Annotated in this window: 186 protein-coding genes, 7 tRNA genes, 6 rRNA genes and 1 riboswitch; of the genes, 82 read left to right on the forward strand and 117 right to left on the reverse strand. The window is 40.4% G+C overall.

The genetic code is table 11. The features are described 5' to 3' along the window. The first annotated feature begins 535 nt into the window (after positions 1-535). From AC21OH_RS09515 to AC21OH_RS09525, 3 genes are all read left to right on the forward strand, one after another. On the forward strand, positions 536-796 hold the full coding sequence (locus AC21OH_RS09515) for a DUF4212 domain-containing protein (protein WP_486536018.1): 261 nt from the start codon (positions 536-538) through the stop codon (positions 794-796). Positions 797-801: 5 nt separating this feature from the next. After that, complete coding sequence (locus AC21OH_RS09520) at positions 802-2,670, forward strand: sodium:solute symporter family protein (protein WP_486536017.1); 1,869 nt, start codon at positions 802-804, stop codon at positions 2,668-2,670. Between the two features lie 162 nt (positions 2,671-2,832). Next, the gene (locus AC21OH_RS09525; protein WP_487369959.1) at positions 2,833-3,414 is read left to right on the forward strand and encodes a hypothetical protein; all 582 of its coding nucleotides are present in this window, start codon (positions 2,833-2,835) and stop codon (positions 3,412-3,414) included. A gap of 49 nt (positions 3,415-3,463) precedes the next feature. On the opposite strand, the gene AC21OH_RS09530 is transcribed toward AC21OH_RS09525, so the two are convergent. Together AC21OH_RS09530 and mazG are read right to left on the reverse strand one after the other, a co-directional pair. Beyond that, complete coding sequence (locus tag AC21OH_RS09530) at positions 3,464-3,844, reverse strand: ComEA family DNA-binding protein (protein WP_487369960.1); 381 nt, start codon at positions 3,842-3,844, stop codon at positions 3,464-3,466. Beyond that, a complete protein-coding gene (gene mazG / locus AC21OH_RS09535) occupies positions 3,837-4,688 on the reverse strand; it encodes a nucleoside triphosphate pyrophosphohydrolase (RefSeq protein ID WP_487369961.1) in 852 nt (283 codons plus the stop codon). The genes AC21OH_RS09530 and mazG overlap by 8 nt, the downstream gene beginning before the upstream one ends. A 523-nt stretch (positions 4,689-5,211) precedes the next feature. On the opposite strand from mazG, the gene AC21OH_RS09540 reads away from it, so the two are divergent. Next, positions 5,212-6,663, forward strand: a complete 1,452-nt coding sequence (locus tag AC21OH_RS09540; RefSeq protein ID WP_487369962.1) for a phosphohexomutase domain-containing protein — start codon at positions 5,212-5,214, stop codon at positions 6,661-6,663. A gap of 49 nt (positions 6,664-6,712) precedes the next feature. Here the strand turns inward: AC21OH_RS09540 and AC21OH_RS09545 are convergent, their stop codons facing one another. The 15 genes from AC21OH_RS09545 to sdhC all read right to left on the reverse strand — a co-directional run bounded on the left by AC21OH_RS09545 (position 6,713) and on the right by sdhC (position 28,049). Further along, positions 6,713-8,113 carry a UDP-glucose/GDP-mannose dehydrogenase family protein gene (locus AC21OH_RS09545; RefSeq protein WP_487369963.1) on the reverse strand — a complete coding sequence of 467 codons (1,401 nt, stop codon included), beginning with the start codon at positions 8,111-8,113 and terminating at the stop codon, positions 6,713-6,715. A 242-nt stretch (positions 8,114-8,355) separates the two neighbouring features. Further along, a complete protein-coding gene (locus AC21OH_RS09550; RefSeq protein WP_487369964.1) occupies positions 8,356-9,345 on the reverse strand; it encodes a hypothetical protein in 990 nt (329 codons plus the stop codon). 79 nt (positions 9,346-9,424) lie between these two features. Continuing rightward, positions 9,425-10,024, reverse strand: a complete 600-nt coding sequence (gene cysC, locus AC21OH_RS09555) for an adenylyl-sulfate kinase (RefSeq protein WP_487369965.1) — start codon at positions 10,022-10,024, stop codon at positions 9,425-9,427. A 190-nt stretch (positions 10,025-10,214) separates the two neighbouring features. After that, positions 10,215-11,465, reverse strand: coding sequence for a sulfate adenylyltransferase (sat, locus tag AC21OH_RS09560; RefSeq protein ID WP_486536009.1), 1,251 nt, complete (start codon positions 11,463-11,465; stop codon positions 10,215-10,217). A gap of 526 nt (positions 11,466-11,991) precedes the next feature. After that, positions 11,992-13,722, reverse strand: coding sequence for a glucose-6-phosphate isomerase (gene pgi, locus AC21OH_RS09565; RefSeq protein ID WP_487369966.1), 1,731 nt, complete (start codon positions 13,720-13,722; stop codon positions 11,992-11,994). A gap of 161 nt (positions 13,723-13,883) precedes the next feature. After that, complete coding sequence (locus tag AC21OH_RS09570; RefSeq protein WP_487369967.1) at positions 13,884-14,762, reverse strand: UTP--glucose-1-phosphate uridylyltransferase; 879 nt, start codon at positions 14,760-14,762, stop codon at positions 13,884-13,886. A gap of 225 nt (positions 14,763-14,987) precedes the next feature. After that, positions 14,988-15,863, reverse strand: coding sequence for a succinate--CoA ligase subunit alpha (gene sucD, locus AC21OH_RS09575; protein WP_486536006.1), 876 nt, complete (start codon positions 15,861-15,863; stop codon positions 14,988-14,990). An 80-nt stretch (positions 15,864-15,943) separates the two neighbouring features. Beyond that, positions 15,944-17,110 (reverse strand): ADP-forming succinate--CoA ligase subunit beta, encoded by a 1,167-nt coding sequence (gene sucC / locus AC21OH_RS09580; protein WP_487369968.1) that lies wholly within the window; start codon positions 17,108-17,110, stop codon positions 15,944-15,946. Positions 17,111-17,262: 152 nt separating this feature from the next. Beyond that, positions 17,263-18,726, reverse strand: a complete 1,464-nt coding sequence (gene lpdA, locus AC21OH_RS09585) for a dihydrolipoyl dehydrogenase (protein WP_487369969.1) — start codon at positions 18,724-18,726, stop codon at positions 17,263-17,265. A 228-nt stretch (positions 18,727-18,954) separates the two neighbouring features. Beyond that, on the reverse strand, positions 18,955-20,208 hold the full coding sequence (odhB, locus tag AC21OH_RS09590; RefSeq protein ID WP_487369970.1) for a 2-oxoglutarate dehydrogenase complex dihydrolipoyllysine-residue succinyltransferase: 1,254 nt from the start codon (positions 20,206-20,208) through the stop codon (positions 18,955-18,957). 214 nt (positions 20,209-20,422) lie between these two features. Beyond that, positions 20,423-23,305, reverse strand: a complete 2,883-nt coding sequence (locus AC21OH_RS09595) for a 2-oxoglutarate dehydrogenase E1 component (RefSeq protein WP_487369971.1) — start codon at positions 23,303-23,305, stop codon at positions 20,423-20,425. Between the two features lie 760 nt (positions 23,306-24,065). Then, complete coding sequence (locus tag AC21OH_RS09600) at positions 24,066-24,776, reverse strand: succinate dehydrogenase iron-sulfur subunit (protein WP_487369972.1); 711 nt, start codon at positions 24,774-24,776, stop codon at positions 24,066-24,068. A 203-nt stretch (positions 24,777-24,979) separates the two neighbouring features. After that, a complete protein-coding gene (sdhA, locus tag AC21OH_RS09605; RefSeq protein WP_487369974.1) occupies positions 24,980-26,830 on the reverse strand; it encodes a succinate dehydrogenase flavoprotein subunit in 1,851 nt (616 codons plus the stop codon). 410 nt (positions 26,831-27,240) lie between these two features. Beyond that, positions 27,241-27,618, reverse strand: coding sequence for a succinate dehydrogenase, hydrophobic membrane anchor protein (gene sdhD, locus AC21OH_RS09610; RefSeq protein WP_486535999.1), 378 nt, complete (start codon positions 27,616-27,618; stop codon positions 27,241-27,243). Then, the gene (sdhC, locus tag AC21OH_RS09615) at positions 27,618-28,049 is read right to left on the reverse strand and encodes a succinate dehydrogenase, cytochrome b556 subunit (RefSeq protein ID WP_487369975.1); all 432 of its coding nucleotides are present in this window, start codon (positions 28,047-28,049) and stop codon (positions 27,618-27,620) included. Before sdhC ends, sdhD begins: the two co-directional genes overlap by 1 nt. 1,675 nt (positions 28,050-29,724) lie before the next feature. On the opposite strand from sdhC, the gene AC21OH_RS09620 reads away from it, so the two are divergent. After that, positions 29,725-31,002, forward strand: coding sequence for a citrate synthase (locus AC21OH_RS09620; protein WP_487369976.1), 1,278 nt, complete (start codon positions 29,725-29,727; stop codon positions 31,000-31,002). A 140-nt stretch (positions 31,003-31,142) separates the two neighbouring features. Here AC21OH_RS09620 and AC21OH_RS09625 read toward each other — a convergent pair whose 3' ends face one another. Both AC21OH_RS09625 and AC21OH_RS09630 read right to left on the reverse strand, forming a co-directional pair. Beyond that, on the reverse strand, positions 31,143-32,222 hold the full coding sequence (locus AC21OH_RS09625) for a hypothetical protein (RefSeq protein WP_487369977.1): 1,080 nt from the start codon (positions 32,220-32,222) through the stop codon (positions 31,143-31,145). Between the two features lie 162 nt (positions 32,223-32,384). Beyond that, entirely contained in the window at positions 32,385-32,858 is a 474-nt protein-coding gene (locus AC21OH_RS09630; protein ID WP_487370047.1) for a type IV secretion protein Rhs, read from the reverse strand. Between the two features lie 481 nt (positions 32,859-33,339). Here AC21OH_RS09630 and AC21OH_RS09635 point away from each other — a divergent pair, with 481 nt between their 5' ends. The 5 genes from AC21OH_RS09635 (at position 33,340) to AC21OH_RS09655 (ending at position 40,288) form a co-directional block, all read left to right on the forward strand. Continuing rightward, positions 33,340-34,674: a replication-associated recombination protein A gene (locus AC21OH_RS09635; protein WP_487369978.1), complete on the forward strand. Its 1,335-nt coding sequence runs from the start codon at positions 33,340-33,342 to the stop codon at positions 34,672-34,674. 403 nt (positions 34,675-35,077) lie between these two features. Beyond that, the gene (gene ribBA, locus AC21OH_RS09640; RefSeq protein ID WP_487369979.1) at positions 35,078-36,193 is read left to right on the forward strand and encodes a bifunctional 3,4-dihydroxy-2-butanone-4-phosphate synthase/GTP cyclohydrolase II; all 1,116 of its coding nucleotides are present in this window, start codon (positions 35,078-35,080) and stop codon (positions 36,191-36,193) included. Between the two features lie 208 nt (positions 36,194-36,401). After that, positions 36,402-36,545 (forward strand): alpha/beta fold hydrolase, encoded by a 144-nt coding sequence (locus AC21OH_RS09645; protein ID WP_487369980.1) that lies wholly within the window; start codon positions 36,402-36,404, stop codon positions 36,543-36,545. 307 nt (positions 36,546-36,852) lie between these two features. Further along, positions 36,853-37,716, forward strand: coding sequence for a bile acid:sodium symporter family protein (locus AC21OH_RS09650; RefSeq protein WP_486535993.1), 864 nt, complete (start codon positions 36,853-36,855; stop codon positions 37,714-37,716). A gap of 340 nt (positions 37,717-38,056) precedes the next feature. Next, entirely contained in the window at positions 38,057-40,288 is a 2,232-nt protein-coding gene (locus AC21OH_RS09655) for an ATP-dependent helicase (RefSeq protein ID WP_487369981.1), read from the forward strand. A 165-nt stretch (positions 40,289-40,453) separates the two neighbouring features. On the opposite strand, the gene nhaC is transcribed toward AC21OH_RS09655, so the two are convergent. Beyond that, complete coding sequence (nhaC, locus tag AC21OH_RS09660; RefSeq protein ID WP_487369982.1) at positions 40,454-41,851, reverse strand: Na+/H+ antiporter NhaC; 1,398 nt, start codon at positions 41,849-41,851, stop codon at positions 40,454-40,456. A 329-nt stretch (positions 41,852-42,180) separates the two neighbouring features. Between nhaC and AC21OH_RS09665 the strand changes: the two genes are divergently transcribed. The 3 genes from AC21OH_RS09665 to modB all read left to right on the forward strand — a co-directional run bounded on the left by AC21OH_RS09665 (position 42,181) and on the right by modB (position 45,472). Beyond that, positions 42,181-43,377 carry an amino acid aminotransferase gene (locus tag AC21OH_RS09665; protein ID WP_487369984.1) on the forward strand — a complete coding sequence of 399 codons (1,197 nt, stop codon included), beginning with the start codon at positions 42,181-42,183 and terminating at the stop codon, positions 43,375-43,377. Positions 43,378-43,595: 218 nt separating this feature from the next. Continuing rightward, positions 43,596-44,522, forward strand: coding sequence for a molybdate ABC transporter substrate-binding protein (modA, locus tag AC21OH_RS09670; RefSeq protein WP_487369985.1), 927 nt, complete (start codon positions 43,596-43,598; stop codon positions 44,520-44,522). Between the two features lie 221 nt (positions 44,523-44,743). Further along, complete coding sequence (gene modB, locus AC21OH_RS09675; protein ID WP_487369986.1) at positions 44,744-45,472, forward strand: molybdate ABC transporter permease subunit; 729 nt, start codon at positions 44,744-44,746, stop codon at positions 45,470-45,472. A 112-nt stretch (positions 45,473-45,584) separates the two neighbouring features. Here the strand turns inward: modB and AC21OH_RS09680 are convergent, their stop codons facing one another. The 15 genes from AC21OH_RS09680 to AC21OH_RS09750 all read right to left on the reverse strand — a co-directional run bounded on the left by AC21OH_RS09680 (position 45,585) and on the right by AC21OH_RS09750 (position 58,988). Further along, entirely contained in the window at positions 45,585-46,118 is a 534-nt protein-coding gene (locus AC21OH_RS09680) for a molybdenum cofactor biosynthesis protein MoaE (RefSeq protein ID WP_487369987.1), read from the reverse strand. A 32-nt stretch (positions 46,119-46,150) separates the two neighbouring features. Next, positions 46,151-46,393, reverse strand: coding sequence for a molybdopterin converting factor subunit 1 (gene moaD / locus AC21OH_RS09685; RefSeq protein ID WP_486535986.1), 243 nt, complete (start codon positions 46,391-46,393; stop codon positions 46,151-46,153). Between the two features lie 24 nt (positions 46,394-46,417). After that, positions 46,418-46,915, reverse strand: a complete 498-nt coding sequence (gene moaC / locus AC21OH_RS09690) for a cyclic pyranopterin monophosphate synthase MoaC (protein ID WP_487369988.1) — start codon at positions 46,913-46,915, stop codon at positions 46,418-46,420. Between the two features lie 77 nt (positions 46,916-46,992). Continuing rightward, positions 46,993-47,820, reverse strand: coding sequence for a molybdenum cofactor guanylyltransferase (mobA, locus tag AC21OH_RS09695; RefSeq protein ID WP_487369989.1), 828 nt, complete (start codon positions 47,818-47,820; stop codon positions 46,993-46,995). After that, positions 47,813-48,340, reverse strand: a complete 528-nt coding sequence (moaB, locus tag AC21OH_RS09700; RefSeq protein WP_486535983.1) for a molybdenum cofactor biosynthesis protein B — start codon at positions 48,338-48,340, stop codon at positions 47,813-47,815. The genes mobA and moaB overlap by 8 nt, the downstream gene beginning before the upstream one ends. Before the next feature lie 139 nt (positions 48,341-48,479). Continuing rightward, a complete protein-coding gene (gene moaA / locus AC21OH_RS09705; protein ID WP_487369990.1) occupies positions 48,480-49,721 on the reverse strand; it encodes a GTP 3',8-cyclase MoaA in 1,242 nt (413 codons plus the stop codon). Positions 49,722-50,057: 336 nt separating this feature from the next. Beyond that, positions 50,058-51,347, reverse strand: a complete 1,290-nt coding sequence (locus tag AC21OH_RS09710; protein WP_487369991.1) for a molybdopterin molybdotransferase MoeA — start codon at positions 51,345-51,347, stop codon at positions 50,058-50,060. A gap of 78 nt (positions 51,348-51,425) precedes the next feature. Beyond that, positions 51,426-52,160 carry a molecular chaperone TorD gene (gene torD, locus AC21OH_RS09715; RefSeq protein WP_487369992.1) on the reverse strand — a complete coding sequence of 245 codons (735 nt, stop codon included), beginning with the start codon at positions 52,158-52,160 and terminating at the stop codon, positions 51,426-51,428. 171 nt (positions 52,161-52,331) lie between these two features. Further along, positions 52,332-54,845, reverse strand: coding sequence for a trimethylamine-N-oxide reductase TorA (torA, locus tag AC21OH_RS09720; protein ID WP_486535979.1), 2,514 nt, complete (start codon positions 54,843-54,845; stop codon positions 52,332-52,334). A gap of 32 nt (positions 54,846-54,877) precedes the next feature. Then, positions 54,878-56,113, reverse strand: coding sequence for a pentaheme c-type cytochrome TorC (torC, locus tag AC21OH_RS09725; RefSeq protein ID WP_487369994.1), 1,236 nt, complete (start codon positions 56,111-56,113; stop codon positions 54,878-54,880). Between the two features lie 149 nt (positions 56,114-56,262). Further along, positions 56,263-56,415, reverse strand: a complete 153-nt coding sequence (locus AC21OH_RS09730; RefSeq protein WP_486535977.1) for a periplasmic nitrate reductase, NapE protein — start codon at positions 56,413-56,415, stop codon at positions 56,263-56,265. A 568-nt stretch (positions 56,416-56,983) separates the two neighbouring features. After that, a complete protein-coding gene (locus AC21OH_RS09735; RefSeq protein ID WP_487369995.1) occupies positions 56,984-57,370 on the reverse strand; it encodes a TehB family protein in 387 nt (128 codons plus the stop codon). Between the two features lie 282 nt (positions 57,371-57,652). After that, on the reverse strand, positions 57,653-58,234 hold the full coding sequence (locus tag AC21OH_RS09740) for a DUF4142 domain-containing protein (protein WP_487369996.1): 582 nt from the start codon (positions 58,232-58,234) through the stop codon (positions 57,653-57,655). Positions 58,235-58,746: 512 nt separating this feature from the next. Then, positions 58,747-58,822 (reverse strand) — tRNA-Gly (locus AC21OH_RS09745). A 91-nt stretch (positions 58,823-58,913) separates the two neighbouring features. Then, a tRNA-Gly gene (locus tag AC21OH_RS09750) sits at positions 58,914-58,988 on the reverse strand. Between the two features lie 508 nt (positions 58,989-59,496). Here AC21OH_RS09750 and AC21OH_RS09755 point away from each other — a divergent pair. The 7 genes from AC21OH_RS09755 (at position 59,497) to AC21OH_RS09785 (ending at position 64,580) form a co-directional block, all read left to right on the forward strand. Next, entirely contained in the window at positions 59,497-60,300 is an 804-nt protein-coding gene (locus tag AC21OH_RS09755) for a M48 family metallopeptidase (protein WP_487369997.1), read from the forward strand. A gap of 373 nt (positions 60,301-60,673) precedes the next feature. Further along, on the forward strand, positions 60,674-61,003 hold the full coding sequence (locus AC21OH_RS09760) for a BolA family protein (RefSeq protein ID WP_487369998.1): 330 nt from the start codon (positions 60,674-60,676) through the stop codon (positions 61,001-61,003). Between the two features lie 101 nt (positions 61,004-61,104). Beyond that, positions 61,105-61,464, forward strand: coding sequence for a SirB2 family protein (locus tag AC21OH_RS09765; protein ID WP_486535972.1), 360 nt, complete (start codon positions 61,105-61,107; stop codon positions 61,462-61,464). Between the two features lie 122 nt (positions 61,465-61,586). Then, the gene (locus tag AC21OH_RS09770) at positions 61,587-62,003 is read left to right on the forward strand and encodes a hypothetical protein (protein ID WP_487369999.1); all 417 of its coding nucleotides are present in this window, start codon (positions 61,587-61,589) and stop codon (positions 62,001-62,003) included. A gap of 22 nt (positions 62,004-62,025) precedes the next feature. Next, the gene (fabF, locus tag AC21OH_RS09775; protein WP_487370000.1) at positions 62,026-63,375 is read left to right on the forward strand and encodes a beta-ketoacyl-ACP synthase II; all 1,350 of its coding nucleotides are present in this window, start codon (positions 62,026-62,028) and stop codon (positions 63,373-63,375) included. A gap of 46 nt (positions 63,376-63,421) precedes the next feature. After that, complete coding sequence (locus AC21OH_RS09780) at positions 63,422-64,303, forward strand: hypothetical protein (protein WP_487370001.1); 882 nt, start codon at positions 63,422-63,424, stop codon at positions 64,301-64,303. Positions 64,304-64,370: 67 nt separating this feature from the next. After that, positions 64,371-64,580 (forward strand): hypothetical protein, encoded by a 210-nt coding sequence (locus AC21OH_RS09785; RefSeq protein WP_487370002.1) that lies wholly within the window; start codon positions 64,371-64,373, stop codon positions 64,578-64,580. Positions 64,581-64,667: 87 nt separating this feature from the next. On the opposite strand, the gene uvrC is transcribed toward AC21OH_RS09785, so the two are convergent. From uvrC to rpsP, 5 genes are all read right to left on the reverse strand, one after another. Then, a complete protein-coding gene (gene uvrC / locus AC21OH_RS09790; protein ID WP_491140420.1) occupies positions 64,668-66,443 on the reverse strand; it encodes an excinuclease ABC subunit UvrC in 1,776 nt (591 codons plus the stop codon). Positions 66,444-66,885: 442 nt separating this feature from the next. After that, positions 66,886-67,311 carry a 50S ribosomal protein L19 gene (gene rplS / locus AC21OH_RS09795; protein ID WP_486536578.1) on the reverse strand — a complete coding sequence of 142 codons (426 nt, stop codon included), beginning with the start codon at positions 67,309-67,311 and terminating at the stop codon, positions 66,886-66,888. Between the two features lie 192 nt (positions 67,312-67,503). Then, positions 67,504-68,283: a tRNA (guanosine(37)-N1)-methyltransferase TrmD gene (trmD, locus tag AC21OH_RS09800; protein ID WP_487370004.1), complete on the reverse strand. Its 780-nt coding sequence runs from the start codon at positions 68,281-68,283 to the stop codon at positions 67,504-67,506. 121 nt (positions 68,284-68,404) lie between these two features. Further along, complete coding sequence (gene rimM / locus AC21OH_RS09805; protein WP_487370005.1) at positions 68,405-68,935, reverse strand: ribosome maturation factor RimM; 531 nt, start codon at positions 68,933-68,935, stop codon at positions 68,405-68,407. A gap of 117 nt (positions 68,936-69,052) precedes the next feature. Further along, a complete protein-coding gene (gene rpsP / locus AC21OH_RS09810; protein WP_486536575.1) occupies positions 69,053-69,316 on the reverse strand; it encodes a 30S ribosomal protein S16 in 264 nt (87 codons plus the stop codon). Between the two features lie 120 nt (positions 69,317-69,436). Here rpsP and AC21OH_RS09815 point away from each other — a divergent pair, with 120 nt between their 5' ends. Next, positions 69,437-70,870: an ATP-binding protein gene (locus AC21OH_RS09815; RefSeq protein WP_487370006.1), complete on the forward strand. Its 1,434-nt coding sequence runs from the start codon at positions 69,437-69,439 to the stop codon at positions 70,868-70,870. A 200-nt stretch (positions 70,871-71,070) separates the two neighbouring features. On the opposite strand, the gene AC21OH_RS09820 is transcribed toward AC21OH_RS09815, so the two are convergent. The 12 genes from AC21OH_RS09820 to AC21OH_RS09875 all read right to left on the reverse strand — a co-directional run bounded on the left by AC21OH_RS09820 (position 71,071) and on the right by AC21OH_RS09875 (position 83,961). After that, positions 71,071-72,762: an ATP-binding protein gene (locus AC21OH_RS09820; protein ID WP_487370007.1), complete on the reverse strand. Its 1,692-nt coding sequence runs from the start codon at positions 72,760-72,762 to the stop codon at positions 71,071-71,073. A gap of 368 nt (positions 72,763-73,130) precedes the next feature. Further along, positions 73,131-73,847: a response regulator gene (locus tag AC21OH_RS09825; protein WP_486536572.1), complete on the reverse strand. Its 717-nt coding sequence runs from the start codon at positions 73,845-73,847 to the stop codon at positions 73,131-73,133. Positions 73,848-74,340: 493 nt separating this feature from the next. Continuing rightward, a complete protein-coding gene (locus AC21OH_RS09830; RefSeq protein ID WP_486536571.1) occupies positions 74,341-74,757 on the reverse strand; it encodes a F0F1 ATP synthase subunit epsilon in 417 nt (138 codons plus the stop codon). Between the two features lie 183 nt (positions 74,758-74,940). After that, positions 74,941-76,374, reverse strand: coding sequence for a F0F1 ATP synthase subunit beta (gene atpD, locus AC21OH_RS09835; RefSeq protein WP_486536570.1), 1,434 nt, complete (start codon positions 76,372-76,374; stop codon positions 74,941-74,943). Positions 76,375-76,440: 66 nt separating this feature from the next. Next, the gene (atpG, locus tag AC21OH_RS09840) at positions 76,441-77,319 is read right to left on the reverse strand and encodes a F0F1 ATP synthase subunit gamma (protein ID WP_486536569.1); all 879 of its coding nucleotides are present in this window, start codon (positions 77,317-77,319) and stop codon (positions 76,441-76,443) included. 87 nt (positions 77,320-77,406) lie between these two features. After that, entirely contained in the window at positions 77,407-78,951 is a 1,545-nt protein-coding gene (gene atpA / locus AC21OH_RS09845) for a F0F1 ATP synthase subunit alpha (protein ID WP_486536568.1), read from the reverse strand. 164 nt (positions 78,952-79,115) lie between these two features. Next, entirely contained in the window at positions 79,116-79,694 is a 579-nt protein-coding gene (locus AC21OH_RS09850; protein ID WP_487370010.1) for a F0F1 ATP synthase subunit delta, read from the reverse strand. A 295-nt stretch (positions 79,695-79,989) separates the two neighbouring features. Then, on the reverse strand, positions 79,990-80,460 hold the full coding sequence (locus AC21OH_RS09855) for a F0F1 ATP synthase subunit B (protein WP_486536566.1): 471 nt from the start codon (positions 80,458-80,460) through the stop codon (positions 79,990-79,992). 105 nt (positions 80,461-80,565) lie between these two features. Beyond that, complete coding sequence (atpE, locus tag AC21OH_RS09860) at positions 80,566-80,811, reverse strand: F0F1 ATP synthase subunit C (protein WP_007394515.1); 246 nt, start codon at positions 80,809-80,811, stop codon at positions 80,566-80,568. 37 nt (positions 80,812-80,848) lie between these two features. Then, positions 80,849-81,715 carry a F0F1 ATP synthase subunit A gene (gene atpB, locus AC21OH_RS09865; protein WP_486536565.1) on the reverse strand — a complete coding sequence of 289 codons (867 nt, stop codon included), beginning with the start codon at positions 81,713-81,715 and terminating at the stop codon, positions 80,849-80,851. Positions 81,716-82,092: 377 nt separating this feature from the next. Continuing rightward, on the reverse strand, positions 82,093-82,542 hold the full coding sequence (locus tag AC21OH_RS09870) for an ATP synthase subunit I (RefSeq protein WP_487370011.1): 450 nt from the start codon (positions 82,540-82,542) through the stop codon (positions 82,093-82,095). Between the two features lie 288 nt (positions 82,543-82,830). Continuing rightward, positions 82,831-83,961: a metal ABC transporter solute-binding protein, Zn/Mn family gene (locus AC21OH_RS09875; protein WP_487370012.1), complete on the reverse strand. Its 1,131-nt coding sequence runs from the start codon at positions 83,959-83,961 to the stop codon at positions 82,831-82,833. Between the two features lie 239 nt (positions 83,962-84,200). Here AC21OH_RS09875 and AC21OH_RS09880 point away from each other — a divergent pair, with 239 nt between their 5' ends. From AC21OH_RS09880 to gluQRS, 6 genes are all read left to right on the forward strand, one after another. Continuing rightward, positions 84,201-84,842 (forward strand): Fur family transcriptional regulator, encoded by a 642-nt coding sequence (locus AC21OH_RS09880; protein WP_487370013.1) that lies wholly within the window; start codon positions 84,201-84,203, stop codon positions 84,840-84,842. Further along, positions 84,842-85,822: a metal ABC transporter ATP-binding protein gene (locus AC21OH_RS09885; RefSeq protein WP_487370014.1), complete on the forward strand. Its 981-nt coding sequence runs from the start codon at positions 84,842-84,844 to the stop codon at positions 85,820-85,822. The genes AC21OH_RS09880 and AC21OH_RS09885 overlap by 1 nt, the downstream gene beginning before the upstream one ends. A 127-nt stretch (positions 85,823-85,949) precedes the next feature. Next, positions 85,950-86,753, forward strand: a complete 804-nt coding sequence (locus AC21OH_RS09890; protein ID WP_487370015.1) for a metal ABC transporter permease — start codon at positions 85,950-85,952, stop codon at positions 86,751-86,753. Between the two features lie 85 nt (positions 86,754-86,838). Next, positions 86,839-87,669 (forward strand): metallophosphoesterase, encoded by an 831-nt coding sequence (locus tag AC21OH_RS09895; RefSeq protein WP_487370016.1) that lies wholly within the window; start codon positions 86,839-86,841, stop codon positions 87,667-87,669. A 526-nt stretch (positions 87,670-88,195) separates the two neighbouring features. After that, entirely contained in the window at positions 88,196-88,630 is a 435-nt protein-coding gene (gene dksA, locus AC21OH_RS09900; protein ID WP_486536558.1) for an RNA polymerase-binding protein DksA, read from the forward strand. Between the two features lie 57 nt (positions 88,631-88,687). After that, complete coding sequence (gene gluQRS / locus AC21OH_RS09905; protein WP_487370017.1) at positions 88,688-89,722, forward strand: tRNA glutamyl-Q(34) synthetase GluQRS; 1,035 nt, start codon at positions 88,688-88,690, stop codon at positions 89,720-89,722. Positions 89,723-89,886: 164 nt separating this feature from the next. Here the strand turns inward: gluQRS and ftsW are convergent, their stop codons facing one another. Together ftsW and murD are read right to left on the reverse strand one after the other, a co-directional pair. Next, the gene (gene ftsW / locus AC21OH_RS09910) at positions 89,887-91,095 is read right to left on the reverse strand and encodes a putative lipid II flippase FtsW (protein ID WP_487370018.1); all 1,209 of its coding nucleotides are present in this window, start codon (positions 91,093-91,095) and stop codon (positions 89,887-89,889) included. 226 nt (positions 91,096-91,321) lie between these two features. Beyond that, on the reverse strand, positions 91,322-92,833 hold the full coding sequence (gene murD, locus AC21OH_RS09915; RefSeq protein ID WP_487370019.1) for a UDP-N-acetylmuramoyl-L-alanine--D-glutamate ligase: 1,512 nt from the start codon (positions 92,831-92,833) through the stop codon (positions 91,322-91,324). 722 nt (positions 92,834-93,555) lie between these two features. On the opposite strand from murD, the gene AC21OH_RS09920 reads away from it, so the two are divergent. The 4 genes from AC21OH_RS09920 to AC21OH_RS09935 all read left to right on the forward strand — a co-directional run bounded on the left by AC21OH_RS09920 (position 93,556) and on the right by AC21OH_RS09935 (position 98,238). After that, positions 93,556-95,058, forward strand: a complete 1,503-nt coding sequence (locus tag AC21OH_RS09920) for a SulP family inorganic anion transporter (RefSeq protein ID WP_487370020.1) — start codon at positions 93,556-93,558, stop codon at positions 95,056-95,058. A gap of 180 nt (positions 95,059-95,238) precedes the next feature. Then, complete coding sequence (locus AC21OH_RS09925) at positions 95,239-96,099, forward strand: universal stress protein (protein ID WP_487370021.1); 861 nt, start codon at positions 95,239-95,241, stop codon at positions 96,097-96,099. Positions 96,100-96,493: 394 nt separating this feature from the next. Then, positions 96,494-96,832 carry a P-II family nitrogen regulator gene (locus tag AC21OH_RS09930; protein ID WP_486536552.1) on the forward strand — a complete coding sequence of 113 codons (339 nt, stop codon included), beginning with the start codon at positions 96,494-96,496 and terminating at the stop codon, positions 96,830-96,832. A gap of 125 nt (positions 96,833-96,957) precedes the next feature. Beyond that, positions 96,958-98,238, forward strand: coding sequence for an ammonium transporter (locus AC21OH_RS09935; protein ID WP_487370022.1), 1,281 nt, complete (start codon positions 96,958-96,960; stop codon positions 98,236-98,238). Positions 98,239-98,368: 130 nt separating this feature from the next. Here the strand turns inward: AC21OH_RS09935 and AC21OH_RS09940 are convergent, their stop codons facing one another. After that, positions 98,369-98,878, reverse strand: coding sequence for a YcgN family cysteine cluster protein (locus tag AC21OH_RS09940; protein WP_487370023.1), 510 nt, complete (start codon positions 98,876-98,878; stop codon positions 98,369-98,371). A 311-nt stretch (positions 98,879-99,189) separates the two neighbouring features. On the opposite strand from AC21OH_RS09940, the gene AC21OH_RS09945 reads away from it, so the two are divergent. Then, entirely contained in the window at positions 99,190-99,945 is a 756-nt protein-coding gene (locus tag AC21OH_RS09945; RefSeq protein WP_487370024.1) for a dienelactone hydrolase family protein, read from the forward strand. Positions 99,946-100,221: 276 nt separating this feature from the next. Beyond that, positions 100,222-101,121 carry a ribosome biogenesis GTPase YlqF gene (gene ylqF, locus AC21OH_RS09950; protein WP_491140421.1) on the forward strand — a complete coding sequence of 300 codons (900 nt, stop codon included), beginning with the start codon at positions 100,222-100,224 and terminating at the stop codon, positions 101,119-101,121. Positions 101,122-101,130: 9 nt separating this feature from the next. On the opposite strand, the gene AC21OH_RS09955 is transcribed toward ylqF, so the two are convergent. After that, positions 101,131-101,295, reverse strand: coding sequence for a hypothetical protein (locus AC21OH_RS09955; protein WP_487370026.1), 165 nt, complete (start codon positions 101,293-101,295; stop codon positions 101,131-101,133). Positions 101,296-101,478: 183 nt separating this feature from the next. Here AC21OH_RS09955 and AC21OH_RS09960 point away from each other — a divergent pair, with 183 nt between their 5' ends. Together AC21OH_RS09960 and mutY are read left to right on the forward strand one after the other, a co-directional pair. After that, the gene (locus AC21OH_RS09960) at positions 101,479-102,411 is read left to right on the forward strand and encodes a DUF4268 domain-containing protein (protein WP_487370027.1); all 933 of its coding nucleotides are present in this window, start codon (positions 101,479-101,481) and stop codon (positions 102,409-102,411) included. A gap of 73 nt (positions 102,412-102,484) precedes the next feature. Next, on the forward strand, positions 102,485-103,750 hold the full coding sequence (gene mutY / locus AC21OH_RS09965; protein WP_487370028.1) for an A/G-specific adenine glycosylase: 1,266 nt from the start codon (positions 102,485-102,487) through the stop codon (positions 103,748-103,750). A 37-nt stretch (positions 103,751-103,787) separates the two neighbouring features. Here the strand turns inward: mutY and AC21OH_RS09970 are convergent, their stop codons facing one another. Further along, on the reverse strand, positions 103,788-104,540 hold the full coding sequence (locus AC21OH_RS09970) for a type 1 glutamine amidotransferase (protein ID WP_487370029.1): 753 nt from the start codon (positions 104,538-104,540) through the stop codon (positions 103,788-103,790). 98 nt (positions 104,541-104,638) lie between these two features. On the opposite strand from AC21OH_RS09970, the gene AC21OH_RS09975 reads away from it, so the two are divergent. Beyond that, positions 104,639-104,920, forward strand: a complete 282-nt coding sequence (locus AC21OH_RS09975) for a DUF503 domain-containing protein (RefSeq protein ID WP_487370030.1) — start codon at positions 104,639-104,641, stop codon at positions 104,918-104,920. Positions 104,921-105,350: 430 nt separating this feature from the next. Beyond that, positions 105,351-106,685: a lytic murein transglycosylase gene (locus AC21OH_RS09980; RefSeq protein WP_487370031.1), complete on the forward strand. Its 1,335-nt coding sequence runs from the start codon at positions 105,351-105,353 to the stop codon at positions 106,683-106,685. A gap of 235 nt (positions 106,686-106,920) precedes the next feature. Here the strand turns inward: AC21OH_RS09980 and AC21OH_RS09985 are convergent, their stop codons facing one another. After that, positions 106,921-107,802 (reverse strand): acyl-CoA thioesterase, encoded by an 882-nt coding sequence (locus tag AC21OH_RS09985; RefSeq protein WP_486536581.1) that lies wholly within the window; start codon positions 107,800-107,802, stop codon positions 106,921-106,923. 533 nt (positions 107,803-108,335) lie between these two features. Between AC21OH_RS09985 and plsB the strand changes: the two genes are divergently transcribed. After that, entirely contained in the window at positions 108,336-111,200 is a 2,865-nt protein-coding gene (gene plsB / locus AC21OH_RS09990; RefSeq protein WP_487370032.1) for a glycerol-3-phosphate 1-O-acyltransferase PlsB, read from the forward strand. Positions 111,201-111,528: 328 nt separating this feature from the next. Here the strand turns inward: plsB and AC21OH_RS09995 are convergent, their stop codons facing one another. From AC21OH_RS09995 to ettA, 3 genes are all read right to left on the reverse strand, one after another. Further along, a complete protein-coding gene (locus AC21OH_RS09995) occupies positions 111,529-113,661 on the reverse strand; it encodes a ShlB/FhaC/HecB family hemolysin secretion/activation protein (protein WP_487370033.1) in 2,133 nt (710 codons plus the stop codon). Between the two features lie 197 nt (positions 113,662-113,858). Next, a complete protein-coding gene (locus tag AC21OH_RS10000; RefSeq protein ID WP_487370034.1) occupies positions 113,859-118,370 on the reverse strand; it encodes a two-partner secretion domain-containing protein in 4,512 nt (1,503 codons plus the stop codon). 450 nt (positions 118,371-118,820) lie between these two features. Beyond that, on the reverse strand, positions 118,821-120,482 hold the full coding sequence (gene ettA / locus AC21OH_RS10005) for an energy-dependent translational throttle protein EttA (RefSeq protein ID WP_487370035.1): 1,662 nt from the start codon (positions 120,480-120,482) through the stop codon (positions 118,821-118,823). A gap of 537 nt (positions 120,483-121,019) precedes the next feature. On the opposite strand from ettA, the gene AC21OH_RS10010 reads away from it, so the two are divergent. The 3 genes from AC21OH_RS10010 to AC21OH_RS10020 all read left to right on the forward strand — a co-directional run bounded on the left by AC21OH_RS10010 (position 121,020) and on the right by AC21OH_RS10020 (position 122,599). Beyond that, entirely contained in the window at positions 121,020-121,307 is a 288-nt protein-coding gene (locus AC21OH_RS10010) for a GNAT family N-acetyltransferase (RefSeq protein WP_487370036.1), read from the forward strand. A gap of 241 nt (positions 121,308-121,548) precedes the next feature. Beyond that, positions 121,549-121,842: a 4a-hydroxytetrahydrobiopterin dehydratase gene (locus AC21OH_RS10015; protein ID WP_486536783.1), complete on the forward strand. Its 294-nt coding sequence runs from the start codon at positions 121,549-121,551 to the stop codon at positions 121,840-121,842. Positions 121,843-121,891: 49 nt separating this feature from the next. Beyond that, complete coding sequence (locus AC21OH_RS10020; protein ID WP_487370037.1) at positions 121,892-122,599, forward strand: metal-dependent hydrolase; 708 nt, start codon at positions 121,892-121,894, stop codon at positions 122,597-122,599. 188 nt (positions 122,600-122,787) lie between these two features. Here the strand turns inward: AC21OH_RS10020 and AC21OH_RS10025 are convergent, their stop codons facing one another. Next, complete coding sequence (locus AC21OH_RS10025; RefSeq protein WP_487370038.1) at positions 122,788-123,999, reverse strand: lipoprotein N-acyltransferase Lnb domain-containing protein; 1,212 nt, start codon at positions 123,997-123,999, stop codon at positions 122,788-122,790. 261 nt (positions 124,000-124,260) lie between these two features. On the opposite strand from AC21OH_RS10025, the gene AC21OH_RS10030 reads away from it, so the two are divergent. Together AC21OH_RS10030 and AC21OH_RS10035 are read left to right on the forward strand one after the other, a co-directional pair. Continuing rightward, positions 124,261-125,148, forward strand: a complete 888-nt coding sequence (locus AC21OH_RS10030) for a CBS domain-containing protein (RefSeq protein WP_486536780.1) — start codon at positions 124,261-124,263, stop codon at positions 125,146-125,148. Continuing rightward, on the forward strand, positions 125,141-126,247 hold the full coding sequence (locus AC21OH_RS10035; RefSeq protein WP_487370039.1) for a patatin-like phospholipase family protein: 1,107 nt from the start codon (positions 125,141-125,143) through the stop codon (positions 126,245-126,247). The genes AC21OH_RS10030 and AC21OH_RS10035 overlap by 8 nt, the downstream gene beginning before the upstream one ends. Positions 126,248-126,506: 259 nt before the next feature. Here AC21OH_RS10035 and AC21OH_RS10040 read toward each other — a convergent pair whose 3' ends face one another. Further along, positions 126,507-127,079, reverse strand: coding sequence for a hypothetical protein (locus tag AC21OH_RS10040; protein ID WP_486536778.1), 573 nt, complete (start codon positions 127,077-127,079; stop codon positions 126,507-126,509). A 398-nt stretch (positions 127,080-127,477) separates the two neighbouring features. On the opposite strand from AC21OH_RS10040, the gene argA reads away from it, so the two are divergent. Further along, positions 127,478-128,800: an amino-acid N-acetyltransferase gene (gene argA, locus AC21OH_RS10045; RefSeq protein WP_486536777.1), complete on the forward strand. Its 1,323-nt coding sequence runs from the start codon at positions 127,478-127,480 to the stop codon at positions 128,798-128,800. A gap of 341 nt (positions 128,801-129,141) precedes the next feature. Here argA and bamJ read toward each other — a convergent pair whose 3' ends face one another. Beyond that, a complete protein-coding gene (bamJ, locus tag AC21OH_RS10050) occupies positions 129,142-129,897 on the reverse strand; it encodes a BamJ family beta-barrel-assembly machinery protein (protein ID WP_486536776.1) in 756 nt (251 codons plus the stop codon). 740 nt (positions 129,898-130,637) lie between these two features. Here bamJ and AC21OH_RS10055 point away from each other — a divergent pair. Together AC21OH_RS10055 and AC21OH_RS10060 are read left to right on the forward strand one after the other, a co-directional pair. After that, on the forward strand, positions 130,638-132,209 hold the full coding sequence (locus tag AC21OH_RS10055; protein WP_487370040.1) for a mechanosensitive ion channel: 1,572 nt from the start codon (positions 130,638-130,640) through the stop codon (positions 132,207-132,209). A gap of 276 nt (positions 132,210-132,485) precedes the next feature. Then, positions 132,486-133,172: an SDR family NAD(P)-dependent oxidoreductase gene (locus AC21OH_RS10060; protein ID WP_487370041.1), complete on the forward strand. Its 687-nt coding sequence runs from the start codon at positions 132,486-132,488 to the stop codon at positions 133,170-133,172. A 168-nt stretch (positions 133,173-133,340) separates the two neighbouring features. On the opposite strand, the gene AC21OH_RS10065 is transcribed toward AC21OH_RS10060, so the two are convergent. The 3 genes from AC21OH_RS10065 to AC21OH_RS10075 form a co-directional block, all read right to left on the reverse strand. Next, a complete protein-coding gene (locus AC21OH_RS10065; RefSeq protein ID WP_487370042.1) occupies positions 133,341-134,012 on the reverse strand; it encodes a lysophospholipid acyltransferase family protein in 672 nt (223 codons plus the stop codon). Positions 134,013-134,124: 112 nt separating this feature from the next. Beyond that, the gene (gene parE / locus AC21OH_RS10070; protein WP_487370043.1) at positions 134,125-136,014 is read right to left on the reverse strand and encodes a DNA topoisomerase IV subunit B; all 1,890 of its coding nucleotides are present in this window, start codon (positions 136,012-136,014) and stop codon (positions 134,125-134,127) included. Between the two features lie 189 nt (positions 136,015-136,203). Further along, positions 136,204-136,869 carry a YqiA/YcfP family alpha/beta fold hydrolase gene (locus tag AC21OH_RS10075; protein ID WP_487370044.1) on the reverse strand — a complete coding sequence of 222 codons (666 nt, stop codon included), beginning with the start codon at positions 136,867-136,869 and terminating at the stop codon, positions 136,204-136,206. A gap of 184 nt (positions 136,870-137,053) precedes the next feature. Between AC21OH_RS10075 and AC21OH_RS10080 the strand changes: the two genes are divergently transcribed. Further along, entirely contained in the window at positions 137,054-137,332 is a 279-nt protein-coding gene (locus AC21OH_RS10080; RefSeq protein WP_487370045.1) for a DUF1289 domain-containing protein, read from the forward strand. Positions 137,333-137,465: 133 nt separating this feature from the next. On the opposite strand, the gene rrf (AC21OH_RS10085) is transcribed toward AC21OH_RS10080, so the two are convergent. From rrf (AC21OH_RS10085) to AC21OH_RS10125, 9 genes are all read right to left on the reverse strand, one after another. Continuing rightward, positions 137,466-137,580, reverse strand: a 5S ribosomal RNA gene (rrf, locus tag AC21OH_RS10085). Between the two features lie 146 nt (positions 137,581-137,726). After that, positions 137,727-140,580: ribosomal RNA gene (locus AC21OH_RS10090) — 23S ribosomal RNA — on the reverse strand. 352 nt (positions 140,581-140,932) lie between these two features. Further along, positions 140,933-141,008 (reverse strand) — tRNA-Ala (locus AC21OH_RS10095). A 98-nt stretch (positions 141,009-141,106) separates the two neighbouring features. Further along, positions 141,107-141,183 (reverse strand) — tRNA-Ile (locus tag AC21OH_RS10100). A 154-nt stretch (positions 141,184-141,337) separates the two neighbouring features. Continuing rightward, positions 141,338-142,874, reverse strand: a 16S ribosomal RNA gene (locus tag AC21OH_RS10105). The 16S, 23S and 5S rRNA genes sit together here with 2 tRNA genes alongside, the layout of an rRNA operon. A 663-nt stretch (positions 142,875-143,537) precedes the next feature. Further along, complete coding sequence (locus AC21OH_RS10110; protein WP_486536821.1) at positions 143,538-144,002, reverse strand: flavodoxin family protein; 465 nt, start codon at positions 144,000-144,002, stop codon at positions 143,538-143,540. A gap of 57 nt (positions 144,003-144,059) precedes the next feature. Further along, the gene (locus AC21OH_RS10115) at positions 144,060-144,473 is read right to left on the reverse strand and encodes an OsmC family protein (protein ID WP_486536820.1); all 414 of its coding nucleotides are present in this window, start codon (positions 144,471-144,473) and stop codon (positions 144,060-144,062) included. An 82-nt stretch (positions 144,474-144,555) separates the two neighbouring features. After that, positions 144,556-144,693, reverse strand: coding sequence for a hypothetical protein (locus AC21OH_RS10120; RefSeq protein ID WP_486536819.1), 138 nt, complete (start codon positions 144,691-144,693; stop codon positions 144,556-144,558). A gap of 115 nt (positions 144,694-144,808) precedes the next feature. Then, entirely contained in the window at positions 144,809-146,011 is a 1,203-nt protein-coding gene (locus AC21OH_RS10125; RefSeq protein ID WP_487371437.1) for an alpha-hydroxy acid oxidase, read from the reverse strand. Between the two features lie 547 nt (positions 146,012-146,558). Here AC21OH_RS10125 and AC21OH_RS10130 point away from each other — a divergent pair. From AC21OH_RS10130 to AC21OH_RS10145, 4 genes are read left to right on the forward strand one after another with little or no spacing between them, the layout of a single operon-like run. Next, positions 146,559-147,428 carry a P-loop NTPase fold protein gene (locus tag AC21OH_RS10130; protein ID WP_487371438.1) on the forward strand — a complete coding sequence of 290 codons (870 nt, stop codon included), beginning with the start codon at positions 146,559-146,561 and terminating at the stop codon, positions 147,426-147,428. A gap of 10 nt (positions 147,429-147,438) precedes the next feature. Then, positions 147,439-148,248 (forward strand): HAD-IIB family hydrolase, encoded by an 810-nt coding sequence (locus AC21OH_RS10135; protein ID WP_487371439.1) that lies wholly within the window; start codon positions 147,439-147,441, stop codon positions 148,246-148,248. 48 nt (positions 148,249-148,296) lie between these two features. Continuing rightward, positions 148,297-149,520, forward strand: coding sequence for a glycosyltransferase family protein (locus AC21OH_RS10140; RefSeq protein ID WP_486536815.1), 1,224 nt, complete (start codon positions 148,297-148,299; stop codon positions 149,518-149,520). 11 nt (positions 149,521-149,531) lie between these two features. Further along, entirely contained in the window at positions 149,532-151,277 is a 1,746-nt protein-coding gene (locus AC21OH_RS10145) for a sugar phosphorylase (RefSeq protein ID WP_487371440.1), read from the forward strand. 51 nt (positions 151,278-151,328) lie between these two features. On the opposite strand, the gene AC21OH_RS10150 is transcribed toward AC21OH_RS10145, so the two are convergent. Together AC21OH_RS10150 and AC21OH_RS10155 are read right to left on the reverse strand one after the other, a co-directional pair. Further along, complete coding sequence (locus tag AC21OH_RS10150) at positions 151,329-152,297, reverse strand: 5'-nucleotidase (protein WP_487371441.1); 969 nt, start codon at positions 152,295-152,297, stop codon at positions 151,329-151,331. Positions 152,298-152,871: 574 nt separating this feature from the next. Next, on the reverse strand, positions 152,872-153,417 hold the full coding sequence (locus AC21OH_RS10155) for a Spy/CpxP family protein refolding chaperone (protein ID WP_487371442.1): 546 nt from the start codon (positions 153,415-153,417) through the stop codon (positions 152,872-152,874). A 238-nt stretch (positions 153,418-153,655) separates the two neighbouring features. Here AC21OH_RS10155 and AC21OH_RS10160 point away from each other — a divergent pair, with 238 nt between their 5' ends. Together AC21OH_RS10160 and AC21OH_RS10165 are read left to right on the forward strand one after the other, a co-directional pair. Then, entirely contained in the window at positions 153,656-154,354 is a 699-nt protein-coding gene (locus tag AC21OH_RS10160) for a response regulator (protein ID WP_487371443.1), read from the forward strand. Continuing rightward, entirely contained in the window at positions 154,351-155,865 is a 1,515-nt protein-coding gene (locus AC21OH_RS10165) for a sensor histidine kinase (protein ID WP_487371444.1), read from the forward strand. The genes AC21OH_RS10160 and AC21OH_RS10165 overlap by 4 nt, the downstream gene beginning before the upstream one ends. 281 nt (positions 155,866-156,146) lie before the next feature. On the opposite strand, the gene rrf (AC21OH_RS10170) is transcribed toward AC21OH_RS10165, so the two are convergent. The 6 genes from rrf (AC21OH_RS10170) to AC21OH_RS10195 form a co-directional block, all read right to left on the reverse strand. After that, positions 156,147-156,261 (reverse strand): 5S ribosomal RNA (gene rrf / locus AC21OH_RS10170). 145 nt (positions 156,262-156,406) lie between these two features. Further along, positions 156,407-159,260: ribosomal RNA gene (locus tag AC21OH_RS10175) — 23S ribosomal RNA — on the reverse strand. Between the two features lie 364 nt (positions 159,261-159,624). Beyond that, a tRNA-Ala gene (locus AC21OH_RS10180) sits at positions 159,625-159,700 on the reverse strand. Between the two features lie 98 nt (positions 159,701-159,798). Then, positions 159,799-159,875 (reverse strand) — tRNA-Ile (locus AC21OH_RS10185). A 154-nt stretch (positions 159,876-160,029) separates the two neighbouring features. Beyond that, positions 160,030-161,566, reverse strand: a 16S ribosomal RNA gene (locus AC21OH_RS10190). 596 nt (positions 161,567-162,162) lie between these two features. Continuing rightward, a complete protein-coding gene (locus AC21OH_RS10195; protein WP_487370737.1) occupies positions 162,163-162,813 on the reverse strand; it encodes a DNA glycosylase in 651 nt (216 codons plus the stop codon). 487 nt (positions 162,814-163,300) lie between these two features. On the opposite strand from AC21OH_RS10195, the gene upp reads away from it, so the two are divergent. Continuing rightward, on the forward strand, positions 163,301-163,939 hold the full coding sequence (gene upp, locus AC21OH_RS10200; protein ID WP_487370738.1) for a uracil phosphoribosyltransferase: 639 nt from the start codon (positions 163,301-163,303) through the stop codon (positions 163,937-163,939). A 90-nt stretch (positions 163,940-164,029) separates the two neighbouring features. Here the strand turns inward: upp and AC21OH_RS10205 are convergent, their stop codons facing one another. The 4 genes from AC21OH_RS10205 to hemC all read right to left on the reverse strand — a co-directional run bounded on the left by AC21OH_RS10205 (position 164,030) and on the right by hemC (position 167,315). Further along, entirely contained in the window at positions 164,030-164,785 is a 756-nt protein-coding gene (locus AC21OH_RS10205; protein ID WP_487370739.1) for a hypothetical protein, read from the reverse strand. Further along, the gene (locus AC21OH_RS10210; protein WP_487370741.1) at positions 164,785-165,255 is read right to left on the reverse strand and encodes an acyl-CoA thioesterase; all 471 of its coding nucleotides are present in this window, start codon (positions 165,253-165,255) and stop codon (positions 164,785-164,787) included. The genes AC21OH_RS10205 and AC21OH_RS10210 overlap by 1 nt, the downstream gene beginning before the upstream one ends. A gap of 171 nt (positions 165,256-165,426) precedes the next feature. Beyond that, on the reverse strand, positions 165,427-166,215 hold the full coding sequence (locus AC21OH_RS10215; RefSeq protein WP_487370743.1) for a uroporphyrinogen-III synthase: 789 nt from the start codon (positions 166,213-166,215) through the stop codon (positions 165,427-165,429). 101 nt (positions 166,216-166,316) lie between these two features. Next, the gene (gene hemC, locus AC21OH_RS10220) at positions 166,317-167,315 is read right to left on the reverse strand and encodes a hydroxymethylbilane synthase (RefSeq protein WP_487370745.1); all 999 of its coding nucleotides are present in this window, start codon (positions 167,313-167,315) and stop codon (positions 166,317-166,319) included. A gap of 441 nt (positions 167,316-167,756) precedes the next feature. Here hemC and argH point away from each other — a divergent pair, with 441 nt between their 5' ends. Both argH and AC21OH_RS10230 read left to right on the forward strand, forming a co-directional pair. Then, positions 167,757-169,142, forward strand: a complete 1,386-nt coding sequence (argH, locus tag AC21OH_RS10225; RefSeq protein ID WP_486535781.1) for an argininosuccinate lyase — start codon at positions 167,757-167,759, stop codon at positions 169,140-169,142. Positions 169,143-169,223: 81 nt separating this feature from the next. Further along, positions 169,224-169,514, forward strand: a complete 291-nt coding sequence (locus tag AC21OH_RS10230) for an oxidative damage protection protein (protein ID WP_487370748.1) — start codon at positions 169,224-169,226, stop codon at positions 169,512-169,514. Between the two features lie 121 nt (positions 169,515-169,635). On the opposite strand, the gene AC21OH_RS10235 is transcribed toward AC21OH_RS10230, so the two are convergent. The 6 genes from AC21OH_RS10235 to pstS form a co-directional block, all read right to left on the reverse strand. Further along, positions 169,636-170,787: a hypothetical protein gene (locus AC21OH_RS10235; RefSeq protein WP_491139656.1), complete on the reverse strand. Its 1,152-nt coding sequence runs from the start codon at positions 170,785-170,787 to the stop codon at positions 169,636-169,638. 248 nt (positions 170,788-171,035) lie between these two features. Further along, positions 171,036-171,776: a phosphate signaling complex protein PhoU gene (phoU, locus tag AC21OH_RS10240; RefSeq protein WP_486535768.1), complete on the reverse strand. Its 741-nt coding sequence runs from the start codon at positions 171,774-171,776 to the stop codon at positions 171,036-171,038. Positions 171,777-171,856: 80 nt separating this feature from the next. Beyond that, on the reverse strand, positions 171,857-172,774 hold the full coding sequence (gene pstB / locus AC21OH_RS10245) for a phosphate ABC transporter ATP-binding protein PstB (protein ID WP_486535767.1): 918 nt from the start codon (positions 172,772-172,774) through the stop codon (positions 171,857-171,859). Positions 172,775-172,863: 89 nt separating this feature from the next. Further along, positions 172,864-173,769, reverse strand: a complete 906-nt coding sequence (pstA, locus tag AC21OH_RS10250; RefSeq protein ID WP_486535766.1) for a phosphate ABC transporter permease PstA — start codon at positions 173,767-173,769, stop codon at positions 172,864-172,866. A 203-nt stretch (positions 173,770-173,972) separates the two neighbouring features. Next, positions 173,973-174,923, reverse strand: a complete 951-nt coding sequence (pstC, locus tag AC21OH_RS10255) for a phosphate ABC transporter permease subunit PstC (RefSeq protein ID WP_486535764.1) — start codon at positions 174,921-174,923, stop codon at positions 173,973-173,975. Positions 174,924-175,080: 157 nt separating this feature from the next. Then, entirely contained in the window at positions 175,081-176,244 is a 1,164-nt protein-coding gene (pstS, locus tag AC21OH_RS10260; protein ID WP_487370757.1) for a phosphate ABC transporter substrate-binding protein PstS, read from the reverse strand. A 533-nt stretch (positions 176,245-176,777) separates the two neighbouring features. Between pstS and AC21OH_RS10265 the strand changes: the two genes are divergently transcribed. Both AC21OH_RS10265 and thiC read left to right on the forward strand, forming a co-directional pair. Next, a complete protein-coding gene (locus AC21OH_RS10265) occupies positions 176,778-177,140 on the forward strand; it encodes a septal ring lytic transglycosylase RlpA family protein (RefSeq protein WP_486535760.1) in 363 nt (120 codons plus the stop codon). Positions 177,141-177,283: 143 nt separating this feature from the next. Then, positions 177,284-177,423, forward strand: a riboswitch (TPP riboswitch). 390 nt (positions 177,424-177,813) lie between these two features. Beyond that, positions 177,814-179,835 carry a phosphomethylpyrimidine synthase ThiC gene (thiC, locus tag AC21OH_RS10270; RefSeq protein ID WP_487370758.1) on the forward strand — a complete coding sequence of 674 codons (2,022 nt, stop codon included), beginning with the start codon at positions 177,814-177,816 and terminating at the stop codon, positions 179,833-179,835. 136 nt (positions 179,836-179,971) lie between these two features. Here thiC and AC21OH_RS10275 read toward each other — a convergent pair whose 3' ends face one another. Then, positions 179,972-180,862, reverse strand: coding sequence for a fructose bisphosphate aldolase (locus AC21OH_RS10275; protein ID WP_487370759.1), 891 nt, complete (start codon positions 180,860-180,862; stop codon positions 179,972-179,974). A 367-nt stretch (positions 180,863-181,229) separates the two neighbouring features. On the opposite strand from AC21OH_RS10275, the gene AC21OH_RS10280 reads away from it, so the two are divergent. The 5 genes from AC21OH_RS10280 (at position 181,230) to AC21OH_RS10300 (ending at position 186,222) form a co-directional block, all read left to right on the forward strand. Then, the gene (locus AC21OH_RS10280; protein ID WP_487370760.1) at positions 181,230-181,742 is read left to right on the forward strand and encodes an META domain-containing protein; all 513 of its coding nucleotides are present in this window, start codon (positions 181,230-181,232) and stop codon (positions 181,740-181,742) included. 520 nt (positions 181,743-182,262) lie between these two features. Beyond that, a complete protein-coding gene (locus AC21OH_RS10285; RefSeq protein WP_487370761.1) occupies positions 182,263-183,297 on the forward strand; it encodes a DUF1852 domain-containing protein in 1,035 nt (344 codons plus the stop codon). 81 nt (positions 183,298-183,378) lie between these two features. Continuing rightward, on the forward strand, positions 183,379-184,407 hold the full coding sequence (locus tag AC21OH_RS10290; protein WP_487370762.1) for a methionine synthase: 1,029 nt from the start codon (positions 183,379-183,381) through the stop codon (positions 184,405-184,407). A 263-nt stretch (positions 184,408-184,670) separates the two neighbouring features. After that, a complete protein-coding gene (locus tag AC21OH_RS10295; protein WP_487370763.1) occupies positions 184,671-185,189 on the forward strand; it encodes a flavin reductase in 519 nt (172 codons plus the stop codon). Between the two features lie 178 nt (positions 185,190-185,367). Continuing rightward, on the forward strand, positions 185,368-186,222 hold the full coding sequence (locus AC21OH_RS10300) for a sulfite exporter TauE/SafE family protein (RefSeq protein WP_486535747.1): 855 nt from the start codon (positions 185,368-185,370) through the stop codon (positions 186,220-186,222). Positions 186,223-186,426: 204 nt separating this feature from the next. Here AC21OH_RS10300 and glmS read toward each other — a convergent pair whose 3' ends face one another. From glmS to hisF, 7 genes are all read right to left on the reverse strand, one after another. Beyond that, positions 186,427-188,274 (reverse strand): glutamine--fructose-6-phosphate transaminase (isomerizing), encoded by a 1,848-nt coding sequence (glmS, locus tag AC21OH_RS10305; protein WP_487370764.1) that lies wholly within the window; start codon positions 188,272-188,274, stop codon positions 186,427-186,429. Positions 188,275-188,315: 41 nt separating this feature from the next. Further along, on the reverse strand, positions 188,316-189,683 hold the full coding sequence (glmU, locus tag AC21OH_RS10310) for a bifunctional UDP-N-acetylglucosamine diphosphorylase/glucosamine-1-phosphate N-acetyltransferase GlmU (RefSeq protein ID WP_487370765.1): 1,368 nt from the start codon (positions 189,681-189,683) through the stop codon (positions 188,316-188,318). Between the two features lie 281 nt (positions 189,684-189,964). After that, positions 189,965-190,555 carry a phosphatidylglycerophosphatase A family protein gene (locus AC21OH_RS10315; RefSeq protein ID WP_486535712.1) on the reverse strand — a complete coding sequence of 197 codons (591 nt, stop codon included), beginning with the start codon at positions 190,553-190,555 and terminating at the stop codon, positions 189,965-189,967. A gap of 20 nt (positions 190,556-190,575) precedes the next feature. Beyond that, on the reverse strand, positions 190,576-191,670 hold the full coding sequence (gene thiL, locus AC21OH_RS10320) for a thiamine-phosphate kinase (RefSeq protein WP_487370766.1): 1,095 nt from the start codon (positions 191,668-191,670) through the stop codon (positions 190,576-190,578). Between the two features lie 212 nt (positions 191,671-191,882). Then, positions 191,883-192,623, reverse strand: coding sequence for a transcription antitermination factor NusB (nusB, locus tag AC21OH_RS10325; RefSeq protein ID WP_486535709.1), 741 nt, complete (start codon positions 192,621-192,623; stop codon positions 191,883-191,885). Between the two features lie 51 nt (positions 192,624-192,674). Next, positions 192,675-193,199: a 6,7-dimethyl-8-ribityllumazine synthase gene (gene ribH, locus AC21OH_RS10330; protein ID WP_486535708.1), complete on the reverse strand. Its 525-nt coding sequence runs from the start codon at positions 193,197-193,199 to the stop codon at positions 192,675-192,677. Positions 193,200-193,372: 173 nt separating this feature from the next. Continuing rightward, a complete protein-coding gene (gene hisF / locus AC21OH_RS10335; RefSeq protein WP_486535706.1) occupies positions 193,373-194,143 on the reverse strand; it encodes an imidazole glycerol phosphate synthase subunit HisF in 771 nt (256 codons plus the stop codon). Positions 194,144-194,558: 415 nt separating this feature from the next. Here hisF and AC21OH_RS10340 point away from each other — a divergent pair, with 415 nt between their 5' ends. The 3 genes from AC21OH_RS10340 to AC21OH_RS10350 all read left to right on the forward strand — a co-directional run bounded on the left by AC21OH_RS10340 (position 194,559) and on the right by AC21OH_RS10350 (position 197,287). Next, entirely contained in the window at positions 194,559-195,851 is a 1,293-nt protein-coding gene (locus AC21OH_RS10340; protein WP_487370767.1) for a homoserine kinase, read from the forward strand. A gap of 158 nt (positions 195,852-196,009) precedes the next feature. Then, positions 196,010-196,270 carry a hypothetical protein gene (locus AC21OH_RS10345; RefSeq protein WP_486535704.1) on the forward strand — a complete coding sequence of 87 codons (261 nt, stop codon included), beginning with the start codon at positions 196,010-196,012 and terminating at the stop codon, positions 196,268-196,270. 90 nt (positions 196,271-196,360) lie between these two features. Then, on the forward strand, positions 196,361-197,287 hold the full coding sequence (locus tag AC21OH_RS10350; RefSeq protein ID WP_486535703.1) for a class II glutamine amidotransferase: 927 nt from the start codon (positions 196,361-196,363) through the stop codon (positions 197,285-197,287). A 134-nt stretch (positions 197,288-197,421) separates the two neighbouring features. Here the strand turns inward: AC21OH_RS10350 and AC21OH_RS10355 are convergent, their stop codons facing one another. Next, entirely contained in the window at positions 197,422-198,039 is a 618-nt protein-coding gene (locus AC21OH_RS10355; protein ID WP_487370768.1) for a YchJ family protein, read from the reverse strand. A gap of 263 nt (positions 198,040-198,302) precedes the next feature. Between AC21OH_RS10355 and AC21OH_RS10360 the strand changes: the two genes are divergently transcribed. Beyond that, positions 198,303-200,579 carry a neutral/alkaline non-lysosomal ceramidase N-terminal domain-containing protein gene (locus AC21OH_RS10360; RefSeq protein WP_487370769.1) on the forward strand — a complete coding sequence of 759 codons (2,277 nt, stop codon included), beginning with the start codon at positions 198,303-198,305 and terminating at the stop codon, positions 200,577-200,579. Between the two features lie 282 nt (positions 200,580-200,861). Here the strand turns inward: AC21OH_RS10360 and AC21OH_RS10365 are convergent, their stop codons facing one another. The 3 genes from AC21OH_RS10365 to AC21OH_RS10375 form a co-directional block, all read right to left on the reverse strand. Continuing rightward, positions 200,862-201,245, reverse strand: coding sequence for a DUF2147 domain-containing protein (locus tag AC21OH_RS10365; RefSeq protein WP_486535700.1), 384 nt, complete (start codon positions 201,243-201,245; stop codon positions 200,862-200,864). A 294-nt stretch (positions 201,246-201,539) separates the two neighbouring features. Then, on the reverse strand, positions 201,540-201,848 hold the full coding sequence (locus AC21OH_RS10370; RefSeq protein ID WP_486535699.1) for a hypothetical protein: 309 nt from the start codon (positions 201,846-201,848) through the stop codon (positions 201,540-201,542). Positions 201,849-201,958: 110 nt separating this feature from the next. Further along, positions 201,959-202,819: a DNA/RNA non-specific endonuclease gene (locus AC21OH_RS10375; RefSeq protein WP_487370770.1), complete on the reverse strand. Its 861-nt coding sequence runs from the start codon at positions 202,817-202,819 to the stop codon at positions 201,959-201,961. Between the two features lie 431 nt (positions 202,820-203,250). On the opposite strand from AC21OH_RS10375, the gene AC21OH_RS10380 reads away from it, so the two are divergent. Beyond that, positions 203,251-203,341 (forward strand) — tRNA-Ser (locus AC21OH_RS10380). Positions 203,342-203,712: 371 nt separating this feature from the next. Further along, on the forward strand, positions 203,713-205,002 hold the full coding sequence (locus tag AC21OH_RS10385) for an iron-containing alcohol dehydrogenase (RefSeq protein ID WP_487370771.1): 1,290 nt from the start codon (positions 203,713-203,715) through the stop codon (positions 205,000-205,002). A gap of 369 nt (positions 205,003-205,371) precedes the next feature. Here the strand turns inward: AC21OH_RS10385 and AC21OH_RS10390 are convergent, their stop codons facing one another. Next, positions 205,372-206,307 (reverse strand): LysR family transcriptional regulator, encoded by a 936-nt coding sequence (locus tag AC21OH_RS10390; protein ID WP_487370772.1) that lies wholly within the window; start codon positions 206,305-206,307, stop codon positions 205,372-205,374. A 373-nt stretch (positions 206,308-206,680) separates the two neighbouring features. On the opposite strand from AC21OH_RS10390, the gene AC21OH_RS10395 reads away from it, so the two are divergent. Both AC21OH_RS10395 and AC21OH_RS10400 read left to right on the forward strand, forming a co-directional pair. Beyond that, positions 206,681-207,082, forward strand: a complete 402-nt coding sequence (locus tag AC21OH_RS10395; protein WP_486535695.1) for a DoxX family protein — start codon at positions 206,681-206,683, stop codon at positions 207,080-207,082. A gap of 306 nt (positions 207,083-207,388) precedes the next feature. Next, positions 207,389-207,934, forward strand: coding sequence for an NADPH-dependent FMN reductase (locus tag AC21OH_RS10400; protein ID WP_486535694.1), 546 nt, complete (start codon positions 207,389-207,391; stop codon positions 207,932-207,934). A gap of 167 nt (positions 207,935-208,101) precedes the next feature. On the opposite strand, the gene AC21OH_RS10405 is transcribed toward AC21OH_RS10400, so the two are convergent. Continuing rightward, positions 208,102-208,428 carry a GNAT family N-acetyltransferase gene (locus tag AC21OH_RS10405; protein WP_487370773.1) on the reverse strand — a complete coding sequence of 109 codons (327 nt, stop codon included), beginning with the start codon at positions 208,426-208,428 and terminating at the stop codon, positions 208,102-208,104. 271 nt (positions 208,429-208,699) lie between these two features. Here AC21OH_RS10405 and AC21OH_RS10410 point away from each other — a divergent pair, with 271 nt between their 5' ends. The 3 genes from AC21OH_RS10410 to AC21OH_RS10420 all read left to right on the forward strand — a co-directional run bounded on the left by AC21OH_RS10410 (position 208,700) and on the right by AC21OH_RS10420 (position 211,447). Next, positions 208,700-209,419 carry a pirin family protein gene (locus tag AC21OH_RS10410; protein ID WP_487370774.1) on the forward strand — a complete coding sequence of 240 codons (720 nt, stop codon included), beginning with the start codon at positions 208,700-208,702 and terminating at the stop codon, positions 209,417-209,419. A gap of 167 nt (positions 209,420-209,586) precedes the next feature. Then, complete coding sequence (locus AC21OH_RS10415) at positions 209,587-210,519, forward strand: pirin family protein (RefSeq protein ID WP_486535691.1); 933 nt, start codon at positions 209,587-209,589, stop codon at positions 210,517-210,519. Between the two features lie 316 nt (positions 210,520-210,835). Then, positions 210,836-211,447 carry a nitroreductase family protein gene (locus AC21OH_RS10420; RefSeq protein ID WP_486535689.1) on the forward strand — a complete coding sequence of 204 codons (612 nt, stop codon included), beginning with the start codon at positions 210,836-210,838 and terminating at the stop codon, positions 211,445-211,447. Between the two features lie 197 nt (positions 211,448-211,644). Here AC21OH_RS10420 and AC21OH_RS10425 read toward each other — a convergent pair whose 3' ends face one another. From AC21OH_RS10425 to AC21OH_RS10435, 3 genes are all read right to left on the reverse strand, one after another. Beyond that, positions 211,645-212,463 carry an SDR family NAD(P)-dependent oxidoreductase gene (locus AC21OH_RS10425; RefSeq protein WP_487370775.1) on the reverse strand — a complete coding sequence of 273 codons (819 nt, stop codon included), beginning with the start codon at positions 212,461-212,463 and terminating at the stop codon, positions 211,645-211,647. Next, on the reverse strand, positions 212,442-213,545 hold the full coding sequence (locus AC21OH_RS10430) for an MBL fold metallo-hydrolase (RefSeq protein WP_487370776.1): 1,104 nt from the start codon (positions 213,543-213,545) through the stop codon (positions 212,442-212,444). Before AC21OH_RS10430 ends, AC21OH_RS10425 begins: the two co-directional genes overlap by 22 nt. Positions 213,546-213,741: 196 nt before the next feature. Next, positions 213,742-214,455, reverse strand: coding sequence for an RluA family pseudouridine synthase (locus AC21OH_RS10435; RefSeq protein WP_487370777.1), 714 nt, complete (start codon positions 214,453-214,455; stop codon positions 213,742-213,744). 394 nt (positions 214,456-214,849) lie between these two features. Here AC21OH_RS10435 and trxA point away from each other — a divergent pair, with 394 nt between their 5' ends. Further along, complete coding sequence (trxA, locus tag AC21OH_RS10440) at positions 214,850-215,176, forward strand: thioredoxin (protein ID WP_487370778.1); 327 nt, start codon at positions 214,850-214,852, stop codon at positions 215,174-215,176. 1,137 nt (positions 215,177-216,313) lie between these two features. Further along, the gene (rho, locus tag AC21OH_RS10445; RefSeq protein ID WP_486535780.1) at positions 216,314-217,582 is read left to right on the forward strand and encodes a transcription termination factor Rho; all 1,269 of its coding nucleotides are present in this window, start codon (positions 216,314-216,316) and stop codon (positions 217,580-217,582) included. 104 nt (positions 217,583-217,686) lie between these two features. Here the strand turns inward: rho and ypfJ are convergent, their stop codons facing one another. Further along, entirely contained in the window at positions 217,687-218,568 is an 882-nt protein-coding gene (gene ypfJ / locus AC21OH_RS10450; RefSeq protein WP_487370779.1) for a KPN_02809 family neutral zinc metallopeptidase, read from the reverse strand. A gap of 526 nt (positions 218,569-219,094) precedes the next feature. Here ypfJ and AC21OH_RS10455 point away from each other — a divergent pair. Then, complete coding sequence (locus tag AC21OH_RS10455) at positions 219,095-219,475, forward strand: hypothetical protein (protein WP_487370395.1); 381 nt, start codon at positions 219,095-219,097, stop codon at positions 219,473-219,475. A 237-nt stretch (positions 219,476-219,712) separates the two neighbouring features. Here the strand turns inward: AC21OH_RS10455 and AC21OH_RS10460 are convergent, their stop codons facing one another. The 5 genes from AC21OH_RS10460 to rpmI all read right to left on the reverse strand — a co-directional run bounded on the left by AC21OH_RS10460 (position 219,713) and on the right by rpmI (position 224,689). Then, entirely contained in the window at positions 219,713-220,012 is a 300-nt protein-coding gene (locus tag AC21OH_RS10460) for an integration host factor subunit alpha (RefSeq protein ID WP_487370396.1), read from the reverse strand. Positions 220,013-220,144: 132 nt separating this feature from the next. Then, positions 220,145-222,556 carry a phenylalanine--tRNA ligase subunit beta gene (pheT, locus tag AC21OH_RS10465; RefSeq protein WP_487370397.1) on the reverse strand — a complete coding sequence of 804 codons (2,412 nt, stop codon included), beginning with the start codon at positions 222,554-222,556 and terminating at the stop codon, positions 220,145-220,147. Positions 222,557-222,606: 50 nt separating this feature from the next. Beyond that, positions 222,607-223,710 (reverse strand): phenylalanine--tRNA ligase subunit alpha, encoded by a 1,104-nt coding sequence (gene pheS, locus AC21OH_RS10470; RefSeq protein WP_487370398.1) that lies wholly within the window; start codon positions 223,708-223,710, stop codon positions 222,607-222,609. Positions 223,711-224,039: 329 nt separating this feature from the next. Further along, the gene (rplT, locus tag AC21OH_RS10475; RefSeq protein WP_007394884.1) at positions 224,040-224,396 is read right to left on the reverse strand and encodes a 50S ribosomal protein L20; all 357 of its coding nucleotides are present in this window, start codon (positions 224,394-224,396) and stop codon (positions 224,040-224,042) included. Positions 224,397-224,491: 95 nt separating this feature from the next. Further along, positions 224,492-224,689: a 50S ribosomal protein L35 gene (gene rpmI / locus AC21OH_RS10480; RefSeq protein WP_486535677.1), complete on the reverse strand. Its 198-nt coding sequence runs from the start codon at positions 224,687-224,689 to the stop codon at positions 224,492-224,494. 686 nt (positions 224,690-225,375) lie between these two features. On the opposite strand from rpmI, the gene hisI reads away from it, so the two are divergent. From hisI to AC21OH_RS10505, 5 genes are all read left to right on the forward strand, one after another. Then, positions 225,376-226,392: a phosphoribosyl-AMP cyclohydrolase gene (gene hisI, locus AC21OH_RS10485; RefSeq protein WP_487370399.1), complete on the forward strand. Its 1,017-nt coding sequence runs from the start codon at positions 225,376-225,378 to the stop codon at positions 226,390-226,392. 504 nt (positions 226,393-226,896) lie between these two features. Beyond that, complete coding sequence (gene tatA, locus AC21OH_RS10490) at positions 226,897-227,160, forward strand: twin-arginine translocase TatA/TatE family subunit (protein WP_487370400.1); 264 nt, start codon at positions 226,897-226,899, stop codon at positions 227,158-227,160. 52 nt (positions 227,161-227,212) lie between these two features. Next, the gene (tatB, locus tag AC21OH_RS10495) at positions 227,213-227,983 is read left to right on the forward strand and encodes a Sec-independent protein translocase protein TatB (RefSeq protein ID WP_487370401.1); all 771 of its coding nucleotides are present in this window, start codon (positions 227,213-227,215) and stop codon (positions 227,981-227,983) included. A 149-nt stretch (positions 227,984-228,132) separates the two neighbouring features. Beyond that, complete coding sequence (tatC, locus tag AC21OH_RS10500; protein WP_486535779.1) at positions 228,133-228,852, forward strand: twin-arginine translocase subunit TatC; 720 nt, start codon at positions 228,133-228,135, stop codon at positions 228,850-228,852. A 216-nt stretch (positions 228,853-229,068) separates the two neighbouring features. Next, positions 229,069-230,580: a UvrD-helicase domain-containing protein gene (locus tag AC21OH_RS10505; RefSeq protein ID WP_487370403.1), complete on the forward strand. Its 1,512-nt coding sequence runs from the start codon at positions 229,069-229,071 to the stop codon at positions 230,578-230,580. The last annotated feature ends 106 nt before the right edge of the window (positions 230,581-230,686 follow it).

Raw genomic sequence — 230,686 nt, forward strand, 5'->3', positions numbered from 1 at the left:
CGATAAATAAAATTTAGGCTTACATCGTTATTTAAGAGATTATTATATAAAAGTTGTAATTAATCTAATCTCGATATGCTCTTAATCTTTTAGGGATTATGATTACTTAACATCTCCCAACATCTGATTTATAAACGCCTTAAAAGAGTGTTAATGGAGGTAACTTTTCAGTTTGATTCAAACAATATCTCTAAGCTGCACATATACTGATACAATTTTTTAATTAATTATGCTTTTAGAGAAGCTAATTAATATAATAACAAGCTTTATTTCATATATTATCGCTAATCACATTATTATTAATCATGATTTATTGAAAATAGGTGATTGCTCTATGCTCGTCACCTATGTAGAATAAAAACATAAGTGACTTATCTAGATTAAATTTCTAGATTAAATTCATCGAAATTTAATACGTCACTTAATAGCGACTAACGATAGTATTCTTAAGTCGTTTTTTACTTCATAACTGCAGGACGCAGTTCCCCACTAGAGTTGATTATTTCAACTCTTAACGACAAAAGGAGTTTGTCTTATGCATTCCCCTCAAGACACATCAGGTTATTGGAAAGCCAATGTCCGGCTCATATTAGGTTGCCTAGCTGTTTGGGCAATTGTTCCTTATGGCTTTGCCATATTACTAAGACCTCTTCTATCAGGAATTCAATTCGGCGGTGCTGATTTAGGCTTCTGGTTTGCTCAGCAAGGGTCCATTGGGACCTTTATCGCTATCATCTTCTTCTACTCTTGGCGTATGAATAAGCTTGATAAACAATTCGGTGTAGATGAGGAATAAGTCTAATGAGTCAATTTACGATTAATATTTTATTCGTTGGTGCGTCATTTTTATTATATTTTGGCATAGCAATTTGGGCCCGCGCTGGGTCAACGAAAGAGTTTTATGTTGCAGGCGGCGGTGTTCATCCCGTCGTTAATGGTATGGCGACTGGTGCTGATTGGATGAGTGCGGCTTCGTTTATTTCCATGGCAGGTCTATTGGCCGCTGGTGGTTATGGTGCGTCAAGCTATCTTATGGGCTGGACAGGTGGTTATGTTCTATTGGCTTTATTATTAGCCCCCTACTTACGCAAATTTGGTAAGTTTACAGTTCCAGACTTTATTGGCGATCGTTTCTATTCAAAAACAGCTGCCCTTGTTGCCGTTGTTTGTTTGATTGTGGCTTCTACCACATACGTTATCGGTCAGATGACTGGTGCGGGCGTGGCATTCTCCCGCTTTTTAGAAGTAGATAATACCACTGGGCTTATTATTGCAGCCGTTGTGGTTTTCTTTTATGCCGTACTTGGTGGTATGAAAGGGATTACTTACACACAGGTTGCACAGTATATGGTACTTATTGTAGCCTATACCGTACCTGCTGTTTTCATCTCTTTGGAGCTGACGGGTAACCCAATACCGGGTCTGGGTCTATTTTCAGAATATGGCGATACAGGCGTACCGTTATTAACTAAGCTTGATCAGGTAGTTACCGATCTTGGGTTTGCCGCTTACACGGCAGACGTACCGAATAAGCTTAATATGGTACTGTTTACGTTATCGCTGATGATTGGTACAGCAGGTCTTCCTCACGTTATTATTCGCTTTTTCACCGTACCAAAAGTTTCAGATGCACGCTGGTCTGCTGGTTGGGCATTAGTATTTATTGCTCTACTATACTTCACAGCACCAGCTGTTGGCGCTATGGCTCGTTTGAACTTGATTGACACCGTTTATCCCCAAGGTGTTGATGCGCCTGCCCTCAAATATGAAGATCGTCCTAGCTGGATGCAAACTTGGGAAGACACAGGTTTGATAAAGTATAACGATCTCAATAATGATGGCCGTATTCAAATGTATAACGATGGCGGTCTAGGTGCAGCAACAACAGCACTTGCTACTGCTGAAGCTGAAGGCGGTGATGTTGCCGCTGCTACCACGGCACTACAACAAGCTCAAGCGGCTCAAGATAGCGAGCTTGACGGTAAATTTACTCAAGCAGGATGGGCAGGTAATGAGCTTGATGTTAATAAAGACATCATGGTACTTGCCAACCCTGAAATTGCAAACTTACCACCATGGGTTATTGGTCTGATCGCGGCCGGTGGTCTTGCTGCTGCATTATCAACTGCTGCTGGTCTATTGTTGGCTATTTCATCCGCCATTAGTCACGATTTAATCAAACGTAATATTAATCCTAATATTTCGGATAAAGGTGAGCTGATGGCTGCGCGTATATCAATGGCAGTTGCTATTGTGGTTGCCACATATTTAGGGCTCAATCCACCAGGTTTCGCTGCACAGGTTGTTGCATTGGCCTTTGGTATTGCGGGTGCGTCATTGTTCCCAGCATTAATGATGGGTATATTCTCTAAACGTATTAATAGTATTGGCGCCATCTCTGGTATGTTAGCCGGTCTGATTATTACCTTAGTTTATATCTTTATGTTCAAAGGCTGGTTCTTTGTATCAGGAACAGCAAACTTCCCAGATACTGTCGAGCATTGGTTTATGGGTATTTCACCACTATCATTTGGTGCAATTGGTGCCTTAATCAACTTCGTTGTTGCCTTTGTTGTGTCTTCAATGACTGCGCCGCCGCCTGCACACATTCAAGAATTGGTAGAAAGTGTTCGTATGCCACGTGGTGCTGGAACCGCAGTAGATCATTAAAAGCTAAGTATCATTGCTAGTTTCAATAACTAGATTTGATAAATAAATTAAAAGAATAACTTTAAGGTGATTAAGTCAGCAACTGATTTAATCACCCTTTTTTGTATATAAACTTGCTTTTGAGTATATACTCACCTTTATACCTCCTACTGGAAATATTTAATGATTTACGAATTTATTGCGACGGTTGCTGCTGGATTTGGCATGGCAGGACTTGCTCTATTGATCAGACAATTAACCAAACTTGTTGGTATTCAAACACCAAAGTGGCTCATTCCTATATTCGCCGGACTGGGTATGTTAGGATTTCAAATCCATCAAGAGTACAACTGGCAAGCACAGCAAATTCGCATTCTTTCAGAAAAAGTACAAGTAGTCAAAACCATTGAAGACAAGGTCTGGTATCGACCTTGGAGTTATTTAAAGCCACAAGTTATTCGATTTATGGCTGTCAGTGAAGTTCACGACTTAAACATTATAGATAACGCAGATGATAAAGATACTGATGAAAATAACGCCAATAAGTATTTTAATGACGACATTAAACGCACGAATATATATTTATTTGAAAGACGCATAAGCACTAAGATTATTCCGCAGCTCATAAACTGTACAAAACACACCACCACATCTATTGCGCCAGATACGGCGTCAGATACCACAGTTTACGTAGCAGCACTAAAACAGCTTAAATGGTCTAAAATTAATGCTGATGATGCATTATTTAAAACCGTATGTCAGTAAATCGTCAAGCATGTCTATCCAAACTTAAGCGAGCTTTACCCCTAGGCATTTATTCAATAGACAGTCTACTTCTATTTTTTTCGATGGTTTTTGCGCCAATGCCTTTGACTTGAGTCAAACTATTAATAGAAGCAAAAGGACCAAAAGTCTCTCGATACAATATAATTGCTTTGGCTTTATTACTTCCAATACCCTCTAACGTGGTTAATTCAGCCTCCGTTGCCCTATTGATATACACCAGACGATGACGACTCGCAAGCTTGGTTTCTTGAGCCGCCAATTGCTCTTGCGATATCAAGTACGCATACGCACTATTGGCATCGCTAAAACATTGCTGCGCATAAACAGGCTTTACTAACAACATTAATAAGACACAAATACCCTGCTTAATTCGTTTAGCAAGGAGGACTGCTAACGGTTGTTTATTCATATTGCTTAGCAGCTTCCCACAAATCATCCATCTCATCTATACTGCTATCTTCAGGCGTGCGGCCCTGTTTTTTAAGCTTATCTTCTATATAGGCAAATCGCGAGCGAAACTTATGCACACAAGTCAGCGTGGCTGCTTCGGCATCTATACCAATCTTACGAGCAACATTCACCAATCCAAATACGCAATCACCAAGCTCTTTTTCTAATTCAATTTTGGTTTGATCATCCACATGCTCGCCTTGTTTGGGCAGTATTTGTTTTAGCTCAGCGATTTCTTCTTCAAGTTTTTCTACTGCGCCTTCAATACCCTCCCAATCAAATCCCATCTTACTGGCGGATTTTTGTAGACTTTGCGCCTGCATGAGGGCACTACCTGCTTTAATACTGTCCAAACGTCTTTTAGGCTTGCCTCGGCGCTCACGCTCTAAATTTTCGAGCACCTTTATTTCATCCCAGCGCTGTTTGACCGCTGTATCATCTGACAGTTTGTCGGCTTCAAAAACATGCGGATGTCGGCGAATAAGTTTACTTTGCAGCGTATAAACCACTTCACCCAAATCAAACTCATGTTGCTCTGCATAAATCTGACAATGAAAAATCACTTGCAGCAGCACATCCCCTAGCTCGCCTTTGATATCTTCGATATCGCCATCTTGTATTGCTTCTGCTAGCTCATAGGCTTCTTCAATTGCATAAGGGATCAAGCTATGATTGGTTTGCTTAATATCCCAAGGGCAATCGGCACGCAATCGCGCCATAAGCGCTAGTAAATCATCCAAGTTTCGACTGGCGTTTGGTATGCCCTCTACGGGCGTTGGCGGGTGAATTAAATCAGCTTTCATACCGTTATTCTCTATTATTTGCATATGACAAAACATTTAAAATATAAATCTAAATTTGAGTCCGTTGACTCTTAATATTGGCAGTGTACCATTAATACAAGACTTTATAATTAAACACGAATACAAGACGTTAATACAAGGCACTTAAAGATTTTAAATTCATAGTCAGCGAACTTCTTAACGATGACGGTGTAAACCTCGCTAAGCTTACACGAGTAGTACTTTCACTTGTTTGCCTTGTAATTATTTTAGACTTCTTCGACTATATAACACCGTTGTGTCGGTAATTTTTAAAGCATTTTATAGCGACATTCTATAGCGTCGACTTTATATTGCTATGATAAATCGCGTTATTAGCGGCTAATGTATATTGTTTTAATCAGAGCGGTGCAGTATCTGTGTGTGGCTATCGTTAAATGCTCTTAACAGCCGCGCCACATTAAGGTATATTTCTAAGCACACGCATTATCATTAAATCGTCTTTAATATACCCATATCTTAAACCTAATCATAAAGGCAACACATGACCACATCAAATCAATCTGCCCTACCTTATCGTGAAATCACTTCTTTTAAAGCTTATGATATCCGAGGTGAGCTCGGCGTTAATTTAGATGAAGACATTGCGTATCGGATTGGACGTGCGTTTGCACAAATTTTGTCCAGTCGCCGTGATGAGAATGGGGTACCGAACCATATAAATAACTGTATTACGATTGGTAGCGATATTAGAGACTCAAGTGAAACCTTAAAACAGGCGACAATTAAAGGAATTACGGACGCTGGTGTTGATGTTATTGATTTGGGAATGACGGGCACCGAAGAGGTGTACTTTGCGACCAGTCATTTTAACGCTTTAGGAGGTATTGAGGTAACTGCCAGTCACAATCCAATAAATTATAACGGACTTAAACTGGTCCGTGAAAACTCTAAACCTATTAGTGCCGACACAGGCTTAGCTGATATTCAGCAGCTGGCACAAAAAGGAGAGTTTGCCGCTCAAGGTCAAGGAAATGTGACAAAAGAGACGGATAAAACCGCCTATGTCGATCATTTGATGCGGTTTATTGATACAGACAAGCTAGTACCCTTAAAAATTGTTATTAATTCAGGTAACGGAAGCGCTGGCCCTACAATTGATTTAATAGAACAACGTCTACAGCAGCGCAGTGCACCCATTGATATTATCAAAGTGCATCATACCCCTGACGGTAGCTTTCCAAATGGTATCCCAAATCCAATGATATTGGCTAATCGTACGTCAACCAAACAAGCAGTCATTGAGAATGAGGCTGATATGGGTATTGCATTTGATGGCGACTTCGATCGCTGTTTCTTGTTTGATGCTCGTGGTGAGTTTGTCGAAGGCAGCTATGTGGTAGGAATGTTGAGCCAGGCATTTTTACAAAAGAATAAAGGCGCAGCCATCGTCTATGATCCACGTGTTATTTATAATACTGAAGCCATAATAGATGAAGGTAATGGTGAGGGCGTTATCAGCAAGTCTGGCCATTCATTCATTAAACAAGTGATGCGTGAGTCTGGCGCCATTTATGGCGGCGAGATGAGTGCGCATCATTATTTTAAAGACTTTTTCTATTGCGATAGTGGCATGATCCCTTGGCTACTAACCATTGAGCTTTTATCTACAACAGGCAAGTCACTGGGACAATTGGTTGATGAGCGTATTAGCGCCTATCCAAGCTCTGGAGAGATAAACTTCAAACTGACTGAATCGGGAAGTGATGAAATCATCAGCGCTATTGAATCATATTATAGTGACCAACATCCTGAGAAAAACACATTGGATGGCTTAAGTCTAGACTTTGGTGATTGGCGTTTTAATATTAGAGCTTCAAACACTGAGCCCTTGATTCGGCTTAACATCGAGACCAAAGGCAATGAGAGCTTACTTACTCAAAAAACGACTGAAATTAAACAATGGCTTGCCAGCCAAGGCGCAAAGATAGCATAGCAAGGTCCGTTTTTTACTTAAGTTTGGGCCTACTCATCATTCACCGACTTTATTTATAACGCCCAATCCCTTGATAGTCGCCAGTTAGCGCCTTTATCTGATCTTTAGAGAAGGCGTTTTGAGCATCAAATATTGGCACAACCGCATCATTTATAGCGCTGATAGGTAGGCGCATTATGGTTGGCCAAGACAATACAAATAGTGCATCACTATTAGGTAACTGATCGTTAGCGGACTTAATAAACTTAAGTAAAGGCTCATCTGGGTACAGACTAGCAAGCTCGCACTCTGCTTCTGCTGCATACACATAAGTCGTGATGTTATAGGACCACAATAAATGTAGTAAAGGATGAATCGCCGCTTCAGAGGTACGTCCAGAGCCTGATTTATAGCTTGCACCCCATATACTGACTTTTTTGTTTTCTATGGCCCCATCAAAATACTGCCAAAACTTACGGAAGATAAGCTCTTTTTGATCATCGTTTATGAGGTCGACAGCATTCATCAAACGATGCTCTACTTGAGTGTTTTCAAGGGTTTGATTCAATGCGTTTATTTCAGCAGGTAATGAGCGCCCGCCAAACCCCCATCCTGCTTTTAGATAACTGCTACCAATACGCGAATCAAGCCCCATAATATCTGCTACTTCTAGGATATCGACCCCTTGATGATCCGCCAATCTTGACCATTCATTCATAAAGCTCACCCGCGTGGCCAACATGCTCATAATGGCACTGCGTGAAAACTCAATGGTGGCGATATCACTAATATACTTCTTTTTAGCTTGGGCAATTAAAGGTTGTAGCAGTACGATTTTATCCAGCGAATCATTTGTTTTCTCGCCCATTAACCATAGCTTTGGAGATAACATTGAAGGATAGGCATTGCCATCTTGCAAAAACACAAAAGGCACGTAGTAGACCCATGGTCTTTGACAATGCCGACTTAGCTTATCAAACAATCCTAGCGTGCTAATACCACTTAATACAATGGGCGTTTGAATGGATACAGTGCTGTTATTTAGCTGACTTACCCAGGCTTGCTGTGAATCATCTTGTTCAATCCAAGCGTCTGGAAGATCATTATAAAATATCCAAAATAAGTCAGCTTTATTGTCAGCCAGCTCATCATTGTCGTCCAGTCTCTGATTTTCAGACAGTGCCTCATTTTCAGACAGCGCTTTATTCCCAGCGAACACCTCACTCGCTTGCAGTGGGATATCGTGAATTTTGATGGTTTGCTGGTCAATATAGAGTTGCCATAAGGCTTGCTGCTGATGCTCAAAGCTATAGTTATCTAAAGTATGCTGCAACTGTGTTTTATTGGCGTACAAACTCACTGTATTGCCAAGGCTTACCATGACCGTAGCGGTAGTGATCGCATCAATAGAATTACCAATGATGACACTATGAGAAGCTGCTTTATTGCCTTTAGATGCCCTTGTTTCCATGTTCACATAATCCTTAATTTTTCAAATAGATGTAGCCCTAAACATCCATATAATAACAACATTAAGTCGCTGTACACAGTGTACTTGTGGTATCAGTCTGCCGTGCTTGTTAGTCTATATTTATATATTTTGAGCATATTTTTAATAGCATCTCACCAACGCTAATACCTTTAAATATTGAGTATAGATGAAGACAAATGATAGATATGGCAAGATATAAGATATAAGATATATGTTATAGATTAATGATCGTAATAGTCACTAACCGTTTTTAAGAACGCATCTAATTCATTGATAGGTAATCTGTTGATACCTGCTGCACCTTCTCGTCCACCGCCTGTGGCATATTGACTACATAGCTTACTGGCTCCATATGGATTGTCTTTAGGCGCACGTAGGCTGATTGTATAAGATTCTAAATGATTATTATGGGTGATGATAATAACGGGCTTACTAGGTGTGTTCGCAGCAAGAAGGTTGCCGTAAGTGCCACTTATCCGACGTGCCCAAGCCGCATCTTCTAATATAACAGCGATTAAGTTTCTATGCTCTAATGGCTGTTGCTGTATCGCCATTGCTATATCTTCGTTGTAGCCGTGCTGTAGACAATCAAAAATAGAGTCTGACGCTGCAACAATCTCAAAGGGAGTGTCGTAACGGCTCAACTGATGGTATAACTCACTGGGAGGGAAATGCAAATCAGCTACCGCACTGCCGTAGCCATTATAATTGACTAAAACGCCAAGCGTCTTAATTTGTTCGCACTGTTTATGAGTTAAGCTTAGAGTGTTTGCGAAACGATAGCCCACATCATCAAGTCCATCTCCGAATACAGCGCACAGCGCCCAAAGGGCATACTGGCCTTTTAATTCGTTATTGACCAGTAGTCCTGTGCATACGTTTGGAGAGGTATTGATACGCGTGGTAAGTTTTGGATGTTCAAACAGTGTGTCTGCTTTATGATGATCGCAATAAAACACGCTGTGACAATCCATCAAAGCGTGTTTAACCCCTTCTATATTCTTATCGAATGAGAGATCAAAGACACTTATGTAAGCGTCTTGCACCCATTCATTCGGTAGGTTTTCAACCAGCTTAATATCCCGCTTCACGCCAGTTATTAACCGATGATCATCGTCATTAGAAGCACAAATAGGATACGCTTTACGCCACTGAATTAACGAAAAGATACCATCTGCATCACCATTAAACACATCAAGATAAGTTGCCATTGCCTAACTTCGTTTGGTTAAAGTACGGTACGTTATTGATTAAAAATCATTTGCAAAATAATTAAAAATTAATTAAAAATCACTTAATATAGTTATTTTGAATCAAATACTCAATAACTTGCGTAGCAACCTCTTCGATGCTTTTATCTTGAGTGTGTAGACATAGCTCAGGGTTGGTCGGTACTTCATAAGGCGAATCAATACCTGTAAAGTTAGGGATGACACCAGCGCGGGCTTTTTTGTACAGGGATTTAGGATCACGCTTTTCACACTCTTCTAACGGGGTATCGACAAAGATTTCAATAAAGTCATCTCCAACCAGCTCACGGGCGGCGTTTCTATCGCTTGCAAATGGAGAGATAAAAGCTGTTGAGACGATCAATCCTGCATCGTTAAACAAACGGCTTACCTCTGCGATTCGGCGTATATTTTCAACACGATCTGCATCTGTAAACCCTAAATCTTTGTTTAACCCGTGGCGGACGTTATCACCATCTAATAAATACGTGGCATAACCTCTGTCATGTAACATGCGATCCACAGCATTAGCAAGGGTTGACTTCCCTGAGCCCGACAAACCGGTATACCATAATATACAAGGCTTGTTGCCGAGTTTGTCTTGGCGCTCAGCGGGGGTTACGGCGGCATCATGCCAGACGATGTTTGTTGCTTTACTCATAGGTTTCCTTCGCTGTACTCAGCTAAATATTTGGTCTATATATCACTATAGTCAAAGAAATATAAAATGGTTACAAGGCAACTAAGTGCAAGTACTACTATAGTAGGGCAAGCGAGGTTAACACCGCAACCGTTTAGTATTTCGCTGACTATATAATAAGAATGCTCAAGTTGTTAGGCTTATTCACGGTCTAAACCGCAGACGCTCCTTTTAGTTCAACTTTCGCACGGTCTTCTTTAGCGATAGTACTGTAGTAATCACGCAAGATTTTAAGCACCTCTGGGCGGCTAAAGTTCTCAGGTACATGCTGATCTTCAGACAATGCTTTACGTAATTTGGTTCCAGATACTTTGACGTGATGCTCAGCATCATGTGGGCAGGTTTTGGTAGATGCCATTGACTGACAGGCATCACACCAAAACGTCCAATCAATTTTGATCGGCTTGGTCTTTAAGGCATTTTCTGGAATTTCATCAAAGATATCTTGCGCATCAAATGCACCATAGTAATCCCCCACACCAGCATGATCACGTCCTACGATAAGCTCTGAGCAGCCATAGTTTTGTCTAAATAGGGCGTGTAGTAACGCTTCACGGGGTCCTGCGTAACGCATATCCAATGGATATCCTGATTGAATGACCGTATCTTTTCTAAAATAATTATCTATTAATGTGCCAATGGCGTCTTGGCGGACTTCTGCAGGGATATCGCCCGGTTTTAATGCGCCTAATAATGAGTGAATCATCACCCCATCACACGTCTCCACAGCTATTTTCGCCAGATATTCATGCGAGCGGTGCATCGGATTACGGGTTTGAAAAGCCGCTACTTTCTTCCAGCCTTTTTTTGCAAACGCTTCGCGGGTTTGCGTGGGCGTCATATAAATCCCTGCATATTCAGTAGGAAACTCGCCTTGGCTAAAGACTTCAACACGTCCTGCTAGGTTAATATCTTTTTGTTCCATTACTTTTTTGACACCAGGATGCTCAGTGTCTGTGGTTCCAAATACAGTTTTACACTCATGTTCTTTGTCAATGCTGTATTTTTCCTCTAGTGTCAAAATACCCATGATTTCACCGTCTTCAGCTTTAAGGGCGATCTCATCCCCTATTGCAAAGGCATCAGACTCGTCTTTACTCGCCGATAACGTAATCGGAATGGGCCAAAACAGTTTGTTATTTTCTCCAGATTTGAGTGTCATCTCGTCACACACACCTTGCCAATCTGCTTTATTCATAAACCCATCAAGTGGCGTAAAACCGCCAATACCTAGCATGATTAAATCACCACGCTCACGTGATGTCATCGTAATACTGGACAGTGATTTGGCTTTATTTTTAGCGTTTTCAAGCATCTCACCTTCAAGAAGAAGTACATTTAGTGCTGGGCTACCGTGTGGGGTAACTAAGTTATCTAACGCAGCGTCAAGGCTATTGGACATTCTAAACTTCCTCTATATTAAATTAACATCTCAAATTTATATCGCAGTTTTTCTTAAGCCGCTAGTATATGAGTCAATTGCCTGAGCTATCAAGCTTACCCAGCGTTCACAAAACGTCTACTTGCCAAAAGAAAGCTTAAATCAAGCATGATTTAAGCGGCGATAAAATGCATCATTTTGGCGTGTAAGCTATGTACTATCTATCATCAGCGTAGCCAGCGGCTTAAATAAAAAGTCAGCTGCTTTTATGGCTAGATTAAGAGTTAGAAAAAGTAAAGGCAGAATAAGAATATCAAAAAAAGGCCTTACAGCACTGTGTAAGACCTTAGAATAGTTATTGATTTCGTGACAACTATTATTTTGATTGGGAGTCAGTATTGTTTGTATAGTCATTTAACCTAATCAATCAACTGAGCCGATCAATTGAGCCGATCAACTCAGTCAATCAACCTAGCCCTTATATCAAATCATCAAATCATCAAATCAAGTCATTCAATCAAATTCATTAATCTTAAAAGTGGTTAGACTATACCTTATTGATATGATTGATTAATGCTTGAGTAGAACCATCTAATATATTAATTTCAGAAGGCACAGATTCGACGTTATCCTTTGTTTCAGATGTGCTATCCGTATTATGAGCGTAAGATGAACTATTTAACGATATATATTTAAATACTTCATCAGCAACTTTCTTACCCATTTCAACCCCCCATTGGTCAAATGGATTAATATCCCATAGACTGGCCATCACATACACTTTATGTTCGTATAGCGCTATGAGTGCGCCAAAGCTTTTGGGCGTTAGCTCATCCAGTAAAATTGTTGTCGAGGGCTGGTTGCCTCGATAACGTTTGAATTTATCGATGTCTAATTTAGGTTCATTCGGCTTAGACGCTAAGGCATCATTACCAAACGCCAATACTCGGCTTTGAGCCAAACAATTCGCTAGAGACAGCGCATGCTGATGTTTGAGCTCATTGGCACCTGCATCTTCGTAATAATTGACGCACGCGATAAAATCACAAGAGACTCTTTGAGTGCCTTGGTGTAGTAGCTGATAAAAGGCATGCTGCGCATTTGATCCAATCTCGCCCCATAGGATAGGTGAGGTTGCATAAGCAACAGGCTGGCCGGTGTGGGTAACCGACTTACCATTACTCTCCATCTCAAGCTGGGTTAAATAGCTTGGTAAGTATTTTAGCCTTCCATCATAGGGTAAAACGGTATGCGCATTTATATTTAAAAAGCTACTATTCCAAACACCTATAAGTCCTAATAATACCGGTAAATTACTCTCAAAATCAGCGGTTTGAAAATGGGTGTCCATCTCGTGAGCACCCGCCAGCATCTCATAAAATCTTGGCATGCCGATACGGATAGCAACTGCCAGTCCAATAGAAGACCACATTGAGAACCTGCCCCCTACCCAGTCCCATAGCTTTAGTTGGTGTTGTTCAACAATACCCCACTCGCTCACCTTATCAGGATTAGCAGAAATACCTATAAAATGGCGCCGTAATAGAGTGGATTGACTGGCACCAGTCATGGACAACCAAACCCTAGCTGTTTGTGCATTTGATAACGTATCGACGGTACCAAATGATTTAGACGAGATAATAAATAATGTCGTTTCAGGATTAAGATGTTCAAGTAAGCTGCCTAACTGTGTACCATCCATGTTCGATACAAAATGAACGCGTATGTCGCTATCTGCCCATTCGTCTAAAGCGGCATTTGCCATTAGCGGTCCTAAATCTGAACCACCCACCCCTATATTAACAACATCCGTTATGGCCTTACCAGAGTAGCCACGCCACACGCCGCTACGTATGCGCTCAACTAGATTTGCCGCTTTGGTCAAACTGGCATGAACTTCGCTAACCATATCTTGACCATCTACAAAAAGCGTGGCATCTTTGGGAAATCGTAATGCCATATGTAGCGCCGCACGATTCTCACTGGTATTGACCTTATCCCCATTAAATAATGCTGAAATTCGCTGCGGCAGACCACACGCTGATGCCAAGTCAATAAGTGCCCTCTTAACCTCACTGTCCATACACTGCTTAGAATAATCAAAATAAATACCTTGGGTATCGCAGCCAAACTGCTGCGCGCGATTTTTGTCATTGGCAAACAGCTGCGTTAGCGACCAGCGTCTTTGTGCTAGCTGCTCTAATTGCTTCCACGCTGGTAATTGATTCGGCAAGGTCGTATCTGACGTTATCTCTTTATGATATGAAGCGAGTGACATGGTTGTAACCTATTAACAGATCTGATGCATAACCTGCATACTTATGATGGCGATGCGATGATTATAAAATAAGCACTCATTGTACTTACTTATCTTAGCGTTCTAATTTGTCTTTACGCTCTTACTTGTCTTTATATGCTTACTTGACTCTACGTTTTTACTTAGGACTGATCCAGAATGTGCTGCGCAAAATAAATAAATGCCTGCATATAACTGGTCATATTGCCTGCATCAAAGCTATCTCCAAGCATGGTGGTCACATCAACGCCTTGAGTACTGATTAATGCGTCAATAGCATCTGTAAGCTGAATCTCTCCACCGACCGAAGGTTTGGTTTTGGCCAAATATTCAAAAATATCTGCAGTAAATACGTATCTACCAACCACAGCAAGATTAGAAGGGGCATCCTCAAACGAAGGCTTTTCAACAAAGCCATCAACTGCAAAATGGTGGTTCTTATCACCTGCTACATCAGACAATTGTTCCGATTCTTTAAGTTTGGCGATACCATATTTATGCACATCAGCATCAGCTACCTGACTCACTAAGATCTGCGAGTGTTGAGAGGTTTTAAACGCTTGCATCATATACGCCAAGTTATCTTTTTCCATATTGGTCGTAAAAGGGTCAATCACCACATCTGGTAATAAGACAGCAAACGGATGATCACCAACAATAGGCTTAGCTTTAAGCACAGCATGACCCAGACCCAGCGCTTTACCTTGACGTATCATAGAGACAGAAACATCTTCTGGTAACCAGTTCAAGCTATCTGCAAGATCATCTTTACCTTTTTGTCTGAGCTGAGTATCAAGCTCTGCATTAAGGTCAAGATAGTTTTCTATGGCGCTTTTTTGAGCATGCCCTATTAACACGATGTTTTTGATCCCCGCAGCGATAGCCTCTTCGATGACGTAATGAATAGCAGGTCGATTACCAAGAGGTAATAGCTCTTTTGGTACTGACTTAGACAGCGGTAACATGCGGGTTCCAAATCCTGCAACAGGTATAACAGCGTGGGTAACTTGGGTATTATTCATAATCGTATGTTTCTTGTTTTAGTAAGTGTGATATGCCAGTTAATAGACTTATTGTAGCAACTAATACTAAGGTCTGTCCCTAATATAAGTCATAAAAAAAGAGCACCCCGTAGGATGCTCTTTATCATACTAAATACCAAATGACACTAGTGTATTAAATATACAAATTTTGAGCGCGTGCTGGCAGGTTTTTTAACCAGCGTTTGATTAAGCGCTCTTGGTAATTTACCATCCTGTTACTTCTTTAACTTTTTCACCGATTTTAGCAGGGTCACGGGTATACGCAACGCCAGCATCGTCAAACGCTTTAAATTTCTCTTCAGCAGTACCTTTACCACCAGAGATAATTGCGCCTGCATGGCCCATACGTTTGCCTTTAGGTGCAGTCACACCAGCAATATAACCAATAACTGGCTTAGTAACATGGTCTTTGATATAAGCGGCAGCTTCTTCTTCTGCGGTACCACCAATCTCACCAATAAGTACAATTGCCTCGGTTTGTGGATCATCTTGGAACATTTTTAAGCAATCGATTTGGTTCATACCTGGGATAGGATCACCACCAATACCGATACAGGTAGACTGACCAAAGCCAAGCTTAGTGGTTTGAGCCACCGCTTCATACGTCAATGTACCAGAGCGTGAAATGACGCCTACTTTACCTGGCATATGGATATGTCCTGGCATGATTCCAATTTTACACTCGCCTGGTGTAATCACGCCAGGGCAGTTTGGACCTACCATTTTGACATCACCCGCTTGTTCAATATAACGCTTCGCTTTAAGCATATCTAATGTCGGTACACCTTCGGTGATCACAACAATTAGCTTAATACCAGCATCGACAGCTTCGATAATAGAATCAAGAACAAAAGGGGCAGGAACATAAATTACAGACGCGTCAGCGTTAGTCGCTTCCATAGCTTCTGCCATGGTGTTAAATACAGGCAGACCTAAATGTGTTTGACCACCTTTACCAGGGGTGACACCGCCAACCACTTTGGTACCATATTCAATGGCTTGTTCAGAATGGAACGTACCATTTTTACCGGTAAATCCTTGTACCAATACTTTGGTATCTTTATCGATTAATACACTCATTATTTACTCCGAATTTTGGTTACCTATTTTATTAGGTTATTTACTTATAAGGTTATTAAAATTAAATACTATAAATATGATTAAGCAGTAACTGCATCAACGATTTTTTGTGCAGCACCAGCCAAACCCTGGGCAGAAATAACTTCAACATCAGACTCATCTAATAGTTTTGCACCCAATTCAGCATTATTACCTTCTAAGCGAACCACGACAGGTACCGTTACATTCACCTCCTTTACCGCAGCAATAATGGCTTCGGCAATCATGTCACAACGTACAATACCACCAAAGATATTGATTAGAACCCCTTTAACGCTATCATCTTCTAGTATGATTTTGAACGCTTCAACAACGCGCTCTTTAGTTGCGCCGCCACCAACGTCTAGGAAGTTTGCAGGTTTACCACCATATAGTTTGATGATGTCCATAGTTGCCATCGCAAGACCAGCACCATTTACCATACAACCAATATTACCCTCTAGAGCAACATAGTTTAGGTCAAATTCAGCAGCTTTTAGCTCACGCTCATTTTCCTGTGAGGGATCATGTAACTCAGCGATTTTTGGCTGACGAAATAGTGCATTTGAATCCACCCCAATCTTGCCATCAACGCAAGCAAGTTCACCATTTTCTCTAATAGCCAATGGGTTGATTTCGATCATTTCAAAATCATTTTCGATAAAGGCTTGATAAGCACCTGTCATCAATTTTACGAACTGATTGATTTGTTTGCCTTCAAGACCAAGCTTGAAACCCACTTCACGTGCTTGGAAAGGCATTAATCCAACTAAAGGATCTACGGTAATGCTAAATATCTTATCTGGTGTTTCTTCTGCAACTTTTTCAATCTCAACACCACCTTCTGTAGATGCCATAAACGTAACACGGCGTGTAGAGCGGTCTACAACAGCGCCAAGATACAATTCATTTTGTACCGGATACATATCTTCTGCCACTAATACAAAGTTTACTGGCTGACCTTCACTGTCTGTTTGGTAAGTAACGAGATTCGTTCCGATTAGAGCATCTGCTATTTCTTTGGCCTCTTCACGTGTTTTCGCAAGCTTTACACCACCAGCTTTACCGCGGCCACCAGCATGAACCTGTGCTTTAATTACCGCTACATCGGTCGGCGTCTTATCGAACGCTTGAGCAGCTTCATCACCGCTATACGCAATAATACCTTTTTGAATAGGCAGTCCATAGCTCTCCAGCAATAATTTTGCTTGATACTCGTGTAAATTCATAAAGTTATCCTTTAGTTTTTTTTATTTCAAGTTATAAGACCGGTGTTTGGTATACCTATTACTCTTAGTTAACCAAACACCAGCTGTTATTTAAACAAGATCCTATATAGCTATAGTTAAGCTTATTTAGTTTTAGCTTATTTAGTTTTAGCTTATTTCTTGTTACGTTTTTTACGTTGTATAGCATGAATAGCACGCCCATCAGCTGATAAAGCTGCTTCATGTACAGCTTCACTAATCGTTGGGTGAGCAAAAGTCATCAGCTGCAAGTCTTCTACGCTTGACACAAACTCCATGGCTATCATGCCTTGGTGAACGATATCGCCTGCGCCTGCGCTAATGGCATGCATACCCAGTAAACGATCCGTTTTAGCATCAGCGACGACTTTAATTGAACCTTGGCCTTCACTTTGTGCCAATGCGCGTCCATTGGCTGCTAAGTTGAATGAACCTGTCTTAACGTCGTAGCCTTCTTCCTTGGCTTCTTGCTCGGTTAAACCCACCCATGCAATTTCAGGGTGCGTATAAATGACATTGATAATTGTGTCGTAATTTACTTGTGCTTTCTCGCCATGAATACGCTCAACAGCCATCATGCCCTCTTCCATAGCTTTATGCGCAAGCATAGGACCACGCACTAGATCACCAATAGCGTACACACCATCCAAATTAGTTTTACACTGTTTGTCTACATCGACTAATCCACGTTCTGTTAACTGTACTCCGCTATCCTCACCAAGTAGTTTTTCAGAATACGCACGGCGTCCTACACAGACAATAAGCTTATCAAAGGTTTCATCAGATGACTCGCCACCTTTTTCACTAGTGACGACAACTTCACCATCTTTGACTTCTGCATTGGTTACTTTCGTATCGACACGGATATCTAATCCTTGTTTCTTTAATAGCTTACTCGCCTCTTTAGCGATGTCATTATCAGCAGCTGCTAAAAATTCAGGAAGTGCTTCATAGATGACAACCTCAGCACCTAAACGACGCCATACTGAACCTAACTCTAGACCGATAACGCCAGCACCGATGACACCTAAACGCTTAGGCGTTTCAGTGAAATCTAAAGCACCTGTTGAATCAACGATAATACCTTCTTCGTTGTTGACTGGAGCCACAGGAATATCGATAGGCACAGAGCCTGATGCTAAGATAACATTTTTTGCTGTAATGGTAGACTCTGATTCATCTTCTAAAGCGGTAAACTTAATTTTTTTATCGTCGCCTTTACCGTCGATTAGAGTACCCCAGCCTTGTAACCATTCAACGCCATTACCTTTTAATAGCATGGCAACGCCGCCAGTAAGTTGTTTTACAACGCTTTCTTTACGTTCAATCATTTTTGGCACATCTATTTCAACATCGCCAGTAGTGATACCATGTTCTTCAAGCTCATGTCTGGTAGCTTCGTAACGATGAGACGAATCTAACAATGCTTTAGAAGGTATACAACCAACGTTTAAGCAAGTACCGCCAAGTGCAGGCTCACCTTTATAAACTCGTTTCTCGATACAAGCCACGCTCATACCTAATTGACCTGCGCGGATAGCGGCTTCATAACCGCCAGGACCACCACCGATGACCACTAAATCATAATTGTCTTTCATAATATATCCTGTCTTTTAATAGATGAATGTTAAAAGCTATTATATTTATAATTATTTATATGAATGGATTAAAGTAATAGGGTTCAATGTGCTATATATTCAAACTTATTATTAAGCACGATACGCTATATTTAATCTTGATTAACTTTAATACTAATCCTAAAACACTAAACCTAAAGCTAAACTAAAAAGCTTGCGTCAAATTTACTCTGACGCAAGCCTATTTAATTAAAGATCTAGGAGTAGTCTAGCTGGGTCTTCTACCAGCTCTTTAATAGTTACTAAGAACTGAACCGCGTCTTTACCATCAATCATTCGATGGTCGTAAGACAATGCAAGGTACATCATAGGTAGAATCTTCACCTCACCATCCACTGCCATAGGGCGATCATTGATGGCATGCATACCTAAAATAGCGGTTTGTGGTGGATTCAAAATAGGCGTAGACATCAATGAACCAAAGACGCCGCCATTAGTAATAGTGAACGTACCGCCTGTCATTTCTTGCAGCGACAGCTTACCATCACGGGCTTTACCAGCATATTCGCGTATACCACTCTCTATATCTGCCATGCTCATACGGTCTGTATCGCGTAGTACCGGTACTACCAGGCCACGATCTGAAGATACTGCAACACCGACATCATAGTAACCGTGATAAACAATATCATCTCCATCGATTGAAGCATTAACTGCTGGGAAGCGTTTAAGTGCTTCTGTTGCCGCTTTAATGAATAGAGACATAAAGCCCAAACGTGTGCCATGACGCTTCTCAAACTGATCTTTATACTGAGATCGTAGATCCATTAACGGCTTCATATTAACTTCATTAAAGGTAGTTAACATGGCAGTTTCTTGTGTTGCCGATAACAAACGATTAGCAACGGTCTTACGCAGACGCGTCATCGGAACACGTTTTTCAGTACGCTCGCCTACAGATTCAGCCACTGGGCGTCCACTATCAGACTTGATAGAGCTGTCCGCTTTTAAGTTAGGATTTGCCATGTCTTGTTTGGTAACACGTCCACCACGGCCCGAGCCTTCAACATTACTTGGATCAACACCAGATTCTTTAGCTGCTTTACGTACCGCTGGGCTTTGATCTTTATGGTCTTTTTCTTCAACTGGGGCTTTTTTGGGCTCACCGCCTTCAGCTGATTGCTCTTCTTTAGAAGTGCTTTGCTCAGAAGTACTTTCTTTGTCATTAGCATCTTCATTTGATGAATCATCCCCTGAGTTACCTGAAGCTCCTGCTTCAAACTCACCGATAACCTCATCAGAAAGGACAGTATCGTCTACTTGTTTAAAAATTTTTGATAACACACCATCATCTGGGGCGACTACTTCTAGCACAACTTTATCTGTTTCAATTTCGGCTAGGATATCGTCGCGATTAACTTGATCGCCTTCGCTATAATGCCATTCGACAATCGTACCATCAGCAACTGATTCTGGGAATACGGGCGCTTTAATCTCTGCCATGGGAACTGCTCCTATTTTTAATATTAAGTATTAGGTAAAAAATTTGAGTTATAAACTATTTATTATATTTTTAATAAACAACATTATTTTATTAACGTATTTTATTCATTACATAATAAGTTGTATGGTTTAAAAAAGTTTCTTCTATATGAATTTTAATTCAACAAAGTCTGTCTTAGTTAGTATGCATATTCTAAAGATTTCCATAAACCTATTAGGTTAATTGATCAACTTCAACACCAAGACCTTTAGCAATCAGCTCTCGTTGTTGACGCTGATGGATAGCAGGTAAGCCTGTAGCAGGTGCCGCAGATGCAGGACGTGCAACAGGATCAACAACATGCGCCTTCGTTACCCGAGGTTCATCTTCACGTGGACCAAAGATACGGAACATATGCGGTGCTAGGTAATACCAAGCACCTTGGTTTAACGGCTCTTCTTGACACCAAACGATCTCTTTAAGATTAGCGTATTTTTGGATCTCTTCTACCATTCTTTGTTCAGGTAGAGGATAGAGCTGCTCAATACGAACAATAGCCACATGATTAAGCTCAAGTGCGCGGCGCTGCTCAAGTAGATCGTAATAGACCTTACCGCCACACAGTACAACACGAGTGACTTTGTCATTATCTAATTGATCAAACTCTGGCAATACGGTTTCAAACTTGCCGTTTGCCAATTCTTCAAGCTCTGAGGTTGCAAGCTTATGACGCAATAGACTCTTAGGCGACATGACCACTAACGGTACTCGGCTAGGACGGATTGCTTGACGGCGTAATACGTGGAATATTTGCGCGGGCGTAGTTGGTGTGATTACTTGCATATTGTCTTCAGCACAAAGCTGCAAAAAGCGCTCTAATCGCGCAGACGAATGCTCAGGGCCTTGACCTTCAAAACCATGAGGAAGTAGCATGGTCAATCCACATACACGTTGCCATTTAGTCTCACCACTAGAGATAAATTGGTCAATAACAACCTGTGCGCCATTTACGAAGTCACCAAATTGAGCCTCCCATACAATCAATGCGTTAGGTACGGTTGTCGCATAGCCATACTCGAATGCCAATACGGCTTCTTCTGATAATAATGAGTTATAAATTGCGTAGCGGGCTTGGTTCTCATCAATGTGTGCTAGCGGCACATACATCTCACCATTAGTAACATTATAGATCTCAGAATGGCGATGCGAGAAGGTACCACGGCCAACATCTTCACCTGTAATACGAACCAGTACGTTCTCGTCGACCAATGAGGCATACGCTAAGGTTTCAGCAGCACCCCAGTTTAAAGGCTCTTCGCCTGTTTGCATTGCCAAACGCTGTTCAACCACTTTTTTAACTTGACGCTGTAAGGTAAATCCCTCTGGCATTTGCGCCATTTTACGTCCATATTCTTTAAGCTTTTCGATATCGACGCTAGTATCCCAATCATCTTCTAAGTCATGACCTAGATATGGACTCCAGTCAATATATAACTTTTCGTTTGGATCTCGAACCAATGAGTTTGCTACATACTCACCATCATCCAACGCTTCACGATAATCATTTTCAAGGGTTTTATCATAGCCTTCTGAAATAACGCCTTCATTAAGAAGCTTTTGGGCATACTGAGTGCGTGTCGTAGGCAGCTTCTTAATAACAGCATACATTAAAGGCTGCGTCGCTGAAGGTTCATCGGCTTCGTTATGACCATTACGGCGATAACAGAATAAGTCAATGACGATGTCTTTATGGAACTTATGGCGATAGTCGAGTGCCATTTGTGCTGCAAACACCACCGCTTCTGGATCATCGCCATTAACGTGAATGATAGGCGCATGAACCATTTTGGCAATATCAGTACAATATTCGGTAGAGCGAGCATCTTCTTGACGGCTGGTCGTGAAGCCAACTTGGTTGTTAATGACTAAATGCACCGTACCACCAGTTGTGTATGCTCGTGTTTGCGACATCTGGAAAGTTTCTTGAACCACACCCTGTGCAGCTATTGCTGCATCACCATGTACCACTAAGGGTAATACCAAATTACCATCGGTATCATTACGGCGTACTTGGCGGGCACGAACTGATCCTTCTAATACTGGAGATACAATTTCAAGATGCGATGGGTTAAAAGCTAATGCTAAATGTGCTTCTCCGCCTGGCGTCATTACATTTGATGAGTAACCATTATGATATTTAACATCACCAGACCCTTTTTCAGGTATTACCTTACCATCAAACTCATCAAACAGGTCGGCTGGATTTTTACCTAAAATATTCACGAGTAAGTTTAGGCGACCCCGGTGAGCCATGCCAATTACCATCTCTTTAGTACCGTAACCACCAGCACGTTGGATGATTTCATGGACAGCCGGAATGAAGCTTTCACCCCCTTCCAAACCGAAACGCTTAACCCCTGTATATTTACGTGCTAAATATTTCTCAAGACCTTCTGCAGCGGTTAGACGCTCAAGAATCATCTTTCTTTTTTCATCGTCAAACTTTATATAGCCAAGATCGCTTTCCATGTATTCTTCAAACCAGCGCTTTTCAGTACTGGTTGTTACATGCATATATTCAAGGCCGATATGACGACAATACACTCTATTTAGCGTTTCGATGATTTCTCTAAGTGGGGCTTCGGATTTACCCATATTAAAATCACTGGTAGAGAATACCGTATTTAAATCATCCTCTGATAGCCCGTGATACTCAAGAGTTAAGTCTTCAATAGGTGCACGAGGATGCAGCTGTAGTGGATCTAGCTTAGCGCGGCGGTGACCACGGCGACGATAGGCAGAAATAAGTTTCTGTACTCCCATATGTCGTGGGTCGAGACAATTGGCATCTGAAGCAGCGCTATCACTAGCTGGACTTGCTACGCCTTTATTCGCTGTTTGATTGCGGGCTAATAATAAAAACTGATCCTGAATTTTGTGATGTAAAGCATCATTGGCGGTTTCATATTCTTTAAAATAAGCTTGCCAATCTGAATCCACACTATCAGGATTTTGAAGATATTGTTCATATAATGACTCAATATAGCTTGCATTATCGCCTGCAAGTTCTGTTGTATTGGCTGCATTCAAAGCATCATTATTAGTCATAGTATTCATAGTCATTTCTTATTTATATTTAAGTTCAATTAATTAGAGTCAATTAAATCAAAACGAGATTATCAGTTGCTATGGATAGTTTTAATTGTATAGAGTTGCTATTTATTTTCTCAATTTACTTTTTATATTTAGTCGAGCGCATATGAATAGAATGTATACCGCTATTAAGCACTAAACGTTAACTTTATATAAACTTTAACCTTACTTAGTTTAAACCGCAGTTTTATTATAACCAGCTTTTATAAACTTAGCTTTTATAGCCACTGCTTCGAGCAGGTTAATTTAAACAAATTAATTTCACGTATTATCACTTTAAATGTTTATGCTTAATATAAAAACTTACTGTTGTTATAAGTATCGTCTAATAAGTATGCATTAAACGTGCCATATGACTTATAAGTTCAGACTTAAAATTAAATTGGCTAACACGGTAAAGTTAACGATATTAATAAAAAATTGTGTTTAATTCCGGAACACACTTGCTCACTCAAACAGAGTAACATGGAACCATAAAATTCTGTGTTAGTTTGTTTAATAGTGAGCATTCATATTATAAATTGCGGTTATTATTTAAATGTCATTTTAACAAAAAAAGACCTCTATCAACAAATAGAGGTCTGTGGTATTCACGTAATTTAATAACTAGTTAAAATACTAATACCGTAGGCTTAGACAGTAGCTCAATAAAATATCGCTTAAATCTAATTTTATTAAATTATCAATATCTTATGTAGCCATTTGTATAAAAAATTACTGCGACTTAGCCCGCTTGCTCAAGAAGCAAATTGCGTAAGTGACCAATGGCACGAGTCGGGTTAAGACCTTTTGGACATACAGCAACACAGTTCATGATACCACGGCAACGGAATAGACTATATGGATCATCCATACGCGCTAAACGCGCTTGAGTATCAGTATCTCGGCTATCGGCTACAAAGCGATACGCATTGAGTAATGCAGAAGGTCCTAAGAACTTATCAGGATTCCACCAGAACGATGGGCAGCTGGTTGAACAACAAGCACATAAAATACACTCGTAAAGCCCATTTAGCTTTTCACGATCCTCAGGGGACTGTAGACGCTCAGTAGGTGGTGCAGGCTGATCATTGAGTAAGTATGGATGCACTTTTTCATATTGCTCATAAAACTGATTCATATCGACAACTAGATCACGTACCACAGGCAAACCTGGTAATGGTCGAATGATAATCTTTTCTGGCAATGTGTTCATATTTATCAAACATGCCAATCCATTCTTACCATTAATGTTCATGCCATCTGAACCGCAAATGCCTTCACGGCAAGAGCGTCTGAATGTGATCGTCTCATCTTGTTTTTTCAAACGTAATAAAACATCTAGCAACATACGATCTGACTCTAAAAGCTCAATCGTATAAGTTTGCATGTAAGGGGCTGCGTCCTTATCAGGGTCGTAGCGGTACAACTCAATGGTGCGAGTACCTCGGCTCATAGTGCTAACTCCACACGGTGTAGAGCTGTTTTAACAAACGCATTAAAGCGAGTCCTATTAAAACAGCTTTACAAATTTAAATTAAATAAAAATTAACATCAATATATATTGCAATGCTTACTTACTGGGTAGCAACCCTTTAATCTTAAAACGGCTATCTTTAAACGTACACTCTTCAAACGTACACTATTTAGAAATGAAAATTAGTAAACGCGAACTTTTGGCTCAACGTAATCAACCGTTAATGGTACTTTACGAACCGGTTTATAAATGATTTTGTTAGTTTCTGAATACCATAGCGTATGCTTCATCCACTCGTGATCGTTACGACCATTTGGAGCGATAGCGTCATCTTCTGGGCGATCATAATCAAGTACGGTGTGAGCACCGCGGCACTCATGACGGTTTGCAGCAGATAACATTGTCGCTTTAGCAACTTCATACAAGTTAGCAACTTCTAATGCTTCAATACGTGCGGTATTAAACACTTGCGATTTGTCAGCTAAGTAAATGTTATCAACCTTCTCTTGTAGAGCTAAAAGTTTTTCAACGCCTTCATCCATAAGCTCTTGCGTACGGAAAACACTGGCATGCTTTTGCATAAGCGCGCGTATCTCATCAGCAACGTCTTGAGCATTATGACCTGATGTTGATTGCTGTAGCTTATTTAAACGCCCCACAGTAAAGTCTAAAACGCGAGGGTCCATAGGATGGTAGCTGTGATCTGTTTCACTAAAGCTATCTATAATATGCTTACCTGCAGCGCGCCCAAAGACAACCAAATCAAGTAATGAGTTCGTACCCAATCGATTTGCCCCATGCACACTCACGCACGCACACTCACCAATTGCATAAAGACCTTTTACGATCTTACTATCAACGTATAACCCTTCTTCATCCACCTCACCATCAAGATCAGGTACGATGACTTGACCGTGGATAGTAGTTGGAATACCGCCCATCATATAGTGAATGGTTGGAATTACTGGAATTGGCTCTTTTGTGATGTCGACGTTAGCAAAGTTTTTACCAATCTCAAATACAGACGGCAAACGCTTCATAATAGTATCAACACCTAAATGGGTCATGTCCATTACGATGTGATCAGCATTTGGCCCACAGCCACGACCTTCTTTAATCTCTTGGTCCATTGAGCGTGATACCAAATCACGAGGTGCTAAGTCTTTTACAGTAGGAGCATAACGCTCCATAAAGGCTTCACCATCTTTGTTACGTAAGATAGCGCCTTCACCGCGGCAACCTTCCGTTAATAAAACACCAGCGCCAAATACACCGGTAGGGTGGAATTGCCAGAATTCCATATCTTGCAGAGGAATACCTGCACGTACTGCCATGCCTAAGCCATCACCTGTATTGATGTAAGCGTTAGTTGAAGCTGAGAAGATACGGCCAGCGCCACCAGTAGCTAGTACTGTATTTGTGGCTTGGAATACAGCGACTGTTCCTGTTTCTTGTTCAGTTGCCACCACACCATTGATATTACCATCTTCATCTTTAATAAGATCTAGTGCAATCCACTCAACAAAGAACTCAGTACCTTTTTCAAGATTTTTTTGATATAGCGTATGAAGCAAAGCGTGCCCAGTACGGTCAGCGGCAGCACAAGCACGTTGAACTGCTTTTTCACCGTAATTTGAGGTGTGACCCCCAAAAGGACGCTGATAGATAGTCCCATCTGGGTTTCTATCAAATGGCATACCCATATGCTCTAGCTCGTATACAACCTTGGGTGCTTCACGGCACATATATTCGATTGCGTCTTGATCACCTAACCAGTCAGACCCTTTAACGGTATCGTAAAAGTGAAAGTGCCAGTTATCATCACTCATATTACCCAGGCTTGCTCCAATACCACCTTGAGCTGCAACGGTGTGAGAACGTGTTGGGAATACTTTGGTTATTACAGCGACTTTCATACCGCCTTCTGCAAGCTGGAGTGCAGCGCGCATACCAGAACCGCCACCACCTACGATAACTGAGTCGTAATTTAGAGTTTTGATATTACTAATTGTGTTGTCTTGTCTAGTTGCCATTACGTTTTCCTAATGAATACGTTATTCGTTATTTTAGCTGGCGATGCATATATAAAATCACTGTATATTAGATTTTATTAGCCGTATATTTATAATTACTACTCTGCTAATAGCCTGAGTTAATAAGAACAAACAAGATTAATAAAAACAAACTAGGTTAATAGTATAAATCAGTGTTAAATACAGCTTTCATTACCAGTTGGCTTATATAAGCACTTTGGGTAGGTATCTTATGACTTTAAGTAAGATAGATTGTGAAACATACGTTCGTTAATCATACGTTAGTCAATAGAAAGGTCTTTTTAAAATATCATTTAGTTCATCTATTTATTCAAACTATTTATTCTATTCAAGCTATCTATTTAACCTATCACTTTTAATAAGTCAGTTATCAAATGACATTTAAGTCATTACATAATACCGATACCACGACCCCAAAAAATCATAATGCCCCAAAATAGGTAAACTACAATTGCGATAATCATAGCCGTCTGTAGTACGATGCGCAGTCCTGTGGTTTTGACATAATCAGTAATCACCGTCCACATACCGACCCAAGCGTGTGCTGCCAAAGCAACAATTGCCAACAAACTAAATATACGCATAGGCATGCTCATGATAAAGCCTACCCATTGCTCATAGCCAACAGCGCCATTTAATAAAAAGAAGCCAACCAGTACCACAGTATATACCGCTAGAATGACAGCACTGATTCGCTGCATCATCCAATCACGTGTCCCTGTGCCAGTTAGACCTGTCGCGCTTTTAGTTCCAGAATCATTTTTCATTACAACATCACCCATATAAATGATAGCACTATCAATATAGCGGCAATTACAAAACACACTATTGAAGCTGTTCTACCAGACTTAAGCTCTTCGTTAAAACCCATATCAGCTAATAAATGCTTTATACCCATAACAAAATGGTAAGCAGTTGCTGCAACAAAGATCCAAACAATAAATCGTAACGCAATATTGTCAAAAATAGCAGCAAAATGATGGGGTGAATATAAAGAGGTCTGCAATAACCACAATAGAACAGGAATAAGAATAAATAAAATAATTCCCGAAATTCGGTGCATAATAGAAGCTCTTGCCGTAGGTGAGCTATTTACGCTAATCACTTGGCTAAGGGGCAGATTTATCGGTCGGTTGCTTTTCACAGCGGGCGTCCTTTTGCGGTTGTCACTCATGCTAACGACAATACTTGCACTCATGCTTTACTGTACAAGTTATTGTTCAAACGTTCATGAGACGGATAAGTTAAGGAGTAGCTAACTGGCTAAATTCAGATTAGCCAAACTGTAAAGCTTACAGTGCTCTATAGTATTTATTATACCAGTTATTTGAATATACCAGTTATCGAACTAGCTATAGAGTATTCAGATTTGATGCTAGGGCTGACGCTATCGATTAAACTCTTAAGTATCGTCAAGTTTTTCATTCAAATTTTAAGGTTGCAGTTTTTAAGGTTTCTACTATTTAGGTATCTATTACTGATATCCTATTATTAATATCCTACTATTAATATCCAAGTATGAATGTCCTAGTACCAGATATTAAATCCTTAAGAATAAATATCTTAGCAATGTTGCAATACAATAAGTGCCAATACAATAAGTGCCAATACATTAAGTGCCAATACAATAATAGATATCCATATTGCGGTACACCTTAATTGCAGGAAATTAAATTGTAGAAAGCTTAATGTTAGCTTAAAAATAATGAAAACTTGAAACGCGTTGGCGACTATTTCTATAACTCAAAAATTCTATAACTTAAAAAAACCTTTAACATAAGCATCGTTCTCTTAAACCAGTTAAGAATTATATTAATATTTGAAAAAAGTATGAGATCATAATAACATTTCGATTTTTTCAAATTAACGATTTGTTAATACAGCTATTTAATTCCAGCTATTAAAGTTTTGGTAATAGAACTAGTCAGCATCTATAACTTTATAATTATAGGGTTTGTTTTTATTAATTACAAATAAAATACCTAATAAAGACTTTAAAGATGCAATGTATACACAAATTTTTATCATCACGGTTCATGCAATTAAGCAATTTAATAACTGAGTGCAAAAACTACTATTGATTTTGTTGCTACTTCAATAGGTACAATTATTTATCAATACAACTTTCTAAGTCTCTAAATTGACGTATTAACTATAGAAAGTTTTTTCAATTCTATGCATTAACTGGTAATATACTTGTGATCTATAGTAGTGATTAAGATTTAGGCTTAAAGCAAGTCCACTGTTTTGGGTTCTATGAGTGAAGGTTAATTTAGTATAGATTTTATTAATGCCTTCATATCTCTCTCGTATGATATTCATTTATACTGTTATTTTAATCGCCGCTTCTATTTGATAGTACTCGTAAATATTCGTTAATATTCATAGCTACTTAACTTGTTATTAATAGCTATATGAATTGCATCATAACTATTTACATCATTGTTACTTGTATCAATACTACTGGTTTCAAAGACTAACCGTAATTAACGTGTAGTCAAAAGCAATTATAAATACGCGTGTTCAATCTCGATGTTATAAATTGATCTACAAATTTTAGCAAAAAATATATTAGCGAATTTATTTATATTCAACTGTGCAACACATGATAGTATTTACCGTTTATAATTTTTACCAATGTAAGGCTTTACTTATATAGTGTTTACTGATGACCGATTCTTTTTTAACATCGGTTATAGATTTTTAATTGATATAAATAATAATTGCGATAAATAATAAACTTAAATGTTTGGTTCTTGTATGCACAGATTAGATGTTTTATAGAGTATGTTTATTCACAAAGACGTCTTATTTATCAAAATTACCGATTTATTCCAACAACTAAGAGTTATACCAACAATTAAGAGGATTTTATGGCTAACAATACTGCATATTTAAAGGTAGATGAAAAGGAATATGAGCTACCGATTCAACATGGAACTTTGGGTCATTCAGTAATTGATGTGGCAGCATTCCAGCAAGCAGGTTATTGGACTTATGATCCAGGCTTTAAAGTTACTGCGCCTGTGGAATCTCAAATTACTTTTATCAATGGTGAAGAGGGCGAGCTTCTACATCGTGGTTACCCTATCGCACAATTGGCTGATAATGCAGAGTATTTGGAAGTATGCTACGCCTTATTAAATGGCGAGCTACCAACTGCAGAGCAAAAGACTGAATTTTATAAAAATATCAAAGCAAATCATAAAGTTGATGCAAAAATCCGCAAAATCTATGACGGTTTTGGTAGCGATGCGCATCCTATGGCTATGATGATCAGTGTGATGGGTGCATTAGCTGCTCAATACCACGATGGTCTTGATATTTCAGAAGAAGACGTACAAGATGTGACGGCAACCCGTCTTATCGCCAAAGTCCCAACGCTTGCTGCTATGTGTTATAGATACTCTCAAGGTGAAAGCTTTGTCGAGCCACGTGAAGACTTTAGTTATGCTGAAAACTTCTTATATATGATGTTTGGCGACGCATCCGATGCAGACTATAAAGTTGATCCTATTTTAGCAAAAGCTATGGACAAGATTTTTACCTTGCATGCTGATCATGAACAAAATGCGTCAACGTCTACCGTGCGTTTAACAGCCTCTACTGGTGCTAATCCTTATGCTTGTATCGCTGCTGGTATCGTAGCGCTTTGGGGCCCTTCACACGGCGGCGCTAATGAAGCAGTTTTACAGATGCTAGATGAAATCGACACGGTTGAAAATGTCGAAGAATTCATGGAAAAAGTAAAACGCAAAGAAGTGAAGCTAATGGGCTTTGGACACCGTGTTTATAAAAACTTTGATCCGCGCGCTAAAGTAATGAAAGAGACTTGTGATGAGGTTTTAGGTGCTCTAGGTATTAGTGATCCTAAACTTGAACTTGCTATGAAGCTTGAAAAAATAGCGCTTGAAGATGAGTACTTTGTTAAACGTAATTTGTATCCAAACGTTGACTTCTATTCAGGCATCATTCTTAAAGCAATTGGTATTCCAACATCTATGTTTACGGTTATCTTTGCCTTGGCACGTACCTCAGGCTGGATTAGTCACTTGATCGAAATGAACCGTGCACCGTATAAGATAGGTCGCCCGCGTCAGTTATATACTGGTGAGAAAAAACGTGACTTTGTTGAGCTTAAAAATCGTTAATAGCTTATCGATAAGTTGTAATGTGATAAATTCGCTTAATTAATCTATTATTTAATCAAAGCCCTCCACATGGAGGGCTTTGTTTTATGTTCGATAAGTATAAAACTTATATAGGGACGCAAGCTATCTAAGGCATGTGCTTAATTAGTGATATCTATCTTTTCAAGCATTTTTTCATACTTCTCAATCTGTATGTCATAATCTTTGATTTTAGCCTCAAATTCCTCAGCTAAAGAACCAAACTCTTCAGACTGCTTTTCTTGGGCAATGACAAGTTCTTGCTTAATAGCTTCAAGCTCATTAGATTGTTCGATTTGTATCCGTTGCCACATTTGGTACTGCTTGAGTAGTCGGGCTAACGCCGGAGTTTTTTTGGCCAAACGGTATGCTAATTCAGAATCAGAGAACACACCTGGGGTTAATGTCGCAATATTAAGTAAGGTATCCACGGCTTGTGCTGGTAGCTCAACATCATCAGGTAAGTACAAAGATTGAAGCGCCGTATTATAACGATTACGCATCTCACTTGTGGTCAACATTACAGGTTCATGAATAACGCGATTGGTTGCTAGTGGCAAATCTTGTAAGGTAACTTCTTCAAGAGCTTCAAGTTTAGGGGCATTACTTGCACCCTCTCTTTCCACTTCCCTTATACCTTCTCTTGCTTCACTGTTACTTGCTCCTTCATTGGCTAGTCTATTATCTATAGCATTATCCGCACCCGTATTATCGGCGCTTGTGCCACTTTCACTCGTAGCGGCATTAGAGGTTGCCGTATTCGTGGCTGGCGCATCAGCAGCTTGTAGCGCTTCATACTCTGCTTGTTGACTCTCTTGTAGGTTCGTCATTTTGTTTATGAAATCGGGCTCGAATTTTTCGATAGTTGCCGCAGTTTTAGGATCAACGGTTATGTTAGGTTCGCTTTGGGCGTCTATTTTAGTCGTCGTGTCTGTTTCAGGTTGCGGGTCAGAATTGCAGCTTGAGAGAGCGAGTAGCCCTAAGCTTAACCCTATTATCAAACCTTTAAATGACTTCATACTATTAATATTGTTTTTAAAATATAAAATTTCTGGTTTAAGTGATGGCGGCATTAACTGAGACAGCTCTGATTGCAATAGCTTTGATTGCGATAGCTTTGATTGCGATAGGTTAATATTTTGATCGCTGTTTGAAGACTCTTTGGTATTCATTGTATTGTTATTATTTTGTCTACCCTGCATAAGTGATGCCCTTTAAGTGGTAATTGTTCTTTTATTTTGTACTATAACAACGTTTAAAACCTAACAATGTTTAAAACCTAACAATGTTTAAAACTGTATCAGTAAATCATGGTTTAAATGTTTTTAATTGTGCCGTCAGATTTGTGCATCATCTACGGTAGTCTATTGTCTTTGTTGTTGCAAAAAAGGGATACACGCCTGCCAAGGTTCACAGTTTTTTCCCATTTCACGCCGAATAAAATAATCTTGCACCATACGTGCTTGCTGCTCTATCCCATACTTAAAAAAAGACTTACCATGCTTAAGCTTATAGCGATACCGCCTGTCGAACAGGGCGCCTCGTACGACTTTAATGCCTTGCTGCAATTGCCAAACGTGGGTCAGCTCATGTATTAACCAGCCTTGCTTGCTCAGCGATACTTTAGCAAAGTCCTCGATCCAATCTTGCTCATTAAAATATATATTACCATTTGGGCTGACTGCATAGCCTTTAAGTACCCACCATGCTGTTTTTAGACGTACGTTGCTGACATCTAATTGATCGCCGAACACAGAAGTTACCATCTCTATTTCTGCATCCGTTAATGATCGGCTTCGTTGTGGCCGTTTGAGCCTTGGTAACACTGAATTTTTCATTACATTGATTCTATTAGGAGCTTCATATCGCTTAGATCTTTCAGAGAGTTTGGGTGTTTCAGATAGTTTAGGTAAGTTAGCTGCCACACTGGATTCATAACACTGCGAAGGCTCTGATTCCAATGTGGAGAATTTGATTTGCCGTTTATCTAGCACTGCTTTATCTAAATTATGTCCCAGCTGTTGCGTAAATTGCATAAGTTGTCCAAAATGCAAAAATTGCATAAGCTTCTTAAATTTACTCAGCATGACGCCGCCTTAGCCTATTTATCAAGTGCATAAAATGGTATTAAACGATATATATGTATTGACATGATGGACGACTAACCTCATGAACTACTTACTAACCATGAACTACTTACTAATCATGAATATTAAACCGTCAAGGTGCAAGTAGTTATATGCTGTATATTACAAATCTTATCACTCGCTACACCCACTGTGCTTGCAATTCACTATGTTTTAGGCTGTAATCTTCTTTATGTCAACACTACTTAATACTACCTCGAATGTCACCTCGCAACCGCAAACTGATATTCCTTTAGCGCAGCGCCTACGACCCAAATCACTCGATGAGGTCATTGGGCAGACGCACCTATTGGCCAAAGGCGCACCTATACGCCGTTTTGTTGAAAACGGCCATTTGCCTTCCCTAATTATGCATGGTGAAGCTGGGATAGGTAAGACGACTATTGCCATGTTGCTGGCAGATGCGGTAGGTCGACCCTTTTATCCTTTATCAGCGATAAATACAGGTGTAAAACAGCTGCGTGAAGTATTAGATGCAGGCGGCAAGTCAGGTCAAAGTGGTTTGGATTTTGCTGCGCCTGTGGTTTTTATTGATGAGATTCATCGGTTTAATAAATCGCAGCAGGACGCTTTACTTGGCACTGTAGAATCGGGTGACATTACTTTAATTGGTGCCACTACGGAGAACCCCTCTTTTAGTGTTAATAATGCATTATTATCACGCTGTCAAGTTTATCGTTTGGAACCTTTGGATGCCGAACAGATACAACGTCTTCTTGATCGAGCTATGACTACAGATAGCGTACTAAGCACTCTCGATATTAAGCTTACGGCTGGGGCACAAATAGCTAAGCTTGCACATGGTGATGCGAGAAAATCCCTTAACTTACTTGAGATGGCCGTTCAAGCAGCTGACCACAGCCTGTCGCCTATTGTTATCGATGATGCTTTGTTATCGAGCGTGGCCCAAACCACATTACAGCGTTACGATAAAGATGGCGATCAGCATTACGATATTATCTCAGCCATGATCAAATCGGTACGAGGTTCAGATCCTGATGCGGCACTATATTGGATGGCGCGCATGCTGGTGTCTGGTGAACCGCCAGAATTTATAGCCAGACGCTTAGTCATACTAGCCAGCGAAGATATTGGTAATGCCAATCCTAACGCATTATTATTAGCAGATGCGGCGCTGCGCTCTGTAAAATCTATTGGTATGCCAGAGGCGCGTATCATCCTTGGTCAAGTTGTGGTGTACTTAGCGACCTCCGCAAAAAGCAACAGTACCTACATGGCTATTAACAAAGCCATGCAGCTTGCAAAAAAAGATCAGTCTGCGGTCCCACTGCATCTACGCAATGGGGTAACTGGGCTCATGAAATCTCAAGGATACGGTCAAGATTATATCTATCCTCATGATTACCCCAATCATTTCTACCCACAGCAATATCTACCTGATGCGCTAGTGGGCAAACAGTTCTATCAGTATGCAGACAATCAACGTGAGCAGCATAGTTTGAAGTTTATGCAGTGGCTACACGATCAGTCTGCGACAAAAAAGTAAACCTTCAATACTTCTTTAAGAGTTGTAGCAAATGAGTTTAATTGGCTGCGGCTTCTGTTTGGTTGTAACTTTTGTTTGGACGCGGCTATAGAAGTTAAACGTGGTTAAGGTTACAATAGTCAGCAAAATTTTAACCGTATTTTAGAGCGTTTAAAGCGTTGTTAACTGCTTTAAATGCTTATACTTCTTAAGCTTAAATGATCGTAGCAATAAAAGTACATACGACAAATCAAATAAAAGACTGATTTATTAAGCGCTTTATTGTTTAAAATCAATTTTTAAAAAACACCTTATTTAAAACCATCTATTTAACATACTTGATATTTAAAACACTTTTGATATATCGCACTTTGTTTTAAACACTAATACCTATAAGACTCCACATTAAAAGAGATAGCATATTATGAAATTATGTAATATTGAAGACATTATTAATGACATTCGTGCCGGTAAAATGGTTATTTTGATGGATGATGAAGACCGCGAAAACGAAGGTGATCTTATCTTAGCTGCGACTCATGTCAACAGTGAAGATATTAACTTTATGATTACCCATGCACGCGGCTTGGTTTGTTTAACGCTAACAGAAGAGCGTTGTCGCAGGCTTGAACTGCCACTTATGAGCGACAATAACGAAGCCAAATTCAGTACGAATTTCACAGTCTCTATTGAAGCGGCAGAAGGCGTTACTACAGGTATCTCTGCTGCGGATCGTGCCCGCACTATTCAGGCAGCTGTGTCCTCTTCTGCCAAACCTGAGGACATCGTACAACCCGGTCATATCTTTCCAATTATGGCACAAACTGGCGGTGTTCTACACCGCGCAGGCCATACCGAAGCGGGATGCGATTTGGCACGTTTGGCAGGTTTAGAGCCTGCTGCAGTTATCGTTGAAATTATAAATTCTGACGGTACCATGGCACGCCGTGATGACCTAGAAAAGTTTGCTACCGAACATAATCTAAAAATAGGTACTATCGCTGATTTAATAAACTACCGTATTGCAAATGAGCAAACTGTAGAAGAGGTAGGACAACGTCCTTTTGAAACAGAATTTGGATCGTTTACTTTATATGAATTTAAAGAGTATGGCGCTACCGAAACGCATCTAGCGTTGGTTAAAGGCGACCCAAATGAGGGTATTAGCACCGTACGTGTGCATGGTTTTCACCCTTTACGTGATTTGTTCGCTGCCAAACGCGATCAAACTGGGCGTAGCGGCTGGAGTGTACAAAATTCATTAAAAGAGATTAGCCAGTCTGAACGTGGTGTTTTGGTCTGGATTGGTAGCAACCAACCTGTCGATTTAGGAGAAGTGCTAGAGCGTGCTCAAAACAACCAATCTGTCTCTATACTGTCCAATCAGCCATACCGTAGTATCGGGGTGGGCGCTCAAATTCTGCGTCATCTGGGTGTCCGCGACATGCGCTTGTTGTCCACACCTCTTAAATTCAATGCCTTATCAGGATTTGATTTAAATGTTGTTGAGTGCGTCGATTCACCAGAGTCTAAAGCCTAGTTTTAAGGATTAGCTTTTAGAGCTTAGTTGTTTGCTTAGGCTCTAATTTGGGTTATCTGACCGCTTCAAACTCTGAGAGAACAAAGCTTCTCACAAACTTGATAACTTTTAAGATGCTATATGTTTTAAACTCAGTCAGAAACTAACGCTGGCCCCTAACCTATTTATTAACATTCCCGTCACTATCCTTACTGGTGGTCAATCAAAATTGTATGCCCCAAGCTGGCAACGCAAGATTGCTGAGCAGCTGCCCAATTGCCAAGTGGTCGAGATTGAAGATTTAGGGCATGCCGTTCCTTTAGATGCCGCTTTGATATTTGCTCAAATGTTAAGACAGTTTTTGGCGTTATAGCTGTTTTTATGTGGTATGAAACTGAACTATTAACAATTAAATAGAGACTATTGCGCACTCCACTATGACACTTATTAATACTTAGCCATCACTATACCTAGTAATGAATATATAGTAATAGTCGTTTAATAATGGACTTATCGTGCCAGCCACTCATTATTTAATTCCTATTAATAGAGCTTTAGTAATTAGTTTAAGATAAACTGCTTTAGATTAAGCGTCATGAAACTAATACTTGTTTACAGCATCTCAATTACCTATACTTGAATCCGTTTTTATCATTTTACATACCTAAATGGATTTAAGTATGGACACACTTACGGTGGCATTGTTGCCCCTTGTGCTTGCATTTATCATGTTCGCACTTGGCTTATCGATGAAAGTCGCTGACATTAAATATGTCATCAAGGCTCCCAAACCTTTTATGATTGGGTTTATTTCACAATTGGTACTTTTACCCCTTGTGACCTTTATACTCATTCTTTTGCTCAAGCCTGATCCTGTCTTAGCGTTTGGCTTTATGCTATTAAGCTTCTGTCCTGGCGGAGTCACCAGTAATATGCTGTGTACTCTCGTAAAAGGCAACTTACCCCTCTCAGTCGCTCTAACCTCTGTTATGAGTTTGGTCTCTATTATAACCGTGCCCATTCTTACAACGGTTTCTTATAATCATTTTATAGGCTCTAGTGCAGGTAATATAAGCTTGCTCGGCATGGGTATTAAGATGTTTTTGATTACCGCGCTCCCGGCAAGTCTTGGTATTTATATTAATGAAAAAAAACCAACCTTTACTGACAAGCACCGCACGACATTTATGAAGCTTGCCTCGGTACTATTTGTGATATTGGTTATTTTAGCGATTGTCAGTAATCGTGAGCTTTTGATTGAAGAATCAGGACAGGTGACGGTAATGATTGCGACCATGTTGATGGCGCTTTTTGTTATTGGTATTGGCATACCTAAGCTGTTTAATTTGTCTTGGGTTGATGCAAAAACTATCGGCATGGAAGTTGGCATTCAAAACAGTACGATGGCGCTTGCATTATCAGGACTAATAGCATCCTCACCCACTCAGATACTTCCAGATTTCGCGCTACCTGCTGCTGTTTATAGTGTGATTATGTATTTAATGGCCGTACCTTATATTTTATTATTTCGTAAAATTAATTAGGTAACACACCATTAGCTATAAAGACAATGTGCTGTAAAGACAATACGCTGTAAAATCAAAACGCTGTAAAAACAATGCACCTTAATAGATCAGATTCACTTTTTGGAGAATCTGGTCTTTTTAGGTTTTTACTATGACTAATTTTTGGTTTTAGCATAGCGTTTTAAACAAATATAGCCCTGGTTCTACCTATAAACTGGTTATCCCATAAATTATAAAGTTGTAAATGAAGATACGCCCTAACTTCCTATAGTGATAAACTAATGAATATTATAAATGTTAAATAGTTAGGCACGCCATATCAAACCATTATATATGATCGCTAGGAATTAAAATTTTTATGTCTGATACCTCGTCACTTTTTGAGACTGAAAACTATACTTACCCAATGATGCATCCAGATGATCAGGCCAAAATAAGAGCGTTAAAAGCCTCAATCAATAAGCTTGAATCCCATCTCATCACACCTGACTCTGAGAATCTAAATGGCAATGACGATCATCCTCTTAAGTCCTCAGAATCTAGTCAACATTCAAATCTCAATGAAGATAGCGCATCAGGCGTACAGACAGGCCTGGGTCACCCATTAATTATTGATTACCAAAAAGAGCTGAATCCCAATCAGTATTTAGCAGCTACTACTGTCTCAGGTAAGGTATTGGTAATCGCTGGCGCAGGTTCTGGTAAGACAAAAACACTGACTTACCGCACAAGTTACCTCATAGAAAATGGCGCTAATCCCGAAAACATCCTACTGCTGACCTTTACCCGCAAAGCTGCTAACGAAATAAAGTCCCGTGTCAAAATGCTGTTATCAGATAGCTTGTCGGATAGACGTGATATCAATAGCATCACTAGCGGAACATTTCACTCTTTTTGTAATATGCTTTTACGCCGTTATTCAGGCTTGTTAGGTATCAACCCGAAATTCACCATTTTGGATACCAGCGATAGCGAAGACGCCATTGATATGATTAGTAAAGAGCGTGGTTACAGCAGTAAAAATCAAAAACAAGCATTTCCACGTAAAAAAAAGCTTCAAGAACTTCTGTCTGCTTCTCGCAATCGAGAAATACCGCTGCACGATCTAATTACCAACGATCATCCAGATTTGGTCATACATATTCCCTCTATTGAGAAACTTGCCAAGGATTTTGATCGCTATAAACGTGCCCATCACTTGTATGACTTTGACGATATCATCGCGCAAGTGGTTGAGCATTTAGAAACCAACGCTCGCTTTCGCCAAATTGTTCAAGATACCTACCGTTACGTCATGGTCGATGAATATCAAGATACAAACATTCCGCAAAAGCAGCTTATCGATTATATCTGTGAACCTGATGAGGTATCGCTAATGGTTGTCGGGGATGACAATCAAAGTATCTACGCTTTTCGGGGGGCAAACTACCATAACATTCTAAAGTTTGGCGATAGTTATCCTGAGGCCAAACTTATCAAACTAGAACAAAACTATCGCAGCTCGCCCGCTGTGCTTGAATTTGTGAACGCTTTATCTGAACAGATCACCTTAGGGTATCAAAAGGAGCTTTTTTCAGACGCTCCTTTTGAAGGTGAAAAGCCTATCTTTTGCCGCCGTAGTAACGAAACCGAAGAAGCAAAATTTATTGCTGATACGGTGTTATCGCTTAAGGCTGATTACGACTACACGGATTTTGCCGTATTGGGCCGAACATCATTTCAATCCAATCATATTCAGCTCGAATTTATGAAACGTAATATTCCATTTGTGGTTGTAGGGGGTATCAAGTTTATTGAAAAGCGTCATATTAAAGATGTGCTTGCACTCGTAAAGGTATTATATAACCCTAATGATACCATCGCTTGGCACCGTATATTAACGCTATTTAAAGGGGTCGGCGATGTGACTGCTATTAAACTTACCCGCGCTATTATTGATAATAATAATCAGCTTGACCCACTACTAGACCCCAAATTAAACAAAAAAGATGAGCATCTTACCGAGCTATATCATGTGTTATTACAGGCAGAAAATAAAGAAAGTGTTAGTGACATATTAGAGATGTTACTCGAATTTTATGTGCCTGTTCTGCAAACCCTAGAGGAGAACTGGCGCGAGCGTGCCGAAGACTTTAGGGTATTGTTAAATTTAGCAGACGAGCACTCAAGTTTGGATAATTTTCTGGAAAATTTAGCACTCGATCCTCCCAATGATTCGGTGGCAGCAGGCAGTGAACCTGATAAAAAAGACAAAGATGCGGTAACCATTTCAACCATTCATAGCGCCAAAGGATTGGAGTGGCCGATAGTCTTTGTTAATGCTTTGGTCGATGGGCTGATGCCGCATCATCGCTCATCAGGAGAGTTTGAAGCGCTTGAAGAGGAGCGCAAATTATTTTATGTGGCGTGTAGTCGTGCCAAAAGCAAACTTTATCTGACTGCTCCTGATTATATATCAAGCTATTCAGGCTATTTTGACATGGTATCCCGTTTTGTAAGCGAAGTACCCAGTAGCACTGTAACGGTTGAACGCAGAACCGCTGCAAAGCTACGTCAAAAGCTTGAAGACAATGAGCCTGAGTGGTGGTAGCGGATTGGGTTTTAGATTTTAATACCTAACTATAAATTTATGTATAGTCTAAGAAGTTTAAAATGGTTATAAGGCAACCGATTGCAAGCACTACTCATGTAGGCTTAGCGAGGTTAACGCCGTAACCGTTTAGTAGTTCGCTGACTATAGCTATAAAATAAGAATTTATTTTATAGCGTCAACTTTACTGATCGTGATGCCAGTAAATCCGAAGACTAAAGTAAGCCCTAAAGATAAATAACAAAAGAAAGCATAGGGTAAATAGTCTAAGACAGGTACGTCCAAAGCTTGACTGATAAACACACCGCAGACACTCCAAGGTACCAATGGATTAATTACCGTACCCGCATCTTCAATGGTGCGTGATAGGTTTTTAGGATGCAAATTGAGCCGCTCAAATGTGGTCTTAAATGACGTACCCGATAATAAAATACTCAAATACTGCTCGCCAATTAAAACATTAATGCTTAATGCCGTCATAGCGGCTGCAAAAATAGCTTGTCCTGCGGTGACCATCTTGTCACGAATGCCGGAGATTAGAGCAGGTAGAACGCCCAATGCTTTTAATAACCCGCCCAAACTTAAAGCAAGAATAACTATAGTTTGGGTAAAGAACATACTTTGAACCCCGCCACGTGACAACATATCACCTACCTCACCAAGCTTTAGCGTAGTTGCTGGTGCATAGCCTGCAAATAGATAACTGCCTAATTGTTCGATACCTAATGGACTGTGCACATAAGTGATGAATAACGCCACCACTATAGTGCAAATAATAGTATAAATTGCATTAATACGTAATAGCGCCAGTATGATAAGTACCGCAAACGGCAATAAAGCATAACCCTGAATCAAACCACTATCAATCAATTGCGATTGAAGTGACGTAACCTCGCTTAGATCTGCAGTACGGGTATCGCCCGACAGTATCCAAAAAAGTAGCACCGTTATTACCCATGCCGGCGCGGTGGTATACATCATATTACGGATATGCTCAAATAAATCGATACCGACTACAGAGGAAGCGATGGTACCCGTATCAGATAAGGGAGACATTTTATCGCCAAAAAAAGCGCCAGATACGACGGCGCCAGCAGCAATGGCAACATTGGCATCGAACGCGTGACTCATACCAATAAAAGCCACACCTAATGTTGCAACCGTGGTCAAGCTACTACCGAGCGCCACCCCAATAATTGAGGTAAGAATAAAAGCTGAAATATAATAAAACTTAGGAGATATCAGCTCAAAGCCATAATACATCAAGGTAGGAATCGCACCCGACATCATTAAAGCTGCAATCATTAGTCCAATAAAGAAAAATAGATAAATAGCACCGATGCCGCTCACAACACCTTCGGCCATTTTTGCTTGCATCTCATTGAAACTAACTTTTTTACTGATACCAATCAGCATTAACACACAAATGGCTAAAATAAGTGATAAGTGCGGCACCCAGCCAAAGCCGATCATGGTGACACCCATAATCAAAATAATCGTCACTGCAATCATAAAAGCGGCTTGTGGACTAACTTGCGGTGACACTGTTTGAGTAGAAAGCATACCTTATCCAGTTGAATCGTTGGCGTTTTTGTCGAGTCTTCATACCTGCAAAGTTTTTAATCTTTTTAAGATATTTTGCATGCAATACGGACTCATATGAAGATTTTGCTTCATCATACGCTAAACTTTATCATCATACGCTACGCTATGAAAAGTAGCGCACTATAAGCGCTTATTAATATGACGTTGTTAAGATTTTTGTTGCGCTTATTTTCGCAGATTACACGACTAACGACAAACCTGTAACAACACATGAATCTTACATTGAGTTAACAGCCAATCTAGTTTATTCTTTAAGCAGTGAGACCTACAATTTATAAGGATAAAACATGTTTGAACGTGTCGAATATTATGCCGGCGATCCAATTTTAGGACTTATGGTCCAATATGCGAATGACAACAACCCAAACAAGGTAAACCTTGGTGTTGGCGTTTATTATGATGAAGATGGCAAATTGCCAGTACTTGACTGTGTGAAAACTGCTGAAAAGCGTATGGCTGATTCAGTAGCACCGCGCCCTTATCTTCCTATGGAAGGACTGCCTGGACACCGTAAAGGTTGCCAAGACTTGCTATTCGGTAAAGACGCAGAAGTATTGACCGAAAATCGTGTAGCAACAATAGCTACCATTGGCGGTTCAGGCGCTTTGAAAGTAGGTGCTGAGTTTATCAACAAATGGTTCCCTGAAGCCAAATGCTACGTCAGCGACCCCACATGGGGCAACCACATTGCTATCTTTGAGGGCAGCGGTGTAGAAGTTGGTAAATACCCATACTATGATAAAGCAACCGGTAGCGTGAAGTTTGACGAGCTGCTTGAGTGCTTTAACTCATTGAATAAAAATGATGTGGTCCTACTGCACCCTTGCTGCCATAACCCAACTGGGGTGGACTTAACACATCAGCAGTGGGATCAGGTGCTTGAAGTGATTAAAGAGCGTGAACTGATACCCTTCATGGACATCGCTTATCAAGGCTTTGGTGAAGACATGGACAGCGATGCTTACGCTATTCGTAAAGCGGTAGACATGGATCTGACCTTATTTGTCAGTAATTCTTTCTCCAAAAACTTATCTTTATATGGTGAGCGTGTTGGTGGGTTATCGGTAGTTTGTCCGACTGAAGAAGAAGCTGATCGCGTCTTTGGTCAACTAAAATTCACCGTACGCCGTATTTACTCTAGCCCGCCTTCTCATGGTGGCCGAGTGGTTGATATCGTGATGAACGATGCTAAGCTACATGAGCAGTGGGTAGGTGAAGTCTATGGTATGCGTGACCGCATTAAAGCCATGCGCTTAAAGCTTAAGTCAGTGCTTGAAGCTAAAGTACCGGGTCGTAACTTTGATTATCTGACCACCCAAAATGGTATGTTTAGCTTTACTGGTCTTACGCCTGAACAAGTCGAGCGCTTAAAAACTGAGTTCGGTATTTATATGGTATCCAACTCGCGTATGTGTGTGGCGGGTCTTAATACCAATAACGTTGATTATGTGGCCAATGCCATGGCGGAAGTGCTTAAAGACTAAAGCTGATTTAGATTAAAGCTAATTTAGATTAAAGAAGGGTTTTAACTTAAAAGCTGAGCGAATGCTCAGCTTTTTTGTGGTTAGTTTTTGAGTATTCCAAAATCCCACCATATGAGTCAAAATAGAGTCTCGTTTAAATTTGGCCTATTCCTTTAACTCTTCGATTAAGCCTATTATTTTAGCTAGCTGCTTTATAATTACACTCATATAGGTAACCTATGACTCAATATTCAAAATCTCTCTCAAGTCTGCCGTTATTGTTGCTCTTATTGTTTTTATTAATTTTCTCATCATTGTTACTGCTACTTACCAGTTGTTCACGCTCAGACAATACGAGTGAATCCAATATGGCAATGACTAATAGCAATGCAGACGCCACTGACGTCATGCGTATTGCCGCAGCTGCTAATCTCGCAGGGGTGTTACCGACTGTCATTAAAAGCTATCAAAGCACTGCTAAGCAAGCTACAATTGCTACTGCGGTAAAGATCGAAGTTACCTATGCCTCTTCTGGTAAGCTATTTGCTCAGATTAACTCTGGTGCCCCGTATGATTTGTTTTTATCAGCTGATCAGGAATTTGCTTCTAAATATGCTCAGCAGCAAGCAGCGGTAAACAATACCAACCTTGAGCCCTTTACCTATGCCCGAGGTCAGTTGGCACTCTACAGTAGCACCCATGATTTAAACTCAACTAACACTTTAAACCAAACCAGCCTACAGCAGCTATTTAGTTCTGCGCCTGGCAAAGGTAAAACTGCGTTAAAAATCACCCTCGCTAACCCAGACCTGGCACCTTATGGTGCATCAGCAAAAGCTTTTTTACAACAGCAAGGGGTTTACGACAAACTTGTTAACAGTAAATTGTTAATTCAAGCTGAAAACATTGGGCAAGCATTTCAATATACACATACCGGAAGTACCGATTATGGCTTTGTGGCCTTGTCACAGTTAATTAGTGCTAAGGTTAACCCTAATAACTATGTTATTTTGATGCCTAGAAGCTATACTGCTATCCTACAAGATGGTATCGTCGTCAGTGAGCATCCTCTAGCCACTGATTTTAGTGATTATTTAATATCTCAACCGGCACAAAAAATACTTTCAGAAGCAGGCTATTTACCAGTGAGCGAGCTGAATAAATGAGTACCAATCTGAACAGGTTAAATAGGCTAAACAGGTTAAACAGGTTAAACAGGTTAAACAGGTTAAATAGGTTAAATAGGTTAAATAGGTTAAACAGGTTACATAGGTTACATAGGCTACATAGGTTAAATAGGTTAAATAGGCTACAGCAAACTGAGAAATAGCAAAATGTAAACCTTAATCCCTCTCCTAAAGCTGAGTTAAAACCGTATAATAGGCTTATGTCGCTGCTTTCTCCCCACCTATCGGATATGTTGCTACCACTATGGCTTAGTCTTAAGCTTGCGGGTATTACCACGCTGTGCTTGATGGTTTTTGCGACTCCGATAGCCTATTGGCTAGCCAAGCCTTCCTCAAGTAAATTACTAGACCGTATCAAAATTATGTTTATGGGCATCATAGCCATGCCGCTGGTACTGCCGCCTACCGTATTGGGTTTTTACCTGCTTTTATTACTAAGCCCAAACTCTGTGATAGGAAGATGGCTCGTTGCTCATAACCTCAATACTTTAGCATTTACTTTTGAAGGGTTGGTCATAGGCTCTATTGTTTACTCCCTGCCTTTTTATGTGCAGCCCGTTTATGCCCAGTTTTTACGCATTCCAAAAAGTGTCAGTGACATGGCTTTATTACTTGAGCCAAGTCCCCTACGCCGCTTTACCGCAGTTGCGTTGCCGCAAGCGAAAACAGGGATTATATTGGGTAGCTTGATTAGTTTTGCGCATACCATTGGGGAGTTTGGAGTGGTATTGATGATAGGCGGTAGTATTGCAGGTGAGACTAAAGTGATATCTATTGCTATCTATGAGCAGGTAGAAGCTTTAAACTATGACATGGCACACACCATGTCGTTATTATTGATAGCTTTAGGGATAGTACTGGTAGGATTAATTGCTAGTGTTAATAATCGAGTGCATGGTAAGAGTAATAATAAAGCTACCAATACTTAGAAGCTCCAAATGAATAGACTTATTTAGACCTGACTTTGTATAAATAAAAGCTGTGCTTTATTTAGCGGGGCTAAGTGCCCAGCCTATACAGACTTAGATTTTACTTTTAAGACTAGCCATTATTACTAAGCCACTTAGAAGACGCATCTTCATAATATTCTTGCTTCCAGACCGGAATATCATCCTTGATGGTATCTAAAATCCAACGGCATGCGTCAAAAGCAGGATAACGATGCTTAGAAGAGACACCCACCCAGACTGCCATATCACCAATATCTAATGCGCCTATGCGGTGAATAGCGACTGCATTTTCAATATCAAATAAACGTTTGGCTTCTTCTATAATTAACTTACCTTGGTTTATCGCCAGTTTTTCGTAGCCGTAATAAGTGAGGCTGGTCACCGGCGCTGCATTATTATGGTTGCGTACCCAGCCTTCAAACGTCGCCAATGCACCACACTGCTCATCTTGTAAAAAAGCTTTAAGCCGCCGGTCATCAATCGCTTCATCAAGTAGCGCAAACCCTTGAGTCTGTGCTAGCTGATACGCTTGCTCAATACTATGCGAAATCCGACTTGCCTGCTGATGCGGTTGTTTGGCATTATCTATAACCGATTGACTGTCTAAAGCCCTTTGACTGTCCATGTAAGACTCCAAAATTTTATTTAAATAAAAACTTAGCCACCGGCCACAGGAGGAATAAAGGCAATGGTATCTCCATCTTCAATCGTATCCTCCCAACTGGCAAACTCATCATTAATCGCCACTCGTACCTTGCTAGGCTCAAGGGTAAAGCCATGGTCTTGCTTTAACTGTGCATAAAGCTCAGGTAAGCTTAATTTGCTATCCAAACTTAACTGCTGCTGACCTTGTTGTGCTTTTTCGGCTAGGCTTGCAAAAAACAAAATCGTTATATTCATAATGTATTCAACCTCTTTAATAGTCTAAGCCTTCTTATAATCGGACTTACCACCCGTCTTAGTCACTAATCCGATATCATCAATCAAGATGTCATGTGACAACGCTTTAGTCATGTCATAAAGGGTCAAACAAGCGACACTGACAGCGGTTAATGCCTCCATTTCGACCCCAGTTTTGTGAGTAACCCGCACCTTTGCCGTTACTTTAATCGCATTAAGATCATCTTCATAACTAAAGCTTAACCCCACTTTATCTAAAGGCAGCGGATGGCACAAAGGAATTAGATCATGGGTGCGCTTAGCCGCCATAATCCCAGCAATATGTGCCGTTTGGGTAATGCTGCCCTTTTTGGTCATGCCATCTGCCGCTTTAATCTCAGCATAGATATCCTTTGGGAACACCACAAACCCTTGTGCCTCAGCTTCTCGAGTCGTCACTGTTTTATGACCCACATCCACCATATGAATATCGCCATCGGCGTCTAAGTGTGACAGCTTTGAAGTTGATTTTGTTTTTGACATAGTGCGTTTTGACCCAATTTATTAATATTACCAATTCTAATAAGACCGATTGCTTAATATGAAGGCAGGTTTTTTTTCTATAGCTTTTGACAAGCCAGTTTAAACTGCTCCGGCGTATTTAAATTAGATAGTGGATACCACGCTTTAGGCATAACCACGGGCTGACATAGCGGGGTAATAAAATTCATCACCCTACGCTCGCCTGCGTCCAAATAGCTTTTAAGCTTTTCAGCCACAGTTAGCTGATACTCGCCCAATAGGGGATACAGTCGCTCATCGTCTTTTAAGCAATACACTGGATAGCTATGATAGCTATGTTCTAGATGTTTATTTTGTTCTAAATTGTTTTTTTGTTCTAGATTGTTTTTTTCATTTAGCTGGTGTCGAGTATTATGGATATCAATAGCACTAACCAAGCTGTCACAGCTGACAACGATTAACCACTGAGAAGCTGACGCTGAGGGTAGCAAGTGCTGCATGGCCGACAATATAGCCCCTAAAGGACCCGCTGAGTGTTTAAGCTTGGCATGTGGATTGCTGCTTTGCGGTTGATAGTCATCAATATGAATAAGCTCAATCTCATTCTCAAGCTCAATCTCAATACTACTGTCAATATTTGGCTGAAACCCTTGCTCATTATCAGCAATCAACACCGGCTTTCCAAGCTTGGAAGCACAGCGCACATGATAATCCAGTAGGGTTTCTCCTGAAGGTAGCGTCAATAGTGCTTTAGGAGACCCCATTCGAGTCGACAACCCCCCTGCTAACACCACTACCCCAGCTAAGCTGTCTATTACCAAGCTGCCTATTATGCAACTGTCCACTTCCAAACTGTCCACCAATAAACTTTCTGACTGTTCGTTAGCCACTTCTAGATTATTAGTATTTTTTGGACTATCAGTCATGGCCAGGATTCACACGCATTAAATGCGGAACAAAATTACAAGGGCCAGTACGGCTGTCTAACTGCTCTTTGATGATCTGGGTCCAACCCGTTCGACATGCACCTGATGAGCCTGGTAAGCAGAAAATCACCGTATTATTAGCCATACCTGCAATGGCGCGAGACTGTAAGGTTGACATCCCAATTTCATCTTTAGAGATCAACCGGAACATCTCACCGAAGCCATCGACCTGCTTATCAAATAATATGCTAACCGCTTCTGGCATACTGTCACGAATATAAAAACCGGTGCCACCCGTCGTAATCACGGCATGAACCTCAGGATCAGCTATCCAACCACTAATCACAGCACGAATTTTATAAATATCATCGGTAATTAGCTGGCGATCAGCAAGATTATGACCCGCTTCTTGTAGCGAGTCAGCAAGATATTGACCTGACGTATCTTCTGCTAAGGTACGGCTATCAGATACGGTTAAAACGGCCACATTTAGAGCAGTAAATATTTTTTCTTTTGACATGGTATCGCCTTACTAGCAGTTAAAATTAATATAAATTAATAGCAGTTTTTTGTGGGATAAAGCTTAGTATTCGTTCTTAGGTTTCAATTGTTAGGATTTAGTTTTTAGCCTCTAATTCTCGGCTTTTAATGGTTAGCCTTTAGCCACCTATCATGGATAAATTATTCATAATGCCGCTATTTGACTCAGCGAGATGATGATGCTCAGGCTTGATTGGCATAAACTGGTGTAGTTGTTGAATTAGACCATCCACATCTTGGTTTTGCAGATAATCACGGATATCATAATTACCTTGATCGAACAGACACAGATGAACCTTACCCAAGCTACTCACTCGTAAGCGATTACAGCTGTCACAAAAATGAGCGGCATAAGGGGCAATCATACCAATTCTGCCCACATAATCAGGATGACTATACTCAATAGCTGGACCATCATTTTGCGCGCGCTGATGAGGTTGCCAGCCATTATTTAATAAATACTCAGTGATTAAAGCCGACTGTGCATGCTCAGCAAAAAATAAATCACTGTTATCGCTGGTTTGCATAAATTCGATAAAACGGTAAGTAACTGGACGCGTTTTGACATAGTCTAATGCAGACATTAGGCTATCGTAAGCGGTGTTTTCCATCAAGATACCATTTAGCTTAAGCTTGATATCGGTGGTCTGTAGCAAGGTATCCATATCCTCTAACAACTGCGGCAGCATATCAAAGCCAGTCATCTGCTTAAAGGTAGCTGGATCAAAGCTATCGACACTGATATTAATCTGATCTAACCCGGCTTGATGCCAGTTAGCAATATGCTTGCCTAACTTATAACCGTTACTGGTCATGGCCACCGTTTCTATCCCAGGTGTGCCCTTAACCAGACGGATAATATCGGTCACATCTTTACGGATAGAAGGTTCACCGCCGGTGAGTCGAACCTTTTTTGTGCCGACTGCAGCAAACGCTTTGGTAAGCACATCAATCTCAGACAAGGTCAGCTCATTATCAGGACGCTTGCCTTGATAGCCATTGGGCAAACAATAGCCACAGCGAAAATTACAAAAGTCGGTAATGGATAAACGCAAATAAGTGAGACGACGTGCAAATCCATCGGTTAATAACCCTGCATCGGTATCAGCAGGCTGCGATGAGGTAGTGATAGAAGATGGGGGTTTGACCGTGCCTTTAGCGAAAAGATCCGGAGCTAAAAAATCTGGAGTCAATAGATCTGGCATCGCAGCAATAGCAAAGGATTTTGATAGAGGGTAAAGGCTGATCTTATCGAAGGCAGAATTAACAGATGACGTTCGGTCATGACCATCAAATATAGCTGAATTGGGGGAAGGAGTATACAGCCTAGCTTTCCCTAGGTTGGAAGTAAGAGGGGTCATAATAGGTACCGTAGTCATTATAAGTTAATGTGCTCTAAGCGTTGCCTCAGGTTGTGGGTTTAATTTCCAATAAGGTGATTTTGTAATGTTTTTCGTAACGTTCTTTATATGGTAAAGGATATTATAGCAGGTTAAAAAATAATAGATACTTGCCCTAAAGGAGCGACACTACTATACAGTATACTCCTTTAGTAGTATTGAGTAGACAAGCTCTTACTAGTCTTGTTTTATCTAAGAAATACTGGATATTAATTATTAAGTTTCTGGCTTCATCTCTCAGATAGCGTAAACAAATAATATCCAGTTGCTATAAGTTATTAAACTAACTTAGTAACCTTAACTCCAAGGGAACGGTAGAATAGTTACCTTTTCACCTGCACTCAAGCTGCCTGATTCTTTAGCCAATACGATCAAACAATTGGCCAGACTTAGTTGCTTAATACGATGCGAATCTTGCTTGCCTGCAGTACTGACTTCATATTCACCTACTTCATTTTGACTAAAATAGCCACGCTGGAAGTCAGCACGACCTGCTGATTTTCTAACATCATTGGTTAACGTTGCATTTAATGTTATTGATAAAGGTACTTGAGACTCTTTGGCCCCGGATAAGTGCCAGAGTGCAGGGATAATAAATTGTAAACTACCTACCACGGAGGACAAGGGATTACCAGGTAACCCGAAATACAGTACAGGCACCTCTAAGTCTTGAGTAAGCTCACCAAACACAAAGGGTTTACCAGGCTTCATAGCCACTTTATAGTGATTAATTTGGCCCAGCTCTTCAATCACTGTGGTCAAAAAGTCGTAATCGCCCACAGATACCCCTGCGGTAGAAATCAATACATCACACTCCTGCATGGCGCTAAGTACAGCTTGTTTGGTCATCTCCAAATGATCAGGGATAATGCCATAATCATGGATCTGTACTGGCAAATCAGCAAGCATGCTCTTTAAGGTAGGCGTATTTGAGTTATAAATCTGCGCCAGCGTTTCAAGCGGCTGTCCTACTTTTACCAACTCATCACCTGTGGCTAAAATACCGACCACTAAGGGTTTATAAACCTCAACCTTATCCAGTCCTAGGTTAGCCAATAAGCTGATATCTGCTGGTGTCAAACGCTTGGCTGCCTGCAACACCGTTTCGCCAGACTCAATCTCTTCGCCTTGTTTGCGAATATTACTATCAGCTTTGGCGGTTTTGGTCAGGGTAATAGGATAGCTTTGTGATTTATCAATGCTGTCTTTGATATCAGCAAAGTTGGTGTTTTCCTGCATCACTACCGTATCACATGCCGTAGGCACTACCGCACCGGTAAAAATACGTACTCCTTGACCGGCAGTAAGCGAGCCGGTAAATGGTGATCCGGCTTGAGACTCACCCACTATATTGATGGTCGTACCGTCTACAAGGTCACTGCCAGTGGCAATGGCATAACCGTCCATCGCCGAAATATTTTGACGTGGTATGTCAAACGGAGAATCGATATCCGTAGCGAGAATATGATTAATGCTGTTTAATAAATCACGACTTTCAGTACCGCGCTGATTAAAGGGCGAGTCATCCTTATTGTAAGCTGTAATTCGCTCGCTGATGGCGGCTTTTAACTCTTCAACAGTAATCATAAGATAGCTCTTTTAAAAATGGGTTGTTATGTATTGATGACTATATAAATATGGCTATATAACTAAACTTAAACCTTATTAAAGGTCGATGTCTGTTAATGCTTGTGCATCAGCTTCAACAAAATGTAGGAGTAACTCTGTTAATGCAGGATACACATCCGTTTTGACACGTATGATTTGACAACGCCTATTAAACATTGGCAGCCAAGTTAGTAACGCATCTTGCAAGAAACCTTTCTGATCGCTTGCCTTATTAGATACCGCGTGATTAGATACCACGTTACTAGATACCTCATTACTAGATACCTCATTACTAGACACCGTACTACTGTCGGTATCTACCGTATCTTTATGATCGTTTTGAATCCATAATGCCATTACTTGTAAATATATACTGATATGATCTTTTGGTTCTTTAAATTCAGGATGCAAAGCCAGCTTTTGATGCTTTAAAAACTCACCCATCTGCTGTGCGGGTTTGCCGTATAGCATTTGATCGCTTTCAAGATAATATGAGGCGTAAGGCGGCGCGCTCTCAATGCCACTTAATAAAAAAATATGGGCAAAGTCTGCCGCAACTTCTAAAGCTTGCTCATCTTTAGGAATGACTTTTAAATCATTTAAAGCTTTCTGTAGTCTACTACTTTGGGAGTCTAAACCTAAATTCACAAAAGCTACATGCAGACTTGGGTATTGTTCTTTTAGATCCGATAAGTTTTGTTTAGTAAATTCACTTGCAAAAACATCTGCAAACCAGCGATATAAAGCAGCACGAGCCAGATTTGCTGCCTGCCATTGTTGATTATCAATCATTGTATTCCTAATGCATAGATAGTATTTAAAAATATGGATTTAACTTAGTATTTTGCCGAGTATTATTAATTCATAAGTCGCCAAATCAAAGGGCTCTGCTCATTATAATAAGCAAAGCCCCCAACTTGTACTTGTATCATGTAGCCAAATTAGACACCGATACGAATATGACTAGATTTTGACTCGAGTACCGTCTGGATTGACATAAATTGGACCACCAAACGAAGTTACGGCAGGCGCTTCACCTTTGAACTTCTCGATCTCTACCAAGCAAGTATTGGCACTAGGGCCTTGCGCTAACATAGAGGTGCCTATATCTAACGTTAAGGTATTGGGGTCACCATACGTATCTATGGCCCCAATCTCTGGACCAGTAGGACCATACCACGCGCCTTCTTGAATACGGATAATACCAGGTGGGAAGTTATCAGAGACAACCGCACCCGCCAATAATTGGCCGCGATCATTATAAACGCGTACCAAATCACCATCGCTGATACCACGTTTTTTGGCATCTTCAGGACCAATATAACAAGGTTCACGATCCTGTACCGTATAAGTCGCACGTCGCTCTTCAGATTCACAAGTCTGTGAATGCAGTCGCGTATCTGGGTGAACAGACTGTAACCATAATGGGTATTTATCTGATCCTGGACCACCATGTGAGCGCTCCGCTTTTTCCATCCATATAGGATGCCCTTTACAATCATCATAGTCATAGCTTGCAATCTTTCGGCTACTAATTTCGATAAATCCTGAAGGGGTTCCTAAAGCATTCACTTCTGGATCTTCACGGAAATCAGCATGGCGTACCCAGTTCTCGCCCTCAGGGAACAGAACATATCCTTTTTCCCAGAACTCTTCAAATGGTGGCATGAAGAAATCTTTCTTGAGATTTTCAGCGCGGCAGTTTTCATAGATCTCCTCAATCCACTGCATTTCATTCATCGCACGGCTATACTCAGTCGAACGGCCCATACGCTTGGTGAACTCATACCAAATATCAAAATCAGACTTTGAGCGATATAGCGGATCCACCAGTTTGTGCATCGCTATCACACCACGATTACTATACGATCCATAGGCGTCTAAATCATTACGCTCATATGGTGTACATGCTGGCAGGACGATGTCAGCAAATCGACACGTCGCGGTCCAGTTGTAATCTACAGAAACAACCGTTTCCATATTGCGGTATGCTTTTTTCATACGGTTGCGGTCTTGATGTCGATGCCACTGGTTACTACCCGTAAATATACCCATCTTCAGTGGCGGTAACGTGACTTCATGACCATTGAAATTAATCTTTTTACCCGGCTCTAGCAAGCAGTCCACCATCCGAGCAACCGGAATAACAGAGCTGTATCCTTCAAAATCACCATTGCTATATTTAGCTTTACGACCAGTATCTAAGTTAAGTGGGAATGCGCCAGGCATAGAGGCACCAGATGCGGACACACCTACAGAGCTATAATGATGCGAGTAACTGATACCACCGCCAGGCAGACCAATTTGACCTAGCATTGCTGCTATAATAGCGCCCATCCAATAGGGCTGTTCGCCATGTTGCTGACGTTGAATTGCCCAACCAAAGCAAAGCTGAGTACGACTCTTTGCCATCTTACGAGCTAGATTACGGATGGTATCGGCATCTACGCCACATATCTTAGCCGCCCATTCAGGCGTTTTCTCAACCTTATCTTCGGTCTCTCCCATAAGATATGGAGTAAACTCATCGAGACCGAGCGCATACATATCGATAAACTCTTTATCGTAAAGGTTCTCGGTATATAACGTATGAGCGATACCTAACATGAGAGGCACATCAGTCATTGGATTGACATACTGATGGTCACACTCAAGGTAGTTTTGCGTTTTACTTTTAACAGGATCAAGACAAATAACTTCTATCTCGTTATTCTTAACTTTATCGCGCAGTATCTCATAATATTCGTAAGCTTCATGAGTTTCAGTATTCCAGCCTACTTGCAGGTTCTTAATGGGGTCATTTGCCCAGAATATTATTAAGTCTGAATTCTCTAAAATCAATGGCCACGATGTGCCTTGAGAATAAACCTCAGTAGAACCCAATATATAAGGCAGAATCATCTGTCCTGCACCAGTCGAGTAGTCACCAGCCGTTCCGACACTCTTGCCATGCATGGCTATAGCACGAAGCATATGGTTACCACAGCTATGGATGTTACCTACCGAGCGCCAACCGACGTTCGCAGTATGCAGTGCCCATGGGCCATAGTTTTTTTGAATGCGCTCAAGCTCTTCATAAAGAATATCCAGCGCCTCATCCCAGCTTACGCGAACAAAGCGATTGTCTCCTCGCTGAGTGCGGTCACTGTTTTCACGGTTTCGATACCAATCTACGCGAATCATTGGATAACGAACACGAGAGGGGCTATAAATAATGCCGGGTACACCATCTAGTATTTTTGTAGGATATTGATCAAACTCAAAAGGTTTGATTTCAATTAAAGTATCCGCCTCAACTTTGGCGCGAAAGGCGCCCCAATGAGCCCCTGACATCTTCCAGCCGCTCCAATCTTGCGCCTTTTCGCCAGTAGCATTAGTCAAAATACTATCATCAGCCAGTAGCGGCATCGGTAGCATGGCTGTACCCGATAGAGCTGCCAACGATTTCAAAAAGCCCCTACGATTCATATTTTTCATAATAACCTCTTTATCCTAAACGTATTGGTGCCTTATGGGCGTGCAGTCTGTACCGCATTCTCAGGCGAACCTGGTGCATGATTACTACGTGAAAAGTCTGATGAATTAAGCTGTAAGTACTTCAATACCAATGCGCCAGTATCATCATCAAGATTAGTGAATCCAACCATACCAGCCCATAAACCTGGCCATTGGTTCGCATCATGACCCGCAGGATCTGGCTGACGGTGACATACACTACAATTATCAGCATAGGTTTGACCCGCAATATCCCAAGCAGGCTCTAGACTGTCCATCATTAAGCCGTCTTCTACCCAGAACTGACCACTAACTTTTTGCCATTCTAGACCTGTTAATGGATCTTCTTTAGATTCCTTAACCGTAATTAAAGACTCATCACGAGATAACTCTTTGTCAATAATGGCATCTACAATATTTAAACCAAAGTGCGTATACCAAACACGGCCATAGCCTTTATTTTTGCGCCACATATCAAGCTCAATCTGAGTCATGCCATTTTCATGAGCAATAACTTTAGCAGGTGCAGCCACTTCAATTGTTCCGGCTTGTTTTGATTTTTCAGAGTCTAAATATAGGGGCTGAGGTACAATGTTGTAATATGTTTCACCAACATTAATTTTAGTACCCGAAGCTTCTGACACTAATGAGTCAAAAGCTGGATTATGCATACCTTCTAGAACTGGCAATTCATGAGCAATACCTTTGTGGCAATCCACACAACTGGCATTACGCTCTGCTGCACTGCGCATAATCATTTGCGATGTCACACGCATAGCGCTAAAGTCCATACTGTCGTAGTCATGGCAATTACGACACTCTTTGGAATTATTGGCCTTAAACCGCGCCCATTCGCGCTGTGCAAGTACACCACGATGCTCCAAAAACTTCTCACGGGTATCAATGCTACCCACGATCTCGCCCAATACTTCTCGAGACGCTTGCATTTTACGCGCAATTTTATCGGTAAAGTCATGAGGTACATGACAATCTTGACACTCTGCACGAACCCCAGTACGGTTCTGCCAGTGCACGGTTTTTTGTAATTCTGGCAACATATTGTCTTCCATCGTATGACAAGACAAGCAGAATTCTTCAGTATTTGTCGCTTCTAATCCAGCATTAAAGCCAGCCCAGAACCATACCCCACCTGCAAAACCAATAGTGATTAGCAGACCTAGCCCAATTTTGGCGGAAGGTTGAAATAAGAGCCGACGCAGCCAGCCAAAAAAGCGTTTAATTGCGTTCATAATAATTCCTTGCCATATTCAAATCATATCTAGGTAGAGAAATTAAATTAGCATATTAGTGAGAGATACCTAATTTTAAAATGCCACCTTAAAATTTTTGTCTCAATAAAATAATGCTCAGTATTATATAAATTTTGAGCTAGTTTGACTTAAGTTGGTGGTCCCCAAAATAGAAGCTGACCAAACCAAACAATAAAGCCATAGGCACAAATAAATAATAGCGCGATAATTGGCAAAGCAATAAATGACATTATCAATACTGTTAACCATTCACGCTTTACAGGTTGAGTATTTGATTGCATAGGTTTCCCCTTCCGGTAATTTTATGGCTTTAAACTATTTTTTATCTATTTATATATATGTACTTAGCTGTATGTATTAATGTTTGTACTGATATACGGGAATTACAATCAAAGTATTAGGGACTGTATAAAATTGGCAGGAAAAGAATTATTATATTTTTTTATACCAATAATTAGTACGATATTTGAACAAACTTATCAACAAATAAGCATATGTTTTATATTCATAGAATTTAAATGCGCTAATCTTATTTTAAAATAATTAATAAATAAAACTAGTAGAAGACTGACTGAATATCGAGCGAAATTTTATTAATAAATCTATATTAAAGGGGCGAATTTTATAAAAGAAATCAATTAATTTTATAGTATAAACTATTGCTATATAAATTCGCTTAGGGCTTGAAGTATTTTGGCTTGAAAATCATAAGTAATGTTATAAATTTTCTATCCCCTATTATATATGAGGATATGATTTTTATCCATCCTTTATAAGAAAAAATGCGTTTTAAAATTAAGTTTTGACTGAGTATGGTTTATTATTAAGCGGTAGTATTAAAAGCATCGATTATGGTTTTGGCGTATCAAATATCTCGTGCATATCTTGATTATGAATTTTGGATTGAGTCATAAGCTTACTGCCACTTTCTTTTATATTCTCAACCCAAAATACGATATTAAATTGAGCATCATCACTTAACTCAACTTTATGCCAATATTGAGGAGGACTGGTCGCAAACTCACCTGCGTTAATAATGACTTTTTTCTCAGGCTCAGTTGACTGTTCATTAGCAAAACCATAAAAAGTTACTACGCCCTGCATCACACAAATCTGTCCGAAAACACCTTGTGCAGTATTGTGATGATTTAATAAAGATTTGGGTACGTTATCTTTTGTGAAAAAAGGCGTTGAACGCTTAACTTTCCAGTGACTGGGTATGATTTGATGTGCCATAGAGCCTCCTTATAACCCACTATTTGACTTTTAACTCATTCTCTAATTAATAAGTAATTTATGTGATAACAATCACATATAAACGCAAATTTAATACTTTATTTGCTATAGCTGAAAGTTACTACAAATTGACCATATGTAACGTTATATTATTATAATACTTTATTGATTGATTTAAATGTCTATCTTATGAATGAGCATATATAAAAAAGCCCTAAAAGCATGAAAAATGCTAATAGGGCCTAAGTTTATATACAACCTATTAATAATAGGCATAAGTTATTAAGACATTGCAGAAACTAATTGTTGAGCCACGTTTAAATGCATAGCTACCGCTGCACGGGTTTGCGCTAAGAAATTACGTAGTTCAGGTGTTTTTGCATTTGGCATAAGCTCATTATCAATAGTGTTTAAAACTTTAGCATGAACTTTAACTTGATCCATCAAATAAATCTTATCGGCTGGCGCAGAAGCTTGAGAAAGTTTAGTGACTATATTATTGCTATCTACTTGCAGCGCATTACTCGTATGGCTAGCTTGTGGCACTAGGCCCAACTGCTTGCCTAAAGCCTGTCCTTTCATCTCATTTTCAGTATGCTTTTCAATCATCTTTTCAGCAAATGTACGTGCTGATGCAGATTGTAACTTTGGCATAGCCACTTTAGCTTGCATAATCTCGCCATTGTTTGCTGTGCTTAATACTTTTAGAATCTGATTTTCAGACAGTGCCACCATATTTTTTTGAGCCTGCGGCGTCGTTGTAACAACATTACCTTGATTCATTGGTGTGTTTTGACAAGCACTCACAGTTAGTGCACCGCCCAATACTGCACAAGTTAAAACTGATTTGGTTAATAATTTCATGATTTCATCCTATTGAATAATTTATTAATTAGAAATAACTAAAATAGTTATTGTTCCTCAAAAGCTTCGTGATTTAAATCTATAAGCACTCAGATGGATTAACTGCGAGATAATAACTTCCCAGACAATAAAACCATCTACGAAAGGGTTTATAACGAGATAATAAACAACATTTCATACCCTCATTTTTTAAATCTTGTTTTTACAGGCTTTAAGCTTAGTCCTGATTAAGTATATGAGTGCACAAATTTATTACTGTGAAGCGTTTGTAGTGATTATAGGTAAGTGATATTACTAAATACAAGTATCAACCTATAGAACGTAGGTCTAAGGTAAAGGGGTGTAACTGAATTTACATTTGGAGGGGATAGTTAAATAATGATCGAATAAGTTAAAATGTAGATACTTTAATTAGTCGACCAACCACAAAAAGCCCCACTACTCTTAATTGAATGGTGGGGTTTTGGCTATATATTTTTTATTTATTTATCAAATGATAAAATAAGCATATTTGGAGCGGGAAACGAGATTCGAACTCGCGACCCCGACCTTGGCAAGGTCGTGCTCTACCAGCTGAGCTATTCCCGCATAGGTATGAACTTGAAGTCATTAACACATATGAGTTAATAGTTACAACAAATTATCTATCAAACAATACTCAAAAGTCTATATTAAAATATGGAGCGGGATAAGAGATTCGAACTCTCGACCCCAACCTTGGCAAGGTTATGCTCTACCACTGAGCTAATCCCGCTTATACTGAAACTTCTACTACGTCTTGATAGGTGGGATATTATATACGAAATGAAGCATCTGTCAATACTTTTTTAATAGCTAGATTTTTGATATCTCTATCAGGCTATACGCATTGATTTACAATAAAAACCTATTTTGTTACTGTAGGTAAGCAAAATTATGTTTAATATAGAATCCTATATACATTTGTGTTTGTTTAGGTTGGTGTTCAAAAAATCTTATATTTAGTTAATAGAACATTAGGGTTATTTAAAGCAGATTATGGATATTAATGACTATTTAAATAAAGCAAGATACATCAATAGAGCAAGGTACAAAATTATTTATCTCTAAAACTTCCAGCTGTTCGAAATCATCAATCACTCAAAACTATTAATTACTCAAAACTATTAATTACTCAAAACTATTAATTACTCAAAACTATTAATTACTCAAAACTGTTAACCGCCCACAACTACCAACCACTCAACCATATTTACGGATTATATTACTTAGAGAGGACTATAATGAAGAAATTTTTAATACATAGTACATTAGCGGCTTCTATCGGAGCTATGGCACTTACTGGCTGTACCTCAACCACTAATTCAGGGGTCCTCGGTAGTGAAAGGCAGCAGCTATTATTGGTCTCTAATGAACAAGTATTACAAATGTCTGCTCAGAGTTATAGTCAATTATTAAGAGAAGCTAATGCACAAGGGGTATTAGATACCAATCCTGAACAATTGGCCCGCTTAAATCGTATTGCACGTAAATTAATTAACCAAGCAGAGTTATACCGTGGTGATGCTAAAAACTGGGATTGGGAAGTGCATACTATTCAATCTGACCAATTGAATGCGTTTGTATTACCTGGTGGTAAAATTATGTTTTACTCAGGTATTATCGACCGTTTAAACCTAACTGATGCTGAAATTGCTGCTATCATGGGACATGAAATGGCGCATGCCATTCGTGAGCATTCTCGTGAACGTATATCAAGTCAATATGCTACCCAAGCAGGTATTGGTATTGCGGCGAGTATATTTGGCTTATCGCAAGGTCAAGCGGACTTAGCCAATATTGCTGGTGATTTGGGTATCTCACGTCCAAACAGTCGTACCCAAGAAGCTGAAGCGGATAAAATCGGACTGGTACTAATGGCTCGAGCGGGGTATAACCCCAACGCAGCGGTGAACTTATGGAAAAAAATGCAGCGCGCCAGCCAAGGTGAGCCGCCCCAATTCTTAAGCACTCACCCTTCAAGCGCAAACCGTATTGCTACGTTGCAAAGCTTGATTCCAGAGGTTATGCCTTATTATAACAACTAGATAACTCTGAACTATTAGAGTCAAACCGTTATATTTAATTTAAAGTTATTAAACAGTCAATAGCGATGCTTTGGCTGTTTTTTCGTTCTATTCAATTTTAATTTAGTTAACTCTTCTAAAGTAGTCTTTTATTATGCACATTTAAGCTATCTAACTTTCAAGCTATCTCACATTCAAAACATCTCACATTCAAAACATCTCACATTCGAGCAATTTCACATTCAAACTATAGAGCAGGCTCAATAATCCTTGATAAGATAACACCAGACAGAATAAACCCAGTTTTTAAATTGAATTTATGTCATTAATATCATTGGTGTCTGAGGCACGTAAAGACTCTATTATAATTACTACAACTTAGGAGACTACCGCATTGGATACGCATAATGCACTCATAGAAAGCTTATCTCCCCTATATCCTGAACATGTCGAGCTGATAAATGAATCTATGAATCATGCAGGATACTTTGAGGGTAAACAAAGCCACTTCAAACTTATCATTGTTAGCCCTGAATTCTCAGGTAAGCGATTGGTCGGGCGCCATCAGCAAATATATGCTTTGGTAAACCCTTTAATGACAAGTCAGGGTGGTGAAGTTCATGCCTTGGCGATACATGCTTATACCCCAGATGAGTGGCATAAACTTTATGAGAAAAATCAAGATGTTCCCGCAAGTCCACTGTGTGCAGGACAAAATAAATAGGTAAATTTGGGATGGACTTATAATTTTATTTTGACGATGTTATTATCTAAATTATAGTCTTATCTATTAAAACGAAGTGACGGTAACCGTGAAGGGATTTTATGAAACACTTACATATGCTGATGGTAGCGATAATTATTGTGTTGTTTATATGGCAAAGTTTTTTAGTCATCAATCGAGGTGAACGCTTTGATAAAAAGGGTAAAATTGCCACTCATATGGCATATGCTTTGGTAATCATTTCAGGAATCGTATTGGTCATGCCACTGTTAAGCCTTAACGTGCCGCTTCAGTGGGTGGCAGGCAAGATTATATTACTTGTTGCTGCAATAAGTGCTAGTATAAAAGCATTTAGACCGACTGCCACACTAGCCCAAAGCAAAGCTGGTATCTTAATTGCGTTAGTTGCCTACATTGGGATTATAACCTTGGCCTTTATAAAACCAGGTAACATCATATAATTTGAATGTTTGTGATCCCATTTTTTATATCAGTAGATACTCTATAATCAGTCTAATAAATAAGGGTAATACAACGTCTGCTTTAACTCGGGTTTAACCCTATCATGAATTCAGGATTTACTATGCCAAACTTTATGTTAAAACTTTTGCCTGCGTCAACTGGTGTGTTATTGGGCAGCCTATTGTTAAGTGGTTGCGCCAGTACACCAAATGTAACGCCGCAATATATACCGCCTAGCAACTACCAAAGTTATGATTGTTCCGGATTGTCTCAAGAATACAACCGTATTCAAAATTATATCAGTAATGAAAAAAGCGCTTATTCGGGCATTACCACAACTGGTGTTGGCGTCGGTATTTCAGCTGGGCGCTGGGGGGTTTCCCCCAATATTAATATTGGTGTAGGAAAGAGTAACAATAGTAATGCTCGAAACGCTAAATTATCGCGTTTATATGGCGAACGTGATGCTGTTGTGCAATCCGCGCGTATGAAGCAATGTGCCTTTTCAACCAATTTAAAAGTATATGGCGAAAAGTAAAGTTATAAGGCAATAATCTATTATGAGTCTTAACTCTATGCAACCCTCTTTTAGTGCTTCAAGCGCCACACGTCGTAAAGCGCCTTATCATACTCGTGACGACCATCAACGGGTTGTCATTACTGGTATGGGGGCAGTGACGCCTTTGGGGTTAGATGTCGAAACCTCTTGGCAACAATTGATTAATGGTAAAAGTGGTATTAAACCCATTACCCATTTTGATGCGTCAACTTTTCGCTCACAGTTTGCAGGAACCATCGAAGATTTTGACCCCAGTCTTTATATGGCAACAAAAGAAGTGAGACGTTATGATAGCTTTGTCCACTATGGTATTGCCGCCGCTAGTATGGCATTAAAACAGGCCGGTTTTATTGATGAGATAACGTCACAACCTACCCCTGTACAGCGTATTGATGCAGATCGCATCGGTGTGATTATTGGCTCAGGTATCGGGGGACTACAAACCCTTGAAGATAGCCGAGATACCCTCGCTCAAAAAGGTGCTCGCCGTGTATCACCTTTTAGTCTACCCGGCGCTATTGTGAATATGGCAGCGGGTATGGTGGCCATCAAACACAACTTACGGGGTCCTAATTTAGCGACAGCGACTGCTTGTACTTCTGGCGCTCACGCTATTGGTCTGGCTGCTCGGTTGATTGCCTATGGTGACTGTGATGTGATGCTTGCAGGCGGTAGTGAAAAAGGGTCTAGCCCACTTGGGATGTCAGGCTTCGCTGCGATGGGCGCTCTATCTACCCGCAATGATGACCCAATGCGCGCCAGTCGTCCTTTTGATAAAGACCGTGACGGTTTTGTATTAGGAGATGGTTCTGGTGTGCTGGTACTAGAAAGCTTGGCACACGCTACTGCTAGAGGCGCCACAATTTTAGCAGAACTTGCAGGTTTTGGTATGAGTGATGACGCCCATCATATTACTGCGCCACCCGCTAATGGCGGAGGGGCAGCACGTGCCATGCAAAGTGCGATTAGTGATGCAGGTATTGCACCTTGTGATATTGGATATATTAACGCACATGGTACCAGCACACCGTCGGGCGATATCGCGGAATCTAAAGCGATTGAACATGTGTTTGAGCAGTGCTGTGATCAGATATTAGTCAGCTCTACCAAATCTATGACAGGCCATTTATTGGGTGCGGCGGGCGCTATTGAAGCTATATTTAGTGTTTTAGCCTTGCAGCATCAGACTGCACCACCGACTATAAATATAGAAAACCAAGATGAGGCCTGCCGGCTAGATTATGTTGCAAATCAAGCACGTCCTACTAGTAACTTAATGCTTAGCATGTCAAATAGCTTTGGGTTTGGGGGTACTAACGCTTCTTTAGTGTTTGCAAAATGGTCTGATTAACGTTAAGTCGCACATTCGTGTTATATCAATATGGAGATTTTAAACTATGTCACAAGTCGCGTTTTCGCACCAATTTGCTCATCACTGGACGAATGCCCCTCAACAAGTGAAAGGCGCACTTATTCAAGAATTAGATGACATTACTCTGCTATTGGACGATGACACTGATTTAGATACCTTTTGTTTTACCAATCCTGATTTGAATCAATATATTGATAGTATTTATGCCGATATAGCGTTGGAAGAGATTGCATTGGCAAAAGAACACGACGCCCAACTCGAAGTAGAGCTATTGCGCCAAGAGCATCAAGAAGCGCATAGCCTGTACCGAGAAACACAGGACAATGAGACCCCTGATTCAGATACCGTATTAACCTCAGATACTCCAAATGTGAATGTCTCTAATCTGGACTATTCTAACCGTCAAATTATCAAACAAAGTATAGACTCTAATCCAAGTTCAATTGATGATGAGTTAAGGAAAGATGATGAGTTAAGGTTAGAAGATAATGATGCCATTGTTGATAGTCATCTTGCCAATACAGAAGCCCTTAATACCGAGTCCGTTGATGCAGATACTGCTAAGACAGATAGCAATACTGACAGTAGCTGTAACAATGAAAGTAATAATAACGGTGACAATAATAGCAGTGGCAATAACGACAGTGAAAGTAATAATGACCATCACTCCAACACTACGCAAATACTAGTAGCAGATGACATTATAGAGATAAAAATGGCTGATATAAACCCAGCTGCATCAGCTGATTTTAAATTTGAAACGACCGAAGGTGAAATTGATGATAAGTTTGTCAAAGAACTAGAGAGCCGTATCGATGACTATTTAAGCGATCAGCTTGCTACCATGTCAGAAGACCTAAAAGCATGGTTACGAGATCAAATTAATCACCATCAAAACATCAAATAAAAATGTCGCTTCTACTAGGGTCTGTTGAATAAATATTGCTCCCAAAATAAGAAAGGCGCTAATTTAAATGAAATTAGCGCCTTTTAGTATCTTCAATGGCTATGGTGTTTATGGATATCATAATGGAAATAGAAAGTTTATAGTCGGCGAACTTATAAAGAGTCACGGTGTTAACCTCGTTAAGCCTACCCTAGTAGTACTTGCAATCGGTTGCCTTGTGACTACTTTAAAGTTCTTTGACTATAGAGCGGTAGCGCCTATAAATCCAATCTTCTAAGTATCTTCTATCTTTAAGCGTCTCTGATTTTAAACAAGAATCATAACTAAGCTTGAAACATTCAAATAGGATACGGCATATCAAAGCCTATTCATGTAAGACTTTGTATATCGTATTGGCCATGACCTTACCGATACCATTAACCCCTTCAAGCTCTTGTTGCGATGCGCCTAGCAGCTGCTGTAGCCCTCCGAAGTGGTTTAATAAATCACGTCTACGCTTCTCTCCCAATCCTGGTATGGCTTCGAGTACCGACGAAGAACGGCGTTTATCACGCTTTTTGCGATGGGCCGTAATGGCAAACCTATGCGCTTCATCACGTATATTCATTATAAGATGCAGCGCTTTAGAATCCATCGGCAAATCTAGTGGCTCATGATCCACAAAATGTAGTACTTCTAATCCCGCCTTACGCCCCTCGCCTTTTGCGACACCTATGAGCAGCGTGTCATCAATAATACCAAGCTCAGTCAAAACCCCAATCGCCATATTAAGCTGCCCCTTACCCCCATCAACAATCAATATGTCGGGCAAAGGATGTTTTTTATAGCGCCGTGTCAACGCTTGAGCCATAGCCGCGTAATCATCGCCATCTGTTACGCCATGAATAGCGTATTGCCGATAGTCACGCTTACGAGCCCCGCCTTGATCGAACACCACGCAGCTAGCAATAGTGGCCTCTCCCATCGTATGAGAGATATCAAAACACTCTATGCGATCAATATTCTTATCAGTGACAGGTTTTAACGTGTCACGTAGGGCATTAAATCTTGCATGTAGCTCAAGATAATCACCAAGCTTGGTTGATAATGCATTGTTCGCGTTGAGTTTAGCAAGATCTAACCATTCAGCTCGATGCTCACGCACATTGGTCTTTATTGTGGTTTTAATATTAAAATGCATTGTTAGTGCTTCTTGCACGGCAGCTTGGTCAGGTAGTTTATGACTAACAATAATTTCAGCAGGCAAATCGTCCGTCACCTGAAAGTAAAACGAGGTAATAAAAGCAGATAGATTCTCATCAATGGGAGAAGAGCTATCCACATCAGGAAAGTAGTTTTTACCCCCCAATACACGTCCGCCTCTTACAGTTAATACATTGACGCACGTCATCCCAGCTTGGCTTGCTACAGAAATTACATCCGCTTCGCCCTGTACAGTATAGACAGCTTGACGTGATTGCACTTCACGAAGCATGGACAACTGATCTCTATAAAATGCTGCTTTTTCAAAATTAAGAGACTCTGCAGCGTTTTCCATCTTATCGATTAGGGCATCATGAATGTCACCAGAATCACCCTTCAAGAAGCGAATAGTATTTTGTACATCAATGGCATAATCTTCAGGTGAGACCAGCCCTACACAAGGCGCTCGGCAGCGCTTAATTTGATATTCAAGACAAGGGCGCTTGCGTTGACGAAAAAATGTATTGGTACACTGGCGCATTTGAAACATTTTTTGCATAAGCACCAAGGTTTCCTTGGCAGCATGAGCTGATGGGAAAGGACCAAAAAACTTCCCTTTTTGATGCTTCGCTTTTCCGCGTCCATACGCCAACCTCGGGTAAGGCTTATCCGCTGATATAAACACATACAAGTACGACTTATCATCACGTAATAATACGTTATAAGGTGGTCGATGCTCTTTAATAAGGTTTTGTTCAAGCAGCAGTGCTTCGGTTTCACTGCGGGTAATAATAGTTTCTATATTATGAATACGTGATACTAAAGCACGGGTCTTGGGATGATCGATTGTTTTTGCAAAATAGCTATTCACACGGCTTTTCAAAGACTTTGCTTTGCCGACATATAAAATATCTCCATTTTTACCCAGCATTTTATAAACGCCTGGCAAATTTGGCATACGCTTAATTAGATGCTTGAGACGGACTTTTTTGTCCACATCTGATGTAGGCGTAGAGGTTACTGCGATTGATGAAGCTGCTGAAGCTATTGTCGTCGAATCATTATCCATAGATTTCCGTTTATTTGAAAAATTACTATAGTTCTATTAATGGGGTAATTTTGCTCGTATTGCAAGTTGCCGTGATAAGTTGTTGATATAAGTTGCTGGCATATAGAAGCGTTATAATATTATTTCTCACTTAGTTTATTAAAAGTATAATTATAGACTACTAAGTACAGAGCTGTTTTATAGCTTGTTATTAAGACTAAGACTCTAAAATTAAACACTAAAAAAGCCCTTAACTCAGTGAGCTAAGGGCCTTTTGATATCTATCTAACTTTAAGACATATATAATCGATATAGACTATTAAATATCAAAAAGCTGATTAGCGTCTGCTATTTAGATACCTGGAGCAGTTTCTACTGCATCTGGAACGCCAGCATCCGTTTTGCTCTGAACACCTTCACGGCGCACAGATAATTTTTCACGGATACGAGCTGATTTACCAGAGCGCTCACGTAAGTAGTACAATTTAGCACGGCGAACAGCACCACGACGCTTCACTTCAATACTATCAATGATAGGAGAATGAAGCTGGAAAGCACGCTCAACACCGATACCACTTGAAATTTTACGAACGGTAAACGCTGAGTTTAAACCACGGTTACGTTTTGCGATTACCACACCTTCAAATGCCTGTAGACGCTCACGCTCACCTTCACGTACTTTTACTTGTACCACAACTGTATCACCAGCAGCGAAGTCAGGACGCTCAATATATTGCGAATTTTCAACTGCTTGTACTAATGGATGTGCATTACTCATGAGATTGCTCCTCACATGGGATGGCATAGGCTAAATCGCTTACCACCCGTTTATAATAATTACCCCATCATCTTCAATAAGATTAAATGGAGAAACAGAATTAGATTAAAATAACTGGTATGACGTATTACTGACAAGGTATCAATAATCACTTTATCTATATAAATAAAAAGTATTTAAAAAAATTACTATTTAATCCAAATACGCTTTGTTGCTATTATTAGGATTAAGTTTTTTTAACACTTTTGCTTGTTCCTTAGTCGGCTCAAATTTTTGCCATAAGTCAGGACGCCGAGCTTTAGTACGTTCTACCTGCTGTAAAAAGCGCCACTTCGCTATATTAGCGTGATGCCCAGAAAGTAAAACATCAGGTACACGTGCTCCCTCAAATTCATGAGGTTTAGTATAATGTGGGCAATCAAGCAACCCTTCGACAAAAGAATCTTGTTCAGCTGATTGAGAATCACCCATCACATCGGGTGACCGTCGTATTACGCTGTCCATAAGTACCATCGCTGGTAACTCACCGCCAGTCAGTACAAAATCGCCTATAGAAACTTCATAATCAACATACTGCTGTATTAATCGCTCATCAATGCCTTCGTAACGACCACATAACAATATCATGCCGTCATACTTACGCAGTGACACTACCATCGATTCATCTAAGGTTTCGCCCTGAGGCGATAGGTAGACAACGGGGCAATGTTGAGCATCAACCAGACAACCATGCTGACTTGCATTTCTCTTAGCAAATTCAATAGCTTTTGCTAAAGGCTCAGCTTTCATCACCATACCTGGACCACCCCCAAAAGGACGCTCATCAATACGGCGATAATTATCCAGTGTAAAATCCCTAGGATTAATACAATCGATAACTGCTTGCTTGTTTTGAACCGCTCTACCTGTAATGCCATACTCAGTAATTGCAGCAAACATCTCAGGCATAATGGTGATGACTGCAAAATACATAACGTCACCCTCATTTGTTAATTGAGCATTTAAACTTATTTCAGTCGCTATATATGTAACTGAGTCGTTAAACTGCCTAATTAAATAGCTGAATTATTATCGGTTAAAAGATTAAATCAAATTAAAAATCTTTTTCCCAATCAACAACCATATATCCAGACGTTAAATCAACGTCGTCAACCGTTTGCTTATGCCAAGGTATCATACGCGGTTCATCATCGATACTATCAGGACTAGGTGTCACCTTTAGAATAGGATGCGCACCCGTTTCAAACAGCTCTCTAACAATACCAAGACACTCTTCTTGCATATTTATAACACGCAAACCGACTAAGTCAGACCAATAGTACTCATCTTCATCAGTATCGGGCAGACTGTCTTTATCAATCCAAATGCTAACCCCATTCATGGTTTCTGCAATATTACGATCAGGGACTTGCTCAAATTGAGCCACAATACCTGAACCTTGTTTGCGCCACTGGGAAACAGTCAAAGGTTTGAAACCTAAGGCTGTTTTCATCCACCATGGTGAGTATTCAAAAATCTCCTCACGCTTCTCGGTGTCACTAAAAACCCATAACCAGCCTTTTATGCCGTATGGTTTTTTAAGCTGTCCTACTTTAATAAGACTATCAGCATTGGGGGTTGTCATAAAGCATACTCACAGACAGCAATCTATCATAGCTAGCTATTTAACAGCCTAACTAATAAAGATTTACTTAAAATTTTGCGTTGATAAGATATACTCTCATATCAGTAACGCAGTAAATTAAGCAGTTTCATCAACAACAGCTGGCTTATAACCTTTTGCTAATGATTTTACACGATCAGAAGGCTGTGCGCCTTTTTCGATCCAAGCATTGTATGCTTCCATATCTAAACGAAGCTCAACTTCTTGACCTTTAGCTAAAGGGTTGTAAAAACCAATGTTTTCGATGTAACGGCCATCGCGTGAACGACGTTGATCTGCTACAACAACTTGATAGAATGGGCGTTTTTTGGCACCGCCCCGTGCTAAACGAATTACAACCATAATGTCTCTCTCTTACGTAGGTATACCAAAAAGGGCATAATTATATCAGAATACTCTTTATTTGAAAACCTTTTAACGGGTTTAATTGTAAACACTTTAAATATGATAAGCGATTAAATAATGAACTCCCCTTTTAAACACTCTTTTTTCTCGAAGCTACGTTTAAAACCCTACTCTAATACGTGGCAAACCACCCTAGCTGTTATGTTCATGGTGACCCTGAGTGTGGTGGTCTCCATTTGGTTTTTTTGGCGTAGTTTATATCTTCCAGAGCTTAAGAACCATGCGCGCTATCTATCAACAGAAATTAAGCTCATTAGTGCTACCCGTGAACGTTGGGCTGACAACCAAGAGGTTACGAATTGGATTTTAGCCAATAACCATATCACAGTGGTAGAAGATCCTAGCCAGTTTCCAGATGTGTCTAATAAAGCGGTGGCCGGATTTTTCACAGATATTATTCAACAAGAAATAAATGAGCAGATTGGCAATGAGAGTGTGGTTTATTTCAAATTCAAACCCACGCCGCAGCTTTGGGTAAAAGATACTGAGCATCCAGAATTTTGGATAAGAGAACCTGTCATTTTTTATGCACAATATAGCCCAAGCTCCCTAATATTTTTTATCTTAGGTATCCCCTTATTTACCTTACTCACTATCTTATTATTAGTAAGACAACTAAATCGCCCCCTACGAAAACTCCAACAGGCAGCCACTAATTACATCCGTTTAGGTAGCGCCACAACGTTACCAACAAATACAGGAACGACTGAAATACGCCGAGTAAATATGGCTTTTAATCGATTATTTAGTACCCTTAATCAGGCTCAAAAGGAGCGTACGATTATGTTGGCAGGTATCTCTCATGATTTGAGAACCCCCCTGACGCGTATGCGCTTAACCGCAGAAATGTTGCCTGATGAATTTTTACGTGAAGGGTTGGTTTATGATATTGAAGATATGGATGCGATATTGGAGCAATTTATCTCTTTTATGAAAGATGGGTCTGATGAGCCCGTCCGCGTCACTGATCTAGATGCTATTTTTAAAGAAGTTATGGTTCAGTTTTCCCCCATGGAATTTATCTATCAAACTGATGGTTTGCGCAAGGTCGCTATAAGACCTTTATCAATCAAACGTCTCATTATCAATCTAGTGGTTAACGCGCAGCGGTATGGCAAACCGCCTATCTACATGACAGCAACCGTAACGCCCACCTTCACCTCATCAGAGATTGATTATGATGATGAAGAATCTATAGCAACCCCGGGTATGGTGCGAAAAGCAACAGAGCAATTAATAATTTGTGTACGCGATTGTGGTTCTGGCGTGGCGCATGAACACTTAGAGCGTATTATGCAGCCTTTTGAGCGCGGTGAAACAGCACGTACAACTCAGGGTAGTGGACTGGGATTAGCGATAGTGAAGCGAATCACAGCGCTTCATCATGGCACGGTAGAAGCGATTAATCACCCCGAAGGAGGGTTACAAGTTTGTGTTCGATTACCCCTTGTTTCAAAGGCCCTTTCGTCAGACAAAACAGCTGACACATAGTAGGTTTTCCATATCACTTTGAACACAGCCTACTTTGAACATAGCCTACTTTGAAAATAGCCTTCTTTATTGACATAGCTTTGTTTTGAAATAGCTTAGCTGTATTGCGGCATCAACAACACTTTAATTAAAATTAGCTAGCTGATTAGAATGTAAGCATTAAAGATTGCATTAAAGATATAACTAGAATAAGTTAAGTATTAATCTTCATCTTCAATTAGTTTCTTCTCGCCTTTTTCTTGAGTAAGCAGGTCAGCTGAAATGGTCTGAGTCAATGGGCGTACCGGCCACCGCATGGTAAATCTTGCTCCGCCTAGTTTCGGACTTTCATCAACTGACATTGTGCCGTTAAACCAGAATGCAATACGCGATACAATAGATAGTCCTAAGCCATAACCCCCTGACGCTCTGGTACGGCTGTCGTCCAAACGTGCAAAGGGGACAAATACCTTATCTCGATCTTCTTCAGGAATGCCCTGCCCATCATCTTCCACTCTGACATACGCTTCACCCTTACGAACGCCACAACTGATAATAATCTTAGAATCAGCATATCTTAAAGCATTACCGGCAAGGTTTTGGACTACGCGGTGTAAGTAACGGCGGTCTGCTACGGCAGTAAATTTTGAGGTCGATGATAGGCCTACTACTTCTATAGGTTTGCCTAAAGCGTTGGTTTCCCGAACGATCTGATCCACTAATTCTTTTAGATCAATAGATTCAAGGTCAAGTTTAGGGGAGCCTTCCTCAAGCTTGGCATAGGTTAGAATTTCATCAATTAAGCCATTTAGCGACTCTATATCCTCATCAATATAATCGCGCTGCATATGACGAGACTCTTCATCTTCGGTATCTGCTAGCATATCAACAGCGAAGCGAATACGAGCAACTGGGGTTCTTAATTCATGTGATACCGCACGGGTTAACTCACGTTGCGATTCAATAAGCCGCTTTATGTGCTCAGTCATCGTATTAAAAGTTGCCGCAAGCTTAGCTATTTCATCCTGTCCAACTACTTGAACACGCGTATCAAGGTTACCATCACCCACTTCATTCACCCCTGACTGTATCAGCTGTAATTTACGCTCAAGGGGGAAAATAAGCGCATAAACACCCAAACTAATCAAAAACATGCTGATCAGTACCACACTAATAATTAAATTAAAAGGAAACCATTTGAAGAGTCCAACTGGGCCGATGACAACGACCATATTTTTAATTTCTGATGGGGATATTATCTTAATCGAAGAGTCATCTGAAAGCGTACTGTCCTTGAATAAGATAATGACTTCATCACTGTGCAATCGGCGCAGTTGATCCTCATCTAGGTCCATATTATTAACGTGCTTTATACTTAACGGAAAAGCAAAGCGTTCTGACATTTCACGTAAGCGTTGGCGTTTGCCATCTATACTTTCAAAGTAAGACAGATCATTTAATAACAAAACCGCCATGGCTCGTACTTGCTGCTGAGTGACCTTGGTAACACGGACCGTGATAACATTATCTTCATCTTCAATAGGGTGAAAAACATCAGCATACGCTGGCTGCATATTATATCGTAGTACAGTTTTTTCATCTTCCAAGCGTTTTAATTCACTGGCTTTAAAGTCAATACTTGTTTCAGACTGGATATTGAAATCGTCTCCGAAAAGTTGGCTAATGTCTTTTAACCATACCTCACGTTGATCATCGTTAGGTTGCTGTTTGAGGCCTGAGCTTACCAAATACATAGCACCAGTGGCCATGTTCTCTCGGTAAGCTTGGATGCGTTCTTTATTAATGGTGTCTACTAAAAGCTGAGCAAATAAAGCAACAAAAAGACAAACCAGTAATAACCCAGCATATATACGTAGAAAAATACTGTGTTTTAATGACGAGAATATTGGCATAGATGGTCTAATGGAACGTCATGGTCTAATGGATCGTGATGGTCTAATGGATCTTAAGATTGTTTAGTTTATAACAAATTGCAAGTTAAGCCGTATAAACTATTGTAGATTGTTATTGAGTTTATGTAGCAAATTAACTAATTTATTGATTGAACTTTAGATTATTTACCCAAGTGAATCATCTGAAATTCTAGATAGTCTTTACATTGAACACTATTATATACTGCTACCGAGACTTCAAAGACAGTTGAAATGATAAAACCAGCCTAAGGCTGGTTTTACAGTAATATATATTGAAAGTAACTTAATTAAAAGCCTTTATATTAACTTTTAATTCGCATCCTTAAGTTATCAGATAAGGTAGGCGACTAGTTACCTTCTTTGACAAATAAATAGCCTTTACTACGTACCGTTTTGATACGTTTGGGATTTTCAGGATCATCACCAATTTTTGGACGAATACGAGAAATACGAACATCGATTGAACGATCTTGTCCGTCATATTCAATACCGCGTAAACGCTCAAAAATATCTTCACGTGATAAGATACGTCCCGCATTAGAAGCTAATAACCAAAGTAGATCATATTCCGCACTAGTGAAGTCGACCAATTCTTCATTAAGGGTTACGGAGCGTCCACCATTATCAATGACCAACTCACCAAACTCTAATCGCTGAGGAACTTCTTCAGAAGGGGCATTGTCCGAACGTCTTAATAGTGCACGTATACGAGCAAGTAGGACACGTGGCTGAGCAGGTTTTGCGACATAATCATCGGCTCCCATCTCTAATCCTAATACCTGATCCATATCTTCAGTACGTGCAGTAAGCATCAAAATAGGACTATGATAGTGTGGACGGACTTCACGGCAAACTGTCAAACCGTCACTACCTGGTAGCATCACATCTAAAACAACTAAATCAGGTTGCTCATTAATGATTCGTCGAATAGCACGATTACCATCGGTTTCAATAGCGACATCCATACCATTTTTTACTAAATAGTCCTGCGTTAGCATTGCTAAACGCTCATCATCTTCTACAATTAAAATTCTTGGGGTTTGTTCTTCATCAATATTAGACATTATTATTCCTCAAAACATATTTTAGTAGGTACTTTGATTGCCTCTATCACAACAATACTGTTTATTATCAACTACACTATTTAATAATTATTATATAGATTATATGACAGTATAACCAATAAATATCCTTAAGCTCTATAATAATCATGCTTGAAACAAAAGTATATAACTAAATAGCATGGATATAAGTCTGATATAACTAAAACAAAATTAAACTGCTCTAAATGGATGTTGTTTTTGAATCTAGCCGTCTTTAAAACTTCGTATAGTAATATAAAAGCTACGATGGTATCTGTTACTCTATAATGTATATTTAAATTAAAGTGGAATACGCAAATTAAAGAAGGAATATTCAAATTAAAGAAATCATGAACAGATTGCAGTACATTTAAAATTAGCTCATAAAAAAAGCAACCTTTAAAGGCTGCTCATATATTTATATAAATAAACTCTCATAGATATTAGCTACAATTCTAGACTACTAGAACAATCGTTAAGCACGGTTGCGATATTTTCTAATAGTTTGTAACTGAGCAACCGATTCTGCAAGTGAAGCCATTGCAGCATTTGTCTGTAGCGTCTCAGATTGATTCTCAAGCATTTGTTCTGCTTTCTTGCGCGCCTCAATAATTTTAGCTTCATCTAAATCATGCGCTCGTAATGCCGTATCGGCCAAAACAGTGACTAATTTAGGCTGTGCTTCAAGAACACCACCTGAAACGTAAATTACTTCTTCTGTACCATCTGCTAATTGCACTCTTAATGAGCCTGGCTTAAGTAGCGTTATAAGCGGCGTATGACCTGCTAAGATACCAACTTCACCCTCACTACCTGTCGCAATCAACATATTGATTTCACCAGCAAATATCTCTTCGCGAGCACTTACTACTCGGCATTGTAAAGTTGCCATGCGACTCTCCGTCATTAACTCGTTAACTTGCAAATTCAGTATAGTTTTGAGAATTGTATAGTTTTAAAGTAAATAAAACCAGTCATTCTTATCTATTTAAAGAAAATTATTGGAAGGTATGACGCAATAAATTTATTGTGTCATACCTTATTAAATTTATAAATGAGCTATAGGTATAGGATATTAAGCCGCAGATTTAGCTTTCATCTCTTCAGCTTTGGCAACCACTTCATCAATTCCACCAGCCATATAGAACGCTTGCTCTGGTAAGTCGTCGTACTTACCATCTAAGATATCACGGAAGCTTGCGATGGTATCACGTAATGATACATATTTGCCTGGCGCTCCAGTGAATACTTCTGCAACATGGAACGGCTGAGACAAGAAGCGCTGAATCTTACGTGCACGATAAACGACTAGCTTATCTTCTTCTGATAACTCATCCATACCTAGAATAGCGATAATATCTTTAAGCTCTTTATAGCGCTGTAGTACTTCTTGAACACCACGAGCAACATTATAATGCTCTTCACCGATCACTTGCGGATCAAGCTGACGAGAAGTTGAATCAAGAGGATCAATCGCTGGATAAATACCTTGTGAGGCAATATCACGGCTTAGTACAACAGTTGCATCCAAGTGAGCGAAGGTAGTCGCTGGTGATGGATCAGTTAAGTCATCGGCTGGTACATATACGGCTTGGATAGAAGTAATAGAACCCGTTTGAGTTGATGTAATACGTTCTTGTAGAACACCCATCTCTTCTGCTAGTGTTGGCTGATAACCAACAGCAGATGGCATACGACCTAAAAGTGCAGACACTTCTGTACCAGCTAGCGTATAACGATAGATGTTATCAACAAATAATAATACATCTTTACCTTTGCCGGTCTCATCAGTCTGATCACGGAAATACTCAGCCATTGTCAAACCCGTTAGAGCAACGCGTAAACGGTTACCTGGTGGCTCATTCATCTGACCATAAACCATCGCAACTTTTGAATTAGTAAAATTCTCTACATCAACAACGCCTGCTTCTTGCATCTCATGATAGAAGTCGTTACCTTCACGAGTACGCTCACCGACACCAGCAAATACTGATAAACCAGAATGCTTAAGTGCGATGTTGTTAATCAATTCCATCATGTTAACGGTTTTACCAACACCGGCACCACCGAATAAACCAACTTTACCACCTTTAGCAAACGGACAAAGTAAGTCAATTACTTTGATACCTGTTTCTAGAAGATCGGTGCTATTTGCTTGCGCATCGTACGATGGCGCTTGACGGTGAATTGACCAATGGTCTTCAGCATTAACTGGACCTTGTTCATCAATCGGACGACCTAATACGTCCATAATACGACCTAGTGTTGCATCACCAACAGGAACCGTAATAGGTGCGCCGGTATTGGTTACGGGGAGGCCTCTTTTAAGACCTTCAGTAGAACCCATTGCAATAGTACGAACAACACCATCACCCAACTGCTGCTGAACTTCTAACGTAGTTTCGGTACCATCTACAACTAACGCATCATATACCTGAGGTACATCAGTGCGGTTAAATTCGACGTCAATTACTGCGCCAATAATCTGTACTATATGACCGCTACTCATAGCGTTCTCCTTGAACTTCTAAAATATGGGCTTTATAAAATATGCTTTATAAAAAAAGTTAACTAATTACGAAACAGCAGCAGCTCCGCCGACAATCTCCGAAATCTCTCGGGTAATCGCTGCTTGACGCAGCTTGTTATATACTAACTGTAAATCATTAATAAGATCGCCAGCGTTATCTGTCGCTGCTTTCATGGCTACCATACGTGCAGATTGCTCTGATGCTATATTTTCCATAACCGCCTGATAGACAATAGATTCAATATAACGGTCAAGTAAACCATCAATCAACGATTTGGCATCTGGCTCGTAAATATAATCCCAATTGGTCTCAGCACGAATACCTGAATCTTTATCAATTGCATCATCAGGTAATGGAACGAGCTGATTTACAATAGGCTGCTGCGTCATGGCATTAATAAATTTATTATAGACCACAAAAATACGATCTAAGCGACCTTGGCTGTAATCCTCAAGCATCGCTTGCACAGGAGCGTTTAATTGCTCAAATGTGGGATTATCACCATAATCTGTGACAGCGGACGTTACATTGCCACCAAAGCTCTTAAAGAAACTTACACCCTTAGAGCCTATGACTGCAAATTCTGACTCGACAGACTGATCTTGGTACTCTTTTACATGTGTCGTCAATTGTTTAAACAAGTTGATGTTTAAACCTCCTGCGAGGCCGCGATCAGAGGTTACTACAATATAACCGATACGACTAACCTGTCGATTCGTCATGTAAGAATGTTTATAGTCTGATGAGGCATTCACTAAATGTGAGATTACACGGCGCATATTATCCGCATAAGGACGACCGACTTCCATACGCTCTTGCGCACGGCGCATCTTACTAGCTGCAACCATTTGCATCGCACGCGTAATCTTCTGCGTACTTTTGATACTCGTCACTTTAGCACGAATTTCTTTTAAACTTGCCATAGCATTTCCAAATCGGCGGGGTTTAAATGAGAGTTACACTTAAATTCTAAAAGTTGCGATAAGCCATCTTATCGCAACCTAACCTAATTAATAAGTATGATCTTTTAAGAAGGTTTCAACTGAAGCTTTCAAACGGCCAGCGATATCATCGTTATAGTTTGCCGTTTCATTGATCTCTTTCATAAGATCAGCATGTTCGTCATGCATATAGCGAAGATAAGCTTCTTCCCAATCCCCAATTTTTTCAACAGGAATGTCTGATAAGTAGCCTTCGTTAGACGCATAAATTACAGCGGCTTGTTCAGCAATAGACATAGGCGAATACTGTTTTTGCTTCATTAATTCTGTAACACGTTCACCATGATCTAACTGCTGCTTAGTCGCATCATCAAGATCAGAGGCAAACTGAGCAAATGCCGCAAGTTCACGATATTGAGCCAGCGCAGTACGAATACCACCTGAGAGCTTCTTGATAATCTTGGTTTGAGCAGAACCACCAACACGAGATACTGATATACCAGCGTTTACCGCAGGACGGATACCTGAGTTAAATAAGCTAGATTCTAAGAATATCTGACCATCAGTAATAGAGATTACGTTAGTAGGTACGAAGGCAGATACGTCACCTGCTTGTGTTTCAATAATCGGTAGTGCAGTTAAAGAACCTGTTTGACCTTTTACTTCACCATTGGTGAACTCTTCAACATAATCAGCGTTTACACGTGATGCACGTTCTAGTAGACGTGAATGAAGATAGAATACATCACCAGGATAAGCTTCACGTCCTGGTGGACGACGTAGTAGTAGTGAAATCTGACGATAGGCTACTGCTTGTTTTGATAGGTCATCATATACAATTAGTGCATCTTCACCGCGATCACGGAAGTATTCACCCATCGTACAACCAGAATATGGTGCGATATATTGTAGCGCAGCAGGTTCAGAAGCTGATGCCACAACAACTGTGGTGTACTCTAAGGCGCCAGTTTCTTCAAGCTTACGTACCACATTGGCAATGGTAGAACGTTTCTGACCGATAGCGACGTATACACACTTAATGCCTGAGGTTTTCTGAGCGATGATCGCGTCAATAGCTAAAGCAGTTTTACCAGTTTGACGGTCACCAATAATGAGCTCACGTTGACCACGTCCAATAGGAATCATGGTATCAACAGCTTTATAACCTGTCATAACTGGCTCATCAACAGATTGACGAGCGATAACGCCTGGTGCAATCTTTTCAACTTTATCTGTTAGCTGAGCGTTGATAGGACCTTTACCATCGATTGGGTTGCCTAGTGCATCAACAACACGTCCTAATAGCTCTGGGCCTACTGGGACTTCTAAAATACGACCTGTACAGTAAGCTTTTTGGCCTTCTTGTAGACCTAAGAAATCACCTAATACAACTGCGCCTACGGAGTCTTGTTCAAGGTTTAATGCCATACCATAGACATCACCCTCAAACTCAATCATCTCACCGTACATTGCATCTTCAAGACCATGAATCTGTACAATACCATCAGATACTTTGACAATAGTGCCTTCATTCTTAGCGGTTGCGCTTGTATCAAGGTCTTGAATTCGCTGCTTAATCAGTTGACTGATTTCTGCTGGATTCAATTGTTGCATTGCCTTGTTCCTTTAATTTGTGATTGCCTGCTTACTCGCCGAATTTTTTAGCTTAACAACTTTTTATAAAAATATAAGAAATGTATGTAAGCTTTAATTGAGAATTCACTTATTCGTACTAAATGAGAATTTAAATAAATTCTTATTGTATTACTAAGTTTACGTTAAGCAGTTAACTGTGTTTTTAGCTGTTTTAATTTTCCACGCACCGAATCATCAACAAGCTTATCGCCGATTTTAATGGTAGCTCCCGCTAACAAACTGGGATCTACATCTTCATGGAGATTAATAGAGGCAAAAAGAGATTGTTCTAATTGGCGCTGAATCATAGTGCGCTGAGCATCCTCTAAAGGATAGGCAGATGTAATGTGTACATCGACTTGTTTAAGCTCCTTGGCACGATACAAACGAAATTGCTGTAATACCTGAGGTAATAAGCGCAAACGCTCTTGATCCGCAAGCTGACGCACAAAGTTTTTAATTTCTGTTGTGGCTGTAGTCAACTTATTAACCGATTGATCTAAATTTGATGAAACATGATCATCATAGATGCCTACTAATGCATCTGCTTTTTGATCAGAAGAAATGGCAGGATTATCAAGCATTTTTACAAAAGTAGAATCACCAACCACGCTACTTGCGAACTGAAGGAAATCTTCCCATTCACCAATGACAGTATTGTCACGCGCATAATCAAATGCAGCTTTGGCGTAGGGTCGCGCTAGTGTAGATAATTCAGCCATTATGTCCTCTTAGCCATATAGTTTATAAAAACTGTATTAAAACGAACTTGTAAAAAGTCAGTAGTAGACAAAGTTATAACCTAATTCCCAATCAATTAATTTAGCTATTGATCTGTTTTAGACAGTTTATAGAACTTATCTATTCATTAATCCCTTTAGAATACAACTTAAGGAATCGTTTGAACTAATAAATAGATACTAATCAACTGATACCATTTAACTTCAATTAATACGTCTAACTTTAATTAATACGTCTAAAAAATTATAACGCTTCAATGTCTAAATTGATGAAATGCTATAGCTTAGCTGCTAAATCTTCTAGCATTCTAGCGTGCTGCTGTGCATCAACTTTTTCTTTTAGAATCTGTTCAGCGCCCAGTACTGCAAGCTCTGAAACTTGACTGCGTAAACCTTCACGAGCTTGATTAATTTCAAGATCGATAGATTCACGAGCCTGTTGACGGATACGTTCACCTTCAACTTCTGCTTGTGCTTTTGCTTCTTCGATAAGCTGGTTAGCGCTTTTATTTGCTTGCTCGATTAATGCAGCTGCTTTAACTTTAGCAGTAGCTAGCTCTTGCTCAACTGATTGCTCAGCATTCGCTAAATCAGCTTTTGCTTTTTCAGCTGCATTAAGACCTTCAGAAATCTTCTGTTGGCGTTCTTCGATTGCACCCATAAGTGCAGGCCAAATGAACTTCATGCAAAATAATACAAATATTGCAAACGCTATAGACTGACCGATAAGGGTAAGATTAATATTCACACGATCACCTCTTTATTAATAAAAATCAGTATTATTGACCATTCGCTATCTGATAAATCATCCCAAATACTTGCGAATGATCAACAGGGGCCACTGATGTTTAAATTAAGCTAGAGGGTTAGCGAATAATAGTAACATCGCAATACCAACACCGATCATTGGTACCGCATCTAGTAGGCCGGCGACAATGAACATACGAGTTTGTAACTGTGAGCCAAGCTCAGGCTGACGTGCTACGCCTTCTAGAAACTTACCACCTAAGATAGCAAAACCAATACCAGTGCCTAAAGCACCAAAACCGATTAGTAATGCAACTGCGATAACTGTGTAACCACCTAATACTGGATCCATTGATGTATCCTCATTTACTTTAGAAAAAAAACTTTAATTAATGTTCGGTTTGTGAAGCAAGTGATAGGTAAACTATCGTTAGCATCATAAATACGAACGCCTGAAGAGTAATAATTAATATGTGGAAAATAGCCCAAGGTACTGATAATGCCCATTGAATCCAGAATGGCATTAAGGCAATCAATACAAAAATCAACTCACCTGCATACATGTTACCGAATAAACGTAGGCCAAGTGAAATTGGTTTAGCAATTAAGGTTACAAATTCTAAGATGAAGTTGATTGGGATTAAAATAATTTTTGCTATTGGGTTCTTAGCACTGAAGGGATGAAGCGTTAGCTCCCCTACAAAGCCGCCAATGCCTTTTTCTTTAATGCTGTAATATATAATTAACGCAAATACTGAAAATGACATACCTAATGTAATGTTAGGATCAGTAGTTGGCACAATCTTAAAGTATACATGATGTGGATCATATCCCATAGCAGCGCCAATTTTTTGCGCCAATACTGGTATATAATCGATGGGTATTAAATCCATCAGGTTCATCAAGAAAATCCATACAAATATAGTTAGCGCTAATGGTGCGATTAATTTTGATGTGCCACTGTAAGAATCACGAACATTTGTATCTACAAATTCAACAATCATTTCAATCGATGATTGTAATTTACCTGGTACGCCTGAGGTTGCTTTTTTTGCAACAAACCAAAATAGCGCACAGAACAGAATACCCAAACCGATTGACCAAAGCATTGAGTCTAGATGGATGGCCATAAAGCCCATCTCACCAGCTTCTTGAGCGGTATGAGCAACTTTCCAACCTTCGCCAGGTAAATAGCCAAATGTCCAATTGGTCAAATGGTGAGCGATATAATCAGTCGAGGTTATTTCAGATGCCATAATCTTAGCTTCTTATCAGAGTGTGTTAACCAATAATTTAATTAGCAAAAAATATTTATAAAAACTTTTGGCTAATTAAATTTTATATTTAAATGAACATTTATTTGTTTAGATATTAAGTGCTTTGTACAATAATCTAATAGTATATATATAGATTTAAGATGTGAACTGTCTTAATTAACGCTTGTTTTAAAAATGCTGAATAGCTTTAAAAGCGCTTATAAAATATGTTCTCATCATACACTAATTCTGCACCAAATTAACAACTATTATAGTGTTCATTACTGTGAAATTTGATATAAGCAAAACGTATAAACTACTAAAAACTATAATTATTATAATATAAAGCGGTTACTATAAACCTTATCAGGCGTTCGTTAAGCAAATTTCCATAAGGCTACAAAGTGTGCAAACTGCATTACTAGGAAACCAGCTATTACCATCGCAGGCATTAACGACTTAACAGTCATAAATACCACACCAAATCCTATCAGTATGATGACCCACTTTATGATCTGCCCAAGGTATAACTGCCCGACTATATTGTGTTTTGATTTAGCACCCGTGTATCTGAATACAAACCAAATAAACACGGTTAGGGCTACCCAATTAATTAATGCGCCTAAAGCAACACTTTTGGTAACTACAAACCCAGTATTTATAGTGTTTGCCGCGTCACTCCGATAGAATAAGATATCGATTAAACAGGCTACTATTATAATTAAGATAAGAACACTGGTTCTTATCTTAGATTGTCGTCGTAACTTAAGTCGTTGTTGTTGTATTCTTTCAGACGCACGTAATGGCGTTTTTGAATGAGATGGCATGGCATTTCTACAATATAAATCGCCGACTATTATAGTGATGGCTTTATAGTAAAGCAAGAAAAAAAACAACCTTTACTGAATAATTTTTATGAGTATCTATGTAAATGATAGAAAATGAGACAGTATTTAAGCCGGCACTACTTTTAGGGCTGCTTTGAAGGCCTGTCAAAGACTTATTTAAGGTTTGTTCTAAGGCTCGACTGCAACTCAATTGCAGCATAGCCACTTTGAATTAGCCACTTTGAATTAGCCACTTTGAATTAGCCACTTTGAATTAGCCACTTTGAATTAGCCACTTTGATTTATACACGCATTGATATCTTTACCTAAGTTAAGCCAACCTGATACAAAATCAGTGGCGTCGCTCATATCTTCTTGCTGTACGGTACTTACCACAGGTCCTAGTTTTGCGAGCGCGCCATCATTATTAGAAGACTGTAAAATCATGCACATTTTCTCATGAGGTTTATTTTGCTTGAGCCAATGGTATTGTCCTGCTTTGGGCGACATATGATGGTCAGCTGTTAAAGCGCCTATCATCTTGAGGTTCAAAGTGGGCTCTATGTAGCCATAGGCATCGTGATAAGCCCAGTAAGGCTTTTGCTTTATGCTATTGGATTTTACTTTAGCCACTGCGGCATTCATATCACTTGAAAACTTTTGTACATTTTGTAAATAGGTTTCTTTATATTGCGGATTAGCGCGACTATAGATAGCCCCTAATGCGCGTGCAATCGCTTTTGCATTCTCAGGATCTAACCAGATATGGGGATCCATCGTGCCCTCTATTTTTTGACCTTGTACATCACGCAGTGGCAACCGATTAAAAGCGTTTAGCTTAAATAAACTGATGGTATTATTGCTTTTGGACAGTGGTTTAACTAAATTTGATTCAAGCGCTTCACCGAACCACACTACATAGCGACTGTCTTTTACCGTTTTAAATCCAGTAGGACTTAAGCTGCCATGATGCCCTACACTACCAGCGTTTAACAACAGTTTACCTGAGGGTGCGCCTTGAGTCACCGCTTCACTAATTAGAAATAACGGGTAGTTACTTATCGCAATTTGGGTTTTATTACGTATGTGCTCAGGTACGTCAGCTACTTCGCTAAGGTCCAGTTTTGAGACATGACCATACCCTTTGACATTTTGACTGTTAAGTTTACTTTGACCATGATGCTGTTCATAAAGGTGATCTGTATGATTATGCTCTTCTGTATGCTCATGATGAAGCGAGTGTTCATGATGATCTGAGTCTTCGGCTGACTGCGTTGCCGCAATTGCTGGGGCAGTTAGAACGAGTGATAGGCATGACACAGCTAAAGTCGTCCATAATATAGATATTTTGTGCGCAATACGTGGCGGATAGGGTGTGTGTTGAGTCGTCGGCATAGTCGTCGATATAGTAATCTGCATAAGGCACTCTACTTTGTTTAAATTTATAATTAAGCGATTTAATTTTTATACTACTTTATATATGATTTCTCATAAATGGTTTCGCATACTCTAATGATAATCTTGAATTTGATATGTTATACTATAACATTAAAACAGTTAAGAAGTTTTTTTAGAATGTTGTATTTTTAAATACCCTTATCTTTCAAATACCGTACTATTAAAATTTAAAATATTTAAACCCTATATCAAGGCCCGTAATGTCTATATTAGATAACCATACTGATGATTGTCACTCTGCTTTACACGGCGATAGCACTCCGCATGCTCATGATGTTCATGCATTAACCTCCGATGATATTGCACGTCGTATCCAAACCGCAAAACAATTATGTGCTGATGAAGGTGTCAGGTTTACCCCTTTAAGACGTGCTGTGTATCATTTAATATTAAAATCAGACAAACCTCTGGGCGCCTATGATTTGATCCAAAGTTTGCAAGATAGTAGAGCACAAGAAGCCGGCGAAAAAGCGAAGCTGGTCGCACCCCCTACCATCTACCGAACGTTAGAATTTCTATTAGAAATCGGTTTTATTCATCAATTAACCTCAATTAATGCGTATGTACCCTGTTGTCATCCCCGTGATGAACACAATGCCGTGTTTTTAATGTGTAAAGACTGCAAACGCGTTCAAGAGTTCAGTGGTATGCCGGTTCAAAACATAGTCAGTTATGTCAAAGAAGAAGTGGGGTTTAGCGTAGAGCAAAGTATTATGGAACTAAAAGGACTGTGTCAAACCTGCGCAAATGCTGTGTCTGCAACAGAGCTTACTGATCAGCTTGGTGTTGAGAATGTTGATCAGATTGATGGTCGTTTGCTGATCAGAAGGGGACTTAACTGATGTCAACTGCTTCTGAGTCCACCTCCTCAACTTCAGTTGTGTCTAACGCTGCGTCTGACCATCCAGCGTCTATTCGCAATCTTGACCCCTTATTAACCCTGTGTGACGTAGGATTTGAAGTTGATAGGCAGGCGTCAAAACCATTTAAACCCTCTTTTGCTAATGTTGCCTCTCCAGCATCTGATGGCTCTCAAGCGACTAACGCCTCTGGGGCAAAGAATCTTAGCGGTTGGTTAAAAGGCGCACGCTCAGCTAAATCAGTATCAAAGCCGTTAGCATCAACCTCGCCCACAGTCTTATTAAATAATATTAATCTAGAAATTCTTCCGCATGAAAAAATAAGCGTCATTGGGCCAAATGGTGCAGGTAAATCGACACTGATGAAGCTAATTTTGGGCCTAATTAAACCAACTTCGGGCCAGCTTAAACGTCATCCTAATCTTAACCTTGGTTATGTACCTCAAAAATTTAACGTGCCCGCTATTTTGCCACTTCGTGTACAAGATCTTTTGCATCAAACAATCAAAAGACTAAGCACACATGAGCAAAATTTCTTGTATGATCGTTTGTCAATTGAGCCTTTATTAAAAAAACAGGTTATCCATTTGTCAGGGGGAGAGACTCAGCGGGTATTGTTGGCGCGTTCATTAATGACCAAACCCAATTTATTAATTTTAGATGAACCCATGCAGGGCCTAGATCCTGAAAGTGAGCGATGGTTGTATGAATTTATCGATGATCTGCCACCTTTTTTACATTGTGCCATGGTTGTGGTGTCGCACGATTTACATTGGGTCATGCGAGGCAGTAGACGGGTGATTTGTTTGAACAAGCATATTTGTTGTGAAGGTCAACCCAGCGACTTAGGGGTATCAAATGAGTTCAAAAAGCTGTTTGGTCATCAATACGAACAGCCTTATATTCATAAACCTCACGAATGCCATCATTTAGAGCCCAGTGAGTCTACACATATTTCTTAGCTTTGATTTTTATACAGTTTTTTAGCACATTTTTTTAGCACAGTTTCTTCATAGTTTATAAACAGAGCTCTTTAACATAGCTTCTTAGGAACAATTGATCATTCATCGTTGCCGGAATTGACCCATTATGCCAACTTTCTTTATACAATGGCTAGAAATCATTGCTCCTGCTTGGATAGCTGGTAGTGTACTGGCACTTTTATCCGCACCGCTTGGGTGTTTGGTACTATGGCGCCGTATGGCATTCTTTGCAGATGCCTTGGCACATGGCACATTATTTGGCGTGGCGCTGGCAGCATTGTTTCAAATGCCCTTCGCTATTGGTATCACCCTTGTGAGTGTATTAGTGGTGATGGGGCTTATTTGGCTTGATGACGAACGTTTGCCAAATGATGCGGTTTTAGCCGTGGTATCAGTTACCATGCTCTGTTTTGGGCTGTTAACCTTAACGCATCTTACCCAAATGCAATCAAATGTTTTGGGTTATTTGTTCGGCAATTTATTAGAAGTGAGCTGGGGCGATTTGCCAGTATTGACGGTTTGTGTCGCTATTGGTCTCGCTTTTTTAATCTATATCTGGCGTGCTCAAGTTCTGTTAGCAACAAATCGCGAATTGGCACAAGTTGCTGGAATAAACGCAGCATATCAACGCATATTTTTTATGGGTATATTAGCAGGCTTTTGTGCCTTGGCACTCCAAGCTGTGGGTAGTTTGCTAATAAGTGGCTTGTTAATACTTCCTGCCTTGACCGCTCGCCTATTCGCCCATTCTCCCAAGCAAATGGTCATCATATCGGTTATTTTGGCACAAGTAGCGGTTACAGCTGGTGTATGGGGCAGTGTGCTATTGGACATTCAAACAGGTTTGGCCATTGTTCTAGGACTTGCATTGACTTTTATAACTGCATTTAGCTTGACACGTCTCTCTTAACTCTTTCACCTCTTTTTAGTAACCTATATGACAGCCATTTAGACACCCATTTATACACCCATTTTGATACCCATAAGGCCATCTTATGAATTCTATCGAGTATCCGCCCACACAGATAATTACTGACGATGGTATCGTTAATATCTTGCAGCTGACAGATCTTCATCTTTATCTGGACCCTAATACTGAAACATCTGGTATCAATAATCAGCTAAGTTTCGAGGCCTGTTTGACCCAAGCACTGAGTGAGAATAAACGGTGTGACCTTATTCTGCTCACAGGGGATTTGGTAAATGAAGTCCATTTAGAAATATATGACCGCATCTATCACCTATTACATCAAACTGGCATCCCCTTTGCATGGATAGCAGGGAATCATGATGTCACGGACGAAATTGGTTCTAAAGCATCTTTTGATCAGCGCCAATTTATCGCACGTAAGCCTGATGAGCGATTGCTTTCGCAGCACGTAATCATGGCAAATAACTGGAAAATATTATTGATTGATTCAAGCGTGCCCGGACAAGTGTATGGCAATATCGGTACTGACAATATTAAGTGGCTGCACCATAATATTCAAAGCAGTCATTATCCTGTCATCATTGCAATGCATCATCACGTGCTATCAATGAATTCTGCATGGATAGATAATCATATTGCGAAAGATGCAAACGCCTTTTGGCGTATGGCAGAAAAGCATTCTAATCTTAAGGCGATTGTGTGCGGGCATGTGCATCAACACCAAGATTATGAACATTTAGGAATAAAGATGTACACCACGCCATCCACATGTTATCAATTCAAACCTAAGGAAGATAAGTTTGCTATTGATGAACACGCAAAACCCGGTTATCGCTGGATAACCTTATGCCGTGAGGGATTGCATGACAGCCATATTCAACGCATCAATCGATAATATAAACGCCATAACATAAATGCTATGAACTCTAATGGTTAGGGGGTGTCCATTTGGTTGGTGAGGCTAAAAATGAGATAGATTTTTGCTGATCAAAGTAAATTTTACAGAGAATATAGATATATTATCTAAAAATTTGCAAAGATTAGCGAGAATATAGCCATATTTTTACCATTTATCTTAGGAGTACCGATTAGGGACACGTCCTAATAGTCAAAAAATTAGTTCTGATGGCTAAAGCTGCGGTGTGATACGGGTTATATATAATGATAACCTATAGTCAGTGAATTACTAAACGGTTATGCGTTAACCTCACTAAGTCCTCAGGAATAGTAATTGCACTCGGTTATCTTGTAATTATTTTAGAGTTCTTTGACTATAATTAAATTAAATATCGAAGGTTTGCGAGACCGTAGTATTACGATACAGTCAATATATAATTCTCGCATATGTTATAAAACTATGATATAAGGTTCAATGATTTTCAGCACCCTAAAATGAAATGGATAGGATATAGGAAACTGTGATGAGTCAAACTACTACTGACGACCTGCTTTTTAAGCCTTATGAAGCAAAAGCTGATGAAGAATATATGTCAGATGAGCAGCTAGCACACTTTGAATCAATGCTTAAAGCATGGAAGCAACAACTTGTAGGTGATGCTGACCGAACGAAAAGTTACATTCAAGATGAATCTGCCTCTTTATCAGATACGAATGATCGTGCAACTCAAGAAGAAGAGTTTGCCTTAGAGCTGCGTACTCGTGATCGTGAACGCAAGCTTATTCGCAAAATTGATAAATCGCTGGGAGAGATCAGCAGCGGTGATTATGGTTTTTGTGAAACCTGTGGTGTTGAAATTGGACTTCGCCGCTTAGAAGCACGACCTACAGCTACTCAGTGCATTGATTGTAAAACGTTGTCTGAAATTAAAGAACGTCAAAACTGGGGTCATTCTTAAGATCTACAGCAGTATTTAAATGTTCGTTTTCTTACCTGCTAGTGACGCCCTTTGTTTATGATCATACCTACTTCTGAACGGCCCACATCTTGCCCTATTTATCGGCCAGTTGTGGGCCGTTTCGCCCCCTCCCCTACAGGTGAGCTGCATCTAGGTTCGCTAACCACGGCTATTGCAAGCTATTGTCATATCAAGTCTTTGAATGGTCTATGGTTGTTGCGGATTGAAGATACGGATCATCAGCGCTGCGATCCTAGCTTTAGCCAACAGATATTAATAGATTTGGAGAATTTAGGACTGCACTGGGATGGGGAGATATGGTATCAATCCGAGCGTGAAGATATCTATAATGATATGTTGTTTAATGTCTTAAACAGACGGGTGTATGGCTGTAGCTGCTCTCGTAAACAATTAAGTGGCCATGAGATATATCCTAGATATTGTTTGCCTTTGCGTAATTCACGTACCCCTTTTAATTTATCCACCCCTTCTACAAGCACCTCGTTTTCTATAAACGCATTATTGCAGGATTTTTCATTGCAAGATTCGTCTTTTCATGACTCTGAAATGGGGCCTGAATTGTCAATAAAGGGGTTAAAAGCGCGTATTCAATTGCCTAATTATATCATTGGGTTTGTGGACCATCTTCAAGGCATGCAGTGGTCTAACCCTCAACAGACGTTGGGCGATGTGGTACTGCGCCGAGCAGATAATATTTTCAACTACTTCTTAGCAGCCAGTGTGGACGATGGCATGCAGGGCGTCTCTCATGTGATGCGGGGACTTGATATCTTACCGATGACCACAGCTCAAATAAGCATTATGCAGTATTTAGAGTTACCCGCCGTCGAACACTGGTATCACTTGCCGTTAGTAGAAAACGCGCAAGGTCAGAAACTATCTAAACAAAACTTAGCCACACCTATTGATACCTCAAGTACAAAAAAGTGTCAGACACTTATTCAGCTGTCTCTTCAGTTATTGAAGCAGCCCCCAGTTGAGGTTGATGCGCCAGAGATTATGTTAAGTCAAGCTGTAAAACAGTGGACTAACACGCCGCTACGCAATAAGCAGTGCTTGGGTCAAATTTAGTTTGATGTTGCACGGGTTTACAGCCAGTTGTTAGCCATATGTTCTACAGCTACCCTCTATATTCTTAATTGCTCTATTCTTGATAACCTTATACTCAATTGTTCTACTTTTAATTGCTATATTGTAAAGGCCTCTATATTTAATTGACATATAGCTATCAGACCTTAATAGTTTCGGCAGTACTTGCCTGGTATCTGTGGACTCTTCTTATGAATCTTGAGCAATATACCCACCATAACCAAACTGATTACGATAGACGAGCCGCCATAACTAAAAAATGGCATAGTCAACCCTTTGGTCGGCATAATGCCCATATTCATACCCCCGTTAATCATGACCTGACCAATAAAGATAACAGCAAACCCATAAGCGGTATAGCTCAGTCGCATTTGTCTATTTTTTAGAGCAATGTAGCTGATGCGCATGGCGCTAATAATAATAAGCGCTTCCAAAACCAATACGGTAAGTACGCCAATCAAACCCAGCTCCTCACCTGTGATTGCCAGTAAGAAGTCCGTATGCGCTTCTGGTAAATGCGCAAGCTTCTGCACACTTTCGCCATACCCTACCCCAGTGACCTCACCGCGACCAAATGCGATCAAACTCCGCGCAAGCTGATAGTCAGAGCCTTGAATGTCATCAAAGGGATCTAAAAAGGAGGTCACTCGGCTCATACGATATTCTTGAAAGATAACTGCAAATGCGCCAGCTACGAGCCCCATAAATAGCAGAAATAAAGACTGACTCCATGGCGCGCCAGCGACAAAAAATATGGCTAAAATCACACCTACAACCATCACTAGTGACCCAAAGTCCGGTTGTTTTAAAAATAAGATAACCAATAAGAATATGAGCGCACCCATACGCAGGATGCCACCAATACCTCGTCTAACCTCATTACCACGGCGTACCACAAAGTCTGCAGTGAAAATGACCATCACTAATTTAACTAATTCGGCAACCTGAAAGTTAAAAGGCCCAAACTCAAGCCAACGTTTAGAACCATTAATCTCGTCACCGAATATAAGGGTAGCTACCAGTAGCAGTAACATGGTTAGTAGGCCCATACCCAGCCAAGTCATATCGTAAAACATGCGTAGTGGGATGACTTTATAGGTAAACCACCCAGCGATAATTCCGACCGTAATATAGGTTAATTGCCTATCAAAAAAATGAAGCTGCTTCATATCGTGCATGTTAGCAAACGGTATAGAGGCAGACGCCACCATGACTAGACTTAATACCAGTAAGCAGCACACACTAGTTAGTAGCACGCTACCTGCTGATGGCAAAGAGAATAGACTGGTGTTAGAAGGGGATTGTTTTAATAGAGCATTTGGAGAATATTTAGTTGCTGAGGTATCTTTAGCCATAGGGTGTCAACTGTACTTAAACTATTATAAATTTACTGATATACGATAAACATATTACTTATAGTGCCAATCTCATTTATACCACTAATCATAACGATTCATACGTTATTATTAGTTCGTATTAACTGGTACGTTTTAATTGATAAGATATATAAACCTCATTCTCAACACATTGCATAGGCTAGCGTGGGGTGTATATAAGTTATCTATTATCTTACAAGACATATTAAGCCTTAAGCTGATTAACAAGCTCACAAAAATGCTCACCACGTTTGGTATAGCTTGGATATTGATCAAAACTAGCACAAGCTGGTGATAATACCACGGCAGTAATTTGTGACATACTGCTTTGTATTAAAGCTTGAGCTTTTGTCATCGCTTTATCTAAATTATCACAAAAATGGATATCCACACTATCTAATAGCTTCGCTTCATTCAAATGCGATTCGATAATTTGGGCATCTTCACCGATTAAGACCACTTGGCTCACATATTTATTAATCAGTGGTGAAAGCTCACCAAAGTTTTGGTTTTTGCCTTGTCCGCCTAATATTAACAATAACTTCGTTTTACCTTCATTTTTTGTCGCATAAACCGACCCTAAACCTGATATGGCAGCCATTGTAGAGCCGACATTGGTACCTTTAGAATCATTGTAATAATCTACACCATCAATATTCGCCACAAACTGACAACGATGCGCTAACCCATTAAATGCTTTAAGCGTCTCTAGCATACTTTCCATAGGAAAATTAGCAAGCTCACCAAGGGCTAGAGCAGCTAGAGCATTAACTAAATTATGCTTACCTTTGATGCTAAGCTCATTTGCATTAATTAGCTTGGTTGTGCCCTTCGCCAGATAAAGAGAGCCCTCGCCTTCGGTAATGATGCCATACTTTCCCAAATCTGGCGCATTAGAGCCAACACTTAGGCGCGGTATATTATCTGCAATTAATGGGCGAGACAGGGGGTCATCACGATTCACCACGATCGACTTAGCGCCTTGAAATATACGATGCTTGGCTTGATGGTACCCTAGCATATCGCCATGACGATCTAAATGATCAGGAGACATATTAAGCACAGTGGCTACTTTTGCACCTAAATTAGTGACGGTCTCTAATTGAAAGCTAGATAGCTCTAATACTACCAGCTCCATGTCGTCACCCAGACTATCATCATCCAACATGCTTAAGACTGGCACACCAATATTGCCACCCACGCCCACTTTAATGCCTGCATCTTTAGCCATTTCACCCACTAAAGTCGTCACGGTGCTTTTAGCATTTGATCCCGTAATAGCAATAATAGGTGCATGGCAGGCATCTTTGAACACCTGTATATCACTTACAATAGGAACGCCTGCTTTAAGGGCTTGAGCGACCTCAGGAGTACTAAGCGCTACGCCTGGACTGATAATAATACGTGCAGCCCTATTGAGTAAATCACCATCAATAGCGCCAAATTCCCGAATAGTAATGTCTGATTCTAATTGATCAGCGAGCGCCGGTGTCTTATTGCCATCTGTTACCGCTACCGTATAACCACGGCGTGACAAATAATTTGCCGTCGCTAATCCAGACTGCCCAAGCCCAATAACGACTTGTAGACCACTGCCTTTTTGTATAAGTGAATCAGATGCTGACTTCTTTATAGTATTAGCATCAGTTGGATCATTATCTATCGATGTGTTTGTTGCTCTTATTTTTGATTGAGTCATACTCTGGTCGGTACTCATAGTCTTTCCTTATCTCTGTATTGTGATATGATGCACCCATTTTTGACGCAATAGTTAACATACCTTGCGATATTACGGTAATTCATATTTATAGACATCGTTATTTAATGTTAAAATAGCCGATTAGTGGTCGCAGGTTAGCAGCTATATAGAATAGAAATATAAACTTAAAATCTAACTTTATTCTACCATGACCCAGCCGCAATGAGCTTAATTTACAAGATCATTCGCGTTAAATACTTTATCAATTTCGATTTATTTAGTCAGTCAAGGACAAAATGTGATATGCATTTTGGGTAATGGACTGGCATTTATTATTAAATCACACTCTATATTGAGCACTTTAATACAGATATGCACATGGCTTAAGTTGCTCTTTATAAGATGATATTTGTAGTACGTTTATACGTTATAAGCATATTTTTTATTAAATCAGCATTTAAACCTAGGGGCTGTATAGAATTGATTCATGGAACTGGCAGAGCAATGCTTTGCTCGAGAACCGTTCTCAAGGCTAATGCTAAAATTGCCCCAAACGTTGTTGTAAACCTAGTTAAAGTCCAATACGCTTCGGGCATCATCAGCGGTTTACGCCTAGTTTGGAACACAGCTTGGATTAATTGGTAGCTATCAGTAATCCTAATTAAGCAATTCTATACAGCCCCTAGTATGTTCAGCACCCTATTTTATAACCTGACCTAAAAGCAGTCGACTCAAATACTATGATAGTACCTTCTTTAAATACGATTCAAGACGAATGGTTTTCTAATATACGCGGTGATGTATTATCTGGCCTAGTGGTAGCACTTGCTCTCATTCCAGAAGCCATCGCGTTTTCAATTATTGCTGGTGTTGATCCAAAGGTGGGGCTATATGCCTCTTTTTGTATCGCTGTGGTGATTAGCTTTGTCGGCGGTCGTCCTGGTATGATTTCTGCAGCCACCGGCGCTATGGCACTGGTTATGGTAACTTTGGTGGCAGAACATGGATTACAATATCTATTAGCAGCTACCTTATTGTGCGGGGTCATCCAGTTCATTATGGGGGTGTTTAAGCTTGGCAATCTGATGCGATTTGTATCGCGTTCAGTGGTCATAGGCTTCGTCAATGCATTGGCTATTCTAATTTTTGCAGCTCAGCTCCCTGAATTAAACCCAGCGGTTGATCGTGTGGGATTGCCTGTCTATATTATGACTGCGACAGGTCTGGCAATTATCTATGGTTTTCCGCTTATTCCTAAGATTGGTAAAATCATTCCCTCACCTCTAATCTGTATTGTAGGCTTGACGGCAGTTGCGCTATATATGGGCCTAGATATCCGTAATGTGGGCGATATGGGTGAGCTACCTGACACGCTGCCGATGTTCTTATTACCAGATATTCCCCTGACATTAGAGACGTTACTCATTATCGCACCATACTCAATTGCGCTTGCCGTGGTTGGTCTACTTGAGTCGATGATGACAGCCACTATTGTGGATGATTTGACGGACACGCCCAGTGATAAAAACCGCGAGTGCCGTGGTCAAGGTATCGCTAACGTAGTATCAGGATTCTTTGGCGGAATGGCCGGCTGTGCCATGATTGGCCAGTCTGTTATTAATGTTAAGTCTGGTGGACGTACCCGTCTTTCTACCTTTATTGCAGGTGTGGTGTTATTAATTATGGTGGTGTTCTTGAGTGACTGGGTGAGCCAAATTCCAATGGCGGCTCTGGTTGCAGTCATGATCATGGTATCAATTGGTACGTTCAATTGGGAATCCCTGCGCGAATTTAAGACGCATCCCATGTCATTTAACGTCGTCATGCTTGCCACAGTACTTACTACAGTGTTTACACATAACTTAGCTTATGGTGTATTGGTAGGTGTGTTACTTTCTGCGTTATTCTTTGCCAATAAGATTGGTCAATTCTTAAGTATCGTTAGCGAATATGATGAAAGTACGCATACCCGTTATTACTATGTACATGGTCAAGTTTTCTTTAGCTCGACCACGCAGTTCTTAGATAGCTTTGATACTAAAGAAGCCTTAGATAAAGTCGTTATTGACGTCAGTCATGCCCATTTTTGGGATGTTACGGCTGTCGATACTTTAGATAAACTGGTGATACGCTTCCAGCGCGAAGGTATCGATGTTAAAGTTGTGGGATTGAATAATGCTAGTCGCACGATTATCGATAAATTCTCAGTACATGACCGCCGTGACATTGGTTTACTTGACTAGTTTCATATAACAACTAGCACATGAATACTTTTGAATAACAGTATTTACATAACAACAGTACGTCTGCATGGAGGCGTTGAGTAGCATTGTTACTAATTTATTTAATATCCTATTCAGGTATTGCCTGAGTGGGATTTTTAGTTTACGTTAAACATAATTATACCGATATGAGTATGTCATATGAGTAATTTAAAACCCAATAGTGTTATTGCTTGTCTTGATTGTCCAGATCATGTGCAAGCGGTATTAAACGCCAGTATGTGGGCAGCTAGAATATTACAACAGCCTATTGGGCTACTACATGCGGCGCCTAGTGTGCATCATAAGTCAGCTATTGACTACTCTGGTTGCCTGATGGCTGATAATGGTCAACAGTTACTAAATAAAATTACGATAGAAGAACGTGATGCTAATGGTAAATTGCGCGATCAAGGCCGTTTGCTACTCGAACAAGCCACCGCTTACTGTCAGCAGCATCAAGGCCGCTATGAGCATATAATATATACACTACATCGTCATGCCTCAATTGCACAAAGCCTCGACTATGTTGACGAATCGGCGCAACTAGTTGTTATCGGTCATCATGTTACTTGCAAAGATACCTTATCACAATTAATTCGAGCCAGTCGTTGCCCTGCCCTAGTCACCCACGAGACTTTTACCCCACCAAAATCAGCATTATTCGCCTTTGATAACAGCCCTACCTGTCTTGCTTTACTAAAATGGCTGTCTGATAGCGCGCTTGTACGCAATCTTTTCATACATGTGGTGATGGTAGCAAACGATAACGAACGAAATAAAGATGCCATACGTGAAGCTTATGCGCGTTTAAAGCAGGCAGGAATTAAATGTAAAAAAGCCCTAATCCAAGGTCATGACATTACCGCTACTTTACTTCATTATCAGCAGCAGCATGAACTAGATATGCTGATAACGGGCGCATTTGGTGAATCAAGATTACATGAGTTTTTACATGGTAGTGAAACTAGAAAGCTATTAAAAGCCAGTCAAACCCCTTATTTACTGTATCCGAAGATGTAGTCAACATGAGTAAGATAGATTGATAAAGTGTCGTTATCAATTAAACAAGATTGTAGTCATATTGGTGAGCTTATTATTAAACTCACCTTTTTTTATAACTTTTATCTTAGTGTTCACAAATTGCTAACTAACCGCTAACTCTACAAGCGTAAACTTGTTTATAATAATTTGGTTATTGCTTAATATGGTGCACGCTATTTTGGTGCACTATTATTTAATACGCACTGTCTTGATGCATTTTTTAGCCCTAAAAGTGTCCTCCCCCTTCATTTTTGGTTGGCATAATTCTTGAATCAATGACATCAAAGCAGATAATTCAATTATTGTATTAACAAGCAGTTTGTTATAACAAATCAAACTCAAACAATATCAAAATCATTTACGAGGAATACCTATGAAATTGATTACAGCTGTACTAAAGCCATTTAAATTAGATGATGTGCGTGAAGCCTTATCTGAAATTGGCGTAAAAGGCGTTACTGTCACAGAAGTTAAGGGTTTTGGACGTCAAAAAGGCCATACCGAATTGTACCGCGGCGCAGAATACGTTGTGGACTTTTTACCAAAGGTAAAAGTAGAAGTTGCGTTAACCGATGAGATGGTTGAGCCTGCTATCGAAGCCATTACTCGCATCGCAAGCACGGGCAAAATTGGTGATGGTAAAATCTTTATCTCCCCACTCGAGCAAGTCATTCGCATCCGTACCGGTGAAACAGGTCCTGACGCTATTTAAGCTAAAACTAATTAGCGTCACTATCTAAGCCTTAAATCTAAAGTATTTGGTACACACTAAATAAAAGATGTTTAGGTATAAAGATAAGATGCGCTATTTTGAATGTATTCCAAGGGGGAATTAACGTGGAAGATAATTTAAACTATATTTTTCAATTGCAGTATGCTTTAGACACTTTTTATTTTTTAATATGTGGTGCATTGGTCATGTGGATGGCAGCGGGTTTTGCCATGTTAGAAGCGGGTTTAGTCCGTTCTAAAAACACCACAGAAATCCTAACTAAAAACGTTGGCTTATTTGCCATTGCTTGTACCATGTATATGGTATGTGGCTACCAGTTTATGTATGGCGGTGGTTATTTCTTAGACGGTATAATGGGTGGTGAAAGCGTTGTAGCTGATGCTTTAGCTTCTTCAGCAGAGGAAGGCTTTGACGGCGGCTCAGTTTATTCTGCTGCTTCGGACTTCTTCTTCCAAGTGGTCTTCGTAGCGACCTGTATGTCTATCGTTTCTGGTGCAGTTGCAGAACGTATGAAGCTTTGGGTATTCTTTGCATTTGCGGTCGTCATGACTGGTTTCATATATCCTATGGAAGGTGCATGGACATGGGGTAGTAAACCTGTATTTGGGCTTTTCTCATTAGCTGACTATAATTTCAAAGACTTTGCTGGTTCAGGCATTGTACATTTAGCCGGTGCAGCAGCAGCTTTAGCAGGTGTTATGCTATTAGGTGCTCGTAAAGGTAAGTATGGCAAAAATGGAGAGGTTCGCGCTATTCCTGGCGCTAACTTACCCTTAGCAGCCTTAGGTACCTTTATCCTTTGGTTAGGTTGGTTTGGCTTTAACGGTGGTTCAGTACTAAAGTTAAGCGATATTGCAAACTCTAACTTAGTAGCGATTGTATTCATGAATACAAATGCCGCTGCCGCTGGTGGTGCTATTGGGGCCTTAATCATTGCTCGCATCATCTTCGGAAAAGCTGATTTAACCATGCTACTTAACGGTGCATTAGCAGGTTTGGTTGCAATCACTGCGAGTCCTGATACGCCAACACCGCTATTAGCAACTGTGTTTGGTATGGTTGCTGGTGTAATCGTTGTTCTATCTATCCTAGCGTTAGATAAGATGAAAATTGATGATCCCGTTGGTGCTATTTCAGTACATGGTGTGGTTGGCTTCTTTGGATTGATGATTGTTCCAATTACAGCAACTGGTGACAATAGCCCTTCTTTTCTTGGACAGTTTTTTGGAGCAGCGACAATCTTTATCTGGGTATTTGTAGCAAGCTTAGTAGTATGGGGCATTCTAAAAGCTGTGATTGGTTTACGTATTACTGAAGAAGAAGAGTACGAAGGTGCTGATCTTTCAGAGTGTGGTCAAGAAGCTTATCCTGAGTTTGTTAACTAAGCTAAGTTTATTAACTAAGCATAAGTTTGTTAACTAAGTCTGACATAATTAACAGACCAATCTAACAAATAAAAGGAGCCAATATGGGCTCCTTTTTTTATACGTTATTTCTTTGTAAATATTTAAAGTCTTATGCATTTATCCACTGCACGATACGCCCTTCTAATTCATCTTCACTAACTGACAGCTCACTCACACAGCGCCCTGCTACCCCTACTCCTGCTTCACGCATACCTTGCTGCGTAACTACCGCATTTTTGGTTAATAAAAGATGCCACTTTGGTAAATCAAGTCCCAAATATAAGCGTTTGTAAGCGCAATTTTCAGGAAGCCACATCATATCTTTGAGTTTGTCATAGGTTAATGACACACATTCAGGAACATAATGATGCCGTTTAAGGTAGTTGGAACAATAGCCTGTGTCGCAGTCTAGAAGTTTACAGGCGACGTCGGTATACTCTACCAAATAGGGGGCATTGGGATCATCCAAAAACTTCTCTAAACAACAGCCGCCACAACCATCACATAAGGCCTCCCACTCCGCTAAACTCAGTTCATTAAGTGGGTGTTTTTCCCAAAAATTTTCTCTTAACACCGATTTGGATTCTTGTGGCGGGTTAGATTCATCGCTATTGCTCAATCTATCTCCTTTTTAATTTTTTAATATATGAAATCGCTATCATTGTATTGCTTAATGGGGGACAGACCAATTGATTCAACACCAACTATAAATCTTTTTATGATGACATAGCGTAAAACTTGTTCACATTTCTTCAATCGAATCTATAAATAGTCTTTGTTATGTTAAGAGGTGAAATAAATAATAAAGCTAATAATAATATTAACTCTAAACTATCGATAGTTCTCATATAATTGGGATTAAAACAAAGATATTCAATAATTCAAACCCTAACTATTTACTAAAAACACCTAATAATAAAGGATACGATTATGGACATTAAGACTTATGAATTAAAAACCACTGCAGACTATGGTATGGAACTGATTAGCTATGTGGCACTTCCTGAAGGGGCTACGGATGACAGCTCAATTCCAGGTATCTTAGTCGCACCAGAATGGTGGGGCGTGGTTGAACATCCGCGTGAAACCACTGAGCGTTTTGCAAAAGCCGGTTTCGCTGCAGTTGCGATGGATGTATATGGTGAAGGCAAGTTAACCACAGATGCAGCACAAGCTAATGAGTGGATGACGCAGATGTTAAACGACCAAGACAAGCTAATGGGTCGTTGCCGTGCAATTTTAGATGATTTTGCTGATCAGCTTCCAGTTGATAGAAACCGTCTAGGTGTGGTTGGCTTCTGCTTTGGCGGTAAAATTGCGTTAGATATGGCGCGTGAAGGCATGCCATTGAAAGCAGTGGCGACTTTCCACGGTAACTTATCTCCTAAGCAGCCGGCTAAAAAAGGTAAGTTTAATGCCGAAGTACTGGTAGCGCATGGCCGCGACGACAGCATGGTATCAATGGATGATGTGGAAAACTTAAAACAAGAGTTAGACAATGCGGACGTGACTTACACTATTGACGTGTATGACAATGCCAAACATGGCTTTACCAACCCAAATGCTGACAAACGTGCTGCAGAAAACGATGTTGATTTAGGCTACAACGAAACAGCTGCTAATGAAAGCTGGATTAAGATGATTGAATTTATGCGTAACCAATTAGACAATCGTTTTGATGCTTAATGGATTGGTTTTATCCTTAAAATAATCTACAAAATATGATAAAAGGCTGATACACGTTTTAAGTGTGTCAGCTTTTTTTATATTACCTCAACCTGAGCTTATTAGTGCAACAATCAACAGCCGTCATTTCCAGTAGAATGGTGTAGAATTAGGGTTAATCGAATTCCGTTAAATTTAAGTGAAATATCCATGAGCCAATACAACATTCAAAAGCCCAACAGTATCCAATGGTTTCCGGGTCACATGAACAAAGCCCGTAATGAGATTAAAGAAATCATGCCCGATATGGACGTGGTGATTGAAGTCATCGACGCGCGTATTCCTTACAGTAGCGAAAACCCGATGGTTGCCGCCCTTCGTAGCAATGAGCAAGGTAGTCAAAAACCGGTTATCAAGATTTTGAACAAAGCTGACCTTGCTGACCCGATACAAACCCAAGCATGGATTGACTATCTAGAACAACAAGACCAAGTTAAAGCTGTGGCGTTTGACGACAACAAAGCCACGCAGGTAAAACAACTCACTAGCATGATAAAAAAGATGATGCCTAACAAGGTCGGTACGGGGCGTCAAATTAAAGTGCTGATTATGGGGATTCCAAATGTCGGTAAATCGACACTAATCAATGCCTTAGCAGGGCGCAGTATTGCCAAAACTGGTGACGAGCCAGCCGTCACTAAATCACAGCAGCTGATTAAAATTGATGACGACATCATGCTCTACGATACCCCCGGCATGCTATGGCCAAAAATTGAAAACCCCAATTCTGGGTTTCGCCTTGCTGCTACAGGCGGCATTAAAGACACTGCTTTCGATTTTGATGATGTTGCCAGTTATACCGCCGAATATCTGCTTAAAGCCTATCCACAGCTGCTAAAAGAACGCTATAAACTAGACAAATTACCCGATACCGATTGGGATTTTTTTGAAGCAGCGGGTCGCAGTCGTGGCTTACTTAAAAAAGGTGGCGTGGTCGATATCTACCGTATGGCAGAGATTCTGATTAACGAGTTGCGCAGCGGCACTCTAGGACGCATTACTCTTGAAACGCCCGTCATGCGCGTGGAAGAAGAAAAATTTGTTGAAGAGTTGCGTGCCAAAGCTGAGGAAAAACGATTGGCTAAAATTGAAGAGAAAAAGCTGCGTAAGAGACGGGCGAGAAAAAACCGGAAGTAATAAATCGAGCTAGATTGATTTACATTGTAGGCTGTGAATGTAGCCGAGCGGCTTTGAGTTACGGTTTAGTAGCTTTTCCTGCTTTTCGCTACTATCTTGGCGTGCACTGAGGCGTGCGCAATTGGCAACTGCCGTTCCTGCGCCACGATACCGCCACTTGCCAAGCGCACGCATCTCAGTGCTTTACCAAGTATATTCGCTCCAATCAGGGCTAGCGGTTACATCGTGTTCTTATCACTATTTATCGTGGTCTGGTCTTCCTACAATAAATATATGATAGTAATTTCAATTGATGTATAGATATTTAAAAAAACTAAAATTCATAAAAACATTAAATTGTTTCAAGGAAAGTTATTCATGATTGGTAAAATTGAAAGAGTTGCTCTACGTGATATATGGCGCCATGAAGCTTATGACTTTACCACTTGGTTAAGTCAGAATATCGACATATTAAATGAAGTTATTCATTTTGAGATTCAAAATGTAGAAACTGAAAAATCAACAGGTAGTTTTTCCGTTGATATTACTGGTGAAGACCCGTCAGGAAATATGGTCATTATTGAAAATCAGTTAGAGAAAAGTGATCATGACCATCTGGGTAAACTGATTACTTATTTAGCTGCTTTTGATGCAAAAACAGCTATTTGGATAGTCGCTGATGCAAGGCAAGAACACATACAAGCAGTTAGCTGGTTAAATGAGAATAAAGAAACGAATTTTTATTTAGTAAAAGTTGAAGGGGTGCGAATTGGTGACAGCCATCCTGCTCCCTTATTAACAACCCTCGTAGAACCCAGTGAAGAGCTTAAAAGAGTTGGTACTGTTAAAAAGGAAAACTCCGAAAGACATAAGACACGGTTCGAGTTTTGGTCACTATTACTTGAACGATTTAAAGACTCTAGTTCCTTATTCCAAAATATATCGCCTACACAATACAACTGGATTGGAACTAGCTCTGGACTAAGAGGCGTTAACTATACTTTTTGGCTAAAAAAGGATAGCGTGTCTATTAAGCTTTATATCGATAGAGGCAAAGAAGCAGACGAAGAAAACATCTATATCTTTAATCAATTGATTGCTCATAAGGAAGCTATTGAAGATAGATTGAATTTTGAAATCAATTGGCTAAGGCTAGATAAATATAGAGCCTGTATTATTGACAGTGAGGTTAGCTCTGGAGGATGGCAAACGAAACAAGAGGACTGGAATATTGTTATTGATGAATCTATTCAAAGAATGATAATTCTCAAAGACACTATCCAACCGTATATAAATGCAATTAAAATGTAAAACCACGTAATAGTAAAACGTATCCAAGACCCCCATATAAAACACTATCTTTATCAATACAAAGCTCTATCCTATGACCCAGCCAACCGCTAACGCAACAACCGAAAATAAAACTAATCCTGATACGCAAACCTTCAACCATACTCCCACCGAACTCAACAGCTTCGCGCCCCGCATCCTAAACTGGTTCGATACAAACGGTCGCCATGACTTGCCATGGCAACAGCACCAAACCGACACGCCGAACCCTTATATCGTTTGGCTGTCCGAAGTCATGCTCCAGCAAACCCAAGTCACCACCGTTATCCCTTATTTCAAACGCTTTATGACCTCGTTTCCAACAGTGCAAGATTTAGCCAATGCCGACTGGGATATGGTTGCCGAACACTGGGCAGGGCTTGGTTACTATGCGCGTGCCCGCAACTTGCACAAAGGCGCCAAACAACTGGTCGAAATTATTGAAGAGACAGGCGACTTCCCACAAACCGTGGCAGGTTGGGAAGCCATTTCGGGCGTGGGTCAATCCACCGCTGGCGCTATCGTAGCAATGGGCTTACATGGCTATGGAGTGATATGCGATGGCAATGTCAAACGTGTGATTACCCGCTGGGCAGGTATCGATGGCGATATCACTAAGTCGGCGACCAATAAACAGCTTTGGGAATTGGCTGAACGTTTGACCCCGAAAGACGCCCCGACACACGAGAGCGGTCATTATGCGCAAGCGATGATGGATATGGGCGCAACCCTATGTACTCGGCGCAATCCAAGCTGCGAGGTTTGCCCTATTCATGCTGACTGTATTGCTTATGCCGAGAATAAACCAGAGTTTTATCCAGTTAAAGCCAAAAAGAAACCGAAGCCTAGCAAGTTTAGTAATGCCCTACTCCTGCGCAATCAGTCAGACCAGTTATTATGGTTACAACGTCCCGACAGTGGCATCTGGGGTGGGCTTTGGGTATTGCCGTTACAGTTTGAGAAAAAGACACAAGGTAAGAAAGTAGTTGCCACATCCGCAGAAGATTCGATTTATGAGAGTGAAAACTCGGTTGCCGAGCAAATTATCGATAAATGGTTAGCTGATCATAGCTTGCGTGCCGACTCTATTACCGATGGCTTATTCGCAGCCGCTCCGATTAAGCATACCTTGACCCATTTCCATTGGTATCTTCAACCGCAAACGCTTGCTTTAAGCGCTAAGCAAACCAAGCAATTAACACAATTGCTTCAAGACGCAAATATTAACTTGAAGTGGTTATCTGCTACTAAAGCACAAGAAACGCTTGGTCTACCCAAAGCGATGGTTAAGGTATTGGATACGCTTAACGCCCGAAATTAAGGGCTGAGAGCTGAGGTTAAGGCGTCCCTATTAAAAACTATTTAGAGGTCGTTAGCTTAGCTAAGTTATCCAATATGTTATCGAAGTAAGCATTGTTGGTATCGGCAAAATGCGGTTCATTTGCAAATATAACTTCAACAGGCTGAATGCTATTGGGGTGGGCGTCCAAATCCTGTTGTGAGATACCTTTACCTTTGTAAATATAATTACTAATCGTATTCATATTAACCTCAAAATGAGACTGGCACGCTAAAATCCAAGTGTTTCGTTGTTTGTGGTTTTGTGTTTGGTAGATAAAACCTTGGTTTGGCCAATGCTCTGAAGTAGCTAAGGGTATCGCACCTTTTGGGCATTCAAACCCATCTCCATGCCACTCAAAAGTTGTAAACTCAGTTGGCAGTCCTACTACTATTGGGTGATGTTTTGCCTGCTCGGTGAGTGTCAGTTTGGTCCAGCCAATCTCTTTGACCGCTATAGGCCCAACCTTTGCGCCCAACACTTCAGCGATTAGCTGTGAGCCAAGGCACATGCCAATGATGGTTTTACCAGCATCGCACGCTCGTTTAATAAATGATTTTTCAGCAGTTAACCAAGGGAATTTATCAGTATCATAAACGCCCATGGGTCCACCCATAATAATTAACCAATCAAAGTCATCGATATTGGGAAATTCATCGTCTTTATACAGTCGTGTTTGGGTTAAAGTATGATTATTGCGCTCTATCCAATGATGGATTGAACCCAAATGATTCATATCATTGTGAAACAAGGCGTGAATACGTAAAGACATGATAATCCTTAGGTGATAAATTAGTGATACTGTTTTTATTAAATTCTAAACTCAAACAGGAGTTTTGCATAATTACTTTGCAAGAACAGGAGATCACCATGCACATTGCAATTTTAACCGTAACCTTTTCCCTACCCGGCTGTGCCTCGTTAAAAGAGAAACGCTCTCGTGTTGGCGGTCTACATCAACGTTTTGGCAAAAATCCAGCGGTTGCGGTTTGTGAAAGTGGCGAGCGAGATCGGCATGATGCTAGTGAGTGGTCGTTTGTCATCGTCCAAGTCTCCAAACGTGAGGTTGAATCTACGTGTGCTCAAATTGAAGACAAGCTACAAGGTATAGTAGACGGGCGGATTATGAATATTGAGAAGGAGTTTATCTAAGGATTTTAACTAAGCCTTATAGCTATTATGCAAGTAGTAATATTTAACTCATAACTTTTAATTGACCACGGTATGAGCCTTGCTGCTTTTCGCCGAGGGACGAGGCACGGCCATAGTGGCTTAAAATAGACTCAGCTTGTACCGCATATTTCTCCCTTATTAAAGACCCCCGATGTTAAGGCTAACCTTGTCAGTTTAAACCCCACTCAAAGTTTAAAAGAGTGTCAACAGTGTGTCTCTATACGCTCACGTTATAGTTATGTTATTAAACCCATAATTTTGAGGTCAGGACTGGGCTTGATTATCGACTTTGACACAATTTGTTGATAGAGTAATTTAATACGATTAGCACTGTTTTGAACTGCCACTCTTGATTATTGATATTTTTATTACCATTTTTTTATCGAAAGCTTTGTATGAGACCTAAATCATGATGAAAGTCACTCAACCTATTATAAATAATAAAAACACTTCTACTCTATTAAAAGGCGTTGCGGTTCTAGGCCCAGCTATCCTTCTTGCAAGCTGTGTTAGTAAAGCGCCTGTGCAAAATATTCCTGTCACAACCCCAACGACAAAACCTGCACCTGTGGTTATTGTGCAACCGCAGCAGTCCTCGCCGCAGCCGCCACCTAAACCACAGCCGCCCACATCCTATAACAGCTTTGCTAATTGGAAATCTGACTTTACCATACGCGCCATTAGTGAAGGCTACAACGCGAATGATGTGCGCCGTTTGCTAGATACTGCACAATTAAACTATCAGGTTATCTCTCTTGACTCCAGCCAACCTGAGTTTTCCAAGATGCCTTGGGAGTATGCAGATTCAGCGGTTTCAAGTGGCCGTGTGAGCCGTGGTATCAGTAAGTTTAATCAAGAGCGCTCACTGCTTAATCGTCTTGAAGCTCAGTATGGTGTCGATGCAGATATCATTGCTGCTATTTGGGGTATGGAATCATCATTTGGTGCGGTAACGGGTAATAGCTATATCCCAAGCTCGCTTGCCAGCTTGGCATTTGATGGACGCCGCCGCAACTTTGCAGAAGAACAATTGATGGCACTTATGACGCTGCTCCAGCGCGGAGATGTCTATCAGTCTCAGCTAAATGGATCTTGGGCGGGCGGCATGGGTCAGACTCAGTTTATCCCTGCCACTTGGCTTGCACATGGCGTTGATGGTAATGGCGATGGGCAGCGTAATCCTTGGACCACTGCCGATGCTCTGGCTTCTACTGCAAATTATCTTAAAAATTCTGGATGGGTTCGAGGGTTAGCACCTTTTTATGAGGTGACCCTGCCGACGTCATTTGATTATGGCATTATTGGTCAGAAGCTGCCTGCGTCTACTTGGCAAGCAATGGGCATTACCGCGCTCAGCAATATGTATGTCGAGCCAACAACGCCTATGGAGCTTTGGTTACCTGCGGGTAAAGAGGGCCCTGCACTGCTATTAAGCCCTAATTTTGATGTGATTAAAGTGTATAACAATTCATCTAACTATGCGCTAGGGGTGAGCCTACTCGGACGGGCTATCTCCAATCAAGGCGGTCTGCGTACCCCGTGGCCTAGACATGAGCAGCCTCTATCCACGTATCAGGTTCGTCAGTTACAACAGCGTTTAACCAATTCAGGATACGATACTAAAGGTATTGACGGTATTATGGGTTCAAATACGCGATCTGCTTTTGCGCGCTGGCAGGCGGCGAATGGTCAAACTCCTGATGGCTTTGTGACCCAGCGCAGTGCTGCTTCTTTAATATGGTAAGCACTGGCGATTTATAGAAGACGCTTACAGGTTTATGAGCATTTATTATTAATTATTTATTATTGATCTTATTCAGCTTATTCAGTTAGGCGCTCAACTCTTATATTCAGCGCAAGCGTGATATTTTATAAATAGCTTATTATTTATCTAGCTAACTGTTTATCAAGCTAACTGCAAAGTGAGCAAGCTGTATTGCGGATTGTATTAACGATAGCATTGATGGCTGTATAAATAGTTATGAACCACGTAAGCGCATCAAGCCTTCTTGTTGCACAGTAGCGACAAGCTTACCGTCTTGCCAGAATTGTCCATGATTTAAGCCTTTTGAGTGTGAGGTCGTATCACTCCACATGTCATAAAGCAGCCACTCATTGATATCAAAAGGACGGTGAAAATGCATAGAGTGATCAATACTAGCCGCCTGTAGACCCTTAGTCATAAAGCTAATGCCATGCGACATCAATCCTGTCCCTACCAAATAATAATCAGACGCAAATGCCAATAAAGCTTGATGAATGGCTAGCGGCTGCTCGCCCAATTCACAGATACGTAACCAATTGGCCTGTTTAGGTTCCATCGGTTCAGGATGGATGGGGTCACGCGGTTTAACGGGTTTAATCTCAACATGTCGTGGACGCATAAAGCGCTCACGTAGTGCAGAGGGCACACTACCGACAAAATGCTCTTTTAGCGACTGCTCTGATTCCAAATCTTCTGGAGGCGGGTAAGCGGGCATGGCCTCTTGATAATCCAGACCGCCTTCCATGGGTGAAAAAGAAGCAATCATAGTAAACACCACTTGTTCGACGCAATTACCCTCTTGATCTTCTTTGATTTGCACAGCATTTACCTCACGAGCAGATAAGCTGCGACCATCCCGCAGTCGTCTCACTTTATAAACAACAGTCTGGTTAATGCTGCCACCACGCAAAAAATACCCGTGCAACGAATGGCAAGGCTTGTCTTCATCGAGTGTATGCGCCGCTGCCATAATTGCCTGACCAAGTACCTGTCCACCAAATATCCGCTTACCCACATAGTCAAAGCTACGTCCTTCATATACATCAGGCTCGATCTCTTTTAACTCCAAAGTATCTAGCAATTGTTCAACAAGCATTCTATTATCAGGCACTCAGTTCTCCAGCAGATATATGCATCATTTTTTTAACATCATAGAGTTTACTATGTTGCCGTATTATACATACGCACAAATATTTATATAAACTGTGCCATTATACTATCGATACACCAAACCATCAATTGTCGTCCTACAATCGCTTATTTTTAAGGCTTAGGTTACTTTATTGTTCAGACAATAGAGCGAAATAATTGGTCTATTATATGTTTATAGATACTTGTAAGTGGCTATAAATGCTTACAAATGGTTATAAATGAATAGTGGTTTGACTTGTCCTGCCTCAGCGGCTATATCAGCATTTAATTTTATTAAGAAGTTTACTTAGACTTTCTCACTGCACACTATGCTATGATAAAACGATTTTAAATAAATTTAGTAACATGATTGTTAAGTTATTAACCGCTTAATCCTTTACACTCATAGTGAATAAATATTTCAGAGAACAAGTGTTTTATTTTTACACAATATATGGCACCATATCCACTTTCAATTATTAGGTTTGACGACAACTTATGCGACCAAATCGTTTGTTACATTCTATTAAAAAGCGTTTAAAAAAACAGCGTCAGTCAGAAGAGAGACGTCGTGACAAAAAGTCTCAGTCTTCTCGCTCGGTAAGCTTCCAAGAGCAAGCGGCACAAGCGACTGCGGCAATCTCACGTTCTGGACGCTCAGTCAATCAGTTTTATCGTATGCTCTCAGGCAAGACACTCGATATAGCCGTCAAGCCAAAAGTTATTGGCGAGCTTCCTGAGGTTATGCCATCCGATGATACCCTAACCTTTTATGTATTACGAGAATACTCGCGCTCCAATAGTATCTTGGTAGATTTACAGACCAAAGAGCATGGGTTTCCGCCGGCACTGGTCGGGGTGGAAGATGAGACGCATCAGATTGATGAGAATGCGGCAGTTATCTTTTTAAGACATCCCAATGCCGATGAGCGTAAGGTATCTCCTCGGTTAGCCAGATTGGTCACTGCGTGTCGTCGGAATCCTGCACCAAAAATTAATCTGGTGCCTGTTTCAATCTTATGGGGCCGTGCTCCAGATAATGAAGACTCTTTATTTAAGTTATTAATGGCCAATAACTGGGAAGATCCATCGGTTATTAAACAGCTGTTTAACATTGGTGTTATGGGCCGTGATACTTTCGTACAGTTTCATTCTCCTATTTGCTTACATAAGATGATTGAGTCTATCTCTGATTCATCATCAACTCATAATAGTGTTGATGACAACGATCTGTCTGCGGCACTCGCTTCAGCGCTTTCACCCGAAAACTTAGACCTCCAAGACTCTGATCTTGAGAGTGATGAAGAAGCGCTATTAACTCAAGCCAAAAAGAACATCGAAACCAAAACATCCAGCTCAACGGCTTTATTAACGGCAGAAGAAGCTAATTTTAGTCTTACCTTATTGGTTCAACATAGTCTTAGTGCGTTTTTGGACAGTCAACGCCAAAGTATGATAGGTCCCGATTTGTCGGACAAGCGCAATATTGTTGAAAAGTTAATTTACTCGCCTGCCATCGAGCATGCTTGTAAGGAAGAAGCCGCACATTCTGATATAAGCATGACAGAAGCTAGAAAATTGGCACGTAACTATGCCAATGAGATTGCAAATGACTATAACTACTCGATCATTCGGTTCTTTTATATATTCTTAAATTGGTTATGGACTCAGCTATACGACGGGGTCGAAGTTCATCATTTTGAAGAAGTCCGAGAGCTTGCCACCACACACGAGATCATTTACGTACCCTGTCATCGAAGCCATGTAGACTATCTACTCCTCGGTTACGTTATCTTTAAAAAAGGCTTAAGCCTGCCTTATGTTGCTGCAGGCGACAATCTTGATGTACCTGTATTAGGCCCATTACTGCGCGGAGCTATTGCCTTTTATATTCGTCGTAGCTTTAAGGAAAACGAGCTTTATAAGGCAGTACTGCGAGAATATATGCATACGCTTATCCAGCGTAACACGCCTATTGAATATTTTATTGAAGGCGGACGCTCGCGTTCAGGTCGCCTTTTACCCCCTAAGCTTGGTATGCTTGCCATGACTGTACATAGTCATTTGCGTAGCTCCAATAGACCTATGGCCTTTATACCGACTTATATTGGTTATGAGCGTCTCATGGAAGGCGGTACATACATTGGCGAGCTTAAGGGCAATCCAAAAGAGTCTGAGTCTTTGCTCGCATTATTAAAGGTAAGTCGTAAAATTGAACGTATCTTTGGTCATGTTCAGTTAAGCTTTGGAACGCCGCTACTTATGGATGACTTCATGCAGAAGTTTGACGTCGCACCCAATAGCCTACCCGCTGACCGCACTGACACACCCCTTGATGAAAAAACCTCAGCCATGGTGGATAATCTGGGTGTAAAAATCATGCAGAACATTAATAAAGCGGCTGTGGTCAACCCGATTTCACTATTATCGCTGGTACTACTCTCTACACCCAAAGCTGCCCTAGATGAAGAGATATGCCGTGATCAAATAGCCCTGTGTCAACGCATCGCCATGCAAGTACCTTACGCTGACAAAACCATCATCACTGATATGGACCCGCATTCAATTATTGATTATGGTATCAAGCTTAAATTGATTGAGCGTACACCGCATATCTTAGGCGATATCATTAAAGTTATGCCTAGACACAATGCGATATTGAGTTATTTCCGTAATAATATTTTGCATGTCTTTATCATGCCCTCTTTTTTAGCTGCGCTGGTATATCGTAACGGTCATATTGAGCGTCAACATCTAGAAGATATTGTTAGTGAACTGTATCCCTTCTTACAAAGTGAGCTTTTTTTATATTGCTCCGCACGTAACTTGCCGCAATTGATTGATAAATCGTTAAAGAGCTTGATTGATCAAGGTGTCATCATTGATATCGGTGATGACATGTTAATCGCACCTGAAAAAAATAGCGAACAATATCAGCAGTTAGATATGCTGGCATCTTCGGTGTCTCAGAGCCTTGAACGTTATTTCATGACGCTAGCATTACTGGCTCAACAAGGCTCAGGAGATTTAACAGCCGAGCAAGTGGTTGATCTATGTCATCTTTTAGGTCAACGCTTGTCAGTACTGTACGCAGATGACATTCCAGACTTCTTTGATCGCGCCCTATTTACAAGTTTTTTAAATGCATTAATTCGATTGGATTATGTGAATAAAGACAAAGCTACGGGGCTGTTAACATTCGACGAACGTATTGATAATATCGCGGTACACGCTAACTATATATTGAACCCTGAAATGATGCTGATTGTAGAGCATGTCGCAAGTTTAAACGATGCCGAAATCGAGCATGCTATTAGCGAGATTAATAATAAGCGCTTAAGCAAATTTAACCGTAAGCGTTAATATTATATGCTCTGTTATTGTGAGATATCAAGCTGACAATTTACTAATCATAGTAAATTTTCTGTGTTAAAAAGAATAGTCAAAGAAGTCTAAAATGGACACAAGGCAACCAAGTGCTAATATAACTCATGTAGGCTTAGTCAGGTTAACACCGTAACTGTTTAGTAGTCCGCTGACTATATAAGTAGCACCTAAGAAGGACAGCATAGGCTGTCCTTTTTGCGTCCAGGATTGCTAACTATCTTGATAGCTATAAAGAAATATCTTTATGAAGTCTCTTAATTGAAAAATTTTGAACCATAGACTTACTAAACCATAGACTCTTTATTTAAAGATACCATTTCCAAGCGGCTGATATTTCTGCATCTTGTGACCCATCAAAACGATCATCTGCATAGTCTACGTTAGCACGGCTGACACTAACATCCAATAACCAACGTTTATCAAGTGCATTGTTTTTTGAATCATATCCGGTCAGTTTAAGCCCAATGGTTCCACTATATGCATCGCTTTTATCATCGTTTAATAGCGTTTTTGTGTCTTTGACTAACCCGTAGTCAGCGCCAATATATGGCGACCAGCGTATCTTATGATTATTAAGCGACCACCAATCCGATGGCGTTGGCTCATAGCTTAAGGTATTACGAAGCGTAATCCCCGTTTCAGCTGCATAATAGGTGTTTTTTATACCACGTACACCTACATAAGTTGAACCCAAAGATTGCTGATTAATACCAAATAGCTGATCATCGCTATATTGAGCTTCTAGCTGATGCGTCATTTGCCAATAGCCTTGCGGTTTAGTCGCCGATCCTAACGAATGCTGATGCGTCAAATATCCAGACAACAACCAGCGCAAATATTCATCGCTTAGCCCTTGCTTAGTAGCAGGGTTATCATGATTACCAATGCCTTGTTCTGCACTTAAATCAACGACCCACGCACCCGATACTACTTTATGAGCGTCATTATTATTGCTGGACACATTTTTGGAGGAGGATTTATTGCTACTGTTAGTTTTTTTATTATTAAATAGCGTTGTTCGGCTAGCACCAATACGAGCGCTGCTAATGGTTGGACTTTGGATATCTATTTTACTACCCAGTACCTCACTATTTACATCATTATGAGCAAGCTGCCCATACACTGTGGAAATACTGTCTTGGTCACGATCAAAGGTATAATCCAATCGCAGGTTGGCTTGCCAGCTATCGCCTGTCTGCTCTAAAGTGGCATTTTCTAAAGGCGTGGTTCGTGTGTACTCATCAGCGGCTAATAAACCTGACCATTGCCACTTACCATTAGGAACGATGCTATAGATACTGGCACTACGGCGCTGATTGTCTTCATCGTAGCCATATTTATTGGTTAAGCTTTGCTGTACAGACACCGATGTAAGATCTGCTTGACCCAGAACGTTACTAATCTTGCCACCAAGCTTTAGTTCATTATGCCCGTAGCTATCATTAGGGTCATAACGCCACTCTAAATCCGTAGTGACGGTATCTATATCACCTTGCTGAGTAACTTTAAGACGTACATCCTGATTGTCTTGTCCTACTGGATAAACATCTAATAATAATTTGCCATCTATCACTCTTTCGGCATTGCTAACAGCTTGATCGAGCGATGACATATTGGCAGGATCACCTATGATACTCCCGAACAATCGATTGGTCGGTAGCGTCGTTTGGTTATCTATGTCTGTAATTTTTCCTACATATACGCGCCAGATAACGGTTGATGGACTAACCGTTTCAGGTTGAATCGATGTTTTGAAATATCCTGCTTCCAGATAAGCTTGTGTAATATCGCGAATCAGCTTATTAGCATCTGAGACTGTGACACAGCGTTTCATATCAGACGCAGGTAAGATCATGTCAGTTGAGATGTGCTCAGCTTGTTGACGTAATTTTGCTTGAGTGGAGCGGCTTAGCTCAGGTAATGAATCTAACTCTATACGTTGCACAGACAGACATTTAAGTCGCGCAGGCATGTTTTCTTGAGGCGACGTGACATCATCGTCAGTAAGGCTTGGATCGGTAGGGTCGCCTGGTTCTGTAAATTCAGTAAGTTGGGTATCTACCGGGTCTTCAACCTGTGTATTTTGCAAAGACTCGATACGTTGCTGCTGTAGCGCCTCCTGCCAGATCTGTTGTTGCTCAATGGGCTGACGTAACGCCTCATTGACATCGACAGGCTGCATAGAAGACTCAGCTATTGGCTCTATCTGTGCCGCAGTATGACCCATTGATGGCAGGATAATTCCTAAAGCGCCAAGACCCATGATATAAGCTAAATGTGGTGATAGGTTCTTAGTCACTGCTGGATGAAATGCACATTGTTGAGAAGATTGCTGTTTATATGACTGATGTTTAAATAAATGAGGCTTAAAGGCAGCACAAATTGCGTAATTTATATATTTTTTACTGTGATTATTAGTGTGACGTTTAGGATGCATAATGGCCTACTGGTTTAAAATTTTAAAAAAACCCATAACTGTCATAATTACGGGCTACATATAGGATTAATATACAATAAGTTGAGGCGTGCAATAATCTAAAGTATATAATGATATAAGTATTATAGGGCGTATTGGCTTTCGTTATCCAATACGCCCTATCCTAAAACTATAGTATGATTATTAAAGCACAATCACTACAGTTTAACACTGGCCTGAGTATTGGCTCTATCTTCATCGTCCCATTCGTAGGTAAAGTCTAGATGAGCTACCTTCTTCAAATCCTCAGCATTACTATTTTTAGTGAGTTTTAAAATTTCAGCAGCATCGAACCCTGCATCCACCCCAATATTATGTACATAATCGTCATTATTGGTCGTACTCACAGTAGCGCCGTTAAGGTTTGAATTAGTCGCATTAATACTCGCGGCATTAACCTGCACATTTTGGCTACCTACAGTTGCTGTAAGCGTATTCGCATTAATGTTTGATTGTTGAGTAACTCGTCTATCATCCACAATAAACTTGGACTTAGCCGCTAAGTTGATAGAAACTAAATCATCAAGATCTGTGGTCTCATCAATGGCATCTAATAATTGTTCAGAGCTAATGCCAGATTTAAGCTCTAAAGAGTTAATACCTATAGAGATGCCTTGATTGATATCTACCTTCTTAACAAGATCTTGCGCCGAATCAATAATCAAGTCATTACCTGCCTCGATGTTAAGGTTATTAGCATCAACATCACCTTGTAGAGTAATATCTTGACCAGCTTCGATGTTCACATTGCCACCGCTGATAGAGCCAAGTTGATGATAACTGCTGTCATCGGTTTCAACAATTAACTGAGCCCCTACACTGGTTGGTATAAAACTCATTCCACTACCGCCACATGAACCACAGCCTGAACCACCACATGATGAGCAGCTAGATCCTTTGCTGCCTTGACTGCCACCAATAAACCCAATATTAGCCCCTACATAGAAGTTGCCTTTATCATTATTAGACACTGCACCGCCGATATCAACATTACCACCTGCATTTGAATTGCTTAAGTCTACATTATCAGCAGTTATATTTACGCCTTCAACCACTAGTCCATTACCTGCACTATTGGCTTCGACGGTCACATTATCTGAATTGATGGTGATTACGCTGGAAGTATTGCTACTTTCATTCACAACACCCAATGCTGCACCAGCATCAATAGAACCAGCATACCCCCCAGAAGCCGCTAAATTAACCCCTTTAGCAGTCCGTATATCTTGGGCAGCTAACAAGTTAACTTGATCGCCTTGTATGTTAACCGTATTAGAATTTATGTTTGCACCAGAGACTTGAGCAAGGCTACCACCGAATATATTTAAGTTACCAGCATTTATAGTAGATATATTCGCTTTAGACCCTTCAATGTCTAAGAAATTAAACCCACCTTTTACTGAAATTGCTGGTGCTACACCACATGACTGAGCTGAGAATGACATGCCAAAAGAGCCATCTAAATAGCCGCCTGCAGACGAGTCCCAAAACTTGTCATTATTTTGACCAATAATGGCAGAGTCTGCATTGACTGTTAAAGAATCTACATCAAAATCATTGGCAATATTAGCGCTGGTATTAGCATCAATATTCACATTGGTTGCAGTAACATTACCTTGAATGGCAGTCGCTTCGCCAGTCTGCTGATACTGATAAGTACCTTTACCGTTAACACCTATCGTAACGCTTTGGAAATCACTAGTCGTGGCGCTAACACTAATTTCTCCACTACCACTATGTGTCGTTACGATTTCTGAATCATAAGCAGCCGTACTGGTATATTCATCAGCGCTAATATTTATGTCATTAGCAGTCATGTTTGTGCCAACATCTAACACTGTATTTTCAGCAGTGATATTGATCGTGTCATCAGCATTTATGCTATTCGCTATCGCCGTAGTATTCTCAGTGACTTTACCAATACCTTGACCCGATATACCGACCGACGCGCCGACTATTGGACTAAGATCAGCAAACACTTTAAGTGCTGCATCACCGCCAGCGATAACATCTCTATCAACGATGCGATCATAGCCTGCTTCGTTAACAATATCGTTAGCTCTCAGATCTACGTTATTACCCGAGATTTGCGTACCTACATTTGTCAACGTGTTGTTAGCATCTACACTAACCTGATTACCGCCACTAACCACTGAATCAACAGCGTCATATTCGTGGTGCTCATTAATAATTTGGTCATGACCAAGGCCGATACCAAACTCTATACCAGTCAATCCACCTGCCACATAGATTTCAGGTCCTGTGCTTCGAATAAGCTTATTGTCAACATTGGTGAGGCCTTCTGCAACTGAAGTGGAGATGTCATTTGCATTGATATTTATATCATTAGTAGCTAAAACTTCAGTACCTTTTAAATCAATTTCTTCGGCCGTTAAGGTAGTGTTTTGACCAGAAAGCTCAACTCCGCGAGTCTCCCCGGTACCTTGTGTAATTATGGTAGTAATACCTTTTAGTCCGCTTGACGCTTCAAAACTAAACTCTTCTAAATCGACTTCGTCATCACACTGCTTACAACCAAATATATTACCTGTTACCTTAGAGGTGTTCACTTTTCGAATATCAAAATTCTCAGTTGTTGTGATATCTGTAGCATTGGCAATATCTGTACTAATTAAACCATTAGCCTCTGTCAGTAATTCGCCATCAGCAATAACGTCACTACCTTCAATAGAAATACTATCAGCAGTTAATTTAACATTATCACCGGATAATACAGACGATTTAGTGCTCTGCTTGTTACGATCTTTAGCAAATTTCAAATTAGTAATATTAAACGCAGAACCGTTGCGTGCTTCAAAATATTCGCTCTCATTTTCAAACTCATGGCTAATCGTTATATCACCTTCGGTATCAAGCGTGATATCGCCACTTGCAGTCATATTAGTAGCGGTAAGAGTGAGATCATTTTTACTGGTCATAGAGACGGTATCAGCAGAAATGTTACTGCCAGTTAGATGCTCTTGGCTATCGTTGTCAATATTGGTTTGACCGCCACCTATACCACCCCAGTATAGAAAGTTCTCATCATTTATTTTCTCATCTTTAGTTTTACTGGCCGTAATCATTAAATCGTTACCGCTGTCAAATTTAGCATCTGCGGCTGTAAACTGTACCCCTTCTAAGCGCAGGTCGGCCCCACTTGTTAAACTAACGTTGTTACCATCAATAGTAGTTAAGTATTCTGTTTGAGTCGACTCCGAAACGGTTTTTTCACCTGTTTTTAGTTTTGAAGTTTCGTTTTTATAACTGTTAATGCTTGATGAAGAGTTTTCCGTAATCAGGCTCTGTGCAGTCAAATTGTTGCCTGCACTCAACGTGATATCACCATCCCCATCAATAGATGTTCCTGCTACCAGCAAATCATCAGTAGAGGACAGACTAATGTCACCTGTTGCCGTTAAACTAGATTTATGGAATTGCTGCGTACTATCTTCTGTTCTTGTCTCGTTGAACCAGAGCCCTTTTTTGTTATGGACTTTGCTAATATCCTTGTTTGTCGTTATCATGCCACTGACATTAATGTTATCCCCAGTCGCTGAAATGGATGTACCTTCTACCTCACTACCTATAATATCGACGCTGTCACCCGCCAGTTCAATATCGCCACCACGTATCGTGGATCCGCTAAAAGATTGATTTTGTTTGTCTGAGGATTTGGTTTGTTTTACCCAATTAGACAGTCTTTCTGTTTTATCTGGAGAATAGTCTCGGTCAAGCTCGACAGTACCACCAATGCTCAATTGAGAATCACCAGTTAAGGATACTGACCCTGCATTAATAGCGCTGTTATCAACTTTTAAATTATTAGCGCTGACTTCAAACGCATCTGTGGCATCAAATTGGCCTTGCAGGGTTTGAGTCGCATTTTCATCTGTATTATGTATACGAATACGACCAGAGTTCATGCTTCCTAGAATTGAACCGTCTAGTGCAATATTGTCCTGAGATTGAGTAATCACATCAGTTTCTAGCGTATCATAATCGACATTAGCTCGGCCTGAAACGAGGTTAATTTCATCTGATGTAGTAATATTGCCATCAATATCAATCGTTGGCGCAATAAGATCTAATCTTCTTGCCTGATCAATATCGCCCTCGATTATGAGCTTATTGTTTTGACGTACACCAACCTCAAAACCCGCCAATCGATCTTCTGCAATAGTCGGTGTACCTACCACTAATGAGGCACGATTGGTATTAATAAAGCCAATATCTTTACCTGTGATACCATTTGGATTGGCTAAGATATAATCCGCCGCCATACCGAATACTTCTTGCTGTCCTAATAAAAGGGACGGGTTGTTAGACACCACTTCATTTAAAATGACCGAGGCCGATTCCGTTAAGTTATTATTGCTATTAAGGTTACCAGCTAACTCAGAGCGACCCGCCTCTAATGAATTGTTTAAAACGGCGCCTGATTTACCCACATTAAAGTCATTATATTGATTGTGAGATAATCCCTGCGAATTAGGGTTTGCAATATTGACGACATCAACGTCACCAACTTGGCTCACAGTTGTATCGCCAAGTGGGTTAATATTATCAGCCATGGCTGATACACTCACCATTGGTATCACTAATGCCATACTTACTGCACTAGCGACACGGCCCTGGGTAGAGAGTTTAAATGTTTTTGTAGTGTTCATAACAGTGCCCTTTTATAATAGAATAATTCACGAAAAGAAAACTAAGATGTCGCTTTTACTAAATCAGATGTCAATCTTTTTAAAATATTTATCCAGCAAGAATGATTCCCACTAAATTTTTTGTAACATTACTGTAATTTTTCTATATATAACAACACTTTAAATCAGTTTAGTAATACTAATAAACAATTTTAGTAATTAAAACAACTTTTTAAGTACTAATTAGTCAATTTTTGTTAATTTACATAAATACACTTATTAACTATTTATTAACTTTTTTGTGCAAAAAAGAGGCACAATTGCTTTCACAATTGTGCCTCTTTAGTATATTACTATTTTAGTTTTTTATCGCATTCAAACTGTTTGACAGTAGAGCTTTTGTACTAAGAATTGATTTTCATAGATTCATCAAACAAACTCAAATTATCGCTAGCCTATGAGGATAACTGATTAGCTAGTAATCTTCTTATATTTCATACGTTTAGGGCCTGCATCATCGCCTAAAGTTTTCTTACGGTAAGCTTCATATTCAGAGTAGTTACCGTCGTACCATACGGGGCCTTCAGGTTCAAAAGCGAGAATGTGTGTGGCAATACGATCTAGGAACCAGCGGTCATGCGACACGACTAACACGGTACCAGGGAATACTTGAATCGCATCTTCTAAAGCACGTAATGTCTCAACGTCCAAATCGTTTGACGGCTCATCAAGTAAAATAACATTAGCGCCCTGTTTGAGCGTCTTAGCCAACTGTAAACGGTTACGTTCACCACCAGATAAGTTGCCTACAAGCTTTTGCTGATCTGACCCTTTGAAATTAAATCGGCCAATATAAGCACGACTTGGCGTTTCATAGTCGCCAACTTTAATAATATCAAGACCATCTGAGACCTCTTCCCATACTGTTTTGTCGTTGTCCAAATTGTCACGCACCTGACCAACATAAGCGACCTTGACACTTTCCCCTAGCTCGACACTACCCGTATCTGGTTCGTCAAGACCTGTCATCATGTTAAATAAAGTCGTCTTACCTGCACCATTTGGACCAATAATACCGACAATAGCCGCTGGTGGCACGTTAAAGCTTAAGTTTTCATATAACAATCTATCGCCAAATGATTTAGAAATATTATTAACTTCAATCACTTTATTCCCCAAGCGTGGACCTGGTGGAATATATATCTCTGAGGTTTCATTGCGTTCTTGGAACTCTTTAGAGTTAAGCTCTTCAAAACGCTGAATACGAGATTTAGACTTCGTTTGTTGACCTTTTTGGTTTTTACGTACCCATTCCAGCTCTTTTTTGAGCGCTTTAGCAAATGATTCTTCTTGTTTTTGCTGCTCTTCTAAACGCTTGTTTTTCTGCTCTAGCCATTCAGTATAGTTACCTTCATAAGGGTAGCCATAACCGCGGTCCAGCTCAAGAATCCACTCAGCCACATTATCAAGGAAATATCTATCATGCGTAATGGCCACGATCGTACCGCTAAAGTTCTTCAAGAACTGCTCTAGCCACGCTACAGATTCTGCGTCTAAATGGTTAGTCGGCTCATCAAGAAGTAGCATATCTGGACGAGATAATAGCAGACGACATAATGCCACACGGCGTTTTTCACCACCCGACAGCTTGCTAACCTCGGCATCCCAAGGTGGTAGACGTAATGCATCCGCCGCTTTTTCAAGCTGAGTGTTTAAATTATGCGCATCCCAAGACTGGATGATGTCTTCCATCTTGCCCTGTTCTTCCGCTAATTTATCAAAATCAGCATCAGGTGCCGCGTACTCTGAATAAATCTCATCTAAACGAGCTAAAGCATCCAACGCTTCACGCATACCGTCTTCAACGTTACCGCGCACATCTTTAGACTCATCTAATTGTGGCTCTTGCGGCAGATAGCCGATTTTGGTACCTGGCTGCGCGCGTGCTTCACCGCTGTATTCTGTATCCACACCTGCCATGATACGAAGTAACGTTGATTTACCTGCGCCGTTAATCCCTAAAACCCCAATTTTAGCACCAGGGAAAAAAGACAAACTGATATCTTTTAAGATTTCACGCTTTGGTGGAACAAGTTTTGATACCTTGTTCATTGTATAAATATATTGTGCCATTAAGACTCCGTTAACCTTAATTGTTCTTATAGAAATATATCTTATATAAAACCATTAAGGAGAATGAAAATAATTATTAAAATATTTGAAAAAATTTTGTAATCGTAGAATGATATTAGGGCGTGTCCCTAATGAATATTAAAACTGTTAATAGTCAATCATCAACATTTAGTAGACATTATCGCATATTGGGTGTCAGTTATCATCTGATGTTACTTTACTTCTTTGTTGCTCAACCTTTTTTGTTTCTTCAATTTCTTTGTTTATTAATCTTCTTTATATCTTAATTTTCTTTGTTTCTTTGTTTTCTTAGTTTATTGGTATGCTTGAGTTATTTATAAACGATGACATTACATTTTGTGAAGAGTTTTAAGAATATGTTTATATAACGTCTACAGACATCGTGTCTGATACACCTTATTATATATACCACTAGTAAAGTAAATTACCATGTACCGTTTGACAATGTTAAATATACTTATTATTAAACTAAATAATTGAACTAAATTATTCGATATATTCAATCAGGAGATACGCATGTCTACTTCTTTAGATATACGACATAATACGCAAGAGAACCGCTTTGAAACTACCCTAGAGGGTCATACAGGTTATATTAGCTACCAAAATCAAGGCGATGTTATTGTTTATGACCATACCATTGTTCCCAAAGCGTTAGGAGGACGAGGTATCGGTTCGTCACTAGTACAACATGCTCTAGAATATGCACAGGAGAATGATAAGAAGGTGGTTCCGCAATGCTCGTTTGTGGCATCTTATATTAATAAACATCCCGAAAAATTCAAAGATCTTGTAGAACAATAAAATCAGAATATAAAAGGGCTTTTGCTAAAAGGCAAACTTTATAGTGGTATCAACTAAATCGTGATTATTTGGAAGTTTAAAGATACAATATAATTTGTATTCCAATCTTATTTTGCATTACATATTTGTATTATTTGATTGATTGGTTTTTAGTATCATCATATATATATTCATATCCATAATTGTATCCATCAAAGGGATTATCTTTTTTTAGCCTGACAGAATTATGTGGGAGAGTTAAATGAGTCACTTGACAGATTCTCAAATAGAAATACAGCTACAAGATCTAAAAGGCTGGACAAGAGATGGCAATGCCATTGTTAAAACGTTTGAATTTAACAACTTTGTAGAAGCCATAAGCTTTATGATGGAAGCCGCTTTTCACGCTCAGGATATTGAGCATCATCCTGACTGGCGCAACTATTACAATAAAGTTCATGTACGATTGACTACCCATGATCTGCGAGGCATATCTAGCCATGATATTCGTTTGGCAAAACGTATGCAGCAAATTGCTTCTTCTAAGGCGTCTTAATCTCTATAGCATTCTGAGTCAACTCTAATTATTCGTAGGCTAATATTCTGTGGCAAATTTTAATACCCACCTCACTGGCGGCTTTGCTGTCAGTGCGGTTTTGGGTTTGGCAATTTATAAAGCTGGTCTTATTGATTCAAATGAATTCTTGGTATGTGTACTCATAGGTACGATTGGTGGTTTGTTACCTGATATCGATTCAGATAACTCGACGCCTACACGTATGGGGTTTAACCTATTATCTCTGGCGCTGGCATTTGCATTGGTGATTCATTGGCGAAGTGAATTATCGCTATTATCAATGGTACTGTTATGGGTAGCAGGATATGTGTTTGTACGTTATGCAATCTTTGCCTTATTTGCAAAATTAACCACACATCGCGGTATTATTCATTCAGTACCTTATATGGCAGCATTGGCGCTTGCTTTAGTCAGTTTCAACTATTATCTATTAGATACTCCGTCGGCTACCAGCTGGTTTTATGGGGTGTTCTTATTTATAGGCTCAATGATTCATTTGAGTTTGGATGAGGTATATAGCGTTGATTTATTGAATAACCGCCTAAAGCGCTCCTCTGGTACCGCTATGAAGTTTTACAAAGATTCGCAGCGATTTTACTATTTGGGTTTATACGCTATATTATTTCTATTTATATTTATTTCGCCCCCTGTTGAGGCATTTACAAATAAAGTCTCTGATCCCATAACGTGGTGGCTGCTCAAAGACTCTTTACTGCCAGAGGTGCTTAAGCGCTAAGTTTTGGCTCAGCTTAATGGCTGGCTTTAATGCTTAGTTTAATGGCTGGCTTTAACGCTTTAAGTCAGTATCGTATTTTTAGGATAATGGCTTTTAAGTATTAGCTTTTTACCTTTACAGTCAAGCTAGTAGAAGCAGACTAGTAGCAGTAGATTAGTATGTAAATTAGTAACAGTAGACTCGTAGATTTAAGGCTGTGATTCCGCCAGTTCCGGTAGCAGTTCAGGTATGGGTAAACCTTGACGAACGAGCTCAGAATAACGGTAACTATTGTTATTCTCACTATTGCTCAGATTAGCAACCTTTGGATTGATATGAGATTTTTCATACCACTCCTTTATGTACCAACTAGTATTCGGTAGCAAATTATTGTCATACAAATAGTTTGGCACATAGCCTGAGACTAATATTCGGATATCATGCGGAAACTGTCCATCAGTGGCGGCACGTGCAAAGTTAAAAAGCACTGTCGTACAATTTCTAACAAGCGTGTTATACCAAGTGGCTTCCTTATTTAGCGCGTCAGCAAGCTGTAAATAGTTGGTAAAAAATTCGCGTGTCTGTTCGCGGGAGATGTTTTCAATTGGAAACATATACACTTGCTCCCCGCGTATGTTTGAGCGCGTATATACCATATCGCGCTCTTCGGAGGCCACCAATACCATTTCAAACTGTTTGACAAACCCGCCAAATGCAGAAAACGACTCATCTTCTTCTTTACGAATCTCTATAGAGAAGCTTAATGGCCGATCATCTTCAAACCTAAAGCTTAATAAAGTATGCCCAATCGGCTTACCCATCCAGTAGGAATTGATGATATCCACACCACTTAATTTATTTAGATCTACAGTACGCTCGGTCCAGCGCTCGTTAGTGACCACATCGATTCGCTCCCCTTCAACGGAGGTTTTATTAGCTACTTTATAATAATAGGGCTCATTTGGCTGGACTAGAGTTTGACTATGTTCTGAACGTTTCCATTCAAAATCACGTACATTTTTTAGCGTTATGAGATTGGGATTATTGGCATCTTGAGTATAGGTGACTTTTTTACTTACCTCAGCTTGCCACGGTCTACTATCTTTTGCAGGCAACCATATAAACCATGCCAGTAGCATTAGCCACAGTACGGCTGCACCCATAAGCCACTTTAAAAAGGTAGCAAAACGTTTATAATACCCTCGTAATAAGAACACAGTTAAAGCGGAAACGAGCAGCACAGCCAGCCATTTTAAAATTGAATTGAATCCCAAATGTACCCACAGTACCAGACCTGCCCACACCCCACATAATAGTATTATTGATGACACAACTGTTTTAATTAGTGATGTCCCAAGACGTGACATGGGTGACGGTGTTGGTAGTAAGCGTTTAGTCAGTGGCTTACTTGAACTCGGCATCGTTTATTACTTCCTCAGCTATACAATACGTTAGTCAATATTTTAATTAATATGTTAATTAGTCATCTAATAAAATTAATCAATAAGTCATTTAATGAATGATCAAAACCGTCAGTTTATACCAGCCGTTGACACTTAGCAGTAAAGCGTCACAGTGACAATACAAATTTGCAGACAAAATACTGGGGTTTGGCGTTGAATATCGCTGTGCCTTGGGATACAGTGAGAACATTAAATTACGATACGAGGTAAAACTTATCCATGTCCGATGATAACTCTGGTAACTCCAGTTGGTCCATGCGAGGATTGAAACGCTGGCTTAACACCGCTCCTGAAACCCGAGACGAGCTTATTAAGCTTGTACAAGATTCTCGCCAGTTTTTAGAACCTGATACTGTAGATATGCTTGAGGGTGTTCTTGACTTGCCCGCCACTCAAGTTCGTGAAATCATGACGCCACGACCACAGGTTGAAGGCGTACATGAAAACGACAGTTTGACAGACATCATGGATATGATTCTTGATACCAGCCATTCCCGTTATCCTGTTTTTGACAGTCAGGATGATGACGCCGTCATAGGCATCTTACTAGGTAAAGACCTGATTCCTCTGCTGGTAAATTTAGTCCGTGATAAAGAACAAGACATCAACTCTTTTCGCTTAAAGTCTTTGGTACGTCAACCCTTATATATCAGCGAAACCGCACGCTCTGATACTTTGCTTCGCTCTCTTCAGCGTACGCAAGTGCACATGGCTGTTGTGGTTGATGAGTTTGGCAATATGGTTGGCGTGGTGACTATGGAAGATCTATTAGAAGAGATTGTTGGCGATATTGTTGATGAGCACGACAACTTTGATGAAGACAGTGACATCAATAACATTATTGCGCATCCCGATAAACCAAATACATGGATTGTTCAAGCATCAACATTGATTGAAGACTGTAATGAAGAGCTGCACACTTTATTTGATGATACCGATGTCGACACTATGGGTGGCCTTGTGATGCAAGAACTTGGTGATGTTGGTGATTTAGAAGGCGAAATAGTCACGACGCAAGGATGGCAGATATCTGTCATTGATGTTGATGGTAGATTTATAAAAGCTTTAGAGTTAACCCCTTTAGATGAGGCGCCCTTAATTGATTAGTTACGTGACCAATATTCGTATTACATATGGTTGCACTACCTATGCTCATATTATTAAAACCATAATAATAGCATTCGTAGCGGTAGTAGCAACCTTAATGACCAGTGCCTGCTCCTCAGTGGCCACTGAGTCTCCTACATCAGCAAGCTCAGTACCTGTATTGGACAATGAGCCTTTAAATGCACCCGTAATTGCCTTGGTACTCGGCGGCGGCGGTGCTAAGGGATTTGCACATATTGGCGTAATTAAAGCTTTGGAGGCGAACAACATAACCCCTGATCTTGTCGTGGGTACCAGTGTGGGTAGCTTTGTGGGTAGTATATATGCCAGTGGCAAATCTGCTGCTGAGTTAGAACGCTTAGCACTAAACACGCCCGATAGCGCTTTAACAGATTTGACCTTGTCCTATCAAGGGGTTATCGAAGGCAAAAAACTGCGACAATTTGTTAACAATCAGGTAAATCATTTACCTATCGAATCCTTCCCCATTCAGTTTGCAGCGGTGGCAGCTGAGAAACATACTTATAAAAAAGCGGTGTTTAATAAAGGAGAAGCAGGTCTTATTGTTCAAGCCTCAAGTAGCGTACCTAACTTGTTTATTGCACCGCGCATACCTGATCCAGCTACTTCAAACGTTATTGGTAAAAAGTACATAGATGGGGGTGTCGTCAGCATCGTGCCTGTTGATACGGCACGTTCGCTAGGCGCTGACATGATAATTGCGGTTGATCTACAAGTAAATACGGGACCAACTTCTCAAAAAAGCGTTAGTTCAGCACTACTAAATAACCTACGACTAAGTATGAGTGACAAAACCTTATGGACACTACTTGAGCAAGGTTACACTACTTATCTGAATGAATCCAAAAACAACTCAAGTTTCAATAACAATCCCAATTTTCACGACTATTATCAGCAGAACAAAGATGAGATATCGCGGGCTGATATCATTATTAGACCAGAGGTTTCTCGTATCGGTCCTTTAAACACATCAGATCGTGCCGAAGCCATTGCCGCAGGTGAAGCGGCTGTACTTAAGCATCTACCGGCTATTATTGATGGCATTGAAGAAGCTCAGATAAAACATCGAAGAAACTAAAGTTCTGTGTCAGTCGCTAAAATGCTTTCTATAAAGTGGTTTCTTTGGAAGGCTATTCGATAAAGTGCCTTTACACAAAATACTACTTCCATATAATGATAGTCCCATAAAATGCTAGGCCCATAAAGCGATAGTCGTTAAAGAGTCAGTCATTAAAGCGCTATTCGTTTAAGAGCTATTCACTAAAAAAGCTTAGATAAAAAAATAACCCACGACAGCAGTGCCGTGGGTTATTTTTTTTAGAAATAACTTTATGAGACTATCTAACCAATGCACGGTACTTAACGACAGCGGTCTCATCAACGCCAAGACCCTCAATAGTCCAGCGTAAACTTTTATAGTATTCTAAAGGTACTTCTTTAAGCTCACCACCAATTCGGCCTCGTAAAGGCATATGGTTAAAGTTAGTCCCATCAATGCTCGCCTCAGCTGTATTCGGTACAACTTCACCCAATAGCTTCACCTCATTAGGAATACTCATATAAACATCCATCGAACCCACTCGATCCGTGCTTTTATTAGTAAAGTAGCTGTGATACTCGATGACGTTCCCTTTGCGCAAACGTGTATTAGCACTAACTGGCTGTAGTACTGCACGCCCTTGCGAATCAACACTTACCAAAGCAGCGACTGTACGGGTTTCAATATTTGTAGCGGTGTTATTAGTCCCAATAGCTTGAGCGTTCTGTATACTGCTTGGATTATTGAGCTCTGGTTCAGGTGTCGGTAGCATCGCATGAGCGCTGATGCTACCCATTAACAATGTTGATGCCAATGCAAAACCGCCTAACAAATTTGAGGTAGGTTGAGTAGATGATAGATTAAGGTTCATAAATTCGGCTTCCTTATTATGATTAGATTTATTTTAAAATCAGTCTTTTGTATTAAGTTTAATGCATTTAGTCTATAGCATAAGACCAGACCACACTTACATAGTTTTTGAGCTTAAAAATAGTTTTCGAGCTTAAAATTGGAGTGGTGTCGTTTCACAGTAACAACTCTATAGTAACGACTCAATAGTAACGACTATAGGCTACAACGGCTTTACTAGAATTAACACCCTTACTAATTAATACTACGACAAATTCGCGTAATTATCTGTATTAAGTCAGTTTCTAAGCCCTTACTGTAAAATAAAGATGGCTCAAGTTATGATTTTTTGTTATCGTTAAAGCTTTAATTAACGCCTATAATCTTAGGCTTTTAGTCCGCTCTCTTCTGTGATTTTTTATGAAAGATACTGCCATGCCACGAATAACGCCTGATTATGTACATTGGTTTCGTAATTCCGCCCCTTATATCAACACACATCGAGGTAAGACATTTGTCATTATGTTTGGTGGTGAAGCGGTCAATCACTCAAACTTTAGCAACTTAATTCATGACTTTGCGCTCTTGCACAGCTTAGGTATCAATTTGGTATTGGTTCATGGGGCTCGGCCACAAATTGAAAAAAACCTAAACGGTTTAAATATAGAATCTCCCCTACATAACAATATTCGTGTCACGCCGAGAGAAGCCATGCCAGCAATATTAGAGGCAGTTGGCGCTATTCGTTTGCAAATTGAAGCCCAGCTTTCAATGGGTCTGGCTAATTCACCCATGTACGGTTCACGTATTGACGCCGTTTCAGGTAACTTTGTGACTGCCAGGCCATATGGAGTTCGTCATGGTGTGGATTACCAAATGACTGGAGAGGTCCGCTCAATCGATGTTGAAGCGATAAAAAACAATCTCATTCACAATCATATTGTGGTACTTGGCTCAATGGGATACTCAGCCACAGGTGAGGTATTTAACTTACTGGGTGAAGATGTGGCATTAAAAGCTGCTATAGCGTTAGATGCTGATAAATTGATATTTTTAGGTGGTGAAACCGGTATAAACGAAGAAGGTCGATTACTTCATGCCATGATACCTAATGAAGTTGATCGTTTTTTACGCGACCGCGACCTGAGCCGCGAGATTTATCATTTTTTACACTGCGCTGGTCAAGCTTGCCGTGAAGGTATTCATCGCACGCATATTATCTCCTATGCTCAAGATGGCGCACTATTAGAAGAATTATTTACCCGTGATGGTTCTGGCACCCTTATTAGCCACGACCCTTATGAGGAAATACGCCACGCTAATATTGATGATGTGGTGGGGCTTATTGAGCTTTTATCTCCCTTAGAAGAACAGGGGATTTTAGTTCAAAGATCACGTGAACGTCTTGAACAAGAAATAGAATCGTATAGTGTGATTGAACGCGATGGGATGATACTAGGCTGCGCAGCACTGCATCCTCTTGATGAGTATTCTGCAGAAGTGGCTTCAATTGCTATCCATCCAGACTATAGAAATGGCAGCCGCGGTGCAGATTTATTAGCATTCTTAGAGCAGCAGGCACGCAGTCATGGGCGTCATACTTTGTATGCATTGACGACGCGTACCGCACACTGGTTTGTTGAACAAGGATTTGAAGAAGTCGCTGCAGACGCTCTACCTGAGCCGCGCAAAACTGCTTATCATAACGGTCGCAATTCCAAAATTTTTAAAAAGACGCTTTAAACGTGACATTACCATTTAGTAGTTCGCTGACTATATACAATACTGTATCTTAATTCACTAACTATTATTTTATTAAATTTCTGATATAAAAAAGCCTGCATCATTGCAGGCTTTTATTTTTTAGATCTAATCTAAAGTTAAATATAGTCAAAGAACTTTAAAGTAGTCACAAGGCAACCGAGTGCAAGTACTACTAGGGTAGGCTTAACGAGGTTAACACCGTGACTCTTTATAAGTTCGCCGACTATACTTAGATTTAAGCACTTAAAACACTTAAGTAACAGCTTTTACTATAATTCGAGCTTTTACTATAATTCGAGCATTTACTATAATTTAAGCATTTACTGTATAGCAGGCGCATCTTTAGGATTAACTTCTAGCATCTCAACTTTAAAGATTAAGGTACTATTTGGATCAATACCAGGGCTACCTGTTTCGCCATAAGCAAGGTCTGCAGGAATATAAAGCTCATAAGTACCGCCTTCTTTCATAAGCTCTAAACCTTCACTAAATCCAGGAATCATTCCTTGGACAGGGAATACAACAGGCTCACCACGATCGTAGGAGCTATCAAACACGGTACCATCAATTAATTTACCTTCATAGTTGATCTTAACCATGTCACTTGCCGTTGGTGACTTACCTGAGCCTGCAGTCAATACTTTATACTGCAATCCAGAATCAGTTTGTTTAACACCTTCTTTTGTCGCATTATCCGCTAAAAATTTGTCGCCTTCTTGCTTATTAACAACAGCAGCTTGTTGCATTTTTTCCATCATTTCTGTTTGTTTGCGCTGCTGATAACTCATAACAACTTCTTGCATTTGTTCTTCAGTCAATGCCGCTTCTATATCGTTATAAGCATCTCTAAACCCTAATTCAAAGGTATCTAAGTCAAGGTCATCAACCATTTCTTTGTTACCTTCAGCCATCATATAACCAATGCTATAGCCTACTTTCTCAAGCTCTGAGCTGTTTTCAGTAACGGTAGCAACGGTGCCATTTGCCTCAGGATTATTTCCATTATTAGCACAAGCTAAAGCCATAGAGCTAAGAAGTGTTACGGCAATTGCCTTTGAGGCTAGTGTTTTATTCATAAATCGATCTCTGTTAAATTAAAGAATAAGTGAATTGAGGTTAAAAGTCTTAGAGTTAAAAGTAAAGTATTTAAATAAAAAGTACTGTAATTAAGGTTATACAAGTTAAGAGGTTATTAAAAGTATTGGATTTACAAACGGATTATTGTAATTACGTAGTTCTGTTCTTTAACAACTATAAACGTTGTTCTTTATTCAAGATCTATTAGCATTTACTCAAAGTCTATTAGCTTTAAAACAGACCTATAAGCATTAAAACTTTGTTATAATTTTATATAATATAAGCGATAATAATAGCATCAGAATTATAATTAAACTATATGCCTATGTTAAATCTTAATTCTATTGTATAGAAAATGTAAAAATAACCCGCATACCTTACATAAATTTAAACAACTCTTTGTTATATCGGTTTATTATTATTTATGAATACTATACAGTAGGACAACAATTATTAGCAGTTTCAAAACCATTAATTTTTTTAACCATAATTTGTTAAATTTAGTTAATTTTTTAGGTTGTTTTAACTTTTTTTAATGAAGTTATTCACAAATTTTCCATAGCACTTATCTTATTGTTTGTGAAGATTAGCATGTTTTTGTGCTGCCTTCTCAATAGGTTTTAATGGTGAGGGTTTAAATTATTTTATGAATGATGAAGCTGATAGATTTGAAATATTATAAAAGTTCGTATTTGAGTGGGTTTCCTACTTTTTTCTATTACTTTACAGGAGAGACAGCATGGACAACATGTTTGTTAATTTTAACGAAAATTTTACAGGGCCAATAGGCTCTATTATCGCCGCTATATTAGTCTTTGTTATCGGTTGGTTGATCGCTATGGCACTGGGTGGTGTTGTGCGTAATCTATTATCTCGTGCAAACTTAAACCAGCGTATGAACTCTTCAACTGGTAAGTCTTACGATTTAGAGAACTTAGTATCTAAAGTGGTTTTTTGGTTTATATTTTTAATGGCCATTGCTGGTGCATTAAGTATGCTAAACCTGACTGCGATTTCTACACCATTTGCTAATATGATCGATAGTGTCATCACATTCGTTCCAACGCTTATTGGTGCTGCTGTTGTTGGTGTTGTAGGTTGGGTTGTGGCTACTGTTGCGCGTACAGCAATCAATGCCGCCCTATCAAAAACATCTTTGGATGAAAAACTAACCGCTGAGGCTGGTGTTCAGCCAATGAGTAATACCATTGCAGATATGGTGTACTGGGTTATTTTACTATTCGTTTTAGTTATCGTTTTAGGTCAGCTAAAACTTGATGGTCTATTTGCTCCATTAACCAATATGGTTAATAAAGCAGTTAGCTATATCCCTAACATCTTTTTGGCCGCTGTTGTATTCTTCGTAGGCTATATTGTTGCCAAGATTGTTCGTGGTATCGTTACTAACATGGTATCAAGCTTAAATTTACAAGGATTCGCTGAAAAAGCAGGTATTAGTAATAATCGTGAAAACAGCCTTCCTAATATTGCAGGTTCACTAGCATTCTTGTTAGTTATTATACCTTCAATCATTATTGCTCTTGATACGCTGAAAATTGAAGTTATCTCTCGCCCAGCAACTAACATGTTGAACAAGATTTTAGATGCTTTACCTAATATCTTTACAGCAGCTGCTATTTTAGTAATCACTTACTTCATTATGAAAATGGTTGCTAATGTGGTTAAAGGGTTATTAGAGAATACAACAGTTGATAGACTTCCTGCTAAAGTTGGTCTTGATAGTGCAATGGGTACGACTAAAGTCTCAGATCTAGTAGGTCACGCAATTATTTTCTTTGCTATGTTGTTTGCAAGTATTTTAGCTGCAGATCTACTAGGTTTTGAACAAATTAGCGGTATCATCACTATGTTTATCGCTTTTGGTGCTGATATTATTTTAGGCGCAATTATCCTATTTATTGGCTTCTGGTTAGCTAACATCATCGCTGGTGTGGTTGAACGTTCTGATAAAGGGTCACAATTCTTAGCGAATATCGTTCGTGTTCTTATCATGGGCCTTGTACTTGCTATGGGTCTAAAAGCAATGGGTATTGCTGATTCAATTGTAAATCTAGCCTTTGGTTTAACTCTAGGTGCAGTGGCAGTAGCCTTTGCATTATCTTTCGGTTTAGGTGGTCGTGAAGCCGCAGCACGTTTATTGCGTAAGCTTCAAGACAAAGCTGAGACAGAAGCGACTAAAGCTAAAGCTAAAAAAGTAATTGCAGATACTGAAACTAAAACAGGTGAAGAGCCTTCAATTACTACCCTTTCAGGTAATGAGCCTTCAGTTCCAGGTTCTGATGATCTTTAATTTGTTATTCATTTAGTTATCAATTCAATAGCATTTAATCGTATTTATTTAAATAATTAAGGCAGCGCTAAGCTGCCTTTTTTTTATATTATTATTTAATCAAATATTTGAAGTTAAATATCGTTAATATGAGCATGCTTTATTTATTTTATCTTTTATTAATCTAAAACGCGAAGTTACTTATCCTTCTATTAATATGGTTGCTATAGACATTATTTGTTGTCAAAATCTATATATATACATTATCTATTTATCTATCAATCACGGGTTCTAAACATGAGAAGATTTAATAATAAAATTATCATTATTACTGGCGCAGATTCAGAGCTTGGTCATGCGACCGCCATGCGACTGGCTAGAGAAGGCGCTATCATTATATTGATTGGAATGGATGATAAAAAGTTAAGTGCTACAGCAGATGAATTGCCTGAAGACCATACTTGGATCAATGCAGGCAATCATTTGTCAGTTACCTCAGACATTACAAACCATGATCAAGCTAAAAAGTTAGTAGACTATGTAGTAGATAGATATCAGCATATAGATGGGGTCATCAATATTAATACCAATTTTACTATGGAGGCGCCCTTAGTCTCAGAACTGAGTCAAACCCAAGGTAATATAGTAGACGTTTATGCACTGCCTAACAGTGAAAAAGAGTGGAGTCTGCCCAATTATTATGAGCTGATACAAAAAGTAGAGAAAAACATAAAAAAACACGCGTATCAATACGCTTTGCAGAGCATACGAATTAATGCGGTAGTTGTCGGCGCTATAAAAGACAGTATCGATGGTGATAAACTCAGTGAGTTTACGCAGCAAAGTCCGTTAGCTCAGCCCATCGAATTAGAAGATGCCGTTGAATCTATTACTTTTTTAGCAGATGAGGATAATCGCCAATTAACGGGGGTAACTTTGCCCGTTGACGGCGGCTTGAGTCTTAATCGGCAAACAGATTACTAAAGAATAATAGCAATCGTTGAGTCAAACAACAATAAATCAAACAACAATGTATAGGTAGGACAAATATAAGTAAAACAAAGATTGCTAATTATAATATGGTTAAGACAATAGAAAACACTTTCAAACTACTGGAAAGTGTTTTTGTATTAATCGGAATATGATAATAGATTACCCTCTGTCTTCAGTATAGTCTTTAAGCTGCTTTGACATATTTTTAGGGTATTTAGGTGCGACACCTTCATATTGCGAAAGAATCCTGTCCATATCGGCATCAAAATCATCTGTCACATATATTGCCTGCATAAACCGTAATTCTTTAGTTTTGTAATCCATCGCAACCGGAATAATGGGTACATTTGCTTCTTTAGCAATATAATAAAAACCCGACTTAAGCTTATCTGTATAGCCTCTTGTACCTTCAGGCGCCAGCCCTAAGAATAAAGACTCGCTTTGTTTCATTCGTTCTATACTTGCCTGTAAAACAGAGCCCTTATTACTGCGATTAATAGGAATGATTCCTGCCCATTTAAAAAACTTGGACGTTATAGAACTTTTAAACAAACTGTCTTTACCCATTATTTTCAAATCTAAATCCAATGCTAATATCATTGGTATGGCATATAATCCATCGAAATTTGAGGTGTGAGGAAGCCCTATGACGACTGCTTTTTTAACATTAGGTATCTCACCTAGTACTTCCCAACCAAAAAGACGTAATAGCGTCTTACCAACTTTGGGCGATAGATGACCACCACGCTTTGGAATATTATCCCCTAAAAAAGCCGCTTTTAATTGCTTTCGTTTTGAAGCCAAATCTATTTTTGATTTCTTATTAGACATTTGCGTGCATCCCTACTATCTTTTTTAGTTAGAAAAGTAATCAAGGCCATACTAGGTTTATATTAGTGACAAATTTCTATTAGTGACAGGATTTTATTAGTAACAAATAGTACTAGACCATTATCTCGGCAAGGTCACCTTTACGCTCTAACCAAGACTTTCGATCTGAAGCCCTTTTCTTAGCCAATAACATGTCCATAATACTACTTGTTAGCTGCATATCATCCATATCCAGTTGAACCAACCGACGTGTATCTGGATTCATTGTGGTTTCACGCAATTGTTCCGCGCTCATCTCTCCCAATCCTTTGAATCGTGTAATCTGAGGTTTTTTATTTCCAGACACTTTGCTCAAAATATGCGTCATTTCAGATTCATCTAGTGCATAATGTACTTCTTTACCGATATCTATTCTATATAAGGGCGGCATAGCCACAAACAAGTGTCCTGCATCAACCAATGCCGGAAAATGCTTGACGAATAATGCACAGATTAAGGTCGCAATATGTAATCCATCAGAGTCTGCATCGGCCAAAATACAAATTTTGTCATAGCGCAGCTCCGATAAATCATCGGAAACGGGGTCTACGCCGATAGCAATCGCAATATCATGAATCTCGCGACTTGAAAGCACGGTATCAGGCGATACCTCCCACGTATTTAAAATCTTACCACGCAGGGGCAAAATCGCTTGAAAATGACGATCACGGGCCTGCTTAGCACTACCCCCCGCTGAATCACCCTCTACCAAAAATAGCTCAGCACCATCACGCACACCGCCTCGACAGTCGGCAAGTTTTCCAGGTAATGCTGGACCCTGAGTGATTTTTTTACGGGCTACTTTCTTTGCAGATTTTAATCTTTTTCCAGCTTTTGAAATTGCTAATTCAGCTATTTGTGTTCCTAATTCAGCGTGCTGATTTAACCATAAACTAAACGCATCTTTGGCTTGAGCTTGAACCGCAGCTGCTGCTTCGCGGCTTGATAACCGCTCTTTAGTTTGACCTGAGAACTGTGGCTCTGAAAATTTAAGAGATAGAATATAGTTCACACCATCCCAAATATCTTCTCCAGTGAGTTTGACATTTCGCGGTAGTAAATTGTGTATATCACAAAACTCTCGCAGCGCTTCTAAGATTCCAGTGCGCAACCCATTAACGTGTGTTCCGCCTTGCGCAGTAGGAATTAAGTTCACGTAGCTTTCCTGAATCGGATTACCGCCTTCAGGAAGCCAAGAGAGCGCGAAGGTGACGCCAGCTCGCTCGCCATCTTTGGCTTCATAGTTAAAGTAAAAAGGTTCTGGTGGCAGGGTTTCAAGACCATCTAGCTGTTCACTTAAATACTCAACGACCCCATCGGTGAACTGCCACACTACTTTATCTTTGTTAGCTTCGTCATAGAATTCTATGGTGAGCCCAGCTGCTAATACCGCTTTTGCTTTTAAGTTATGTTTTAGCTGTTTTACGCTAAACTTGGGGGTATCAAAAAAACTTTCATCAATCCAAAAGCGGACCTTAGTCCCTTTTTTTCGCTTATTAGAACTGACTGACTCAGTAAGCTTGGTAACAGGTGCGCCATTTTCAAAAGCAATGTCATATTGCGTGCCATCACGCCATACCGTTACTTCTACTCGTTTTGATAACGCGTTAACAACGGATATACCGACACCATGTAAACCGCCAGAGACTTGATAATTGCTCGTATTAAATTTACCTCCAGCGTGCAAACGAGTCAGAATAATCTCGATACCCGTTTGATTAAATTCTGGATGAATATCGGTGGGCATACCACGGCCATCATCTTCGACTGACAATGAGCCATCGTCGTGTAGCTGTACTTTAATAGTTTTAGCATGACCTGCTAATGCTTCATCTACTGAGTTGTCAATAACTTCTTGCGCAAGATGATTAGGACGCGTGGTATCGGTATACATACCAGGGCGACGGCGTACTGGCTCTAACCCTTCTAACACTTCAAGTGACTGTGCGGTGTAATTACTCACTATTATTTCCTTTGCTTAGCTAGCTAATACTTATCTGCATATTATAACGAATATACTGCTTCGTATGGGGATATAGACGATATTAACGACAGTAATTGTCGTTAAAAAAACAACAAAGCTTAATGTTACGCTTTTAAATATTGTCTTTGATATATTCTAAGACCGCTTCTAATCGATCTAATAGTCTTACTATAATAAAGTTTGAATACGTTCCAATATCGATGGTAGCTGCTGTTCAAAGTCTGTCATACGGTGATCTCCTCCTGGTTGTAAAAACACTTGAACTCCTTGAGAACGATAAAATTTTGTAGAAATATTAGGATCTAATAGTTCATCACCGTCTTTAATAATCGCAATAACTTTTTTAGGATATACAATCTGTTCTAGCTTATGGCAATTGAACCATTCTAAATCAGCAAAAGTTATATGCCATCCCCCTATGGTTTTATAAATTACTTCTTGTTTCTCATTATTTTGTACGCCGTTTTGAACGCTATCATTATTATTTTGATCATTACTTTGACACATATCATCTACAAAGCGTTGTAAGCTTACATGAGGCCTAGTACTCGGGTTTAGTAATACTGCAGGGCATCCTGTCTCATTGCTAAGTAAGCTTGAAAAGTAGCCGCCTAATGAGCTCCCTATAACAAGAGTTTGCATAGAAGGTGGTCCAGTCCCAGCATCTGAACTTACTAACTCACAAAGCTTACTGAAAACCTTCTCAGGCGATTGATTCAAATCTGGTCTTACAACTTCAATATCAGAATGATAGATTCGACAATATTTCTCAAGTAATAAACCTTTCATTGAGTTAGATGAACTATCAAGACCATGAATATATATAATTTTCATGTTTAATCCTTTATCAATAGCAATCGATGAAGATTATCATGAATGTAAGCGAGAAAGAAATCGTGCTAAAATTGAATATTCCACGTAAGGTTACACTGGCAACAGATATGACCTAACTTCGACCTTTTAGCTTTTAAAAGGCTGAGGACCTTTTTTATAAGACTTATAGACGGTATATCGTTTTATGTTGGATCAAATTGAACTATTTGAAATTGAGAACCCTTGTATTGGGATTTGCCAAAGCAATAAAAAAGGCTATTGCTTTGGCTGTCTACGTAGCCGTCACGAGCGTCAATTGTGGTTGAAATTGAGTAATGAAGAAAAGAGAGAGGTTCTAAGACTAATTACAGGCCGTAAGAAGAGAATAGAGCACATGCGGATTCGTCAAAAACAGCAAATGGAGTTGGACTTTGAACAAGAGGTTGAAGTTGGCAATTTATTTGATGATTTGTTTGAGAGTTAGTTTTTTCTATATGAATAAGTTATTGTTTGGCTTATGGCATTGTGTACCCATACATATTAGTTAAAAGACATAGAAAACCCACCCAAACAAAAGCCCCCTGTACATAAGTACAGGGGGCTTTTAGGGTATAGGGAGCTGACGATGACCTACTCTCACATGGGCGGACCCACACTACCATTGGCGCAACGATGTTTCACTTCTGAGTTCGAGAAGGGATCAGGTGGTTCCATCGTGCTATTGTCGTCAGCAAAGGGGGTATAGATATGAGTTGTTGTATTGAACCTGAATCAAGTCACTTATATAAGTGATATAAATAATCAAATATATAAGTATATTATCAGGTGATATCGAAATAATTGGCTGATGTACAACTTTAAAACCACTTGGGTGTTGTATGGTCAAGCCGATCGAGCAATTAGTACAGGTTAGCTACACACATCACTGCGCTTCCACACCCTGCCTATCAACGTTGTAGTCTACAACGACTCTTAAGGGAAATCTAATCTTGAGGTTGGCTTCCCGCTTAGATGCTTTCAGCGGTTATCCAATCCGAACGTAGCTACCGGGCAATGCCATTGGCATGACAACCCGAACACCAGCGGTTCGTCCACTCTGGTCCTCTCGTACTAGGAGCAGATCCTCTCAAATTTCCAACGCCCACGGTAGATAGGGACCGAACTGTCTCACGACGTTCTAAACCCAGCTCGCGTACCTCTTTAAATGGCGAACAGCCATACCCTTAGGACCTGCTTCAGCCCTAGGATGAGATGAGCCGACATCGAGGTGCCAAACACCGCCGTCGATATGAACTCTTGGGCGGTATCAGCCTGTTATCCCCAGAGTACCTTTTATCCGTTGAGCGATGGCCCTTCCATACAGAACCACCGGATCACTAAGACCTACTTTCGTACCTGCTCGACTTGTGGGTCTCGCAGTTAAGCGCGCTTTTGCCTTTATACTCTTTGAACGATTTCCGACCGTTCTGAGCGCACCTTCGTACTCCTCCGTTACTCTTTAGGAGGAGACCGCCCCAGTCAAACTACCCACCATACATTGTCCTCGGTATTGTTATACCTGAGTTAGAACCTCAACATGACCAGGGTGGTATTTCAAGGTTGGCTCCACAAATACTGGCGTATCTGCTTCAAAGCCTCCCACCTATCCTGCACAAGTCAGGTCAAAGTTCAATGTAAAGCTGTAGTAAAGGTTCACGGGGTCTTTCCGTCTAGCCGCGGGTACACAGCATCTTCACTGCGATTTCGATTTCACTGAGTCTCTGCTGGAGACAGCGCTGCCATCATTATGCCATTCGTGCAGGTCGGAACTTACCCGACAAGGAATTTCGCTACCTTAGGACCGTTATAGTTACGGCCGCCGTTTACTGGGGCTTCGATCAAGAGCTTCGCCTTACGGCTTACCCCATCAATTAACCTTCCAGCACCGGGCAGGCATCACACCCTATACGTCCACTTTCGTGTTTGCAGAGTGCTGTGTTTTTAATAAACAGTTGCAGCAGCCTGGTATCTGCGACTGCTAATAGCTTACGGAGCAAGTCCTTCACCATCAGCAGCGTACCTTCTCCCGAAGTTACGGTACCATTTTGCCTAGTTCCTTCAGCAGAGTTCTCTCAAGCGCCTTGGTATTCTCTACCTGATCACCTGTGTCGGTTTAGGGTACGATTCGTTTATGACTAAGTTTAGAAGCTTTTCCTGGAAGCATGGTATAGACCGCTTCGCTGTACAAGTACAGCTTGCTATCAGATCTCAGCATTAATAGCCCGGATTTACCTAAGCCATCTGCCTACATCCTTTCACCTGGACAACCATCGCCAGGCCGGTATAACCTTCTCCGTCCCTCCATCACATCATAAACAAGTATCGGAATATTAACCGATTTCCCATCGACTACGCCTTTCGGCCTCGCCTTAGGGGTCGACTCACCCAGCCCCGATTAACGTTGGACTGGAACCCTTGATCTTCCGGCGTGGATGCTTTTCACACCCATTATCGTTACTCACGTCAGCATTCGCTCTTGTGATACCTCCAGCATGCCTTACAACACACCTTCTCAGGCTTACACAACGCTCCCCTACCACTTGAAACAATTTTCAAATCCGCAGCTTCGGCTCCTAGTTTGAGCCCCGTTACATCTTCCGCGCGGGCCGACTCGACTAGTGAGCTATTACGCTTTCTTTAAAGGATGGCTGCTTCTAAGCCAACCTCCTAGCTGTCTATGCCTTCCCACTTCGTTTCCCACTTAACTAGGAATTTGGGGCCTTAGCTGGCGGTCTGGGTTGTTTCCCTCTCCACGATGGACGTTAGCACCCACCGTGTGTCTCCCGGATATCACTCATCGGTATTCGGAGTTTGCATCGGTTTGGTAAGTCGGTATGACCCCCTAGCCGAAACAGTGCTCTACCCCCAATGGTGTTCGTCCGAGGCGCTACCTAAATAGCTTTCGGGGAGAACCAGCTATCACCGAGTTTGATTAGCCTTTCACCCCTATCCACAAGTCATCCCCTGGCTTTTCAACGACAGTGGGTTCGGTCCTCCGGTGCCTGTTACGGCACTTTCAACCTGCTCATGGATAGATCACTCGGTTTCGGGTCTATACCCCGCAACTAAACGCCCTATTAAGACTCGGTTTCCCTACGGCTCCCCTAATGGTTAACCTCGCTACAGAATATAAGTCGCTGACCCATTATACAAAAGGTACGCGGTCACCCCACAAGGAGGCTCCCACTGCTTGTACGCACACGGTTTCAGGTTCTATTTCACTCCCCTCACAGGGGTTCTTTTCGCCTTTCCCTCACGGTACTGGTTCACTATCGGTCAGTCAGGAGTATTTAGCCTTGGAGGATGGTCCCCCCATCTTCATACAGGATTTCTCGTGTCCCGCACTACTTAATATGCTTCATCTAGAATTTCGACTACGGGACTATCACCCACTATGGTCAGATTTCCCACTCTGTTCGTCTATTCTAAAATCCGTCGGCTCCTCCCCGTTCGCTCGCCGCTACTAGGGGAATCTCATTTGATGTCTTTTCCTAAGGGTACTGAGATGTTTCACTTCCCCTCGTTCGCTTACTAATAAATTAGTATATCTAGTTTACACTAGATGGGTTTCCCCATTCAGAAATCTCCGGATCACAGGATATTGCCGCCTCCCCGAAGCTTATCGCAGGCTGTCACGTCTTTCATCGCCTCTGACTGCCAAGGCATCCACCATGTGCGCTTAATTACTTGACCATACAACCCCAAAGGGTCTTTGTCAGCAATTATAACGATATCACCTTGATAATTTACGCTTGATTCAGTTCTCTTATTACTTTTTATAACCAACCTCTTGGGATAACAGCAATACTATAATAGCTATTGACGTTAAAAAGGTTGATTAATGGATAAACAATGGCTCAGTGAATGATTCATCGTTTATCCGAATATTACAACTCATATCTATGTTTTTAAATAGTAATAACGTCTTCATCAGATCGTTATGTTGTTTCTGTATAAAACAGAAGTAAGAAATCGTTTTACTGATTGCTTACTTCTATTTTATCTTCTTACTATATATGTTACGTCTCTTGCAATCATCTAGTAATGGTGGAGCCAAGGAGAGTCGAACTCCTGACCTCCTGCGTGCAAGGCAGGCGCTCTACCAACTGAGCTATGGCCCCTGAGAAGCGTGTAAAAAAAGCACCGCTTTTTTAGCTTCGCAAGAGAAATTTCCTTAAAGGGAAATTTCTAGAAGCCTTGTACTTTCCAAGATCTCATATGGTGGGTCTGATAAGACTTGAACTTATGACCCCCGCGTTATCAACACGGTGCTCTAACCAGCTGAGCTACAGACCCTGAGCGAGGATATAGATGAAGCACTGCTTCATCCCGAGCGCAAGAGAAATTTCCTTTAAGGGAAATTTCTATAAGTCTTGCTTCCTCGAAAGCTTTTATCTACTAAAACTAAAGAACAACTTGTTGTGAATTCTTGCTGACCGAATGCCGTTTATAAGGAGGTGATCCAGCCGCAGGTTCCCCTACGGCTACCTTGTTACGACTTCACCCCAGTCATCGACCACACCGTGGTGAGCGCCATCCTAAAAGGTTAGGCTACCCACTTCTGGTGCAATCAACTCCCATGGTGTGACGGGCGGTGTGTACAAGGCCCGGGAACGTATTCACCGCGGCATTCTGATCCGCGATTACTAGCGATTCCGACTTCATGGAGTCGAGTTGCAGACTCCAATCTGGACTACGATAGGCTTTTTGAGATTCGCATCACATCGCTGTGTAGCTGCCCTCTGTACCTACCATTGTAGCACGTGTGTAGCCCTGGTCGTAAGGGCCATGATGACTTGACGTCGTCCCCGCCTTCCTCCAGTTTGTCACTGGCAGTATCCTTAGAGTCCCCGGCCAAACCGCTGGTAACTAAGGAAAAGGGTTGCGCTCGTTGCGGGACTTAACCCAACATCTCACGACACGAGCTGACGACAGCCATGCAGCACCTGTATTCTAATTCCCGAAGGCACTCTCGTATCTCTACAAGATTCTAGATATGTCAAGACCAGGTAAGGTTCTTCGCGTTGCATCGAATTAAACCACATGCTCCACCGCTTGTGCGGGCCCCCGTCAATTCATTTGAGTTTTAACCTTGCGGCCGTACTCCCCAGGCGGTCTACTTAGTGCGTTAGCTGCGTCACTAAGGGATCAAGTCCCCCAACGACTAGTAGACATCGTTTACGGCGTGGACTACCAGGGTATCTAATCCTGTTTGCTACCCACGCTTTCGAACCTCAGTGTCAGTATGATGCCAGGAGGCTGCCTTCGCCATCGGTATTCCTTCAGATCTCTACGCATTTCACCGCTACACCTGAAATTCTACCTCCCTCTCACCTACTCTAGCCTAACAGTATCAGATGCAGTTCCCAGGTTAAGCCCGGGGATTTCACATCTGACTTATTAAGCCACCTACGCTCGCTTTACGCCCAGTAATTCCGATTAACGCTTGCACCCTCTGTATTACCGCGGCTGCTGGCACAGAGTTAGCCGGTGCTTATTCTGCAGCTAATGTCATCGCTTATGGGTATTAACCATAAGGTCTTCTTCACTGCTTAAAGTGCTTTACAACCAAAAGGCCTTCTTCACACACGCGGCATGGCTGGATCAGGGTTGCCCCCATTGTCCAATATTCCCCACTGCTGCCTCCCGTAGGAGTCCGGGCCGTGTCTCAGTCCCGGTGTGGCTGATCATCCTCTCAGACCAGCTACAGATCGTCGCCTTGGTAGGCCTTTACCCCACCAACTAGCTAATCCGACTTAGGCTCATCCAATAGCGAGAGCGCAAGCGCCCCCTTTTCCCCGTAGGGTGTATGCGGTATTAATACGAGTTTCCCCGTGCTATCCCCCACTACTGGGCAGATTCCTAAGTATTACTCACCCGTCCGCCGCTCGACGCCTGATAGCAAGCTATCATCGTTTCCGCTCGACTTGCATGTGTTAAGCCTGCCGCCAGCGTTCAATCTGAGCCATGATCAAACTCTTCAGTTTAATCTTGCTTGTAACCTTTCACTTAATTAAAAGTAAGATAGATTACTAATCTTGGCTCATTTAATACTAGCAAATTGCTTTTCGTATGTTTCATATAATGAATTAACTTCGAGTTTTTCTGCTGTATTAAATGATAATTTTTTATAGTTAGTCATTATCCATACCTATTAATAGATACAAACAATCCCAACTTCATTTTTAGCATTCTTAATCAGCAAAAATCCACACAAGTTGTTCTTTAGTTCTAGCTTTTAAATAATGACTAGCTTGTCGTCCAAGACTAGTTGTGCTATAAAGTTATTAGCCTCTTCAATTTGAAGTGCTGTAAGCTTTAGTAGCGAGCCGTCTAGTATATAAATTATTATATATTCTGTCAAGCTTTATTTTATTCTTTATCAAAACATTTTTCTCTATGTCTATCTGACTTAGTTCATGTTGTCCTGATGAGGTGCGTATTATAGACACTTTATTTTTAGTGTCAACTGTTTACTTTATTTTTCTTTAAGTTTTTAGCATGCTAATTTCAAATAGAGAATTCTGTTTGGATTTAAAGGATTCTTGTCGTCATAAAACTAAATATATTGACATATAAGTTTCTTGTTCTTGCCTAATACTTCATTTAAACCATACTACTTTTAATCTATATCCTATTATAATTAAGTTTCAATAAATTCCTGCTTCTAACCCTGCTGCTAATGTCATCGCTAGCTCCTCCACCTGATCAATAAACCTATCTTTCCATTCCCCTTTTAATATTAAAGCTTCGTGTATCCACTCCCAGCGTAGTCCTGTTGTAATGGTCTTCATAGCTCGCTCGGTTCCTGTCCCATCTTGGCCCGCTCGAATATAGACAGCAAATGGCATCCCTTGCTTCTTTTCTAATATGGGGTAATAGCAACGATCAAAAAAGTCTTTAATCAGTCCTGCCATATACGCAAAATTCTCTGTAGTGCCTAATAATAGCGCATCTGCTGCTAATACATCTTCAGGCTGCGTATCTTGTGGGGACTTTAAAATAACCTCTACTTCTAAGTCTGGGTGATCGGCCCCTCTTGCAGCGGCCTCAGCCAGTTTTTTAGTATTAGGCGATGGCGCATGAGCAACGATAAGTAACGTTTTATTAGACATAGTATTCCCTTTATATTAGATAGCTATTATTAGAGAACTTTTACTGAACAGCTTTTATTAAATACTGTCTGGGTACTTGAAAGTTATATCTTGATTAATATCTGGATGAATACTTTTTGCTACAGGGCAAGTTAATGCAGCGGCTTCAAGAACTTTACGCGTTCGCTTATCAAACTCTTTATAAAACTCAATACTTACTTTGATTTCACTAACTCGGCGTGGTTCAGCAGCCATAACTTTTGTTACATCAGCTTTTGTACCAATCACGTTTACTTCCATATCCGCAGCTTTAATACCAATAATAGTCAGCATACAACTTGCCAAACTGGTCGCTAATAAATCAGTAGGTGAAAACGCTTCACCTTTACCATGATTATCGGTTGGCGCGTCAGTAATAATTTGATTATTAGATTGTAGATGCAGCGCTTGAGTACGCAAATTGCCTTGGTATTCTACCGTTGAAGTCGTCATGGAGCTATCCTTTTTGCTTGTCTTTATTTTATGACTGTATGTCATGGTTATTAAATAATTTTCAGTTCTAATAATCGAGTGTTTACTTAATGAGCTCCATCATATAGGCAATGTTTTCAGTTGTGCCTATCAGCGCGCTGTCGGCTTGAAGTATATTGTCAGGCAAAGTGTTTTGCAGTGTTTCTAGGATGATGTTGATATCAATAATAAGACGATACATGCGCTCATAAACATATTGAGTCGGTTTTTAAATATTGGAATATAAGGCGTAGGCTATTAGAAGTAGGGTTTCGTTTGACCTATTTATTACCTTATTGTAGTTCTATATTGCACCTCTATCCGCGAGGAGCAATAGGTGGCAATGATTTAAGATGTTCATAGGTACCCTTAACTAAGATATTAGAATCTACTTTATCAATATGCGTATGCCCAGTGAACGCCATTGTAATATCACACTCTTTATATAATATTTCTAAAGCACGGCGAACGCCATCTTCTCCATAAGCGCCCAAACCATACAAAAAAGCACGACCTATCATCGTCCCTTTAGCACCCAATGCCATAGCTTTTAAAATATCTTGTCCTGATCGTACCCCACTGTCTAGCCATATCTCAATATCGCTACTCTCACTTTGTATTGCTTGTACAATATCGCTAAGACTGGCAATAGAGGATGGGGCACCATCTAATTGGCGTCCGCCATGATTCGAGACGACCATCGCATCAGCGCCACTACGGGCAGCCATAATGGCATCTTCGGGTTCCATAATGCCCTTAATAATAAGCTTACCGCCCCACATCTCTTTGATTCTAGCCACATCATCCCAACTTAATGCAGGGTCAAATTGTTCGGCAGTCCATGACGACAAGGAGGACAAATCTCCCACACCTTTTGCATGTCCAACAATATTACCAAAGGTGCGCCGTTTAGCACTGAGCATATTTAAGCACCATTCTGGCTTAGCCATAAGATTAAGGATATTTGCAGGGGTAGGTTTGGGCGGCGCGGATAGACCGTTTTTGATATCTTTGTGACGCTGACCAAGGACTTGTAAGTCTGCAGTCAATATCAAGGCAGAACAATTGGCCTGCTTAGCACGGCGTATAAGGTTTGACATAAATTCTTTGTCACGCATGACGTATAGCTGAAACCAAAAGGGGCGATTGGTATATTCAGCCACGTCTTCAATAGAACAAATACTCATGGTCGACAATGAAAAAGGGATGCCAAATTTCTCGGCCGCGCGGGCAGCGTGCATCTCACCATTTGCCCACATCATCCCTGTAAAACCCGTCGGAGCTATCGCAACGGGCATGGTTACCTTCTCACCGATCATTGTCGTAGCTAAGCTGCGATTTTCCATATCGACAAGCACTCGCTGGCGTAATTTAATACGATCAAAATCCGTCTCGTTGTTGCGATATGTTGTTTGTGTCCAAGAACCTGAATCCACATAATCGTAAAACATACGCGGAACTTTACGCTCAGCGACTCTGCGTAAGTCTTCTATTTCAGTCATCTTCATTAAGTTTTTCATACGACTACTCTCGTTATGCACTAACATCCATGTAGGTTTTCATAAACGTCCATTATAGTCTATATTCATAAAAACAATACAACTATGTCAATTCTTTATGCGCCATTATTTGTACGATAGCTATGACCTAAATCCATCTAAATCACGATACCAAACTTTAATCCGCTCTATACTGAATACAAATATACCCAATACAAAGCGTTTTAATTTTAATATAAGCAATTCTCAAGCGATTGTATTCCCACTAAGCTTTAGCAAAGTTACTGAGCGAAGTTACTGAGCAAAGTTAGTAAGTAAAGTTAGCGCCTTTAGCAATCGGGTGCGACTCGTTAGCAAACGGTAATATTTGATACAACACAAGATTATCCATACGATTTTCCTTATGATGCACCATTATATGGCTAATGCACTGTTTTATTGCATCTGGCTTTAAATAATGGCTCCTCCTTACGAACTATCAACGTCATCAGCATGGCATAGATATTGTAACGATAAAGCACTGTTCATACTAAAACAGTAGCGTGCAAGTTACGATACGGATCTTAAAATGGATATGCAGAAATTTCTATCACAACATGAGCTACCAGATAACTATATAAAAACCGCACAACAATGGTTCTTGCCGCTATGTGAACGGATAATAGAGCACCATAATAGGTCATCCCATCCCTTTATTGTAGGCATTAGTGGTTGCCAAGGCTCTGGTAAAACAACACTTACTAGCTATCTAGCAGAGTATTTGTCGGCCCAACATGATAAAAAAATCGTCTCTTTATCAATAGATGATTTTTATTTCAGTCAAGCTGAGAGATTGGCATTAGCAAAAAACATTCATCCTTTATTAAAAATACGAGGGGTACCCGGTACTCATGATATAACGCTGGCCATCGAGACATTTGATCGACTACAAAATGGCGCTTATACCTTGATACCACGCTTTAACAAAGCCTCTGACAATCCTTACCCTACCGATAAATGGGCTACAATAAATTATCGACCAGACATCATTTTATTAGAGGGTTGGTGCGTTAACTTAACGCCACAGCCAGTTGAAGCATTATCAGAGGCAGTTAATGAATTAGAAAAAGAACATGATGCTAAGAGGATATGGCGTACTTATGTTAATAAGCAGCTTAGTCAGGATTATCAAACTTTGTTTGATATGGTCGACTACAAAGTATTCTTAAAGGCGCCGTCGTTTGATTGTGTTTTCAAATGGCGAGGCGAGCAGGAACATAAGCTTGCAAACACTAATACAAAAGATAAGGCAATTATGACTGATGAACAAATAGCAATTTTTATTCAGCATTATCAAAGACTGACCGAACACACCTTGAAGACACTACCCAATGAATCAGATACCGTATTTTTTCTTGATGAATCCAGAACTATCACCAATCAAAAAGTAGTTAAATAATTAGAATATTATGATTAAAACCTTAGTTTTTACAGATATGGATGGTACTTTACTTGATCACCACACCTATTCATACACAGCGGCAATACCAACATTAAATAAACTTCGGAAAAAAGAAATACCGGTCATACCTACAACCAGTAAGACTTATGCCGAAATGCAGACACTTCGACATCGTATCGGACTAAATGGCCCGTTCATTATAGAAAATGGTGCTGCTATTTATATCCCCCTATTCTTTTTGAAGCATAAACCCATTGATACCACTGTAATAGACGGCTTTTGGTGTAAGTCCTTTATAGCAGATAAATCACATTGGATAAGTTTGCTTGAACAGTTAAATGATGAGTTCTCAGATCAGTATAAGCAATTTTCAAAGATGAGCGTATCCGATATCCAAGAGTGTACCGGCTTAGACGCTCAGTCCGCTGCCTCAGCCGCCAAACGTCAATTTGGAGAACCCATTTTATGGTTAGGAGATGACGCTGACAAAGCTAAATTTATCAAAGCTATAAAAGACAAAGGGGCCTATCCTTTAGAAGGTGGACGTTTTATCCATATTTCGGGAGATTGCAATAAAGGACAAGCGTTACAGTGGCTGGCGGCTGAATATGAAAAGCAATTCAAAGTCGATACCCATACTATTGCTCTCGGCGATGGTCAAAATGATGTTGCCATGCTTGAAGCCGCTGATATAGCAGTACGTATTGTCTCCCCTACTAACCCGCCGCCTGACGTTAATAAAGAAGAGGTTTATACCAGCTCGATGACAGGTCCTGAAGGCTGGGACGAGATGCTAACCACACTATTAAAACTATAGATTACAAATGATATATTAAAAACTTAACTATTATAGTCAGGAGGACTTATGGCTGATTTTTTTCAAAACGGCGTTATTACTACTTTACACAACTTGACGCGTCGACCTTATGAAGATATCGAAGCTGAACTTGTTCAGTTTTCAAAAAAACGTCCGATGGGTCTTATACTGCCCTCTTTATTTTCAGAGCTTGAAGGTGATGCCTTACCTCATATTGTTAGTGAACTTCAAGAGGTTCCTTATTTATCAGAAATTGTGATTGGTTTGGATAGAGCCGATGAGACTCAATACCGACAGGCATTGAAATTTTTTGATAAGTTGCCGCAGCATCACCGAGTCTTATGGAATGATGGTCCTCGGCTTAAGGCGCTTGATCAAGAACTTCAAACACATGGATTAGCGCCAAAGGAGATGGGGAAAGGTCGCAATGTTTGGTATTGTATGGGTTATATTTTAGCCTCAGAACGTTCAGAATCAATCGCATTGCATGATTGCGACATCACTACTTATGAAAAAGATCTTCTTGCCAAACTGATCTACCCTGTTGCTAATCCTATGTTCAACTACGAATTTAGTAAAGGCTACTATGCACGTGTTGCCAATGGCAAAATCAATGGCCGAGTCTCTCGTCTGCTAGTGACGCCGCTTATACGCGCTCTCAAACGCACCATAGGAGATAATGATTATTTAGAATTTATGGACAGCTTTAGATATCCATTAGCTGGTGAGTTTTCGTTTAGACGTGATGTGTTAAACGACATTCGTATCCCTAGTGATTGGGGACTGGAGATTGGTGTTCTCTCTGAAATGCATCGTAATTACGCTCGCAACCATCTGTGCCAAGTAGATATTTGTGATATCTATGATCACAAGCATCAAGATTTGTCACAGCACAATGATCAAGGCGGTCTATCAAAAATGTCTATTGACATCACCAAAGCTTTGTTTCGTAAACTGGCCACACAAGGCTACATTCTGAGTAACGAGACATTTCGATCCATTAAAGCTACCTATTACCGAATTGCTTTAGACTTTGTCGAGACCTATCACAATGATGCGGTCATGAATGGATTAAAGCTTGATATTCATAATGAAGAAAAAGCGGTCGAAATGTTTGCCAGTAATATTATGAAAGCCGGTCAAAGCTTTTTAGATAATCCTATGGAGACACCGTTTATACCAAGCTGGAATCGGGTAGCAAGTGCCATACCCGATATTAGTGAACGACTCATTGCAGCAGTAGAAGCGGATACCGCTGAGTTCAGGGCGTAGGAGTAAGCAATATGGCACTACAAACTCTTCGTGACAAGATCATACACCATTTGGATAGTATTTACGCCGATGTTGAGATGGATATTAGCTATCAGGCACTGGCTACTAAACTGCTGGAAACCATTGGTATTAAGTCTGAAGACGATATCGCCTCTCCACAGGCTCATCACAATTACTGGAATGAAAGCGATATTGTGATGATTACCTATGGTGATAGTGTCGTTAAAGAAGGCGAGAAGCCGTTAGTTACTCTGCATACTATTTTAGATGACTACTTCAAAGACACTATTAACAACGTGCATATTCTACCATTTTTTCCTTTTAGCTCTGACGATGGTTTTGCGGTTATCGATTATAAAGCGGTCAATCCGAGCTTAGGTTCTTGGGGTGACATTACTGCCATTGGCAAAGATTATGACTTAATGTTTGACTTGGTCATCAATCACTGCTCAGTACAAAGTGAATGGTTTCATAACTTTATAAAAGGTAGTGGTACAGGCCATGACTTTTTTTTCACAGCAAGTCCTAGCGATGATTTATCGGATGTGACCCGTCCTAGAGTCACTCCTTTACTACGAGAAACACAAACCGTAAACGGGGATGACTATGTATGGTGTACCTTTGGGCATGATCAAGCAGATTTGGACTTTAGCAATCCAAATGTACTACTTAAATTTGTCGAAATTATCCGCTTTTACATCGACAATGAAGCCAAGTTATTCAGACTAGATGCAGTGGCTTTTTTATGGAAAATTATTGGAACAACCTGCATTAATCTACCGCAAACCCACGAGGTAGTGCGGTTATTGCGCACATTAATTGAACATGTCGATCCATCAATTATCATTATTACCGAGACTAATATACCTAATCAAGAAAACTTAACCTATTTCGGTAATGCCAACGAAGCACACGGCATATATAACTTCTCCTTACCACCATTATTATTGTATACGCTAGCTTCTGGCAACTGCACTTACTTAAACAGTTGGATGATTAGTATGCCACCAACACAGAGCGGTACCGTATATTTCAATTTCATTGCCTCCCACGATGGTATTGGTCTACGACCTGCCGAAGGATTGCTGGCGGACGAAGAGATTGGCGCTTTGGTCAATAAGATGCGGGAGTTTGGTGGACAGGTTTCGAGTCGTGCGTTAGCGGATGGTAGTCAAAAACCGTATGAGATTAATATCACTTTGTTTGATGCACTACAAGGCACTTTTGCTGGACCCGACGAGTATCAAATTGAGCGCTTTATTTGTGCCCAAGCTATTATGTTAGGTATCGAAGGTATTCCAGGTATCTATATTCATAGCCTGCTAGCCACATCGAATGATTACGAAGGTGTTAATCGCACGGGGCGTAACCGCTCAATCAATCGTCATCGTTGGGAATTTGATAAGTTGGAAGGCTTATTAAATAAGCCCGACTCAAATCAATATATCGTACACGAAGTGCTGACTAAACTTATCAAAATACGTAAAGCACAACCTGCGTTTCATCCGAATGCCCAGCAGTTCACCCTACAATTGGGCTCCCATATCTTTGGCTATTGGCGTCAAGATCTAAAACGCAAGCAAAGCATTTTCTGTCTGAATAATATTACTGCTCAAAAACAATCCATCTTACTGTCTGATATTAATTTAATGGATACTGACAACTGGAAAGAGCTGATTACCGATCAAAAAATAGATTTATCTACTGAGTTTTTAGAATTGCAACCGTATCAGACCATGTGGATCAGTAATACTTGATTAGCTACTTAAACGAACATTAACCTTGATACAATCCAGCCGATGCATAATCTAGCCAATGTATAATTTGGACGCAGATTTATAAGGGACTAAGGCTGAGGGTACAAAGTTTTTTACTGAGTTTATATGTTTGATTGAGTCATCGAAGAAGATATGCGGTGCAAAAGTTTTTAAAACCGCTGTCTTCTCTAATCCCCCCAAAAAAAACGCCATATCAACGTTAACATCCCATTCACGTAGGGTTTTTATTGCTCTTAAATCTGCAGGCGCATTACGCGCTGTCACCAATGCAATTTGTATAGGCGCGGGCTCAAGATTACTGGGGATATTGTTTTGTAGCTTCGATAATTTGATGAGTAAATCTGCGTAGGGTCCCTTCTCAATAGGTAAGTCAGCCATACTGGCTTCTCTATCATGAAACGCCTTTAAGCCTTTTTGTCTGTATAGCAGTTCACCAGAGTCATCAAACAATACCGCATCACCATCAAAGGCAATGCGCAGTTGTTGTACATCCAACTCATAAGTATTAACAGGGGTTGCACTCAATATGGCACATGCACAGACATTGGCGTCGGTCACTTTTTGTGCGTCGGTTTTGTTGGTGGTTAAAAATAAATCTACTTTAAAGTCTCTAATATAATCCGTCACATCATTACCCGAAATAAAGGCAGAACGGGTTATATTCAGTTTGCGCTCACGAATGGCATTCAATACCCTAATACCAGTGTCAGGTGATGTTTTAGATACGATAACGACTTCAACAAGTGGCGATTCGACCTCGTACGTTTTGTTGTCGACATGATATTGGTTAAGGTTTAATATGGCTTGAATGAGCGGAAACCCTGCGCCCGTCTTTAAGGGTTCATTTTCTCTCTGTTGCATATACTCACGAAACTTCTTCGCTGCTGTAGCAGGATCCTGTTCAATTAGTTTTTTACGATAGATTTCTGTTTCGCTTAAATCAAACAATGCCGTTGCCGATATTGCAACGATTAACGTATTAGAAAAATCAACAGCCATAGTTCAAACCTTTATGCTTCTGAATTGAATCTGAACCCTCTTTAAACCGTTTTAGGGATAAGCCCTTTAAGGCTTGTCACCTACTAGGGCGTGTCTTGATTTAAAAATGAAGACACGCCCTAATTATAATATATTCGATTCAATTTAATTCTGCTATAAGGCGACCGACCGCAGATAATACAAGTAGTACATCTAGGGCGGTTAACACCGTAGCAGGTTTAAAGTGGATTGACTATACCTGCTTTATTGTCACTTTAAAGAGGTTAAACTCTAGTCTAACATTACTGGTTAGCACAGTGCTATTGCTGGGTTGTGTAGAATCACAATAGTTATAGTCAGTGAACTATAATTCAGCTCATATCTTTTAAGTAGAAATGAGTTGAAATAGAAATGAATTAAGAAATTCATTTGTACTAACATACCCTTTAAGCTCTTGATAAAACAGAAAGCGCTGCATTAAATAAATGCAACGCTTGTCAAAGTCTAGGGCGCATCCCTATTTGGTTGATGAGGCTAAAAATGAGGTAGTTTAACCAATCTTACCGATGGGCGGTTACTTCCTCAATATTTCTTTTTATAAACCCATACCATGTCTACCCATAGGACGTTCACCATTTCCAGCTCGCTCGCCACGCTGTTCATGTAGCTGCTCTAGCTGTGCTCTTTGCTCTACAGTTAAGACCTGAGCAATGGCATGTTTAGTTTGTGCCTGTTTTATAAAGCGCTCTTTTGCTTGCTCAGCATGCTCATTTGCAAGGCTATTGAGTGCTGCTGTATTCAAAGTTTTTCTATTCATTAAAGTTTGCATTCGAGCACGGTTTTGTTGACGCTCAGCTTGACGGTTTGCACGTTCGTTTTGACGCTTAGTACGCTGTGCTTGTTTAATGGTATCAATTTGCTGTTGTTGAGCATCGGTCAAGTCAAGCTGTGCCATGACGCCTCGTTGCTTACCAAAACCTTCATGTCCATCGTGGTGACGCAAGTCTGTACCTTTCACATTTTTTTGCTGCATCGTACTGGCTTTAGCTGTTGAGTAATCAACAATATTTGCTTGACTTATACCGACAACTGCTAGGGTGCTTGATAACGCCAATAGTGAACTGATTGCAAATTTCTTCATGTTTGTATTCCTATTCATTACGAGATTTATTTTAAAGTTGATTCAATAAGCGGATAAGCGCTTTCGCTGTATCCACAAATCAAATAATAGCGAAGACAAACATTGCATACTTTGATGAAACATTAAGAAAGGTAACAATTGCTTCTACGTCTACAGATTTGGTTGCTTGCTTACTCATACCTCGTTATGATTTAAACAAGTAATTATAATAGATTTTACTGACTCGAATGAGTAGCTTATGACATATGTTTTATTGGGTGATGACGATAAAGAGTTAACCGACTTACTACAGGAGTATTTAACCAATCATGGGATAACTTGCGATTGCGCTTATGATGGTGAAGAAGTATTACAGAAATTGCAAAATACGTCTCATCAACCCAAATATGATTTGTTGGTGTTAGATATAATGATGCCAAAAATTGACGGCCTAAGTGTTTTGCGTCGACTGCCGTCTATTATCCAAATACCAGTAATTATGCTCACCGCAAAAGGTGATGAAATCGATAGAATTATTGGTCTTGAGCTTGGCGCAGATGATTATATCTCTAAACCTTGTAACCCTCGTGAGTTACTTGCTCGTATCAATGCAGTGATTAAACGTAATAAAACACCTACCGTCGACGCCCTGCCGCTTAGCCACGATAGGTTACATCTTGATCAATCACACCGTATCTGCCGAATCGATGGCAATGAACTGGCAGTAACGGGTACTGAGTTTGATTTATTAGTAGCGTTGGTACGAATGCAGAGTAACACTTTACAAGGAAATATTGCCAGTAAAGAGTGGCTGTCACAGACGGTATTGCAACGAGATCTACAACCCTTTGACCGCAGTTTAGATGTGCATATTTCGCGTTTACGCAAAAAGTTACAACCTTATCATGACGATCCAATTAAGGCCATTCGCGGTAAAGGGTATCAGTTAGTATTATGACAATATCTATTCCACGGTTTACCCTCTTTTGGCGTTTATTTTTAAGCTTATTACTGATGTTGCTGATTACCTCAACGCTCTCAGTAGGTATTGAGCGATGGTTAAATAACAAACAAATTAATAACCTTATGCAAGAACAGGTGACGCATTTATTAACGGTACGTGAGGAAATTAGTGCTTTAATAGAAAAAGGAGAGTTTAATAGCATCCGTCAACGTTATCATCAAGATAGAATGTTAATGGAGCAAGTTCGTATTCTTGATGATCAAGGTAATCTGCTATCATTTAAACGTCCAAGACCGTTAAACTATCAACCTCTACCACCTCCAGATAAGATAACTAATAAAAATAATAGACAAGATAATCGCCATACTGAAGTTTCAAGAGTGTGGCAACAAATTAGTGTTAATGAAGACAGCTATCCACAACTTGCTGACACGACAGCGCTTGCACCAAATGGTCGAAGCTATACTGTTCAATTACAACCAAGATTACCATTACGTGAAATTAGATCATCTCAGCGCAGTTATACTGGACTACGTATAACGCTTACTTTATTACTCAGTATGCCCGCATGTTATTGGTTAAGCCGGACGTTAACCAATCGTATTCGTAAGTTGCAGCACGCCGTACACCATATAAGTGAGGGTAGCTATGAAAGTAATACTGAGTTAACCCAATTTGGCGATGACGAATTGGGCGTACTTGCAAGAGAGGTAGCGCAGCTATCTGAGCGCTTAGATAAAAGTGAAAAGGCACGTAAGCGGATACTAAGTGATATTTCGCATGAACTTCGTTCACCCCTTGCCCGTTTAGATGTTGCTACCGAATTGGCTCTTGATTTCGCGCCTGAAGCGAAACGCTATTTAGAACGTATCGACAAAGAATCTGGACGCATGAACCATCTGATAGACCAAATCATTCATATTCAGTCACTACAGATGGACGATAAACATCTAAATAAAGATGATATTGAAAATATTGATATTCTTGAAATATTGGAAAGTATTAGGAAGGATGTTAGCTTCGAGTTTCAGCATAAACAAGTGAATTGGCGTTGGATACTGAATGTAGAAAAGGACAGACCTAGTACATATAGTGTAATTGGTAATTACGAACAGCTTTATAGCGCTTTCGAAAACATTATACGCAACGCCTTCGAACACACCAGATTAAATAGTGAAGTAGGTATATCTGTAGATAATGTATCTATCGGCGACAATAAGAACACTTTAAAAGTTACCGTCACTGATGCGGGTTTAGGCATTAAAGACCCAACAGACTTAGAACGTATTTTTCAGCCCTTTGTTCGTTTAGATAATGCACGTAGTCGCAATTCAGTTAAAAGTGGTAGTTCTGAACCTATAGAGACGAAATCTACAGGCTATGGACTCGGACTGTCAATTGCGCATGCCATCATCACTGCGCATCATGGACAAATTCGGGCATTTAATCGTATAGATAATAGTAACGGATTAAGTATTGAAGTTGTTTTACCATTGAATGAATAGTAGATTTTTAACTATAGTCCATTCACTTTAAACCTACTACGGTGTGACCGCCCTAGACGTAATGGGTGTACTTTCTGCGTTCGGTCGCCTTATAGCAGAATTAAATTCAACCGACTATATGAAGGTATAAAAAGCCATTAATTCTCGTTTTTAATACCAGACATAGAGAACTATTAGAGTAATAAAAAGATAACAATACTTAAAGTCAAAGTATATTCGTTAAAACCCACCCAAACAAAAGCCCCCTGTACATAAGTACAGGGGGCTTTTAGGGTATAGGGAGCTGACGATGACCTACTCTCACATGGGCGGACCCACACTACCATTGGCGCAACGATGTTTCACTTCTGAGTTCGAGAAGGGATCAGGTGGTTCCATCGTGCTATTGTCGTCAGCAAAGGGGGTATAGATATGAGTTGTTGTATTGAACCTGAATCAAGTCACTTATATAAGTGATATAAATAATCAAATATATAAGTAATTATCAGGTGATATCGAAATAATTGGCTGATGTACAACTTTAAAACCACTTGGGTGTTGTATGGTCAAGCCGATCGAGCAATTAGTACAGGTTAGCTACACACATCACTGCGCTTCCACACCCTGCCTATCAACGTTGTAGTCTACAACGACTCTTAAGGGAAATCTAATCTTGAGGTTGGCTTCCCGCTTAGATGCTTTCAGCGGTTATCCAATCCGAACGTAGCTACCGGGCAATGCCATTGGCATGACAACCCGAACACCAGCGGTTCGTCCACTCTGGTCCTCTCGTACTAGGAGCAGATCCTCTCAAATTTCCAACGCCCACGGTAGATAGGGACCGAACTGTCTCACGACGTTCTAAACCCAGCTCGCGTACCTCTTTAAATGGCGAACAGCCATACCCTTAGGACCTGCTTCAGCCCTAGGATGAGATGAGCCGACATCGAGGTGCCAAACACCGCCGTCGATATGAACTCTTGGGCGGTATCAGCCTGTTATCCCCAGAGTACCTTTTATCCGTTGAGCGATGGCCCTTCCATACAGAACCACCGGATCACTAAGACCTACTTTCGTACCTGCTCGACTTGTGGGTCTCGCAGTTAAGCGCGCTTTTGCCTTTATACTCTTTGAACGATTTCCGACCGTTCTGAGCGCACCTTCGTACTCCTCCGTTACTCTTTAGGAGGAGACCGCCCCAGTCAAACTACCCACCATACATTGTCCTCGGTATTGTTATACCTGAGTTAGAACCTCAACATGACCAGGGTGGTATTTCAAGGTTGGCTCCACAAATACTGGCGTATCTGCTTCAAAGCCTCCCACCTATCCTGCACAAGTCAGGTCAAAGTTCAATGTAAAGCTGTAGTAAAGGTTCACGGGGTCTTTCCGTCTAGCCGCGGGTACACAGCATCTTCACTGCGATTTCGATTTCACTGAGTCTCTGCTGGAGACAGCGCTGCCATCATTATGCCATTCGTGCAGGTCGGAACTTACCCGACAAGGAATTTCGCTACCTTAGGACCGTTATAGTTACGGCCGCCGTTTACTGGGGCTTCGATCAAGAGCTTCGCCTTACGGCTTACCCCATCAATTAACCTTCCAGCACCGGGCAGGCATCACACCCTATACGTCCACTTTCGTGTTTGCAGAGTGCTGTGTTTTTAATAAACAGTTGCAGCAGCCTGGTATCTGCGACTGCTAATAGCTTACGGAGCAAGTCCTTCACCATCAGCAGCGTACCTTCTCCCGAAGTTACGGTACCATTTTGCCTAGTTCCTTCAGCAGAGTTCTCTCAAGCGCCTTGGTATTCTCTACCTGATCACCTGTGTCGGTTTAGGGTACGATTCGTTTATGACTAAGTTTAGAAGCTTTTCCTGGAAGCATGGTATAGACCGCTTCGCTGTACAAGTACAGCTTGCTATCAGATCTCAGCATTAATAGCCCGGATTTACCTAAGCCATCTGCCTACATCCTTTCACCTGGACAACCATCGCCAGGCCGGTATAACCTTCTCCGTCCCTCCATCACATCATAAACAAGTATCGGAATATTAACCGATTTCCCATCGACTACGCCTTTCGGCCTCGCCTTAGGGGTCGACTCACCCAGCCCCGATTAACGTTGGACTGGAACCCTTGATCTTCCGGCGTGGATGCTTTTCACACCCATTATCGTTACTCACGTCAGCATTCGCTCTTGTGATACCTCCAGCATGCCTTACAACACACCTTCTCAGGCTTACACAACGCTCCCCTACCACTTGAAACAATTTTCAAATCCGCAGCTTCGGCTCCTAGTTTGAGCCCCGTTACATCTTCCGCGCGGGCCGACTCGACTAGTGAGCTATTACGCTTTCTTTAAAGGATGGCTGCTTCTAAGCCAACCTCCTAGCTGTCTATGCCTTCCCACTTCGTTTCCCACTTAACTAGGAATTTGGGGCCTTAGCTGGCGGTCTGGGTTGTTTCCCTCTCCACGATGGACGTTAGCACCCACCGTGTGTCTCCCGGATATCACTCATCGGTATTCGGAGTTTGCATCGGTTTGGTAAGTCGGTATGACCCCCTAGCCGAAACAGTGCTCTACCCCCAATGGTGTTCGTCCGAGGCGCTACCTAAATAGCTTTCGGGGAGAACCAGCTATCACCGAGTTTGATTAGCCTTTCACCCCTATCCACAAGTCATCCCCTGGCTTTTCAACGACAGTGGGTTCGGTCCTCCGGTGCCTGTTACGGCACTTTCAACCTGCTCATGGATAGATCACTCGGTTTCGGGTCTATACCCCGCAACTAAACGCCCTATTAAGACTCGGTTTCCCTACGGCTCCCCTAATGGTTAACCTCGCTACAGAATATAAGTCGCTGACCCATTATACAAAAGGTACGCGGTCACCCCACAAGGAGGCTCCCACTGCTTGTACGCACACGGTTTCAGGTTCTATTTCACTCCCCTCACAGGGGTTCTTTTCGCCTTTCCCTCACGGTACTGGTTCACTATCGGTCAGTCAGGAGTATTTAGCCTTGGAGGATGGTCCCCCCATCTTCATACAGGATTTCTCGTGTCCCGCACTACTTAATATGCTTCATCTAGAATTTCGACTACGGGACTATCACCCACTATGGTCAGATTTCCCACTCTGTTCGTCTATTCTAAAATCCGTCGGCTCCTCCCCGTTCGCTCGCCGCTACTAGGGGAATCTCTTTTGATGTCTTTTCCTAAGGGTACTGAGATGTTTCACTTCCCCTCGTTCGCCTACCAGTAAACTGGTATACCTAGCTTACGCTAAGTGGGTTTCCCCATTCAGAAATCTCCGGATCACAGGATATTGCCGCCTCCCCGAAGCTTATCGCAGGCTGTCACGTCTTTCTTCGCCTCTGACTGCCAAGGCATCCACCATGTGCGCTTAATTACTTGACCATACAACCCCAAAGGGTCTTATACATTATTAAATTAATGTGTATGAATTAGCAATTATAACGATATCACCTTGATAATTTACGCTTGATTCAGTTCTCTTATTACTTTTTACGTTTATAACCAACCCCTTGGGATAACAGCAATACTATATTAGCTATTGACGTTAAAGAGGTTGATTAATGGTTAGCAGATGGCTCAGTGATGATTCATCCGCTAACCGGATATTACAACTCATATCTATGTTTTTAAATAGTAATAACGTCTTCATCAGATCGTTATGTTGTTTCTGTATAAAACAGAAGTAAGAAATCGTTTTACTGATTGCTTACTTCTATTTTATCTTCTTACTATCTCTACTACGTAATGGTGGAGCCAAGGAGAGTCGAACTCCTGACCTCCTGCGTGCAAGGCAGGCGCTCTACCAACTGAGCTATGGCCCCTGAGAAGCGTGTAAAAAAAGCACCGCTTTTTTAGCTTCGCAAGAGAAATTTCCTTAAAGGGAAATTTCTAGAAGCCTTGTACTTTCCAAGATCTCATATGGTGGGTCTGATAAGACTTGAACTTATGACCCCCGCGTTATCAACACGGTGCTCTAACCAGCTGAGCTACAGACCCTGAGCGAGGATATAGATGAAGCACTGCTTCATCCCGAGCGCAAGAGAAATTTCCTTTAAGGGAAATTTCTATAAGTCTTGCTTCCTCGAAAGCTTTTATCTACTAAAACTAAAGAACAACTTGTTGTGAATTCTTGCTGACCGAATGCCGTTTATAAGGAGGTGATCCAGCCGCAGGTTCCCCTACGGCTACCTTGTTACGACTTCACCCCAGTCATCGACCACACCGTGGTGAGCGCCATCCTAAAAGGTTAGGCTACCCACTTCTGGTGCAATCAACTCCCATGGTGTGACGGGCGGTGTGTACAAGGCCCGGGAACGTATTCACCGCGGCATTCTGATCCGCGATTACTAGCGATTCCGACTTCATGGAGTCGAGTTGCAGACTCCAATCTGGACTACGATAGGCTTTTTGAGATTCGCATCACATCGCTGTGTAGCTGCCCTCTGTACCTACCATTGTAGCACGTGTGTAGCCCTGGTCGTAAGGGCCATGATGACTTGACGTCGTCCCCGCCTTCCTCCAGTTTGTCACTGGCAGTATCCTTAGAGTCCCCGGCCAAACCGCTGGTAACTAAGGAAAAGGGTTGCGCTCGTTGCGGGACTTAACCCAACATCTCACGACACGAGCTGACGACAGCCATGCAGCACCTGTATTCTAATTCCCGAAGGCACTCTCGTATCTCTACAAGATTCTAGATATGTCAAGACCAGGTAAGGTTCTTCGCGTTGCATCGAATTAAACCACATGCTCCACCGCTTGTGCGGGCCCCCGTCAATTCATTTGAGTTTTAACCTTGCGGCCGTACTCCCCAGGCGGTCTACTTAGTGCGTTAGCTGCGTCACTAAGGGATCAAGTCCCCCAACGACTAGTAGACATCGTTTACGGCGTGGACTACCAGGGTATCTAATCCTGTTTGCTACCCACGCTTTCGAACCTCAGTGTCAGTATGATGCCAGGAGGCTGCCTTCGCCATCGGTATTCCTTCAGATCTCTACGCATTTCACCGCTACACCTGAAATTCTACCTCCCTCTCACCTACTCTAGCCTAACAGTATCAGATGCAGTTCCCAGGTTAAGCCCGGGGATTTCACATCTGACTTATTAAGCCACCTACGCTCGCTTTACGCCCAGTAATTCCGATTAACGCTTGCACCCTCTGTATTACCGCGGCTGCTGGCACAGAGTTAGCCGGTGCTTATTCTGCAGCTAATGTCATCGCTTATGGGTATTAACCATAAGGTCTTCTTCACTGCTTAAAGTGCTTTACAACCAAAAGGCCTTCTTCACACACGCGGCATGGCTGGATCAGGGTTGCCCCCATTGTCCAATATTCCCCACTGCTGCCTCCCGTAGGAGTCCGGGCCGTGTCTCAGTCCCGGTGTGGCTGATCATCCTCTCAGACCAGCTACAGATCGTCGCCTTGGTAGGCCTTTACCCCACCAACTAGCTAATCCGACTTAGGCTCATCCAATAGCGAGAGCGCAAGCGCCCCCTTTTCCCCGTAGGGTGTATGCGGTATTAATACGAGTTTCCCCGTGCTATCCCCCACTACTGGGCAGATTCCTAAGTATTACTCACCCGTCCGCCGCTCGACGCCTGATAGCAAGCTATCATCGTTTCCGCTCGACTTGCATGTGTTAAGCCTGCCGCCAGCGTTCAATCTGAGCCATGATCAAACTCTTCAGTTTAATCTTGCTTGTAACCTTTCACTTAATTAAAAGTAAGATAGATTACTAATCTTGGCTCATTTAATACTAGCAAATTGCTTTTCGTATGTTTCATATAATGAATTAACTTCGAGTTTTTCTGCTGTATTAAATGATAATTTTTTATAGTTAGTCATTATCCATACCTATTAATAGATACAAACAATCCCAACTTCATTTTTAGCATTCTTAATCAGCAAAAATCCACACAAGTTGTTCTTTAGTTCTAGCTTTTAAATAATGACTAGCTTGTCGTCCAAGACTAGTGTATTTCTTGCTTAACACCTCTGAGATCATCTCTCTACGTGCCGAGCAGGCTGACTATTCTATCACCATTTTTCGGTGTGTCAACTTTTTATTTCTTTTAATTTTCTCAGGGTTTTCACTTTAAAAACTCTCGTTTTTTTAAGTGCGTCCTAATGAGCTGCGTATTATAGGCGTTTTATTTTTGGTGTCAATAAGTTAATTAGATTTTTTCAAATAAATTTCTATATTAATCAATATCTTCTGCTATAGCTACTATGTTCTGGTTATCTCATAGCCCCGCTTAACTATATAGTATTACTTACGCTATAAGGCTATAGCATTCCAACAGATTTAAAGAAGTCTTTATAAGCCGCTACTTTTTTATCCAGAGATAAAGGATACGCTCTTGATGTTGAGGGTAAGCGATAAAGTGTCAATTCCCGTCCTGCGTATGTATATTCAATCTGCTGGTTGGTTTTAGGCCATTTAGACTTAGCTATCTTTAAACCCTGATCCTCTTGTAGTAATTGCATTAATATCTCTGTGGCTTTCCCACCTGTTGTGAATAGAGTTTTTACATGGGGTACTTGTCGCAAGACTTCTTTTAAATCTACAGTTTCTACAATGGTTAGAAATTCATCTGCTGCATTGTCCTTTTCTCGGATCACGCTTTTAACTGTGGGACAAGATGCTATTCCACGCTCGTTCAAAAAAGCTTTGATTCGTTCTGGATCAAAACCCTTTTTATCATCTGTGCGCTGCGTATCTATAAAGTGATCTGCGTCATCAAAAAACACACGTCCATAGATGCGCCACATATCATTATGAAAGTTGGGGTAATGGAATTGCATTCGCCATTTATCAGCCTTTGGTGGCATGGTGCCCATCATCATAATCGTGGCATGTTTTGGTAATACGGGTTTAAATGGATGACTTTCTACCACCCTCCCATCTGGTAAAGTTTTAAAATTATCACGCTTCATATTCCACTCCAATAACGCATGAACTAAAAATGTAGTTTTAGTTCATTGTTTAAATTGTTCGACTGTTAAATGTTCAACGTTTAAAAAAATTTTCTAGTTTAAAATGTGCTTCAAATAATATAACTAAACAAACTTATACCTTATTCAATCATTCGTATTTATATCCGATTATTCATAATTCAAGTAGTAAAAGTTGCCATTTTATTCATGCCTAAGTTGGTTTTATTTTATTGGTATAATCAAATTTAATATTGCTTTAAACTGATAGCTATAATCACCAAATATTCGACGTAATAATAGTCTTACTTAGTGAATAATAAAGTTATATGAGTTAAGTTATGTGAATATAGCTAAGTAACTGCCGTTATAAAGAGTTATCAAAATAATTATTTTAAATTTGATATCGTAAATTTTGACGCGCCATTTATAAAACACCCTACTTTATATAATCCAATATCTATCCCCAAACGACCTTCAAAGAGGCATTATGAGCAATTTAAATGTAGAGATAATTAATCATCCCTTAGTACGTCATAAATTAAGCTTAATGCGTGCCAAAGATTGTAGTACTTATAAATTTCGCACCTTAACCATTGAGCTTGCCCGCTTGATGGCTTATGAGGCATGTCGTGATTTTGAAATAGAAGAGTTTAGTATGCCAGGGTGGGATAGCACTGACATCATTGGTGAACAAATTGTTGGAAAAACAGTTACAGTAGTTCCTATTTTACGAGCTGGCTTAGGGATGCTTGATGGGGTATTAGACCTTCTTCCAACTGCAAAAATTTCTATGGTAGGTTTACAACGTGATGAGGAGACGTTACAGCCTGTGCCTTTTTTTGAAAAGTTGGTCGCTGATGTAGACCGTCGACCTGCATTGATTATCGATCCAATGCTAGCCACTGGCGGCTCAATGGTAGCCACAATTGATATGTTAAAAGAAAAAGGCTGCTCAACAATTAAAGCTTTGGTATTAGTCGCGGCTCCTGAAGGAGTTCGTTTGGTTAATGAGACCCATCCAGATGTTGAGATATACACCGCTTCTTTAGACAGTCACTTAAATGAAAACGGTTATATAATCCCCGGCTTAGGTGATGCTGGAGATAAGATTTTCGGTACTAAGTAGCTAACTTAAGGCCTCATTACTCACATGATCATCATTAAGTTGTTGATATCACTCTATAACAGCAAGTGTTTATTACCTATTATTAAGTTACTAACTTATAGAATAGTGCCTAATAAGGAAGGTTAACTCTGGTTGGGCGGTGTTTTTAAGATTTTGCTCTTGGGACAAAGTTAAATTCTGAAAATCCAGAATCATTACTTCGTTGCGTGCTCCATCAGAAGTGCGTTTATTATGCTTTACGGCAAATGCTTTAACTTTTTTTGAATTGACCTTTATTATATTTAATATAAAAACTGAGTTTGGATCGAGATTAAAAACTTGTGGTTTACTCTGCCCTTTGGAGTAATATTTAAGGGCCTCATTAATCGCTTGGAAGGGGTTTAACGTAGTGATTAATAGCTTATCTCTGCGCATCGTGTTAGAAAGCTGCCCGCCTGCTAACAACATTTGATCTTTGGGTAAATACTGAGTATGCCGCATTAACTCATGCTTCAATAAGTCTGGCATATCTGTGTTAAACACATCTTCGGTTTGCTGGTAAAATGCACTAAAGCTGCGCTGTATGTAACGACCAAATACGGTAAAGTTCACCCAATCTTGATAAATATCATTTTGTAAAAGTAGCTGGCTAAACTGCTTCTGATTATCTCTTAATTGAGAAGATAAGTAAGGGTTATCTGCGTTCGTCGCTCGATAATACAATTGTGTTTGCAAGGTATAAATAAGTAGCTGTTGCGCTGACTCAACTTTTTGATGCCCCCAGTTAAGTGGATATAGCGCTTGATCTAGACTCGGTAGCTCTGGGATAAGGTGTGATGAAGCTTTTCGATTTAAAAATGAAAGCATCACTGCTCCGGAGTATGGTTAACAGTTTGCTCAAAAGCTAAAAAATTCTTACGCTCAGTATCTGTCCATGCTAATTTTTCAGTTGCGTCTTTATTTAAGCGCACTAACACAGACTCCCCTGTAGCCGCCACAGCTTGTTGGGACTGGCTATAATAACAATACTCCATAACCAAACTGGTATTCCCGAGTTTTTTAGTGCGAACACCGATAAGCAGAGTATCTGGGAATACCACAGGTTTTAAATAAGTGCAGCTTGATTGAGCCAACACTGTGGTCACCTCTTCGGAAAAAGCACCCAACTCACTCAAGTAATTAATACGCGCTGACTCAGCATAACGATAATAAACTACGTTATTGACATGATTAAAGGCATCCATATCATTCCAAGCGACAGGCTGAACATAAATACTGGCAAAACCAGCCAGGGCTCCAGGCTTATCAAACTCTTTATCTAATGTAAAACTAAACATGGATATAGTATCTCTCCACAGCTTCTATAAATTGCAACAGTAGCTGTAACAGTAGTTTAAATAGGGGTTAGAAGTATAACGTAGAAAGTTTTAAGACTTTACTCTAGGTTTGTGACACAAGTCACGACTAATAGTCAGTATTAAAAGCATTCCAAATTTAATGGGTTTTATCTATTGATTTTCAAGCAGTAGCCTGACACCTCGCCAAACTTCATCAGGATCTAAATGCTCGATGCGGATACAATTGAGTTTCAAATCACTGACCGTATCAGTAAGACGCTTACCAAAGGTTAAATAATAGAAGTCCGACATAGCGTAAATTGTATCAGGCAAATCAGAATCAAGCTCTGCAAATTGTTCTCTCCAGTTAGTAAAAGCTTCACCACTACTGATTAGAACAATAGGGCGTTTAGGATGATTTATAGCCTTGAGACGATGTGCTAATTCGCTAAACTTTAAGGCAGTATCACGAGGACAACGACGCTGATACCAAGCTATGGCATGTACCGTCACCTCATTTTCCTGCAAAAAGTTTACCAAGACACGTCTTCCTCCTCGCCCACGCCAGACCAAAATATGATCGTCTTTACCTAACGTGTTTAAAGCAGACAGCTTTATCATGCCTTCGTTGCTATACTCATCAGGACATTGTACTTGCCAGCCAGCGTCTCGCAAAATTTCTGCGGTAGCATGACCAACGGCGATGACTACCGCTTTAGGAATAAACCCTTTTGGACAAGCAGCTAAACCCATTCGAGCTGCCGTTGGACTAACCACCACCAAAGCCTGATACTTATTAGGCTGTTGATAAAAATCTAGCTGATACTGCTGTTCGCGCTCACTAATATCAACGGTCACTAATTCTAGTAAAGGCAATGACAATACCGTCATCCCTTTTTCTTGCATGGCAAGGTTTAAGGGCTGAGCACGACTGGTTGGACGGGTATTGATAAAAACCATAACACCCCTAAAAGCTAAATAATAGCAATTAATAAAATATATAATCGACAGTAACCGGCTTATTCATGTTACGTTTTAAATGCCATGCCAATAAATAAACCTTATTTATTGGAATAAATTGCCGCTAAAATACCATCTGCCCCCAATGACAGCAATTCATCAGCCACATCGATGCCTAACTGCTCTGCTTGATTCTCACGATCGGCCTGATTACCTGTTAAAGCAATACGTTTATCCGCTTTAAGTAGTGTGGTTCCATCTTCAGACCCTACTCTGCCGCGTACCCATAATGTTTTGACATTAGACTGCTCTGAGTCTTTTTCAATGACAGAGTATGCTGCAATAGGAACCTGACACCCGCCTTCTAAACGACGGTTTAGCGCTCGCTCAGCTTTTAGGCGAATACGGGCTTGTCCATCGTTAAGAGGCTTTAATAAAGATAAAACGGCGTCATCACCTGCACGGCATTCAATGGCCAACGCCCCTTGCCCTACTGCAGGCAAACTAATATCTATATCTATTTCATGTTTGATACGATCACTGAGCTCAACTCGTTGCAGACCACTGGTTGCTAGTATAATCGCATCATATTCGCCGGCATCTAGCTTACCCAAGCGAGTTTGCACATTGCCTCTAAGCGTTTTGATTTGTAAGTCAGGACGGTAGGCTTTTAGTTGACACTGACGACGTAGGCTTGCGGTTCCGACCACCGCTCCTTGAGGTAAATCGTCTAACTTGTCGTAGGTGTTTGAAATAAAAGCATCTGTTGGGGACTCACGCTTACAATATGTGCCTAATAACAGACCTTCAGGTAGCTCCATAGGCACATCTTTTAAAGAATGAACTGCAATGTCTGCTCTACCGTCATAAAGAGCTTGTTCAAGCTCCTTAACAAATAGACCTTTACCGCCTATTTTAGCCAACGGGGTATCAAGGATTTTATCTCCTTTGGTCACAATAGTTACCAAACTGACTTCAAGCTCTGGATATAGAGACTCTAAACGAGACTGTATGTGCTCTGCTTGCCACATGGCGAGAGGGCTTTTACGAGTCGCAATTTTTAAGGTCTTAAGTGCAGTGGAATGTGCTGATTTAGTCATAGTTATCTTTTCTTAGGAATGGTTGTAAAGTAGAAAATAAAATTTAGTCTTAAGGCTCGATATTAAACCTAACGATTATCTTGCATATTTAACCATAATTGGTCATGTATTTCAGTGATGTTATGTTGAGCGCTTACTTAATTCGCTTAAGTGGCCGAGCAATCAGACAACAAATAGTTGTCAGTTAATAATTAGTAGTTGAATGACATTAGTTTAATATTAGTAGCTCAATTACAATAGCTTCTGGACAGTAGCTTAAGAGAGCAGCTAATCATCATCGGCTAACTGGCAAGGCGACCTAGTCCTTTGCTATACTGCTTTTAAATACTACTTACTTTACGCCATTTTTGGATTTGAACTGATATGACAGACAACGACTCGAATAAAAATTCTACTACTCAATCAAATGATTCTAATAGCAGCAGTGGTCAAGGGCAGCAGATGTGGGGTGGGCGCTTTAGTGAAGCAACAGACAGCTTCGTTGCGGCATTTACCGCTTCAGTCGGCTTCGATCAGCGCTTTGCTAGACATGACATTCAAGGATCGATAGCTCACGCTACCATGCTAGGCCGTTGCGAAATCTTAACTGCAGAAGAAGTAGAGACGATAATAGACGGCTTAAATCAAGTACAAAAACAGATTGATGCAGGCGAATTTAAATGGTCGATCGCCCTTGAGGATGTACACATGAATGTCGAGTCTCGCCTAACCGATATCATTGGTACAGTCGGTAAAAAACTGCATACGGGACGTAGTCGTAATGACCAAGTAGCAACCGATATTCGTCTATGGCTACGTGAAGAGGTAGATAATATCGTAGAGTTATTGGTTAAGCTGCAATCAGGGTTGCTAGACTTGGCTGAGAAACACACCGATACTATTATGCCAGGGTTTACCCATTTGCAAACCGCGCAGCCAGTAAGCTTTGGTCATCATGTATTGGCCTGGTTTGAAATGCTCAATAGAGATACAGAGCGCTTGATCGATGCCCGTCGTCGTATCAACCAAATGCCTTTGGGCAGTGCAGCGCTGGCAGGCACTACCTTCCCAATTGACCGTACGATTACGGCCGAGTTGTTAGACTTTGAAGGTATTTGTCAAAATTCTTTAGATGCTGTATCTGACCGAGATTTTGCTATCGAGTTTACCTCAGCGGCCTCTATACTGATGATGCATCTATCACGTATGAGTGAAGAGATTATCTTATGGATGTCAGCGCAGTTTGATTTTGTGCAAATCCCAGATAGATTCTGTACGGGCTCATCAATTATGCCGCAAAAGAAAAATCCTGATGTTCCTGAGCTGGTGCGTGGTAAAGCTGCAAGAGTATTTGGTCAACTAATCACCTTACTAACGTTAATGAAAAACCAACCACTGGCTTATAACAAAGATAACCAAGAAGACAAAGAGCCGTTATTTGACTGTGTTGATACCTTGACCGGCTCTTTACTTGCATTTGTGGATATGCTGCCTAATATAGTACCTAACAAGGAAAATATGCGCGCTGCCACCATGAAAGGCTATGCCACAGCCACCGATTTAGCAGATTACTTAGTAAGACGCGGCGTGGCTTTTCGAGACGCTCATGAAGTTGTTGGGAATGCGGTCGCTTTAGGTATTAAAGAAGGCGTTGATTTAAGCGAACTTGAGCTTGAGCAACTACAGCAGTTTAGCGATGCTATTGGAGAGGATGTTTTTGATTATTTAACGCTTGAAGGCTCACTGGCAGCGCGTGATCATCTTGGCGGCACTGCGCCAAAACAAGTTATCGAGGCTGTTGCTCGCGGTCGTGAGCGTATCAAAAGCTTTAACATCGATTTAAAGTAACCGTTTTAAAGTGGCTTATTTAAAACAGCGTTTAGACTTAGCTTTTAGCAAATAAATATTTGAAAATAATAGGATAAAATAATGACAGCTACCTTTGATCCAAAAGCAAACCTGGTTTTTTGCCGCAAATATCAACTAGATTTACCCAAAATGTCAAACCCGCCTTTTCCCAATAAAAAAGGGGAGGAGCTTCAAAACACAGTGTCTAAAAAAGCTTGGGATGAATGGTTGGAACTGCAGACCATGCTCATTAATGAGAACCATCTAAGCATGCTAGACCCTGAAGCTAAGAAGTTTATAAATGAGCAACGCGAGAAGTTTTTAGACAATGCTGACTATGAGCGACCTGCGGGTTATACGCCTCCGTCTTAACCCTACCTTAATATGATTGAAATATATGGGGCTATTTATAATTAGTATATGTCACTGACAGAGAATATTTCTAAATAGCCCCTATTATTAAAGAGCTATCCGCAGCAAAGTCTGATTAAACTTAATGAGCTGTGCTGTCTTTATTTTCTTTTTTTATTCCAATACATAGTCCTAACATCACTAAAAAATATATTGGTGTCGCTGAAATATAGGCTAAAGGCAACATCCACATAAAAAATAAACTACGCATCTCGCCAGTGGCGCCTTGCCCAATCACTAAATCAGTGAATACCAAATAAAAATACGCCATCATAATACTCAAAAATGGAAAAAGAAGACCGGTAAATATCATAAGTGACCAAGTATACTCAGGAGTATCTTGCTGAGTTTTTTTCAGTAATTGGTAGTTTGTTCGCCCGAACACAAGCAAAGCAAATAGTATGACAACATAGAGCGAGATACTTGTTAAAACTTTAGCCACAGCATTCAATGGCTTTTGATAAGTAAATGACATCTTAGTAGGGGTTTGTTTTTTAGACGCCCAGTGCTTCGTTTGTTCTAATGGCTGATCAAATTCTGCATCAATATCCACACTTATATAATCCGTATTACCTTCGAAATTAAAGGAGAGTCTAGTCCCTTGATACGCTGCTGCAGGTTTGAAATTAGCAAATCTATATTCAAAGGAGTTTATGCCCGTCCAATCGCTTCCATAGTAAGACGAGTCTACGCTATAGGTAGTACGGATAGTATGCTTACCTTTATCTAGATTTGAAACTATAAACTGTGAATATTCTTGATAAGAACGAAAGGGTTCAACTCCATTTTCGCTCATAAAAGTCGTGCTATTTAATAAACGGCTTAGGTCACCCGATGCATCAATGTCTTCTTGGTTAGCTGTAACAACAGCTCGATCATTTTGACTGTTGTTTTGCGAACCTCTATTTTCAGTAGAATAAATTGTGTCCGCATCTTCCAGTAGATTTGGCTCAATTATCTGTGCTTCAACAGGTTTACCATCAATGCTAATGGATATTTTTTTATCTTCATAATAAGTAACATCACCATACGTGTTAAAAATTACTGGTACTTGCAGTCCATCCTGTGTGTTTATAATATGATATTCGGCATGATACGTTGCGGTATCAAAATCTGCATCTGCATCAATGTTGATAACTTCTGACAATACTTTTATATTTTCATTAAAATCAGCTGATCCTATAGAAGTACCTTGAAACATAATGGGTTGAAACGCAAAAGCTGGCATTATCATTATAAAAACGATAACAGCATAGCCTATTATATGAATCAGTTTTTTTATCACCCTTTTCAATAGAACTTTACCTTTAAATAAATCTTATGCTCTTTAAATAAATCTTATTATCTTTAAACAGTTAATAAATATAAGTGTACAGCTTTTAATCAGAAGCAGAAACTATATGGTGATAAAAATTAAAAAAAGCCAATATCTTTATGATATTAGCTTTTATAATTAATACTTACCTTACTTATAAAATCACCTTATTCACCATTACGCGCCGCCAAACTTTCAGAAGCTTCTTGTACAGTTTGTTCTATAAATAGAAAGTCGGTATGACGCACATCTTTACCACTACTACAGTAGATAACAAGCTCTGCAATATTGCGCGCATGATCACCAATACGCTCAAGTGCACGAAGTACCCATAAAATATTAATAACCTTAGACACATGCCTGCTATCTTCCATCACATAGGTCATCAATGATCGACTGGCAGACTGATACTCAGTATTTACCGTATTATTACTTTGTAGTACTGATAACGCCTGCTCTGGGTCTAGACGCGTAAACGCGTCTAATGAATCGAGCAACATGAGGCGAACCTGATTGGATAAATGCTGTACTTCTGAATAGCCACGTGGCGATGCGCCCTCTTCGTGTAACTTTCGAGCCATGCGTGCAATCTTGCTCGCTTCATCCCCTACCCGTTCAAGATCCACAACCCCTTTAGACAAGGCCATAATCAATCTTAAATCGCTGGCAGCAGGTTGACGTTTGGCAACCAGCAAAATCACCAATTCATCAACCTTGATTTCCATTTGGTTAATCACGTCATCCGTTTCAATAACTTGATTGGCAATCTTCAAATTACTGTCGATAAGTGAATGCGTGGCCGAGGTGACTTGTTCAGCAGCCATACGACCCATTTGCATAAATAGATCGATACATTCTTTCAAATCATTATCAAAACTTTTAGACGAATGTTTTTCATTTAGTGGCATAAGGGCCCTTTTAAATATTTTAAATCTGCTAAAACGCTTTAATCTCTTGATACAATTAAGGCTACATTTTAGGTGTCATTCTAGCCGTAACGACCCGTAATATAATCTTCAGTGGCTTTTTGCGCTGGATTAGTAAATACTTGATTGGTCTCACCCATCTCAACCATATCACCTAAGTACATATAACATGTATAGTCAGAAACGCGGGCTGCTTGCTGCATGTTATGGGTTACGATAGCGATGGTGTAATCATGCTTTAGATCTTCAATAAGATCTTCAATAGCGCCAGTTGAGATCGGGTCTAGCGCTGAGGTTGGCTCATCCAATAGAAGAACTTCAGGCTTTGTTGCCACACCGCGGGCGATACATAACCGCTGCTGCTGACCGCCTGATAACGACAGACCTGATGCTTTAAGTTTGTCTTTCACTTCTGGCCATAGTGCTGATTTTTTAAGTGCCCATTCTACTCGATTATCCAGTTCAGCTTTACTTAGCTTTTCGTAAAGACGCACACCGAATGCCACATTGTCATAAATTGACATAGGAAACGGCGTAGGCTTTTGAAAGACCATACCAACACGTGCACGTAGCAAGTTGACATCCACATCTTTTGACAAAATATTCTTGCCATCAAGAATAATTTTGCCATCAGCATGCATACCAGGATATAAATCGTACATACGGTTAAACGTACGTAGTAAAGTAGACTTACCACAGCCTGACGGACCGATAAAGGCCGTAACATTTTTTTCAGGGATATCTATATTAATGTCTTTGAGCGCTTTGAAATCGCCATAATAAAAATCTAAATCACGAATTTCCATTTTGGCTGGCGGCATGTTATCTGGTAGATCAGCCACTGTTTGTTTCGTAAAAGACGCGGTATCAGGCTGCTCTTGCTGATTACCTGTCTCGATTGGCTGCTCTAACATCGTGTCATTGCTGTTTTTAACGAGTTTATTATCTGTCAATGGTTTGCTCTCTAATACGTCTGTCATGGTAGTACCTTATAAATATATGAAAAAAATGAATTAAACTTAATCGTCGTTGGATGATTTATTTAATTTAATTTAATTACTCTAATTTACTAGCGTTTTTCTCTACCAATAATACGGGCGATAATGTTAAGCCCCAATACGGATAAAGTAATCAGTAACGCGCCTGCCCATGCAATCATATTTTGAGTATCATCAGGAGCCGCAGCAAATTGGTAAATAGTCATGGGTAAGTTCGCCATGGCGCTGCCCATATCCCAGCTAAAGAACCGGTTGTTCAACGCTGTGAATAATAACGGGGCGGTTTCACCAGTAATACGTGCAAACCCTAATAGAACACCAGTTATTAAGCCTGATTTAGCAGCTTGCATCGTCACTGATGTCACAACTTTCCATTTAGGCGCACCCAGCGCATACGAAGCTTCTCGTAACTGATTAGGGACTAGATTGAGCATCGTCTCGGTACTGCGAACCACTACGGGTATAATGATAAGCGATAGCGCGACAGCACCAGCCCACCCTGAGAACCCGCGATTACTGACCATCAATGTAAAAATAAATAAACCAATAACAATAGACGGTGCCGACAGTAGAATGTCGTTTAAAAAGCGCGTCGCTTTACCCAGCCAAGATCCTTGAGAGAACTCGGCCAAATAAACACCGGCTAACAAACCTACTGGCGCACCAATAAGCAATCCTGTACCTGCTATCATAAATGAACCAACAATAGCATTACGCAGCCCGCCTATGGTGTTTGGCGGCGGCGTATCGGCTGTGAAGATAGGCATCGTTAGCATGGCTTCCATACCTTTGCGTAGCAGATCAAACAGTATCCAGCCAAGCCATACTAACCCAAATGTCATCGCTAAGACGGCAAACACTAGCCCAATCACATTCAAAAATTTACGTTTTGTGTAGAGCGACTTATTCATTCGTTGCTCAAAGCTTTGTGATGGCCTTGAGTTGTTGTCTAATGTTGCACTGGAGTGTGATGTCATGTTGTGATCCTATCAATACCTGTCATACCAATTTGAATTTGTGTCACGCTTAGGTGACTAAATTTACTATAGTTAAAGACGTCTAAAATAATTAAAAGGCAACCGAGTGCAGGTACTACTCATGTAGGCTTAGCAAGGATAACGCCGTAACCGTTTAGTAGTTCGCTGACTATAAGCTACTTTTCTATTTACACCACTTAAAATTAGTTACCCGCTCTCTTATCAATTCGTGACAACATAATTTTGGAGATGGATAAAACAACAAAGGTAATGACAAAAAGTATCAACCCTAAATGTAATAATGTAGCAACGTGCATTTCACTTGAGGCTTCTGCAAATTCATTTGCGATAGCAGAGGTAATGGTGACACCAGAACCGAAAAGGTTGGAGTTGATGTTGTAGGTATTACCTACTAAGAAGGTGACCGCCATGGTTTCGCCCAAAGCGCGACCCAGTCCTAAAATAACACCCCCGACCACACCAGCTTTAGTGTAAGGTAAGATTATTTTATACATAACCTCCCAAGTGGTTGCGCCCGCACCATATGCAGATTCTTTTAAAAGCTCTGGTACTACTGAAAAAACATCGCGCATCGTTGCCGCAATAAATGGAATAATCATAATGGCTAAGATAAGCGAGGCGGTGAAAACACCGATACCTAGTGGCGGGCCACCAAATAGGCTGCCTATCATTGGGATAGGCCCGAGATGCTCAATTAAAAAAGGTTGAACATACTTGGCAAATAAGGGCGCTAATACAAAAAAGCCCCACATGCCATAAATAATTGATGGGATACCTGCCAATAGCTCAATTGCCATACCTAAAGGTCTACGCAACACTACCGGACAAAGTTCAGTTAAGAAAATAGCAATACCAAAGCTTACGGGCACCGCAATTAAAATAGCAATAAAAGAGGTGACAATTGTGCCGTAAATTGGCGCTAATGCTCCGTATTCATCATTGACGGTACTCCAATCAGAGCTGGTATAAAACCCAAAACCAAATTCTTGAATACTCGGCCACGCACCTATAATCAACGATACGAGTATGCCGCCTAAAGATAACAGTACTAGCAAAGCGAACAATTTGGTCAAATTGACAAACAGAAAATCGTTTCTTTTTTGTTTTGCTAGCTGAGCGTGTAAGTCAGACATGGTGTCCCCAACGTATGGTTTTCTTTGGCTTAAAAAATCTTGGGCTAAAATCTTTTTCTTTATATAACTTTTGTTTTAAGTAATAAGGCAAGTAAATGAGAGGTCAATTACTTGCCAGTTGCCTTAAATGTTCATTGACAGTGACAAGTCAATCTTGTTACTTAGCGGTATAAACAGGTTGACCATCAGCGCCAACCACTTTATTCCACTCATCTTTAAATAAAGCAACGGCTTCGTCTGGGAAAGGAACATAATCTAGGTCCAGCGCAGCTTGATCGCCTTCGTTATAAGCCCAGTTAAAGAAGTTTAATGCGCCAGCAACTTTCTCTGGATTTTCTGGGTTTTTGTGTACTAAGATAAAGGTGGCAGCAGCGATAGGCCATGCATCGGCAGTGTCTGAGTTTGCAATAACCTTGTAGAACCCTTCTGCTTGTGACCAATCAACGTTGCCAGAGGCCGCGAATGAGTCAGCTGATGGCTCAACACGATTACCAGCAGCGTTAACCATTGCTGTATGCGACATATTGTTTTGTTTGGCATAAGCATACTCAACATAACCGATTGAGTTAGGGGCTTGTTTTACCATACCTGCAACGCCTTCGTTACCTTTACCACCAACGCCTGTTCCAGTTTTATCCGTTGGCCATTCAACACTTTTATCAACACCCACATTAGCCCAGTCGCTTGATACTTCATTTAGGTAGTAAGTGAAGTTAAACGTCGTACCAGAACCATCTGAGCGGTGAACCGTCGTAATATTAGCATCAGGAAGCTCAACACCCTCATTTAGGGCAGTAATCGCAGGATCATTCCACTTGGTAATTTTACCTAGATAAATATCAGCCAGAACTTCACCACTTAATACCAATTGACCAGGCTCGATACCTTCAACATTAACCACTGGTACTACGCCGCCGATAACGGTAGGGAACTGGATAAGACCCGCTTCATTCAAATCTTCTGGCTTAAGTGGTTTATCCGATGCGCCAAAATCAACCGTTTTTGCTTTGATTTGTTTGACACCACCAGATGAGCCGATAGAGTTATAATTAACTTGTCCTTTAGTAGCGCCTTGATAGTCAGCTGACCATTTTTGATAGATAGGTGCTGGGAATGAAGCGCCCGCGCCGCTGACATTCATTTCTACGCCTTCAATATCGGTATACTGATCTGTGCTAGTAGTCGTAGCTGGAGCTTCACCAGTTACAGGTGCTGTTGCTGCGGTGTCATCTGTGGTTGTAGCAGTGTCTTCTGTTTTTGTATCGCAAGCAGTTAAACTTAAAATACTGGCAACTGCTACAGCTAATAATGAATGGCGCATGGTCTCTCCTAAAGAGTTATGAGTTATAGCTATCAAATATTAAGATTAGGAAGTTGACGGTTGTTATAATGTCGACTTCGTTATTGGAATGATGCTATTTTGCGCTTCAAATATGACAGTTTGATGAAATATTTAATTTTTGTATAAATATGTTAATCCAATAGTCTCATTAGCATAGCCAGTTAAAGGACAGTTTTATGTGCTTTTTAGTTTGGAAAAACTTCATTAAGACTTCATTAAATAGGTACGATGAAATTAAGTAATATACGAAAACCTTTAAATATAGATAATTCCCTATACTGTAAGCTTTCTTTACATTTAGTTAACGCTTTAGAAATATATTTAATACCTAACACCTGTATAATTCGTGCACATTAATTTGGTACTGCAAGTTTTTTTAATTGTTGCAACTCGGCAAATATGCCTCATATAGTTGTATTCACGAAATTTGTGACATTCAGTTTATGACACCTCGTTTGTGACACCTAGTTTGCGAATAGTTCCAATCATTAAAATTATTACAGGTATGACCTATGAAAAAACTTTTTATGCCCTTTACGCTTCTGTTGACTATGTTGTTAGCAGTGCCCGCTCAAGCAGGCATGGCATCTTGGTATGGACCAGGTTTCCACGGCAAAAGAACGGCATCAGGTGCTATATATAATATGTACGCTATGACTGCGGCCCATAAATCGCTACCTTTTGGCTCAAAAGTTAAAGTAACTAACCTTAAGAACAACAAGTCTGTCGTGGTTAAAATCAATGATCGTGGCCCATTTACGCCTGGCCGTGTTATCGACTTATCAAAAAAAGCGAATCAAGCGCTTAGCTGCAACTTATGTAAAGTAGATGTTGAAGTTATTAGTAAAGGCGATGGCAAATATCGCAGACAGTAAGTTTTGCATTTATTCACCATGCATCAATTCGATAAAGCGCCAACTTAGTTGGCGCTTTTTTATTGTCTTAAATGGTGCTGTTATTAGATTTTTAATTGACCCTGTTATTGATATCAAAGTTTGATAAGATAGCCATATCAATAATTGTAGACTCGGGGTGCAGACCTGTTGTTACTAATAATGGCCATTGACCATTAGGAATGACAATCAAGCGTTTGCTGAGACATCACCCGTTGAACCTGATGCGGTTAATACCGCCGTAGGAAAGTCATTGCAACTCCCCTATATATTATTTAACGACATAGTACATTACCGACTTTTCAATCATTCTAGCTTTTTAAGCTATATTTTGATTTCAATTATAATTGAGTAATAAATAGCCGGTTATTAAAACTACTTATTTTATAGTTATGCGCTTACTTTGTTATCGCTTAGCCTTTGTTTTAATCGCTAAGTCTGACTAGGTAAAAACGTCACTATAATTAACTAAAAATAGGTATTGCCTTAAAACTGAATTTACTTCATCTAAGGTCTGTTAATAATGAATAGGGTTTGAGCTGTTCTAATAGGCAGTCTCTGCACTCACTGAGTCTTTTTTACTTTCGGTTTTAGCTTTGATGCTAAAACCAGTGTTGACAGTTGCCATACGGCATTTGTAAAAAAGGACAGTTCCATGAATAATGCAGAAAATTTTATAAAAACCCCTGCCCACCGTAATACGAAAGACAAACTTTTTGATGAAGAAGCCCGCGATTTAACCCGTAGCCTGCCCGCATCAAAAAAAGTCTATATCGAAGGCTCTCGCCCTGACATCCAAGTTCCCATGCGTGAAATCACCCTGATCGACACCCCTACCGGTGGCTTTGGCCTTGAAAGTAGTGAAAAAAATCCGCCTTTTTATGTTTATGACACCTCTGGCTGCTATACCGATCCCAATGTTGATATTGATCTGACCAAAGGCTTGCCAAAGCTACGTGACAAATGGATTGAAGAGCGAGTCGATACCGAACGCCTAGCAGGTTTGTCTAGTAACTATGGCAAAGAGCGCGCCCGTGATATCAAAACTGCCAATATTCGTTTTGCCCATATTGATAAGCCGCGCCGTGCGAAGACTATCAATGGTAAGGCGGGCAATGTCACTCAAATGCATTATGCACGCCGCGGTATAATCACCCCTGAAATGGAATATATTGCTATTCGTGAAACCCAAATGCAGCATAAGTTAACCGACATGCGTCAACATGATGGGGATAGCTTTGGTGCCAATACGCCTAAGATTATCACGCCAGAGTTTGTGCGTGATGAAGTGGCAGCTGGTCGTGCCATTATTCCGAACAACATCAACCACCCTGAGTCAGAGCCGATGATCATTGGGCGTAATTTCTTAGTGAAGATTAACGCCAACATTGGTAACTCAGCACTCGGCTCAAACATTGATGAGGAAGTCTCCAAAATGACGTGGGCCACACGCTGGGGGGCGGACACCATCATGGATTTATCTACGGGTAAAAACATCCACGAAACCCGTGAATGGATAATCCGTAACTCCCCTGTGCCTATCGGTACAGTCCCTATTTATCAGGCGCTTGAAAAAGTGGACGGCGTGGCTGAAGATTTAACTTGGGAAATATTCCGTGATACGTTAATCGAACAAGCTGAACAGGGCGTGGACTACTTTACGATCCATGCGGGCGTGTTACTGCGTTATGTGCCTTTAACGGCTAAGCGCTTAACCGGTATCGTCTCACGTGGTGGGTCTATCATGGCACAGTGGTGTCTAGCACATCATAAAGAAAGCTTCTTATATACCCACTTCGAAGATATCTGTGAAATCATGAAACAGTATGATGTGGCGTTTAGCTTAGGCGATGGTTTGCGCCCTGGTTGTATCCAAGATGCCAATGATGAAGCTCAGTTTGGCGAGCTACAGACACTTGGCGAGTTGACTCAAGTGGCGTGGAAACACGACGTTCAAGTGATGATTGAAGGGCCGGGTCACGTTGCCATGAACCGTATTAAGGAAAACATGGATCTACAACTTGAGATGTGCCACGAAGCGCCTTTTTACACGCTTGGTCCATTGACTACCGATATTGCCCCCGGTTACGACCATATCACTAGTGCTATCGGCGCTGCGATGATTGGGTGGTTCGGTACGGCAATGCTGTGTTATGTGACCCCAAAAGAGCATCTGGGCTTACCGAATAAAAAGGATGTCAAAGACGGTATCATCACTTATAAGATTGCTGCCCATGCTGCCGACCTTGCCAAAGGTCATCCTGGCGCGCAGGCACGTGATAATGCGCTGTCAAAAGCGCGATTTGAGTTCCGCTGGGACGATCAATTTAATCTTGCATTAGACCCAGATACTGCTCGTGAATTCCACGATGAAACCCTACCAAAAGATGCGCATAAATCTGCTCATTTTTGCTCTATGTGTGGGCCTAAATTCTGCTCCATGAAAATCACTCAAAATGTGCGTGAGTATGCCGCTGGTTTAGACCTACCTAATAGTGAGGTTGCCATTACGCCTAGTTCAGGTGAATTAAGCGATGACATTCATTTAATTAAAGAAGTAGATACAGAGCTTGTCGGTAAAGTGGGAGAAGCCAGCTTTGATGAGGTGCAAAAGGGTATGCAAGAAATGAGTGAGAAGTATAACTCTGAGGGGCGTAAGCTTTATAAGGAGGTTTAGTCCTCTCAATTGCTACGCACAAAAAAAGCTTGAACCTTGTATAAAGGTTCAAGCTTTTTCTATTACATTCATATACATGAAGTTTAGAAATTTACTAAAATGTATTTGAATCAATCTAAAATAAGCTGATCTTAAGTTATACCTTTGAAGCGGTATAGATTTTATCGATTGATGCATCAATGGTCGCTGAGAACTCTTCGTCAGTCTGGTTTTTAGATAAGCCCTCAGTAAATGCACGCGAGAAGCTGGCGATCATACCTGGATTTTGTTTCAAACGCTCACACGACTCATCACGGCTATAGCCGCCCGATAGAGCCACTACTTTTAACACTTTTGGATGATCAATAAGTTCTTTATAAAACCCTGACTCTTCAGGAAGGGTGAGCTTTAACATTACTTGATGATCATCATCTAAACGATCAAGATTACGTAAAATCTCGTCTTTTAACAGTACTTCAGATTCGTGCTTTTCTTTACTTTCAATATTTACCTCAGGCTCTACGATCGGCATAAAACCTTCAGATAAAATCTGCTTAGCCACATCGAACTGCTGCTGTACTACTTTTTCGATACCGTGCTGTGCCGCCTCATGGATTACAGAACGCATTTTAGTACCAAATATAGGATAGTTTTTAGCCTTTTGTAGTAATGCATTTAAGTTTGGCATTGGCTTCATGACTTGAACACCATCCATTTGCTCTGCCAGACCTTTATCTACCTTCAAGAAAGGAACAATGTTTTTATCTTCCCAAAGGTAATTAGCAGTTGGCTTACCATTTACTTCACGATCCATAGTATCTTCGAACAAGATAGCACCTAATACGCGGCCACTGTCAAAGCAGTCACAAGTCATGATGCGGGTACGCATCTCATGAACTTTAGTGAACATTTCATCATCATTTTCATATTCGCTTTCTTCTACGCCATACATGCGTAGTGCCTTGGGCGTACTACCACCGCTTTGATCTAAGGCAGCGATAAAGCCTTCGTCATTTCTAATACGATCTAGCTGTTGTTGATAGCTCATTATTTTTTTCCTATTGCAGTTTATGAATTTATATTGGCAATTAGATGATGCTTAAAATTTTGTCTTAAAGTTAACATACACCAGAAACTAATTCCGTTATTAGATTGTTTAAGGTATGTTGAATAAGGGCGCCTACCTTATTAATAATACAAGGTAACATTATAATAAAATCTAATCATGAATTAATACGCTTTTATTTACTGAGAGTATATTCGTAACAATCGCTGTTATAAAGTACTTGAATGGTTACTACGCCTTGTTGAGGGAATTATGCTTTGAGATAATCGTCATGTTATTGCTATTTTAAGTTATTGCTTTTTTAAATAATTATTTTTTTAATTTGAAATCTTTAAATAGGAAGGAATTTATGAAAACTTTAAATGCTTTAGGAATTTCTGGTGCAGTTGCCATCGCTATTTTGGCTACAGGGTGTCAAAACACAACTGGTATGACTCATAACGATGTCAAACCGACGATAAACACTTATCAAATTACCAATCAAGCATTGCAAGCTAATAATTGGCGATTGATAGATGCAAAAGATGCTAACGGACAATCAGTTAACGCCTTGTTTATGAACCTAAATAAACCCTTAACCTTAAGCTTTAATACTATTGAGGGTACGAACATGGTTAATCTGATGAATACCTGTAACACCATATCAGCACCCTATACCATAGTAGATGGTCAAGTTAAATTAGGGGCGATGATGAGTACGATGAAAGCTTGTCCAACTGCTGAAGCTAAATTCGACTCAGCTGCCGTGGCGTCTGTTATGGGTAAATATACCTTGAGCAAAGCGGGTAATAATAACCCAGTGCTGGTAGTCACCAATGACAACCAAGTAGCACACTTTAAAGCAGTAACTAAAGCTAATTAGTGATTTATATTTAACCTATAAGTTTACAATAAGTCGCCTAAATGGCGACTTTTTTTGACGTTAAAAATTAAAGGGCTGTCCTAAAATAAGAAATTCACCTCTAATTAAAGTACTAATAGCAGTATCAAGTTTTAAATAAACTACTTTTTACACTTCTCAAAACACTGACAATTTCTAATATAATAGTGAATTAAATTCATTATATGCGTTTTATAAAATTTTGAGCATACTTTATATTATTGATTATCTTTCGTTTTGATAGCGAGTTACTTCAATAGCTAATATCTAAAAATTAAGAATAAATTTATTTAATGCACTAACTTATATCGACTTTTTAGCTATTGTTTATTTACTATGCCTCATCTACTATCAGCATCCTCGACCACTATCATTTGATAAAAGTGAATTATATTCATCTTATGTTTAAATAGTATCGTTTTTATTCGCATCAAAGCTTGAGTATGATTCATCACATACAGACTTTTGGTTTGATTTAAAAATAAATGTTGAGGATAATCCGATGAGCAAGCAGTTTACATATTCCATTTCAAAGATTCGCTTCGATGAGAACTATAAGCCAGCAGACAGTACTCGTCTGACCACAAACTTTGCAAATTTAGCGCGCGGTGAAAGCCGTGAAGAAAACTTACGTAAAACACTAACGATGATTAATAACCGCTTTAACGCATTAGCAAATTGGGACAACCCGACTGCTGATCGCTACTCTGTTGAAGTCGATATTATCTCAGCAGATTTAGATGTCGAAGGTAATGGCAACACCTTCCCTGCGATTGAGATGCTCCAAACAACAGTGGTTGACCACAAAGAGAATAAACGAATTGCTGGTATCGTCGGCAACAGCTTCTCGTCGTATGTACGCGATTACGACTTTAGCGTGGTGTTACTCAATCACTTTGATAAAAACCCATCTACGCCACCACCAGAGAGCTTTGGGAAGTTACATGGCAAACTGTTCAAACATTTATTAGATTCAGAAGCATACAAAGCTAATTTTAATAAACAGCCTGTTATTTGCTTAAGTGTATCGACCAGCAAAACCTATCATCGCACGAACAACCAGCATCCTGTATTAGGAGTGGAATACAGACAAGATGAATACTCACTGACTGATGATTATTTCCATAAGATGGGGCTCAGAGTACGCTACTTTAAGCCTAGAGGCAGTGTGGCACCGTTGGCATTTTATTTCTCAGGCGATTTATTGGGCGACTATACTGACATAGAACTCATCAGTGCCATTAGCACCATGGAGACCTTCCAAAAGATTTATCGCCCTGAGATTTATAATGCCAACTCAGCGGCAGGTCATGTCTATCAGCCAAGCTTAGATTATCAAGATTATTCGCTGACCCAAATTGTCTATGACCGTGAAGAGCGTAGTCAAATGGCCGTCAAACAAGGTAAATTTACGGAAGAGACATTCATTAAACCTTATGAAAACATCCTTAATGAATGGGCGGCGCGCAAAGATGCCCTTAATAGTGCTAATAGTAAACCTGCCAAAAATGAAACGCACAATAAAAACGTTGCCTAATCAACAAGCGATAACTTGCGTACAAAACACTTAAATACTATAGATGTAATAAAACAAATTAGATAAGAGAAATTGATTACCATGACACTATTACTCCCAACCTCAACTGCGGGCAGCTTACCAAAACCATCCTGGTTAGCAGAACCAGAGAAATTATGGTCACCTTGGAAACTAGAAGGCGATACACTTATTGAGGCTAAGCAAGACGCACTGCGGATTTCATTGCAAGAACAAGCAAATGCAGGCATTGATATCGTCAGCGATGGTGAACAGACTCGCCAGCATTTTGTTACCACTTTTATAGAGCACTTAGATGGCGTTGATTTTGAAAAGCGCGAAACCGTCAAAATTCGTGACCGTTATGAGGCCAGCGTACCTTCTGTAGTTGGTGCAGTGAGTCGCAAGCAGCCAGTATTTGTTGACGATGCTGCTTTTTTGCGCGCACAAACGGATCAACCGATTAAATGGGCGCTACCTGGTCCCATGACCATGGTTGATACGTTATATGATGGTCATTACAAAAGCCGTGAAAAGCTGGCTTGGGAATTTGCCAAAATACTAAACCAAGAAGCCAAAGATTTAGAAGCGGCTGGTGTCGATATTATTCAATTCGATGAACCTGCATTTAATGTATTTTTTGATGAAGTCAGTGACTGGGGGATTGCCGCATTAGAGAGTGCAGTTGAGGGTTTAAAATGTGAGACAGCCGTGCATATTTGTTATGGTTACGGTATCAAAGCCAATACTGACTGGAAAAAGACACTGGGTTCAGAGTGGCGTCAATATGAAGAAATATTCCCTAAGATTCAGCAGTCGCAGATAGATATTGTATCGCTTGAATGTATTAATTCGCGCGTCCCCATGGACTTAATTGAATTAATACGTGGCAAAAAAGTGATGGTTGGTGCTATTGATGTGGCGACTAATACGGTCGAAACCCCAGAAGCGGTCGCTGATGTGTTACGTCAGTCATTACAATTTGTTGATGCCGATAAGCTGTATCCTTCAACTAACTGTGGTATGACGCCACTGTCTCGCCAAGTAGCTAGAGATAAACTTGCTGCATTAAGTGCTGGTGCCCAAATTATCCGTCATGAACTAACAGCCTAATACTATTTTGTACTAATAGTTGACCTCATACTAAACTACTATAGTATTAAGCCCTAACTACCTTTTATGGTAGTGCCTGTTATTATAGTGCCAAAGTATTATGGTGCCAAAGTATTATGGTGCCAAAGTATTATGGAGGCAAAGTATTACGGTGCCAAAGTATTACGGTGCTAAGCTATTAGGATGCTAAAGATTTTTATAATTTTTAAGCATTGTGAGTTACTATAGCAGTATTGAAAGATTTTAAATTTAGGATAAATGCCATGATTGGAGCTACCGACTTTAGAGAGGGAATGTCTTTATTAGCCTCAGCGGTGAATGTGGTAACTACCCAAGGCTCGACTGGTCGACATGGTTTTACGGCATCTGCTGTCTGTAGTGTGACGGATACGCCCCCAACTTTGCTGGTATGTATGAACAGGTCAACCCGCTCACATAATAGTTTTGTTAATAATAAAGTGTTAAGTGTTAATGTGCTCGGCGCGCATCAACAACTTATTTCTAACGCATTTGCCTCATCTCTAGACTCAGAGCAGCGTTTTACACATGGGAATTGGACCACGCTTAAAACAGGCTCTCCTGTATTAGAGGATGCACTCGTAAGCTTTGATTGTCAAATTGATGCGGTTCATGAGGTGGGTACACATAGTGTCTTTATGTGCCATGTTGTCGCTATAAACACAAATAATAAAGGCAGTACAGATCTACAAGACCAGTCTGATGAAAGTCTAATTTATTTTAACCGTGCCTATCATAATGTATGCCAAACTTATAAACCGTAAACGTCGGCTTTCGATACGCTTTATGAGACATCATACGCTGTGACGAACAAACAGATAAAACTGTTTGAGATAACACTATATTGGATTGAGATAACACTATTTTAGATAAATGCTATCTAAGACTTTTAATAGAAACCATCACTTAGCTAAGGCTAACTAATTAAGAAGATACAAACCCGTGGAATTAATTGTTTTTTTAATCATTGGTGCTTTGGCAGGATTTGCCGCAGGGCTGTTTGGCGTAGGCGGTGGTACAATTATCGTCCCGCTATTATTTATTGTCTTCACCCAGATGGATTATCCTGCTGATTCAATTATGCACTTGGCACTTGGCACATCACTTGCGACTATTATCGTAACGTCGATTAGCTCATTAACAGCACACAATAAAAAAGGCTCAGTAATATGGCCTGTATTTAAAAATCTCGCGCCTGGTATGGCGCTGGGCTGTTTTTTTGGTGCAGGCATAGCAGGACTAATATCAGGGATCCACTTGCAAATTATTGTTGGTATCTTTTTACTATGGGTTGCTTATCGCATGTTTAGTAAAGCCAAAAAGCAGGCTATACCTAGCCAAAACCAAGTAAATATGACTTCATTAAATACCATTAGCACGGAGTCTACTAGTGTAGCTTTACCTTCGACGCCTAACCAACTAACCGCAGGTGGCGTCATCGGTATTGCTTCTGCCATTTTTGGTATTGGCGGTGGCAGCTTAACCGTTCCCTATCTCACTCATTATGGCGTTGTGATGCAAAAGGCTGTTGGCACCTCTGCCGCCTGTGGCCTACCAATTGCCATTGCTGGTGCATTAGGTTTTATGTTCTTTGGGATGCAGCATCAACTTGATGTACCTAATACCATTGGCTTTGTGCATATCTATGCGTTTTTAGGTATTGCTAGTATGAGCTTTTTTACAGCGAAGCTGGGCGCAAAGGTAGCCCATATTTTATCTCCCGCACTATTAAAACAGTGCTTTGCGATATTGCTCACCGTTGTTGGCTGTTATTTTCTTTATAAAGGACTACGTTAGATATATTTAAAGTACCACATGTGATGCTAGAGGACTACTGGCTTTTTAAGCTCTACCACTAAGAGCACTCAATCAGCTATCAGCACTTAGTTATGCACGATTATATAAAAGTAGACTCTCATAAACACAAAAGGTCGCTGTTGGTTATACACCTACAGCGACCTTTTTTTGTATTAGTATGTATGTCTTTTTTTAGTATAAACCCTACTCAACCGTCACGCTTTTCGCAAGATTTCGGGGCTGATCCACATCCGTTCCGCGCATCACTGCCACATGATATGACAAAAACTGAACCGGGATGCTATAAACAATAGGTGCTAAATGCTCATTGACATCAGGGACGTTAATCACATGTAGACGCTCTTCACTGGTTAGCTGACTTGATTCACTGGCAAATACAAACAGCTCCCCATGACGGGCATGTACTTCTTGCATATTGGCCTTAAGTTTATCAAGCATACTGTCTTTAGGCGCTAATACGACGATAGGCATGTCTTTATCAACCAAAGCAAGTGGGCCATGTTTAAGCTCGCCAGCGGCATAGCCTTCGGCATGAATATAAGAGATCTCTTTTAACTTTAAAGCGCCCTCTAAAGCAATCGGGAACTGAACCCCGCGGCCTAAGAATAAGGTACTTTTCTTATCTTCGAATTTCTGACTCATTTTCTCAATTGGCTGATCAAGGTTTAAGCTTCTATCTAACTGACCTTTAAGCTTATGCATATCAGTCACTATCTCGGCCAATGTGTTGGCAGCTATACGCTGTTGAACCCGACCGATTTTTAATACTAATAACATTAACGCCGCTAACTGAGTGGTGAAAGCTTTGGTAGATGCTACCCCAATTTCCACACCTGCATGCGTTGGTACAAAAATGTCGGTTTCGCGCACCAATGAAGAGGTTGCAACATTACAGACACTTAATGTAATTAAACCTCTTATATCACCAGATTTGGCTCTTCGCTGAGTCTCGCGTAAGGCTGATAAGGTGTCGGCTGTTTCTCCAGATTGAGACAGACAAACGATCAATGTATCATCCACCACTACCGGATTGCGATAACGAAACTCGCTGGCCACTTCTACTGAACAAGGCAAACGGGTCAGGTTTTCAAACCAATATTTGGCTACCATGCCAGCATGGTAACTGGTACCACAGGCTAATACTTGTATATTGCGTACTTTGGCCAAAGTCTCTGTATGTCGCTGTAAAAAATCTTCTTTTAGATCTCCTTCACCAGCGCCCATCTCAAGGGTACGTGCTACGGCGTCAGGTTGCTCATAAATTTCTTTCAACATGTAATGCTTGAACTCGCCTTTATCGGCATTATGGTTCTTAGCATCTAATTCTGTGACGCTACGCTCCACAGGCTTTCCATCGGCATAAACTTCAATACTGTCACGCTTAACAATGGCAATATCACCTTCTTCTAGATACATAAATCGGTTAGTCACAGGTAGTAAAGCCAGCTGATCTGAGGCAATAAAGTTCTCCCCAATGCCTACCCCTATCACTAGTGGTGAACCTAAACGAACGGTTATCATTTCATCAGGATTGTCGACATGGATTACCCCTAATGCAAATGCACCGTGCAATAAAGGGACAACTTTTTCCACTGCAGCAAACAAACTTTGGGTCTCTTTATAGGCTTCTGCTACCAAATGGGCAACGACTTCTGTATCAGTCTCTGAGGTAAAGCTATATCCCTTATCCATTAACTGATTTTTAAGCGGACCATAGTTTTCAACTATCCCGTTGTGTACCACCGCCACTTTGCCTGAGACGTGTGGATGCGCATTATGCTGAGCAGGTTCGCCATGTGTTGCCCAGCGGGTGTGAGCTATCCCCACATTTGCTTTAAAGTTTTCAGTATCATTATTTACAGCATCGACCAAAGCCTTAACTTTACCCACTTGACGCTCGCGGTATAATTCACCGTCCCTAATAACGGTCAACCCTGCTGAATCATAGCCTCTATATTCTAGGCGCTTTAGACCTTCTAATAACACGCTTGATATATTACGTTCGGCGATTGCGCCTACTATTCCACACATATTAAATCCTCAACTCGATATTACAGGGTATTCTTTAGTATTTATCTTTTGCTTTCTGGGCGTTGATAATTGTCTTTTTGTACTTGACGACCACGGCCGATAGCCAGCGCTTTGTCTTCAACATCTTTAGTAATCACCGATCCTGCCCCTACAGTTGCCGTATGACCAATATTTACCGGAGCGACCAAACTGACATTCGTACCGATGAATGCGCCATCACCTACCACTGTTTGGTATTTATTAACACCGTCATAATTACAGGTAATAGCGCCAGCACCAAAGTTTACCCCAGCGCCGATTTGGGCGTCTCCCACATAGCTTAGATGATTCACTTTACTACCTTCACCTATGTGTGATTTTTTAATTTCTACAAAATTGCCTAAACGTGTTTTATTGTCTAATACGGTCTGTGGACGCAGGTGCGCAAATGGCCCAATGGTTGCCTCGTCCCCAACTTGCGCCTCATCAAAGACACAGTAGGGCTTCACATGAACATAATTACCAATTTTAGTATCTTTAATAATACAGCCCGCCTCAATAGTCACGTCATTACCTATACTAACCGCTCCTTTGAGGACCACGTTAATATCGATAAACACATCTTGTCCTACGGTCACTTCTCCTCGAATATCCACACGACTTGGATCAGCAAACTGTACCCCCTGAACTTGTAGGTCTTCAACTAATTTTGCTTGCAAGCGGCGCTCAAGACTGGCTAGTTGCTGACGGTTGTTAACCCCTTCGATCTCGAATTCATGATCAGGCTCAATAGCTGCAATCGCGATACCATCCGCTACTGCCATCTTAACGATATCTGTCAGATAATACTCCTGCTGAGCATTATCATTCGATAGGCTAGGTAAATACTTGTGCAATAAGGCGTTGTCTACACAATAAATACCACTGTTAATCTCACGTATAGCTTGTTCTTCTTCACTAGCATCTTTTTGCTCAACGATAGCAATAATATTACCATTGTCATCACGCTTAATACGTCCCAAGCCAAAAGGGTTATCTACGGTTAATGTCAGCATAGACATACCTTCAACATTGGCCTGTTTTAGTCGGATCAAAGTATTGCCACTGACGAGCGGAACATCACCATAGAGAATTAAGCTTTTGCCTTCAGCAGGTAGCTCTGGCAGCGTAACTTTTACCGCATGCCCTGTCCCTAATTGATCAGTTTGCTCGACCCAAGTTAAGTCATAATCGGACATTGCTTGCTGAACTTGATCACCGCCAAATCCATATACCACGATGGTCTTATCGACACTCACACTTTGACATGTATCCAATACATGCGCTAATAAAGGTTTACTGGCCAAGGTTTGAAGTACTTTAGGTTTGGCAGACTGCATACGAGTACCTTTACCCGCGGCTAAAATAATTGTTGTGAGGGTGTCGTTCATAGCAATTAACTCTTAGAAATTTAAAATTTAGGTTTCAGTATTTGATCAACTAAACTAATTTGATTAACTAAACTTAAAGGGCATTTAATATGACCATAAAATACGAACGGCATCTTAATCTATTTATCAAAAATAGCAAGGCTTTTGAATTTCAAGCTAGATACCACTCATTTAATAGTTCTATTGTTGCATGAAAACTATTCAACTATCTACTTGTATTCAGCAATCTATTATTAGCGTTATAAAATAGCCATCAGTGTTTATCTAAAGTGAAACCATTATTAAATGGGGTAAAAGGTCATCATGAGGGTGACTATCATCAGCCAAGCAACAATTACCATAATACCTGCCAAAATATCATCAAGCATGATACCTAGACCACCTGTGAGCTTTGTATCCGCCCATTTGATCGGGTTGGGCTTGGCGATATCAAAAAAGCGAAACAAAATGAATGCCAGCCCAATGGCTAACCAATAGTCTTTTATTGTAATATAGTCAGCGGCATAGGTAATAACGAAAGCCACAGGTAATAGACTAATCCACATGCCTGCCCATTCGTCCCAAACAATATGTGGATCGTCATGAACTTGCATCAAATTCGATGTCCGATCACAAATCCAAATACCTATAATACTAGCTAAGATTGTAATTGATAAAAAAGGAAAAAAACCCAATTGCATTAACGGTATACCAATAATCAAACCGCCAAATGTTCCCCATGTTCCGGGCGCACGTTTGGGCAGGCCACTACCCAGACCGATGCCTAGCCAGTATACCAACGTGTCTAGTGTGCTTGTGCCTACTGGTAAGGGTGGACAGTCGTTGGCCTTGCTGATGTCAGGTTTATCATTAAAATTAGGATCTGAGGACATAAAACTTCCTAAGGGTGTGGTCACTGAGTAAAGTGCTGATAGCCTTTTAAATCGGGATAATCATCGAAAGGTAAAGGGGTTTGTTCAGTAACTTTTTCACCCTGATAAAATAGCTCAATGGGTGGTGAAGGCGGTTTTGATGAGCTCGCAGCTACTACCTCGCCAATACAAGTCACTTTTGTAAAAGCTGAGGCGCGCACCGCTTCAGACAACTCTGAATCGGCAGGTATGGTAAATATTAATTCATAATCATCGCCACCGGTGAGCTGATAGCGCAATCTATCTGCTAGTTTAACCTGCTGCAAAGGCTTACTGGTTGGTATTTTCTCTAAATCAAGCCGTACTGCCACACCGCTTTGATCACATATATGGCTTAAGTCTTGTACCAGTCCATCTGAGACGTCCATCATAGCCGTCGCTTCACCTAAACTGGCAAGCTTCTGCCCTAATGAGCTACGCGGGGTCGGCATATGCAGCCGATGACCAAGATGATGACCTACTTCAGTATCTGGGTGATAAAGTGCGTAACTGGCATCACCTAAGGTGCCAGATACATAGACTTTATCCCCTACCTGAGCCCCGCTACGATAGATAGGTTTAATAGAGGCTGGCAATACCCCATTTGCGGTAATACTAATCATTAGCTTATCACTGCGCGTAGTATCACCGCCAATTAGTTCTACCCCAAATTGATGACAAGCATGAAACAACCCTTTAGCAAACTCGCTAAGCCAACTTTCAGTGGCCAAACGCTCAGGTAAAGATAATGCCAATAGAATACTATGCGGTTTGGCGCCCATCGCCGCAATATCAGAAACATTAACAACGACTGCTTTATAGCCAATAGCGAATGCTAAATTTATGACCTGTTGCCAGTCATCACTAAAATGACGACCTTGAATTAAAGTATCGACACAGGTAATCCATTGGCCTGCAGAATTCCAAGCGATGACCGCAGCATCATCTCCTAAAGCTTTTGTAATTGTAGGATGTGTGGCCCTAGGATTCGATTGAGTAGCACGGGGGTCTTTGTGTTTAAAGTCCCCAGCTTCAAAGTTTTCAGCATTAAAGTTTTCAGCGTTAAAAAAACGATATATAAGTTCAAATTCAGTCATCAATCTTCATCCTTAAAGCCCATGCACTTGCAGTTTTTTATTATTTATTTTATTAGCTAAAACCTAAGCTCAAGTCTGATATTTATACGTTTATCAGCGCTTTATGCTAGCAGTTATTTTTTGACGTCAATCAAATTAAATAAAAGGCCATCTATCATACCTAATAGATAGCCCCCTTATAGCCTCTTAACTCTATAATCACTACTACTAAGCTACTTTTTAGATTTAAGACCTATTCTTTGCTTTGGCTGTCGCGGCTGTGGATCTTCTGCGTCATTTGCTTGTTGATTTGTGTTTAATTGTTGACTGTCTTGCTCAGTATCAGCTTCTACAGCTTTCACCTTCTGTTGATTAGCTTTGTTTTGCTGTTTCATCTGTTTATAGCCCGCTCCTGAATCTGCCTCTACTTCTATGGCACGTAGCTCTGCCGCCAGCTTATCCATTACCGCATTAATTAGTTTATGAGCATCTGTGGCGCCAAAATGAGTATTTAGCTTCATGGCTTCATCTAGCACAACCTTATAAGGAATATGTAAGCTATGCTGTAATTCATAAGCGCCAATCAATAAGACGGCATGCTCAACCCTATCAATTTGATCGATAGGACGATCTAAGTGTTTAGATATTAAAGCTTCTAATGCTTCGATTTGCTCAGGAATTTCACGCATTAGGGTATGGTAATACCCCAAATGAACGGTATGCATGGCATTACTTGCCCGTGTGCGTGCTGCAATATCATGCGGTGGATTGGCCTTCCACTCCCCTTTACCTGTTTGTTCAAAACGATGATCTGTCATTAGCCATTCATACAGCCCTTGCAGGGCGAAACGTCGTGCTTTACGCACTGCAGTATGAGTGGTTTTATAACTAGATTCATTAATATCAAACTGATCATTTGACTGATTTTCAGAAAAATTTTTGTTGTCAGTTTTTGGCGGATTGTTATTGCTCATGTATATAAATACCTATCATCAAAGCGAGCGCTTTGATATTAATATGGGTGATTAGTCTTCGTCTTCTTCTTCATAATTAACGTCAAGTTGAGAAAGTACTGCCACCATCTCTAAGGCAACTAAGGCTGCCTCAGCACCTTTATTACCTGCTTTAGTACCTGAGCGCTCAATGGCTTGCTCTATACTATCGGTAGTGATAATGCCATTAATAACCGGAATATTATAATCCATTGAAACGCTGCCTAAACCATTGGCTGAACTGCCAGCGACAATATCAAAATGCGGCGTACTACCCCGAATTACTGCACCTAAAGCCACAATCGCATCAAAACGGTCAGACTCTGCAGCGCGCTGGGCTGCTAAGGGTAACTCAAAGGCACCTGGGACACGAATGACACTGATATTGCTGCCAGAGACGCCGTGACGTAATAATGTATCGATAGCACCCTCAACTAATGACTCAACCACAAACGCATTAAAACGACCCACGACGATACCGATACGGGTTTTTTTATTCTGATACAAATTGCCTTCGATATGAGTGATGGCTTCACGTTCTTTTTGTAAATCTTGCATAACGGCATCCTAATCTGACTGATAAAATAAAATTACCGCTATAATAACATTTTTTATAGTTGGTTTTAGTTTTATAGACGGTTTTAGGGACAATCATTGGTATTAATCAGGTTAACTCGGTTTGAAATCTAACCTATTTAAACCCCTTCATCTTATTAGTAGTTTTTATACCCTTATAAACGCATTTCAATACCTTGCTCAGTCATAAACTGTTTTGCTTCAGCAACGGTATATTCACCAAAGTGAAAAATACTAGCAGCAAGTACCGCGTCTGCACCGCCTTCTAGTACCCCATCAGCTAAATGCTGCAAGTTGCCCACACCGCCCGACGCTATTACTGGAATATTGACTCGTCCGGTAATGGTTTTCATGAGCTCTAAGTCATAACCTTGTTTGGTGCCATCACCATCCATTGAGGTGACCAATAACTCACCTGCGCCCAATGCTGCCATTTTCTCAGACCATGCCACCGCGTCGATACCGGTTGGTTTACGTCCCCCATGGGTGAAAATCTCCCACCTCGGCATGCCGCCCACGTCAGCTACCCTTTTGGCGTCGATAGCGACTACGATACACTGGCTACCAAACTTAGCCGCAGCTTCACCGACGAACTCTGGGGTAAATACAGCGGCTGAATTAATCGCCACCTTGTCCGCGCCTGCGTTTAAAAGATTACGAATGTCTTCAATCTTGCGCACACCACCACCAACAGTCAACGGTACAAACACCGTCTCAGCAATGCGTTCAACCATGTCATAAGTCGTATCACGCCCATGGTGGGTCGCAGTAATATCCAAGAAGGTTATCTCATCCGCCCCTTGTTCGTTATAACGACGCGCAACTTCAACTGGATCCCCTGCGTCTTTAATATCCACAAACTGGACGCCTTTTACTACTCGGCCATTATCGACATCCAAACACGGAATTATTCGTTTCGCTAACATGGTTTTTGCCTTATTAATTTAATTTTTACAGTCTAAATGCTACCCAACTAAATGCTACCCAGTAGTTTTGTATAGACTTATGTTTAGTACACTTTGCATTTTAGCAAAAATCTACTCATAAATTTTTCCTATGCAGATTAATGCTATAAATAATATGTATAAAATTACTATTACCCTTTAAAACTATCTTAAGCGGAGACAAAATTGATTAGAACCTTAGTAGAAAAAATCTATATAAATAAAATTAGTCCTATAGTAATTAAATCTTTTAAGTTAAGTGCCTTGTTTATGCCGTATTATTAGTTTGTATCTCTAATCTTGTTTGCTTTAAACTATAATGAGAATATAGCGTTATTATCATCCTATGATTAGCCACCCATTTCCATTCCTATCGAAAACCATCTAAGAGAAATTCATGTCCGTTTATACTCACCTATCAGAAGATCAATTTACTGCTTTTTGTCAAGCTTTTGGCGTTTCATTTGCTAAGGCCATCCCCATTACTCAAGGTATTAAAAACTCTAATTGGTTTATCCAAACCTCAGACGATGCTGAAGGTGAGTATTCTTACGTCTTTACCTTATTTGAAGAGCGCCCGCCTGAAGATATTGCCAAAATGGCTACTATTTTAAATAAATTAAAAGGTCAACTTCCAGTGGCAGCACCCTTGGCCACACATTTGCCCAAGACAAATTCATCAAATTCACAATTCCACGAAAACTATCATAATAAGAGTCAGAATCAGCAAAATCCTAACTACTTAATTCAGTATGAAAATAAAGCCATCACCTTAGTGCCTTGTCTGTCTGGAACTCATCCCAAAGAGACATCCGTATCCATGTGCCATACTATGGGTCAAGCATTGGCCACTTTGCATAATACCTTACAGAGTTTAACTCCTGCTGAGAAGTATGGCGTTCCTTTGTATCCGTGGGATCAGGTGCGTGACCGAGAAATACAGTTCATGCCCGCTGATGAAGCCAAACTGATGCAAGATATTTGGCAACAATACGACGAGCTACCCTTAGATACACTGCCAAAAGGGCTATGTCACCTTGATATGTTTGCCGACAATACTTTATGGCATTTAAAAAAAGATAACGAAGAATTAACCGGCTTATTAGACTTCACAGAAGTGAGTGTGGAACATTATGTGATGGATATCGCCATTACTATTAATGATTTTTGTACCACTTGGGGCGATGCCAATGATGGAGAGTCAGTTAACTTTGACACCGAAAAAAAGCAAGCTTTCATTGAAGGCTACCAAAGTACACGTGAATTAACTGAGGCTGAGCATCAAGCTTTGCCGGTGATGTTAGCGATGGCGGCGGTGACTTTTTGGTTACTGCGCCTCAATGTAATTCATTATAATCGTGAGCAAGGTCGTACTGGCGATAGCATTATGGTGAAAAACCCCGACTTGATGAAACGCTTAGCAGCTTATCATTGGGGTGAGGTAGAAAGACTGCGTAATAGCCAGCAGACGGTTTATGTGTTAGAGCACGCCCGCTATAAGGAAGATGACAAAAATAACGATATTGAAGACTTTAAACTCATTGGTGTATTTTCTACTGAAAATCAGGCAAAAGCGGCTATTGAGCAACTAAGTAATCAGGATGGGTTTAGAGACTATCCAAATGGATTTCACATTGATGCCTATCTTTTAGATCAAATTAATTGGTCATCAGGGTTTAGTGTATATTAGGATTAATGGTGGTTAGGCTTTGATTGGGTTTTGTTTAAGTTATAGGATGAATAACTTGTTTCACGTGAAACAGCCTGACTTATATAATTATTCCTATCACGGTAACCTAAAAAGCACTAAACAAAGTCCATTTGAAAGTTTACTTAAAAGGAACTGCTATGAGTAATAAAGTCAATGATTGGCACAAACTGATTAGCTACGATACCAATATTCAAGGTGAGCTTCATGCAAACCTGCTGAAGAACAATGGTATTAAGGTTTCTCTACAAGCATTAAGTGCCATACCCGGTATGAACTCAGGCGCTGTGCTTTGGGTACAAAAGCAAGATTTACTGCAAGCCAAACGTATTTTAGATAACATTGATATAGAAAATGACTTAGAAATTTATATTGAAACTGATTCTGAAACTGATTTATAAATAGAGTCGCAAACCGACGTTGAACAGGAATCAATTCTAGATCAAGATATCAAAGACAGTGAAGACAATAAATAAGGCGGTATAGTGTAAATGTGTCAATTATTAGGTATGAATGCCAATACGCCCACAGATATTGGGTTTAGCTTTACTGGATTCCACAACAGAGGGGGGAATACTGACCATCATAGTGATGGCTTTGGTATTGCTTTTTTTGAACCCAGCGCCTGTGTTGGTACCAATCAAGGCTTAAATCAAAACTCAGCTCAGAATCTTGGCCGAGGGCTAAGAGTGTTTCACGATGATAAGCCCAGCTTTGAATCTCCAGTCGCAGAACTCATCAAAAACTACCCTATCAAGGCTTTAAATGTGGTGGCTCATATCCGCAAAGCCACTCAAGGCAATAACTGTCTAGCCAACACCCATCCTTTTGTGCGTGAAGTTTGGGGTGAACAATGGGTGTTTGCTCACAATGGTCAAATGAATGAAACATTCATCAAACGCTGTCAGCGCCTGCAAAATAATGGAAATAGTGAGCACTGTCGCCCCGTTGGGACTACGGACTCTGAGATAGCTTTTTGTTATTTGATCAATCGTTTAAAGTCGATGTATAAGCAGCGTCCCTCAGATGAAGAACTGTTTAAGTTTTTAACGACTCAATGTCGTTATTTAGCGGCTAATGGATTATTTAATTGTTTGATATCTAATGGCGACTGGCAACTGGCTTATGCCAATTCTTTGTTATTTTATTTAACACGTAAGGCGCCTTTTGGGGAAGCAAAACTTGCCGATGATGAGCTTTCTATTAATTTTGGTGACGTTACCACAGATAAAGACAAGGTGACCATCATAGTGACTGTGCCACTGACGAAAAACGAAGACTGGCAACAATTGGCTGTCAATGAATGTTTGGTTTTTCGAGATGGAGATATTATTTTTAGAGACACCCCTAGTCTGCGTAAATATCTAACTATTGAAGAAGGTATCGCCATTGCTAAAGAGGTGGGCGCAAGTCTGTAGCCATATATAAATTAGTATAGTAGCTATTCATTTAATAGCTAAACATCAACTAGCTCATTTGTAACTAGCTTATCCTTTTAATGACTTTTCTTTAATTCTTTAGAAATGCTTTTGATGATGCTTAGGAGAATGTTTTATAGAAACTGACCGCAGCAGCGTTTGAACTTCTCTCCCGAACCACAAAAGCAAGGCTGCTTTTGAGTTATTATTAAAGAAGTTGTAGGGTCTATAAAATACCAGCGTTTACTCGTTACTATAGTTGCTGACTGATCTGTTTTTAATAGCGCTGGTCTAGGTCCGCTATTCTCTTTCATACTAACAAACGTAGAACGTTCGTGATGAGCTGACAGATCAGATTCCTCTAACGCTGCCATATCCTTGTAGTACGCCTTAAACTCAACTTGAGCATGGCGTTTGCTGACTTTGGGGTTATGTTCAACGATGTGTAACCCAGCCCAGGGTGTTTGTTCAGCCCAGTCCTTTATGGCATCTTTATTCAAATAAGGCTGCTGAGCTGGCACTGTGGTTCTCACTATATAATCTGGTAATACGAGTACGAACGCACAATAGCGTGAGCGCATTAAAGCTTCACTACTATCGGCAAGTTTTATCCCTTGATGCAGCGGTTGACAGCAGTCTTGATAGGTCTTATCTACCTGTTGAGCATCAACCGATTTAGCCAAACCAACTAGACCAGCTGGGTTGTTGTGGGTATTTGGATTAAGACGACAAGGACAACAGTCTATAAACATATAACTTACCTTAGCTATTGCGAAAAGATACTATTTAATTAAAATATCACAAATTCAAGAAGTGGTGCATTCAACTATGCATTGATAAAATTAATCAGAGTTATTTAAATAAAAATAAAAAAAACTTATTTATTAATATGGATTTAGGCTATATTAAAAAGCAGATGGCTAAAAGGAGATAGCCATACTACAGCGACACCTCTTTATCGCATACAGCGGATTCTGTATGTGAACCTTTTATTAAATAGGTTAAGGATAACCATATGCTACTACCCCCCATGACTACCAAGCTCTCTATTCTATATACATCCCTATTCACCGCTTCATTGGCTTTGGGTTACACCGCACTGAGTGACCCTGAAACCTCTAAGTCTGATGAATCCTCAGAATCAGAGGTTCAAAACGACAGTGAGCCAACTTTTTTTAGTTTGGTCCATAGTCTTTTCAATAATGAAGTATCGACAGATCCACTTTCAAGCGCTGATATCAATCCTGCAAATACTGCGTATAGCACTAATACCAAGCAGCAGTATATGGTTGGCGCAGGCAAAGCTGACATTACGGGCGCTGCCGCTGAAACGGGTATGTTCGGTTATGCTGCTAGTCAAACCGTAGAGGGCATTAATGACAGACTATACTCGCATGCCTTTATTATTGCAGATGCCACATCAGAGACTAGTAACTCACAATATGACACCTCGCGTGTGGTCTATGTATCGGCAGATATGGGAGCGATGTTTTCGGCTGTAAAGTTAGAGGTTATCAAAAAGCTTGCTGCCATATATGGCGGGCTTTATAACGATGACAATGTGATGCTAACGGCGACGCACACGCATGTTGGTAACTCCGGCTATTCGCATCAACAGTTGTATCAAATTGCCAGTCAAGACGATTCAAGCATGGGCTATAGTACTCAAAACTTCAACGTTATTGTAGATGGCATAGTGGCGTCTATTCAAACAGCGCACAATCAAATGCAGCCTGGGTATCTTACATTAGCACAAGGCGAGCTTGCGGGCGTTACTTTAAATCGATCTGAAGTAGCTTATAACAATAATAAAGATGCCGCCAATTTTGATAGTAATGTTAATGAAACCATGACTCAATTACGATTGAATGCTGTAGATGGTACACCGCTTGGGCTCATCAACTGGTTTGCTATTCACCCCACAAGCTTTAGCAATAAGTTTATGCAATTAAGCGCAGACAATAAAGGCTTTGCGCAGCAAGGTGCTACCAAATTATTAGGCGCTAATGCTTCTGAAGAGGCGCCTTTTGTTGCTGCATTTCCAAATGCGGATGAAGGAGACGTTATCGCAGTAGGTGGTAATGCCTATTCTGCACCCGGATATGAGGGCAGTAACAATGAGCGTGAGAACGTTGAGCGTGATGGTCAATATCAGCTCGATAAAGCTGTCGAATTATGGCATCAAGGTGAGCCCGTGTCAGGTCCGGTTGATGTTCGCGCTCGCTGGGTTGATTTAGAAGGTTATCAGGTCGATTCTACCTTTACGCAAGGGGCCGGTTACAAGACGTTATGTACCCCAGCACGCGGTTATTCATTTGCAGCTGGTGGCGAAAATGGACCCACATACATCCCTGGTATCTATGAAGGTATGACGACCCAGAGTGTGGGCATTAATGGAAACTCAAATCAGATAGATCCTTCGGTAGAGGGTGTTTTAATTCGTACTATCTTTGGTATTGTGCCATTACTAGGCAAGCAAACCGACTGCCAAGAAGAAAAGGGCGTGTTCTTACCCACAGGCGACTGGGGATGGATAGAAACGCGTCAGCCAGTCCAGTTAATGCGAATGGGCAATTTGGCAATTGTTGCTATTCCAGGTGAGCCGACGACTATGGTAGGACGCAGATTACGAGCGGCTGTGCTTGCAAAGCTTCAAGATGACGGCATTGATACCGTCATCGTAAACGGGTTAGCCAATAACTATAGTGGCTACTTAAGTACACGCGAAGAGTTTGCGATACAACACTATGAGGGGGCGTCAACTGAATTTGGCCCCTATCAAACAGGCGCATATTTGCAAGAATATACGCAATTGGCCTCTGCTATGCGTGATGACCGACCTGTATATGACTTAACCTCTCCCCCTGACCGTTCTGGATCAACTTTTTTAGAACGCGCTGGGGTTTTATTTGATGACAAGCCTATGTGGCAACAGTGGGGACAAGTACTAAATGCACCCAATGATCAATACATGGTTGGTGAAACAGCAAGTGCAGTCTTCCGTGGCGCGCATCCTAAAAACAACCTACGAACGGGTGACACCTTCTTAAAAGTGCAGCGCGATGTCAATGGTCAGTGGGTTGATTATCTAACAGATAGCGACTTTGATACCAGCTACATTTGGGAACGAGAGGGAGTCTCTTATAGTAAAGTCACTGTCGACTGGCGTATTGATGCAGATACTCCAGCAGGTACTTATCGATTGGTGCACAGTGGCGACTGGAAGAACGGCTGGAACCACTCTATTAACCCGTACACCGGTTATTCAAACCCCTTTATCGTAAGTAATTAAAGCGTTCATGGTCTCTTAAGCATTTGCTAGGGCCATTTATAGACTTGCACAATTGTCGTGCCTCACACCTATTCTTATATGTTTGAGAGTAAAGGTACCGACCTTTAGTATTTAGTAGTGTGGCGTTATGATACAAAAGACTAGAAGATATAAGCCTACATAGAAAAGAAGCCAGATACAGTGTATCTGGCTTCTTTTTATCTACTTTATATCTATTATAATCTTTATATAGACGGATATTGCTTATGGTCTACTTTCTTATGATATTAATTAGAAAATACTTTATTTCTTTTTCCACACTTGGCTGCGTGAGAATGGACCTAAATGACCTTTTAAATTTAAGGTGCTACCATTTAAATTAGCGGTTAAGCGATAAGTTTTGCCATTTTCAGGATCAGTGATTTTACCACCACTATATTTACCACCACCATCAGCTTTAAGACCTGATATAACTGTACGACCTACGAATTTTTTTCCTTCAGGACGAACAGTTGAAATAATCTTACCGGTTAATGCACCGCCAGATTCAGTGATTTTAATTAGAGCTTTAGGCTCGCCATCGTCATAAGTTTGCCAAGTTGTATTTGCTAATGGATCTGCTGCCATTGCAACTGTGGCTAGACCTAATGCTGATACTGCGATTAGTGATTGATTTAATAATTTCATATAACGATTCCTTTCGAAAAATAAGTTTGCTTGGTAAAACATAATACTTGATATAACCATCAAGAAAAAGAGTTTGACTCTATATACTGTTCACATCTTAATCTTAATGCATTATAAGCAATACATTTTAATCTAAGAAGGACAATAAATAAAATAAAGAAATATCTAATACTTCATGACTTTTATTTAATAACTCTTATTTAATAACTCTCAGTACCAATTATATACAAGAGTACAATAAAATAAAGTGCTAAATCTATACTGTGTTACAGATTTATGAAATTATGGTTGGCATTATGAAAAAGGATTGTCTACTTTCTTGCTAGATTGCGTCTCTATCCTTTCTACCGACTCACTTACTACTGACTCAGAATTTAAAAGGTCATTCTTTAAGCTGGCTTGATTAAGGTTTGCTACAATATCATTTAGCACAGTCTGAAGTTTAAGCGCCTGCTCAAGCCCTTCTTGGGACATTTTTATATCAATATCCCCATAAATAATTACCTTATCCAACTGATTTTCAATAATCAATTCTCCCACTTGCATACTTTGGTGATCGTTATGAAATGGGTCAAAGGGCGTTTTCATAGCATTTTCTTTCATGGCATTTTCTTTCATGGCAGTTTATTTTATAGTGCTCTATTTAGGCGTTTAAATTACGGGCAATAAAAGTTTAAAATTTAACGGCGAATTATTCCAATTTTGGGACAACATTATTTGGATAAGAAATTATTGACTAGCCAGCGAAGAATCTCAATAAGTATAAGATACCATAAAGGCTCCTCATTGTTGTCTTGAGAGTCCCTTTGAGAACTGCTACCCGTTATATCATCCACCATCGTTGGCAACTCTACCCTATTAGATTTAGAAATAGAGGAAATCTGCGGAAAAGGATCTATACCTGAACGTAAGGCCAGTTCATCGATGCTAATCACTTCCACTCTTTTGGTGTCATCGTTTGGTGCATAATAGGCGCTTGCTTCACCAGTCTTAGGAATGTATAAAGCTTTAAAGGTATGGCTAGGTACCAGAACTCTACCATTGATTTGCGACAGCTTATCGCCTCTAAAAACCACCCCTGTCACCACATATACTTCGCCATATTTTTTAGTGAAATAGCGAGTTACAGATTCTAAGTTTTTCCAGACATAGCGGTTGTTATCTGGTGCTTGTGGAATGATATTAGCAAGGCTAAAACTGTCATACTGCTGTTTCTCATTTGCCATATCTGCATTAGGTGCAAGATGCCCGCGATCATAGCCTGATCCCCGATAGTCTGATAAATGCGCACGCATACGTTCTGGTATGCGGCTTTCATAATGAAAGCTGTCATCACGCGGTATTTCTTCGGCATTATTTAAGCGCTGAAGTGTTAAATGCTCAGCAGACCACAGCGGCGTGCGTGACACCCCCGAATACAAAGTCGCAAAACCATTAAAGCAAAGTGGCACTGTATCTTGTATAAGCTTGCTATCTAAGTAATCAGGCGGCTGTTGCTGATAAAAATTTTCAGGACAACCATTAAAATCTGCGGACCTTGCAGATATCGACAGTACGATAGCAAGCAAAGCCATTATTATCTTTACCATCCCTATCAACAGGTTATGACTCATCTGAGTAGGCCACTTATTCATATTGGTAAATTGACTTGACTCTAAACATACCTTTTGTACCTTTAGATGACTTAAAAAAAATGGACTAATCGCTCTACTCCTAAACTGATGATTTTTATAGATCAACCCTATTTCTTTATTAATATAAACCTTTGTTGTCTATAGAAATTTTTAATCATTTGCATAAAGAGCGCCTATGCTATCAACGACTTGTAAGTGAGTAAAGAGTAATTACTTACTAAACGTTATTGAGTGTCGCCCAATTAGAGATTTAGGCATCAAATAGAGGTATGGGAGAGAGGTATGGGAGAGGTAGGAGATAGATATCTCATTAAATATGGTGATTTTGATGACTTTTTAATTGGCTTTGGTTATACTATACGCCCCAAAACGGTGAAGTGGCTGAGTGGTCGAAAGCGCACGCCTGGAAAGTGTGTATACGTTAATAGCGTATCGAGGGTTCGAATCCCTCCTTCACCGCCATATTTTATATTTCTCCTTATCAGTTCAGTTCTTCCTCTTCCTATCTTATTGATATACTGGCACAATACTGTCAATAGTGCCCAGCTTTATATTAGGGTCTGTTTAAATTAATATTTTTAGCACCGCTTTAGGATCTTGTTAAGTTCTGCATACACTATAACGATTAATTTAGTCGATGGTTCTCTATCACTATATTTGTCATATAGGTATGAGATTTGCCCTATGCTGTTGCTATAAATATGGCCAATGTGCTACAAACAAGAATAACGTTTAAGCACTGTTTACTTATGCTCTTAAAATCTAGGCTCTGTAAATCTAGGCACTATATATTTAAGGACATCATTATCTCTCTTTTTAAAAGGATTTTTTTCATGCCCGCGAACAATGCGATCTCTGCTCTTAGCTCTTTTTCACCTTCTAATATACAACACGCAGGTTATCTTGCAATTGCTAAAACGCGCGCCACGGCGTTTCATGCCTTTTCGCTGGTAGTCCCTATTCCAAGACCACAGCTGTTTATCGGTGAGCAATCTTGCTATGAGCTATGCGACCTTATGATAAATGAAGGGGCAACCAATATATTGATCGTCACTGATGCGGTATTAAATAAATTAGGTATCCCCAAGAAGGTCACCACTTATCTTGATGAGCAAAATATAGGCTACCATTTATTTGATGGTATTACGCCAGACCCAACATTTAGTGTAGTAGAAGCAGGTTTAAAGCACTCGGTAGATAATCAATGTGATTCGATATTGGCTATGGGTGGCGGCTCAGTAATCGATGCCTCCAAAGTCATCGCCATGGCGCAGGCAACCAAGCGCAAGCCCAAAAAGCTTATGGGATTACTTAAAGCCTCTAAGTGTATGCCGCTGTATTGTATTCCAACGACCGCTGGTACTGGATCTGAAGCCACGCTAGGCGCAGTTATTTCAGATGATAAAACCCATCAAAAATCGCTGTCTATTGATCCACGAATGGTGCCTTTGGCGTCAGCCGTTGATCCTAAAATCATGGAAGGAATGCCGCCACACATTACCGCGGATACGGGTATCGATGTGTTGACCCATGCTTTAGAAGCGTGGATGAGCGCAAACGCCAGTAGCGAAACCGATTATTATGCGGCATCAGCGACACGAACGGTCATGCAGTATTTGCCTTTGGCTTATAAAGACGGGTCTAACCTTAAAGCACGCGAAGAGATGGGGATAGCCGCGCATTATGGTGGTATTGCCTTTAATAAGGCAGGCTTAGGATACGTGCATGCGATCGCCCACCAACTGGGTGCAATGTATAGTATCCCGCATGGCCGTGCCAACGCTATCGTACTGCCCTACATTCTTGATGTTAACCGTGATGATTGCAAAGAGCGCCTTGCTAGCCTAGCCAAAAAAGCAAGCATTTTAGAGACGGGCGATGCATCTGCGTCTGATGACGAATTAGCCGATCATCTTATCGAACAGGTACGTAAGCTTATTAAGGATCTAAACATTGATCCTACTGTTAAAGGCATGAATGAGAAAGACTTTAAGAAAATGGCAAAAGGGGCGGCAAAAGAAGTGAGCGATACCTACGCTGTCCCCCTCTATTTGAATAGAAAACAAATTATTGAAGTTTTAAATAAGATAAAAGCCGATAGTGAAGCTGCGAGCAATCGCTAGAATAAATACAGACGGTTATCAAGGGTATGATCCTGATATAAGTAGATAAAAGGACTTTATTGCCTGTTTTGATTTTATAGTTTGAGATGATATAGCCCTGTGATGGGCTATATTTTTGCCTTTTATAACATGGACGTTCATTATATAGTCAAAGAACTTTAAAGTAGTCACAAGGCAACCGAGTGCAAGTACTACTAGGGTAGGCTTAACGAGGTTAACACCATGACTCTTTATAAGTTCGCCGACTATATCTACGCCTTTATAGACGTATATATACCCTGTAGTGCTGGTTAACGAGCAACTGTTAACGAATGACTATTAACAAGTAAATGCAAACGAGTATTTAAAAACCAGTATCTGAACAACAGATCAAAACTGCCCGATAATACCCCTGTCGACCAATTGCCGATCCCAGTAAGGATCATCCCCAATCTTTTCAATAATAAAGTCTATTAAGCGGCGACAGCGCTGCGATAAGAATCGGCTCTTAGGATATACTGCATACGCGTTTACTTGGGGTAATCGATATTCAGGCAGCAACGATACCAGCTCGCCACCTAATAATCCCCCATAAGCTATAAAGGTTGGTGTATAGACTATTCCGTGTCCTTTTCGGGCCATATCTAGTAAAAAATCCCCATTATTGGCTTTGATTATAGATTGAGTCTTGATTCTAACAGTTTTATTGCTATCGTCTGTCAGTACTATTTCATCATTACGCCTCAATCCATATTGTAGAAAATAATGCTCACTCAATGCTTCAATGGTAGTAGGCTTGCCATGTTTTTCGATGTATTCAGGACTGGCGCAGAGCACAAAACGAATGGGGATTAAGCGCTTAGCTTGATAGCTTGAATCCTCAAGTTCGCCTATGCGTACCGCCATTTCATAACCTTGTTCAATCAGATCAACATGCTTATCAGAAAAATCAATCTCAAAACCTAATTTAGGATGCTGTAGTGAATAGGCATGCAAAATATTACTCAGATGCATAAGTCCAAATGATAACGGTGCTGTTATTCGCAAGGTACCTTCGACATGAGTTTTAGAACCGGTTATGTCCTCATTTAACATCGCTACTTCGCTGAGTATTTTATGCGACTGATGATAATACTGTTGTCCTGACTCTGTCAGCGTCGATAGTCGTGTGGTTCGATTAAGTAGTTGAGCGCCTAATCGGTTCTCAAGCTCTTTAAGGCGACGGCTTACCGCTGATTTTGCAATATTCAATTGATCAGCGGCATTGGTAATACTGCCCGAATCCACTATACGTATGAATAGTGACATGTCTTCTAATTGTCCCATGGCCTTATTCCTTTTATGGCTGGTTAGACGTTTTGGTGAAGGTTTAGCACAATTCTTAACTACTTTTAAGTCGTAACCTCCAGTAAACTTAAGATATAAATAAATACGCTTCGTTAAGTATAACAACACATTCCATACTGTAGAGGTGCCTAAAGTCATATTTACGATCAGGTATTCATTAGAAGATATTGAGCGATAGCGCTACACATTGGTAGCGCTATTGCGAGACTTGCTAAGTAGATCAAATACGAATTGTTCTAAAAAAGAGAACTATAATTTGTATTTTTTTATATTTACTCTAAATACGACAACAATTAAAATAGACCCACTTTCAATAAAACCTAAGCTTAATACTTTTTTAAAGGAATTACTTATGAATACTATTACTAATCTTAGTGCACCGGTTGGCCGTTTTTTACTCGTTGCTATCTTTATTTTTTCAGGATTTAATAAAATTATAGGCTACGCTGGTACTCAAGGCTATATGGAATCAATGGGTGTACCAGGATTCTTATTACCTTTAGTCATTATCACTGAGCTGTTAGGCGGTTTAGCAATTTTATTCGGTTTTAAAGCGCGCATCGTTGCTTTCTTACTAGCTGGCTTTAATATCGTTTCTGCGCTGATCTTCCACTCAAACTTTGGTGATCAAAATGAGATGATGAACTTTATGAAAAACTTAGCAATCGCTGGTGGTTTCCTAATGATCGTTGCTCATGGTCCAGGTGCTTACTCAATTGATGAAGGTACTCATACTGAACATCGCCGCGTATAAGATCGCTTTGAAATGTGATTTTTAAATGAAAGCATCTTGAGCAAAAGCTATAAGTTGAAATACATTCAGCTATACACAGTTAGGGTCTATATATATTAGACCCTAATCTGTATAGATATGGTGTTATCTCGCCTACTTTTGTAGATACTACCTATGTAATGCGTCGGTCTGCTATATAGTAAGACATATATTTGCGCACTTCGAGGCTGTCTACGCTCACTGAATTTTTTCGTATTTTAGAGTTTTATATTATAGATTTCGTAAATTACAAAAAGATTATCCACTTCAAATTTACAATGAGTTGTTATGAGTAATAAACTGACGCTCGCTCTTATCATTGGTAGCCTGCGACAAGCCTCTATCAACCGTATATTTGCAGAGTACATCGTATCTCAGCTACCTGAACACATTGAAGTAGATGACGTTAATATCTCTGATTTACCTGTCTACAATCAAGATTTCGATGATCGTCAAATTGACAGTTACGATAGGGTTCGCCAGCAGCTAAAAACCGCTGATGCTGTACTTATTGTAACACCCGAGCATAATCGCACTATCCCAGCTGCGCTTAAAAACATCATCGATATTGGTTCACGTCCCTATGGTGAGGGCGTATGGCAAGATAAAAAAGTCGCCATAGCGACTGCATCACCTAGCTCCTTTGGAGGACGTAGCAGTGGATTGGATGTTCGTAAATCCCTTCATTCGTTAGCAGCTAACGTTATGATTGCACCAGAGGTATATTTAAGCAGTGCCACAAAAAGCTTGGATGAAGGTGAGGTGACGAGTGAACGAACTCAGAAGTATTTGAATAGGTTTGCACAGGCGGTGGCTGAATTTATCGAACCATAATTTGATTAATAACGATGCTTAGTGTCTACACCTAATGACAATGCTAATAACAGCAAGTTCTTAATGACATCAGCTTATTCATGACATTAAGAACTTTGTATAAGTCAGCAACTAGAAGTTAGTAACTTAAATACTTGCACATTTAGAACTTAGTAGTTGGTCTAAATTTATGGCTTTGCGTTGTGAAATACTGAATTGTCTTGATATTCAGGGTGCTTATCAATATAGGCTTTTACATACGGACACGTTGGTTTAACTCGCAAATTTTTATCAGCGGCATCGTCAAGAATATGCTTGACTAAATAACCTGCAATACCTTGACCACCAAGCTCTTTAGGTACCTCTGTATGTACGTAAGCGATACCAGGCTCACCATCGCTAGTGGTGAAGTATTCGTAATCTTCGAAAGCCACATGGCCGTCAATACGAATTTCGAAACGTTTGGCTTCTTTATTATCTATAACATTATAATTTAATTTAGAATTATCAGACATGGCGGTTCCTTATTAATTATTAGGTTTTTTAGTGTTATTTATTTGGTGTTATTTATGTGGTGGTATTTGCTAATTGCAAACTAAAACGACAATCAACGCAATAATCAACTATAAGCAAGTGTCGAACTATTGTAAAGCCATGTAGAGCTATCTTGAGCAATAGCTTTCAGTGTTCATAACTGTATATATCCAGTTTATAGTGATTGGTTTCAATAGATTGAAACGTTTAAACATTTAAAAACTATAATAAAAATATAAAAAGGTGATGTTTATGAAGACCGTTTATCATGCGGCAAATACAAGAGGCGGTGCAGACTTCGGATGGCTTAAAAGTAAGCATACCTTTAGTTTTGGTGATTACTATGACGCAAAGCGCGTCGGGTTTGGAGCTCTACGTGTCATCAATGATGATTATGTTGAGGGGAGTATGGGCTTTGGCGATCACTCGCATCGTAACATGGAAATTATTAGTATCCCCTTACAAGGCACATTAGTGCATAACGATAGTCTTGGTAATACAGGGACTATCGAAACTGGCGATATTCAGGTTATGTCGGCAGGTAGCGGCGTTGTACATTCTGAAATGAACGGCGACTCTGACAACCCTGTTAAGTTTTTACAAATATGGGTCGAACCCAACAAGATGAATGTTGAGCCACGCTATCAGCAAACCAGTTTGGTAGCACTATTAAAGCGCAATACTTTTAATCAAGTATTGTCACCCAACCCAGAGGATAGTGGGGTTTGGATTCATCAAAATGCCTGGTTTAATATTGGCGAATTCGATAAAGATATTACGACTACTTATCGTATTCAAACGCCTTCAAATGGCGCTTATGTCTTTGTAATCTCAGGTAAAGTTGTTATCAATGGACAAACCTTAGATGGACGAGATGGGCTTGGGATTTCAAATACTAAAAACTTTACTATGGATGTTCTAGAAAATGCCCAAGTCTTAGTCATGGATATTCCTATGAAAGAATATAACTAGAGAGTCTACTACAAACATTCATCATGAATAGCATGGCTTTGAAGCATACTATTGTTATAGGCATACTATTCAAAACCTAAAACATATCTATTTAGAATATGTCTAACTAGAACATAGCTTAATTAGAACGTAGCTATAATATAAAATAAAAGAAACCGAGGTGACCTATGATTTCTAAAGTTTTAGAACCCCGACTGGCCGATGTAGGTGGTATTCCCATTGCTAGATTGTTGCCAAATAAAGGTAAACGTCCGATTGGTGCGTGGTGTTTTATGGATCATGCCGGCCCTGCTCAATTTGCAGAAGGCGATGACGGTATGCAAGTAGGACGTCACCCGCATATCAACTTACAAACGTTTAGTTGGATGATTGAAGGTGAAGTGCTGCACAAAGATAGTTTGGGGAATGAACAACTGATCTCAAAAAATCAAGTCAACGTTATGACAGCAGGTACTGGCCCAGATCAAGGTATCAGTCATACTGAACAAAGTGTCTTTCCAGATACAGGCGGCTCTCAGGATGCGGAGCGCGCTATAAACATGGTTCAATTATGGATTGCACTGCCATTAGATCAAAAGATTGAACGTGGTTTTCATCATTATCCAAAGCTGCCAAGCTGGCAGTCTCAACATGCTGAGTTTGTATTAACCACAGGTAGCTATACCACCCCTACTGGTGAGCGTTATGAAGCGCCTACAATTCAATACTCCAAAATGGTCGGTGTCGATGTTAATTTAATCGAAGACACTGAAGTGACGCTAACCTTAGAGCCGGGTATGGAGTACGGTATATTGATGGTGATAGAGGGCATCGAATACCAAGGTGCTCAGTACGAGCAAAATCAGTTGATTCGTTTCGATGAGGTGACAGAGACGACCTCTGTGACAGTGCGTGGTAAAAAAGGCACTCGTTTTATGCTTGTTGGCGGCGAACCTCTCAATCATAAAGTACTACTATGGTGGAACTTTGTTTCTGATAATAAGCAAGATATTGAACAGGCCATTGAGGATTGGAACAACAATCATCCCCGCTTTGGTAATGTTGATTCAGAATTAAGACGCTTAACCGCACCCGATCTACCTGAAGGTTTTAAAGAATAATTTGTAAGCAGAGCTTAACTTATATACATTAAGGTTAGCTAAGCTTACAAAATTATAATAGCAGTTTCATAGCAATGTCTTATAGTTATACAATTATAAGACGCAGCCTAAGTTTAAGCTGCTAGTCGTACTCTCACAGTCTTTATTATATAGCAGCTTGTTTGATTTATTTATACCGCTACTAAATTTGGACGTGATACTTTCAACATAATCAGTTTTTTATACTAAAAGCTATTTTTAAACTTAAAGTAGTTTTTAACTTGAATTAGCTTTTAAACTTAATAATTTAAATCAAAATAATAAACGGAGAATTATAATGTCAGATTTACAAACTTTTCATAAGCTTGCTGAAGCACGCCGTTCTATATATGCCTTAAACGATCAATTGCCCGTAGATAAAGAGGAGATCGTAAAATTAGTAGAACACGCGATCTTGCACACCCCTTCAGCCTTTAACTCACAATCTACTCGTCTAATCGTATTATTTGGTGAAGATCATAATAAACTATGGCAAATCACTGAAGACACGCTTCGCGGTATTGTCAATGATGATGAGAAATTTGAAAGCACTAAGCAGAAAATTGATGGCTTTAGAGCGGGTGCAGGTACTGTACTATTCTTTGAAGATCAAGAAGTAGTTAAAGAGTTACAAGAAAACTTTGAGCTATACGCGGATCGTTTCCCAGTTTGGTCTGAGCATACCAGTGCTATGCATCAATACGTTATCTGGACAGCATTAGCAAGCTTAAATATCGGCGCCAACCTACAGCATTATAACCCAGTGATCGACGATGAAGTTGCTAAAACTTGGAATGTAGATTCTAACTGGAAACTTATCGCACAAATGGTATTTGGTGGCATTGAACAGCCAGCAGGCGACAAAGAATTCAAACCACTTGAAACTCGTTTAAAAGTATTTGGTAAATAATTTAACTGATTATTAGTACCAAACCTAATCAAGTTCTAGTACTAAATTAAAAAAGCAGCTCTAAGTAGAGCTGCTTTTTTTGCGGCCAAATATTGTTTATTTAATCGGTATTAAACGCATCACTATTTATTAATACTAATGAATAAGAAATTTAATATAAGAGATGTCCGATTGTTGGAGATAATTATAAAAACACCTTACCCATTAGCCTGACGTTTAGCGCCTTGCTTTTGAAACAAGGCAATAAAGTTACCTGTTGTTTGCGGAAAAATATTGGCAACTTTCGCCACAAAACCGCGGCTTGCGGGCATGACGATTTCAAGTGGCCGCTTAGGCAGTATGGTGTCTAAAATAGTCTCAACGATTTCCTCGACAGTAAGTGTGCGATTACCTGAAAATGTTAAAGCCGCTTGCGCCTTGTCTTTTTGCTGATCAAGCATGGGGGTCTGTACTGCATCTGGGCACAGTGTGGTTACAGCAATACCATATTGCTTAAGCTCCATGCCAGCGGCTAATGAATAAGCACGTACGGCATACTTACTGGCGCTATATAAAGACAAGCCTGGTACTGGTGAAAGTGCGGCGAGCGACGCGACATTTATAATGTGCCCACCTCCTTGATTACGCATGGCAGGTATCACACTTTGAGTGCCATATATCGTACCTTTTACATTGATATCAAAATGTAAATCAACATCATCTGGAACCACAATATCGGTTATCCAGTTGTCTTTTAAAACGCCAGCAACGTTACATAATACGTCAATGGTTTGCCACTGGGCTAATACTTTATCTACCATAGCTTGCCAGTCATCAGGCTTACTGACATCAAGCATGTGCAGTATGAGGCGCTCGGCTTCAATGGATGAGGCATACTCTTCTTGGGCATACCGAGTTTGTAGCACCGTATGATTAATATCACAGGCACATACATTATGACCTTTATCCAGTAGCTGTTGGCATAATGCAAGTCCAATACCCGATGCCGCCCCAGTTACGATATAAGTTTGCGCCATAAGCCACCTCTTTTGGTTGGTTTGGTTTTAGGAACAAATGTACCGAATTCTAAATTGCCCATACGCGTGGTTGGTGCAGTTCCTGGAAAGAGATAATAACCTGCCGACTCAGAAGAAAGCGCCATATTATAAAAGCGCTCATCCTTTGGATAAGGCCCTGCTACTGTCTTTTCTTGAATCATGGATAAATATTGGTCTACCCCAAATTCCAGCGTATTACCGTTTAGTACCACCTCAGCGCCAGTGGTTCTAGCATAACGTGCTAGCCCCTTAATTTTGGAGTGCTGCGGCGCATACGAATCCATACTAACCCCATTTTCTGAGGTCACAAGCAGGCCTTGATCGGTGTGTGCGACAATCGAGTGATTGCCTTCTGTATGGCCTTTGGTGCGCATAAGCGCAACCGAACCATCGCCAAGTAACACATCACCATCTAACTGCACCACTCGGCTTGCATCCACCCCAGTTATGCCCTCTGGGCAGTACCACTGGCTTTGCCATGGTAATAATGCCTGTGTACTTTCCCACTCCTCTCGCATTACCAGAAGCTTGGCATTAGGGAAGATCGCAGAATAATCTTTTCCTCCAAGCCAGCGGGTAATATTTTGCGTATGCAAATGATCGTAAGTAATATAGTCAACATCCTCAGGCGCAAGTCCCAACTTCTCAATGGCTTTAAGCACAGTATGACGTGGGCGTGCCATAAGCTTTTCAACAGGACGGGCAAAAACACCTGCATCTTGTATCATATGATAAAAATAAGGCGTCTCTGATTGAGTTTCCCAGTCAGAAGGACTGACTAATAATGTTTTTAGACCCTCGCTACTGTTAAATTGAATGACAAATAGCTTATTACAGATATGTAAGTAAGGAGTCGGTAAGTCAAACGCATTGAGATATGCGTATTTTGTAGGATAGGGCACGCGAATCAGCTCAAAGGTTTTGTAAAACTGTACTTTAGGATTTGACAACATGGCTTTACGAAAGTCTTGTGCCGCACCGCGCACCTCTTCTACACGCTCTAATGGCTTAACTGCATCTCTTGAGGATTTAAACTGGTGAAAAGGGTGGATAATACTCATGTAACCTCCTTATTAAATGGGTCATCCTGACACGCTATTAATAATTTTATTAATAACTTTATAATACTTCTTACCTATAAAATACTACCTGCCGCATTGCAATAAAAGCTTTTTTAATGAGCGCTAGGGTTTTTAAAAGTTGACCGTAAAGAGCATACTGTACAAACGCTTAATTAAAGAGCTCAATGATAGCAGCTTAAAACGGTACAGGACTCTCCCACGCCATCCATGTATTCATAATGGGGTGTTTTAAACGCAGCTTATGTGCATGTAGATTAAGGCGGGGTGACAGTGCAAGTGCCTCGCCTTCTGCATAGATAGGATCGCCGATTATCACATGACCTAGATGCAGCATATGTACTCTAAGTTGATGACTTCGCCCAGTAATAGGGTGCAGCGCAACACGAGTCACTGGCGCGCCTTGTCGCAGCTCATGATGCAGCACTTCGTAACGGGTTAGCGCATGCTTTTTCCAAGTTGGATCAGCAACGTGCTTTGGTTTAATACTAGGCTCATAACGTACAGGTATATTAATCTCACCTCTTTTACCGGGCGTGGCTAATGTACCTTGGACGACTGCTTGGTACTCTTTTTGTGGAATTCGCTCAATAAACTGTTTACTAATATGCGTTTGAGCTGGTTTATTTTTAGCAAAAATCATCAGCCCAGACGTGTCCATATCTAAGCGATGAATCAGCTTAACTTCTGGATTGGCATGTTCTAATCGTGATAACAAGCTAACTTTTAAATCTTTACCATCGATACTTAAAAGACCAGCGGGCTTATCCACTACCAAAATATCATCATCTTCATACACAGTAACGCGGGTCATAAACTTTTTAAAAAATTGAGCATCATACTGCGTCTCTTCTTTATTAAGCTGATTTACTATATCTATAGATATCACCATGTTAAGTCACGCATTTTTTATGTTAAAGAATTAAAGGTTGAGGGCTATAGATCAATTTTATCTTGTCCAAAGCTTTAAACGTCTAAGTATACCATCAATCTAACTGATACCAATTATTAACCTTACTTAACGGGCTTAAGACAAAAGCGGACTCAATTAATGCTAAAATAGCAGTCATGAGATTAATTAAAAGGGGTTAAATAGTGTCTGTTATTTAGATAGATTTTTGATTTTATGGATTTTATTTTAGTCACTAGTAAGTTTGTGGCACTTGCATTTATATTGTAAAAATATGATGTAAAAACAAATCTTCTGCAATGCTTTTTAAATCATGCGCTTTATAACCCCTATTACACTTAGCATTCTATTTTTTAATACTTATAAGGATTAATGTATGTCAGATTTAATCGTAAATACAACCGATGCAAATTTTGATAAAGATGTGCTTCAGTCAGATGCACCCGTATTGGTAGACTTTTGGGCAGCATGGTGTGGTCCATGTAAAGCCATAGCACCCATTCTAGAAGATATTGCTCAAGACTACGACGGTAAAGTGAATATCGTTAAAGTTGATGTGGATGAAAATCCAGAAATCGCCAGTCGTTTCGGTATTCGTAGTATCCCTACTTTAATGGTCTTTAAGGGTGGCGAGAAAGTAGATACAGTTATGGGTCTACAGCCTAAAGCCGACTTGGTTGCTTTACTTGATAAGCATCTGTAACGCTTAATATAGCTTGCTTAATTGTAGCTCGTCTTGATTAAATAGGCCTACATTAAATGCTTTTAATGTAGGTAGCGTAATGTAAGTAGTGTAATTTAGATTGAGCTAGGTTTGCTAAATCATAGTAGCAAGCAAATATAAGTGATGATCAGACGATCATCGCTTTTATTTTTGCACTTTTTTTAATTAAATAGCGGTTATTACCTTATATTATCCCTATTAAATGCTAGTACCTGTTGAACACTCAGTCTTTAATATATTCGAAGCATATAAGGACTTATTTGTCACTTCAATAAACGATATTAAGTATGACATGCAAAAAAGCTTAAAATTATTATAAAAAGTGAGTAAAAATCAGCTTCTACCCAATAAAAACATTGACATCTTATAACCAAACACCGTATAGTTTGAGTCCTAGAGAATATCTATTGTCAGTTACTATCACTTTGCAAGTATCAATTTTATATCTATTGCATTATTGCTCTTTTTATCAATACCTGTTTAGTTGCATACTTCTTTGATTAATCCATATATTATTATAATCCTACTATCAAACCAGCTGTCTTTATAAACTATAGACCATCGTTCGTTGGTTGTATTTATAATAAGCTCGTAGTGTTAACTCAGTGGCCTAATTAAGAAGATGACAATATAATTCTGTTCTCTTATTCTTGCATGATCTTATATCCCATCTGTATCAGATAAAGTATAACTATTTAAACGATAAGCTCGGGATACCTGTTTATTAAAATAGTATCTTTAAGGATTTAAACCTATTCTTAGCTCAATAACCTTAGTCTGAAACACTTTGTCTAAAACGCTTAGTCTAAAGTAATCCTTAGTCTAAATTACTTAACTTGAGCTGGTGGTCTTATTAAGCGATGCCACTGTCTGACTTTTAGATAACCTATCTGATGAAACAGGGTAACAATCTTGCAAAAGAAAATGCTTCGATGTGACATGCTTTAATGCGATATAAACACAACAATAATATGCCTACCATTTATTTATTGGTCTCGACTCTGCCTGTGTAACGATAACAACTATCGTACTCACTTTTTAATGATGACATACGCCTAGTAGCTGACTATGACTCAAAGACCCTCAAAAAATACACAACCATCAAACGAAACCTCTATGAACCTGACTGAACTTAAAAAGAATTCCGTTTCAGAACTGCTAAAAATTGCAAAAGAAATGGGCCTCGATAACCTTGCCCGTAGCCGTAAGCAAGATATTATCTTTGCTATATTAAAAAAACATGCAAAAAACGGTGAGGCCATCTATGGAGATGGTGTCCTCGAAGTTCTTCCCGATGGATTTGGTTTTTTGCGATCTTCTGAGGGGTCCTATTTAGCAGGACCCGACGACATTTATGTGAGTCCAAGTCAAATTCGCCGTTTTAGCTTAAAAACTGGTGACTCTATTGCTGGTACTATCCGTCCACCAAAAGACTCAGAGCGTTATTTTGCGCTATTAAAAGTAGGCGAAATCAACTTTGATACACCAGACCGCTCACGCCATAAACTTATTTTTGAAAACTTAACGCCTTTATTCCCAACCGAACAGCTAAAGCTTGAGATGGGTAATGGCACATCCGAGGATTTAACGGGTCGTGTGATTGACCTTATTGCCCCTATTGGTAAAGGTCAGCGTTCTATTATCGTTGCACCGCCAAAAGCTGGTAAAACGGTTTTATTGCAAACCATCGCTCAATCTATTACCCGCAATAATCCTGAATGTTATTTGATCGTATTGCTCATTGATGAGCGCCCAGAAGAAGTGACCGAAATGCAGCGTACCATACGCGGCGAAGTGGTTGCTTCTACCTTTGATGAGCCGCCACAGCGCCATGTTCAAGTTGCTGAAATGGTTATTGAAAAAGCCAAGCGATTGGTTGAGCACAAGCAAGATGTGGTGATTTTATTAGATTCAATCACGCGTTTAGCACGTGCTTATAACACGGTAGTACCGTCCTCAGGTAAAGTATTATCAGGTGGTGTAGATGCCAATGCTTTGGCACAGCCAAAACGCTTCTTTGGTGCTGCTCGAAATATCGAGGAAGGCGGCAGTTTAACTATTATTTCGACGGCGTTGATTGATACTGGCAGTAAAATGGATAGCGTTATCTTTGAAGAATTCAAAGGAACGGGTAACCAAGAGATTACACTTGAACGCGATCTTGCAGAAAAACGTGTCTTCCCAGCTATTAATATTAAGAAGTCTGGTACACGCCGCGAAGAGCGTTTGATCGATGAGGACACACTGCGTAAAGTTTGGATTCTGCGCAAACTTCTTCAGCCTATGGATGGTGTCCAAGCCACGGAGTTCTTACTAGATCGTTTGAAAGAAGCCAAAACAAATGATGACTTCTTTGAACAGATGAAGCGTAAATCACAGAACTAACCCCTTTTGTTAACATGTTTGATGTCCGTTAAATAAATTAAAGCCTGCTAACTTAAGCGTTAGCAGGCTTTTTTAGATTTGAAGCACTATTAAAAGAAGACTGTTTAAATAGCGCCTGAAAAGGTATCACAGTTTCGCACGTCGCCAGATTCAAGTCCTCGCGTAAACCAGTTTACCCGCTGTTGACTGGTACCATGCGTGAAATTATCAGGTACTGCGGCTCGTCCGCTTGATTGTGCTAAGCGATCGTCGCCGATTTGACTGGCAGCATGTAACGCCTCATCAATATCACCCTCTTCTAAAAACTGAACGCGCTGCTGATTTCGGTTTGCCCAAACACCGGCGTAGCAATCGGCTTGTAACTCTTGGCGAACTGACAATTCATTACCTTGAGCCTGACTAAGTTGACGTCTTGCTTCATTTATCTTCTGAGAGGTTCCCATTAATGTTTGTACGTGGTGACCGACTTCGTGTGCAATAACGTACGCTTGTGCAAAATCTCCTGCTTTACCTTGGTTTTCAGCATCACCAGAGCTTTGCTGATCGCCTGCAATACCTAAGTTTTGGCGCATTTCAGCAAAAAATGAGGTGTCTAAATATACCTTTTGATCGGCAGGACAATAAAAGGGGCCAGTTGCTGCGGTAGCACCGCCACAGGCTGAAGTAACGGTACCATTGAACAGAACCAGTTGCGGTTCACGATAGGTACCACCTAACTCTTGGAAGATTTGATTCCATACCGCTTCAGTATCCGCCAGTACCACAGAGACAAATTGTGCGTCTCGGCTATCATCATCTAAGGGCTGCGTCGCTGTCGATCCTCCCCCACCAGTTACTGATTGGCCTGTTTGAAATGCCGTCATTGGATTCACACCAAACACTAACCATAGTACTAAGCCAATAATAATGCCGAAAATTCCGCCACCTGCGGCCTTGCCACCACTCATTCTGACATTTGAGCTACCTTTTCTACCGCGCCATTTCATAAGGTTTACCTTTTTTATAAGTTTTCAATTTAAGATTTTGATCTTGTGACTCAATGTTTTCGCAACTTTTTGGTTACATGATTTTTATTTTACATTATTGTATTTGAAAATTATTGACTATAATATTTAAGTTTAATGCAATTATCTATAGTTGTTTATTATCTATAATCTTATATAACATGCTTAACTGAAAATCTACTATCAATACACTTATGATAAAATCATCATAGGCTTTAAAATAAATTTAATAATAAATTCAAATTCTCAACTAAATTCAGCTTTTAAACCTTTATTTACAGTAGATTTAAAACTTTCGTTAAGAATTGTATCTAAATTTAAAGTTTAACAACATTTACTTTAACTTGTAATATCTGTGTTGTATAATCGCCCACGAATACTGACGCTACATAATTCATTGCTCATATTAACGGTTAATTAGTAAGCTATATTACTATATCTAAGTTAATATAAATTATCTGCAATGAGTAATGCCGTTAGTAATATTTCACTTTTTTGGAGATTAATTATGAAACTTAAAGCACTTGCACTATCAGGTCTTATGGCTGCTACAATGGGTTTAACTGCTTGTGATAGCGCTAAAGAAAACGCTGTTGAAGATATCAACGACGCACAAGAAGAGCTTAATGATGCTCAAGAAGAGCTAAATGAAGCTGCTGCTGAAGGCGTAGCAGTTACTACAGAACAAGCTGAATTAGCAGACGCTGAAGCTGCTGCTGCTGAAGCAGAAGCTGCTGCGGCCGCTGGTGATGTAGAAGCTATTGAAGAGTCTAATAACATTGCTGCTGGTGAAACTGATGCTGCTGTCAACAATGCTATGGACGCTGCTGATGATGTTACTCTAACTGACGAAGTTGTTGTTGAAGAAGAAACAGTTGTTGCTCAATAAGCTATATCTGAATATTTAGTTGTTTATTAAATGATAATTTTATATAACAACTAGATATTCTATAGCAGTCAATAAAAAAGAGAGCCTAAAGGCTCTCTTTTTTATGGTGCTTTATTTCTATGCATTGGGTTTCTAGTACATAGGTTTTATAACAACTGGGCTTCAAACAATCGGCTTGATGCTCAAGTAGTTATTTATTTAATAAATCATTAAAGTGTTTATTGGATTCCAATCTAATTACTCAGCAACCAACTGCTTTTCATCTACTTGACGGCGTAATTTTTGTCCAGCTTTAAACGTAACCACACGACGCGCGCAAATTTCGACCTCTTCACCAGTCTTAGGGTTTCTACCAGGTCGGCTCTTTTTATCTTTTAAAATAAAGTTGCCAAACCCTGATAACTTGACATCTTTACCGTTTATCAAATTATCGTATATCTCATCAAAAAATGAATCAACCAGCATTCGCCCTTGCTGTCTAGTGAATCCAAACTTATCCACCAAATGCTCAATAATATCTGCTTTTGTCAGTGTCATGACTACGTCTTCCTTTTCGTTTAAATCATTAATTTTTAAGTTTAAATTAGATTATTTTTTTAAGCAATAAGTTTATAGCTTCCTGCCATAAACTTTAGTATAACTAATCACAAAATTAATTAAAAGACAAGTCTAACTGTCTCTTAATTGTGCACCGTGCTCGTCCTGAAGCGCTGTCACAACGTTTTGCATGGCTTTATTTACCACCTCATCAGATAGAGTTTGCGCATAATCTTGCCAAACTAGACCAAAAGCAACTGAGCGCTTACCTTCTGGCGTGTGCTCACCCTGATAGACATCAAATAACCAATGTTGCTGTAGTAGCGCACCACCTGCTTCACGTATGGTATGGGATAGCTGTTGACGCGGAATATCTGCATCAACTAAAAACGCAATATCTCGTCGTACTTGAGGGAATTTTGAAGGACTTTGGATACTATTGGTTTCACGTGCTAATTCTAAAATCGGTGTCAGCGCTAACTGTGCTACCCATGTTCTTGGTAGATCAAATGCCTGCGCGATATTTGGGTGTAGCTGACCAAACCAACCAATACGCTTCTGATCTATAAATATCTCAGCACTTTGTCCAGGATGTAAAAAAGACATTTCGCTACGCTGATAGCTTACTCTTGACTCATCAATTGTGCTTGGCAACAGCTGCTCAACATCATTTTTGAGATCAAAAAAGTCCATCTCCCGATTATTATGCGCTTGATCGGGGTAAACATCACCTGTGGCTATTATCGCCATACTTGTGGTTTGCACCAACTCATCAATAGTTGCACCTACAAAACTTAACCCCGTTTCAAAAAAACGTACTCGGGTCTGCTGACGGTTTAAATTATACTGCACACAAGGTAGAAGACTTGATAATAATGTACGGCGCATGACGGCCAGATCAGACGAAATTGGATTGGCTAATGCCAATACATTACCTAATCTAGAATCGTCGAGTATGTGCTCAATTTTTTCATCACTAAAACTAAAGCTGATTGCTTCCATATAGCCTGCATCAACCATCTTAAGTTTCAATCGATGCGTTAAGTCAGCAGTATCATCATAACGCATATCTACCCCAAGCTTAGGTAAGACGCTTGGAATATTATCATAGCCATAAATACGTGCAATCTCTTCGATTAAGTCTTCTTTGATTTCTATATCAAAACGGTGGCTTGGCGGCATACAATGCACCACTGCACCGTCGGCTTGTTCGGATTGTTCGACGTTGATATCTAAAGCTTTTAGGATCTCGATGATTCGATCTATTGGTATATCTATACCAATGACATCTTTTACTTTACTCAACGGTAGCATGACAGCGGTACGTTTTGGTAGCTTATCTACGTGCTCAGCGGTAGTGATATTGCCTGCCTGAGCATTTGCAACCGTGGTAATAATATTCACAGCGCGATTCAGAGCGTGTAAAGGTAGCTCAAAATCTACCCCACGCTCAAATCGCTGGGAGGCATCGGTATGTAGCCCAAACCGGCGCGCACGGCCTGCGATAGTAAGAGGTGAGAAGAACGCACTTTCTATCACAATATTAGTTGTCGTATCAGTGACACTGCTACGCTTACCGCCCATAATACCAGCGAGCGCAAGGATACCTTTATCATCAGCGATAACAAGCTCGTCACCTTTTAGTGTAACCGTCTGCTCATTTAGCAGCTCAACCGTTTCTTCTTTCGTCGCCAATCGTACCGTGATGTCACCGACAATTTTATCAGCGTCAAAAGCATGTAACGGTTGACCCAGTTCTAGCAACACATAATTAGTAACATCTACCAAAAAGTTATGCGTACGATGACCGCTTTGTAATAAAGCATTTTGCATCCATTCTGGGGTATCTACACTGCGATCAATATTATGAACAGGTTGCGCAAGATAGCGAGGACAGGCATCGGTAGCAGTAACGTTAACCGCTTGGCTGATGTTTGTAGTGGACACCGATGCAGTTACCTCAGGCCCATTTACAGCTAAATTATTAATGACGCCTATCTCACGCGCAATACCGCGTACGCTAAAACAATCCCCGCGATTTGGGGTGATAGAGATGTCTAAAATCTGATTGTCTAACCCAAGATACTGACGAATATCTTCACCAATGGGCGCATCCTCTGCTAATTCAAGCAAACCATCAACCACATCAGGCAAATCAATTTCGGAGGCGCCGCATAGCATACCTTGGGACTCCACGCCGCGTAATTTGCTTTTTTTAATTTTGAACCCTTTGCCATCTTCGGTGGGCAATTTAGCGCCTATCGTTGCAACAGGTACGCGCATCCCCACTTTGACGTTTGGTGCACCGCAGACAATTTGTAAAGGCTCATTTGTATCAATATTTACCTGAGTAACACGCAATTTGTCAGCATCGGGGTGCGGCTCAACCGATATGACCTCACCGACTACAACGCCGCTAAAATCAGCCGCTACGGATTCAATTGCATCAACTTCTAAGCCAGCCATAGTCAGTTGGTCAGCCAACTGCTGGGTGTTGTTATTAGGATTTACCCACTGACGTAACCATTGTTCACTAATTTTCATAGAATACTCGAAAGAATTTTCAGTTTTATTATATATTTTAAAAGATAAGCTTAGCCAAACTGGCGTAAGAAGCGGACATCGTTTTGGAAAAATAGACGCAAATCATCGATGCCGTAATACAACATTGCAAAGCGCTCAATTCCCATACCAAATGCAAACCCTGTGTATTTGTCGCTATCTATACCGCAATTAGTCAAAACTTTTGGATGCACCATGCCGCACCCCATTACCTCAAGCCATTTACCATTGTCATCTAATATATCGACTTCGGCAGAGGGCTCTGTAAACGGGAAAAAAGAGGGGCGGAAACGAACCGTTAACTGCTTACCAAAAAAGGCTTCCAAAAATTCATTTATTAGACCTTTTAGTTCAGCAAATGTTGTATGCTCAGTCACCATCAATCCCTCAAGCTGGTGGAACATAGGAGAATGGGTTTGGTCTGAGTCGCAGCGATATACGCGGCCCGGACAGATAATACGGATAGGCGGCTCACCTTGCTCCATAGTACGAATTTGCACAGGGCTGGTATGTGTACGCAGTAGATAGTGTGCATCAAAATAAAAAGTATCGTGCATGGCGCGCGCAGGATGATGCGAGGGAATATTTAAGGCTTCAAAATTATAATAATCACTCTCTACCTCTGGGCCTGTGGCGACATTAAAGCCTGCTTGCATAAAGAACTGCTGCATACGCTGGGCTGTCATCGTTACAGGATGCAATTGGCCGTTTTGCTGACCGCGTGCAGGTAGGGTGATATCGATACGCTCGGCATTTAGCTTAGCTTCTAATGCTGCCTTTTCAAGGGCTTGCTGCTGCATATTGAGCGCATCATTAATTTTGGTACGTACTTGATGTAGCCAGCCACCGACTGCTTTTTTACGCTCGGCATCAAGCTTACCCATTTGCTTTGACCAACCGGTAAGCGCACTTTTCTTACCCGTTAAATTGACACGCATTTGTTGTAAGTCTGAACTGGTTACAATCTGCTCAACAGCTGTTTGTGCAGCGTTCGCATAATGCTGTAGGTCGTCTTCATTTAATTCATTTAAGACATCGCTTAAACGTGGTAAATCGTTTATAAGATCAGTCAAACTGCGTGTTGGTTCAGAGGCCGGATTAGAGTCTTGGTTTGTTGTGCTGTCAGGTTGAGTCATGTAAGCGTTCTCAGAATTATTAGCTAAGGTCATTCTTTTAAAATTATTGGATGTGAAAACAACAATATGAACGTCTAATGTGATGAGCGTCTTTTGTTGTATCAGTCGTATTGTGTTGTATCAGTTGTATAAGCTATCTTTAGTGAATAAAGAATTATATTAATGCATGCAGGGTGTGGCGCATAATAGTATTGCTGAATGTCGTTTTAATTATCTGTATTGAACCACGTGCTTAATTGTAAGCAAATCAAACGAAAAAAGCCATCGATACGATGGCTTCTTTCAATACGAAAACAACAATAGTTTAATTACTATCTATAAAATGCTAATTAAGCTAAAGCTGCTTTTGCTTTTTCGGTTAGTGCTGTGAAAGCAGCAGCATCATGCATAGCGATATCGGCTAATACACGACGATCGATTTCGATGTTTGCTTTTTTCAAGCCATTAATAAAACGACTATAGCTTAAACCATTTAAGCGTGCACCAGCATTAATACGTGCAATCCAAAGACGACGGAAAGTACGTTTTTTGTTACGGCGATCACGATATGCATATTGACCAGCTTTAGTAACTGCTTGTACAGCGACACGATAAACTCTTGAACGAGCGCCATAATAACCTTTAGCGCGCTTTAAGATTTTTTTGTGACGACGGTTTGCTTGAACACCACGTTTTACACGGGCCATAAGATACTCCTAATAATATTTTTTGCCAGAACTTACATAGATCAATAATGTATAAATTAATAATGACTAATATAAGATCGTTGAATTAAATGGGTTTATAAATAAGGACACATACGGCGAACCGCAGCTACATCAGCAGCGTGTACCATCTTAGTACCACGTAATTGGCGGATACGTTTAGGAGACTTTTTGGTCAGAATGTGACGTTTGAACGCTTGCTTACGCTTGATGCCATTAGCAGTTTTCTTAAAACGCTTAGCAGCACCGCTTTTAGTTTTCATTTTAACTTTCATAAGAACCTCTTATTCTTTGTTGTTAATGTCAGTTTATCAAAATAGGTTTATTAATATGAGCCAATGAATATGACTTTATTAATATCTCTCATCAAGGATTAACATAATATCCTTGTAATCTATTTAAACACCGACCTATAACAGCGAAGGGAAAACCTGTTCGTCAGTGTATATAGGGCGTCTTTTAAGCTATTTTTATAGCGTTTTGCTATATAAAATTAGAGCAAATAGACCTTAAATAACACTGCCTTGAGGTGGGAAACGCGTATTGTATCAGAAAACAATATATTAACCAATACTATTTGCCTCTTATGAACAGGTATATATACAGTTATATAAACTGCCCTATGCTTTTTATTGAATTACTTATTTATAAGTTGTTGCTTATATAGTCATGTCACCTCATCAAAAGCTTTTTATAAAACGCAATCTCTATAGTGATGAAATGCTTATAAACCTATATACTAGGGCGTGTCTTCATTTGAAGCTTTATAATTTATGGGCTAAAAATGACTATAACTTCGCTAAACTGTGTCTAATTTCAAGTTAATATATGTATATTATCTGCGAAACTATCCTTGATTGACAAAAATCTATCTAATTTTTAGCCACATAATCCAATTGAAGACACGCCCTAGGCTCGTTAAAAAATGATAACTAAAACCTGATCTATTAGAGAATACTTTATGTCTAATACTGCCCTTCAACCTGTGGATACCTATGATAAAAACTCATCATGGCTCGACGCGGTTAGCTTTAATTCAGCTGGGTTAGTGCCTGCTATTGCACAGGACTATGTTACTAATGACATCCTTATGATGGCCTGGATGAACCGTGATGCTTTAGCGCTTACGGCTAAGACCAAAACTGCGGTGTATTATTCTCGCTCGCGCGCTAAACTTTGGCACAAGGGGGAAACCTCAGGACATACGCAGCGTGTGCATGATATTTATTTAGACTGTGATGCTGATGTCATTATTCTTAAAGTAACACAGATAGGTGATATAGCCTGCCATACAGGACGCAAATCTTGCTTTTATCGTAAACTAGACTTGTCCTCTCATGCGCCCGATTGGCTAATAGACGCCCCCGTTTTAAAAGACCCAAATGACATTTATGGCCATAAGAACCAAAATGATAAGCATGGGGACGAGAACGATGCTGCCAGCACAAACAAACAACCTTTCGGCGTCATGCCCGATGCGTTAATGAATGAGGCCTCGACTCATAACGTTCGTGACCATTTACGCCAAAACATTGATCATGCCTCAATTCTTAGTCATCTAGACCAAATCCTGGCTGAACGCAAACAAGCAGACGCAGATTCTTCTTATGTGGCAAGTTTATATGCCAAAGGCATAAATAATATCTTAGAGAAAGTGGGCGAAGAAGCGGTTGAAACCATCATCGCAGCAAAAGATTTGAATATGGCCAACCAGTCCTTAAAGATTACGCATCATGATAATCTTAAAGATAATAAATTACAGGATAGTGGCTTATTAGTTGACAGCGGTTTATTAAATGAAAAAGGCACAGACAAGCCGGCACTAGAACAAGACTTAATTTACGAAATTGCCGATGTTTGGTTTCATACCTTAGTGACTTTGGCATGGTTTGATATCGACTCAAATCGTATTTTGGAAGAATTAGCACGGCGCTTTGGTATATCTGGTATTGATGAAAAAAATAGCCGCACTCAGTAAACCTAAACTAAAACGCACTAGCAAGCTTTAGAACAAATTAGTTTAGAACGTATCAGTTTAGAATATATCAGTTAGAACATATCAGTTTAATACGCCTAGGGTAACTAGACTCTAAACAGTTAAACGTAGCGAAACAGTAAGGTTTGGCGCACTTTATAGTCAAAGAAATCTATAATGGTTACAAGGCAACCGAGTGCAAGTACTACTATAGTAGGGCGAGCGAGGTTAACACCGTAACCGTCTAGTATTTCGCTGACTATAATACAATAATTTTCATGATTTATAATAACAGCCTATAAAATATAGTCGAAGAAGTCTAAAATGGTTACAAGGCAACCGAGCGCAAGTACTACTCATATAGGCTTAGCGAGGCTGACGCCGTAATCGTTTAGTAGGTCTCTGACTATAGTTTAACTTTAATAGTACCTAGTCATACAGATTACTAGGTATCATAGGGTAATAAACCTTCCATATGAAGGGCTGATTAAATAAAAGGACAAGACTATGAGCTTATCTCCAATGCAGTTGTTGATCATTCTTGGTATTGCCATTCTTATTTTTGGTACCGCGAAACTTAAGAACGCTGGTAAAGATTTAGGCGGGGCGGTCAAAGGCTTTAAAGATGCCGTGAAAGATGAAGATGAGGCGCATCTTAATAATCATAAGATCATTGATCACGATAGCAATGCTAATAATGCTAATAATAAAGTCGACACCGGTGTCAGGGCCGATGATGTAAAAGTTAAAACAGATGATTATCAAGCCTAATTGAGTTTTATTTAACCCTAGCTTTTATGCAGTGATAGGAAAATAAGCGGTTATGTTTGATTTTAGTTTTTATGAGTTTATGGTGCTTGGTATCATTGCACTCATTGTACTCGGCCCTGAAAAATTACCTCAAGCGGTTCGCACCATAGGCACTTACTATGCTAAGTTTCGCCGAACGGTAGGCACGTTAAAAGCTGAAATGGAAGCTGAACTTGATTTGGCTGAAACACGCCAACAGATGGAAGCTGAGCTTGCTAAAATCAAAAAAGCAGAAGCTGAAATGCAAAAAGAAATGGCTCAAATGCGTGGTAATATGCGCGAATTTGAGCAGCAGCAGAACTCACAACTAAAAGCCACGGCGCAAGCAGCGGGCACAATAGCGGGTTCTGACTCTGACATTCGTTCTGGCATTCGCTCTGATATGAGCGCTAATATTGACTCTGATATCGGATCTAATACTAAATCTAAAACCGGTTCTGAGACCACATCTAAAATCGGATCAGTGACTGATACTGAACGTACCGGCGACAACAGTACTCTACATCCTCCCGAAACTGATTATAGCTATGGGTCGTATGAACCCTCAGATGTTGAAGCAGCGCTGGAAATGACGCGACCATGGGAAAACATGTGGTTCTTATTAGGCGATTACGACCGAAAAAAGAGATGGCCGCCAGCGCCATTTTTGCCAAATAATAAAGCAGACGCTTTGCTATATCAGACAGACACGAATGCTGCTTCTAATACCTCACAAACGATATCTCATACGCTATCTGGGACGAAATCTGAGACGCCACTTTCGAGCCATGAGGTGGATTCATGAGTTCGATGGATAAAAAAACCAAAGCGCAAGACGTGAAAGTATCGTATGAGCCCAGTCAGCCAGCTATAGACAATCAGTCACGCCCGGAAAGTTACGATACACATAACCATCACGGTGAGCAGACGAGCGAAACCGAATCACTAACGGATATGCCGCTCACTGAGCATTTAGTGGAGCTTAGAGCACATCTTATTAAGATTATGGCCGTCATCGGTATTGTGTTTTTAGGACTGGTTGGATTTTCCAGACAGTTATACGATTTTGTCTCTGAACCCTTGGTTGAGATATTATCATCCACGTCCACTATGATTGCGATTGACCCTGTCGCAAACTTTACCGCCCCTATTCGTCTGACGTTATTGGTTTCGATATTTATTGCCATACCCTTTATTTTGTATCAAATCTGGTCCTTTATCGCCCCTGGCTTATATAAGCATGAAAAGCGCATTGCGGTACCTGTTTTGCTCTCCTCTATTGGACTGTTTTATACGGGGGTTGCTTTCGCCTACTTTATTGTTTTACGCCGCGCGCTAAGCTTTTTGATTAAATTTGCCCCCTCAAACGTCATTCCTATGACAGATATTGAAAGCTATTTGACCTTTGTCACTAAGATGCTCATGCTGTTTGGTCTCACTTTTGAGATCCCTGTGGTGGTGCTAATTTTAGTGCTGACAGGCGTGGTGTCGGTTGCTACCTTATCTAATCAGCGTCGTTACGTCATTGTCGGCTGTTTTGCTGCATCGGGCGTATTGTCTCCACCTGATGTACTGTCTATGTTTTTGCTCGCGCTACCTATGATTTTGTTATTCGAATTTGGTCTGCTAATGGCGAAAGTGTTGGTTAAAGAAAAAAGAAAGCATCGAATTTAATCATCGAACTTAAAATCATCGAACTCAAGACTCAGTGGACTTTAAATCATTGAACTTAAAATCATTGAACTTAAGACTCAGTGGACTTTAAATATCTTAAACATAGGAAGCCTCTTATGTTTGGCGGATCGTTTAACTGGCTCAATACCTTCGAGTTTTGACGTAAACGCACGCTATACCGCCCTATGTACTCCCTAATTAATCAACAGGTACACCATGCTTGCAAACGTTCAGTCAAACCAAATGCCAGCTTATATGAGCGACCCAACAGATGAGCAATTGGCCGCTTTGAATATGGCAATGGATGGCAAGTCGTTCAAAGTTGTGGCTTACGCTGGTGCAGGTAAAACCACTACCCTTAAGCTTATTGGTGAGCGGTTGCGAGGTCGCGGTTTATATCTTGCCTTTAACAAAGGCATTGCGACCGAAGCCAAACAAAAATTTCCCAGTCATGTGGATTGCCGTACTTTTCACTCCCTTGCTTACCGTCATGTCCCCCGTGATATTACTGCAAAATTATCCCTCCCCCGCTTTTCTCCAAAACGTTTGGGGGATGATTTAGGTCTAAGAGTCATCCAAGTGCGTCGTCAAGTTGAAGGAAAAACCAATTACGTCCAATTGACACCCGCGCGTCAAGCTCGATTTGTCAGTGATGCGGTCAGCTATTTTTGTAGTACACACGCAAGCTACCCTGCGCCAAGACATTTACAGTTTCCAAGTTGGGTAAATGAATCTGATGAAGAGCAGCTACGTGAGATTCTCTACCCTGCTGTTGAAAAGCGCTGGTTGCAATCGATTGATTCCCGCCACCCTGCAGGTATAGGGCATGATATTTATTTAAAAATGTGGGCACTTTCCAAGCCTGCTATACCCGCTGACTTTATCTTATTTGATGAAGCACAGGATGCAGACCCTTTGATGATGGGGATATTGACGCAGCAGCCCCGTCAAGTTATCTATGTGGGTGACGCGCACCAACAAATTTATGAATGGCGTGGGGCGGTGAACGCCATGAAAAAACTACCCTTACCGCAAACTCTATTGACCCAATCATTTCGCTTTGGTGAAGATATTGCAGACGTTGCAAACTTGCTTTTAAAAGCGCTACAAGAAGAGGTGCCGCTAAAAGGAAACCCGAATAAACAATCCACGACCAAAAAGCTGGGTATTAAAGGTAAAAAAGACGCCATATTGTGTCGTACCAATGCATCAGCCATGGCACAATTGCTCACTGGGCTCAAAAATGGTCATAAAGTCGCTTTGCAAGCTGACTCTGATAGAATGCTTAAATTTTGTAAAGCAGCTGAAAGCCTAAAGGCAGGAAAATCTGCATACGGTGTTCCCGAGCTGGCTTATTTTTATAACTGGGGCGATGTGCAAGATTATGCTGAAACGAATGAAGGGAGTGATCTTAAAACCTTAGTAAAGCTTATTGACGATCATGGTACCGATGTACTCACCAAAGCCGTAAACAGCTTGACGCATGTTCGAGATGCAGACTATGTCATCTCTACCGCTCATAAAGCCAAAGGTCTTGAGTGGGATAGTGTTCAGCTCGATGATGACTTCTATTATGATGTGACCACTAATGGCATCAAAGTAAGTCCTGAAGAATTACGCTTATTATATGTGGCTTGTACAAGAGCGCAAAGTAACCTCGATATCCATAATATTAGCAATTTAATATCAGGGCTTAAATCGGGTAAAAAAGTTATTTATGGGTCTTAAATTTCAATTGGCCTTCAAGTTGGCCTTCAAGTAATCCATTTGTTTTCAGACAGCGTGGTTTTAAAAGCTCCTGTATCAATAGATAATAGTTCATTGCTAAAATCAT

Source organism: Psychrobacter sp. CX10, from assembly GCF_057621575.2.

What these genes read in the sequence shown, in the direction of transcription:
- AC21OH_RS09655 (WP_487369981.1), top strand. Translation starts at nt 38,057, where the DNA reads ATGTCTGATACCTCGTCACTTTTTGAGACTGAAAACTATACTTACCCA.
- AC21OH_RS10030 (WP_486536780.1), top strand. Translation starts at nt 124,261, where the DNA reads ATGTCCGATGATAACTCTGGTAACTCCAGTTGGTCCATGCGAGGATTG.
- bamJ (WP_486536776.1), bottom strand. Translation starts at nt 129,897, where the DNA reads ATGAATAAAACACTAGCCTCAAAGGCAATTGCCGTAACACTTCTTAGC.
- upp (WP_487370738.1), top strand. Translation starts at nt 163,301, where the DNA reads ATGAGCAATTTAAATGTAGAGATAATTAATCATCCCTTAGTACGTCAT.
- pstS (WP_487370757.1), bottom strand. Translation starts at nt 176,244, where the DNA reads ATGCGCCATTCATTATTAGCTGTAGCAGTTGCCAGTATTTTAAGTTTA.
- atpD (WP_486536570.1), bottom strand. Translation starts at nt 76,374, where the DNA reads ATGAGTAGCGGTCATATAGTACAGATTATTGGCGCAGTAATTGACGTC.
- tatC (WP_486535779.1), top strand. Translation starts at nt 228,133, where the DNA reads ATGCCGCTCACTGAGCATTTAGTGGAGCTTAGAGCACATCTTATTAAG.
- AC21OH_RS10120 (WP_486536819.1), bottom strand. Translation starts at nt 144,693, where the DNA reads ATGTATCGTCTTATTATTGATATCAACATCATCCTAGAAACACTGCAA.
- AC21OH_RS09540 (WP_487369962.1), top strand. Translation starts at nt 5,212, where the DNA reads ATGACCACATCAAATCAATCTGCCCTACCTTATCGTGAAATCACTTCT.
- uvrC (WP_491140420.1), bottom strand. Translation starts at nt 66,443, where the DNA reads ATGCCAAATTTGCCAGGCGTTTATAAAATGCTGGGTAAAAATGGAGAT.
- modA (WP_487369985.1), top strand. Translation starts at nt 43,596, where the DNA reads ATGACTCAATATTCAAAATCTCTCTCAAGTCTGCCGTTATTGTTGCTC.
- AC21OH_RS10430 (WP_487370776.1), bottom strand. Translation starts at nt 213,545, where the DNA reads ATGAGTATTATCCACCCTTTTCACCAGTTTAAATCCTCAAGAGATGCA.
- odhB (WP_487369970.1), bottom strand. Translation starts at nt 20,208, where the DNA reads ATGGCAGAGATTAAAGCGCCCGTATTCCCAGAATCAGTTGCTGATGGT.
- AC21OH_RS10360 (WP_487370769.1), top strand. Translation starts at nt 198,303, where the DNA reads ATGCTACTACCCCCCATGACTACCAAGCTCTCTATTCTATATACATCC.
- AC21OH_RS09960 (WP_487370027.1), top strand. Translation starts at nt 101,479, where the DNA reads ATGATTGGTAAAATTGAAAGAGTTGCTCTACGTGATATATGGCGCCAT.
- pstB (WP_486535767.1), bottom strand. Translation starts at nt 172,774, where the DNA reads ATGACAGACGTATTAGAGAGCAAACCATTGACAGATAATAAACTCGTT.
- AC21OH_RS09930 (WP_486536552.1), top strand. Translation starts at nt 96,494, where the DNA reads ATGAAATTGATTACAGCTGTACTAAAGCCATTTAAATTAGATGATGTG.
- AC21OH_RS09600 (WP_487369972.1), bottom strand. Translation starts at nt 24,776, where the DNA reads ATGAGCCGAGGTACTCGCACCATTGAGTTGTACCGCTACGACCCTGAT.
- AC21OH_RS09885 (WP_487370014.1), top strand. Translation starts at nt 84,842, where the DNA reads ATGTCAACTGCTTCTGAGTCCACCTCCTCAACTTCAGTTGTGTCTAAC.
- hisF (WP_486535706.1), bottom strand. Translation starts at nt 194,143, where the DNA reads ATGTTAGCGAAACGAATAATTCCGTGTTTGGATGTCGATAATGGCCGA.
- tatA (WP_487370400.1), top strand. Translation starts at nt 226,897, where the DNA reads ATGAGCTTATCTCCAATGCAGTTGTTGATCATTCTTGGTATTGCCATT.
- ettA (WP_487370035.1), bottom strand. Translation starts at nt 120,482, where the DNA reads ATGGCACAATATATTTATACAATGAACAAGGTATCAAAACTTGTTCCA.
- AC21OH_RS09735 (WP_487369995.1), bottom strand. Translation starts at nt 57,370, where the DNA reads ATGGCACATCAAATCATACCCAGTCACTGGAAAGTTAAGCGTTCAACG.
- AC21OH_RS09815 (WP_487370006.1), top strand. Translation starts at nt 69,437, where the DNA reads ATGAACTCCCCTTTTAAACACTCTTTTTTCTCGAAGCTACGTTTAAAA.
- rplT (WP_007394884.1), bottom strand. Translation starts at nt 224,396, where the DNA reads ATGGCCCGTGTAAAACGTGGTGTTCAAGCAAACCGTCGTCACAAAAAA.
- ylqF (WP_491140421.1), top strand. Translation starts at nt 100,222, where the DNA reads ATGCCCGATATGGACGTGGTGATTGAAGTCATCGACGCGCGTATTCCT.
- AC21OH_RS10410 (WP_487370774.1), top strand. Translation starts at nt 208,700, where the DNA reads ATGAAGACCGTTTATCATGCGGCAAATACAAGAGGCGGTGCAGACTTC.
- AC21OH_RS09520 (WP_486536017.1), top strand. Translation starts at nt 802, where the DNA reads ATGAGTCAATTTACGATTAATATTTTATTCGTTGGTGCGTCATTTTTA.
- trmD (WP_487370004.1), bottom strand. Translation starts at nt 68,283, where the DNA reads ATGTATTTTGCAGTCATCACCATTATGCCTGAGATGTTTGCTGCAATT.
- AC21OH_RS10125 (WP_487371437.1), bottom strand. Translation starts at nt 146,011, where the DNA reads ATGAAAAACTTAATGAAGATGACTGAAATAGAAGACTTACGCAGAGTC.
- fabF (WP_487370000.1), top strand. Translation starts at nt 62,026, where the DNA reads ATGAGTCTTAACTCTATGCAACCCTCTTTTAGTGCTTCAAGCGCCACA.
- AC21OH_RS10365 (WP_486535700.1), bottom strand. Translation starts at nt 201,245, where the DNA reads ATGAAATTATTAAATCAATCACTAATCGCAGTATCAGCATTAGGTCTA.
- AC21OH_RS09980 (WP_487370031.1), top strand. Translation starts at nt 105,351, where the DNA reads ATGATGAAAGTCACTCAACCTATTATAAATAATAAAAACACTTCTACT.
- ftsW (WP_487370018.1), bottom strand. Translation starts at nt 91,095, where the DNA reads ATGGCTAAAGATACCTCAGCAACTAAATATTCTCCAAATGCTCTATTA.
- AC21OH_RS10115 (WP_486536820.1), bottom strand. Translation starts at nt 144,473, where the DNA reads ATGACGACTTCAACGGTAGAATACCAAGGCAATTTGCGTACTCAAGCG.
- AC21OH_RS09880 (WP_487370013.1), top strand. Translation starts at nt 84,201, where the DNA reads ATGTCTATATTAGATAACCATACTGATGATTGTCACTCTGCTTTACAC.
- moaD (WP_486535986.1), bottom strand. Translation starts at nt 46,393, where the DNA reads ATGAATATAACGATTTTGTTTTTTGCAAGCCTAGCCGAAAAAGCACAA.
- AC21OH_RS10065 (WP_487370042.1), bottom strand. Translation starts at nt 134,012, where the DNA reads ATGTCTAATAAGAAATCAAAAATAGATTTGGCTTCAAAACGAAAGCAA.
- AC21OH_RS09945 (WP_487370024.1), top strand. Translation starts at nt 99,190, where the DNA reads ATGGACATTAAGACTTATGAATTAAAAACCACTGCAGACTATGGTATG.
- AC21OH_RS10375 (WP_487370770.1), bottom strand. Translation starts at nt 202,819, where the DNA reads ATGGCTTTGCTTGCTATCGTACTGTCGATATCTGCAAGGTCCGCAGAT.
- AC21OH_RS09530 (WP_487369960.1), bottom strand. Translation starts at nt 3,844, where the DNA reads ATGAATAAACAACCGTTAGCAGTCCTCCTTGCTAAACGAATTAAGCAG.
- AC21OH_RS10205 (WP_487370739.1), bottom strand. Translation starts at nt 164,785, where the DNA reads ATGCTTTCATTTTTAAATCGAAAAGCTTCATCACACCTTATCCCAGAG.
- torA (WP_486535979.1), bottom strand. Translation starts at nt 54,845, where the DNA reads ATGAAAAATATGAATCGTAGGGGCTTTTTGAAATCGTTGGCAGCTCTA.
- AC21OH_RS09870 (WP_487370011.1), bottom strand. Translation starts at nt 82,542, where the DNA reads ATGCCATCTCATTCAAAAACGCCATTACGTGCGTCTGAAAGAATACAA.
- cysC (WP_487369965.1), bottom strand. Translation starts at nt 10,024, where the DNA reads ATGAGTAAAGCAACAAACATCGTCTGGCATGATGCCGCCGTAACCCCC.
- AC21OH_RS10345 (WP_486535704.1), top strand. Translation starts at nt 196,010, where the DNA reads ATGAGTAATAAAGTCAATGATTGGCACAAACTGATTAGCTACGATACC.
- AC21OH_RS10290 (WP_487370762.1), top strand. Translation starts at nt 183,379, where the DNA reads ATGACACTATTACTCCCAACCTCAACTGCGGGCAGCTTACCAAAACCA.
- AC21OH_RS09770 (WP_487369999.1), top strand. Translation starts at nt 61,587, where the DNA reads ATGCCAAACTTTATGTTAAAACTTTTGCCTGCGTCAACTGGTGTGTTA.
- AC21OH_RS10140 (WP_486536815.1), top strand. Translation starts at nt 148,297, where the DNA reads ATGGCTGATTTTTTTCAAAACGGCGTTATTACTACTTTACACAACTTG.
- AC21OH_RS09625 (WP_487369977.1), bottom strand. Translation starts at nt 32,222, where the DNA reads ATGCAGGGTAGACAAAATAATAACAATACAATGAATACCAAAGAGTCT.
- dksA (WP_486536558.1), top strand. Translation starts at nt 88,196, where the DNA reads ATGAGTCAAACTACTACTGACGACCTGCTTTTTAAGCCTTATGAAGCA.
- AC21OH_RS09895 (WP_487370016.1), top strand. Translation starts at nt 86,839, where the DNA reads ATGAATTCTATCGAGTATCCGCCCACACAGATAATTACTGACGATGGT.
- glmU (WP_487370765.1), bottom strand. Translation starts at nt 189,683, where the DNA reads ATGAACGACACCCTCACAACAATTATTTTAGCCGCGGGTAAAGGTACT.
- AC21OH_RS10400 (WP_486535694.1), top strand. Translation starts at nt 207,389, where the DNA reads ATGAGTAATAAACTGACGCTCGCTCTTATCATTGGTAGCCTGCGACAA.
- AC21OH_RS10010 (WP_487370036.1), top strand. Translation starts at nt 121,020, where the DNA reads ATGTCTACTTCTTTAGATATACGACATAATACGCAAGAGAACCGCTTT.
- AC21OH_RS10110 (WP_486536821.1), bottom strand. Translation starts at nt 144,002, where the DNA reads ATGTCTAATAAAACGTTACTTATCGTTGCTCATGCGCCATCGCCTAAT.
- AC21OH_RS10165 (WP_487371444.1), top strand. Translation starts at nt 154,351, where the DNA reads ATGACAATATCTATTCCACGGTTTACCCTCTTTTGGCGTTTATTTTTA.
- nusB (WP_486535709.1), bottom strand. Translation starts at nt 192,623, where the DNA reads ATGAGCAATAACAATCCGCCAAAAACTGACAACAAAAATTTTTCTGAA.
- AC21OH_RS10015 (WP_486536783.1), top strand. Translation starts at nt 121,549, where the DNA reads ATGAGTCACTTGACAGATTCTCAAATAGAAATACAGCTACAAGATCTA.
- AC21OH_RS09995 (WP_487370033.1), bottom strand. Translation starts at nt 113,661, where the DNA reads ATGCATCCTAAACGTCACACTAATAATCACAGTAAAAAATATATAAAT.
- pgi (WP_487369966.1), bottom strand. Translation starts at nt 13,722, where the DNA reads ATGTCACTCGCTTCATATCATAAAGAGATAACGTCAGATACGACCTTG.
- atpA (WP_486536568.1), bottom strand. Translation starts at nt 78,951, where the DNA reads ATGCAACAATTGAATCCAGCAGAAATCAGTCAACTGATTAAGCAGCGA.
- AC21OH_RS09975 (WP_487370030.1), top strand. Translation starts at nt 104,639, where the DNA reads ATGCACATTGCAATTTTAACCGTAACCTTTTCCCTACCCGGCTGTGCC.
- lpdA (WP_487369969.1), bottom strand. Translation starts at nt 18,726, where the DNA reads ATGAAAGACAATTATGATTTAGTGGTCATCGGTGGTGGTCCTGGCGGT.
- moaC (WP_487369988.1), bottom strand. Translation starts at nt 46,915, where the DNA reads ATGTCAAAAACAAAATCAACTTCAAAGCTGTCACACTTAGACGCCGAT.
- thiC (WP_487370758.1), top strand. Translation starts at nt 177,814, where the DNA reads ATGAATAATGCAGAAAATTTTATAAAAACCCCTGCCCACCGTAATACG.
- AC21OH_RS10275 (WP_487370759.1), bottom strand. Translation starts at nt 180,862, where the DNA reads ATGAGCTATCAACAACAGCTAGATCGTATTAGAAATGACGAAGGCTTT.
- AC21OH_RS10340 (WP_487370767.1), top strand. Translation starts at nt 194,559, where the DNA reads ATGTCCGTTTATACTCACCTATCAGAAGATCAATTTACTGCTTTTTGT.
- AC21OH_RS10295 (WP_487370763.1), top strand. Translation starts at nt 184,671, where the DNA reads ATGATTGGAGCTACCGACTTTAGAGAGGGAATGTCTTTATTAGCCTCA.
- torC (WP_487369994.1), bottom strand. Translation starts at nt 56,113, where the DNA reads ATGAACGCAATTAAACGCTTTTTTGGCTGGCTGCGTCGGCTCTTATTT.
- trxA (WP_487370778.1), top strand. Translation starts at nt 214,850, where the DNA reads ATGTCAGATTTAATCGTAAATACAACCGATGCAAATTTTGATAAAGAT.
- AC21OH_RS10145 (WP_487371440.1), top strand. Translation starts at nt 149,532, where the DNA reads ATGGCACTACAAACTCTTCGTGACAAGATCATACACCATTTGGATAGT.
- mutY (WP_487370028.1), top strand. Translation starts at nt 102,485, where the DNA reads ATGACCCAGCCAACCGCTAACGCAACAACCGAAAATAAAACTAATCCT.
- gluQRS (WP_487370017.1), top strand. Translation starts at nt 88,688, where the DNA reads ATGATCATACCTACTTCTGAACGGCCCACATCTTGCCCTATTTATCGG.
- AC21OH_RS09635 (WP_487369978.1), top strand. Translation starts at nt 33,340, where the DNA reads ATGTCAACACTACTTAATACTACCTCGAATGTCACCTCGCAACCGCAA.
- atpG (WP_486536569.1), bottom strand. Translation starts at nt 77,319, where the DNA reads ATGGCAAGTTTAAAAGAAATTCGTGCTAAAGTGACGAGTATCAAAAGT.
- AC21OH_RS10215 (WP_487370743.1), bottom strand. Translation starts at nt 166,215, where the DNA reads ATGGTTTTTATCAATACCCGTCCAACCAGTCGTGCTCAGCCCTTAAAC.
- moaA (WP_487369990.1), bottom strand. Translation starts at nt 49,721, where the DNA reads ATGACCCCTCTTACTTCCAACCTAGGGAAAGCTAGGCTGTATACTCCT.
- nhaC (WP_487369982.1), bottom strand. Translation starts at nt 41,851, where the DNA reads ATGCTTTCTACTCAAACAGTGTCACCGCAAGTTAGTCCACAAGCCGCT.
- AC21OH_RS10060 (WP_487370041.1), top strand. Translation starts at nt 132,486, where the DNA reads ATGAGAAGATTTAATAATAAAATTATCATTATTACTGGCGCAGATTCA.
- glmS (WP_487370764.1), bottom strand. Translation starts at nt 188,274, where the DNA reads ATGTGTGGAATAGTAGGCGCAATCGCCGAACGTAATATATCAAGCGTG.
- AC21OH_RS10160 (WP_487371443.1), top strand. Translation starts at nt 153,656, where the DNA reads ATGACATATGTTTTATTGGGTGATGACGATAAAGAGTTAACCGACTTA.
- AC21OH_RS09570 (WP_487369967.1), bottom strand. Translation starts at nt 14,762, where the DNA reads ATGAATAATACCCAAGTTACCCACGCTGTTATACCTGTTGCAGGATTT.
- AC21OH_RS10460 (WP_487370396.1), bottom strand. Translation starts at nt 220,012, where the DNA reads ATGACACTGACAAAAGCAGATATTATTGAGCATTTGGTGGATAAGTTT.
- argH (WP_486535781.1), top strand. Translation starts at nt 167,757, where the DNA reads ATGTGGGGTGGGCGCTTTAGTGAAGCAACAGACAGCTTCGTTGCGGCA.
- AC21OH_RS09825 (WP_486536572.1), bottom strand. Translation starts at nt 73,847, where the DNA reads ATGTCTAATATTGATGAAGAACAAACCCCAAGAATTTTAATTGTAGAA.
- AC21OH_RS10385 (WP_487370771.1), top strand. Translation starts at nt 203,713, where the DNA reads ATGCCCGCGAACAATGCGATCTCTGCTCTTAGCTCTTTTTCACCTTCT.
- AC21OH_RS10370 (WP_486535699.1), bottom strand. Translation starts at nt 201,848, where the DNA reads ATGAAAGAAAATGCTATGAAAACGCCCTTTGACCCATTTCATAACGAT.
- AC21OH_RS10415 (WP_486535691.1), top strand. Translation starts at nt 209,587, where the DNA reads ATGATTTCTAAAGTTTTAGAACCCCGACTGGCCGATGTAGGTGGTATT.
- AC21OH_RS09830 (WP_486536571.1), bottom strand. Translation starts at nt 74,757, where the DNA reads ATGGCAACTTTACAATGCCGAGTAGTAAGTGCTCGCGAAGAGATATTT.
- modB (WP_487369986.1), top strand. Translation starts at nt 44,744, where the DNA reads ATGTCGCTGCTTTCTCCCCACCTATCGGATATGTTGCTACCACTATGG.
- pstA (WP_486535766.1), bottom strand. Translation starts at nt 173,769, where the DNA reads ATGACATCACACTCCAGTGCAACATTAGACAACAACTCAAGGCCATCA.
- rpmI (WP_486535677.1), bottom strand. Translation starts at nt 224,689, where the DNA reads ATGAAAGTTAAAATGAAAACTAAAAGCGGTGCTGCTAAGCGTTTTAAG.
- hemC (WP_487370745.1), bottom strand. Translation starts at nt 167,315, where the DNA reads ATGACTAAATCAGCACATTCCACTGCACTTAAGACCTTAAAAATTGCG.
- AC21OH_RS10355 (WP_487370768.1), bottom strand. Translation starts at nt 198,039, where the DNA reads ATGTTTATAGACTGTTGTCCTTGTCGTCTTAATCCAAATACCCACAAC.
- pheS (WP_487370398.1), bottom strand. Translation starts at nt 223,710, where the DNA reads ATGACTCAACCTGACAGCACAACAAACCAAGACTCTAATCCGGCCTCT.
- AC21OH_RS10195 (WP_487370737.1), bottom strand. Translation starts at nt 162,813, where the DNA reads ATGAAGCGTGATAATTTTAAAACTTTACCAGATGGGAGGGTGGTAGAA.
- AC21OH_RS10025 (WP_487370038.1), bottom strand. Translation starts at nt 123,999, where the DNA reads ATGCCGAGTTCAAGTAAGCCACTGACTAAACGCTTACTACCAACACCG.
- AC21OH_RS10265 (WP_486535760.1), top strand. Translation starts at nt 176,778, where the DNA reads ATGAAAAAACTTTTTATGCCCTTTACGCTTCTGTTGACTATGTTGTTA.
- AC21OH_RS09955 (WP_487370026.1), bottom strand. Translation starts at nt 101,295, where the DNA reads ATGCGTGCGCTTGGCAAGTGGCGGTATCGTGGCGCAGGAACGGCAGTT.
- moaB (WP_486535983.1), bottom strand. Translation starts at nt 48,340, where the DNA reads ATGTCAAAAGAAAAAATATTTACTGCTCTAAATGTGGCCGTTTTAACC.
- plsB (WP_487370032.1), top strand. Translation starts at nt 108,336, where the DNA reads ATGCGACCAAATCGTTTGTTACATTCTATTAAAAAGCGTTTAAAAAAA.
- mobA (WP_487369989.1), bottom strand. Translation starts at nt 47,820, where the DNA reads ATGACTGATAGTCCAAAAAATACTAATAATCTAGAAGTGGCTAACGAA.
- AC21OH_RS09680 (WP_487369987.1), bottom strand. Translation starts at nt 46,118, where the DNA reads ATGGACAGTCAAAGGGCTTTAGACAGTCAATCGGTTATAGATAATGCC.
- AC21OH_RS09630 (WP_487370047.1), bottom strand. Translation starts at nt 32,858, where the DNA reads ATGAAAAATTCAGTGTTACCAAGGCTCAAACGGCCACAACGAAGCCGA.
- AC21OH_RS10000 (WP_487370034.1), bottom strand. Translation starts at nt 118,370, where the DNA reads ATGAACACTACAAAAACATTTAAACTCTCTACCCAGGGCCGTGTCGCT.
- AC21OH_RS09785 (WP_487370002.1), top strand. Translation starts at nt 64,371, where the DNA reads ATGAAATTAGCGCCTTTTAGTATCTTCAATGGCTATGGTGTTTATGGA.
- AC21OH_RS09710 (WP_487369991.1), bottom strand. Translation starts at nt 51,347, where the DNA reads ATGATTACTGTTGAAGAGTTAAAAGCCGCCATCAGCGAGCGAATTACA.
- sucD (WP_486536006.1), bottom strand. Translation starts at nt 15,863, where the DNA reads ATGAGTGTATTAATCGATAAAGATACCAAAGTATTGGTACAAGGATTT.
- mazG (WP_487369961.1), bottom strand. Translation starts at nt 4,688, where the DNA reads ATGAAAGCTGATTTAATTCACCCGCCAACGCCCGTAGAGGGCATACCA.
- rho (WP_486535780.1), top strand. Translation starts at nt 216,314, where the DNA reads ATGAACCTGACTGAACTTAAAAAGAATTCCGTTTCAGAACTGCTAAAA.
- AC21OH_RS09730 (WP_486535977.1), bottom strand. Translation starts at nt 56,415, where the DNA reads ATGCAATCAAATACTCAACCTGTAAAGCGTGAATGGTTAACAGTATTG.
- AC21OH_RS10155 (WP_487371442.1), bottom strand. Translation starts at nt 153,417, where the DNA reads ATGAAGAAATTTGCAATCAGTTCACTATTGGCGTTATCAAGCACCCTA.
- AC21OH_RS10210 (WP_487370741.1), bottom strand. Translation starts at nt 165,255, where the DNA reads ATGTTTAGTTTTACATTAGATAAAGAGTTTGATAAGCCTGGAGCCCTG.
- AC21OH_RS10055 (WP_487370040.1), top strand. Translation starts at nt 130,638, where the DNA reads ATGGACAACATGTTTGTTAATTTTAACGAAAATTTTACAGGGCCAATA.
- atpE (WP_007394515.1), bottom strand. Translation starts at nt 80,811, where the DNA reads ATGGATCCAGTATTAGGTGGTTACACAGTTATCGCAGTTGCATTACTA.
- thiL (WP_487370766.1), bottom strand. Translation starts at nt 191,670, where the DNA reads ATGACTGAATTTGAACTTATATATCGTTTTTTTAACGCTGAAAACTTT.
- ribBA (WP_487369979.1), top strand. Translation starts at nt 35,078, where the DNA reads ATGAAATTATGTAATATTGAAGACATTATTAATGACATTCGTGCCGGT.
- AC21OH_RS10390 (WP_487370772.1), bottom strand. Translation starts at nt 206,307, where the DNA reads ATGGGACAATTAGAAGACATGTCACTATTCATACGTATAGTGGATTCG.
- AC21OH_RS10075 (WP_487370044.1), bottom strand. Translation starts at nt 136,869, where the DNA reads ATGAAAATTATATATATTCATGGTCTTGATAGTTCATCTAACTCAATG.
- AC21OH_RS09780 (WP_487370001.1), top strand. Translation starts at nt 63,422, where the DNA reads ATGTCACAAGTCGCGTTTTCGCACCAATTTGCTCATCACTGGACGAAT.
- AC21OH_RS09665 (WP_487369984.1), top strand. Translation starts at nt 42,181, where the DNA reads ATGTTTGAACGTGTCGAATATTATGCCGGCGATCCAATTTTAGGACTT.
- sucC (WP_487369968.1), bottom strand. Translation starts at nt 17,110, where the DNA reads ATGAATTTACACGAGTATCAAGCAAAATTATTGCTGGAGAGCTATGGA.
- sdhA (WP_487369974.1), bottom strand. Translation starts at nt 26,830, where the DNA reads ATGGCAACTAGACAAGACAACACAATTAGTAATATCAAAACTCTAAAT.
- sdhD (WP_486535999.1), bottom strand. Translation starts at nt 27,618, where the DNA reads ATGAAAAATGATTCTGGAACTAAAAGCGCGACAGGTCTAACTGGCACA.
- AC21OH_RS10130 (WP_487371438.1), top strand. Translation starts at nt 146,559, where the DNA reads ATGGATATGCAGAAATTTCTATCACAACATGAGCTACCAGATAACTAT.
- AC21OH_RS09765 (WP_486535972.1), top strand. Translation starts at nt 61,105, where the DNA reads ATGAAACACTTACATATGCTGATGGTAGCGATAATTATTGTGTTGTTT.
- ribH (WP_486535708.1), bottom strand. Translation starts at nt 193,199, where the DNA reads ATGCAAGATTTACAAAAAGAACGTGAAGCCATCACTCATATCGAAGGC.
- AC21OH_RS10435 (WP_487370777.1), bottom strand. Translation starts at nt 214,455, where the DNA reads ATGGTGATATCTATAGATATAGTAAATCAGCTTAATAAAGAAGAGACG.
- tatB (WP_487370401.1), top strand. Translation starts at nt 227,213, where the DNA reads ATGTTTGATTTTAGTTTTTATGAGTTTATGGTGCTTGGTATCATTGCA.
- AC21OH_RS09925 (WP_487370021.1), top strand. Translation starts at nt 95,239, where the DNA reads ATGAGTAATTTAAAACCCAATAGTGTTATTGCTTGTCTTGATTGTCCA.
- AC21OH_RS09550 (WP_487369964.1), bottom strand. Translation starts at nt 9,345, where the DNA reads ATGGCAACTTATCTTGATGTGTTTAATGGTGATGCAGATGGTATCTTT.
- AC21OH_RS09740 (WP_487369996.1), bottom strand. Translation starts at nt 58,234, where the DNA reads ATGAAATTATTAACCAAATCAGTTTTAACTTGTGCAGTATTGGGCGGT.
- rplS (WP_486536578.1), bottom strand. Translation starts at nt 67,311, where the DNA reads ATGAGTAATGCACATCCATTAGTACAAGCAGTTGAAAATTCGCAATAT.
- AC21OH_RS10150 (WP_487371441.1), bottom strand. Translation starts at nt 152,297, where the DNA reads ATGGCTGTTGATTTTTCTAATACGTTAATCGTTGCAATATCGGCAACG.
- AC21OH_RS10455 (WP_487370395.1), top strand. Translation starts at nt 219,095, where the DNA reads ATGAAACTTAAAGCACTTGCACTATCAGGTCTTATGGCTGCTACAATG.
- AC21OH_RS09820 (WP_487370007.1), bottom strand. Translation starts at nt 72,762, where the DNA reads ATGCCAATATTCTCGTCATTAAAACACAGTATTTTTCTACGTATATAT.
- AC21OH_RS10235 (WP_491139656.1), bottom strand. Translation starts at nt 170,787, where the DNA reads ATGATAATGCCAGCTTTTGCGTTTCAACCCATTATGTTTCAAGGTACT.
- rimM (WP_487370005.1), bottom strand. Translation starts at nt 68,935, where the DNA reads ATGACAACCCCCAATGCTGATAGTCTTATTAAAGTAGGACAGCTTAAA.
- ypfJ (WP_487370779.1), bottom strand. Translation starts at nt 218,568, where the DNA reads ATGAAATGGCGCGGTAGAAAAGGTAGCTCAAATGTCAGAATGAGTGGT.
- AC21OH_RS09595 (WP_487369971.1), bottom strand. Translation starts at nt 23,305, where the DNA reads ATGAATACTATGACTAATAATGATGCTTTGAATGCAGCCAATACAACA.
- AC21OH_RS09970 (WP_487370029.1), bottom strand. Translation starts at nt 104,540, where the DNA reads ATGTCTTTACGTATTCACGCCTTGTTTCACAATGATATGAATCATTTG.
- hisI (WP_487370399.1), top strand. Translation starts at nt 225,376, where the DNA reads ATGTCTAATACTGCCCTTCAACCTGTGGATACCTATGATAAAAACTCA.
- AC21OH_RS10135 (WP_487371439.1), top strand. Translation starts at nt 147,439, where the DNA reads ATGATTAAAACCTTAGTTTTTACAGATATGGATGGTACTTTACTTGAT.
- AC21OH_RS09875 (WP_487370012.1), bottom strand. Translation starts at nt 83,961, where the DNA reads ATGCAGATTACTATATCGACGACTATGCCGACGACTCAACACACACCC.
- AC21OH_RS10505 (WP_487370403.1), top strand. Translation starts at nt 229,069, where the DNA reads ATGCTTGCAAACGTTCAGTCAAACCAAATGCCAGCTTATATGAGCGAC.
- AC21OH_RS10080 (WP_487370045.1), top strand. Translation starts at nt 137,054, where the DNA reads ATGTTGGATCAAATTGAACTATTTGAAATTGAGAACCCTTGTATTGGG.
- murD (WP_487370019.1), bottom strand. Translation starts at nt 92,833, where the DNA reads ATGAGTACCGACCAGAGTATGACTCAATCAAAAATAAGAGCAACAAAC.
- AC21OH_RS10230 (WP_487370748.1), top strand. Translation starts at nt 169,224, where the DNA reads ATGACAGCTACCTTTGATCCAAAAGCAAACCTGGTTTTTTGCCGCAAA.
- AC21OH_RS10280 (WP_487370760.1), top strand. Translation starts at nt 181,230, where the DNA reads ATGAAAACTTTAAATGCTTTAGGAATTTCTGGTGCAGTTGCCATCGCT.
- AC21OH_RS09850 (WP_487370010.1), bottom strand. Translation starts at nt 79,694, where the DNA reads ATGGCTGAATTATCTACACTAGCGCGACCCTACGCCAAAGCTGCATTT.
- sdhC (WP_487369975.1), bottom strand. Translation starts at nt 28,049, where the DNA reads ATGAGTGCAAGTATTGTCGTTAGCATGAGTGACAACCGCAAAAGGACG.
- AC21OH_RS09525 (WP_487369959.1), top strand. Translation starts at nt 2,833, where the DNA reads ATGATTTACGAATTTATTGCGACGGTTGCTGCTGGATTTGGCATGGCA.
- atpB (WP_486536565.1), bottom strand. Translation starts at nt 81,715, where the DNA reads ATGGCATCTGAAATAACCTCGACTGATTATATCGCTCACCATTTGACC.
- argA (WP_486536777.1), top strand. Translation starts at nt 127,478, where the DNA reads ATGAAAGATACTGCCATGCCACGAATAACGCCTGATTATGTACATTGG.
- rpsP (WP_486536575.1), bottom strand. Translation starts at nt 69,316, where the DNA reads ATGGTTGTAATTCGTTTAGCACGGGGCGGTGCCAAAAAACGCCCATTC.
- AC21OH_RS10285 (WP_487370761.1), top strand. Translation starts at nt 182,263, where the DNA reads ATGAGCAAGCAGTTTACATATTCCATTTCAAAGATTCGCTTCGATGAG.
- AC21OH_RS10420 (WP_486535689.1), top strand. Translation starts at nt 210,836, where the DNA reads ATGTCAGATTTACAAACTTTTCATAAGCTTGCTGAAGCACGCCGTTCT.
- AC21OH_RS09755 (WP_487369997.1), top strand. Translation starts at nt 59,497, where the DNA reads ATGAAGAAATTTTTAATACATAGTACATTAGCGGCTTCTATCGGAGCT.
- AC21OH_RS10425 (WP_487370775.1), bottom strand. Translation starts at nt 212,463, where the DNA reads ATGGCGCAAACTTATATCGTAACTGGGGCGGCATCGGGTATTGGACTT.
- AC21OH_RS09545 (WP_487369963.1), bottom strand. Translation starts at nt 8,113, where the DNA reads ATGGAAACAAGGGCATCTAAAGGCAATAAAGCAGCTTCTCATAGTGTC.
- AC21OH_RS09620 (WP_487369976.1), top strand. Translation starts at nt 29,725, where the DNA reads ATGGCTAACAATACTGCATATTTAAAGGTAGATGAAAAGGAATATGAG.
- AC21OH_RS10405 (WP_487370773.1), bottom strand. Translation starts at nt 208,428, where the DNA reads ATGTCTGATAATTCTAAATTAAATTATAATGTTATAGATAATAAAGAA.
- AC21OH_RS09515 (WP_486536018.1), top strand. Translation starts at nt 536, where the DNA reads ATGCATTCCCCTCAAGACACATCAGGTTATTGGAAAGCCAATGTCCGG.
- AC21OH_RS09920 (WP_487370020.1), top strand. Translation starts at nt 93,556, where the DNA reads ATGATAGTACCTTCTTTAAATACGATTCAAGACGAATGGTTTTCTAAT.
- AC21OH_RS10350 (WP_486535703.1), top strand. Translation starts at nt 196,361, where the DNA reads ATGTGTCAATTATTAGGTATGAATGCCAATACGCCCACAGATATTGGG.
- AC21OH_RS09890 (WP_487370015.1), top strand. Translation starts at nt 85,950, where the DNA reads ATGCCAACTTTCTTTATACAATGGCTAGAAATCATTGCTCCTGCTTGG.
- AC21OH_RS09650 (WP_486535993.1), top strand. Translation starts at nt 36,853, where the DNA reads ATGGACACACTTACGGTGGCATTGTTGCCCCTTGTGCTTGCATTTATC.
- phoU (WP_486535768.1), bottom strand. Translation starts at nt 171,776, where the DNA reads ATGCCACTAAATGAAAAACATTCGTCTAAAAGTTTTGATAATGATTTG.
- pheT (WP_487370397.1), bottom strand. Translation starts at nt 222,556, where the DNA reads ATGAAAATTAGTGAACAATGGTTACGTCAGTGGGTAAATCCTAATAAC.
- AC21OH_RS10395 (WP_486535695.1), top strand. Translation starts at nt 206,681, where the DNA reads ATGAATACTATTACTAATCTTAGTGCACCGGTTGGCCGTTTTTTACTC.
- torD (WP_487369992.1), bottom strand. Translation starts at nt 52,160, where the DNA reads ATGATTGATAATCAACAATGGCAGGCAGCAAATCTGGCTCGTGCTGCT.
- AC21OH_RS10315 (WP_486535712.1), bottom strand. Translation starts at nt 190,555, where the DNA reads ATGTCCTCAGATCCTAATTTTAATGATAAACCTGACATCAGCAAGGCC.
- sat (WP_486536009.1), bottom strand. Translation starts at nt 11,465, where the DNA reads ATGTCCAATAGCCTTGACGCTGCGTTAGATAACTTAGTTACCCCACAC.
- pstC (WP_486535764.1), bottom strand. Translation starts at nt 174,923, where the DNA reads ATGTCTGACTTACACGCTCAGCTAGCAAAACAAAAAAGAAACGATTTT.
- AC21OH_RS09985 (WP_486536581.1), bottom strand. Translation starts at nt 107,802, where the DNA reads ATGCTTGTTGAACAATTGCTAGATACTTTGGAGTTAAAAGAGATCGAG.
- AC21OH_RS10040 (WP_486536778.1), bottom strand. Translation starts at nt 127,079, where the DNA reads ATGAACCTTAATCTATCATCTACTCAACCTACCTCAAATTTGTTAGGC.